The organism is Brakhagea baltica, from assembly GCF_052161605.1.
Lineage (GTDB): Bacteria > Planctomycetota > Planctomycetia > Pirellulales > Pirellulaceae > JBKCUI01.
On the sequence record NZ_CP197409.1, the window covers coordinates 1,903,162 to 2,133,847 of the forward strand.

At 51.6% G+C, this 230,686-nt stretch carries 124 protein-coding genes (2 of these 124 running past the window's edge); 59 read left to right on the forward strand and 65 right to left on the reverse strand.

Annotated features, from left to right (window positions below; all coding sequences use genetic code 11):
- Both SH449x_RS07250 and SH449x_RS07255 read left to right on the forward strand, forming a co-directional pair.
- Positions 1-487 carry the 3' end of a DUF1559 family PulG-like putative transporter gene (locus SH449x_RS07250; RefSeq protein WP_482380662.1) on the forward strand. 566 nt of this gene lie to the left of the window's left edge, so the window shows 487 of its 1,053 coding nt (coding positions 567-1,053); its start codon lies beyond the left edge, outside the window; its stop codon occupies positions 485-487.
- An 8-nt stretch (positions 488-495) separates the two neighbouring features.
- Positions 496-669 (forward strand): hypothetical protein, encoded by a 174-nt coding sequence (locus SH449x_RS07255; protein WP_482380663.1) that lies wholly within the window; start codon positions 496-498, stop codon positions 667-669.
- A 126-nt stretch (positions 670-795) separates the two neighbouring features.
- On the opposite strand, the gene SH449x_RS07260 is transcribed toward SH449x_RS07255, so the two are convergent.
- The gene (locus SH449x_RS07260; RefSeq protein ID WP_482380664.1) at positions 796-3,804 is read right to left on the reverse strand and encodes an FG-GAP-like repeat-containing protein; all 3,009 of its coding nucleotides are present in this window, start codon (positions 3,802-3,804) and stop codon (positions 796-798) included.
- A 301-nt stretch (positions 3,805-4,105) separates the two neighbouring features.
- Here SH449x_RS07260 and SH449x_RS07265 point away from each other — a divergent pair, with 301 nt between their 5' ends.
- Entirely contained in the window at positions 4,106-4,624 is a 519-nt protein-coding gene (locus SH449x_RS07265) for a DUF456 family protein (protein WP_482380665.1), read from the forward strand.
- Between the two features lie 197 nt (positions 4,625-4,821).
- Here the strand turns inward: SH449x_RS07265 and SH449x_RS07270 are convergent, their stop codons facing one another.
- The gene (locus tag SH449x_RS07270; protein ID WP_482380666.1) at positions 4,822-10,002 is read right to left on the reverse strand and encodes an Ig-like domain-containing protein; all 5,181 of its coding nucleotides are present in this window, start codon (positions 10,000-10,002) and stop codon (positions 4,822-4,824) included.
- Positions 10,003-10,483: 481 nt separating this feature from the next.
- Here SH449x_RS07270 and SH449x_RS07275 point away from each other — a divergent pair, with 481 nt between their 5' ends.
- A complete protein-coding gene (locus SH449x_RS07275) occupies positions 10,484-11,035 on the forward strand; it encodes a response regulator transcription factor (RefSeq protein WP_482380667.1) in 552 nt (183 codons plus the stop codon).
- 13 nt (positions 11,036-11,048) lie between these two features.
- Here the strand turns inward: SH449x_RS07275 and SH449x_RS07280 are convergent, their stop codons facing one another.
- The 6 genes from SH449x_RS07280 to SH449x_RS07305 all read right to left on the reverse strand — a co-directional run bounded on the left by SH449x_RS07280 (position 11,049) and on the right by SH449x_RS07305 (position 18,117).
- Positions 11,049-11,876 (reverse strand): phytanoyl-CoA dioxygenase family protein, encoded by an 828-nt coding sequence (locus tag SH449x_RS07280; protein ID WP_482380668.1) that lies wholly within the window; start codon positions 11,874-11,876, stop codon positions 11,049-11,051.
- A gap of 42 nt (positions 11,877-11,918) precedes the next feature.
- Positions 11,919-12,608, reverse strand: a complete 690-nt coding sequence (locus SH449x_RS07285) for a GntR family transcriptional regulator (RefSeq protein WP_482380669.1) — start codon at positions 12,606-12,608, stop codon at positions 11,919-11,921.
- A gap of 170 nt (positions 12,609-12,778) precedes the next feature.
- Positions 12,779-13,738 (reverse strand): WD40 repeat domain-containing protein, encoded by a 960-nt coding sequence (locus SH449x_RS07290; RefSeq protein WP_482380670.1) that lies wholly within the window; start codon positions 13,736-13,738, stop codon positions 12,779-12,781.
- Positions 13,735-15,024, reverse strand: a complete 1,290-nt coding sequence (locus SH449x_RS07295) for a DUF1501 domain-containing protein (protein ID WP_482380671.1) — start codon at positions 15,022-15,024, stop codon at positions 13,735-13,737. The genes SH449x_RS07290 and SH449x_RS07295 overlap by 4 nt, the downstream gene beginning before the upstream one ends.
- A 30-nt stretch (positions 15,025-15,054) precedes the next feature.
- Positions 15,055-17,223 (reverse strand): DUF1549 domain-containing protein, encoded by a 2,169-nt coding sequence (locus SH449x_RS07300; protein WP_482380672.1) that lies wholly within the window; start codon positions 17,221-17,223, stop codon positions 15,055-15,057.
- A gap of 30 nt (positions 17,224-17,253) precedes the next feature.
- Positions 17,254-18,117 carry a hypothetical protein gene (locus SH449x_RS07305; protein ID WP_482380673.1) on the reverse strand — a complete coding sequence of 288 codons (864 nt, stop codon included), beginning with the start codon at positions 18,115-18,117 and terminating at the stop codon, positions 17,254-17,256.
- Between the two features lie 105 nt (positions 18,118-18,222).
- Between SH449x_RS07305 and SH449x_RS07310 the strand changes: the two genes are divergently transcribed.
- Complete coding sequence (locus SH449x_RS07310; RefSeq protein ID WP_482380674.1) at positions 18,223-19,434, forward strand: CehA/McbA family metallohydrolase domain-containing protein; 1,212 nt, start codon at positions 18,223-18,225, stop codon at positions 19,432-19,434.
- A 187-nt stretch (positions 19,435-19,621) separates the two neighbouring features.
- On the opposite strand, the gene SH449x_RS07315 is transcribed toward SH449x_RS07310, so the two are convergent.
- Positions 19,622-20,416: a GxxExxY protein gene (locus SH449x_RS07315; RefSeq protein ID WP_482380675.1), complete on the reverse strand. Its 795-nt coding sequence runs from the start codon at positions 20,414-20,416 to the stop codon at positions 19,622-19,624.
- A gap of 210 nt (positions 20,417-20,626) precedes the next feature.
- Entirely contained in the window at positions 20,627-22,198 is a 1,572-nt protein-coding gene (locus tag SH449x_RS07320; protein WP_482380676.1) for a cyanophycinase, read from the reverse strand.
- A gap of 494 nt (positions 22,199-22,692) precedes the next feature.
- Here SH449x_RS07320 and SH449x_RS07325 point away from each other — a divergent pair, with 494 nt between their 5' ends.
- The 4 genes from SH449x_RS07325 to SH449x_RS07340 are packed head-to-tail and all read left to right on the forward strand — an operon-like array spanning position 22,693 to position 27,671.
- On the forward strand, positions 22,693-24,612 hold the full coding sequence (locus tag SH449x_RS07325) for a DUF1592 domain-containing protein (protein WP_482380677.1): 1,920 nt from the start codon (positions 22,693-22,695) through the stop codon (positions 24,610-24,612).
- A gap of 24 nt (positions 24,613-24,636) precedes the next feature.
- Positions 24,637-26,007 carry a DUF1552 domain-containing protein gene (locus tag SH449x_RS07330; protein WP_482380678.1) on the forward strand — a complete coding sequence of 457 codons (1,371 nt, stop codon included), beginning with the start codon at positions 24,637-24,639 and terminating at the stop codon, positions 26,005-26,007.
- Positions 26,008-26,031: 24 nt separating this feature from the next.
- A complete protein-coding gene (locus SH449x_RS07335) occupies positions 26,032-26,376 on the forward strand; it encodes a histidine triad nucleotide-binding protein (RefSeq protein ID WP_482380679.1) in 345 nt (114 codons plus the stop codon).
- 32 nt (positions 26,377-26,408) lie between these two features.
- Positions 26,409-27,671 (forward strand): PQQ-binding-like beta-propeller repeat protein, encoded by a 1,263-nt coding sequence (locus SH449x_RS07340; protein WP_482380680.1) that lies wholly within the window; start codon positions 26,409-26,411, stop codon positions 27,669-27,671.
- 23 nt (positions 27,672-27,694) lie between these two features.
- On the opposite strand, the gene SH449x_RS07345 is transcribed toward SH449x_RS07340, so the two are convergent.
- The gene (locus tag SH449x_RS07345; protein WP_482380681.1) at positions 27,695-29,218 is read right to left on the reverse strand and encodes a Mur ligase family protein; all 1,524 of its coding nucleotides are present in this window, start codon (positions 29,216-29,218) and stop codon (positions 27,695-27,697) included.
- Between the two features lie 309 nt (positions 29,219-29,527).
- Here SH449x_RS07345 and SH449x_RS07350 point away from each other — a divergent pair, with 309 nt between their 5' ends.
- Together SH449x_RS07350 and SH449x_RS07355 are read left to right on the forward strand one after the other, a co-directional pair.
- The gene (locus SH449x_RS07350) at positions 29,528-30,433 is read left to right on the forward strand and encodes a dihydroorotate dehydrogenase electron transfer subunit (protein WP_482380682.1); all 906 of its coding nucleotides are present in this window, start codon (positions 29,528-29,530) and stop codon (positions 30,431-30,433) included.
- 77 nt (positions 30,434-30,510) lie between these two features.
- Positions 30,511-31,284, forward strand: coding sequence for a YceH family protein (locus tag SH449x_RS07355; RefSeq protein WP_482380683.1), 774 nt, complete (start codon positions 30,511-30,513; stop codon positions 31,282-31,284).
- Positions 31,285-31,389: 105 nt separating this feature from the next.
- Here the strand turns inward: SH449x_RS07355 and SH449x_RS07360 are convergent, their stop codons facing one another.
- Positions 31,390-32,592: a TlpA family protein disulfide reductase gene (locus tag SH449x_RS07360; RefSeq protein ID WP_482380684.1), complete on the reverse strand. Its 1,203-nt coding sequence runs from the start codon at positions 32,590-32,592 to the stop codon at positions 31,390-31,392.
- A 250-nt stretch (positions 32,593-32,842) separates the two neighbouring features.
- Between SH449x_RS07360 and SH449x_RS07365 the strand changes: the two genes are divergently transcribed.
- Positions 32,843-35,437 (forward strand): HEAT repeat domain-containing protein, encoded by a 2,595-nt coding sequence (locus tag SH449x_RS07365; protein WP_482380685.1) that lies wholly within the window; start codon positions 32,843-32,845, stop codon positions 35,435-35,437.
- 134 nt (positions 35,438-35,571) lie between these two features.
- Here SH449x_RS07365 and SH449x_RS07370 read toward each other — a convergent pair whose 3' ends face one another.
- From SH449x_RS07370 to SH449x_RS07380, 3 genes are read right to left on the reverse strand one after another with little or no spacing between them, the layout of a single operon-like run.
- Positions 35,572-36,636 carry a hypothetical protein gene (locus SH449x_RS07370; RefSeq protein ID WP_482380686.1) on the reverse strand — a complete coding sequence of 355 codons (1,065 nt, stop codon included), beginning with the start codon at positions 36,634-36,636 and terminating at the stop codon, positions 35,572-35,574.
- The gene (locus tag SH449x_RS07375) at positions 36,623-39,157 is read right to left on the reverse strand and encodes a hypothetical protein (protein WP_482380687.1); all 2,535 of its coding nucleotides are present in this window, start codon (positions 39,155-39,157) and stop codon (positions 36,623-36,625) included. The genes SH449x_RS07370 and SH449x_RS07375 overlap by 14 nt, the downstream gene beginning before the upstream one ends.
- On the reverse strand, positions 39,154-43,074 hold the full coding sequence (locus SH449x_RS07380; protein WP_482380688.1) for a coiled-coil domain-containing protein: 3,921 nt from the start codon (positions 43,072-43,074) through the stop codon (positions 39,154-39,156). Before SH449x_RS07380 ends, SH449x_RS07375 begins: the two co-directional genes overlap by 4 nt.
- Before the next feature lie 288 nt (positions 43,075-43,362).
- Here SH449x_RS07380 and SH449x_RS07385 point away from each other — a divergent pair, with 288 nt between their 5' ends.
- Positions 43,363-45,039 (forward strand): endonuclease/exonuclease/phosphatase family protein, encoded by a 1,677-nt coding sequence (locus SH449x_RS07385; RefSeq protein ID WP_482380689.1) that lies wholly within the window; start codon positions 43,363-43,365, stop codon positions 45,037-45,039.
- A gap of 84 nt (positions 45,040-45,123) precedes the next feature.
- Here SH449x_RS07385 and SH449x_RS07390 read toward each other — a convergent pair whose 3' ends face one another.
- From SH449x_RS07390 to SH449x_RS07400, 3 genes are all read right to left on the reverse strand, one after another.
- Entirely contained in the window at positions 45,124-50,751 is a 5,628-nt protein-coding gene (locus SH449x_RS07390) for a DVUA0089 family protein (RefSeq protein ID WP_482380690.1), read from the reverse strand.
- Positions 50,752-51,085: 334 nt separating this feature from the next.
- Positions 51,086-51,670, reverse strand: a complete 585-nt coding sequence (locus tag SH449x_RS07395; RefSeq protein WP_482380691.1) for a PEP-CTERM sorting domain-containing protein — start codon at positions 51,668-51,670, stop codon at positions 51,086-51,088.
- A gap of 107 nt (positions 51,671-51,777) precedes the next feature.
- Entirely contained in the window at positions 51,778-82,251 is a 30,474-nt protein-coding gene (locus SH449x_RS07400; RefSeq protein WP_482380692.1) for a PKD domain-containing protein, read from the reverse strand.
- 806 nt (positions 82,252-83,057) lie between these two features.
- On the opposite strand from SH449x_RS07400, the gene SH449x_RS07405 reads away from it, so the two are divergent.
- Positions 83,058-84,554, forward strand: coding sequence for an ISKra4 family transposase (locus tag SH449x_RS07405; RefSeq protein ID WP_482376812.1), 1,497 nt, complete (start codon positions 83,058-83,060; stop codon positions 84,552-84,554).
- A gap of 262 nt (positions 84,555-84,816) precedes the next feature.
- Here the strand turns inward: SH449x_RS07405 and serA are convergent, their stop codons facing one another.
- Together serA and serC are read right to left on the reverse strand one after the other, a co-directional pair.
- Entirely contained in the window at positions 84,817-86,445 is a 1,629-nt protein-coding gene (serA, locus tag SH449x_RS07410; protein ID WP_482380693.1) for a phosphoglycerate dehydrogenase, read from the reverse strand.
- Between the two features lie 81 nt (positions 86,446-86,526).
- A complete protein-coding gene (gene serC / locus SH449x_RS07415; protein ID WP_482380694.1) occupies positions 86,527-87,618 on the reverse strand; it encodes a 3-phosphoserine/phosphohydroxythreonine transaminase in 1,092 nt (363 codons plus the stop codon).
- A 130-nt stretch (positions 87,619-87,748) separates the two neighbouring features.
- Here serC and SH449x_RS07420 point away from each other — a divergent pair, with 130 nt between their 5' ends.
- A complete protein-coding gene (locus SH449x_RS07420) occupies positions 87,749-89,578 on the forward strand; it encodes a UbiD family decarboxylase (RefSeq protein WP_482380695.1) in 1,830 nt (609 codons plus the stop codon).
- A gap of 796 nt (positions 89,579-90,374) precedes the next feature.
- Here SH449x_RS07420 and SH449x_RS07425 read toward each other — a convergent pair.
- The 20 genes from SH449x_RS07425 to SH449x_RS07520 all read right to left on the reverse strand — a co-directional run bounded on the left by SH449x_RS07425 (position 90,375) and on the right by SH449x_RS07520 (position 122,539).
- On the reverse strand, positions 90,375-91,586 hold the full coding sequence (locus SH449x_RS07425) for a lipase family protein (RefSeq protein ID WP_482380696.1): 1,212 nt from the start codon (positions 91,584-91,586) through the stop codon (positions 90,375-90,377).
- A 28-nt stretch (positions 91,587-91,614) separates the two neighbouring features.
- Entirely contained in the window at positions 91,615-92,544 is a 930-nt protein-coding gene (locus SH449x_RS07430; protein ID WP_482380697.1) for a restriction endonuclease, read from the reverse strand.
- 4 nt (positions 92,545-92,548) lie between these two features.
- On the reverse strand, positions 92,549-95,944 hold the full coding sequence (locus tag SH449x_RS07435) for a helicase C-terminal domain-containing protein (RefSeq protein ID WP_482380698.1): 3,396 nt from the start codon (positions 95,942-95,944) through the stop codon (positions 92,549-92,551).
- Entirely contained in the window at positions 95,941-97,770 is a 1,830-nt protein-coding gene (locus SH449x_RS07440) for a phospholipase D family protein (RefSeq protein WP_482380699.1), read from the reverse strand. The genes SH449x_RS07435 and SH449x_RS07440 overlap by 4 nt, the downstream gene beginning before the upstream one ends.
- Positions 97,763-99,025, reverse strand: a complete 1,263-nt coding sequence (locus tag SH449x_RS07445) for a DUF6361 family protein (RefSeq protein ID WP_482380700.1) — start codon at positions 99,023-99,025, stop codon at positions 97,763-97,765. The genes SH449x_RS07440 and SH449x_RS07445 overlap by 8 nt, the downstream gene beginning before the upstream one ends.
- Positions 99,025-99,858 (reverse strand): HNH endonuclease, encoded by an 834-nt coding sequence (locus SH449x_RS07450; RefSeq protein WP_482380701.1) that lies wholly within the window; start codon positions 99,856-99,858, stop codon positions 99,025-99,027. The genes SH449x_RS07445 and SH449x_RS07450 overlap by 1 nt, the downstream gene beginning before the upstream one ends.
- Before the next feature lie 60 nt (positions 99,859-99,918).
- Complete coding sequence (locus tag SH449x_RS07455; RefSeq protein WP_482380702.1) at positions 99,919-101,880, reverse strand: ATP-binding protein; 1,962 nt, start codon at positions 101,878-101,880, stop codon at positions 99,919-99,921.
- Positions 101,877-103,034: an SIR2 family protein gene (locus SH449x_RS07460; protein WP_482380703.1), complete on the reverse strand. Its 1,158-nt coding sequence runs from the start codon at positions 103,032-103,034 to the stop codon at positions 101,877-101,879. The genes SH449x_RS07455 and SH449x_RS07460 overlap by 4 nt, the downstream gene beginning before the upstream one ends.
- Before the next feature lie 3 nt (positions 103,035-103,037).
- Positions 103,038-105,734 (reverse strand): DEAD/DEAH box helicase, encoded by a 2,697-nt coding sequence (locus SH449x_RS07465; RefSeq protein ID WP_482380704.1) that lies wholly within the window; start codon positions 105,732-105,734, stop codon positions 103,038-103,040.
- Positions 105,735-105,797: 63 nt separating this feature from the next.
- Positions 105,798-106,175 (reverse strand): GxxExxY protein, encoded by a 378-nt coding sequence (locus SH449x_RS07470; protein WP_482380705.1) that lies wholly within the window; start codon positions 106,173-106,175, stop codon positions 105,798-105,800.
- Between the two features lie 603 nt (positions 106,176-106,778).
- Positions 106,779-107,216, reverse strand: coding sequence for a hypothetical protein (locus SH449x_RS07475; RefSeq protein WP_482380706.1), 438 nt, complete (start codon positions 107,214-107,216; stop codon positions 106,779-106,781).
- A gap of 127 nt (positions 107,217-107,343) precedes the next feature.
- Positions 107,344-108,486 (reverse strand): site-specific DNA-methyltransferase, encoded by a 1,143-nt coding sequence (locus tag SH449x_RS07480; protein ID WP_482380707.1) that lies wholly within the window; start codon positions 108,484-108,486, stop codon positions 107,344-107,346.
- Positions 108,487-108,645: 159 nt separating this feature from the next.
- Positions 108,646-108,879, reverse strand: a complete 234-nt coding sequence (locus SH449x_RS07485) for a type II toxin-antitoxin system Phd/YefM family antitoxin (protein ID WP_482380708.1) — start codon at positions 108,877-108,879, stop codon at positions 108,646-108,648.
- A 459-nt stretch (positions 108,880-109,338) separates the two neighbouring features.
- A complete protein-coding gene (locus SH449x_RS07490) occupies positions 109,339-112,428 on the reverse strand; it encodes an SNF2-related protein (RefSeq protein ID WP_482380709.1) in 3,090 nt (1,029 codons plus the stop codon).
- Positions 112,429-112,901: 473 nt separating this feature from the next.
- Entirely contained in the window at positions 112,902-113,189 is a 288-nt protein-coding gene (locus tag SH449x_RS07495) for an SAM hydroxide adenosyltransferase (RefSeq protein WP_482380710.1), read from the reverse strand.
- A gap of 199 nt (positions 113,190-113,388) precedes the next feature.
- On the reverse strand, positions 113,389-116,253 hold the full coding sequence (locus SH449x_RS07500; RefSeq protein WP_482380711.1) for a TlpA family protein disulfide reductase: 2,865 nt from the start codon (positions 116,251-116,253) through the stop codon (positions 113,389-113,391).
- A 25-nt stretch (positions 116,254-116,278) separates the two neighbouring features.
- A complete protein-coding gene (locus tag SH449x_RS07505) occupies positions 116,279-117,415 on the reverse strand; it encodes a squalene--hopene cyclase (RefSeq protein WP_482380712.1) in 1,137 nt (378 codons plus the stop codon).
- The gene (locus SH449x_RS07510; RefSeq protein ID WP_482380713.1) at positions 117,412-118,377 is read right to left on the reverse strand and encodes a hypothetical protein; all 966 of its coding nucleotides are present in this window, start codon (positions 118,375-118,377) and stop codon (positions 117,412-117,414) included. The genes SH449x_RS07505 and SH449x_RS07510 overlap by 4 nt, the downstream gene beginning before the upstream one ends.
- Entirely contained in the window at positions 118,374-119,087 is a 714-nt protein-coding gene (locus SH449x_RS07515) for a hypothetical protein (RefSeq protein WP_482380714.1), read from the reverse strand. Before SH449x_RS07515 ends, SH449x_RS07510 begins: the two co-directional genes overlap by 4 nt.
- A 158-nt stretch (positions 119,088-119,245) precedes the next feature.
- Complete coding sequence (locus tag SH449x_RS07520; RefSeq protein ID WP_482380715.1) at positions 119,246-122,539, reverse strand: coiled-coil domain-containing protein; 3,294 nt, start codon at positions 122,537-122,539, stop codon at positions 119,246-119,248.
- A 413-nt stretch (positions 122,540-122,952) separates the two neighbouring features.
- Between SH449x_RS07520 and SH449x_RS07525 the strand changes: the two genes are divergently transcribed.
- Entirely contained in the window at positions 122,953-123,282 is a 330-nt protein-coding gene (locus tag SH449x_RS07525) for a hypothetical protein (protein ID WP_482380716.1), read from the forward strand.
- A 64-nt stretch (positions 123,283-123,346) separates the two neighbouring features.
- Here the strand turns inward: SH449x_RS07525 and SH449x_RS07530 are convergent, their stop codons facing one another.
- Positions 123,347-123,808: an Hsp20/alpha crystallin family protein gene (locus tag SH449x_RS07530; protein WP_482380717.1), complete on the reverse strand. Its 462-nt coding sequence runs from the start codon at positions 123,806-123,808 to the stop codon at positions 123,347-123,349.
- 234 nt (positions 123,809-124,042) lie between these two features.
- Between SH449x_RS07530 and SH449x_RS07535 the strand changes: the two genes are divergently transcribed.
- Positions 124,043-125,203, forward strand: a complete 1,161-nt coding sequence (locus tag SH449x_RS07535) for a hypothetical protein (protein WP_482380718.1) — start codon at positions 124,043-124,045, stop codon at positions 125,201-125,203.
- A 41-nt stretch (positions 125,204-125,244) separates the two neighbouring features.
- Positions 125,245-126,474, forward strand: a complete 1,230-nt coding sequence (ribD, locus tag SH449x_RS07540; RefSeq protein ID WP_482380719.1) for a bifunctional diaminohydroxyphosphoribosylaminopyrimidine deaminase/5-amino-6-(5-phosphoribosylamino)uracil reductase RibD — start codon at positions 125,245-125,247, stop codon at positions 126,472-126,474.
- 207 nt (positions 126,475-126,681) lie between these two features.
- On the opposite strand, the gene purL is transcribed toward ribD, so the two are convergent.
- The 3 genes from purL to SH449x_RS07555 form a co-directional block, all read right to left on the reverse strand.
- Positions 126,682-129,624: a phosphoribosylformylglycinamidine synthase subunit PurL gene (purL, locus tag SH449x_RS07545; RefSeq protein WP_482381813.1), complete on the reverse strand. Its 2,943-nt coding sequence runs from the start codon at positions 129,622-129,624 to the stop codon at positions 126,682-126,684.
- Positions 129,590-130,444, reverse strand: a complete 855-nt coding sequence (locus tag SH449x_RS07550; protein WP_482380720.1) for a prephenate dehydrogenase — start codon at positions 130,442-130,444, stop codon at positions 129,590-129,592. Before SH449x_RS07550 ends, purL begins: the two co-directional genes overlap by 35 nt.
- Before the next feature lie 283 nt (positions 130,445-130,727).
- The gene (locus tag SH449x_RS07555) at positions 130,728-131,267 is read right to left on the reverse strand and encodes a DUF2617 family protein (RefSeq protein ID WP_482380721.1); all 540 of its coding nucleotides are present in this window, start codon (positions 131,265-131,267) and stop codon (positions 130,728-130,730) included.
- Positions 131,268-131,621: 354 nt separating this feature from the next.
- On the opposite strand from SH449x_RS07555, the gene glgA reads away from it, so the two are divergent.
- The 3 genes from glgA (at position 131,622) to SH449x_RS07570 (ending at position 137,985) form a co-directional block, all read left to right on the forward strand.
- Entirely contained in the window at positions 131,622-133,112 is a 1,491-nt protein-coding gene (gene glgA, locus SH449x_RS07560; protein WP_482380722.1) for a glycogen synthase GlgA, read from the forward strand.
- A gap of 28 nt (positions 133,113-133,140) precedes the next feature.
- On the forward strand, positions 133,141-134,337 hold the full coding sequence (locus SH449x_RS07565) for a galactose-1-phosphate uridylyltransferase (protein WP_482380723.1): 1,197 nt from the start codon (positions 133,141-133,143) through the stop codon (positions 134,335-134,337).
- 411 nt (positions 134,338-134,748) lie between these two features.
- Positions 134,749-137,985 (forward strand): S41 family peptidase, encoded by a 3,237-nt coding sequence (locus SH449x_RS07570; RefSeq protein ID WP_482380724.1) that lies wholly within the window; start codon positions 134,749-134,751, stop codon positions 137,983-137,985.
- Here the strand turns inward: SH449x_RS07570 and SH449x_RS07575 are convergent.
- Both SH449x_RS07575 and SH449x_RS07580 read right to left on the reverse strand, forming a co-directional pair.
- The gene (locus SH449x_RS07575; RefSeq protein WP_482380725.1) at positions 137,945-139,042 is read right to left on the reverse strand and encodes an ATP-binding protein; all 1,098 of its coding nucleotides are present in this window, start codon (positions 139,040-139,042) and stop codon (positions 137,945-137,947) included. The genes SH449x_RS07570 and SH449x_RS07575 overlap by 41 nt on opposite strands.
- A gap of 118 nt (positions 139,043-139,160) precedes the next feature.
- On the reverse strand, positions 139,161-139,754 hold the full coding sequence (locus SH449x_RS07580) for a response regulator (RefSeq protein ID WP_482380726.1): 594 nt from the start codon (positions 139,752-139,754) through the stop codon (positions 139,161-139,163).
- A 246-nt stretch (positions 139,755-140,000) separates the two neighbouring features.
- Here SH449x_RS07580 and SH449x_RS07585 point away from each other — a divergent pair, with 246 nt between their 5' ends.
- Complete coding sequence (locus SH449x_RS07585; RefSeq protein ID WP_482380727.1) at positions 140,001-141,083, forward strand: Gfo/Idh/MocA family protein; 1,083 nt, start codon at positions 140,001-140,003, stop codon at positions 141,081-141,083.
- 193 nt (positions 141,084-141,276) lie between these two features.
- Here the strand turns inward: SH449x_RS07585 and SH449x_RS07590 are convergent, their stop codons facing one another.
- Positions 141,277-142,515 (reverse strand): hypothetical protein, encoded by a 1,239-nt coding sequence (locus tag SH449x_RS07590; protein ID WP_482380728.1) that lies wholly within the window; start codon positions 142,513-142,515, stop codon positions 141,277-141,279.
- Between the two features lie 207 nt (positions 142,516-142,722).
- Here SH449x_RS07590 and SH449x_RS07595 point away from each other — a divergent pair, with 207 nt between their 5' ends.
- The 13 genes from SH449x_RS07595 (at position 142,723) to SH449x_RS07655 (ending at position 168,359) form a co-directional block, all read left to right on the forward strand.
- Positions 142,723-143,931, forward strand: coding sequence for a GTPase family protein (locus SH449x_RS07595; RefSeq protein WP_482380729.1), 1,209 nt, complete (start codon positions 142,723-142,725; stop codon positions 143,929-143,931).
- On the forward strand, positions 143,928-145,490 hold the full coding sequence (locus SH449x_RS07600) for a GTPase family protein (RefSeq protein WP_482380730.1): 1,563 nt from the start codon (positions 143,928-143,930) through the stop codon (positions 145,488-145,490). The genes SH449x_RS07595 and SH449x_RS07600 overlap by 4 nt, the downstream gene beginning before the upstream one ends.
- Positions 145,491-145,895: 405 nt before the next feature.
- Positions 145,896-147,653 carry a GspE/PulE family protein gene (locus SH449x_RS07605; protein WP_482380731.1) on the forward strand — a complete coding sequence of 586 codons (1,758 nt, stop codon included), beginning with the start codon at positions 145,896-145,898 and terminating at the stop codon, positions 147,651-147,653.
- 255 nt (positions 147,654-147,908) lie between these two features.
- Positions 147,909-149,024, forward strand: coding sequence for a type IV pilus twitching motility protein PilT (locus tag SH449x_RS07610; protein WP_482380732.1), 1,116 nt, complete (start codon positions 147,909-147,911; stop codon positions 149,022-149,024).
- A gap of 76 nt (positions 149,025-149,100) precedes the next feature.
- The gene (locus tag SH449x_RS07615; protein ID WP_482380733.1) at positions 149,101-150,816 is read left to right on the forward strand and encodes a GspE/PulE family protein; all 1,716 of its coding nucleotides are present in this window, start codon (positions 149,101-149,103) and stop codon (positions 150,814-150,816) included.
- A 411-nt stretch (positions 150,817-151,227) separates the two neighbouring features.
- A complete protein-coding gene (locus SH449x_RS07620) occupies positions 151,228-152,688 on the forward strand; it encodes a type II secretion system F family protein (protein WP_482380734.1) in 1,461 nt (486 codons plus the stop codon).
- 136 nt (positions 152,689-152,824) lie between these two features.
- Positions 152,825-153,826 carry a type II secretion system protein gene (locus SH449x_RS07625; protein WP_482380735.1) on the forward strand — a complete coding sequence of 334 codons (1,002 nt, stop codon included), beginning with the start codon at positions 152,825-152,827 and terminating at the stop codon, positions 153,824-153,826.
- A 76-nt stretch (positions 153,827-153,902) separates the two neighbouring features.
- Positions 153,903-155,138: a prepilin-type N-terminal cleavage/methylation domain-containing protein gene (locus SH449x_RS07630; RefSeq protein ID WP_482380736.1), complete on the forward strand. Its 1,236-nt coding sequence runs from the start codon at positions 153,903-153,905 to the stop codon at positions 155,136-155,138.
- The gene (locus SH449x_RS07635) at positions 155,135-156,574 is read left to right on the forward strand and encodes a pilus assembly FimT family protein (protein ID WP_482380737.1); all 1,440 of its coding nucleotides are present in this window, start codon (positions 155,135-155,137) and stop codon (positions 156,572-156,574) included. The genes SH449x_RS07630 and SH449x_RS07635 overlap by 4 nt, the downstream gene beginning before the upstream one ends.
- Before the next feature lie 11 nt (positions 156,575-156,585).
- Positions 156,586-158,103, forward strand: coding sequence for a type IV pilus modification PilV family protein (locus SH449x_RS07640; RefSeq protein WP_482380738.1), 1,518 nt, complete (start codon positions 156,586-156,588; stop codon positions 158,101-158,103).
- An 83-nt stretch (positions 158,104-158,186) separates the two neighbouring features.
- Positions 158,187-164,444, forward strand: a complete 6,258-nt coding sequence (locus SH449x_RS07645; RefSeq protein WP_482380739.1) for a hypothetical protein — start codon at positions 158,187-158,189, stop codon at positions 164,442-164,444.
- A gap of 11 nt (positions 164,445-164,455) precedes the next feature.
- The gene (locus tag SH449x_RS07650) at positions 164,456-166,468 is read left to right on the forward strand and encodes a PulJ/GspJ family protein (RefSeq protein WP_482380740.1); all 2,013 of its coding nucleotides are present in this window, start codon (positions 164,456-164,458) and stop codon (positions 166,466-166,468) included.
- Positions 166,469-166,547: 79 nt separating this feature from the next.
- Positions 166,548-168,359, forward strand: coding sequence for a cytochrome c peroxidase (locus SH449x_RS07655; protein ID WP_482380741.1), 1,812 nt, complete (start codon positions 166,548-166,550; stop codon positions 168,357-168,359).
- A 38-nt stretch (positions 168,360-168,397) separates the two neighbouring features.
- Here the strand turns inward: SH449x_RS07655 and SH449x_RS07660 are convergent, their stop codons facing one another.
- The 4 genes from SH449x_RS07660 to SH449x_RS07675 all read right to left on the reverse strand — a co-directional run bounded on the left by SH449x_RS07660 (position 168,398) and on the right by SH449x_RS07675 (position 172,581).
- The gene (locus SH449x_RS07660; RefSeq protein WP_482380742.1) at positions 168,398-168,838 is read right to left on the reverse strand and encodes a hypothetical protein; all 441 of its coding nucleotides are present in this window, start codon (positions 168,836-168,838) and stop codon (positions 168,398-168,400) included.
- A gap of 207 nt (positions 168,839-169,045) precedes the next feature.
- Positions 169,046-170,671 carry a 4-alpha-glucanotransferase gene (gene malQ, locus SH449x_RS07665; protein WP_482380743.1) on the reverse strand — a complete coding sequence of 542 codons (1,626 nt, stop codon included), beginning with the start codon at positions 170,669-170,671 and terminating at the stop codon, positions 169,046-169,048.
- 18 nt (positions 170,672-170,689) lie between these two features.
- Positions 170,690-172,081, reverse strand: coding sequence for an asparagine--tRNA ligase (gene asnS / locus SH449x_RS07670; protein ID WP_482380744.1), 1,392 nt, complete (start codon positions 172,079-172,081; stop codon positions 170,690-170,692).
- A 59-nt stretch (positions 172,082-172,140) separates the two neighbouring features.
- Entirely contained in the window at positions 172,141-172,581 is a 441-nt protein-coding gene (locus tag SH449x_RS07675; protein WP_482380745.1) for a hypothetical protein, read from the reverse strand.
- 236 nt (positions 172,582-172,817) lie between these two features.
- Here SH449x_RS07675 and SH449x_RS07680 point away from each other — a divergent pair, with 236 nt between their 5' ends.
- From SH449x_RS07680 to SH449x_RS07705, 6 genes are all read left to right on the forward strand, one after another.
- A complete protein-coding gene (locus SH449x_RS07680; protein ID WP_482380746.1) occupies positions 172,818-173,231 on the forward strand; it encodes an FHA domain-containing protein in 414 nt (137 codons plus the stop codon).
- A 598-nt stretch (positions 173,232-173,829) separates the two neighbouring features.
- On the forward strand, positions 173,830-174,876 hold the full coding sequence (locus tag SH449x_RS07685; protein ID WP_482380747.1) for an AAA family ATPase: 1,047 nt from the start codon (positions 173,830-173,832) through the stop codon (positions 174,874-174,876).
- Positions 174,845-175,747 (forward strand): DUF58 domain-containing protein, encoded by a 903-nt coding sequence (locus SH449x_RS07690; protein ID WP_482380748.1) that lies wholly within the window; start codon positions 174,845-174,847, stop codon positions 175,745-175,747. The genes SH449x_RS07685 and SH449x_RS07690 overlap by 32 nt, the downstream gene beginning before the upstream one ends.
- A 10-nt stretch (positions 175,748-175,757) precedes the next feature.
- A complete protein-coding gene (locus tag SH449x_RS07695; protein WP_482380749.1) occupies positions 175,758-178,208 on the forward strand; it encodes a BatA domain-containing protein in 2,451 nt (816 codons plus the stop codon).
- 26 nt (positions 178,209-178,234) lie between these two features.
- Positions 178,235-181,051, forward strand: a complete 2,817-nt coding sequence (locus tag SH449x_RS07700) for a hypothetical protein (protein WP_482380750.1) — start codon at positions 178,235-178,237, stop codon at positions 181,049-181,051.
- 108 nt (positions 181,052-181,159) lie between these two features.
- On the forward strand, positions 181,160-182,374 hold the full coding sequence (locus SH449x_RS07705) for a sialidase family protein (protein WP_482380751.1): 1,215 nt from the start codon (positions 181,160-181,162) through the stop codon (positions 182,372-182,374).
- 17 nt (positions 182,375-182,391) lie between these two features.
- On the opposite strand, the gene SH449x_RS07710 is transcribed toward SH449x_RS07705, so the two are convergent.
- Together SH449x_RS07710 and thrC are read right to left on the reverse strand one after the other, a co-directional pair.
- Positions 182,392-185,250: a hypothetical protein gene (locus SH449x_RS07710; RefSeq protein WP_482380752.1), complete on the reverse strand. Its 2,859-nt coding sequence runs from the start codon at positions 185,248-185,250 to the stop codon at positions 182,392-182,394.
- A gap of 179 nt (positions 185,251-185,429) precedes the next feature.
- Positions 185,430-186,866 (reverse strand): threonine synthase, encoded by a 1,437-nt coding sequence (gene thrC / locus SH449x_RS07715; protein ID WP_482380753.1) that lies wholly within the window; start codon positions 186,864-186,866, stop codon positions 185,430-185,432.
- A gap of 504 nt (positions 186,867-187,370) precedes the next feature.
- Between thrC and SH449x_RS07720 the strand changes: the two genes are divergently transcribed.
- From SH449x_RS07720 to SH449x_RS07745, 6 genes are all read left to right on the forward strand, one after another.
- Positions 187,371-188,852 (forward strand): hypothetical protein, encoded by a 1,482-nt coding sequence (locus SH449x_RS07720; RefSeq protein WP_482380754.1) that lies wholly within the window; start codon positions 187,371-187,373, stop codon positions 188,850-188,852.
- 145 nt (positions 188,853-188,997) lie between these two features.
- A complete protein-coding gene (locus SH449x_RS07725) occupies positions 188,998-190,110 on the forward strand; it encodes a hypothetical protein (protein ID WP_482380755.1) in 1,113 nt (370 codons plus the stop codon).
- A 68-nt stretch (positions 190,111-190,178) separates the two neighbouring features.
- Positions 190,179-191,039 carry a hypothetical protein gene (locus SH449x_RS07730; RefSeq protein WP_482380756.1) on the forward strand — a complete coding sequence of 287 codons (861 nt, stop codon included), beginning with the start codon at positions 190,179-190,181 and terminating at the stop codon, positions 191,037-191,039.
- Between the two features lie 291 nt (positions 191,040-191,330).
- Positions 191,331-192,461 (forward strand): hypothetical protein, encoded by a 1,131-nt coding sequence (locus SH449x_RS07735; RefSeq protein ID WP_482380757.1) that lies wholly within the window; start codon positions 191,331-191,333, stop codon positions 192,459-192,461.
- A gap of 53 nt (positions 192,462-192,514) precedes the next feature.
- Positions 192,515-193,954, forward strand: coding sequence for an aldehyde dehydrogenase family protein (locus SH449x_RS07740; protein ID WP_482380758.1), 1,440 nt, complete (start codon positions 192,515-192,517; stop codon positions 193,952-193,954).
- A 150-nt stretch (positions 193,955-194,104) separates the two neighbouring features.
- Positions 194,105-194,371 carry a DUF4404 family protein gene (locus tag SH449x_RS07745; RefSeq protein ID WP_482380759.1) on the forward strand — a complete coding sequence of 89 codons (267 nt, stop codon included), beginning with the start codon at positions 194,105-194,107 and terminating at the stop codon, positions 194,369-194,371.
- Here SH449x_RS07745 and SH449x_RS07750 read toward each other — a convergent pair.
- A complete protein-coding gene (locus tag SH449x_RS07750) occupies positions 194,368-194,694 on the reverse strand; it encodes a TraR/DksA family transcriptional regulator (protein WP_482380760.1) in 327 nt (108 codons plus the stop codon). The genes SH449x_RS07745 and SH449x_RS07750 overlap by 4 nt on opposite strands.
- A 104-nt stretch (positions 194,695-194,798) precedes the next feature.
- The gene (locus SH449x_RS07755; RefSeq protein WP_482380761.1) at positions 194,799-195,809 is read right to left on the reverse strand and encodes a DUF1573 domain-containing protein; all 1,011 of its coding nucleotides are present in this window, start codon (positions 195,807-195,809) and stop codon (positions 194,799-194,801) included.
- A gap of 359 nt (positions 195,810-196,168) precedes the next feature.
- On the opposite strand from SH449x_RS07755, the gene SH449x_RS07760 reads away from it, so the two are divergent.
- Together SH449x_RS07760 and SH449x_RS07765 are read left to right on the forward strand one after the other, a co-directional pair.
- A complete protein-coding gene (locus SH449x_RS07760) occupies positions 196,169-196,522 on the forward strand; it encodes a hypothetical protein (protein ID WP_482380762.1) in 354 nt (117 codons plus the stop codon).
- A 36-nt stretch (positions 196,523-196,558) separates the two neighbouring features.
- On the forward strand, positions 196,559-196,708 hold the full coding sequence (locus SH449x_RS07765) for a hypothetical protein (RefSeq protein ID WP_482380763.1): 150 nt from the start codon (positions 196,559-196,561) through the stop codon (positions 196,706-196,708).
- A gap of 67 nt (positions 196,709-196,775) precedes the next feature.
- Here SH449x_RS07765 and SH449x_RS07770 read toward each other — a convergent pair whose 3' ends face one another.
- Positions 196,776-198,608: an RNA polymerase sigma factor gene (locus SH449x_RS07770; RefSeq protein ID WP_482380764.1), complete on the reverse strand. Its 1,833-nt coding sequence runs from the start codon at positions 198,606-198,608 to the stop codon at positions 196,776-196,778.
- A 191-nt stretch (positions 198,609-198,799) separates the two neighbouring features.
- Between SH449x_RS07770 and SH449x_RS07775 the strand changes: the two genes are divergently transcribed.
- From SH449x_RS07775 to SH449x_RS07790, 4 genes are all read left to right on the forward strand, one after another.
- On the forward strand, positions 198,800-200,170 hold the full coding sequence (locus SH449x_RS07775) for an aminotransferase class III-fold pyridoxal phosphate-dependent enzyme (protein WP_482380765.1): 1,371 nt from the start codon (positions 198,800-198,802) through the stop codon (positions 200,168-200,170).
- Between the two features lie 48 nt (positions 200,171-200,218).
- Positions 200,219-201,502: a metallophosphoesterase family protein gene (locus SH449x_RS07780; RefSeq protein WP_482380766.1), complete on the forward strand. Its 1,284-nt coding sequence runs from the start codon at positions 200,219-200,221 to the stop codon at positions 201,500-201,502.
- Positions 201,503-201,535: 33 nt separating this feature from the next.
- Positions 201,536-205,060 carry an ATP-binding protein gene (locus SH449x_RS07785; RefSeq protein ID WP_482380767.1) on the forward strand — a complete coding sequence of 1,175 codons (3,525 nt, stop codon included), beginning with the start codon at positions 201,536-201,538 and terminating at the stop codon, positions 205,058-205,060.
- Between the two features lie 347 nt (positions 205,061-205,407).
- Positions 205,408-208,191: a cation-translocating P-type ATPase gene (locus tag SH449x_RS07790; protein WP_482380768.1), complete on the forward strand. Its 2,784-nt coding sequence runs from the start codon at positions 205,408-205,410 to the stop codon at positions 208,189-208,191.
- On the opposite strand, the gene SH449x_RS07795 is transcribed toward SH449x_RS07790, so the two are convergent.
- Positions 208,175-208,552, reverse strand: a complete 378-nt coding sequence (locus SH449x_RS07795; RefSeq protein WP_482380769.1) for a RidA family protein — start codon at positions 208,550-208,552, stop codon at positions 208,175-208,177. The genes SH449x_RS07790 and SH449x_RS07795 overlap by 17 nt on opposite strands.
- Positions 208,553-208,722: 170 nt before the next feature.
- Here SH449x_RS07795 and SH449x_RS07800 point away from each other — a divergent pair, with 170 nt between their 5' ends.
- From SH449x_RS07800 to SH449x_RS07815, 4 genes are all read left to right on the forward strand, one after another.
- Positions 208,723-209,937 (forward strand): MraY family glycosyltransferase, encoded by a 1,215-nt coding sequence (locus SH449x_RS07800; RefSeq protein WP_482380770.1) that lies wholly within the window; start codon positions 208,723-208,725, stop codon positions 209,935-209,937.
- On the forward strand, positions 209,934-212,390 hold the full coding sequence (locus tag SH449x_RS07805; RefSeq protein ID WP_482380771.1) for an O-antigen ligase family protein: 2,457 nt from the start codon (positions 209,934-209,936) through the stop codon (positions 212,388-212,390). Before SH449x_RS07800 ends, SH449x_RS07805 begins: the two co-directional genes overlap by 4 nt.
- Before the next feature lie 47 nt (positions 212,391-212,437).
- Entirely contained in the window at positions 212,438-213,649 is a 1,212-nt protein-coding gene (locus SH449x_RS07810; protein ID WP_482380772.1) for a DUF1573 domain-containing protein, read from the forward strand.
- A 120-nt stretch (positions 213,650-213,769) separates the two neighbouring features.
- On the forward strand, positions 213,770-215,464 hold the full coding sequence (locus SH449x_RS07815; RefSeq protein WP_482380773.1) for a multiheme c-type cytochrome: 1,695 nt from the start codon (positions 213,770-213,772) through the stop codon (positions 215,462-215,464).
- On the opposite strand, the gene SH449x_RS07820 is transcribed toward SH449x_RS07815, so the two are convergent.
- From SH449x_RS07820 to rpmG, 6 genes are all read right to left on the reverse strand, one after another.
- Positions 215,449-217,656, reverse strand: a complete 2,208-nt coding sequence (locus tag SH449x_RS07820) for a hypothetical protein (RefSeq protein WP_482380774.1) — start codon at positions 217,654-217,656, stop codon at positions 215,449-215,451. The two genes, SH449x_RS07815 and SH449x_RS07820, sit on opposite strands and share 16 nt — an antisense overlap.
- 10 nt (positions 217,657-217,666) lie before the next feature.
- The gene (locus SH449x_RS07825) at positions 217,667-218,305 is read right to left on the reverse strand and encodes a hypothetical protein (RefSeq protein ID WP_482380775.1); all 639 of its coding nucleotides are present in this window, start codon (positions 218,303-218,305) and stop codon (positions 217,667-217,669) included.
- Between the two features lies 1 nt (position 218,306).
- Positions 218,307-219,212: a KPN_02809 family neutral zinc metallopeptidase gene (ypfJ, locus tag SH449x_RS07830; protein WP_482380776.1), complete on the reverse strand. Its 906-nt coding sequence runs from the start codon at positions 219,210-219,212 to the stop codon at positions 218,307-218,309.
- A 145-nt stretch (positions 219,213-219,357) separates the two neighbouring features.
- Positions 219,358-220,203, reverse strand: a complete 846-nt coding sequence (locus SH449x_RS07835; RefSeq protein WP_482381814.1) for an MBL fold metallo-hydrolase — start codon at positions 220,201-220,203, stop codon at positions 219,358-219,360.
- 147 nt (positions 220,204-220,350) lie between these two features.
- Positions 220,351-222,156, reverse strand: coding sequence for a single-stranded-DNA-specific exonuclease RecJ (recJ, locus tag SH449x_RS07840; protein ID WP_482380777.1), 1,806 nt, complete (start codon positions 222,154-222,156; stop codon positions 220,351-220,353).
- A 345-nt stretch (positions 222,157-222,501) separates the two neighbouring features.
- Positions 222,502-222,666, reverse strand: a complete 165-nt coding sequence (gene rpmG, locus SH449x_RS07845) for a 50S ribosomal protein L33 (RefSeq protein WP_482380778.1) — start codon at positions 222,664-222,666, stop codon at positions 222,502-222,504.
- A gap of 442 nt (positions 222,667-223,108) precedes the next feature.
- On the opposite strand from rpmG, the gene SH449x_RS07850 reads away from it, so the two are divergent.
- Positions 223,109-227,839 (forward strand): Ig-like domain-containing protein, encoded by a 4,731-nt coding sequence (locus SH449x_RS07850; RefSeq protein ID WP_482380779.1) that lies wholly within the window; start codon positions 223,109-223,111, stop codon positions 227,837-227,839.
- Positions 227,840-227,879: 40 nt separating this feature from the next.
- Here SH449x_RS07850 and SH449x_RS07855 read toward each other — a convergent pair whose 3' ends face one another.
- Both SH449x_RS07855 and SH449x_RS07860 read right to left on the reverse strand, forming a co-directional pair.
- Positions 227,880-228,668, reverse strand: a complete 789-nt coding sequence (locus tag SH449x_RS07855) for a M90 family metallopeptidase (RefSeq protein ID WP_482380780.1) — start codon at positions 228,666-228,668, stop codon at positions 227,880-227,882.
- Between the two features lies 1 nt (position 228,669).
- Positions 228,670-229,209 carry a MaoC family dehydratase gene (locus tag SH449x_RS07860; RefSeq protein ID WP_482380781.1) on the reverse strand — a complete coding sequence of 180 codons (540 nt, stop codon included), beginning with the start codon at positions 229,207-229,209 and terminating at the stop codon, positions 228,670-228,672.
- A 438-nt stretch (positions 229,210-229,647) separates the two neighbouring features.
- On the opposite strand from SH449x_RS07860, the gene SH449x_RS07865 reads away from it, so the two are divergent.
- A protein-coding gene (locus SH449x_RS07865; RefSeq protein WP_482380782.1) for a XylR family transcriptional regulator crosses the window boundary here: on the forward strand, positions 229,648-230,686 show its 5' portion. 134 nt of this gene lie beyond the right edge of the window; only the first 1,039 of its 1,173 coding nucleotides appear in the window; the start codon lies at positions 229,648-229,650; its stop codon lies beyond the right edge, outside the window.

Genomic DNA, 230,686 nt, shown 5'->3' on the forward strand with positions numbered 1-230,686 from the left:
GGGTGCGTTTACCATTCGCAGGGTTACAACGTTAGCTTCGATTAGGGATGGCACTTCAAATACCGTGGTCGTTAGCGAAAAGGACTCGTCTGGATACTTTGGAGGTGGGTTTAACACTTCAGGAACTGGAGCATTTCGAGTCGGACAAGGTAACCGAGTATATTGCAGCGCTCTGGTTGCCACAGCATACGCTGGTTGGGCAGGCAACGAAGGTGGAGGGCAGCGGACCAGGAATCCCGATGGCTCTGCACGCGGAAATGCCGGGTGGTTCCGAGCGGGCCCGCATGCTTTCACACCAACCTATTTGACGGCTTGGGGTATCAACACCGAGTGGCCAGGTGCATCTAGTGAGCACACGGCCAACGGTATCAATACGGTCGCCGCGGACGGAAGTGTCAATTTTATTTCTGAGAACATCGACTACGGTGTTTACCTGCGATTGAACGCGATAGCAGACGGCGTAGTTAACGCGGATCCTCGAAACTAAGGAAAACCATGAAGAACGTTGTTGTTTTATTGACTGTATGTTTGTCGCTGGGAGTTCTTTTCCTAGCGGGGTGCGAAAGGCGTCCAGATCCACGAAAGAACCCTGATTTCAACGAGGGAGCACTTACTAACCCTGGCTCCATCGAGATGAAGCCTCTCGGTGGCGGGAAGCCAAAAACCTAGGCTGATTCGGAAATTTCACTTTTCTATGAAGGGCATCGCGCGGCGGTGCCCTCTTTTTTTTAACACGCCCACATTCATACGATTACATTAAAGGCCAAGATTTTCCCAAGAACCACCCGTAGCAAATCATTTTGGTGATTCCGAAAATAATCCAATTCCTTCGATCGCTATCCAGTTTCCTACCTCAACCCCCTCGAATCTCTCTACTACTCCTCCAATCCAGGATATTTCTAGAATAGGAACCTTTTTGGTAGCACCTGTTCCAAAAATGATTCGCTTTTCATTGCAACACTGATAGCCATTACCTGCGGATAGGATCTGAATCTGTTCCTTTTGGTTATCGACTATCTTCACCTGTGTCCCGATTGCATCTCTACTAGAAATCGTGCCAACAAGTCGCAATGATATCGATTGGTAAACTGTCGACGATTGATTTTCCAACAGTGCGACTGGCGAATCCAAATGCGATATCAGCAGATCTTCCTTTCCATCTCTGTTCCAGTCGACTTTGGCCATTGCCCGTCCTAAGTACCTTCCCGCCCAATATCCCTGCCAACTTTTACTAGCTTCTTGGAACACTCCGCGGCTATCATTCCGAAAGTACTGCGGCGGCATTTGGTAGAGCTGGTTTTTAAAGTCAAATCGGTCTAAGTGACCGTTTGTCACAACAAGATCTATGTTGCCATCCAACAATGGGTCAACCGCTTGGGTCCCGAATCCAACCATAGCAAAACTCGGTTCGCTCAGCATTGCCCTCCTCGTACGGTCTTCAAACCTTGCAGGATTGATTTGAGAGTAAAGAGTGTTGGATTCTGTAACATAATTCGTGACAAAAAAATCTAAACTTCCGTTGGCATCAAAATCCCCTACTGCAATTCCCATGCACCCTTGTTTAGCTCCGTTACTATCCATGGATAGCCCGACCAAATCGGCTATGTTGCGAAAAGACATATTCGCCTTTGGCATAGAATCAGTGGCGTTCAACGGCCATTCCTCAATCGGTACACGAGAAAAGAAGTGGTTTGCGGTTTGGTCGTTCGCAATAAAAATGCAGTTGGTTTGAGGTTGTAGAAAGGAACCGACTACGATCCCAAGTCCTTTTCCGTCGGAGGCTGACACACCCATTTCTCGACTCTGTTCCATGAACTGGGATCTATTGTTGATCCATAATTTGTCCGACGATGCCTCAAACGTTCCGGGGCCACAAATGCGAATTCTGTTTCCCTCCCAGCGACATTCTCTCGTAAACAGATCTTCTCCTTGCAGGTAATTGACATCATATATGTCCGCGTAACCGTCCGTATCCATATCAGCAATCGCACAACTGGTGGTCCACGATTGATCAACGATACCATACTCCACCGTGACATCGTCAAAAGTTCCGTCGCCGTTGTTCAACAACAGAATGTTTCTTCCGATCGTTGCAATGTAGATATCATCGAATCCATCGTTGTTAACATCACCGCATGCTACCCCCTGTCCATACGCAGAATAGTTGATACCGGAAGCTTCTGAGATGTCTATAAAGGATTTCCCCTGCTGATTTCGAAACAATACCTGGGTTAAGGGCTCCTCGGTCGATAGCCCAGCATCAGCCCCTTTAGGGACGCGTCTGTGTCGCTTGGCTGGTATCTCATCGGGAGGCCAGTGGCACCCCTGGGAAAGTACTACATCGGGCCAACCATCCCTATCAAAATCCAAAACCCCGACACCTCCTCCTGCGAATTCATACAACTGTTTCGACTCGGCACCTGGTTTAGGACTGGAAAAGTAAGAGAAATTCAGTCCAGCAGTTGGTGCTACATTGGAAAATCGAATTTCTTGGCTATCTACACCTGGAGTCTCGGAAATTCGCAAATCTAGCATCGAGGCAATCAACGTAATTTCAACGTCTCCATCCGCTGATGGTAAATCCAAGGGCTTGGGTAAAGAATTCCACACCAACGGGTTTCCATTCAGAGTCTTTCGTAACGCTGCCGCTGCCTGCATTAATTGTGGATTGGGCTCCCCATAACCTCGTTGAATTAGACTGGCCCAGGCGTCAGCTTCTTTTGTTCTCCCAAGTTCTTTGCATCGATTCGCAGCGTCAATAATTGTTCGCGCGTCCGGTTGACGGGTATACATTTCCAAACATAGCCGCACGAAGTTATTGATTTTCGCATGCCGATCCATAGCAAGCTTGGCCCTCTCAAGCTCACCGCGGCGACCATACTCCTCCGCGAGTAAGAAGTAGACCGATTCGTGATTGTGATCAAGCCGAGATGCCCTAATAAAACAGTCCAACGCGACGTCATACTCCTCGAACTCTTTAGCCCATTTTCCAAGGGTGATCCAAAACATGGGGTGAGGGATCTGCCCCTCCAAGTTTTTCTTGATCCATCGTTTGACGCCTTCCGGGTCTCGTAACTCCGATTCCACCTGACCTAGACTAACATATGCTTCCACTGATGTTGGTAGTAATGCAACAGCTCGAAGCAAATGATCTTTGGCTATCTCATTCTGTTGGTTTGCCAGCGCAACTCGTCCCAGAGCAAGCTGTAGTGATGGGTCATTCGGATTTTGATTCTGAATATCTTTCAATGCCTCATCAAAATTTACAACCTGGTTCGGTGCTCCAAGAACCAGAAGGATATTCAAATCATGAAGGCCTCGGTCCACTAGCCACCTGAGATGTTCCCTCGCATCAAAGTTGCGTCCAGTCATGCCATATAGATAGATGAGCCTCTTTCGGAACTCAGCAACCTCTGGGAACTCTTGAACTAATCGCTCGAAATGGGAGATGGACCTATGCAGTTGCCCCGCGCGAAAGGCGAATTCTCCCGCCATGCTACCGTACTCCGCCGAGAACTCTTGTGGGGGTTTCAATAGCTCTTCTGAGTACATCCAGGCTCTCTGGTAATGAGTCTGGGCTGACGCGGACTTTATTGCCAAAAGTAGTGCCTCTTCTCTCATCCCCGAGAAGTTTTGAGAAACATTCAACGCCTGCTCTTCCGCTCGTTCAAACTTGCCAGCACGAAAAGATTCTCGCGCGTCTCGTAGAGTAACTCGGGGCTGAAATGTCCGGGCCAGAAGCGAGGCAACAACCACCAAAAGCGTCAACGTGAAAAACGCACTGAGAAAGTATTTTCTAGGCATGAGACGATGGAGAGAGATGGAAGGATGAAATGGCGGATTCAAAACGGTCTGGCAAACTTAGTTAGGATCAGCCTCGCCTTTGAGGACGATCCAAACCCAAAGTCTACAACGACGCATTGCACGGCCCAGCCAAGATTAGTGCATAGCTGTCGAACAACATTGTATACTTTCAAGTCGGCTGGCAGATAGGCGTGCGGAACTTGACCCGATTTTCGGAGAACTTCCGTGATTAAAAAGTTTAGAGCAACGAGGGTTAGAATTGAACTGGGACTTTTGGCTAGGATGGGTTGCCCCAATTGTAGTGTCAATCCTTTCCCTGATCTTTTGGGTTCTGACTCTTATTGGCATGCCCGGCAATTGGGGGCTGATGGCCTTAGCTGGCCTATGCTATTTCTTCTTTAATCCCGAGACTGGCTCTCATGTCTCGCTGACGGTGCTCGCCGCGATGCTTAGCATTGCTATCATTGGAGAAGTTCTGGAATTCGTGGCAAGTTCTCTCGGAGTGAATCGCCTGGGAGGATCGAAAAAAGGAGGAATTCTTGCGGTCATAGGTTCTGCAATCGGAGCGATTGCAGGAATCTTTATCGGAATTCCCATACCGATTGTCGGCAGTCTAGTCGCTGCGGTCTTGTTCGGATGCTGCGGCGCATTTGCGGGTGCCATCGTAGGGGAGTACTGGGACGGCAAAGACTGGGACGACGCGATCAAAATTGGCTGGGGAGCGTTTTGGGGCCGGCTCTTCGGAACAATCCTTAAATCCTTGTGCGGAACCATTCTGCTCGTCATCCTAATCGTTTCGGTTTGGACTGACTTGTTTTAATGAAACCTCCCATCGTGCATTTCGTTTTTGCATCACCCTGGAAATGCTGAGAGCCACCTCTTGCGAGGTGGCTCTCAGGAAACTCATGCTGCTTAATCAGCGGTGCATCTTTTCGCGACGAAGGAAGCTCCGGAAGGCTGTGGCAAAACTCTGACCTGACTAAGTCATCGAATCAATCACCTGTACCAACCAGATTGCTAGCTAACAAACCAACTCGCCGCCAAACTATCTAGATAATCTTCTTCTTCGTCTTCGGTATCGAACATGTTCCCAACAAAAGCATTCGTCTCGTTATCCGATTGCGAAACGCTTGTGTAATAAGCTAGTTCGTCGTAGACATTGGAACCTCGAGCAGTGCGTGCAAATGACATCTCGACGAGAGGCATTTCCCCACTTCGCAGATGGATCCCATCCGATCCCTCTCCTTCTCCCGTCATCATCGAAGAGGAATTGAGGAAGTTGATTACCTCTAAAGCGTCAAGCGGATCTAGGTAACCGTTTCCGTTCACATCGACGAAGAACCGATTTCCACCCTCTCCGGAGCCTTCAAGCCCACCACTTCCTAGAGGTCCAGCCCCGCCGCTATTGAGTGCGTTGATGATGATTAACACGTCGATCGCTGACACAAATCCATCATTATTAACATCGTAGACATTGCCCCAGTTAGTGAAGCCACCAGAACCGCCGCCCGTGCCTCCACCTGTTCCGCCGGAGCCTCCCCCTGCCCCACCTGTGCCACCACCGGGAGTAACAATCTGCAGGGTGGTGGTCGTATACCGAATCTGATTGGTCAGAAGCGGAGTGGTTGGATCGAACAACAATGTATCGTTAAACGGCTTGACGTCCGCTGGATCTCCAGTGAATCGGGCTGTTCCAAGCGAGCTGCCAGCGGTGAAATTCAAGACCCATTGCAATCTCTCAGGGAAACCGAGCGGATCGCTTGTATTGTCTTGGAAGGAGCCGATCTCGTTGATAAGACCAGGCACAAACACGTCACCTGACTTTCCTTGACGGTATACGCTACCAACAAAGTCGCTTCGGAAGAAAGGCGCCAATGCTGGATCGACCGTCACGAGGTTATTCGAGAAAAGAATGTCTTGGTAGGCGGCAAACACGCCTGGCCTCGGTGGCTGCGGCGAAGCAGAATCCCTCAAATCCCTGACGTAGCTGCGTAGCTGGAATTGCTGACCCGGAGCAACCTGCGAAATCGGGTTACCGTTCATATCGGTCACTTCGAGACGGAGTTCAACAAGATCATCTGCCGTAACCTGATTAAACGAACCGACATTCAAGGTTACCGTCGCGGTGGAGGTAAAGCCTCGTTGGTCAGTGATCGTGTATTCGAACTGGTCGGTACCAACAAAGTTCGTATTCGGTATGTATTGAACTCTCGCACCGTTATCAACGATCACTACTTGTCCGTTTGCGGACATCATTCGCGTCGAAGTAACCCGAATTGGACCGTTCGAACCGACGACATCGTTGGCCATGACATCAATAACGGATGGTTGTCCAGCAGGTACCATCGGTATATTTACCCCCGCGACCAACGTTGGAGAATCATCGACGGCTATCGGGAAGTTCGTTCCACTTGGAACAATTTCCAACCTAGCTCGCCCATAGCGAATTTCGTCGGTTGGGACTGGTGCGTTAGGTGTATTGAAAACGGTTACATCACTTTGCGGCCTCAAGTCGGCAGGATCAGCAATGAACTCTGCCAAACCGGCAGAATTTGCTGTGAACAGCAAAGTCGCCAGGAGCTCTCGATTCGGATTGTCCATGTTCGAGATCTGCCCAGCGAACGCCCCAAGCTCATTGATCACACCAGGGATTTGTGCAGAACCGGTTCTACCTGCAGGGTAGAGTGGTCCAAATTGAACGTTAAAGTCAAATCCGCCCGGGGTCGTCGGAGATACTGGAGATACCAGGCCTGCACTGTACAACATGTCCAAGTATGCCGAGTAAACTCCAGGCGAGTTGACAAACACCGGTGGCACTTGGCTAGCACCTCGCTCTGGTCGCAAGTCATCGACATACACTGCTACTCGGAACTGCTCGCCTTGAGCGATCCGGGTAATTCTATTTCCGGCCAAGTCGAAGAACTCAAAGCTGAACTCGACAATGTCGTCTGCCCTGGCTCCCTCGAGGGTATGTACGGTGACGTTGGCAGTGGTAGTCTTGCCAGTCCCGTCGGTTGCCGTGTAGGTAAAGGTTTCGGTGCCGCCAAACCCACGCACTGGAGTGTAGCGAATACTCTGCCCTCCCGTACCAATCGTCACGGTTCCTCCTCGGTTCGGAGTCGAAACCGAAGTGATGACCAGAGCGCCCCCTTGTCCCTCAATATCGTTCGCCAGCACATTTAGTGGAAAACCGATCGAGTTGGTCGGAATATCAAAGGAATCATCGACTGCGACCGGGTCTGCGAAGCGTGCGAGAACATTGACCGTCACCCGAGCGGTTCCCGTCACGCCCGTTGAAGATCGCGCTGTGTACGTAAACTCGTCCACTCCGATAAAGCCCAGCGGGGGACTGTAAAGAAGCCTATTCGTTGCGGCATCTATTTGGATGCGAGCATTTCGGTTACTGCTAGAGACACCGGTGATGGTCCAGGTGACACCGGGAGGTGCAAAATCGTTGGCGATAACATCTAGAACTTCATTGATGCTGTTTCTGCCGACGCTAAAAATATCGTCTTGAAGGTCCCGTCTCGGACCATTGACCACGTTAAAGACGTAGTCCTCTACTTCCCCAGCCGCAGCCCGCCCAGCAGGTCCAAGCGTAGGTTGTTGTGATATGCGGAATCGAGCATAGACCCGGTCCACCGCGTTGGCAGGAATCGTGAACATGATGTCTTGGGTGAATAGCCCCGGACCGCTTGGGATCTGCAGGGCGTTGATGACCATCTCACCCGCATCGTTCCAATCGCCGTCCCCATTAAAGTCCATCCAACCGTGAACGTAAGCCAATGTTCCTGTCGTGTTCGTTGCGGTCAGTCGGAGAATGTTGTTCCCATCACCTCGAACAAAGGTGGTAACCTGCGTGATTCCATCTTCGTCATCGATACCCGCCAAATCGTCGCCGTCAGCATTGAATGATGGGCGTCCATCTGGATCAGCATCCCAAAGTGTACCTAGCGTGAGACCTTGCAAGAAGCCATGGCTAGCACCATTCTGTGCACGAGTGGTTGGGTAGGGGCTTGGAGCATCCCCCCAATCTGCGAACTCTGCATTTCCGAAATTGAATCCAGTGATCGGATTCACCCCATCATAGACCACTGTGTGACCGATAGAGCGGCCTGCACTGTCCACAGAGCTACCGTTCGCGCCAACCGGGAAGGTTTGTCGGAAGCCGGCGTCAACAACCTCACGAATTACAAAGGTGCCCGCTCTTGGAGGTGTCAATCTAAAGGACCCATCGGCAGCCGTAATCGCCGCTGGCTCGCCAATGTCAGGTCGACCGTCTAGGTTCAAATCGATGTAAACATAGACTCCCGCCAACGGTGGTTCACCCGCATCCCAAATCCCATCTCCGTTGACGTCCAACCACTTGTATCCAGTGACTTCGTTGTTGGGTCGAACCGATCCAAAGTTCACCACAGCATTGCCTGTTCGAACGTCAGCACTCTTGACCACATCGGCGTTTGTCGCTGCAATCCAGCCGGCTGGACGCGTGACTCTAAGATCGTATTGACCAGGTCGGACGGTCAAGCTGTAGTTTCCACTCGCATCCGAAACTGCTCTTGGCTCATCAAAATCCCGTACGCCGTTACCGTTTAGATCGACAAAGACTTCCCAGCCCGCAATGCCCGGCTCGTTAGCATTACGTGAACCGTTTCGGTTCAAATCGTTAAAGAGATTACCAGTGATGACGTTGCCAACCTTTCCGGTCGACAGACCGAAAGCAAAGGTCGCTCGGTGGTCTACAATGCCGAACAAAAATTCCTCGGGTTGGTAGCGGTCTCGTCCAAAACCCACTGCGATGTCGTCGGCTGTACCCCAGATTCCGTCCGGTCCAACTCCCAACGCCTGGATGGCAAGCGGCGAACCGCTATCCATGAGTGTGATGACCCCATTGGCATTGTCTTGGTGTCGACCACCAACCATGTGACCAAGCTCGTGAGCCGCTACGTTACCGACGGCGACGGCCACCGCGTCCAAAAGGGAGCGTCCTGGAGCCCGAGGGATGGCTGCGATTTCCGGAATCATTTCCCCCAGAATGACGATACCGGTTTCCTCACGAATGAAGTTACCAATGTCAACACTTTCCGCGATTCCATAGGTCGGAATACCTAGGTCCACCCCGTCGCCACCGATGATGATTCGAGAAACATTCGGCAATCCCCACGGGTCAGCGTGGTCGCGGCTGTTTCGGAACTCTACATCGAACGAACCAGGTATGCCATCTTGGCGATAGTATCCGTTAAATCCTGAGGCTGCCAAATCGGTATTGAAACGAGCTTGGATGGTCGCCATCATCTGGTCGATCAAGGCGTTCTCTTCGGACGGCAAGAAGCCAAAATTGGCCAAGGTATCCATCATACTTGGGATACGTCTGGTCGTCGGCAAACCGAAGGTACCTTGGTTGATGGTCGCTCCGTCAAAATCTACGTAAACGATTTGCCTGGTTCCAATCGGCTCGGCTTCAATCGTTGGTCTCCGTGCCTCTAGTCGTAACGAGTACTGCTGAGTACCATCAGAAACACGGACGAAGTAGCGCCCAGTTGTCGGAATCACTTTGGAGAACGCGACCGCCGAAGTTGTGTCTGCCAAAGGGGATGCTGGGGGGACTGATCCAGGGGGGACTGCGTTGGTTGGGCGGAGCTGATTTTCAAGTGACCCAATAAGTGGACTGTCATTGGCGGTTACGATCGAGACATCGAACGGTGTCGGAGTTGCGGGGGAGGTTAAGCGAACCGTGATGATGTCGCCGGCAATCGCGTCGAAGGCAAAGTAGTCGACGTCCCGGATGCCGTTGGCCAATGGGAGCCGTCCCGTGACCGTAACCGTCTGATGACGCCCCGGAGTCGTCCCGAGCGGCAGCAACTGAGCCTGGGCAGGCGTGTTGTTAGGCTCTACTTCTACGGTAGAGAAGGAGGAACTGGACTCACCATTTCCCGTGCTGATTCCACCACCCGATCCACCAGATCCAAATTGTATGGCGGATCGCTGTGCGTAAACTTCCCGAGGCACATTGGGACTAAACCATGCTGTATTTAAACCGATCGGTGGATAGAACATGCCATTGATCGGAGCGACTGTCATAAGCCGGCGATCTTCCAGTTGCTCCACTCGCATTGCCCGCTTTGCCTGACGCCTTTTCGCCTCTTGCGATCGGATTTGGAAATTTTTCTCTACAGCTGACTTTCGTGGACTCGACATGAGATCCCCAGATGGAAAACGGTTGGAAAAGAGACGCGGTCAACTTGGAAAAGCCCTTGTTCCCGTAACAATGACAGGGTTCTGGCTAGAACAAGCGAATTTCCATGGTAGTTGGACACCTACGCATGTCAACAAAACGATTCTGGTCTAAGATGTTTGCCCAAGTGTCAAAGTTCCTCACGATCGTAATTTTCGGCACAGACCAAAATACCGCGCACTTGCCCCGACGTCCGATTTCAGGCCGAGTTTCTCACGTTAGGGGTATGGAACAGCTGGCTTTTCGCAAATTTCCCAGGGAAACCGAGGTTTGCATTGGAATCAGCTACCGGGTGGCGTGCATGGGGCCTCCTAGCATGTTACACTTTTGAGTCCGGCTGGTTGCGAAAGTCGGATCAGTTAAAATTTGTCCGATTTTGTTTTGGTTCTGTACGGTTTCACCCGTTCAAAATCAATCCGTTGTTCGAGCCGATTCGGGGAATCAATGGATCTCAAAGATCCCAACTATCAAAGCATTTTGTTGATTGACGACAGCTATGTCCTGCGCGACCGCTTGGCAGAAGCCTTTGCCGAGCGAGGGTTTCGGGTGGAAGTAGCCGGAACGTGCGACGAGGGGGTGGCCGTTTTCCGTTCCAACCCGACCGAGTTGGCCGTGGTCGATTTGAGGATGCCCGGACGCACTGGGCTAACGGTCATCGCAGACCTAAAAGCCATCAGCCCAGACGTTAAGGTCTTGATTTTGTCCGGCTTTGGGAGCATCGCGACCGCCATAGACGCCATTCGGCTCGGAGCAGTTAACTTTCTCCCAAAACCTGCTGATGCCGATGACATCCTCTCGGCATTCCGAAGAGGCGGTTCAGAGGTCGAAGCAGTAGAAAACAACGAGGAAATTCCGGTCCCAACGCTAGCTCAGGCAGAATGGGAGCATATCCACCGGGTTCTGGCGGATTGCGATCAAAACATCTCCGAAGCTGCTAGACGACTGGGAATCCATCGCCGTTCACTTCAACGCAAGTTACGCAAAAGAGCCCCCTAGCACCGGCGCTCCGTCAGTCCATCGCAGGACGGACCAAGTTTTTCCAATGGCCGCTGTCGTCATGGCCTCGCACCTGTACCCCCTTTTCATTCCAGCCCAAGGCGGCACGTACATCCGCCGCACAGTATCGGATGGTCAACGCACATCGGCGTCGATTCGAACGATTCATTTCCGATCCGTGCAATAACAAGTCCGAGTGGATGGAGGCAAAACCGGCTGGGAGCGGATTCCAAACCACCCGTCCGTATTGCTCGGGATTGTCGATCGTTTGATTGAGGACGTTGTGGTCGTCCGAGCTGCTGGGCCGATAGGTCATGTGCCCATGGTGATGGCTGCCCGCTATGAATCGCATGCATGCGTTTTCTTCGTCCGCATCATCAATCGCCAACCAAACCGTTACGGCTTTTGAAGGAGTTAGTGGCCAGTAGCTGGCGTCTTGGTGCCAAGCCACCGCTTTTCCGTCGCCAGGCATTTTACAGAAAAAGTGCGAGCCCCAGCCGACGACGTTGTCTCCGAGCAAATCACTGACATAATCGACAATTTTAGGGTTGGTAAGAATGTCGTAGACCGGACCGTATTTCATGTGAGCGGAGCTAATCGAATAGCTATCTCCCCCAGAACTTAGCACCCTCGTTAAAAGTCCGTCGAAGTAGGCCCGAATCGAATCGATCTCTTCCTTGTTGTAAATCTGCAAGGGAGCAACGTAGCCATCAGCGTTGAACGCGGTGACTTGCTCGGGGGTCAAAGTCTTGGGATGGTCGTTGAAAGTCGGATAGAAATGCAGATCGCGATTCAACGACTGGAGCTCTTGGTCGGTCGGAACGATGGAGTAGGCTTTCATGATAACTTTCGTGTTTAGTGAGAAAAACAAAGGGGAAATCGGCTATTTGCGAGAAGAGTACACGATGCCTCGTGTCCAGTATCTCGACGATGCAGTTATGTGCTGCCCCATAGCGTGTACGGCTTGCTTCTTGTCTCGAGCCAACAGAGCTGCGGTGATTTGTGCATGCTCTTTTGCCTCTTCTTGGAGCCGATCGCAATCGAGACGGGATTCCGAGTCGGCCCATGATGCATCGCGAAAGGAACGAAACAGTTTGGACAGTCGCTGCAACTCTCGATGCAAGAACTCGTTGCCACAATACATCGCGATGGAGTCATGCAGCTGGGAATCCAATTCGCGTGCGAGGGTGGTGTTTTCTTTGCCTTTGATAGGTCTATCCGCGAGCTCTCGAAAGGCTGCATCCAGTTGGGAGATCACAGTTTTGGGTATTCTTGAAACCGCACCGCGAATCGCCTCGCACTCAAGAGCTCTCCGAACCCGGCAAACATCCTGTATTTCGCGCTGAGTAAAGCTGTGGATCGTCGCACCACGATTAGGCTCTAAGTCGATCACCCCGAGCCCCGCAAGTTCCGCGAAAGCCTCGCGAACAGGGGTCAAGCTGACATGGAGCGATTCCGCAATCTGCTTGGTAGTGAGTCGTGCCCCTGGCGCAAATTCACCCTCAACAATCTTCTGCAGAACGAAAGCCACAATGTGTTCTCGCTTTTCGCCATGGCTTGGCAACCGATCCATACTTCTCACACACTTGGAAACCAAAGATACATTGTGCACAACCTCAATCGGATTGTATACAATCTAGATCGACAAGAAAAGAGTGGGTAGGAGGATCTAACCGGTGTCAGCCATCTTTTTCCTTGAATTCCGGAGCATGATTCCACAGATCAAGGCAAACTTGACCGGATCTACTCGGATTCTTCGAGCTTGAACGCCGCGATGCCTCCCGCACCCGCTACGTACGCTTGGCGGGCTTCTGAATCGATGACTATTTCGAAAACGCGTTCGATCTTCGAGGCATATTCTTGTAAGACAACCAGCGAATCTGCGCTGAGAACCCGCACGACCTTATCGTCGCAAGCTACCAGCAAACGGCTCTTCACCTGATCCCAAGCCATACATCGGGGCGTTGCTGCAAGCCGCTGAAAACGAACTAGCCGCCCAGTTTCGGGATCCCATAAGCGGACCGTCTTATCTTGACCGCAACTATAAAGCCTCTGCTTGGGAAACTGCTCGCTCGGTGCAATCACAACTAGATCGTTCACCATATCCGTATGATTATCCAATTCACGAACGCTCGTTCCGGATTTTGATTCCCATATTCGAATCGTTTGGTCAAACCCAGCTGAAACGATCCGATTGTCGGATAACGCTCGAAGCGAAACGACAGCTCCAGAATGCCCTCCGAATGTCCCAGAAATGCCTAAGTCTGGACAACGATGAATCGTGCAAACACCATCGCCCGATGCAACCGCGATTTGGTCGCTTCCCACCATCCATGCACTGCTATAAATCAAATCGTCACTGTGATGTAGGACCGCTACCCGCTTCTTATCCTCCCAGCTCCACAACTCTATTGCTCCATGAACCGATGGCATTCCCCCAAGAACGACAAGCCATTTGCCATCGGACGAAAACTGCAAATCATGAATATGCTCCAATTCCGTTTCCAATCGTTGACTAACGGACAGATCCTGTCGCTGTAAAACTTCTAAGCCTCGCTGCGATCCGGCTATCAACGACTTTTTATCAGGTGTCAATCGCAAGGCTGTTATAGGAGGCTCGGCGACCACACTGCCAATCCCCATCCCCCATAACCAAACCCCGCAAATCACAAATACGTTTCTAAAACAGTCTCGCACTATCATCCAAGCAGTTCCGAGATAACCCGGCCCCCTTGATTGATGGCAATGGGACGTCCATCCGATGTCTTTAACTCTCTTGATGGATCGATCCCGAGCAAGGTGTAGATCGTACATGCGAGATCGTTTGGCATGACAGGTTTCTTTACCGGACTCTCGCCAATTCGATCGCTTGCTCCAATGATCTGCCCTCCCGGGACGCCACCACCCGCGAATACAACACTGAAGACGCGCGGCCAATGATCTCGTCCTCCCTGCGTATTGATTTTCGGCGTTCTACCAAACTCTCCCATGGCGATAACCAGCGTCTCATCGAGCATGCCTCGCGATTTCAAATCGCCGATCAGTGCCGAGAAGCCCAAGTCAAAAACGGGTAGCAACCCTACACCTTCCTTTGCCCCCGCATAACCCTCCTTGAGTTGCAAGTTCAATCGGTCATGCGTATCCCATCCCGTATGATGTACACTTACAAAGGGTACTCCGCGTTCGACCAAACGCCTCGCTAACAAACAGCTTTGACCAAACATCCGAGGCCCATAACGAGCCCGAATGTGCTCGGGTTCATCAGCTAGTTCAAAAGCACCTTTAGCATCCGGTGAGGTGATTAATCGATAAGCTCGCTCAAAACTTTCATCTTGCCTACTGTTAGTGGCATCAAACGTTTTTTGAGCTTGATCAAACTCACGGAGATAGTCTCTTCGCTTCAATAAACGAGTCTCATCAACCTCTGGAAAGAGGCCTAGATTGCGAACTTGAAAGTCGGGCTTCGAGGGATCACCTCCCGTCGAGAATAACGCATGCTCGCTTCCCAAAAACCCAGAACTAGCTACGCCTGCCTGAGGAATAGCAATCGCTTTGGGCAGTGCCGTAGATTCAGGAAGAACGCTAGACATGACCGAACCGAAACAGGGATACTCTAGCGACTCTGAGGGTTTATAGCCCGTGAGGAGATAGCGGTTCGCCAAACCATGTTCACCGAGCGGCGAGGTGACTGACCTGAGTATCGAAATTTGATCCGTTACCTTAGCGGTTTCTGGCAAACACTCGGAGATCTGAATACCTGGCGTAACCGTTGGAATGGGACGAAACGGACCTCGAACCTCAGCCGGCGCTTCTGGCTTTAAATCCCACATGTCTAAATGACTCGGCCCTCCATCGAGCCAAAGCAGTATGCAGGACTTGGCTCGCGGCTTCGTAGAAACATTCCGACGATTCGCAGCCTGTAGGAACTCAGGCAACCCTAACCCCAAAGCGGAGATCACCCCGATCTGCAGCGCGTCACGTCGCCTCATTGGAAAATGTCTCGGTGCTGAATTCATATTTCATTTCTCATTAAATTCTCGGCAGTTGAGCAAGCTCCACACAAAGTCTTCTAAGTTCTGAGATAAGCTCAAAGGAACATCCTGAGAAGCATGATCGTCCGCTTCGAGACGAAACTCACTCTCCCACCTCGTTTGTTCGCTAGTTGTGGGTTCACGACCAAGTGCGATCCTGAAGAACTCGTTCACGATTTCGTTTGGTTTCGTTCCGCGAGCCAGAAGCTGCCGAAGTCTACCCTCGGGGTGAATCAATCGCTCGTTAATAAAGCCTCCGTTCATCCGATAAAGTTGCGTAGACAAGCCTTCACTTGAACCAGAATCGTCCGAACACATAGTGGAATTGCATCGCCCCAACTGGTCCAATTCTTCGGCGGAGGTTGACGAATCCAAGAGTAAGATCGCACGGATGGAGTTGCCGTCCACTAGAAGCGGGACACCCGTAACATCAGCGATCGCATCAGCATATATCTCCGGTGCGAGCACACGAGTCAGACCACGAGAATAAAATCGATCGTCCGTCTCGTTTCCAGGAACGCTCTGGTCGCTTCTGGCGTACGCTTGACTCAGGGCAATGCTCTTGAGAATCGTTCGGATATCATAATCGTGATCGATGAATTCCTGCGTTAGCATCTGCCAAAGTTCGGGGTGCGTGGCTGGATTCGTGTCCCGCAAATCGTTTACGGGATCTACAAGCCCTCGGCCCATCATCTCTTTCCAAAGTCGATTTACCATGGCTCTGGCCAAAAGGGATTCATTCGGATCCAACAACCAGTCGACAATGTCCCCCCGGGAATCGACGCCCGTGAGTAGATCTCGTACTCCAGGTATTCTTGGTATAGCTGGTTCTTTGGTCTTGAGGTTTGTTACGGAACCGCGTCCCGTCCATTCGACTTGCCGCGATCGACTGATACCGGCAAATATCGCTGCAAAACCGTGGTAGTCAGATTGCGTCCAACGGTCGAGAGGATGATTATGACAGTTCGCGCACTTCAACTGAATCCCAGCGAAAACCTCCGAAACCAACTCGGCATGAGCGCGGGCATCCGGCACGAGACGCGTGAAATTCGCAGGACCGATACTATGCGAGTCTCCCGTAGCAGTTAGCAGTTCTCTAGCCATGGCGTCCCAACCAACACCCGCCTGAACACAATCGCGAACCCACTGAGTATAAGCTTGAAGGCTTTCGGGATCATTAGGGATCGAACGGATCCTGAGCAGTCTCGCTAGCTTCCATGTCCAATAATCAACGAAACTTTGACTAGCCAGTAACTCATCAACGAATTGTTTTCTCCGGAAAGGGGCGGGTAACCGATGGTAAGCGGTAATTTGCTCCCAACTCGGCAGCTTACCAGTCAAATCCAAAGATACCCGCCTCAGCCATCTCGACTCTCTAATCGATGGCGAAACGGGTAACCGAAGTTCGCGCAATGTTCTCTCGATGTGATCATCGATAAACTGCGAAGCGGGATGAATAGGCAACTCCGCGTGTTGAACTCCTGGAGCTTGCATTTCGTTGGGCGAGATCGGTTCCGATGGGATAACAATCTGAAACGGAAGAACTCGATCAAGAAAACGCACGACGCCCACATGTTGCCCCGAGCGAGACCCGATGATGTGATTGTTCGAGTCTAGGGAAAACGCAGATGGATCGTTGATACTCAACGTTACCCACTCGGTTACATCGATCGCTTCTTTACCGTCAAAATGTGCTATAACGCGAAGTGGCTCATCTGATTTGGTACTAAGTGGGACGCGAAACTTATCTGGTTTGATGGTCAAGTCCAATAACTCGGGTGCAGTGCCCCGACGCGCCCCCGATTGAATCCAAGCGAGCAGGCGACTGTACGGTTCGCTGGACTCTTCCAGAACTGCATCGCCGCCATGCGAAATCTCTGCCGTCCCTTTCAACAGGATCAGACTTCTTCGTGGATCATTTAGATTAACTCGACGTCCTTCGAAAGCATAAACGAGCGATTCGTAATCGAAGTCCGGATCATTCCCCCATAAAGACAGCCGCAAACCGCCGCGACCTGCCGCAGCTCCGTGACAAGCGCCCGAGTTACAGCCTGATTTGGTAAGTACAGGAATGATTTCAGAATCAAACGAAATCCCTTGCGATGGCTGTCCGTCGTTCCAAAGTAAACAGAATAGTATTGGCAGCCAGGTATACATCTCAAGTCCCTCTGAATTTCGAGGCTTTGTTTATGGTTGTCCCTCGCTCCAGCGTTTCAAGTATTCCTGCGCTTTTGCAGTACCATAATTAGAAAGTTTTCCTGCATCGACAATCGTCTTCGCGATTCGTGTCACTTCACGTCGGATCGCAGGATCTTCCGTGAAAGCCTTTTCAATACGCTCCGCTGCTTCGATGACTTCTTCGTCAGACGCGTTTAGACGGATCAGCGGTGCTAGAAGTGGTCGCAGATTCGGCGGATCCTCCTCTGAGTTGCGACCTCGCATCTCGTTAGCTTCGCCGACAAGATCCGCGAGCGTGGGCATGTCGCCACCGATAACGTCGTGGATGCTCTTCACGATCTTCATGAGGTCCACCTGGAGACTTGGTTGAACCAAGGCGTAGTTCGCGGTAACCTTCCCTTGGTTTGCAATGATAACAGTCAGAGCAACGCGGCGATTCAGTCCATAACTACCAGGCCCCTCCTTACCATCCGGGTAGATACCAATTGTTGTCGACTTTGGTAGAGCATGTCGCATGCGTTTCAGCTGGGTTTCCGCGGCGGAGAGGTCGTCATCTAAGAAGATAATTCCCGTAAATAGTTCGTCTTGGGGACGCTTTTGGCAATACTCGCAAAGTGAGCGAACTAAGCCAATGGTGGGACGATTCACCTCGTGGATGAAGATTAGTACCCGAGGCTTCTTGTCCTCAGACTCGAGGTAGTTCAGTTCTTTGCCTGCCACGTCATCGAACACACCAACGACCGAGAACGGTTCGATCGCCTCTCCCGGCTGAGGACCTGAGAACAACGTTTCTTGCGAATAAGCAGCCGCACAAAGGATGCATCCAAAAAACGAAATCATAAAAAGCTGTACATTCGCGGCAAAAATTCGCATGTTCGTATTACCCATTTCCCCTTAGCCCACTCATTTCGCGAAAATTCAACGCGACTCAAATAGTAGTTTGGGATTGTAGCACGATGACCTGCAAAGTTCAGCTCGTTGTGCCGAATTAAATGGCTGGCACATCGTGGTTACCCCAATCCAGCAAGGATCGTGGGCTGCGCTCGCTCCTATGTGCAAATCGATGGCCCCTTTGATTATGAAAAGTGGATCGATGGCATCCGTCGCGGTCGGACCTTTACGACTTCCGGTCCTCTTTTACTTCTGACGGTCGACGATCATGGACCTGGATCCGTCGTATTGTCAGACAAAAGCCAGATCCACAGGGTCAAGCTGCATGCTGTATCTCGATTTCCGCTCGGTCAAGTACAGTTGCTATCGAATGGTGTCATACTGAAGGAACTCGAAACGACGGAGCGTGAAGTAACTCTAGAGTTTGATCTATCAGCCAATGAAAGTTGCTGGATAGTGGCTCGCTGTTCGAGAAATGGACGCTGGAATGCGCTATGGCATCCTGATATCGCACATACAAGCGCTGTGTACGTTCACCAACAAGGAAAGCCGATTTTCCGAGAAGAAGCCGCACTCGAATGGATTCAACGCATCCGCTCGCATAGCCGAGATATCTTGCTACGAGGTCAGTTTGCCAACACCAACCAGAGAAACGAAGCGCTGGCGTACGTTCAAGACTCCCTACAGCGTTTCGAACGCATTATAGAGGACCGTCGCTTTCCCGATTTTACAGCTGACATCTCAGTTCAACGAGATCGGCTGCTGATGCAAGCCGGGTTTGTATCGCCTGTTGGCCATGAGTCGGACTTTACTAGTCAACTCGCAGCCTCAGATACTTATGAAGCGTTGCGAAAAGGGGCCGAACCGTTGACACTGCTCCATGTTACGGTCACGCCCGATTTGAATGTTGAGATAGAGCTAATTCGCGCTCCTGAAAAAGTCGTGCAGCATCGGTCTCATCGATTTTTAGTTTCGATCCATAACCAAGCTCGTGTCAAGCAGCAGCTTATCATAGAGGCATCAGATCCTTCGCCCGTCGCTGATTCGCTGAACGAAGCCGGACATCAGTGCTTCGCGGGGATACTTGAGAATCTATTGTCGAGCTCGTGGCTTTCCGGAGATGAGCACGAATGGAAACTGCTTGAGTTGCGATGTGATGAGCTGGGAACGCAGGAAATCCAGATTCGAGCAAGATTGCCGAATGATCGGGCCGAAACCGTTCCACCAGCGACAGCCGCATGGTCTGTGCTATGCGTGCCGCGTACGGAGTTTCGACGTCTTCTCAGTCCAGTGCCATAACGTCTTTTGCCTGCATGTCGAAATCGATTCGACATGATTTTCTGTTCTCGAAGAATGCATTTTGGCAATTCCTCTAAAAACAACTATCGCTCTTTCGTGTGCTTCCGAAACATTCGGTCGAATTGGATTCGGTGAATTTCGCTTCCAGTCCTATCTTCTTACCTCCATCTTCTTACCAAACTCCAAACTACCCCCTTCGCCGAACAGACTTCAAAACCAATTCTTCATGCCCAATGTTGATCCAATGAATAGTATCAAGCGGACTAAAATGGATCAGTCGAGCGAGCTGATCCTCATATTGATCTGATTCTCGAGTCATGGCTGTTACCCTAAATGCCGAGTTCGGAGTCGCAAGGTGGAATCGCTGATTACCCAAGTTAACTCCCTTGCGACATAACGGAAGTCTCACTTCAACCACGTCTTCACCACCAAGCAACTCGATAATCGCCTCACGGTAGAGTGACAATGACAGTGACGTCCTCCAATCGCGAAGCAAACCGAGAATCAGTTGTTTAAATTGGTCGTCGCCGCAGTATTGATGGTCAACGAATCGAAACGTGCGACGTTGAGCTGTCCGAAAGGGAGCGTTGACGAATTGAAACGTGATTTTCGGACTTCCAAAGTTCAGTAGTTTACCCCGAGGTAAATCGAGTAAAAACAGATAGTTGAGCAATTGCCCGATGTGAGCCTCTGAAATGGCGTTGACGACTTTTAGCTCATACACGCCTCGACCTGCCACGAGCAAATCCAGATAAAACGATTTGGTAAAGTGATCGAAGGAAGCAACGATTTCGAGTTCCCGCTGGACTTCAATTCCCTCGCTACGCAGTCGTTCAGCAAGATCATTTTGATAAATCCGTTCATCTGCCAATCGGCCCAATTCATTCTGAGAATCAAACGCATGACGCATGACTAAATAGTCAAGGTCTCGGAATTCTTCTGTCGAAAGAGGTTCGATAGGGACGTTGCAGCGGACTGGCATTGGACTCTTTAGATTATTGGGGAAGAGGAAGGTAAGAAGATGGAGGTAAGAAGATCTCGCGTGCCTATCTTCTTACCTCCATTTTCTTACCTACCCCAAACCAAATTTGATTCAACATATCAGTCATCTTTCTTTGAAGCTGGAGACGCGGAGAGCGCCTCTGCGTTTCCGTACCATGCGTGCCAACCGGACTAAGTTCCTGCATGAACCTTAATATGACGCCTTCAAATCAAAGCTCTCACCTGTCCGGTAGGTTTTATAATACGACTTCCAATCAGTTGATTCCTCGCCGCCAGGCATATCGGAGGTGACAATGTGGACTGCCGAATCGCCAATCACCTTGGCGGTATGGCCGCGAACGACTAGGGCCGTGCTTTCATCGATCCCGATTCCCACTAGCTTCGGATGAGTGCGAACAACAGGCACCAAATCCGGGAAACGATTTCGCTGCGCAAAGTGTTGGTCGATGGCGACTCCTGGCAGGAAGCCAAATCCCCGCTCATACCCCTCGGCCATCATGACTGTGTTGCCCAGCGGGTGGCCTCGCACTAAAAACTCACCCTGGATGGTTGCGCCTGCTGAACTGCCACCGATTACACCTCCACGCTCCAGCACCTTGTGAAACAATTCAAGGGCATTCGTACCCGCATAGGCGTCAACAAAATTCCACTGTCTACCCCCATCGAACCAGACGCCGGTCGCTTTTTCCAATGCGGTTTGGAACTCGGGTGTGTTCACTTCGTCAGGGCCTGTTTGTGTCAACACTTCAATCGATGCTACCTGACGACGTTGCAGAAATGACGGCACGCTTGCTCGAACTTGCGCTTTCGGGACAGCGGTTGGCAGAACAACCCAATGCGCCTTATCACCGCCCGACAATTCGATCATTTCATTAACAACAGATCGAGGCATGCCTCCCCCACCTACAATCACGAGAGCACCGTTACTCACCTCTGGAGTGCCCAGCGGGATCCCAGGATCGCAATCCGATTTCCGTGTTTCGGCCGCTCTTAGCCATTGCACCAGATCGAGCCGCGGCCCAGGCTCAACTCTTCTTACCGTTTCCTCTCGATAGGAGCATTTGCCGAGAACAAGAGTCACAGCCCCGTTGCCGAGAACTCGCATCGATCGGCCCTCGACGAACAATGCCGTTTGTTCGTCAATTCCGATACCTACTAAGCCAGGATTCTGAGCAACAGCTGCCTGCAGTCTGGACAGTCGTGATCGTTCGGTGAAATGTTGATCCAAAATGGAACCAGGAAGCAGATCGAGTCCCGTTGACATAACGGGCTTTTCACGGCCCGAGGCTATCATCGCGCGACTCATGATAGCGGCTCCGGCAGAACTGCCTCCAATGATACCTCCTCTTTTGAGCAAACCCTGCATGCTCGACTCAACCATGGTCCCAGCATAGGCATCGGCGAGACGACTCTGCACGCCACCTGAAATCCAAATGGCTTGGCATTGGTCTATCGACTTCGCCAAATCTTCGAGATCGATCGGAGTTGCGTCATCTTGATGCGCGGCATTAAAGTTTGTCAGGCCATTTTCGGCGAGCCACTCCATGGCACTCTTCTCGGCTTGGTGGGGCTCCTTAGAAGCCGTTCCAATGACAACCACGTTCTTCGGTTCCGGCACATTTTGGACAAAGCTCTTTATCACAGAATCTGGTAGGCGACCGCCACCACCGATTAGTAGCTTGCCCACAATACCTTCGGGAGAAACTATAGGCAAAGTGAACGCATCATCTGCACGACAAACAAGACCGCTCGATATCCACAAAAACCATATCCCAACAAGACTTGCACAGAAACTTGACCTACAACGCGTGACGCGGAAACACACGAGCTTTTCTCCATCATAGTGTAAGGGGGATCAGGCGATTGGACGATCGGGCGTTTGATTAGCATAATGGATTCGCAGCATCGAAAACGGGAAAGCGGAGATTTCTGGAAAGAAGTCCATCAGACGCTAGCCAAATGCAATTCTACCGCAACTCACTTTTGGAATGCACGTGCCTCGCTTGCAGGAAACCTAACGATCCGCTGGACGAGCCAGCGGGATTCACTTGCGTACCAGCCAGCGTTAATCCGGCACTTCTTCTGCCGCTCACCTTTTACCAACCAGAAATTTCTCAGTACCCATTCAACACGCCATCGTCTATAATCTAATGAGGTGGACCTGCCCCCTCCAGATTTCCTCCCCGCCAAACACGGTTCACCACCAATCACACTCCCCCCTACCGAACCTACCTACGAGCGACTGCTTGCCGTGATATGAATCCTTTTTTTACCAATGTGTCTCTACGCTGTTGGTTAGCTCTGCGTTACTCATGGCTGATTGTCTGCTTGGTACCGTTGTGTGCCCCGTGTGCAGTCAACGCTGACGATGATGCAGCATGGGCCAAATGGCGTTCGACCTACGAGTCACGCGTCCTGCCAATCATCAAAGCCAAATGCAGTTCTTGTCATAATGAGGAGAATGCCGAGGGGGAGCTCAACTTAGCCAAGTTTGAGAACGGAGACTTGGCTCAAAAAGCGGGTGACATGTGGGAGCGTGTTGCCAAGCGTGTCAGGCAAAACGAAATGCCGCCACCCGATAGCCCCGGCCTAAACGATAGGGAAAAAAGTGCTTTTCATCGTTGGGTCGATTCTCGCCCTCGCGAAGACCTTTGCGATCAGATTGCTACCGATGAAACGCAGAGCTGGTATCGTGGCTACGTGATGAGTCGAAGGCTGTCTCGATACGAATACGGCAATGCGATTTACGATCTAGTCGGCCTCAGACTCTCAGAAGACGATTTGCCCCCTGAAGATGGTGCTGGCGGCGAGGGGTTTGATACTGCAGGGGATTCACTCTTCACCTCCTCAATCCACTTGGAGGCTTACATGCGAGCCAGCGACCAGGCAGCAACGCACTGGCTCGCTTCCCATCGTGCGGATCTCGATCGGGCAACAGATATCTTCGCGGAATGGATCGAGCCATTTGCGAAACGTGCATGGCGTAGACCGCTCGTCGATGTGGACCGGCAAAGATTGCGACAGCTTTACGACGTAGTGAACCAGCAAACCAGTAGCCCGGAGAGAGCGACCAAACAGACGTTGATGGCGGTGATTCTATCACCGAATTTTCTATTCTTGGTCGAATCAGACTCTGGTGCACTCGGAGTGCAAAGGCTGTCACCGCATCAATTCGCAGCCAGGATGGCGATCTTGGTATGGTCCTCGATCCCAGACGAAGCCTTGCTCGAGGCTGCCGACCAAGGAACTATATTCGAGCCAGAGGTTATCAAGGCTCACCTGCGTCGCATGTTGGATGATCCTCGCTCACGGGCTCTTGGAGAGAATTTTGGCCTGCAATGGTTGGGACTCCGCGACTTTCTGCAAACGAAACCAGATTCGTCCCTCTACCCTGATTACACGCTCGAACTTGCTCGCGATGCCCAGGAAGAAACCATTCGCTTCATCGCTAATGTTTTTCAAAATGATCGCCCACTAACAGACTTGATCGATGCCGAGTACACGTTCTTGAGCGCTCGACTAGCTCAGCATTACGGGATTGACTACCCCGAGGAGTCCGACTGGCAACAAGTGGGCATCAGCCAACCGGTCACTCAGGAACGAGGCGGGATTCTTACGATGGTCAGCACCCTTACCAAGTCCTCGTATCCCGGTCGGACCAGCCCCGTGCTGCGAGGACGCTGGATATTGGAGGACATCCTAGGCTCGCGAGTTCCTCCTCCACCGCCGAACGTTCCCGCGTTGGAAGAAGTCGATCATGCGGAGGCTCAATTAACTCTACGAGAGAAGCTGGAATTGCATCGTCAAAAGCCCGAATGTGCGTCTTGTCACGATCGTATGGACCCGCTCGGGTTTGGGCTGGAGAACTACGATGCGATCGGTCGATGGAGAACGGAGGATAACGGTTTGCCGCTCGATACGCGAGGCACCTTGCCATCGGGTGAGTCATTCAATGGCCCGCTCGAATTGAAGCGATTATTATTGAGTCGCAAAGACGAGTTCCAGCGGCACTTTGTACGCAAAATGACAGGGTTCGCCATGGGGCGAGAATTGAACAAATTCGATCAGTGCATCATTGATCGAAGCATGCAGCGATTGAACGAGGAGCAACGAGCCTCCGTAATACTCGAAGAGATCCTGCTATCCTACGCCTTCCAGCATCGGTACTTTCACTAAGGAATCTTGCAAGGAAACACTATTATGAACGATTCACCATCAGCAAGACTTGCCGTGGGCCGACGAAGGTTCTTAAGAGGATGCAGCGTTGCACTTGCGCTGCCTTGGTTGGAATCGCTGGCCACGCGATCGGCTTCGGCTGCAACATCAGCAGTGAGTGGATTGGCGAAACCGCCAGTGCGTGCGGGCTTCATCTACTTTCCCAATGGCGTCTGGGAAAAGGCTTGGGTGCCACAAGCGACTGGCACCGATTATGAGCTCAGCCCTTCGCTGCGTCCGCTGCAAGATGTCAAGTCGGACGTGCTGGTTCTGTCGGGGCTGGACAAAAAGAATAGCCATGGCGGAGATGGTCACTATGCCAAAACCGCGAATTTTCTGACTGGCATGCCAGTAGCTAAAACAACGGGACGAGATGTCAGCAGCGGCGGCATTTCCGTTGACCAACTCATTGCCGAGAAGTTTTCCGGTCAGACCCCGTTGCCGTCGCTGGAGCTCGGAACCGAACCGGTGATCAGCGGCATCGATAGCAACGTTGGGTACACACGTTTGTATGGCTCGTATATCTCATGGCAATCAGCCAACCGGCCTGTAGCCAAGGAGATCAATCCGAGGCTGGTTTACGAGCGATTGTTTGGTCGCAAACCGGGGGCAGCCGCTGAGTCGCCGGAGTCCTACAGCAATCTTCTCGACTTCGTGCTTGAGGATGCACGCAGTCTACGCGGACGATTGGGACGGGATGATCAGTTCAAAATGGATGAGTACCTCGATTCGGTACGCGGCGTTGAGCAACGAATTGAGTATGCGACCAAGCGAGACCAGCGTGAGGCATGGCAAGCGTCCATGTCGCCGGAAGAAATCGCGGCTGCGAAGCCCGGGGTGCCGGGAGAATTCCGGGACCACATCAGCATCATGATGGATCTCATGGTTCTGGCGTTCCAGTCCGACTCGACTCGGGTTTGTTCCTTTATGTTTGCCAACGATGTTTCTGGCAGAAACTTCTCTTTCGTCGATGGCGTGTCGGGAAGTCACCACGAGTTATCACACCACGAAAACAACGAAACCAAGATTGCACAGTACCAGCGAATCAACGAGTGGCATACCGAGCAATTCGCGAGGATGCTTTTGAAAATGAAGTCGATTCGCGAGGGTGAGGGGACGCTGCTGGACAATACCATGATCGTCTTTGGTTCGAGCATGTCGGACGGTAATCGGCACGACCCAGACAATTTGCCGATTTTGGTAGGTGGTCGAGGTGGTGGATCGCTTCAGACCGGCCAGCATATTGCGTTTGAAGGGATGGTGCCTTTGTGCAATTTGTATTTGACCATGTTGCACAAGCTAGGAATCTCGGTAGAACAGTTCGGTGACAGCGATGGAGTCATCGCAGGCATTTAGCGGTTCAACTTAGCAGGAGCTAGCGTGGCGGAGACAATCTTTTCCAAAATCATTCGTGGAGAAATTCCAGCCAAGATCGTGCATGATGACGAACTTTGCTTAGCGTTTCACGATGTCTCGCCGCAAGCTCCGGTGCATGTTTTGGTGATTCCCAAGAAGCCGATCGAGTCTTTGGAGCATGCCAGCGATCAAGACGCCGCGGTGCTAGGTCATTTGCAGATTGTGGCCCAGCGGGTAGCTAGGCAGTTAGGAATTCACGAGTCCGGGTATCGTGTTGTCATGAACTGCGGTCGGGACGGTGGGCAATCAGTCCATCACATTCATTATCATGTATTGGGAGGCCGCCCTTTAGCGTGGCCTCCGGGTTAAACGCCCACACCGAAAGACAAAGGTTTATTCTCATGACGCGAAGTACGTTCTTTGGCCGAATATCGCTAGCCGGACTGGGATTAGCGGCAAACTTTTGGTTTGCGTGTTCTTGTGGGCAGGCCGACGACTGGACTCGGTTTCGAGGGCCTAACGGCACTGGATTAGCTACATCCACGGTCGCGATTCCTTGGGCGACAAGCGATGTCACCAAGATCGACTTGATCGGTACCGGCCACGGCTCTCCAGCCGTTTGGAACAATCGCGTCTTTCTGATGTCTGCGGACCCAAACACGGGCGATCGCTTCCTGTTAGCGATCGATCCGAACACAGAAACCCAGTTGTGGAAAAGAGATTTTCAAGCTCGAACGCATTCGATGCACAGGTTTAACTCCTATGCGTCATCGACCCCATGTGTTGACGAAGAACGAGTTTATTCCACATGGGCCGATCCTGAACAAACGATTGTAGTGGCCCTGGATCACGATGGCACGGAGGTTTGGCGGCGAGACTTCGGTCGCTATGTTTCGCAACATGGTTTTGCCACCTCTCCTATTTGCGTCGGCGAATTGTTGATTCTGCTCAATAGTCAGGATGCGGTGGAATTGCCACCTGGAGTAGAGCCCGGGCAAGATCGCATGATCGCCTTGGATCGACGAACCGGAAAAACGGTTTGGGAGACCGAGTTACCAACGTCCAAAGTGTGCTACGGAGTACCGTGTGTTTGGGACAATCCTGAAGGTAAGGAACTGGTTTGCAGTACGACGTCGCAAGGCATGTTCGGCCTCGATTTGGCAACCGGCAGATTGCTTTGGAACCATCAATGCTTCAACGAACGGGTCTGTTCGTCTTCGATCCTGATTGGCGACACGCTTATTGGCACCCAAGGGTCATGGACTGGTAAAGGGAATGCGTTAGTCGCATTCGATCTGGCTAGCAAGAAAGAGCTTTACCGTGTCACCAAATCTTGCCCCTACGTCCCGTCACCTGTTGCAAGCGGTGGGAATCTGTTTTTGTGGGGCGATGCTGGAGTTATAACTTGTGTTGATGCCTCGAGCGGCGAAACTCGTTGGGTCAATCGTGTTCAGGGTGATTATTCTGGCTCGCCAGTCATTGTGAACGACAAATTGATAAACGTCTCCTCAGCGGGTGTGGTTCATATCCTCAAGGCGAGTGACGAGTTCGAACCGATCGGAGAGATTTCACTCGACGAAACGGTTCGTTCGACGCTTGTCCCAATGCAGGACAAGCTACTCATTCGTTCGGAGACTAGCTTGTTTGTCGTGAAAGGCAACTAGCAGTCTGAGATCTCAGGCAATCATTAAGCTGCACCGAAGATTCGCAGGGCAGGTGCAGCTTCGGCGGCGGCGTTCTGGACTGGCACATCTTTTTCGGCTCGTAGTACCGAGTCGACGACGTCGAGATCCGAGCACGGCGACTTGGTCTGATTGTTTAGCCACCGAGCACACCCCCAGCCTGCGAGTAGGATTTGGTCCCCTGGCCTAGCGGAACGCATCGCAAGTTCAATCGCGATCTCTCGGTTCGGGACGATTTGCACGGAAGCAGGGTCTGAACACCCGTCGAGAACTTGCCAAATCGCTTTCTGACCGGAGGAGATAGTAGCACGGCTTTGTGTCAGGATAACTTTGGAGGCCGCTTTTTCTAAGACCCGCCCGTAGGCCATCAATTGATCAGGTGTCGAGGCTTCGGGAACTTCGGCGACGCATACAATCGGCGCACCGTTTTGTCTTTGCAGTGCGTGTAGAGAAACAGCCAAGCGGTCCGCTTGATCTGCTAAGTCGATAAAGATGTTCTGTCGTGCCGCCGTAACCTTTTGCAAACGGCCGGGAATTTTCTGAAGCCTTTCTACTCCGGCGACGATTTCGTCGATCTCGAGTCCGAGCGCATAACCTATCGCGACGGCACCGAGTATGTGGCGAGCCGAGTGGTCGCCGATTAGTTTCGTCGTGATAGGTGCGATAGAGCGTCCCACCTGGACCATCATGGATTGTTCGCCATTTTCACTGTGAAGCCGGCTCGCCATGACATCGCAGGCGGCATCTAAGCCATAGCCGATGGAGAACGGTTGGTGACGTTCGATCCAGCGATTGAGTCGAGCGTCATCCGCGTTGTAAACAATGACACCGTGCTTTTTAAGTTGGTTGGTAACGCGTTGCATCGCGTTTTCTACACCGCGAGCGCGGAGTTTGTCACAGCGTTGGCTTTGTCGGAGGCTGGTGACAAGAATGACATCGAACTCAACACCTGATGCAGCTCTGGAGCAGAGCATTTCATCGGTAAGTTCGACAATGACTGCCGGGGCACCGTTTTCGTAAGCTTGGCTGATCAGTTCCGTCAGCGCGTGAGCATCGCAAGTGGAATCAGCCCGCATTCCTGTTTGATTACCGTCGCACGCACCAAGAGAGGTCGAATAGGAAACCCGTCCCCCGACATGCTTAATCATGGCTGAGGTTAACAATGATGCGATCGTTTTTCCATGGGTTCCCATGACACCGATCGTCAACAGTTTTCGGCTTGGGTATTCGTTCAGTGCGTTACAGAGCGTTGCATAAGCCTCGTTCACATCTGGCACGATGCACTGCGGTACAGGCGAGGGAAGAAAGCGTTCTGTGAGAACAGCTTTGGCACCGTTTTGAACACCGTCGATAACTTCCCGGGCGAGATCATGCGATTCATCCAAACCAACAACGATTACCCCATCAGGTTGGATTGCTTCAGGGTTCGCGTTACAAGATCGGCACTCGATGTCCGAAGCACCGACAATTTGTGCCTGAGGAAAGAGAGACTTTAATGATACAACAGTCTGAGATGAACAGCGACTCATCGGTCTGGCCTCCTTGCCAATTTTATTCACGGGTCTATTGTCCGGGGCTTTTCAATCGAATCGACCATCTTCCTGATCGCTGATTCGGTTGAGTGTGGGTACACCCCGATTACGGATCATTAACGTGATCGATTCGGCACCTAAGGTCAAGCCGAAACGAGGGGGCTCACGCCGTAGAATTTCCATAAAAAAACAGGCTTTTGCTAGCAATAGCAACGTTGGCTAGTGCCTGTTTTTGGTTGCTAGGTTATCATCCCGTATGCGTGATGGCGATGCGATGGACCGAAGCATGTTTGAGTGAAAGTTTTGATGACACAAGCAGAATGCGTTAAACCTCGATTCGAGTTTTTGACAACACACATAGTGGAGCACAAGCCGATTGCATCGGGAACTTGGCAGCTTACGTTTCATGCTCCCGAGTTCGCGGCCAAGGCACTGCCGGGTCAATTTTTTATGATTAGGATCGCTGGGCACAATGATCCACTCATCGGACGCGCTTTGGCTATGTTCGATCGGCATCGAGATTCCGAGGGGGCGTTAAAAGCATTAAGCGTGGTTTACACGGTAAAAGGTAAATTCACGACCGCTATGTCCCAAAGAAAGGCCGGGGATCTGATCGAGGTCTGGGGCCCGCTTGGAAATGTTTTTTCCGTTGAGCCTGTTGATCATTTGATCTTAGTTGCGGGGGGTGTTGGCCAGACCCCCATGTTAACCTATGCTGAGGCAGCCCTCGGTTTGGAATCGTTCGGTGCACCGGGTAGTTCTAGTGTTGGTGAATTAGACGTGCCAACTGAGATGAAGGGGCCGTTCGCCAAGAGGGTCACATTATGCTACGGCGCGAGAACCAAGGATCTTTTGGCAGGATTGGACCGATTTGAAAAGGTATGCAGCAACGTGATCATTGCAACGGAAGATGGTTCAGCCGGGATCCAGGGACGCGTTACAACACCGCTCGAGGAGATTCTGCAAACGGAAAATTCGAAGTCTTGCCGAGTCGCGTGTTGTGGCCCTGAACCGATGATGCATGCGGTCAGCAATCTCGCAAAAACCTATAATGTGCCTTGCGAGGTTTCCCTCGAGACTCCCATGGCTTGTGGAATTGGGATATGTTTTACGTGTGTAGCGAAAGTACACCAACCAGACGGCGAATGGGACTACAAACGAACATGCGTGGAAGGCCCCATTTTTGATGCTAACAGTATTTGTTGGGATTGAGTTACACACACAATGCAGGGTTGCAGTTCTTGGTCCGCTGAACACAAATATAGACACTAACTAAGAAATTTCGATCTATGGAAAATGATTCTGAGTCCCCCGAAACCGACATGAAGCCGGAAGAATCGACTAGCACCATCCCTTCAACGCCTGCGGTTGCCCCAGAATGGAAGCCTCTCAATGCAAACCAACGAAGGGTATTGGGAACATTGATGGAGAAGTCGAAAACGACACCAGATGCGTATCCCATGTCTTACACCGGGCTAGCAACAGGTTGCAATCAAAAGAGCAATCGAGATCCAATTTCCAATTTATCCGTTGAGCAAGTGGAAGCGATTGTCGACGAGCTTCGTGCGGTCGGAGCCGCTGCTATTATCCAGGGATCCGGCAGAGTGACGAAGGTTAGGCACTATGCGTACAACTGGTTGGGCTTGAGCAAAGTCGAAGCGGCGGTGATGACGGAACTGCTGTTGCGAGGCGCTCAGACGATGGGAGAGCTACGAACGCGAGCTTCCAGGATGGAGCCGATATCTGATCTGTCAGTCCTCCAGGAGATTTTCGATGGACTCAAGCAAAGGGGACTAGTCGTCGCGCTCACTCCGCCAGGCCGGGGGCAGATCGTGTCACACAACCTGTATCCTGAATGGGAGCTGGAAAAGCTCAAGGGTTCAAAATGGGATTCACCAACGAACAGCGAATCCTCGAGTGATGCAGGTCCAGGATCTCATGCAAGCAAGGTTGACGGTGGGGAGTTAGCTGCATTGCGAACCGAGGTCAATGACCTCAAGGAAACGGTGCGAACTCTATCAGAACGCTTGGAGCGTCTAGAAAAAGACCTTGGTGTGTCCTAGCTCGGTACGGATTGCTAAGCGATAAACTGATTTCAGGCCGTAACATGCCGCAAAGCAACGCTGTTACGGCATGTACACTAGGTTTCAATGACTAACCGGAACTAACTACTCCTCGGTCTTGGTTACGAGGCCCCGCTTCTCGAGCTGCTTGCCGATGTATTCGCTCAGCTTGGGACCTCGCAGCTGTCGCGATGTGCCGATAATCTCTCCCGTGTTACCATCGACGAGCAATACGAATGGGATACCGGAGACATCGTAGGTGGTGGCTAAGTCGATGTCCCAACCTTTACCCTGATAGACTTGCGCCCATGGTAATTCTCGCTCCTTGAGGAACTCTCTCACCTTTTCATCCATACCAGCATTGTCCAAACTGATACCGAGGATCTCAAAGCCTTTGTCATGCCAATCGTCGTACGCTTGCTTCATGTTTGGAATTTCTGCGATGCAAGGTCCGCACCATGTTGCCCAGAAGTCGAGCATCACGATCTTGCCAGCATAGGTCGATGGGAACTTGATCTCCGCATCATCCATGCTAGTTGCAGTGAACTCGATCACCTTCTTGCCCATGCTCAAATCGGGAGGCGGCGGTAGCTGATCGACTTGCTTTTCCGACACCTTCAGAGCAAGCTTCTTGTCAGCAACAGAAAATTCATATGTCGTACCTGTGAAGTTGAAAGGCTTACCGACCGCTGCGATTTCGTATCGTCGACTGATCACCCCATTGCCATCACGATCGATTGAAAGTGGTGCATTGTCAGAGGGAGCACCAGCGAGAAAGGTGCTAAAGTCTTTTCCATCGAGCTTAAATTTGTATTCGTATCCAAAGTCAGCATAGTACATAAGTGTGTTAGCAAGCGGTTTGCGTCGCGGATCTTTCGGATCAAAGCGATACATATTGACCGTTCCCACATCACCGCTTGGCAGTTCGATTTTGCATGAACCGCTAAATTGTTGAAACTCGCCAACTTTCTGAGCTTGCCACGTCGTGTCCGGATCGTTTGTTAAATCGCCATCGCGATCCGAATCAACAAAGAATCGCGCATCACCTTCTTCGGGTTCGTCTAGTACGAACGCCCACTCACTCCCGCCGATCTTTAGCATCCCGAACTTGGGGTTGGCAAGCCCCTCCGGTAGCTTCTTAACGATCTCCTCCGTTAGATCCATCTCGGCCCTTACAGGTGAGTAGCCACCGACCCGCTGTGTAACCCCTTCACCAATGAATGCCTGTGTCAGTTCGTCCGCGAAAACGAACGAAGTCGCCCCACTGGCCGCGATGGCCATCCCCAATGTAAAGTGCTTTATCGCCATGAAAGATCTCCGATTAATGCGACAAAAGAAAACCAAAAATTCAAACCTGAGAGGAAACTCAAATTGTACCCGAGAAAAAAGGCTGCGTAACTAGCTTGCGGTGAAAGCAACGCCTGATACTTTTGCTTTTCCGATCGAAAATTTGGGAAAGGGAAATCAAGCTTGCTTGTAGTCACCTGTGGAGTTTGCGACACTTATGGAGGCGTGTGTTCCAACGTAGGGCTTTTCCTCTCAACCAACGAGGCCAGCGATGAACCGTTACTCTCTATCCGCGTTCCTTGTAACTTCACTTCTTTTTGCAGGGGTTTTTGGCGAAGACCGGATTGAGCAATCCCATCTTCTGTCGCTGGTTAGTGTGGGTGGTGTTGATACCTTGGCGATATCGACTATTCCTGCATCAAACGCCAAAGATCAGTCGATCTCGACTCGTACACTTTTCTCCGAACAAGGAATGTCGCAATATGGCTTCTGTGGTGTGTACGGAGGCTATCTCATCGTCCTGGAGGAGTTCCACACACTTCCAACTCGATTGTTGGCGATCGAATTGACCACTGGAAAGAAGAAGCTGATTTCGCAAGCTACATGCGTGAAAGCCTTATTGGTGAATCACCATTTATATTTTGTTGTCAAATTACAGGCTCACGAAAACCAGCCAGATCAACCGCGTCATGCGTTGTACTGGATGGATCTTAGGACTGGTAATCAAAAGGAACTCTGCCTCTTGACCAATACGAACTCTCACGCAGCGTTGTTCGACAAGGAGATCTCGCTAGCCGCCACTGTGGATGGTTCCAAAATTGCCGTAACGGAATGGTCGACCGATGACGACGACCAGGTCGGGTTCGACAGACAGTGCCGAATAGTAACGGTCGACACTCAGACAGGAGAAGTGACTCGATCACAACAAAAGTACTCTGGTGGCAACTCGCTGACCGGCGCTTTAGATTCGACTATAGCACCCAAGATTTTTTGGCGAGACGACCAGACTCTTCTGGTCACGTCCGGCCGTGGCGACATATCTCAAAAATTGTACAGTTACGATCCAACGACACAGTCATCCGAAGAAGTTTGCCATTTTCCGATATTCTACGGTAGAGGCGTTGACCCAAAGTTTTCCTTCGGAGGGAATGGAAAGATCTTGGTTCGCTTGGGTTTACTCGGATTTTTTGAGATACTCTTTCCAAGCAAGAAACTAAAGGAATACGTTGGATTGATCGAGGGATATCCGCTAAAGAAAGACGGTAATCGGCTTTCTTTGTATTACGCGGACAAGGAGTTGGAATCGGAGTTTGATTCGTCAAGAGTTTTCGTTTCATCAGATTCCCAGCAAATTGCGTGGCTGCCAAGTGCCGCACAAAAAGGAGTCGTTCTCAGCAAACCGATGGAATTGAAAGTGCATGATCGATCTCGAGGTCTGCGAACCGTAACGACTCAAACCTTTCCCTATCGTTTTCAAAGCACAAACAACGATCACACTGCGGTATGTTTATGGGTGTCGGATAGAGACCTTCCACGATCAATCGTCTTCGATCAGCTAAGCGACTACTCCAAAGACCAGATACCACCGCACATTGACTCTCGGCCTTCCGTTGATGAAGTACTCGAAGTTTCCTTAAAAACAGACAAGCTTCGTTATGAACAACACGAACCGATCGCGCTGACGATTACCCTTAGAAATCTTACAGATACTCCGATACACTTGGAGTCTCGTTGGCTAAAGCAAGGCTCGCAACCGTTCAACGATCTGTATCTAGTAGCCAGGACATCAAAGATTGAGATTCCGATCAAAGAGGGGTTTACGGGGGAGTTGCTTGATGAGTTCGCAACCATTCCTGCCCGCGAATCCAACGATTTCGATCTCTTGGTTGAGTCTTCTGAAATCGGACCGCAAGAATTTCAAATGCGATTTGAATGTTATTCGCTGTGGCGGGGGCATTTGAAAGCTTCTGCGAAATTCCAAGTTGACCAGGGTAGGAATGAAGCGGAGTTGAAACGAAAAAAGTTCGATCGGTTACTAACGCAAGAACTTAGGGAGTATCGGAACAATCCGACAGGAAAAGCTAAGAGAGATCGATTTCAATCATTGGGTCCATCGTGCTTGCCATGGCTTGCGGAGCACCTACAGAACTGCGATGACCTATCTTTTCGTCAATTCTTAAGCGACGCACTGTCAGCAATTGCCGACGAAACGACTTTGCCATTTCTTAAGGGGCTTCTAGAGACGGATTTAGAGATTGATGGCGGTTTGCTTATCGCGCCTCTTTGGGGAATCTATCACCGTGGTGATTTTGCTTCTCGACCGGTACCTGAGACTGTCCTGCTACTCATAGAAGCAGGCAAGCATCGGAGTGTCGAGGTTCGAAAGCGGGCGGTCGCGACGCTTTGCCATTGTGTTAACGAAACCGTCGACGCGTTTATGCAGCATGCCGCAGAGGACAGCAATCCGGAGGTTGCCTCCATAGCAGCCAGATACGTCGCCGCTAGACAGCAGCTATCATTACAAATTTGGCTAACCGAAGCCCGATTTACGATGACACCCGCCGGGTTAGTCGCAGCTCGCTCTATCATACATGAGCTCGAACAGCTATCTCAGGAAAAGCGTGGCATGATGCCAGAAGGGACTTTTGAGGAGGTCATTGCGGACACCTCGAAAGTGGCACAGTATTTATCTACCCTCAAGGCATGGATATTGTATTGCGCAACCAATCCACGTACTGTCGGTCCATTCTTTGACAAAGATCGAAACGCGGCTACTTGGTGGATGGGATGGGGAATTGATCGCTATGCAAGCGGTGCAAATGTACCGATCAAATTGAATCCCCGATCCAAGAAGTTTCTAGACTGACACATCGCCCCCATTGCGAGGCGGTTAAATCCGGATTGTTGTCAGTCAGGCTGTTGAGCGAAACCTCAGTACCGATAAATAATACGAAACCCCTATCTATTTGGAGTGTTTGCCCGGAGTCTTTCGAGCACCGCTCAATCCACAATCAAAATCTCTGCCAGTTGAAGTAGCAATGACTCTAGCTGGTTCGCGTACTCGTCTCCGTCTAGTTGACCTTTCTGCTTTCGAAGTCGCTCTATCCGGGCCTCAATCTCTTGCGCCTGCGCAACCATTTCAGGAGGCAATCCAGGAGACTCGCCAAGTCGAGCGATGATGACTCTCCTCGCAAAGTCGCCATCCAATCGCAATCCGTCGCTCGGGGCCTTGACCGCTCGCAGGCCTCTGAAAAAGAGTGCCGGCGTTCCGCGCTTGTCCCCATTGTCATCCAATAACGCTTGCTCGCTCGCGAGCCGCCCCTCGTCTTGATAGAAACGTGCCACTCCCGAAGAAGCAGCTAAGAATGCCTCGAGAACGGAGATCTGATCGTCATGATCGAGATCACTGCGTGGATCCGTTAGCGCCCTCGAGAAGTAATCCGCGAACCGCGAGTAATTTTGTTCTGAACCACTTTTCGTTGCCGTTATCACGATGCGATTCTCACCCGACAACTCTGCCAAGAATGGTCCACTGGACGAAAAGCAGTTGATAATGACCCACTCGTGAGACGAACCTTTCAGCGCTGATGCAAGCTCCTTAGCTGACAGATCGGGGCCTGCCAAGTTGAATTTGCTCCCCGTTCGATCCGATGTTCCATGTCCAATAAAAATGATCCATCTGGGCTGATTCACCGCCTGCTCTTTCGACGTGCCATCGGTTGCGGTTGGAATAGTCTGAGCATTCTGACTCTGGATCCAATCGAGAATCTGCTCGCGATGGCTACCGGAAACATCGTCTCCCTTTTCTGCCGACTCATTCTCCTCGGATTCCTCTTCCGCTAGGCCCGTTCCATCTAAGAGCGTAACGACCGATTCACCGAAGGCACGCTTCCAGCGATCGGCGGCGGCTTTAAAGATGGTCCCATATTCGGGCTCACCTTGGGCACCGACAACCAACAAGACCTGAGGCTCGCTAGCTGAATCGCTCGCTATGAGCGTTGTATTCAACGCTGATGTAAACAATCCCAAACAGATAGTTGAGGCGATGTGCCTATGCCATGCCATAGCGTCTTCTCCATCCCCATTCCGAACAAAGGCACAGCAGTGCCAGTCCGATAACCCACGACTGATGCCACAACGGATAAATCTTTCGTTCTCGTACCGGTACTCGTTCGCTCGGTATGTTTGAAGCGAACGAATCGAGTTCCCGGAGAGTTACGATCCGTCCCCCAGTGTCCTCGGCAATTTGTTGCAAAAATGGAGTATCCTCTCCGAGTTGCCTTAGCTCATCGGCCATGGGCTCGTGTGCCCAACCGGCCTGAGCTTCTCCTAGTGAACTCGCATCCTCAGCGAAACACGTTGCCGTTGCGATGTAAACTCCTTCTCGTTCACAAAGAAACACCGACTCATACCGCCCCGGTACCTCAGCCGATGCCTCCAGCAATACTTCAGACTTGGAACCATCCGGCGCCTGAATTTCGACATTGACTGTCGCATTATCAACGATTCGGAAATCGGGACCTTTAACATCTGCAATGAGTCGTCTGAGCTTTGTCGCACCAGCTACTTTCTCCGATGTTAAGGTAATGGTTCGCGGGACGTCGTTCACCATCCAACGGATCATCTGTCGCCAAGCCTGAAACATAGGGGATTGTTCGTTCGATTTGCGATGCATGGCCCAGCGCCACCAGTCACCGATCATGAAAGCTGCCGTGCGTCCTCGACCATACTTCTGCACAACGAAAAGAGGCACAGTCTCTAACTCTTGATCACTCAAAGCCGCTGAGTCGGAAAACATGCCCATGGTCCCGACTTTGCCTTGTGCCAAAACCGATGCGCCTGGCTTAACGCTAGTCGTTCGATTGAGAACTTGAAAGCCTGGCATCATGGCCAAGCGTTCCTTCTCTTTTGGTTCTGTATCCGCCGTTCGCATAAAGGGTTGCAACCAGCCCTCTTTGGTGAGTTCAAATCGAACCTCTTGTCCGATTAGCTCGTTAGGATTATCGGTCCAGTCAGATGGATCCTCTGAAATGGAATCGCCGTATACAGGTAATAACTGACTCAAAACGGAATTCTCGTAGCTTTTGCCTCGCATGGATTCTTGTCCACCGAGCATCAACAATCCACCGCCCCGGATCGTAACGAAACGTCGAATCATCGATTGCTGCTCGGTCGTAAGAAAATCGCTCTCCAGATCGTCGATCAAAATAGCATGGTAAGCAAACAACTCTTCGTCATCTTTAGGGAATCCGGATTGTAGCTGGCCAGGTTCGGTTAAACCTAAGCGTACGAAAACAGGTTGGTCGAATTGCTCTTTCTCCTCTTCAGAAACATCCTCGAATCCGGAAAACAATGGGTTCGCAGAATCGACACGGTTATCTCGAAAATTAAACTTGGGTTCCTTTTTGGCGATCCGAATCAATGCGGTTATCTCCACCTCCGCGTCCTCTGAGATCGCGCGAGACAGAAACTTGAATTCCCAATTGGGCCGACCTGCTAGATACAAAATTCTAAAAGGCCCGCGTCCACGGTCCACAACTTGATATCGTTGATTGTTGAGAACGGTTAATTCATCCTTAAGTCCGACGATTGAGGTCGGTGTATCGGTTTGTGTCGAAGGGGAAGTCTCTGGCTTGGGAGCCCTAGCGACAAGCTTATAGCCTTGTACCCCTGGAGCGGCAGGACGAAATCGAAAATCTACCGTCGCTGGTTTCAGTCGATCGTTAAACGCAACCGTCTTGCTCTCGATGAGCTTGTTCTGCCCGTCGATCAAATCGACCACAATGCTAGGGTTAGCATAGCCGGCAGCCGCAATCGAGGCGGTCAACGTAACTGGTGCGGTCTCAAAGTCGGTCTGTCGCAAACTGATCCCAGAAATGGAAACATCCTTTTGCACTCCAATATCGCCGCAGACCACGGGATAAACGGGAATCCCAAGCCCAGCCATGGAGTTCCACTCGGATCGATCGGTCGCTTGACCGTCTGTGAACAGGAGCACGCCGGCCAAGGGGACTGCACTTCGCACTTGATTATCGGATGTGGACGAAGGAAACCTCGAACTCAACGACCGCAACGCTCCGACCAGCTCGGAATCAACTCCGTTCAATGAGATCCCCTCGAAGCTATCGATAGGATCCAAGGCACTCGAAAAGACATACCGTCTCAATCGAAAATCGTCCGCCAATCGACGCAGCCATGGTGCATCGTCCTTGAATAAACTTCTGTACCATTCGTCAGGAGTTGACTCCGCAACAGCAGCAGAACCGCTTAAAGATTTACCACGAGCGTCCCAAATCTCTTTTAGACTCTGGCTGTTATCGACCATCACGGCAAAGGCGTTCGCCTGCGGTTTGGCCCTCTCCTGTACACCCATCGGTTCCAGCAAACAGAGCAGAATTAGTCCAATGCCGATCAATCGCAGACCGAGAGAGGCAGCCCGAATGCCCAACGGCATGCGGCTACCTCGGTAAGACAATAGAGACAGCAAAGCGAGTAGAATTCCAACCGCCACGACCCACGGTGTCCACGTGGGATTGGAAAAGAAGAAACGACTCGATAGTACTTCGGAATCAGCAAACAACATCATTGCTTTTGGTTCCCGCGTCCGAGGTTCTCGTAGTAGCGGTCCAAACGTCGTTGATATTGGCTCGGCACGGGATCGCGATCGATCGGCACGAGTGCGTTTCGTTCTGCGGCAAGTCGCATGAGATCCTCATTAACTTCCTGGCGTAGCTGTTGCAAGGGATCTGCGATAAGCTTGCGAACCAAATCCCACTGCGGTTCCTTGGCGTGCCGCTTGTACTCAACGCGCATTTCGCGAGCTGCCTCGCGGATCCTCGCAACATCAGCACGTCTTTCTGGATCGATCAGAAGCTCCTCAACATCTCGCAAGGAATCGATCCACGCTCGATAGTCCTCGCCCGTAAGAGGTGTCGCAGGACGCAAATTGCCGGCTCGTTCCTGGCCACCACCTCGGAATGTCGAAAGGGATGGCATCGTTTCATCCCCAGCCCTTTCCCTAGCCTCGTTGTCATCTTCCGGTCGGAGCCCACCTCGCCCACCAGATGGTTGATCATCGGAGCTTTGTCTTTGTCCACGTCCTTGTTGCCGTTGTTGCCCCTGTTCTTGTCTCTCTCCTCTTTCCGCTCCCTCTCTCTGTTCCTCTTCCGTTGCCTCTTGTTGTCCTTCTCCTCGCTCCCCGCGTGTTTGCTCGCTAGATTCCTCTCCAGCTGATTGACGACCACGACCAGATTGACGGTCACCCTGATTCTGTTGTGATTCGCCGGTCTCGCGAGATTGGCTGCCGCTTTGAGATTCGTTTGTCTCCTGTGGGTCACGCTCTTGATCTGAGTCCCGCTCTCCTGACCCATTCCTATCTCGGGCTTCGCCCCTATTTTCTCCAGTGCTACCGGGCGATTGGGACTCCATCTCCTCCCTGAGTTGTTGATTGGCTCGATCGATCTCTCGGAGAGCCCTTCGCAGAGATTCTTGTTCGCTTCCCAGCACGCTCTCGGCGGCTTTTTCAATCCGTTCCTTAAGCTTCGAAATGCCTTGGCCCGCTTCCTCGGCTAATTGCTGAGCACGATTATCGAATCCGCGATCGAGCAGCATGGGGATCTGTTCGAGCTGGCGATCGATGCCACTCTGCTTCGCTTCACGAAAGCCATCGTAGAGACTGTCGGCTACGAGCGGTTCACTCGACTCTGCTTCGGCGACGGTATTCTTCATCTCTTCGAGTAGTTCGTCCATCTTCTCTCTCTGGGCTCGCCAGCGATCCCGCGCCGGACTTGCTTCATTTACCCCTTCCGGTCTGAGAGGAGAAGCATCATCGAGATCACCGAGCCCCGATTCTGATTCCCGATCAAGCTGCTCGGATGCATTTATAGGATCCGATTCCGAGCGATCATTCGCGTTTGGCTGGTTCGAGTTCGATCGGTTGGGGGAAGAGGGATTTCTTCTAGCGATATCGTTCTCCAAATCCCGTTGATTCCGTTCTAGCTCGCGAGCTTTCTGCACCATATTCTGCATCGATTCCTGCAGTTGATCGGAGGATTCCTGTCGGATTTGCTCGCGCACCTCCTTCATGGTTTGTTCCGCTCTCGCTCCGGAATTGACAGCCTGGGACGTTTGGTTGTTGGCAAGCGATTCGGCTGCTTTCTGCAATTGCTCACGAGCTTGCTCTACTTGCTCGCGTGCCTCCTGCATAGACTGCCGATTCTCTTCTTGGTTCATCCTTTCCAAGAGTTCATCGGCATCCCGAATCATCTCCTCCTGATCCTCTCGCAATCGAGCCAATTGCTCCTCGATCTCTTCCTTAGTCGCTTCGTCTTTGGCCTCTCGGAGAGCGGTTTCCGCCTCTTTGATTTGTTGGTTCAAATCCTTCTGACGGCGAGCGAGTTCGTCGAGTCGATTCATCACCTGACGGGCTTCTCGTTGCGAATCGGTTTGCTCGGGCGCAGCGGACTGTTCCGATTCGTAATCGTTCTTTTCGTTTTCGAGATTCAGTTGTTCGAGCTGCTGTTGGCGGCTTTGCTGAGCGGAGCTTTGGTTGCGTTGCGAATTCTGTCGCTGCTGGCTACGCACGATGGAGTGCTCGCGAGCTCTGAGACGCAGTAAGCCTTCGTAAGCCTTCCTCTCCGCATTCAACGCAGCCCGCAATGCCTCCAGACTACTCTCCGAAGAGGACTTGGCTAGCTGCTCCTTGGCCGTGGTCATCTGCTGGCGGGTCTCATCGAGATACCGGCGAGAGGTCTCATCCTGGATTCGTTCCTCGAGTTCTTCGGTTTGGGATAGGGCGGTCTCTTGCGATTCTTCCAAAACCTTGACATCGGCAGTAAACGATTTGGAAAGCTCCGGTTTCGATTCGCGTCTAAGAATGTTCCAGGTACCGGCGATGATCTTCTTTTGTAGTTCGGCTAGCTCCTCAGCTCGCTGCCCGTTCTGACTCTGCTGCTCACTTTGCTGCTGCTGTTGCTGCTGTTGGGATTGTGAAGGAGATTCTCCCTCGCGAAAGATTTCTTCAAATGGTCGAACCTCGGCAAAGAACATCTCGCCATCCACGCGGCGAATCTGATTGTTGGTGTCGGTGTCTTCCGCCCAGAAATAATACGATAGCAATTGATCTGGCTCTGCGTTCATGCTTTCCAGATCGACCATGTAAGCAATGTCATAGCCGCCACCCTTGGCCTGCTTGGTGGGCTGGAGTTCTACTTCGATCGGGTCTGCTTCACCCAGGATCACGGTCACGCCGGTACGAGCTAACTGAAAATCGTCTCTAACCGTGGCTTGAAGCAGAACTTCCTGGAGTGGAGAGACCTGTAAATCGCCCCCCGCAGAAAGTCGAATCTCAGGTTCTTTGTTGGCGATAACACGCGCCGATAGAGATTCCTCCACCTTGGCTTGTCGCCCATCGGAGTCTTGGAGTCTAACTTTCCAACGACGGGATTCGAAGACCTCAACACTCGCTGTATAGGTCAAGGGATCGCTAGCGGTGGGAATAAGTGGAAGAATCGTATTATCTTGATCGACTAGCTCTGCGGTTTCCAGTGGTTTGTTCACACGGCAGATCCAAGTCAGTCGGCTACCTTCGGGAACGGATACTCTCTTGGTATCCTGCACCAACTTTTTCTCTTGATTGGCATAGGCCGGAGGATCGATCTCGGCATCGCTCCGTACCAAGGCTGGATAATCGAAGACCTTGATGCGATAGGTCTCACTGAGGCCCCTTTCGCTTTCGATTCGATATTCGGTATCGTTCGCGACACGTCGAATGTAGCCACCGAAGATGGGATCGCTCAAACTTGGTTGCATACTGCTTCGCGTGAAATCCGAGCCAGATACTTCTGAACTAGAGGCTGCGCCCGAGGTTACAAGCCAAACTTCCCGAGGTACCCCGCCCCCAAACCTAGCCGTCACGACCAGATCGGTCCCTCGTTCAATCTCCGTGTCCCCGGGATCGACCGACAACGATGGGGCGAGGGAAAGTGCGAGAAGCTGATCGGGATTGGCCGTAGCCGATGGGGAATGCCTTTGAGAGGAGGAGTAAACGGACGCAGACAACGCTAGAAACAAACACAGTAGTTGTGCGAACCACGCTCCCATGATACGACCGGCGGATACGGTGGCTCGCCAATCGTGGTTTCGTCCGTGCATTATGGTTTCGCGAACAAGACTCCGTCGAAGAAATTTCGAATCGGATTCACACGGCGGTGAAGCGACTGTGATCAACCGCTGTTTCAGGTCAGGAAAACGGGACTCCACCCGAGTCGCGACCCACTTGGTATCTCGATAAGTTGCTCGAGTGATAACCCAGATCAACGCCACCCACAGAGGGCTCGTTATCCAGGCGTAGCCAAGCCAACCGAAAGCAGCCGCATCACTGAAACCACGCCACAAAAACAACATCGCTAAGCAAAGCCAGAACGCTGCGAGCAACCACCCCATGCGAACCAACCGAAAACGATTTGCGACATGGAGAAGGCTATTTTGAATTTGAAGATCCATTCCAATGTTCCTGCGTCAATCGAACAGTCACCCAAGCATCTAGACGATTATAGCCGGTTTGCAACGCGCAATGGGAAAAACCTCGGCCATGACCGTTTTCTTTGTGGATTGTGGAATTCAACCATGCAAAGTCCCGTGCAATGAACATTTCAGGGTAAACCTGCAGCGCGCGTTTCGGTTGCCCAACTCCCTATCCGGCAGTACAACAGGAACCTCATGTCCAGTCGCCAAGACGTTGAAACTCCATTGTTACTCATTGCCCGCCGAACGACAGCAAAGTGTAAATCCATGCAACAAAGATTCTTGTTACTAGCCCTTTTGACGTGCTTCTTCGCAATGCCAGGATGCTCGGTTAAAAACGACGAGGGCAAACCCGAAACCGTTGAGGTTTCCGATACGAATCTGGCCCCCGCACCAACACCATCTCCAAGTCAAGTGACCGCAACGCCAACGGGCGATCCTGCCGTAACCGAGGAGTTCATAGTGCTCGCCTACAATGTCGAAAATCTCTTCGACCTCGACGGTATAGCGGTCTTCGATGACTACAAGCCTGAAAAGTATAATTCGCAGATGTTGTGGGCCAAGCTGTCCGGTATTCGGGATACCCTATCTCGGTTCCGTGATGGTAAAGGCCCTCAGATTGTCCTCTTTCAAGAGTTCGAGGGTGACCAAACACCGGCTAGCACGCCTGTCGACTACCGGGCTCTGCTCTCTCCATTCGAAGGCAAATCGGTCGAAGAACTGCTTTCGGGAGAAATCGACGACAGCGTTCGCGATTGGCCGGTTGAAGCGTTTTTGATCAAACTTCTGCAAGACGAAGGACTCGGACCGTACAACGTGGCTGTGGGTGAATATCGTCCCGATCCTACCGGAAGAGCCGTGGCACACGTCAACGTGACCTTCTCCACATTCCCGATCCAGGAGTCTCGTACGCATCATACCTCCGGTGCCCGAGGCATTCTGGAAGTCGTCCACCAGATCGGGGACCACAAACTTTACACGTTTAATAATCACTGGAAATCTGGTGCTTCCGACAAACAGACCGAACCGATTCGGCTCGGAAATGCAGAAGTGCTACGCAACCGACTGAACGTACTGCTCGAACAAGATCCTTCAGCCGACATCATCACAGCCGGGGACTTTAACTCCCATTACAACCAATCTCAACGCTTTCCCGAGATGGAAAAAACCGCTGTCAATGACGTGCTCTTAAGTCATGGCAACGAAGGAGCAATCGTCGATGGTACGCAGCCCGGTTTGTACAATTTGTGGTACGAATTGCCACGGGAAGCTCGCCGGAGCGACAGCTATCGCGGGCAATGGGGCACGCTGATGCAAATGATGATCAGCCGAGGCCTATACGACTATCGCGGCGTTCAATACGTGGACAATAGTTTCTCGGTGGCCGCCTTTGAAGGGCTTAATGCTCAGACGGGCAGCCTCGTCCCTATCAACTGGAAAGTCGTCGATGGTCGAGGTGGCGGGATCTCCGATCACTTGCCTATCACAGCTCGTTTTCGACTGGCCGCAAGCGAGGAGCCTCAGGATAGATTCCTCGAGTTGCGCGATGCTAGCTCCGAGAATCCGCCCCAGGACGCGACCCCGCTCGTAGTGGGTTACGCAAATCCGCCAAAGGACCGAGTGCGGCGCATCAATGAGTTCGGCTCCGACGAAGCCGTTCAGCAGACGAAATGGATCGGCGAAGTCTTTCTCGTTGAAGCGGTCGTATCAGGCGAGAAACCATTCGTCATCAAGCTAATTGGGAACGAATCAGATAGCGATTCACAGCGTGCTGCCTTCCAAACGGACTACAAGGTATGGGCGTTTGATTTAGATCTGCGATTAAAGATCTATGAAAAATTCCCGGTCGGTTCGAAATTTACGGCGTATGGCGAACTGGGGTATCACGAAAGCGGCTGGCAATTCGTAGTCCGTGACCCCAGTTGGTTGATCGTGAATGAGTAAGGACAGTACGCAACTCTTCTAATGGCCCTCGTACCTCAACAATAGCGAGAGTCGCACGCGGATAAGTTTTATCAAAACATCAACTCAAACTGGAGGGATGGTGATGTAACCGAGGACCACAGCGCTGCTAACTCTCTGCCGGATGTATAATACATCAGCGTTGGTCACGCGGCGATCCTTATTGACATCCCGGACATCATCAATCGATACTAACACGCTGGAAACCGCCTGCCGTACAGCCAGCACATCCGCGTTAGTAACCCGCATGTTGGGGCCGTCCCCGTTAACCTCTCCGTCAGCATGACCTAGGTAGAAGACTTCAGGACGATTCAACCCTGTCTGCTCGTTGGCCCGGATCACAATCTGCAGCCAGGTGTTCATAATCGCGTTGTCTTCCCACTCGATCCGCACACGCGCTGGAATGGTCTCTGTGCCTGGGGTAATATGAATCAACGTCGGATCCGGTGCTGCCGCCCAGGAATTAGGATCGCCGGTCTTGCCAACCCGGAATTGAAAATCGCTCACCTCGAGTGCTTCGCCGGTTAAGCCAGCGACGTCGAATACAATCCCGTTGATACCGCGGGTGTAGTTACTGACGTTCTGAAAAGTGGTCTGTTGACTGCTATCGCTTGCCCGCAACAATCTTCTGGCCGCGGAGCTATCAGTCGATAGAGCCGCTTGGACATTGGCGCCTTCTTGAGCAAAGGCCGAACCCTTGTAGTAAATCCACTGACCGACGATGTGAACCTCGGCGGAAATCAGGAACTGGGCACTCCACTGATCTTGGCCATCACTGGCATTGATCGTAACCACTTCGTCGGTAAGCTTGGTTGAGGGCATGTAGGACCAACTCCAAGTGCCACCAGGATGCTGAATCACCTCGCCCAGCGAGGCCGAGAGCGTGATCGCCTGTGGGTCTAGTCCTCCCCAGGTTCCACTGTTGGAAAGTTCGTCTAGCACCAACCCAGCTACACTTGCCTGCTGGCGCGTGACGTGTACGGGAGTCATGTTACCAAAGTTAATGCCATCCTTGACTTCACCGCTACGCAATTGCACAAGGTGGCTACCGGAGACACCTCGCGTACCGTAAAGGTTGATTTGCCAACCGTTGAGTGTGCCAATATCTTCGCCTTGCAAATCGGATACTTGCAAAGTCCAATCCCCCGCCGATAATTCGCCCCAATGCCTAGCTGAAGTGAACAACCAATTGTTGTAGTCCGCCCCATTATCTGTGGTACGTCGCTCTGCCAAAATAGATCTTGTGCCACTGGGTGAGGTGAGAATCACCTGTAATTGTCCGCGCCCCGGATGAGTGGCATCTAAGACGATCTCGACCCATTCGACTTCGAGAACCTCATCGACTGCGAATGTCGAGGTCACGCCCAGGGGATTGTTGTCCGGAATCGGCTGTCCCACGGGGATAGTGCCGGATTGAAACGCAACTTCTTGACTCACGGGATGCCAGGCCTGCGCTAAATCAACTGCGGCTCGCGCATTGATCGCTCCATGTCCATACTTATGGTTAACCATGCGGCCTGCTCCCGTCAAAACCCAGTCGTTATCGCCTGGATCGTTCAGGCTAGCACTTTTGGCTAAAACATGTTGCACGTCGCGCCAAGACAGGTTGGGATTGGCTTCAAGCATGAGGGCGACAACTCCCGAAACCAGGGGAGCCGCCGAGGAAGTACCTCCGAAGCTGCTAGTGTAGGAACCGAGTTCTGTAAGAGTGGACGTGGTGACTCCCACGCCACCACCGGAGGAGAAGGCGGAGACAATCAACGGAGCTCCCGATTCGCTATACGAGGACTGGAGTCCACGATGATCGATTGCTCCGACCGCGATCGTGTAGCGAGAATTTGCATAGGAGTCGTAATTGACATTGTCCTGTTCAAGCTGTCCGTTACCTCCGGCCCACACGTAAATGCTGCCCAACCCGTCGCGACCGCTCTGTACCCCCCCCGCCAAAGCCGCCAGCGAAAGCGGGCCCGCATTGCCAGGGGCATTGATGCTACCGGTGTCCCACGGTCCCCAACTATTGTTGTAGATATGATTTCCCTGGTTCTCAAAGATGAGTGCGTTTGCGCGTTGAAGGTCGGTAGTCGGCCCGGCAATCAAGCGAATGCCAGAGAGCGAAGCACCAGGGGCCGCTCCGATTCCTCCAAGGGCATTATTGCCCGATGCCGCTGCAACGCCCGCCACCGCCGTCCCGTGATAGTCGTTCGTTGAACCGGGGGCGGGATCCGGATCATTACCATTGAAATCCCAGCTCAAAGCTGCCAAATAACGGGCACTCAAATCGGGATGGGTGTACTGTAAGCCATCATCCACGACAGCGATCGTGACTCCCGCCCCCGAGAATTCATCCCAGGCTGGTACCAAATTGGCATCTGCGCCCGGCGTGCCGCCAGTCTGACCGATATTACGCAAGTGCCACTGGTTAGGAAAAAGCGGATCGTTAGGAATTCGCGAACGAGGTTGCTCTGCGATTAGCGGAAAGAAAGCGGTAACCGCCGCATGGTCACCCAACCGCTCGGCAATCGAATTCATAGAGTCTGGGGCCACGTCTTGAAACAAGTACGCATTGGCTAGGTAGGGAATCGATTCCGCCGACTTAGCCCCGAGCAATACAACGATATCGGATAGCTTTTCCGTTTGGTTTTGACGGGCATCAAGTATGACTACCCACTGCTCTGCGTTAAAGTTTTTCGATCTGTTACCATCAAATAGTTGATTAGCCCTTCGCATGGCCCAGTAAACAGAACTGTCCAAGCCAGCCAGTGAAAAAGTATCAATCGTATTCGCTGAAGCCGGTTCCACGTCTGAACCGCTTGATTGTCCCATGGCTTGACCTGGAGAGGTTTGAAACCAGCCAGGCTGCATCACTTCGGCAACCGAATACACACCGACTGGCAAGTCAGTAAAAGCGTAGCTCCCATCCGGTCCTGTCACCTGCCAAGGCTCACTTTCATCAAGCTGCCCATTCCGATTGAGATCGAGATAGATGACCCACCCTTCAAGAGGTAGCTCCCCCTCATCCCAAATACCATTGCTGTTCAAATCGAGCCATTTGTAGCCTCGGATTTCTCCAAACTGCAAGGGTCGACTTCCAAAATTTGCGTCATCCATCAGGTCGCCATCGCCCAAATCGAAAATCCAGGCATCGGTGTGCGGGGAGGTTGCTTCCCAGCCCATGGGCACCAATTGTCTCAGGATATGGACTCCCGCATGGACAAGCAACGAGAAGCTTCCATCATCTTCGCTAACGAATGTCGGTTCACCACGATCATGTCGCCCGTTATGGTTGCGATCCAGATAGACTGTTCTTCCTCCCAATACGCTTTCTTCACCATCAATCATTCCGTCACCGTTTTCGTCTTGCCACAGCGTTCCGCGAATCTCTGCAAACGGAATGGTCCCGTCAGTCGGCCTCACTGCCAACCCAGCGAGCCCCCAGGAACTCCCCAACGGCTCAACCTCTATTTCAATCGTACCTGCGGCTGACGCCATCGCCACAACCATGTACGACTCGAGTTCCCGAGTGTTCGTGCCTAGTTCGCTGTTTACCAGCAACTGATTGGAGGAATAAAACTGTTCGAAGTTCAACGGAGCCGAACCGCCCGAGACCGTAACGGACTGACCGCCGGAAAACGTGTCAGCAGCAAATACATAGATTTCATAAGTTTCTCCAGGATCTAAGCCGCTCCAAAGAAAGGTCGCTGGAGAAAAGGACCATATGTTCCCGTCAATCCCGCTCAGGCTCTGCAAATGGATTGGTAGCTGGCTGTCTGGAGGCGAACTGCTGTCACTAGAGATATTAGTCGATGGCTGTATTGACAATTCAACTGCCGACGCCACTCCGAACTCATCCGTTAAGCCAGTCAGCGTGACACCCGAGCTGCCTCCGCTATACAACGCCCAGTTCGTCGGTGAGGTGCTCCCAGAAGGACCAAAATCGACTCCCACCATCAACGAACCCACTTGCTGAATGCCTTCGATGGTAAAGGTATATCCGCCTGTATTGCCCGCTACACCGCTGCCACCGATTTGAGGGTCGTAATTTATATTGGGAAAGCCAGACACACCGACAAAGTACGTGCCCGCCGCGGAGAAGTCATAGATGATCTGCGAGTATAGTGTTCCCCCAAAGTTGTCATTCATCGCCAGTTGATTGCCCTGGGAATCGAAGAGACGCAGCATCGTATCCACCCCGGCACCTGAAGTTGGCACACTGGTTTCCATGCGAAACCGGCTACCCGCTGAGGCATCAAAGCTGAACATGTCCACATCCCGATTTCCATGTGGCCCATCTCCCAGTATAGCGGCGATCGAATATGAGCCGACAAACGGACCAACCCCCGTCTCCGCGGCGGTATCCAGTGTGTCTCCAATGTCATCGTTCGACGAGGGACGCCACTGCACCCACTCCTGAATCACGGTCTGATTGTTAGAAGTCAATCGCGTCGCCCCAGCCAGATCCGACCCACTGCGAAAAGCGTGGATGCCAATGACCCTGGGCTGCCCCGAACTATAACTCCATACAGGACTCCCACTGGATCCTCCAGACGTCTGCGAATTGTAAATGAGCCTAAATGGCTCGACCGACACAACTTGGCCCGCCATATCCCACATACTCTGGCTGGCCCCCCCTCCCATAGTCGCGGGATATCCCACAGGATGGACCGTTTCAGCCGGATTGGTGGGTGGGGCATAGTTGAACTGCAATGGCACGTACGTTGCCAACCCTGCATCCACAAAAGATCCCACGTAGAAGGCAGCAGCGTAGTCGTGTCGCGTATGCGTCGTGGTGTATCCCGAACCAGCCGCAATATAGTTATCATTGGTGACCCACTGTTCGGCGTGATGCGTTCCAAAGGGACGTATCACACTCCCACTTCCCCCGAGCTGGTACTGGCCGGGACTAATTCTGACCGAATCGGCATATCCACCACGTTCGACATTGTAAACGCAATGACCATTGGTCAGGGCAGTATGCGGTGAGACGATGAACGAAGTACATCGAAACCAATCGTTACCAAAATTTTGCAACTGATACCCAACAGTGTTGTAGGGATAGATTTGGGTGTTGCCTACAAGCGTACTATTTCGCGTCGAGCCGCCCCCGAGCAAACCTGATGAATTCTGATTATCCTCTGCCGAATAGCCCTCGATTCGTCCATGTCCCTGGTCATCAATAATTGGCAGCAGTCCTCTGGCATGCACCACATCCTCCAAGTCTACTACCTCCATTAGACCGGGAATCAATTCGGATGCTTGCGTTTGCCACTGCTCTGAAGCTATCAACAAGTCGATGGCCTCATATCGGCTCAATACCGAAAATGTAGGTTCCTCAAGCACTACAAAGAAGCGGGAAGTCCCGTCGACGTCTTCATCAAGATCATATTCGGACCAACGATGAAATTCACCATCAATCCACTGCAGGACACTTCGTGACGGCTGCCCTCGAGTCAAGGGCTCGACAGGGTCGCCGATTCGTTCGGCCCAACTCGGCGAGGTTTTCAGGGTTGAAGACTGACTGAACTCGAACGGACTGTTCAAAAGTTCCACGGCCAGGCAATACTTTCCCAAGTTTTCGGTAAACGAATCGGCTGCTAACAATCTCCTAGCTTCTAACTCTTCAAACCTCAACGGACAAATCGTTTGAAAGAAACCAGATGCCCTATCTGAAACGCGTCTTATCTTTCGCCTAACCACAGGAACAGTCCTTTCCGATATGTGTCCTACAATCGAGCCCCACAGGCATTGGCACCGGCGAGGCGTGGCAGATTATACTTACCATTTGGACTAGAGAGTTAGACAACATCCACCATCCTTAGCCCCACTGAATTGCCAAGCTGTGGTTTAGCAAACAAATCAATTTCGACGCGTTGGCGTAGGGATCCTGGCCATCAACCGCAGCTTTCGCATTGCGGTTGATGGTTTTACCGTGCATGGAAAATAAATCAACAGTTCGCGGTACAAGGCAATCGAATGAGATCCGATCGGAACGAATGCCTGAGGAACGTCCGCGTCCTTGGTACAAAACGGCTTAACAATCCGTTTCGGGAGAGCGTCTACGAAAACGCCTAGCCATGACCAATCCCACTGCACTAAAAAGCAACGCCAAACTGCTCGGCTCCGGCACTACCGAAAACGAACCCGACACGCTGGACGTATTGATCGGAGCATCGCTAGGGTCCAATGCCAACAACAATCCATCATCGATTGTGAGCAGGTAGGTCCCAATCCCCACGTTGCTTAAATCCAGCGTCAATTGCCCCAATTGGTGAACCGTATTCGCCAGACCTGTGTTAAAAAAATTTGATGACAGACTGAAGGACAAAAAGGCTTCTCCGGGCTGAGTGCTAATATCCCACTGCTCGTCACCGATATTGACCAATCCCGTAGAAAATACACCTTGCGTGCCATCCCCAATTCCCGACAGAACCAGAATGTCGATGCCTCGCACAACCTGGTTGTCGATGGTACTGGTAAAGTTCACATCAACGGTCAGCGTACCGCCGATGGGCACCGTGGAAGTCGCCGGACTGATGCTGAAGATAAGATCCGCCGACGCACTGGTCGCGGTGGTAGCTAAAATCGCCAATGCAAGAAATTGAACAAAAGATCTCATGAAGTTACTCCAAAAAGTGAAAGCCTTTAACACAAAACAAATCTCTCTCTAACGAGCCACATTCATCTACGAAAAAAATCGAAATGAATGCTTCCGTGTTTCTATAATCAATCCCCCTTGGGGGGGATGGTGATGTAACTGAGGACCACGGCACTACTAACTCTCTGCCGGACATATAGTACATCAGCGTTGGTCACGCGGCGATCCTTGTTGACATCCCGGACATCATCAATCGATACTAACGAGCTGGAAACCGCCTGCCGTACAGCCAGCACATCCGCGTTAGTAACCCGCATGTTGGGGCCGTCCCCGTTAACCTCTCCGTCGGCATGACCTAGGTAGAAGACTTCAGGACGATTCAACCCCGTCTGCTCGTTGGCCCGGACCACAATCTGCAGCCAGGTGTTCATAATCGCGTTGTCCTCCCACTCGATCCGCACACGCGCTGGAGTGGTCTCCGTGCCTGGGGTAACATGAATCAATGTCGGTTCCGGTGCCGCGGCCCACGCACCAGGATCGCCGGTCTTGCCAACCCGGAATTGAAAATCACTCAAGCTCAGATTGGTACTCGCCAATCCTGCGACATCAAATACCAAACCATTGATCCCTCGAGAGTAGTTGATAACATTCGCGAAAGTCGTAACCTGCGCGGTATTCGTTGCCCTAAGCATTTGCTTAGATCCGGTTGCGGTCGAAAGCGCAGCCTCAATATTTCCTCCTTGCGCAAAAGCCGAGCCTTTATAATACACCGCGCTGCGGGCTACCGCTACTAACACATCAATATTAAACGTGACCGTGGCCGAAGCTTCTATCGTTGTGGCCGTGATCACCACATTCACATCATCAAGCCTGCTAGTCGGTGTATAAGACCACGTCCAAGTGCCATCGGCATGCTTAATGACTTCGCCAATCGATGCTTCTAAAACTAAACCATCTGGATTGGCTGCCTCCCATGTTCCCGAGTTTGTAAGGACGGAGAGCACGTTCCCTGTGACACTTGTTTCGTTGACATTTATGGCGACGGCTTCTTCCACATCGATGACGCTAAGTGCAAATACTTGATCCACTTCGTTACCAGCCAAATCCCGCGAACGAACGCGAACGGAATACTCAGGGATGGTCTCGTAGTCCAGTCGTTCACCCGCTCTGAGGAATATCTCATCGTTGATAATTCGGAATTTTTGGTTATCCAGGGGATCGTCGCCATCAAAGAGTTCGTATTGGAATTCGTCATCGAGGTCCAAGTCCTCTGTTCGTAATCGTCCAAAGAGTCGATCTACCAGCTGAACCTGATTGTCCTCGTATACGATTTCTGCATCCAACACGATACCGGTCGGCTCGTGTAGATTGACGAACAAACTGAAGCGATCCGTGCGGCCAACATTGCCCGCTAAATCCCTCGCGTTGACGCGGAGGTCGTAGATGCCTGAGGCTAACGGTTGGTGAGTGAAATACTCGTCCGGTAACTCCCACGTGCCATCTCCCAAATTATTGGCCAACATCAAACGATCGCCAACCAACACTTCCACAATGGGGTCCGTGTCCCTGTTGTCAGCGATGGTGCCCGTTAGTTGTGGTCGGTTCGTATTAACTACGAACATGCTGCCATCGTTGACCAAGTTGACAAACCAGGGTTCTGCAACCGTTGGATCATTGTCTAGAGTGACAGACGGTGCCTCCAAGTCTGCCTCACCAAGCGTGACCAAAACTTCTTGAATACCAACACCACCATCTAGGTCGCGAACTTGAAACTGGATCGTGTAGGTACCAGGGCCAGGGAACAAATACTCGAACTCAAAGGAACCATTGGTCAAATTGATCGGTAACGTCGGATTGATGCTACTCGTCGCTGTGTGCTGATCAAGGACTCCTGGATCAGAAAAGATTCCGCTGAATCGCACGGGCACGTTGGCTGGATGTAGAGGCAGCGTTATTGAAGATACTTGTACTACAGGATCTCTATTGAGCACCAACAGGCTTGCAGAATCTGAAACTACAATACCTGAATCATCCCTGGCGGTAACAGTTACCCAGTAGGTTCCTTGTTGCGGAGGATTAAACGGTATGAAGTCCGAGCCAGTTTGAACCTGCTCAAAGCCACCCTCGGATATAATCCGCCACTCAATCTGAAGGTTCGCCAAATCGATTGCACTTCGATCGAAGAAGTACGCAACCAAATCAACGTGGTCGCCTTCGTAAATCAGCTGCTGCGGACTGGCAAGAGTTACGACTGGGAGGGCATTCGCAACATGAATGGTCCATTCTTCCTGTGATGTTCCATCAGCATCCGTCGCAGTCAGCCGCAGTGTGTAGGTAGCATCGTTGACTGCAAAGTACTCGAATAAGGAACTATGGCCTTCCGCAACCGGGACGCCCCCAGTGTCTAGAAGTTCCCAGTGGTAGGAAACGACATCTGTTAATCCGCTCGACACTAGCAATGTGGCGTCGAATGAAAGCGTGTCCCCTTCTAGCCACTGAGTCTGCAGTTCCTCTGATGAAATGCGCGGTGGATGATTCAAAACGTTGACCGTTCGCGTCACGATTGCCGCAGCGTCTGTTCCATCGGTTGCTTGCACGGCCACGACATACTGGCCGCCATTCTGGAAGCGATGCTGAATCGTCTGGCCAGTTACCGTCGGATTGAACGTTGTACCGTTGTAGTTCAGGTCCCACAGATAGGTAATCGTATCAGCAGCGACGTCAGTAGCCGCGATACTGAAGGTGGCAGTCAACGATTCATCAATGCTATCCGGACCGATCAACCCGCTTGTATAAACCGGTGCGGCATTCGATACGCTGACTGGAATTTGATACTGCAACGGTGTTTCATGCACTGATGTGCGCACGAACAAGGTGATCGTGTAGTTGCCTTCGTTCGGGAAGGCGTGGTCGAGTTGCACAATATGTCGCGTTCCGTAAGGATCTGACGGATCGGGGATGACATTTGCCACTTCTCTGTGTCCATTGCCGTAGTCAGCTTCAATCACCCAGGTGTCCCTGCCGTCGCGGAAGCGGATGCGATCACCAATGGGAACGCCTTCTGGAATCGAGAGGTCCAGCGTCTCCAGCAGCGGATCGGTCGGCAGAACAGTGACGAGTATGGAATCCTCAGCCACCAAGCCATCGCTCAAGTCGGTGATACGAACGCTCACTCGATAGGCACCTGGGAAATCAGGAACCAAGGAGCCAGGTTCTTGCCAAGCGTAGCCCAGGCTCACAGTGGAATTAATGACTTCGAAGGACTGGTCGTAAACACCGTCGCCATTCCAATCGACTTCAACCCGCCAGATGTCGTTGGTGTGATTTCGGACTACATCGATCCAAGACGCAACTTGGCCTTCGAGCACATTGCGATCGCCTGCTAGGTCGATTGCAGGGCCAGCAATCGCCATGGAAGCACTGGTGCGATCGGCGAATGCAAATGGCTGGTCACTGCTGTCGGTACCGCGCATTTCGAGCGTCGCAAGGTATAGTCCGTCGTCGTCGGGTAGGAAATCATGCGCAACAGCAAGTTGAGCGAGCGAGATCGAAATCGATGTCCATTGACTTACGGACTGAATCGAACCGAAGGAATCCTCTACCAACCAGCGATACTCCCAAGTCGAAGCGTTCGCTGGACGAGTCAACGTACCATTAAACTGAACGGGAGACCCTTCGGAACCCGCGATCGCTTGGCCAGCATCAACGTAGGTCATCGAACCGATGTTACCTGCCGCGTAGATCTCACCAATGCCCAGATTCAACTGTTGGCTAGTTGGAAGCGTTCCGCTTCCCGGCGCTGGCCCAACGGGTTGAATCCATTGTTGACCTGGATTGAGTCCCGGAATCACGAAGCGTCCTGACGAATCGGACAAGAAGATTTCGCCGCTGTCCATCTGACCGTCATTGTTCAAGTCAACGAAGATCGTGGCGCCCTCGAGCGTTGGCTCATCACCGTTTCGAGTTCCATCGCCATTGAGATCTTCAAAACGTGTTCCCTCAACGAGTGCCGTCCCGACAGTCACCGTGAAACGCTGATCGGAAGAACGACCTTGAGACGTGCCCGCTGTCATTGAACCATCGGTAGCCGTCACAATGAGTGAAACGTTCCCCGAATAACCCGGTGGCGGAGTCACGATAACGTTGGAGCCCGACATGGTGGCCAACACCGCTGGATCATCTGACGAAACCGAAAGACTAACGGTATCACCGTCAGCATCGGCCGCCGTGACGGGAATGACCAAAGAGTTGGTGATATATGCGACATCGTTTCGCATTAAACTGATCGTGGTAGCTCGGCCTTGACCTCCAAGGACATCGGCTCCAACTGTTATGGAAATGGGTGCAGACGGGGTCGCAGGTTCAGGTACAAGCGTCACATAGACTTGTCCCGGATTGAACTGTGCGAGGACTTGGTCTACGCCGCTACCGCCAAAGCGGGCGTCGTTTTGCCATCCCCCGACAATCAAGTTAGTAAGAGGATTGTTGCCAATACCTAAATGAGGACTATCCCACGAAATCTGCGACAGATTCGCCACAAGGATCATGTCGAAGCCAGGGTAGTTATAACCCCAGCCGCTATCTAACCGAACGGCAGCGAACGCTACATTCTCCGGTGCATTTCCAAGAATCAACTGCTCTGAGAAGATCTCGTTTGCGGAATGAGGAAGTAGACCGTAAGCCTCTGCTCCACCCACGAGATTCGGAATATTGGGAGTATTCGTCAACGTGAACGGATTGGCCGATCTTACGATGGTGTTGTTGAGTGCGGCACCAGTCGGATTCACTGTAGGCGCGACTCCCATCCCACTCGTTCCGGATTGAGCGTTGCCGACAACGACCAACCGTCCTGCTCCGCCTGAAGCGGCTCGTGCCGTTGATGACCACCCATGCACCCCACCTAACCCGCCCGAAATGTTCACGGTAGAGCCAAGTGTGTTAATGACTGATCCAGATAACTTAATCGTTCCGCCGGCACCACCCGCACCTCCTGCACCAGAGCCACCGGCACCTCCGGTTCCTCCGAATCCGCCGTCACCACCCGTACCACCGGTCGCGCCTTGAGCTCCACCTGTTCCACTTGTACCGCCAGCGCTACCGCCAACGCCAGTTCCTCTAGAACCAGGGCCTACTCCAGGTTGTCCTACTAACCCGAAACTACCATCTCCTCCGCTGGATCGAAAGCTAGCGATAATCGTCGAAGCCCCAAGTGCGCCGAGTTCAAATGCGCCACCGCCGGCTCCACCACTTCCGCCAGTACCGCCAGCACCGCCAGCACCACCGGACGCGCCGTGTCCCCCCGTTCCTCCGGTGCCACCCGATCCACCAAAGAGCCCCGTTCCAGCGGCGCCTTGTCCGCCACCGCCACCGCCGCCGCCACTTCCGCCGCCACCCCCGCCCATACCGCCGCCGCCACCACCTCCCGCGCCACCACTGCCACCACCGGTCAATAAAAATATGTCCGCGGAATTGCCAGGATTGAGTCCTGCTCCAGGTAAAGTTGTCGACGCATTACCGCCCACTTTTCCATTTGATCCGTCACCAGCCTTGCTGGGCTTATTCGGCGTTGTGGGATTGGCTTGAATACTTCCAGACACATTATTACGGCTACCACCAGTCCCGCCGCTGCCGGAAGCACCGGCGGTTCCACCGCTTCCAAATGTTTCAGTACCAGAGTTTTGGCCGCGTGCCCCTCCTGCACCTGCAGCGCCTGCACCGGTTGAGTTACCCGATCCTGCGCCACCTGTGTTGCCAGAAACTCCATTGCTACCCAGCCCACCACCGTTGCCACTTTGGCCAACAGTTCCAGGACTGCCATTATTGCCGGTACCCGTACTGAAGCCAGTAGCAAAATTGCGACCGTTTCTCCAAAGGTATTGGTTCGGGATTGACACCGGGGTCGATGAGATCCCGGGGCCGGACACTCGAACATCTAGTCGTTCAAATCCAGTAGCTTCGAAATATCTAACTGTAATTGCGTAATAAGTACTACTGCTAAGGGAAACCGTTCCAGAGGTATTATGTGGAGCGGTCCCGTTGCCAATCGTCACTCCAGATACTGTAAGAGTCCCGCCATCATCGGAATGCACGGAAAATGTATAATTGCCGGTCTGTGGCGGCTTGAACCAGGCCAACTGTTCCAGTCCAAATTGATCCCCCGTCTGTCCCTGAAGCCCAAAAGTGGTTGCGGTTCGAGGATTACTGCCAATAATAGATTGTTGACTATTGTCTTGGCAAACTTGATTTGCATTTGTATATGCATAGCCCGATGCAGGCTGACATCGAACCCAGTCAATGCCTTTCGTGTTTCTAGGCCCCGATCCACCCGCACCCCCGGAACGCCCTCCAAATTGTGCGGAGCCGCCCAATCCAAAGCCTCCCCCGCCGCCGGGCGTGCTGGCCGACGCTCCGCCCACAAAGCCAGTAGAAGCCACGGATGATGCAATAAACTGTGCACCTGGATTGACATAGGTATTCCCCCCCGCGATCACGGACAGCCGATTAGTTCCCATGATGCGAACTATGTCCGCGCCGACGTTTAGGTCGCCTTGGACATACATCGTCGAAACACCACCTTCGTTCGCATATCGGAATGGTGTTCCATAGAACACCCCGCCGGATGTGCTTCCTTGGAATTGACCAGCTTGACTGCCCATAACCAGCACGTCGTCGATGTTCCATCCACCATAGTTTACGGAACTGTCGGTCTCGCCTAGGTACCAACGAAGCTGAAGGGTATTGCCGGTAACGGGTATGCTATATTGCATATGCTGCCATCGGTCGTCGAGAATAGCACCTCCAGAGTGCACCCACAAAGTGCTCCAGGTTCCACCGTTTACAGAGTACTCGATCCCCGCTTTATCCCAAGCTGCTGATTCTATATTCAACCACCTTTGGAACGAAAGTTCGAGATTGGTTAAACCGGCGATGTTGAAACTGGGCGTGGTTGCATAGAAGCGACTTAAGTTGTCTGCGTAGGCACCATTCAAATTAAAGCCAATTACGCTATTGCCGGTGGCTCCGCTCCTCGGGTCTGCGCCGATTCCATCAGTATTTGCGCCGCGACCTTGTGGAATTCCATAGTTCCATCCCGTGCTGCCACCGGTCAATGTCCACCCTGGATTTGAATCCATGTTGGCTTGGTAAGCAGCCACCTTGATTTCAACACGATTGGAATATGGCAGCATGACAATGGTTCGGCCCGAACCATTGCTACCAGGGTTCAATTCAACATATGTCTTAAGGATCTCCATATTCGCGGAGGTTGCATTAGATACAGTTGTCAAAAAGACACTGTCATTAAAGGTTCTGTGCTGAATCGGCCCAATAATTGGGTCGTGCGTATTACTAACAGTCCACACCCCCTCAATCAAACTTGTTTCGGTGTCATTTACGATCGCCGCATGTCCACCCGGTCGATCGCTCTGTAGACCGGTGAGGGCAAATAAATGAGCAGCCGAATCAAGCGGATTGCGATCGATGTCTAACACCTGCAAATTTGGCAATACGGCCCGTACCAACCGCACGGAATCCGCAGCCAAGTTGCCAAGCAATAAATCGCCGTCTTGATCTGTCAAAGCCACCGAGGCGCGGCCATCCGGGCCAATTGTGACCTTGCCGAGGCTCTCCCAGGCAACACCACCAAAGCTGGTGCTGGCCGGGGGTAGTTGTTGATTGCGCTGATATTCAGCTTGGTCAGCAACCCATACGTACTGGCCATTCACCAACTCGCGCCGCGATCCCTGCACGGACCACTCCGCTTGCGTGGTGCGACTGGCATGGGCTGGCCATGTGACCAAGACTTCATATTCACCGGTTGGCAGGTTGGTGAATTCGTAAACCGCCGCAGCCTCACCGGAGGAACTGGCAACGATGCGATAGTCACCTTCGAAACTTCCAGGATGCTTGTCTCCCGTCCAAAGGCCAATTTCGCTATACCCAGTGTCGTGGTTATTTACAATCCACTGTCCAAGCAGTGGATTGATGTTGCTGACACGGTTGTGGGTCAGGTCGAGCCACTCGAGCCGGTCGAGCGTCGAAAGCGCCGTGATGTCAGCGATCTGATTTTCGAAGAGGTCCAATACACGCAGGAACTGCTTGTCCGCCAAGGCGGCTACGCCAGCACGTGCCGCCCACTCGCGTTCGGCCAGGATCTTGACCTGATTATCTGGTAGATTTGCGTTGCCACGGTAGATGCGGACTTCATCCATCTGGCCATTAAACCAGCCGTTGGCTGCCGTGTTACCGGTCGCTCTGACAGCGGCTTTCGAATAACCAAGCTGCCCGAACAGCAGGTTGGCCTGCCGGCTGCCTAGAGTCGTGTTCGAGCCTACCAACTGGCCATTGACGTACAACCGATGCGCATCGTTACCCGTCGGATTGTCGGTAAACGAATAGAGCACATGATGCCACTGGTCGTCGTTGAAGTTCCCCGTTGCAGTCGAGACCGGCGCTTCGTTGTTGTACTGCGCCTTGACCGCACCGTTATGCAAGAAAACGTTCAGCCCATCGTTGCCCGCCACTGGGTTTTCCCCAGTCGACGTGAAGGAGAACAAACCGCCGGTGGCGACTGATGTTTTGAACCAGAACGAAACCGCAAAGCTCTCCGTGCCAACTCCCCAGCGATTGTCACCGCTCCGCAGCGGAATGGCCACATGAGCGTTGGTCGATGGATTGAATTGGTAAGCAGCTCGATTATCACCGTTGCTGCCAGGTGCTGGCGACGAAGAGTCTACTGAAGTGACTCCGCCATAGATAATGCCCGCAGGTGCCGCAATGCTGCTTGTGACGCTGTTCACTGCATAATTGCCTGACTTCTCATCCAGCGTATACCAGCCGAACGGCTGGAACGCGCCCGTCGACGATGAGCTGAGGAACAGATCCTGCTCTGTTGTCAGTTGATTGCCCCGCGCGCTCAACCAACGCAACTGCGACAATTCTTTCGTGAAGAGCAGATCGTACCAAGTCGACGGATCAGAGCCGCCGGTGAGATTGTCGATGCTGACATATTCCAGGCGACTTAACCGCCCCAGCACATCCAGCGGACCCATCGGCATCGGTGGGTAGGCCTCGTTCGAGCCCGCTTGCAATGGATTGCCGTCCAGGTCAATGAATCGCAGACTGCGCAGCCCGAGTTCTTTCTGTTGCTCACGCCCCAGGCGGATGCCCGGCTCGATGGTGGACAAACTGGTTATCGCCTGCCCCGCCAGCGAGAGGTACTCCAGATTCGTCGCGTATTCGAGGCCCGCCAAGGAAGTAAGGGTGTTGTATGGAGTCAGCGGGTTGTCGTCCAGTCGTCCCAGAGCGCGGAGATTCGCATTCAGTTCAACCAATGAAGTCAAATCACTAGCGAGCAACGGACGAATCTGGCGTGGGAGTCCGTCCGGCGTGGGAGCGACCAATCCCAACTGTCGGGCTACGGCTAATTCTAAAATAGGATCTGCAAAAGTGGTAATCACAAAATCGTCGGGCCAAGGCACTCGATCGCCACGATCGTCTGGCGACACATCCGTTCGAGAATCGATATCTAGCTTCAAATCCCTAACCTCCAGCGATTCGGCAATAAAAGTATTGATCCCCGAGCCTCCGAACAGTCGATCGTAAGAGGCACCACCCCCGATTACATTGTTCCCCAGGAAGCCACGGATTTCATCGCGATCGGTCAGTGGGTCGGCTTCGCCAACCTTGGGTGCTTCAATCTCAACAACAAACGGCAACACGCCGCGGTTTATTTCAGGAATGTATTGGTCGCCGGCATACAGCCAGTGGGATGATTCTGCGAATGGATCATAAACTCGCAGATGGTATTTTCCTGCCGGGACGGACCTTAGGTCAATTATCGACTGTGCATGAGCACCGCCCGCGATCAATCGACCATTGGCATCGAGCAAATCAGCCACGACTCCGTTTCGCGGAGCGGTCTGCAGGTCGAACCTCCAACTAGATGGATTGACCTGGAGTGGAGTTGGCACATTCGAGGTGACTCGCAGAGTCAGCCGCGTCTTGCCAACGGACAGAGCATCTCGAATTTCCTGGATTAGGTTGAACTCGAGTTTCGGCGATGCCCCGTTGGCAGCAAATGTTCCAGAGATTTCGTTATGTGGCGTGACTCCGTTGGGCAATTGGGGAAGTGGTCGAAAACGACGTGCATCCAGTGCGACCGAATTTCCAAGAATCGTATCTTGAGGAGCAACGTCGGTCAGTCGTACAAATTCGGTTCCCTCTTGGTCGAGCACTTCAACTCGTACGCGACCATTATTGCCAACGCCACCATGAATATATGGCAAATTCAAAACTGCGGTTTCGATAACTGCCGTGTTTTCAAGTAAACCGATCAGATTCGATAGGTCAACTTCAATGAGGAGTTGCCCGTTATCCGTTGTTCCGCCCAGTTGCCAGTTCCCATTTAGATTAGGAGAAGCTACCAAGCCCTGGCCAGGGGTGAAGGCCCCAATGGTTCGTACGATTCGGTTCTGATAAGGATCTAATTCACGCTCATCAGCCCGAAGTCGAATGGACGCCTCATGATGATCTGTTGAGTAAAATCTTGAACCTTGGGGACGGCTAATTGGCTGAGAATTTCCCACCCCTTCAAGACGAAGCTTTACATAATCTCCAATTTGACCATCACCCAGCAAGCTGAACGAAAACCACTTCTCCGTCTCGTTCAATCCGAGTTCCGTTGACGGCTCGCCGAAGTATTGGAACGGTTGCCCATCCGGGCGTTCTACGAGAAACGACCCTCCGCGCGGAATTTGTCGGTTGGTTAGTACCTGCTCATTAGGATTCGGAGTAAAACTGGAGCCGCGCCCCGAACCGTATACTACGTAGATCCGTCCGGCATCTGAATTGGCAGAAATGCTTGCCGTGGTAATATCTGCACCCGGTGCACCGACGATTAGGTCGCTGATCCCATCTCCATTCAGGTCGAGCCAGGGTGTCCGTGTGAGGTATCCGAATGAATCGTTTGGCGAATTGGTCTCACCGGTGAGATACCCGCTATATGCATCCATGTTGATCAAGGAACTCTCGGCATTGATACTTCCGAAAAGTGGCTTGTCTAATTGCGAACGCTGGTCGGAGCCATAATAAAGATAGACGGTGCGCGAATCGAGATCTGAGATTGCAAGGTCGCTATCTCGGTCGCCGTCGAAATTGCCGGTCGTGACTTGAAGGTTTCTCAATACCGAAGTTGGACTCGGCGTAACCAGAGGCGTATCCGAGACGCTGGCCAGGACTACGTTCCGCCGGTTCACACGTCCTTGAGTCGGGTTAAATACATTGTTATTCAAGGCCTCCGTTCCGCGGACGTACTCTGCTGAACCACCCAAAACAAATACCGAACCGATACTATTGTTGGCTCCTCCTTCAATGGTATTGCTGTCGTTCGCCGACAACTCGATACCTCGTACAAAACCAAAATCCGCATAGCCATCTTGATTCACGTCGCCTGTCGCAAACACAGTCGACCCAAGCCCTCTTCCCTGCCACACAGCATTTGCCACACCAGTTAAATTATGGGGTTGCTGCGCAGTGCCTAAGGCGCCGGACAATATCGGCTGAAGCGTTGAGTTGGTTGTTGTCGGGCCGCCAAGCATCAAGTAGACCCGTCCAAAGCTTTTGGTTTGATCAACCTGCCCGTCTGGCATCAATCCGTAAACTGCGTAGTTGGCATCGCCAATCAATAAATCTTCAAATCCGTCGTTATTCACATCGCCAATCGATGTCACTACAAGTCTGCTGCTCGTCGGAATTGGAGCACCTTGGCCGATTGGGTTGGTAAGATCCAGTCTATTGGTTAAGTCCGTTCCAAACCGTTGATACGCGTGGGCTTGGGACAGATCTGTGCTTGCGGAGGCAAGATCAGCACCATTGAAAACGTATCCAATGGTTGAAGTAGCAATTCCATTCTCTGAAGCGGACGCACGCCGGAAGATAAACAACTCATCTTTGCCATCAGCGGGTTTATTATCGGAATCCCCTGTCCAATCCAATATCGCGATCTGTAGATCGTTTATCGTTCCTGCGAAATTGCTTTTGGCAACTTGAATCAATCGATTGTGCGACTCAATTTTACGTTCATTGATTTGGCCGCCCTTGACGATTCGGATCTCAAAATAGCCACTCGCTGGATTACTCTCGTCCGTATCTTTCAAAAAGACTAGATCGACGGCTTGTTGGCCGTCGACGTTTACCGAATTCAACAGTCTTCCAGAGCCAACGAAACGTCCAAGACTTGCATCGATAATCACATCGGCTCGGCCTTGCACACGGAAAGAATCCTTCTGCGCAAGGAAGTCATTCTGATTGTCGAACTTCCACTCGTGACTCCATTGGTCACCACGCATCAATACATGTCGGCTATCGGATCGTTGCCACGACTCGATACGTGATAGAGTCGCAGGATCCACAGGTCCAAGCAACAAATAGTTGTCGCCGAAATGTGTGGTAACGACAAAATCCGTGATTCCATTGCCGCGGAAATTTCCGATCGCTTCGATGCTTTTGAGTTGATCACCATCGGCGAGGCCTTCGAGCGCAAACGAATTCTCGAGAATATTGGAACTGTCATCCCGTCCGCCAGGAAGATCTACCCCAGCGTGAATCGAAGCCGCTTTGGTGAATCGATGCTCGCCAATTCCTGCGTTTAGGAGCTGCACTGGTTGTCCATCGAGGGTGAACAAGTAGAACTTTGTCTTCTGATCTACATCGGAGGATTCAGGTAGCAGCACTTGGTAGACGAGGTTTGTATTGAGCTGGGGAATCGATGTGGGTAATTGATTGTTCGTCGAGAGGCGAACGCGATCGCCGTCAATTAAATTGTGTGCCACCAGGGAACGGAACGAATTATCGCTGGCTACCGCAGTGATCGCAGTGCTGCTTGGCCGCGCGAAGTCGTTAAACAACGGTAGATTATAGAATACCGATCGCTGTGAATCCCTTGTTCGATAGTCCAAAGGAACAACCGTGACTATTGCGGGATTTGTATCGAGCGGAGTATTGTTGCGAATAAATGCATTATCAATTTCCGCGACGAGGCTCGGGTTGGAAAAGTCCAATTTGTTGCCAAACAACCAATCCCGCTGGTTACTGCCAATGATCAAATCGTCCCCGCCTCCCCCGGCGACAAATGCGCCGACGCTGCCTGAAGTTGAGGTGGTTCCGACGATGGTTTCTGAGCCCGCACCACCAAGAATCAGGTTAGTTCCGCTCCCTCCGACTAAATACATTCGCTGGAACGCGGCAGCACCAGCAACCAAATCACCAGAGGATATTCCCCACGCTTGCCCATTCAGAACATGGCCTGGATCGAGTCGAATGACGTCTTTGCCACCTCGCGTGTCAATTACGGTCCTGTCAATGTTTTCGGTGCGGAAAAAGCTATAACGCTGTAGCCATTCACCGTCTTCATAAGCAAATCGTTGTGCCCCCGCGTTGTAGACCAGATTGGAAATCTTATGCCTACCCAGGAAGCGATCATATCCTGCCATGACGTAATCTCGATCGCCTGTTGAGTCATGACCAAGGAAATAAACTTGGTTGAATCCGTCGCCTCCAATGAATAAGTCACTATTGCCCGTATCAACCGGGCGTCCGTCTTGAAGAGGTAGGAAGTCAGGGACGACTAAGAAAATATTGTCACCTGGGCCTCCGACCAGAAGGTCTTCGGACTGATTATCATATCCTCCCCAGAGAACATCGTTTCCGGGGCCACCAAAGATCCAGTCCTCGCCAGGACCTCCCATGAGCCGATCATCGCCCGCTCCGCCGATAATTACATCTCGTCGTATAGGCCGAGGCGTCCCGAGATTGCGAATCTCAGGTCGCCCCATCGATTCGGATACTCTGCGTTTGGGCCCCGTTGCCGAAAATAGCTCGAAGTCATGCATGCCGTCGCCAACTACTTTCACGCGGTAGTTGCCAGCAGCCAAGCCAAGAAGATCGATGGTTGCAGTGGGATCATCCGAAGCGGTACTAATCTCTTGTAGAACCTTCCCCGCTTGATTAATCAGTTGGACTGTTAGCTGATTTGTTGTAGTCGGAACCGAATTGTTACCACCACTAAACGCCGTTACCCCTAATCCTTCTCCGAGCGTGGCCTGTTCGTCGAGGGTAAATTCAAACCACCTTTCGAAAACAGTTGAACCGCTTGGTTGCACCACCGGTGAAAGTGTAGACGGGAAATTCCGCAGTAGCCCAAGTTGTCCGGTTTTAAAGGGATCAACAATCGTCCCCGTTCCCGACAAAGCGACAGGTAAATCAAATCGCAGATCGTATCTTGCGGTACCAGTACTGGTGATTCTCAGGAAGTATTCGCCTGCGGTGAAACCACTCAAAGAGGCGAGATCGAGCGTCCGGCTAGGATTTGCCGCAGACGTTACACCGTTCCACAGTACAGATGTTCCGTCCAGGGCCACAAGGGCGAGTGTCACTTCCGCATTAGCGGACTTGGAATCCAGGGAAATCGTTCCAGTGTTCGAGGGTAGCATTAGTCGGAACCAATCACCCTGCTGAGCGCGAACCCCACTGGGTAGTGTCAAGTCGATTAACGAATCTCGCGACTGTGGTGAGTGAATAACATAGGCGGAGGTTGGCGAGACGTTGGCCGCAGCTCCCGATTCGAGCTTGTCAGCCGAACTCGCAAACTGCCAGTCAATTGAGTATTCCGCAGCCTTGTTGCTGGTGATGCGAACCAAGTACGATTGCCCAACCTCTAAGTCCAACGTACCGAGATTTATGGCGTTCGCCGTCGTCGCCAGGACAGTTCGATTCTCGTCATCAGTGATCAGAGCCATCTGCAAATTCGGTTGGCTCTCTCGGAAGGATGTCGCTCGAATCGTAAGATGATCGCCAGGGCGTGGTTGAACATTAAGAGTGAAGCGATACCAATCGATATCCTTAGAAATGTCGATCTCCGTGGAATTGGTATCGATCGTCAGACCTCGTATGGATGTGTCGCGAGCGATAGACTGGAAGTCGAAGGGATGCTCTTCCGAGTTGCGATTTGCGATCGGGTCGGTACGATCTGGAAGGACGTAGAAATCTGACTCGATCACCACGACATCATCGCCCGCTCCCGCGTCGATCCATACTGATTTCTGTACCTCTGGCCTGACTCGCACGGAATCATTGCCGCCGAGAGTGTCGATCAGAATGGCCAGGAAGTCGCCTTCTGGAGGAAGAACTGTGCCCACAATGTCCAGTGTGCGATTGGCCGCAGATTGAGCGTCCGAAGTGGTTTGGCGTGGTGAACGACGTAGCAACCGGCCCGTTGCACGATCGTACTCATATCGCAATCCCTGAGAATCGACGAATTGATCATCGTCCGTGATGGATTGTTGGCCACCAAGTTGAGCATCGGTTGCATTTCCACCACTCAACTTGCTGCCCTGATGCTTTCCAACGGCACTAAAATTCGTCCAAACCCAGATGTCGCCGTCGACTGCAATCCAATGCCGCCCGTACAGAGGATTTGCTGTATTGGAATTGTATCCGACGATAACTTCGTTACCGTCGTCGTTCAACCCAACATTGGGACCGACGTACCACACGGCATCGGTCTGTTTTGCATATTCCTTCCAGGCATTGTTTGTCTCGTAGGGAGCATCGCCTTGTCCAAACAGGTTGCCTTTGGCCGTGAACAATCGGTCGCCGCTTAGCCCACTAGGGATACTATCTGTTCCGTATTGCGAGTCGAATTGCACTCTTTGCGAGCCGCTAAGTTCACCACCGCCATTTCCGTAAAGGAAATCCAGTCCCGTTCCACCGTATAGGTAGTCCGGCAGATGGCTGGTGCTTCCCAGCATCCGGTTTAGACCAGTGTCTTCAAGAGTGTATGATCCGCCGCCATCGTTGTCGTGCAGATTTCCCTGAAGATCGACGAACACGCCGAACTGACCGCCGTTGCGTGGATCCCGTGACCAAGCTGATAACAAGTTGCCTCCGGCTCCACCGATCAAGTCATCATTGCCCGCCCCACCATAAATCTGATTGAAGTCGTTGTAGGGATCGCCGTTAAAGTAGTCGCCATAAATGCGATCGTCACCAGCGTATCCAAAAAGAATGTCGCTGCCAGGCCCGCCGTCAATATGGTCACGGCCTGGAGAACCTTTGACCTTGTCATTCCCCGGTCCACCGCCTAACACGGTTAACCACTGCGTGACCGACCCGTTCGAGGTGAGAGCTTGAGACTCGATTTCCTCAACGAATTGGGCACTTAGGTCGGCGTGGATGAGGTCATCCCCCATCAGCCCCGCAATGTGGAATTGTTGAATGGTTGAATCAAGGGAAACGACAAAACCAGGTTCTCCCGGTCCGGATGAGCCGTCGTAGCGGATTCCATCAGCCCACCGCACGGCGGGATTGACCAGATCACCAGTTTCATCGCGCTCACGTGCAGCGTTGTAAATCACCCTCAATTGACGAACTTCGTTTCCATTACCGTCGTTAATCAACTCATCGCGGATCGTAATGTCGTCGTGGAACATTGGTCGACCGGATTCATCAAAGGTCTTATCACCCTCGATCAGCAGCATATTGAAACCCAGGTCGAGTCGTGTGTTTGAGGTGACCCACTGCAATGCACTCACGTCGAAGAACGGACCGGTGTTGAGAGTGTCCCCACCAAAACTGGTGTATCGACTATCTGCCCCGACCACGAAAGTGTCGATACCAGATCCGGCATGTAAGTTGTTTCTCCCAGACAAGCCCTCCAGCCAGTTGCTGCCACCGACAGCATCCAGGTAATCGTCGCCTCCACCGCCAAAAAGTTGATCGCTACCGATCCCACCAAACAGCCAGTCACCGCCACCATCCATGGCCGAATTTGTGCCGCGGGCATACAGCGGGCCGTTCAAATAATCGCCATGCAGATAATTATTCCCACCCGCGCGTGCGTCCAGGATATCGCGTCTCAAATTACCGTACAGCAAGTCATCGCCACTGCCACCAATCAGGTGATCGCCCCACAGGAGACTTTCGACGGCGTTTTCATATCCTGCATAGGCATAGAGAGTGTCATTGTCGGCACCACCCCACAGACGTTGTCCAACTTGAGAACCAGTGGCATCTCCCGCGTCACCGAACAGTAAATCATCACCACTATCGCCGTAAAGTTGATCAATTCCCGCTCCACCACGGATAATGTCATGTCCCTTGCCACCGCGAATAATGTCGTCACCACCGCCACCTAGCAGACGGTCATCTCCTTCACCACCGTCGATGTAGTCATGCCCTTCTTCGCCATCGATGAAATCATCATTGTTTCCTCCAAACAACCAGTCGGTGCCGTCACCACCGTAGATCTCATTGCGGCCATCATCGCCGTGAGCTGACCCATCTAAACTGATTGAAACAAGGATTGCCGGCGTAATGAGCGGCGGTTGATAACTTTGTCTGCTCGGAATTACACCTTGAACGGGATACGTTGCAGCCAACGATGCAGCAAATGCTTCGGCCTCCTCGAAGCCTTGCGGCAGCACGAACTGGCCCGGATTCCACGAGTTGCCTTGCCATGCAAAAGCGTCAAAGCCGCTGCTGGCCATAGGATTGAAATGGTTCACCCAGGAAAATGTGGTTTGAATCTGATTCCACGTTGGGACCGCTGTGTAGTTACCGATTCCCCAACCCAGTAGTTGCTCAGGGGGCAAACCGCCCCAAACTAGATCTTCGCCATCACCACCATCCAGGATATCGTTCCCGCGACCACCAATGATCAAGTCACGACCGCCGCCGCCGCGAATCGTATCGTCCCCGTCCCCGCCAATGAGGATATCGTCGCCAGGACCGCCGACGATCAGGTCTTTGCCGCTGCCCGTTTGCACAAAGTCGTTTCCGGCTCCGGCATAGATCACGTTGTCGCCGCCGGGAGAGAAAATCCGGTCGTTGCCCGCCCCTGTCGTGATCGAATCATTACCAAAGCCAGTGACGACCTCGCTGTCGCCATCCCCTGCTTCAATGACGTTATTTCCTTCGCCAGCATGAATGATTTTCACGCCGTGTCCAACCATGATCGTGTCGTCGCCAGCGCCGGTAGTAATGGTGACATTGGCATTACCGACTTCGACACGATTGGTGCCCTCACCCGCATGAATCGTTTTGTTGCCATCACCGGCGGAGATCAAATCGTTCCCACCATAGGTTGTGATTTGATCAACTCCATGCCCCGTTCGGATCGTGTTATTGCCGCCGCTTGTATAGATCACTTGCGGGACGAAGAATGTTCCTCCCGAACCAGCGTCGATCCAGTCGTTGCCGGAACCCGTCTGGATTTGGTCGTTGCCAGATCCAGCAGTGATCCGGTTATTGCCGCCAGCAACCGTAATGACGTTGTCGCCGTCGCCAGCATGAATCGTGTCATTGCCGCTACCAGCGTGGATGACGTCGTTGCCAGACCCAGCGGTTGCGAGATTGTTACCTGCCCCTAAATGGATCGTGTTATTTCCCGATAAGGCGTGAACCGTGTCGGAGCCGCTGCCGGCATAAATCGTGTCGGAACCAATATCACCGTAGATAGTATCGGCATGGGCTTCGTTACTGTCACCATCGCCAGTGTCCCAACGATCACCATAAATCAAGTTTCTGTCCGAGACATTCCCGCCTCCTGTCGTTGATATCCCGCCAAAAATCTGATCACGTCCCCAACCCGCCAGGATGAAATCGCTGCCTGGTCCGCCGTAGATCGTGTCGTTGCCATTGCTGGATTCGGAAGTGATTTGGATTCCAGGATTGTTCGGATTAGCTGACCAAGTGCCCGTCCAGGTAGCCGAATCACCAATCAAAACATCGTTACCACGTCCGCCGTAGAGCGTGTCGTTGCCGTCACCGCCGACCAAAATATTGTGTTCACCGGCGACTCCCCAATCGCCCACGTGCCTGCCAGAAACCAGCAAGTCATTGCCAGCACCGCCGTAAATCGTGTTGCTGCCGCCCCCACCAAAAATACGATCATCACCGATACCACCATCGGCCCAGTCATTGCCAGCTCCGAGATGAATTTCGTCGTTGCCGTCCATGCCATGTACACGGTCATTGCCGGCACCAGCATCGACGTAGTCGTTGCCGCCACCGGCGTAGATGAGATCATTACCACGAGCACCAAAGATCCGGTCGTTACCTCCGCCGGAGTGCTGCAAACCGGAAATGCCAGGGCTGTTGGGATTACCGGTCCAATTGCCCGAGAACGTGACGGCATCACCAAAAACCAGATCATTGCCGTTACCACCATCGATCCAGTCATGCCCTAGGCCACCGATGATGACGTCGTCGCCAAAGCCGCCGTAAATCTCGTCATCTCCCGCGCGGCCATCAATCCAATCATCACCGCGACCACCGTCGATATAGTCGTTGCCATCGCCTCCAAAGATCAAGTCATCGCCGTCGCCGCCAATCAGTCTGTTTGCTCCTCCACCAGTGAGAAAAGTGATGGCAACACTACCACGCTGCCCTTGGCGTGGATTCCCACCCCAAGCTCCTGTAACCGTAGCGGGACCACCGATGATCAGATTGTTACCTCCGCCACCGTGGATGATGTCGTTCCCAAGTCCTCCGATGAGAATGTCATTTGCCGAAGAACCTGTGATGGTGTCATTGCCTGCACCACCATCTACCCGGCCACGGCCTGACCCCAACTTGATGATGTCGTTCCCGTCACCGCCGAACACAACGGCATAACCATCAGACGTGGTGATCACGTCATCGCCGCCACCCCCGTGTATCTCGACAGGGACGGTGATGCCATCGAGCATCGTGAAGCGGTCGTTGCCACCCTTACCATCGAAGAAAATGCTGGTGACTCCGGAATGTCGCTCTTCGCGTCCCTGCGAGAACACCACAATTTGGCTACCGTCGCTACTGAGCGTGAATTGATCCGGTCCATCCGTTGTGTGGAACTTCAATACTCCAGAATCCATGTACGAGAATGCAGGCGGACCCGCCGCAGACGGTCTAGGCAACGTGTAATCTAGCAACACCACTTCTGCTAACTGCCAATCCTGGCCAGCAATTCGCTTGTATTTGCCGAGTACCTTGAATCCGATTTCATAGTAAGCGAACAGCTTCGCTGACATCTTTCCTGACACGTCAAAGATATGAATCGGTCCTAAGGCAAAGTTCTCCTCCAGCTCCTTGAAGCGTACCTTTCCATCACCATTGGGATCGTTGAGGTCGAAGAATACGTCCACAAAAATCCCACCACCGACACCACCGCGAGCGATGCCGAGGTTCAATTCGCCGGCAGCCGTCAGAGCACCGCTGAGCACAATTTCGGGGACATCAGGGCCGGTGCCATCGACACTGGCGGTATCGCTGATAAAGAAACCATTGGCAATCAGGCCCGGTGCGGTATAGCCGCTGGCCGCGTATTGGCGCAGGCCGAACGTGTCGAAGCCGAATGCAAAGTCGACGCTGGCTCCCACACTGCCCGTAATTCTGGCACCAATCGGTCCGAAAATCGGGAAGAACTGACTGTATTCAAAGTGTGCCTTCAGTGCCGGCATGTCGTAGCCAAATAGCGTAACATCTTTCCCGAGTAGTAGACCAAAAGCGCTGGCTGGATTTTCAAGAATTGGGAACTTGAATCCTCCGCCACCAGTGAACCCAACGGAACTGCTAAACGCGGCGCCTTGAGCAGGTGAATTTGTAGAGATCTGGCTTTGAATCTGAGTCAGTGATTGCGTCGCAATGGGAATAGCTGCGAGGTTTCCGGCCACTCGCGACGAACGTGCCAAACTGCCATCTACTTTGAACTCGCCTAGATTAACCCAATTGGTCCCACCGACCCCTTGCAATCGCCCAGCGAGATCCGAAATGTCGCGAATAGCATAGATAAAGTCGTTATAGTCACCGTAGCCGAAGAAGCTGGCGATATCCAACAAGTTGATCGGTCCGGCCAAGTCGCTGATGACCGGCAATGGATCGGTCAGAACCTTGATGATTGGTCGAACCGGTTCGATCACCGAATTCACGTTATCAACGATCGGCTTGAGGAAGTCTCCCAAGAAGGAGCCGATATTCATCTGTACGGCACCGAAGTTGACATTCGGAGCTTTGCTGAAGTCAGCAAAGCTGTTGATCGTCCAGTCCAGACCTAAATTGGTACGCATCTGCGGAAGTGAGGTATTGCCGCCAAAGCTGGTAGTCAAGGTCCAGTCGATGTCGACCAACTTATTACTTGGTAGTAACCCTGTGAGTGTTGGCTGAACTGACATGCGGCCAATCTGGCCAAGATAGGTCCTTGGAGTTGAGGACTGCAGGTCCAAACCTAGTCGCGCACCAAGTTGAGTCCTCTGGTTGTTGACATCGAGGGTTAAGAAGCCGAGTTGCCCGCTGAAGTTGCCACCGTTAAGCGCAACGGTTAAGTCAATTTGGAGATCGTTTACCCGCTGTGGATCCAAGGCAATGTAAAATCCACGATCCTTATCAATACCAATTCCCACATCGAAGCTGAATGTTGCATCGAGTGTGGCGGTCGGGCTGTTAGGCAGCTTGAGTCCCAAACCTGGTAGACCAAGGTCGATCGGAATATTCGGGAATGATATCGTATCGAGTATCGAAATGTTGAACTGCACAAACTGATTTCCGCTACCTGAGGTCAACGTAATCGGTGCGGCCAAATACTCGGTCAACTGCAAGTTCAATGCGGCTAAAAGGCCGTCGGCATCAAGTGACGAGATATTGGGAATATTCAGTCCATCGCGAATATTCTGAACAAAATCGGCCGCTCTGTTGATACCGTTACCTATCACGGGCAAATTTAGACGTTTAAGCTGATTGAGCAGTTGCCCTTCTAGCAGGCCCCACACTCCATCCCAACCGTCCAGGAAAGCCCCCAATTGATTCAGCGGATTAAAGTTGCTGAGTGCGGAAGTAAAGTCTGGAACCTGGACTGTAAACGATCCAGGATCTAATAAGTTGGGTGCTGAGAACGAAATCGGTCCCACCGACACCGTTTCTGTCGGAAAGAACGTTGGCAAATGGGCATGGGCGGCACCAACGAACTGAGTCGTCAACGACGAGAAATTGAGGTCGTCCAAGTAGCGACGGCCGGTTCCCGACGTGTCTCGTATCCGAGCGGTAAAGCGGGCCGGATCCTGCGACGGACCAGCTCCATCCGCATCGAGGATAACCGAGCCACCTTTAATGAAAACTCCCAATGGCCCTACCGCCGCCGACATGTCGATTGGCTGGGGCGTAGTGACCTTTGCGGTGATATCCAGCTTCGTCCCCTTTTGGAGCAGATTCTGCCCATTCCCAGAGTCTCGGGTGTAGAGGAATGGGCGAAGATTGTTCGGGTCCGCTAGGTCGATTCCTAAAGCCAGCGTAAACGCGGCTCCTGCTTCAGCTTGTATACCGGCCTTTCCCTTGGCATCAACCAGTGAACCCAGACTGCCCCCCAAATCGAAATTCAGATTGAGTGTCTGACTAGTTTGGCGCCCCCAGTTGAAGACAACCTTTAACGCACCGGCTTCGTAGGATAAGACCAAGTCATCCGCATGAATTCCCAACGCATTTTCAAGTGCCAATTCGAGTTGCTGTAGCGACTCAACTGGATTTTGCTGAAGATCATCCAGTTTCGCTTCCAACGTATCAGCGAAATCAAGCAAATCCTTCAGGCTGGTCGATGTTCCAGGTATCGGCTGACTGAGCGCGTCGAGGTCTTCCATCGAACGTAGAAGGTCGACCACGCGGCGCAGTGCGTCCAGCAGGCTGGGTTGATAGATCGGTTCACCTGTGATGACACCATCGACTTGTGCGTTGGTGATGCCCAATTGGTCACGTACACTAGAGCCCCCAATCGCCTGAATAGTGAACGTACCATTACCGGTCGTGCTATCGGTAATTACTAGCGAACGACCGTCTAGGCTATAACCAAGACTAGCTCGACCGCTAGTCTGCGTGCTAATGGCATTGCGGAGGTCACCAAAGTTGCGAACGGCACGACGCGTTACGCCGACGCTATTTTTTTCAATCGCATCCAGATCGATTTCGACAGTCGAACCATCGCGGAACGTGATTTGAAGCTCAGGAAGAAGGGTTTCAGCACCGTTCTGGGCGAACTCATTGGTTCTCAAATCTAAAACTTCGCCGATCGCTTGCCGGATAACGACTCCGTCATGCAGTCCGATTCCCGATAGATTCTGGAATCCAGCCAGTGAATCCATACCTCGCAGAAAGATGTTGGGTTCAGTCCCTTGGTGGATATTGTTCCAGGTGACAATTACGGCTGCGTTGTTAGGTAACGCAAGACCTGGTATCGAGGAATTTAACTTGATGGGCAACTCAAGATTCAGGCTGGTCTGCAGCTCTGGGTTGCCAATGATATCGCTGAGCGGCGTCACGCCTGAACCGCTACGATTACTGCTAGCTGATAGCATTTCACTGACGTACAACCGGCCATCGCTGTTGATGTCGTTGAGGGTCAAGTTGAGCTGTGCGGTGGCTTGTCCTTTCCCATCGACAATCTGCACATCGGCAAACCCAAATTTTGCTTGAGCATCGATATCTGCTGCAGTGGCTTGGACAAGGATGCTAGCGTTGAAATCTTGGACGAACACTCGGTGCGTCAACGACTCCCCATGTAGGGGACGTCCAATGATCATCCCATCATCGTTATCATCTTCACCGAGAATCCCAAGAATCAATCCCGCCATCGAGCCAGAGCTTGATGTCACTCTGAACCGCTGCACCGGGTCGTAGCTGCTTAGCTCCGCTTCAGTCGTTGGACGGGTTAGATCGCGGAGCGTTAGTCCTTTACCGCTGTCAGCAATTTGAATGCTGACCGTTGGTTCTGAACCAGTCGTTGGTCGCGAGCCATCGATTATCCGCTGGCGAACTTGCCCAACCGTTGTTGCTCCTAGCAGATCCACTTCAAAGGCATATCCACTGCCGACGGCGATGTGCAGGTGCGGACCAAACTCGTGGCCGTTGCGGAGGCCGAGTCGGTCCAAGTCGGAATTGCTGGTTCCCGGCATCTCCAGGAGGGAAATATGGCGAGCGTTTGGTCCGGAAAGAGACAGCGCCAACCGTCCATCAATGATCTGACTAACGATCTGCCCCGCGAAGGGAGAGCCAGCCAACGCTTGGTTGAGGGCTGCAGTCAAATCCGCAGCAAGATCCGTTAGAGTTTGGTTCCCACTCGTTTGAGACTCGGGCAGCGATATCGTGTACCTGTAATTGGTTGCATCACGATTGACAATCAATTGGAACGCGATGTCTTTTCCAATACGCCCATTCGCGCCCGCGGCTAAGTTCGAAAACATGCCGCGTTCAACACCCATGCCCCACGTAGGTAGTGTTTGGAGCGGAGTTGCATCGGTCAGCGAAAAACCTGTGCCAAGCGGAGCCAAATCGATACCAAACGTAAAGCTTCCAGATGCTCGACTCCAAAGATCGATGACGCTTTGCGATTGGATTCCAACAAGAGACCCAAAGCCCTCACCAATGCTTATCGGCACCGATCCTAGCAATGACTCCTTGAAGAAACTCAGATCTGCGGTGATCAGACCAGCTGCTTGATCATAAGCGAGGCCGAAACCTGATACAGTTGTGCCCAACGTTTCCTGGAACATCCGCTCAAGATCTTGCAGCGTTTGCAATCGAAGCTGATCGACACTTTGCCCATCGCTAAATCCGAAGCGTTCCACTCCTGGCAATGTTTGGCCTTCTGGGGTACTCACTCGCAAGGAGCGAATTCCCGGACGCGTTGATCGGAGCGCAATGCGACCTTTGGAAACGGCCGCGATGATCGAACCATCGAGATTGGAACCACTGAGAGCGGCGGCTACAGCAGCACTCAAATCGCTGGCCAGATCCGCCAAACTGGCGTTATTAGCCGTCACGGAACTCGGCACTGTCACCGTAAAATTCTGATCGTCAACAGTCAACTGAAATACAGTGTTGTTGCTAAAATTGCTGACCGACGCAGGAACCGCTTCAGCAAGCAATTCGATCTCTTGTAGCTTGTTGAGTAATGCGGACTCAAGAGCCTTGCCTAAGTCGCCATAGTTTCCAAACGAACCTCCGCCCAGAGGCAGCTGATCAAGGAACGCTCCTGAGGTTCCTAGCCCACTCAACCATTTTCCTAATTGCGACGCTGCCTCTGAAAATTGCTTAGGATCAAAGTTCTTCAGTTGTTCGTAGAGGTTTGCAAGGGTCCCTTTAACCTTGGCTTCCAAAGACTCGGGCATCTGCACCGACTGATTGCTGGTAAAGCCCAGTTGCGAAAGCTTATGAAACCCGCTTCCCGACTGATCCAGAACCTTGAGTTCGCTGATCGAGTTGCCTTGACCGACGATCGCAAGCTTGTTGCCGATCGCCACGGCCACGACTTTGCCAGCATGGCTTGTGCCAGCCAACGCAGTGGCGATGGCTGTGTTCAAATCGGCTGCTAAATCAATAATCGTGGTGTTATTACTTGTCGCGGTGGCTGGGACAGTAATCGAATACGTCTGCGTGCCGTTGATCAGAAGATTGAAACTGGTTGGACTGCTGAAATTGCTTATGGCTGCAGGAGCATTATCCGCAACCAATTTCGCAGTATACAACCCTAAACTGACCCACATTTCACCGGGAATCGGTTGCCCTGCCAAAGCGGTTTCGAAAAACAGCACGCCATCCAGATCGCAGGTAATCGTTAACGAATAGTCTTCGCCTACGGTGAGCTGGCTTAGATTTCCGATGAGGATCGGTTCACCGCTATTGAATTGAAAATCAATTCCAGCATTAGCGACGATGTAGCTATTGTGAGTACCAGGGTTGGCCTGCGTACCGGTGTCGACGATTCGCCCCTCCAACAGACTGATCTTGGCGGCCACATCAATGGTATCAACCAGTATATCCAAATCGGCCTTGAATTCGTGTAACTGCAGATGAATTGTCTGGGCTAACGATTTTGATTGATCGGCAATATTCCAATTGATGGTAAAGTCGAGCGAGCCAGCAACCGAAACTGCAGCGGTTAGATCACCCTTGGTCGTTGCTTGAAAATTTGCAAGCTGTTCGCTGAAGTCAAACTTGCGATCACCTGTGGAACCCGCGCCTCGCGTGGTTACATGCAGCTTGACATCGCCGGACGTAGTATCGACGAGTGCCTGAGATGCAATGGCCCAAGTGGTCCAGCCAGCCTTGAATTGATCGTTGCGTCGTGTCGCTTCGCTCAAGTCGAAATGAATATCGATCGGTTTATCCACCGTAGCAGGCTGGAAGCCAGCAAAAGTGATTTGTCCATTTCCCGGTGAATTTATCCTACCGGTGCTCGTAGAAAAACTGATCAACTGAGGAGTGCCGACTTGGACTCCACCGACAGTTAAATGAAGCCGCCATCCCGTTTCAGACGATTGCTTAACGAAATAGACTTGAGCCTGATGAGCTGTTCCATCAAAGTCGTAAACTGTAAGCGGACTCGAAAAATTGTAGCTGTTTGGATTCGAAGGCGAAAAGGTTGCAACCGTCGGCTGAACTGCAGTCGACGGCAGGTTAAGATACCACTGGGTCCTGGACAAGCTGAGCGCCTCTGCCAGTTGATTCACCGTGGGTAGGCTGCCTCCCGACGTTAGACCGTTAAGAATAGAACTGATCGAACCGTTTGAGCCCTTTAGAACATTGCTGATGCCTAGTGTTTCAGCAAAAGTTGCCGCAGCAGGCTCGTCAGTACTCTCATCCCCTACAGGGACCAGAGCCGGCAGCTTCTGGCAGTCGCATTCATAGGTAACTAACTTGTCGAGCCAATCGAGCAGCTTTTCGAGAGCATCCTGGACGTCTTCGCCGATGAGTGGGGGAGGTAAAGGTTCTTTTGTTTGAACAGCAGGTGCGTTAATCTCCACATGGAGCAGATCACTCAGACTCGCATCAAGGAAAGCGATCGGATTTACGCGGCCTTGATTCAATGCGTTTACCAGTTTCGGCTTGCTAGCGCGAACTTCTCGCAGAGTAACACCTAAAACGCCATGAGTTTCGATCGCTTTAACAAATTCGATGACTTTTGCTTCACTGGCAGTCAAATCTGTTCCGCTGCCAACGAATAAAGATTCGTCGATTGAAAAATCGACAGACATACCGGCGTCATGACCGGCATGCAAATAGGGAATTTCGCCGATACCGTTGGCAGCACTGATGCCATAAATGCCTAACAGAATCGGAGCCTGACTTGAATGTACATGCTGAGCGGAGGAAGTAATCGAATCGATGAGCCAACTCGTTCCATGAAACCTTGGCGCAATACCAGGAGGCCAAGGTCCTTGATACAGACCTAGAATCCCAGGGACAGCAGTAACCTCTTTCCAAGCTGGGCCATTCAAAGCATTTGCATAAGCCACAGCTTGCGCGTCCAGCCCCTCCTGCTCAGAAAAAGCAGCGTTCTTGATACTGGCTGAAAATAGACCGATTGCATGCTTCGTCTGAGGGCCAACGATTCCGTCAACGACTAACAACTCGCTGTTTTGGCCAGGATAGTGCCAGTACCTCATTCGTTGCTGCATTTTCGCGATCTCAAGTCGCGATGTTGCTTCCGCAATCACTTGAGCTGGGTCATTCGTCTTGCCGGCCCCGGATGCGATTGCCACATCCAACATCCTGGCAGCATACAGTTCGAGCCTGTCGCCGAAATCTACCACTAACCAATGCTCGCTACCTCCTGTTTTCTTAAGTAACCATTGGGTGGTAAGAACGCTCCCATTCTGTTCGATGTTACGGTTGCTGACCTCAAAGCTGCCGGACAGGTTGGGTAGAGAGTCTCCGTTAACATTCTGTGAAAGATTGGTTCCCAGGCCGCTTGCATTGGACGAGTTCAACTGTCCGCGGATAGTGGCCACTCGGCTGGTATCGTTGGCGGAATTGACGACCAGAGCGGCTGGGGATTCGCCTGACCGGTACCAGAGTCGCATGGTGCCTTGAAAGCCCGAAGCCTCAAAACTAACGTCTTGTGGCAGATCAGAAAGGACGGGAGGTGCCAGAACGAGTCGACCGCTCAAATCAAAAGCTTCACCGGGAGCATTTTGAGCACCTTCAATTCGATCACTGAACAAGACGAAAGCGATCGTTCCGCCATTTCGCTGCAAATGGTGATCTCCTCGCAGCGCATTCTTTTCCGTGGCCAACACCCCTACGTTGCCACTGGAACTAATCGGTAGCAACACCCAACCAATAGTTGCAAAGCCGGTTGCTCCAGGATTGATAACACCCAGATCGATCGGAATAAGATCACCGGTTCGTCCGCCAGCTTTCAGTGCAACGTTATCGATATCTATAACTGCTTGAATCCCAGCTCCATTTATCGACTCGAGGCGAAAGGTCAGCGTTTGGACAGTATCGCGTAGATCGCTCGGAATCGCCACACGTTGTAATTTGAAGCCACTGGTTACCGACAGGGGCAAAGCGGCAAGCTCGCGGTTTCCAATCGAGACAATCAATCGATCGTTCGCCCCAGCGGTTACAACCCGCAGATCAAACTCCACGATACCTTGTTGCGAAGTGAGGTAGAAGGCGTTGTGCGTACGACTGCGCCCACTAGCGGTGAGTCTCAGAAAATGATTGCCCGCCTCTGAAAGAAGGAATCCATCTCCATGGCCTCCGTGATGCGACCAGCCCGGAAAGATATTGTCGAGTTGAGGAACGGGAGCAGGCACACCTATAAGGGGTAAAGAGATAAACTCAGTAAGGCTTTTGGGATATTCAAAATTGCCATTGATGAGTGTTGGTTGCCAGTCAATTGGTGCTCGGAAAGCGTCGGCAATCGGCGGATTCAGGACTGCCGGTTCTGTGTGTTTATGATCCTGTGCGGCTGCAAATCCCATTGGGGGCTGGTGGAAAGCGGCGGCGGGACGAACCAACGGATTTGGCTTTGCCGCCAAATCTAGTTCGTAACTATAGCCAGTTGAAAATCGATAGCCGAAATTACGCAATCCTGGGGAGATAACGGTCTGGCGATAAAGCCGTTCCCAGACGTTGGAATGAGGATTCCATCCAGACACTAGAGGGTCGTCGCTGACGTTATAATTTGAAGCGCCTGGGATTGGGCGGCCGTGGGGTATGAATGGAATAGTAGTGGTTTGGTAATACACGTCCGCAAACGAAATGTTGTTCCAAACTGTGGCACCATAACCTGGAATCGCCCCTAGGCTTGCTTGATTCTGATCTTGGTCAACCGGAATACCGCTTTGGTCGAAATCATGTGGATCCAGCAGAGTTAACTGATCGACTTTCACGCCATAAAAACCCAGTCGCTCGATTGCCTCTGTTGTCACGGCTGATCCAAACGAGTGAGCGATAAAATGCAGATTTAGATTATTCGACGCTGATTTTTGAGCCTCGATGACCCCCAAATCGGCTAGCATCGAGAAAAGTGCATCGCCAGCGGCTTCGGTCCAACCAGCCGACATTTCGTTTGACTCCACGGCCCAGTCAAACAATAGCACTGCACTGCCCCGAGGGTGAGTTGTTCCGTTTGGCAGCGTGTCGACTAGGCGGTCGCCGATTCGGTGCAGTTGAAAATAACCTCTTTCAGATTCGCCCGGAATATCATAATCAATTAGCCAACCACCACTTCGATGATGTATCGCTTGCGCGAGACTCATCAACGAATCACCACCGGTATTATCGACCTGAAAACCATGCGTGATTATCGTCAGGTGCTTTACTTCTCCCGAAATAATTTCCTCGGACAGCTTTTGAAGCGAACGCCCATTGGAGACCGCATCGGCGAGAATTTGGAGAAAGGCGGTTTGATCGCTTTCGTTAACCCAAGCTTGTAACAGGTGCTCGTGGGTTCCCCAGTAGGATTCCACCAAATGAAACAGCCTTAGGATTTCATGTTGAGTCTGTGCTTTCGCTAGGTCTTTGGCACTTGCATGAAGCGGATGGCTAGTGTCCGATTTATCAAGAACGGAGTGCGAGAAAGCTGCATTGTCAGGCGTATGATCAGGTTGCAATAAGAAGGTTCCGGAAACAATCGCAGCAAACCTTTGCCCACCTGCCTCCACCCAAGCTATATGAATGTTACCCGAGTCAGCTGTCGATTGCGTGTATTTTCCAATGGCTGTTGATGTTCCAAATGGAGTGTCTGGGAATTGAGGCTCTACCAATTGAGGAACTTCGGCTAGGATCGCTCCTCTGTACTCCTTTCCACTTCCTGGGTGTGAGAAGTCGTTCCATGCCTGAACAGAAAACGGAGTCAAGTCGTTCCAATATCCGAAACCGGTTTCGATAAGACTTCCGGAAGCTAGGTAGCCACCGGCCATTAAATCTGTCCAATTGGAATGTGCGTAGAAATCTTGAGCGGCATGAACAATTCTGCCAAAGTTTGTCGCGATGCTATTCATGTCCATCGCCGACGGGTCTGCGGCTTTCACGGCCGCGAGATAGCGTTCATTAATCCGAGCTGCACTCCCTGAAAAATCGCTCCCGTGAAAATGATCTTGCCGGTTCGTAATCAACGTGCTGTGCAAGTCAAACGCGGCTTGCCCAACCAACTGCCCGATGGCTGGCCTCATCATTGACGAGTTCTGACTGAATTGAGAGGCATCCAACAATAGCGACTCGTGTAAAGCAGCTGCAAAAAGAAGTCTGCGGTCCTCTAGAGTTTCTTGTGAAAGGACCCGACGTCTAGACATTGGAGAAGACTTTCTAGAAACTACTTCTCTGGACAAAAATTTTGGCATTCGATTGCCCTCGTTGCAACAGTGGACATGCGACCCCAGACCATACACGCATTATCGTAAATAACTATTGGCCTTATCGGCCTCTGGGGAGTCCTAAGAAGTTCGGGCGTTCAAATTCCAGTGTTGGTCTACCGAAAACTAGACCCACTCGGACAACCGTAAGACCCACAGATTAAACCACAAAACGATTAAATAATGTGCAGCGAAAACAAAGATTTTTTCCTTTTTTTGAATCTAGCTTTGAAAAAGGCAGCAGTGCGTCTAAAGTCTTTCAAGCTAGAGGTTTAGGCTCTTAAAGAACGCCCCGTCACTCCATTTCTTTAGGTGGAAATCAGCACCGCGATTTGGTTGCCCCCCCGAAGAGGGGGTTGGAGAGTCGCTGGTGGGCCATGACGAATAACGACAGTTCAGCAGGACCCATTCCGGCCAATAAGAACGCTCGCCTGTTTAGTGATCAAGAAGTGCCGTGATCGCGTATCTCATCTTCAACATGAAGTCTAACGTTTTGTCGTTATCGAGGCGGTAAAGCCACCTGATAGTTTTATCGCTTCTATGAAGGCAATTTGTTAAGAATCGCGAGCCGTGGAGGGGTGTGACCGGCTCATCGTTGCTTAGTCGGTAGTGAGTCGCGATTTGCTAGCACAAGATATTGTGGCATCATTTCCGGCGACAACCAATTGGTTTCGTTTTCAGTATTGAGAGAGATAATAAGGGTAACGGCGAGCTTTTTCGTCGGTTCTCAATCACGGAGTCAAATCATGAACGAATCGTTGGATTTCCAGAATGTAGATTGTATTGTCGCACAGCTTAAAGAGCTGGCTAACACAGCTTTTCGTACGGGGCAAGCGATCGACCAAACGGAGCTTGATTTACACAAGCGACTAATGGCTCTCGGACATGCATTGATTGGAACAATCATCGAGCAAGCAGGCCAGGGAGATGTTGGACCTACCATCGAGAAGAAAGGGCGAGTCTATAATCGAATGCCCAAACGGACTCGGAGGTATCGCTCCATCTTTGGCGATTTCAGAATCGAACGCTACGTCTATGGAACAACACCCGATCAAGCGATCCAAGCCATTCCTTTGGACGAGCATTTAGGGCTCCCGCAGAATGATTATTCCTTGGTCTTCGAGTCGTGGGTCGGAACTCATGCGACCGAATCTTCCTTCCATAAAGCGGTTGGGTTACTGGAACGAATCACGTCACTCCACGTCCCAGTCGACAGCGCCGAACGGATCGGAAGCCGATTGGGAAAATCAGCGGCCTTGGTACTCGATAATCCGCCATCGATCGATCGAGCTACCGAGGCAGAACTCTTGGTCCAAACCAGTGACAACAAAGGCATCCCGATGGTACGCAAGCAAACGGAAAAAACACCTGTGGGTGCTTCTGTCGAACGCATGGGCCCCAAGCCGGGGCAGAAACAAATGGCGTGCATGGCCGGAGTGTATACCGTAGATCGCGATGTTCGAACGGCTACAGAAATCATTGATGCTTTATTCCATGAGCCTGAGTCAGGCGAGACAAGTAGATCAGAAGCTAAGCCGAAGAATCCTCGGTACTTTGGGGCGTTGACCAAGCATGATTCTAACGGAAACGTGATCGGTAAGTCCGCTGAAGAGCAAGCTCAGCAATGGCTAACTGCCAATACGCTCCGACGCCACCGAGAGGGTCAAGAGATTTTGGTTATGCACGACGGGCAACCATCACTTTGGAACTTAGCGCATGAGTACCAGGAGGGATGGAACACGATTGAAATACTGGACCTGATGCATGTACTTCCGCGAATCTGGGCAGCCGCGAAGATCATCCAACCAGATTCGCAAAGCTCGTATGTTCGCGAACAGCTGCTGCTACTGCTTAAGGGAACCGAAGGTCTAATGATCATAGGAATCAAGACTGCGATGAGACGCAAGGGCATAAAAAAAGCACAACGCGAAGAGCTTGGTAAGATCGTGAAGTATTTGGAAAACAACCGCTCACGAATCAAGTACGGTGAGTATTTGGCAAAAGGCTATCCGATATGCACTGGGTATATTGAAGGAGCCTGTCGGCATGTGCCCAAGGATCGAATGGAAAAGAGTGGGATGAGATGGAAGGAAAAAGGAGCCCAGACCATGCTGAACCTTCGCTGCATCGAAGCGAGTGAGCTTTGGGATGTCTTAGCCACAACGCACCGAACGGTAAACCTCTCGATCTACGGTAAGAAACGAGTGAACTATAGCGATCAGTTCTTGGCAATGGCGTCGTAACTAACAGAACAACCGGTCACACCCGCCGTGGAGCAAATTCCGCTGAGCTCTCATCGCTCTGTTATTTGTCCAAAGCGTCACGTGAATGTGAACTGACAGTTCACTGATGTTACTTTGGTTCTCAATGGATTCAGAGACTTTCTAGTTGCAAACATCACTCTTTTACGTGGACTTCCTAACTGGACTCACCGTTGATATCGTCTCCAGCACATCCGGACATTTTCTTCTCGGAAACAATAGAGGTCGGAGCACCAAGATCCCGCTACTGCAGCCATTCGGGCAACTGACCATGTCCAGGTAACTCGATCATGTGGATCTTTTCAATGGCCTGGATTGCCATGAGTTGCTCCAGGGCCACGCGAGGTGGAACGCCATCGAGGTTGAGCACACCGATGGCATGCCCCCCCGGTTGCTGATTGGCTCGTCCAACCGACATCTGGCCGATATTGACTTGATGCTGACCGAACACGGTTCCGACGCGTCCAATGATCCCGGGTACATCGGTATGCGTAAAGAACAACAGATGCCCGTCTAGATACGCCTCGAGCCGATAGTCGTTGATCGAAATCAAGCGTGGCATATTGTTGCCAAAAACAGTCACACCTGCCTTGACCTTATTACCGCCACCGCTGACCTCAGCAGTGATCGACGAGCTGAATGCACCGAGCTCTCGAGTCTTGTTCTCGGTTAGATCAATGCTTCGCTCGCGGAGCAACATCTCGGCGTTGATGATGTTGACCTCTTCCGGCATGGCTCGCTCCATGAGCCCGGCACAGAACGCAGCTGTAAGGAGCTTGGTGTCTTTGTCCGATACCTCGCCGCGATAATTTAACTGGCAGGAGCTGATGCTCCCCTCGTGCCACTGAGCCATTAGCAAGCCGAGTCGATAGACGGTGTCCAGATAGCCTCGGAGCGAGTCCAAAGTTTTCGGATCCAGAGCTGCGACGTTAACTGCATGCCGGATCTCTCCAGTCTTGAAGAAGTTAATCAGCAACTGAATCCCTTCAATCGCAACTTGCGTCTGAGCTTCCTCGGTGCTGGCCCCCAAGTGCGGTGTGCAAACAACCCCTGCCATACCGAATAGCGGACTCTTAGTGCATGGCTCGTCTTCGAAAACGTCGAGAGCCACTCCGCCGATAATCCCTTGGCTTAGCCCCTCGATCAAAGCGGCCTCTTCATAGATTCCACCCCGAGCACAGTTGACCAACCGTATGCCCTTCTTCAACAAATGTAGCTGCTTCACGTTGACGAGATGCTTGGTCTCGTCAGTGAGAGGGGTGTGAACGGTTAAGTAATCGACTCTCGGCAGAAGATCTTGAACGACGTTAACTTTCTCGACTCCGAGCTTGCTCGCTTGTTCGTCCGAAAGGAATGGATCGTAAGCAAGAACCCGCATACCGAATGCGATCGCCCTTGTCGCAACCTCCCGACCGATCCTTCCCATGCCGATAATACCCAACACCTTGTCGGCAAGCTGGGTACCCATAAACGACTTGCGGTCCCATTTACCATCGCACAAGCTTTGATATGCAGGAGCGATGGATCGCGATAGCGCGAGCATCAGTGCAAAGGTGTGTTCGGCCGTGCTGAGAGTGTTGCCTGCGGGAGTATTCATCACCACGATTCCGAGCCGAGTGGCTGCGATCTTATCGATGTTATCAGTCCCGACACCCGCGCGAACGATCGCCTTGAGTCGCTTGTTACCCTCTAGCGATTCGGCGGTGATCTTAACCCCACTCCGGACAATAGCACCATCGAACTCGTTCAGCGATTTGCGCAGTTCTTCACCCTTAAGTCCGGTCCGAACCTCATATTCGAACTCGGGCTCCGCTTTGAGAAGATCAAAGCCTTCTTGAGCGATGGGATCGAGAACTAAAATTCGATAGGTCATTTTGGAAGCTTGTTGGAAAAGTGTTCTGGGAGAGGTTCTTGGTTTGTGGCGAATGCGATTCCGTTTCCCGGATTGCGATCGCTAGCCGTTCTTGCTCGCGAAATCAGTCATAAAGGATGCGAGAGCCTCCGCCCCCTCCATCGGCATCGCGTTGTAGACACTGGCTCGGATGCCGCCGACGCTGCGGTGGCCCTTGAGCGAGTCCAGCCCGTGCGATTGGGCTTGCTTCAGGAACGCCGACTCCAGCTCTTCGTTTGGAAGCCGGAACGTAACATTCATCAGCGACCGGTCGGACTTCTGTGCATGGCCTGTGTAAAGAGCAGGGTACTGGTCAACGACGTTGTAAACCAAAGCGGCCTTCTTTTGATTGATTTCGAACATGGCGGATAGGCCACCTACCGTGGACTCAAGCCATTCTGTAACCAGTCCCAGGACGTAAACCGCAAAGGTCGGTGGAGTATTCCACATCGAGTCTTCTTTGGAATGGTTTTTATAGTTCAAATAGCCTGGTAATTGCTCATCGGACCGCTCCAGCAAATCCTTGCGAATGATGACGACGGTCACGCCAGCCGGCCCCGCGTTCTTCTGAGCACAAGCGTAGAGCAAGCCATACTTGGAAATATCGAGCGGGCGGTAGAAGATATCGGATGAAGAATCGCAAACGACGGGAGCGGGCAAATCGAGATCACTCGCGAACTGAACACCTTGGATGGTTTCGTTGCTCGTGATGTGAACGTAAGCCGCGTCAGCCCGGACCGTGAGTTCACTCGTGCTGGGTAATCGATCGTAATTGCTAGCAGAAGCGTCAAAAATAACCTCCGTGGGGCCTTCCTTTTTGGCTTCGGCTAGTGCGTATTTCCCCCAGGATCCGGTGAGGACATACTGTGCCGGACCGGCTTGCCCTCGCAGGAGATTCATGGGGATCATGGAGAATTGGAGCCGCGATCCACCTTGCAGAAATAGCACGTCGTAGTCGTCGGGCACGCCTAGTAGACGAATGATTCGCTGTTTCGCGGCTTCTTGGATGGCGAGAAACTGCTTGCTTCTATGAGAAATCTCCATGACGGAGGCTCCACAACCGGGCAAACAAAGCATCTCGTCGCGGATTCGCTCCAAAACAGGTACAGGCAATACCGCTGGACCAGCAGAAAAGTTATAAAGTCGTTTTTCCATAATATTTGTTATTGAGGCGCGGTATGGTTCGGATGTTCGAGGGGATATACCGCCATCCTTCGAGAATTCTACGGGCAGACCGGATATCTTGAAAGGACAGTTGGCTTGTAACCCTCGCTACAATCTTCCCATGAACCACCGCAGCACACGAGATGTCGTCGAAGATTTGAGAAAGCACGGTAAGCTAATCGAGATTACCGATGCCGTCTCATCGCATTTAGAAATGGCGGAAATCCAACGCCGCGTGTACCAGCGAGGAGGACCCGGGCTGCTGTTCTCAAATGTCGTGGGGTGTAGGTTCCCGATGGCCAGCAATTTATTTGGTTCTCTCGAACAAGCCCGGTTCTTGTTTCGTCGGACCATCGAACGAGTCCGACGGGCGATTGAACTCAAAATTGATCCGAACGCATTCTTCAAGAAGCCGTTACGCTATGTGTCGGCACCGTGGACCGCATTCTCCATGTTGCCAAGAGCGGTAAGGAGCGGCCCCTGCCTTTCCACGTCGATAAAGCTCTCTGAGCTACCGCAATTGGTCTCGTGGCCAGACGATGGTGGAGCTTTCGTGACGCTGCCCCAAGTTCTAAGCATGGGGACCGAGACGAGTCTCATGAAAGCCAACCTTGGGATGTATCGCATCCAACTCTCCGGCAACGAGTTCGTGCCAGACCAACAAGTCGGGTTGCACTACCAGCTTCATCGGGGGATCGGCATTCATCATCAAGCCTGCTTGAACGCCAACAAACCGTTTCGCGTCGCGATATCGGTGGGGGGCTCCCCAGCCATGACGCTCAGCGCGGTTATGCCGCTGCCTGAAGGATTGAGCGAGCTGGCTTTTGCTGGGGCTTTAGCGGGTCACCGAATCCCGATGATCGTGGGAAATGATCATGCTCCTCTCTATGCTGACGCGGACTTCGTCATTCACGGCACGATTGACTTGACGACTACGAAGCCTGAAGGCCCTTTTGGTGACCATCTAGGTTACTACGCCAAGGTGCACGAATTTCCGTTCATGAATGTGGAACGAGTCTCGCATCGACCGGGAGCGATCTGGCCGTTTACAGTAGTCGGTCGACCGCCGCAAGAGGACACCACATTCGGCGAGCTTATCCATGAGTTGACAGGGAATATCATCCCAACCGTTTTGCCGGGTATCAAAGCGGTACACGCAGTGGATGCGGCCGGCGTGCATCCACTTTTGTTTGCAATTGGTTCCGAACGCTACACACCTTATCGAAATCCAAATCGTCCGCAGGAGCTTTTAACACAAGCTTGCGCCGTACTAGGACAAGGTCAATTGTCACTAGCCAAGTATCTCTTGATCGCCAACTCTTTGGATAACCCCGATCTCGACATTCACGATTGTGAAGCGTTTCTGGCACATGTGTTGGAACGGGTCGATTGGAGTCGCGATTTGCACTTCCATACTCGTACGACCATGGACACGCTTGACTACAGCGGTGATGGTTTGAATCAAGGTTCCAAGGTAGTTATTGCAGCCAGCGGTAGCAAGCGTCGGAATCTGGCGACGCAATTGCCGATAGAATTGAATGGGTACCAACACGCCAAATCGATTAAGCTGGCGATGCGAGGCGTGGCAGTGTTGCAGCCAAAGGGGCAAGAAACTTTATCGCGGATTGCAGAATCACTAAGTCATGTTCTAGGGAGCGATTCGGAGTCTATCAGAGGTTTACCGTTAATTGTCTTGGTGGATGACGCAGACTTCTCATCGAGAAACATTGGGAACTTTTTGTGGACAACGTTTACGCGAAGCAATCCTGCAGCGGATATCGACGGAGTGCATTCCTTTATCGATAACAAGCATTGGGGGTGTCGTGGTCCGTTAATAATCGACGCGAGAATCAAGCCGCATCATGCACCGCCGCTGATTGAAGACCCCAACGTCACAGCCAAAATCGATGCCATGGCCGCCCGTGGCGGTCCGCTATCGAAGTACCTTTAGGCGTCGACAAACGATTTTGGTCTGGATCACCATTTGCTAGAAACGCTGCGTCAGTTGGGCCGTTTAGCGGCCTAACTTCCTATCCAATCGGGATTTCCCCGAGTCCCGTAGCAGTAAGCGGACTCCAGTCAGGTCACTGAAAATTCGAAGGCGTGAACTAGGTCAAGACGACATTGGTTGGTACCTTGTGTTTCTTGATTGGCATCATGTGATTCGTTGGGATGAACCACGAATCATGCGAATAGCACGAATAAAAAAACGGTTCTCGAATTCGTGTCATTCATTCGATTCGTGACTGATCTTTTTGAAGGTGACAATCGTAAAGGCAGAATGATGCAAGGTAAAATGATGACAGGGGAGCTAGAAGCGACTGAGTAGTACGCATTCCGGTCCTGTGATGACCATTCCAGTGACAGCAACTCACTCGGTATAAGTTCTTTTTGCATCTGTGGTTCCCAGTCTTTGCGACCTACAAACTCAGTTGGATCTTTAGATGGACTTGAAACCAGTCAAATCAATTCCATGGATGCCCCAATCCATCGCAGATATCAGAAAAGTTAATCGACTGCTTGTGGGTCTATACAGCGATTGGAATTTCGAAGAGAACTTAAAAACACGTGCGTCGGCAAGACGCACGCAAGCTCGGCGACAACAATGAGAAGACAGGACTAACGACTTAGTCGTCAACGTCTTCGAATCCGCAACCGCTTATGTTTGGACTCCCAATTTCGATGACATCGATTTACCTGATGACCTCTAACACGTCATGCCGTTTCACAATAGAGCACCTTGGAATCTAGCGAGCTTTGTGAGTGCGTAATTGTTCGAGCATTCCACGATAGGCATCGAGGTAATGGTCGTAGACATTGGGCACGAATCCTTGTACCAAGGGGTTGCCTTCCTTATCGAACTTTGGCTTTTGGGATTCCTCAGTCTGACGTAGAAGCTCGTCGAACTCTGCATCGCTCATGCCATCGACATAACCTGCTTCTTGACCGGTCGGTTCCGAGTCTGGACCTTTGGACATGACTAGCATTTGTGACCGCTCAATGTCATTGTCGGTCCAACGGACCATGTGACCAAAGTGCTCGTATGGGCTAATCAGTCTTGAAACTGGGTCCATGTCGTTGACAAAGAAGACGTACTTACCATCAAGTTTCGGAGTGAGGTACGACGAGAGTTTGCTTCGAACTACTTTTGGTTGCCCAAACGTCATCATCCCAGCGATCTGATATTTAGTTTCATTCAAAAGGCGATAAGCACAGACGACAGCTAAGCCACCACCTAAGCTGTGACCTGTTAGCCAGACTCGTTTCGTTTTATATCGCTCAAGTAACTCGATAACTTGAGAGTGCAAATCATCGTAACCTTTTGCGAATCCACCGTGCATCGATCCCCGCTCAGTCTTCACACCAATAAAGCGAAGGTCTTGCAGAATGTCATACTCATGCCCCTCGGTTCCACGAAAAGCGACAATAGTGTCGTCGTCAGCATCGATGATATAGCCCTGCATCGATCCACCGTTAATCGACTCGGATTCCCAACCGAATTCACGAATCTTTTCTCTGGCTTGCGATGGAGGAAGGTATGCGATATCTGAAAGCTCCAGCAACAAGCTTGCGACTGGCCAGTAGGCATTCCTGTCCCGAGACGACCATTCAAGGGCGAGCAACTCTTTCGGTGTTAGTTCCTTTTGAGGAGGTGGTTCCCATTCTGTTCGATCTTCGATATCAATTCGATCTCTGGACGGATTTGAAAGCAACCCGACAGCTATGACGATTGCAACTCCCAAGCCTCCGCCGATGCCTGATCCGAGAATCGGTTTGAAAAAATGACGAGGAATGAATCTTAAGAAGGCGATTCCACAAATCGCACCGCATACGAGCATGCACCATAACCACTCCCCGCTGAGCATTGCTGTCAGTCCGATGCCGATGGCTCCTGCGAGAATTGCAATGGCAAACACTTTCAAGCGATTATTGGACCCAGATTGGCTTCTCGCTTTCATTTTGCCTCCTTCTCAGACAACTTTACCACTATCCCTCATCCTCATCGAAGAAGTCATTGGATACCTCCTTTAGATGATACACTTTTGTTGTTGTAGTTCCAACATTGTGCTCAATCATGAAGTCCGCAAGTCTTTCACCGTCAATCAAAACGATTTTCTTGCCGACAATTCGACCGACGAATTCATAAGCGTCTTTACTGAACTGTGATGTGGTTATGATCACTCCTTTGTTGGCTTGTACGAAATCCATGCTTCCAACAAATTGCTGCACAACAGGTCTGCCAACAGTGGTATCGGCGTATCGCTTTGCTTGAATACAAACGACATCCAGTCCAAGCTTGTCCTCTCGTATAATTCCATCTATTCCCCCGTCACCACTCTTTCCAGTTACCGAACCATCTCCGGTTACTCCTCCGTACCCCATCGATCGAAGTAACAAGACGACAACACGCTCGAAAAAAGGTGGGCTGCACGTTTTGAGTCTCGTGAGAAGCTCCTCAGCGGTTGCTTTGTGGAGCGATTCGAAAGACGATTCAATCTGCTCAATTGGAGTGAGTGTTGCGTCGATCTCCACGTTGTTTTTGTCTTCAAGTTCGGTGGGGTCATCGGAGTCCGTTGCACCGATGAACTTCAAATACGAAGGGAACTGCTTAAGGTACTTGCAGTTGATCGAGGTGGGTGACTTTTGGAGGGTTTGAAGCCCTATCTCGGAAATGGTGACCTTACCTCTGCTTGGATTGTGGATCAGTCCAGCATTCTTTAAGTGCGACTTAGCCCAAGCGACCCGGTTCGTGAAGATTGCTTGCTGTCCGCTCGGGAGCAATTGGTGTCGTTCAGCTTCTGTAAGAGCGAAATGAATTGCTAGACGATCCGTCAAGTCCCGGGTAGTCCAAGTTTGCTGGTCGCTCAACAGTTGCATGAACGGGAGCATGATGGTCTGGAAATCGGGTATTGCCATGTTATCAGATGGCCTTCTCGCTTTGCGGTTCGGGATTATTTTTTGGTTGGATCGGTAATGTGCAATAGTTGATAGGGCTTAGGTCAATCATCAGCTTGCTACGTAATTCTGCAATCCTGTCGTCAGTAACATTTTTGAGTAGATGCTCCACTAACTCCGCTTGACGAGGTTGCCCAAAAGTAAGTCGATAGAGTGCCAACGTTTTGAGAAGAGAGGTTAATTTTGCTCGGTCTTTGCTGAAGGGATAAAACGGAATGATGCGTTCAATCTGATAGCTGTCGGCCTTTACGTGCCAATAGGGAATCAACTCACACTTGCCTGTTCCTTCACGTTCGTTTTGTTCTGCGATAACAAAGAGAGCATCCCAAAGACCATGTTGGTCAATCAATTCCTTCGATAGTAGGGAGCCATACTTAGCTGCAATTTGCTGTCTTATTACCAGTCCCTTGAATCGGTTGATACGTCCTTCACGTTGTTCTAGATCGATAGGATTAGTTGGCAGATTCCAGTGGACAATCTTGCGACAGTAGGTGTGAAAATCGAGCCCCTCTTGGCCAATCGACGTTGTTGCCATTACGAATGGTCGAAATGGGGAGTTGAAGTTGTATCGAATACCCTTAATACGATTTCTGCCATCCTCCGTTTCAATCCTCTGGTTTCCAAGATCAACTGCATAGTGGCAACGCATATTCCTACGTTTTTCACTGAGGAAGCTCTTAAGGTCATCAACCTTGATCGAGGATGTCCCAAGATTCATCGAGTCTATTACTCTTTGGAACATATCCCAGATTGTTGGTGCGTCCGGTCTCAAAACGTGGAAGAACTCATCGAGTACCGATTGAAGACAGCCGCTTTCGCAGTATTTGAGAACTCGCTTCCAATAGCTATCTTTATTCGTACTGAGCCGAACTGCTGCAATCGATTCCGGCTTGTTGAATAGAGTCAAAAATTCAGCAGCTAAATCAAATGCAAAGAGAAGTCTGTCGTAATTCGGGGCATCGAAGCACTTCCAAATGGATCTGAGCGAGCAAATCGCTGGACTGGCGATGGCGATATCTGCGAGTACCTCTGCTAAATCTGGCGGAAGGACGCCCAGACCAGCTTCGTTGGGATGTGAAAAGCAGTTTACAAACTCTTCAAAGTGCTTTTCCTTTGAACTGCTTTCTTCCTTCTTCTGACTTCCCTCTGTGGATGCTCCAAAGAAGGTTGAATCGTTGGATCGAAGTACTGTCGTCAACCAGTGGTCGAGTCCATCTCGGATCGACGGCGTACGTCGATCAAGCAAGAGAGGAGCGGCCCAGTACCAGCGATCAGATTCCCCGGTAGGCGTTCCGAATTTGTGCAACTCAGCATCTTCGATGAGTTTATTTAACTTGGCGACCAAATTCTCCCGAATAGCTTGGAGGGAGTTGTCGCCCAGTCTTACCGAATCACAGTCGAGCAGGCCTGACAACGTTTGTGATGGATACAGCAAAGCGAAATTGGACATGTTGTTGGGAGATTCACCAGCATCGGACTTCTTTTGAGAAAACGTCAACTGCGGGATCGGGTGGCGACGTTCATTCTTACCGTGGAAGTACTTTCTTTCTTTTTGCTCTTGAGAGTCCATGGATTCAGCATGACCGATAGTTCTTCGTTCGACCTCGTATGAGATCAAAGATGAAATCATTCGTGGAACCATTAACCACGACGAAAAAATCAGTGTCTTCGAGAAGCCAGCCGCATTGCTGAAAACCCCCGTCAATGGGTAACAAGGTAGGCTTGGTGGAACCCATAGCAACAACTCACCGTTGTTTGTAGTAACCTCCTGAAGTACTTGATTGAACTTCGAGTTTTGCACGGTGTTGGTTTCGTCTTGAAATAGCAACTCGTACTTGTTTACTTCACCGTGATTGATCCACGCACTACGGTTGAGTTCAAGCTGTCGGCGGACTTCTGGTTCATCCTTTCGATCACTAAGCTGGCTTTTGATCTTGTAGTCATCAAGGAATGAAAGCGGAAATGGTGCCGACTTACAAAACTCAACGGGAGCATGCAGTGAATGTTGACTATTGTTGCCAGTTTCGTTCAGACATCGAACGACATTGTCGGTTGCGATGAAATTTTGGATGTCACCCGCAGTTACTTGCAGCGGTTGTGTCCGCCACTTGTCTATTGTCATCGCATTGAAGTCTTCTGACACGCTGAGTCGTTCGGTTCTGCACATTACTCGCCGCAAGACTCGTTGAACTTCGTCACGGTGCATCGAATCGATATCATTGTCGTTGCTGCCAAGCTCAATAAGCTGTTTGAATAATGATTGACGATGGTGATCATACTGAGTGATGGCTTCTTTGTCTCCGTTGAAAAGAAAGCCAAGGATGCTGCGAAACTCCTTGTAATGCTCCTCACCACTTTCCCAAGGTGCGTCACCGGTATATGCCTTGAATGGAGTTGCTGACAACAGAAGAATTCGAGCATCCTTCTTGCTGAAGATTCTTCGAGCGACTTCGGCTGCATCGGATTCAACTTCTTTCGTTACCAGTTCCTTGAAACGCTGGAATTCATCAAGAATGTAGATATCAGCATCAATGTAGTTGACGCAAACTTCCGACAGAACATCCTTCAGTTCCGTAACCAGTTGGTCTGATGCGGCTCGGAACTGACCGTGGTTCTTCAACGTAACCAATGCGGATAGATTCTTTGTAGCAGCGTAGAGCGAGATTGGTCTCTTTAGTTCCAAAGTGTCGAAAAGTGGACTTTGGGAGTATTGCAAAACTTTCTTTTTGAGTGCCGCAGTGAATGTAGAGCTACAGCAGGGCCGAAGAGGACGGCCGCACGGGGTGTCTCGCTGTGAATCGAGCTCTGTGAACCATTCACTTGGGAGTTTCTGTACTCCTGCTCGGAGAATGGCCGAGATGGATTTCCCGAACGATTTCAGTTGATCGTCTTGCATCAGCAGAGAGTAAAGGATGCGACGTTCACCCTGTTGTCCAGTGCTACTTCCCTTGTTGAACGATGTCGCTGGCGTAAGTGTATTAAGACGAAGTACATTGCCGTCACTATCTTCCGGCTTAAACGCCAGATAAGAGAGTCTGCTTGCGAATCGATCATGAGATCGCTTGTCAGGAAAGATATCAAGCTTGCCGACGTTTTCTTGAGCGATTACTTGATTGGAGCAAATGTAAGTGACTTTTAGTGGGAGTTCTCCCCCGCTCACCAAACGGTCACGAATACATTGGGCAATTACTCCCTTAGCGACAATAGTCTTTCCGAGTCCTACTTCGTCAGCGACAAGCATTCGCTGTTGGCCCTTACGAAACAGGTTGTCGTAAACAACATCTACTGTTGCACGCTGGAAATCCTTCAGAGAGTCGAGAGCACGCTGAATAAGCTCCGCAGAATTGTGTTCATCACTCATCGTCCTTTCCTTTGCTTTTGAGGAACGATGGCCTTGAACGCTTCCCAAAACTCCAAAAACTCATGTGGTATGATGCGTCCGTTTTCCTGTTCGTCCGCCTCCTCACAAAGTTTACCGATAACTTCGTCGATGGCCGCTAAGCGTTGAGGGGATCGTGAAGCTGCGAGAAGTAACTGTTCAAATATAGGGGTCGATAAATCCCATATCGAATCGCCATCCGATCCATTTCCATCGCCACGTGTGGATGTGCCAACGGGTTCTTTTTCTAAGTCGTCGGCCAACAAGAATCGTAAGTATTCAAAGAACCGGTCACGGCTGTTGATGATGCTCTTGAGGATTCGGCCAATGCGACTTTCTGGGATACCTGCAATGTCAACTTTAATTAGGAATGCTCTGAGCCGCTCTGCTCCTTGCCAGATTTCGAATCGCAGGAATCGACTAAGGTTGCTTTCGCTGATGTTGGAAAAGATGAACTCATTGGATTTTCCTGATTCGAGAGTCACCGGATCAATCCCATCGGAATTGAATGGTGACACCCGAACAGTCAGATTTGCCCAAGTCGCTGAAGCAGGATCGATTACCAGAACTAGATCGTAGTTTTGCTGATTTTCGGATAGTACAAGTTCCGCTTTTTTGACCTCCAGAACCTTGAGCAATTCAAACTCCAGAACACGCAGTTGTTCTTCTATTATCCTGATTTCAGAATCATCGAAAGGCACATCTGGTTCATCATAGGGCTGAAAGATCCCGCCTTCATCATTCTTACCAAGCAACTCCTCTTTAAGTCGATCAAGTTGAACTGCGGCACCGGTTCCACGAAGTTCCAAGATGAACTCGACGTTGCGTTCGAACGCAGCCATCGTCGCATTTGCCGAGCCAATGAACCATTGATTGCGACTTGACTCGCCCTGAAAAACAAACAGCTTGGCATGGAGATTTTGTTGCAGCATCTCCCCCTCGCCATCCTCGCTGGATTCGAGATTTTCACCATCAACGACGAGATCCGAGATGCAAAAGGTACTTACATCATCAAGTGAATTTGGTGGCAAACGACGAAGCTCTTCACGACGGCCCAAAAAAACCAATTCTTCAGTTACATTCGCCTTCAACTGGGCAATCGCATCCCCGTGGACGAATGGACTGATGCAAATGGCTTTGGAACCGGTCTGAGTAACAAGTGGATTTTCGTATCCCTCGATCCCTACTGGATGAAAGAAATAGTTTTGATTGAAGCCATTTGGAGTTTTGAATTGTACTCGGCGAAGATCAGAGAGAAACTTTCGATCACCCTCGAAGCCCTCATAAGAAAGCAGGTGCTTTACGAAGTCAACCAATGGTCCATTTTTGGTTTGCCGTTCATCGCCGACTTCACCGTCCATATGAACGGCAATGTCCCAGTTACGGTCGTAGGTCAAGTTGCGGCTCAGCACAATCGTTCGATAGATGGCTGGCAGAGTGTCATGCTCGTAACGCAACACCCAAACCTTTGGATGAAATGAGGTGTAAGCATTTTCCGGCAAGATGCCCACAACGCATGGCTCTAGTAGCCCGTACAGTCGGTTGTGCTTCTTAGGAACGTAGATCTTACCCTTTTGATGATAGATGCGAAGCACATCAGGACATCGTTGGATAGCTTCCAGAAGCTGAACTTTCTCCCGTTCAAAACTTCCTTCCATCGTCTGCGAAAAGAACAGTGCCACGGGTATGGAAAGCAGCGTGTTCAAATCCAGTGAGTAAGTGGCAGCTACAGCTTTCGCAAGTCGATAACCGCTAGGTGGAATTAGCATCGCACCGTAATCCAAACGGTTCTTTCTAACGTCAAGCATCTTTACCCTCCGATGCTAAAAGCCCATTGTGGATATCTCGGATGATCGCTCTAGCTTGGAAGAGTCGATAGTTCAGATCGCTGATGCCAATCCAATCGTTAACACTTTCCTGTGAGTTAGGTTGGAGGCGAGCACGAGATTTCTTGTTGTACCTTTCTTGATTGGCAACCAGCTTATCGAGCTTTTCAAGAGGCAAATGGTCTCTCAGTCCATCGATCCACGCCTCTACAAACTGCACAGTATGTTTACGAACTGTACGCTGGTGCAATTTGACTTGATCCCACAATGCACCGGTGCTCCATCTACCCCAGTCAAAGTCAGCAAGTGCCTCCATCCATCCGTCCCACTCAGAGTCAAATTCACCCTTCTTCCTTCTCGTACCATGTTGCTCTTGAAGTATGCAGTTGTACCGAATATGAGCACCGTACATCAGTTGCCAAAAATCTCTTGCGGCAAAGATGGTTTGCGTGAGTTCACTTGGCAGTTCTTGGACGAAAGAAGCCTCATCGGCCAGAGTTGTAAAATTCCAATTGTTTGGCAACTCGACAAATTGCTCCCGGAGATTGGGATCAAGAAGAGCTTGCCCTAATAGGCTCTGTGGGACTTTCGCTGAGATCTGATTCGACAAGAAAGTTGCTTCGTCCACTGTGAGGTTTAGTGATAGTTTATCAATCCAGTCAGCATCGTAAGCGGGACAGATAATGCCCTCATTGCCATGCTCAGAGGCATCGGGGTCATCCCCTTTTGATTTGTCAGTACCCTTCACCAACTCCAAAAGAGATTGATCTGGGTTAGCGTACTTCCGGCAGAACGCTTGCAGAGACAGTTCAGTGCGAATCAATCCAAACTGTCGAATTCCCACCCAGTAAGCAGACGAGGGCTTCCGTTGAACTTCGCCCTGCTTGTTGTAGAAACGCTCACCAATAATTCCATCTTGAGGATCATCGGCATGATTTTCGACCAGAGCTTCCATGCAAAGGTTTTCTTGATCGTTCAGATAGTCGGCAAGTCGTTGGCGGCGTCGCTTGTTGGCAGGTAGTTTTTCGTAGTCCTTAAAGATGCGTGGGACAGTGACAAAATACTTGGCACGTGTCTGAATGGTTGAAATGCCGGGAAACAAAGAATCAGAAAACGAATCTCGGATGACACCAATGCCAAGCTCATCAATCACACCGGGGGTAGAGAGTAAGTCGATAACCGACTTCACCTTCTCTCGATGTTCTGATGAGAAATCGACCCAACCAATTGCAGACATCAGCTATCTCCTTTCGTCTGAAACCACTCCCAACGCTTTTTCAAGGCAGCAGTTTGCGGGCGAAATTCAATCTTTGCAGGAACTCGAATTGTTATCCCACTCAGATAGTCGTAGGAGGAGCCTTTCAAGCATGATGCAATCTCAACCATGAGTGTCTCAGGATGGATGCCGATCAAGTGGCGATCAAAAAGTGTGTGAATATCAGCACGTAGGAGCAGCCCATTTTGTGGTTCGCTTGATTCGACAATCCAGTGTGGTTCGATGTGAGCCGCTTCAAGTGCATCCACGACATCACAATCCGTGATTGAACACCTACCCGCATATGCATCGACAAGAGTTGCTCGAAAATCGCTTTGCCCGAGCCTCTGCCTAACCTCTCTGAGAACTCGCTCAAGTTCCAACACTGAGTCGGGCAGTTTTGTGCCACGCACAAATTCAGTGACGTTTCCCGCTAAACTTCTTATCTCCTCAAACTGTTCCTCAGTTATCCGCTTGCCCCATTGTCCAAGCTTGATTGACAGTTCCGAGAGTAGAATCGGTTTTTCATAGAGCGTTGATTTCTCAACAAGGTAAACGAATTGAACCCTTGGGTAGGCACTGCGGTCGGCATCCGTTGGCTTGACCTTTTCGGAAATATCAAAATGACCAAATGCCACGCCATCTCGTGAAACGACAATAACATCAGCGTTTTTTGAAGAGGTGTAACGATATCTTCCTTGCTCCGACTCGAAGATTCCATTTGAGATGTACTTTTCAAGATCGATGCGGTCTGGGAAACCGAGTTCCGTTTTGTCTGGGTTTCCAAAGATCCAAATTTCTCGTTCGTCGATCACGTTTGCACCAATCTTGAAAACGTTCTTTCTGTACGGAAACCATCACCGTAGAGCATTCGATTACCCGACTCGAATCAGCGTTATCGACCCGCTCGATTCACTAACCTCAACACACTTCCACACCCCAGTATCGCACGAAATACATGATCCTTCACCGATTGCGTGTTTGCTCGCACCCCAGTTAATATGGGACCGTGGACCAATCTTTGGTCCATCCAAACTTGAAATTTCACCTTCGTCGAATTTCAGAATCGACATCGCCGAACCGCCAACCTGCCGTGTATCGTTCATTGTCAGCTTGACTGCGTTCGCCCAGTAAATCTCGTGGTCCGGCCCAGTTGAGTCTGGTGCTCGATCTGGTCTATGGATGCGGATAGAAAGCGGAACAGGAATATCTACTCCGATGATGATCGCCTCGCCGGGGCCGAGCGTTGGAAGAAAAGCGGCGGCAGATTTATCAATCTCTCCTGATGCACTTTCAACTACGCTCCGATCACGATCATTGATAAGTCGATGCACGATCAGTGTTCCCATTTGACTCAAGACATCATCTGGAATATCTCTTGGGCGTTGTGTCGCTATGCATATGTTCAGGCCATGCTTTCGACCTTCTTTTGCGATCAAACCGAATGCTTCCAACTCAACCTTGCACGAATCATCTCCTATAGTCTTGTTCAGGAATTGATGTGCCTCATCAACGATGACAAGCACTGGACTTTGCTTAAATGCTCCTGATCTAGCCATGTCTAGCAGGTGACGCCCGATGGCATTTGCAACAATTTCTCTTGCATTGTGGCCAAACGAAACATTTTGCAGGGATAGTCGCAGTACCGACTTTGAGCTATCAGAAACGAACTCTTCAATGACTTTCGGTACGGTTGACGCACCACTCGGTGAAAAAACACAACTCAGGTGCCTGGATTTAATCACGCTGTCAATTCGAAGCTGAAGCGATATGACATAAGCCGTTTCGCCACTTGCATTGCCCCACCGTGAAGAATCTGGATTCGCTGCGGTTCCGCCATTTGGCCAAACGCATTCTTCAGCGATCTGTTGTGACAGGGCACCGATTGCAAAGTCTACTGATTGACTCTCGATAACTTGAATATGCTTCTGGTATCCGGCAAAGATCGGGGCTTTCGAAGCGTTTGACTTAACAATATTGCCAAACTGATTCGCTAGAGAAGGCTCTAGTTTCGCTAGCTTCAAACTTCGAATCGCTTCTCGAAGTTTTGGCCCTTGCGATTGCCCACTTGGTGTGAAAATGCCAAATAGATCGATCTCTGAAAGCTCTGTGTAGGGGAAGTCTACACACTCAGCCCCCGCAGGGCGTACTGAACCGGTGCCAACAGACTTGTGAACAACATTCGCCCCTTCAAGCGTATAGAATTCACCAGTCGCATCAAGGACAATCACCTTCGAACGATACTTCATCGCCTGTTCGATAAGTCGTGCAACTGTCCAACTCTTTCCTCCCCCCGTAGCACCAAGAATGGCACAATGACGCCCAAACAACTGCTTTGGGGTCATGGATACCATCGCATTGCTTGCATCTGGCAATGAGCCCATCTCAAAGCAAACATCTTCTCCTGAGTGTAGTCGATTACCTTCTGATGCAATCCAACGAACATAGTCTGGATGTGCAGAATAAACACGACTCCCGAGTCTGGGATATCGAGAAACGCCAGATTGCACACTTCGGCGAGATATATCAAGAGTGGCAAGAAGTTGGATAGTACCCACTGGATGAATCTCTGGCTGTTTGCCGAGTTCTTCTTCAACACTCAGTCGTTCTTTTTCCGGTAATCGCACTTCCAGAATTCTTCCGAGCAATGCTAATTCATCGCATTCAATTAGAACGAATTCGCCAACTTCGCCACCGCCTACCCTGATTCCATGATGCAACTTCCCTCCCGCTTTACCAGCAAGTGGTAGATTTGCACGAACGGATGAAGGGCTTACATTTGAAATCGTCCCCATCTGCCTTTCGGCATCGAACGGATAAGGTGGTCGCAATGTCATTTTTGCATTTTCCGTAATCGTTGTTGATGTCGTTCGTGTTCGGTCTCCTCAACAAGATCCGGTATCATTCGGACAAAGTTCTCAAACGCCGCTGAAACAAGTGTGATTCGTGAATCACCGTTGGATATCAGATCGCTCAGCACAGATGATGCAGCACTTGGATTTTGTTGAATAAACGGATCTACAACAACTACTCGCAGTCCCACGTTGGATCTTACGGCTGAGAGAATTGGTTCAGTGATATGCTTGTCATTAAACCCAAACCCAACGATGAGAAGTGAAGTTTTTGACTGCCGAATCGCTGATTGGAATCGTGACATTACTTCAAAAAACGGCTGCTCATAGGATGACTCAAACTTACTGTGTCTTGGATAGATCAGTACTGGATTGGTGGCGTCTAGCCGTTTACAAATGCGTTCGCCGGTCCATTGCCAATCAATCGAGCCGTGGAGTTTGTGCAATTGAAAGACGTTCGGGATAAATGAAGTAGCAGAACCGTCGTCTTCCCGACGTACGAAATCGTAGGAGTAATGTTCTCCGTCAAACTCTTGAGGCATTGTGTGAGAAAAGCCATCGACAACGACCATGTGAATACGACTGGCCGCAGTCTCAAAACAGAGATCATAGTTGGTCGTAAACAGCTTCGTCCTTGGGGCACTTGATGGCCGACGTGCTATTCGACGCAGAAATGCCTCGTGAATTGGTAATGTCACATCGTTCTTTACAAAGCTAACAAGGCGTGCGATTGTCTTCTCGGCCTTACCAATGAAATCCTTGACCTTCTCCGATTCCTGAAAAGCTTGGGCAGTTTGGCAACGAGACAGAAGTAATTCAATGTTCTCGTCAGTAGCATTGTGATGGACAAGTTTGAGCGTCGCATCAAACTTGGACGCACCGACCGTGTTCTTCACAGCATTCCATAGATCTCCCATACTCGGTGCCAGTTTTTTTCCGGCACCGTCTTTCACGCAAAGCGATGTCCCCAATCCTGTTAAGACAACTAGGTTATCACTACGAAGGAACTCAACCAATTCTTGGTGTAACGCATCTTTGCAGTGTTTGTGTCCCTCTTCTTCGCTTGGAAACACATCGACCCAAGCACCATTGGTGAAACGGGCAAGGGAACGGATCGGGGGCAATTTGTCTGTTGTCACAATCTACTCCGTTTTCACCGTGTACTGAGCCGCCAAACCACTTAGGGTCTGCGATTCGTTGACGGCTGTGTGAGGGACGAGAATGTAGCACCAAGGTTTGCTGGCGACCGTGGTGGCGTGTTTGCACCATTGAGCGGCGGCAAGGGCTTTGGCTTGGATTTCTTCTACCTCGACTTCATTCTCTGCTTTGGGTTCGCAAAGGTAATACGCTTGTGATGTTTCTGCTACGAAATCAGGCTCGTAGTTGGCTTCGCCGCTGTAGTGGATCTGAAACGTGCCTTTGTTGGGCTTGACCCATTTGAGTACCGCTTTGTCGTTTTCCAAGATCACTGCAAAGCGTCGTTCCGTATCTGAGTCAAATTTCTGAACAGGGAACAAGCACTTGTCAAAACCGCCAAAGAGCATGGAACGAATGTTCTTCTTTGCATCTACTGGTTGCCGGTATGGTCGTGGTTCCTCGCCGTCCGGTGCGTTAAAGGCACTTGGCTTCAAGGTCTCGAAGCCTTTACTAATGTGAACTTCGTAGTCCGTTGCCTCTTCAAAGTAATGCTCTTGCATCTGAGCATGGATCAATCGGACATACGTCTGATTAAACGCCAATAGTACATTGCGAACATCGTTGTCGTCCTTAAGGTAGGTTCGAAGCTTTGCAATCAGTTGACCACATAGCTTATAAAGCAGCTTGGCGTCTTCATCGTAACTGATGTCGTTGTAGTCGATCAGCCCTCGTACCAAGTAGTCCTCCATCCGTGCCTCCATGTCGGCAGCGAGATAGGCTAACCGATACTGCTTATTCTCACGCAACGTCTGGATGAGAATGTCATTATCAACCGGCTTTTGATTGATACTGGATACGTCGAGATCAAAATCACGGTAACCGCAGGTCCGCTCTCCTGAAGGAACAACAACTATGCGCGGTATGTCGATAGACAGGTTTACATAGACTTCGGTTGTCTTGGCTACCACATACTCCAGCTTTTCATCGGTGAGCGTATCATCCAAGTCTGCAAATTGTAACTGCGGAACCCTAGTGATCTCCCTAACGCGCTCAACAATCTTTTGTCGCACTTCAGGAGAATTAAGGTCCGCTGAGCGAGGTAAGCGTTCGAACTCTCTTTGGATTACTTCTAACGTTTTCTTGGCCGCATCGATTTCACGATCATCTGTAAAGAGGTGCTTCTGCTTCTTGGTATCCGATCCGGTGCCCGTTTGACCGGTGATAATGGACAGGGCGGATGGTACAACCTCCACGACCTTGGACTTTTTCTCCGGTATGTCCTTACCAATGACAACACCCGTTACGAGAATCGAATCGCCTCGATTAGCCTCGTCCACGATCTCTTGGAACTTGTCGTGAGCCACGATGGTCAATCGATCCACGGCTTCGTTGCCAGTTCGCTTCCCATACGGTAAACGCAATCCACGTCCAATCGACTGCTCAACAAGGGTCCGAGAATCCGCCTTGCGAAGCGGAATAATCGTATAAAGATTGGTCACGTCCCAGCCTTCTTTCAGCATGTTGACGTGGACTACGATTTCGACCGGATTTGCAGGATCTTCCACCGTTAGCAACTGCTCAACGACTTCGTCTTTCTCTTCGCCTTTGGTCTGAGAGTGAACCGTAATGACTTTTCCTTTGTACGCTCCATCAAAGAATTCGTCAGACTCAATGGTCTTAACCAAGGCGTTGGCATGTTCCGTATCCTTTGCCACAACCAATACAAACGGCTTGACTCTCTTGCGGCTGTTCTCTCGTGCGTAAACTTCAAGCTGAACTTTAGTCTCTTCGTGAACTCGGATGCCATCTTCCAATTTAAGCTTTTCCAAAGCATCTTCATCGAATCCAGCAGCATTGAAATTCTCACGAGTTGCGACCGCTGGTTGCTTGATGAAGCCATCGGTCAAGGCAGATGCTAGAGGGTAGCTGTAGATGCAATTCTTGAATGCTTCCGACTTGGCACCTTTCTCAACCTGCGGTGTAGCGGTTAGCTCCAGTCCTAAAATTGGTTTCAATTCATTGATCGCTTTGATTCCTGCACTAGCTCGGTAACGGTGCGATTCGTCCATCAACAGGACAAGATCATCAAGCCCCGCCAAATACTCGAAGTAACTGTCACCAATGTACTCGTTCAGTCGCTTGATTCTTGGCGAGTTTCCACCTCGAACTTCAGACGTGATCTTGGCAATGTTGAAGATGTTGATGTGAACCGCTGCATCCTCAAAAAGGGAATACTGCACGTCCCGATTGGAAATAGTCTCCTTGCGAACTCCAACCCCGGTCTCGTAGTTGTCGCTGGTAATAATCTGGGGAGGATTGGTTGCGAATTCGTGTATGCCCTGAAAAACATACTTGGGCGTTCCGGGGGTGAAGTCTGCTATCAGTTTGCGATAGATCGTTAAGTTGGGAGCGAGCACAAAGAAGTGTTGAACCTTTTCTGCCCGATGCAGGTAAGAAATAAAGGCTCCCATCAATCGAGTCTTGCCAACGCCTGTCGCAATGGCAAAGCAGAGCGATGGAAAGTCACGTTCAAAATCTTCGACCGATGGAAACGTTGACTTAATAAGCTCAAGCTGCTTTTGCAGATCTGCGTTCTTGTCTAATTCGATGATCTCGCAAACTTTGGCGAGGATTTCCAATGAGTCCCGTTGTGGTTGCCGCAGACTCAATCGGTTAGAGATGGCGTTTACATGTTGATTCATAGGGATTTTAACCACTGATAGTACGAATACCACGAATAATGAACAGACTGAAGTGTTCCCGTTTCAACGTACGATCCGTTCATACTGTAATTTGGGATGTTGTCCGAAGTTGACGAGTAATCCGAGTCGAAAGCCTGTTGCCTTGAGATAATTGTGAACCTGTGCTCGATGCTCGTTGGTCAGTTCTTTGACAGCCTTGATTTCAACGATGATCGAATCGAAACAGATAAAGTCAGGGATATAAACGGACTCGAGCTTTTTGCGTTTATAGTGTAGGTTCAACTCTTTTTGTGCGACGTTTGGTACAGACTGAAGCTCAAATTCGATCTGTAAACACTCTTGGTAAACGGCTTCGAGGAAACCGCAACCAAGCTCGTTGTAAACCTCGAAGCATGATCCTACGATCTTGTAGCTTTCCTCTTTGAACAATACTTCAGTCATTTTGGATATCTCCCGATAAAGTCATGAATAACCTTTAACCACGAATCAAACGAATCACACGAATAAGAGCAGCACTTGAAGAACTCAATGGGGATGGAACAGGAAAGTTTTCCCCACAAACCACGAGGGTTCGATGATACCTGTTGTCGTTTGGGTTTTCATTCGTGTCATTCGTTCGATTCGTGGTTTCATGTCCGATAACTCCTTTGCCGCAAGCTCCCGATTTCCTTCGGTTTCAACTATCCGGAATTTCCGGATAGTTGCCTCATGCATCATCCTCCCAACCGAACAACATTGGTTGTTGCGCCAACGTCAACCGAATGTTGGGGTGATTTAATGGGTGCATTTTGAATAACTCCAGCTGATGTCAGGAACACAGGATAACCACGAATCACACGAATAAGAGCAGCATTTGAAGAACTCAATGGACGATGAAAAGGGATAGTTTTCCCCGCAAGCCACGAGGGTTCGATGATACTCTTTGTCGTTTGGGTTTTCATTCGTGTCATTCGTTCGATTCGTGGTTTCATGTCCGATCACTCTTTCGCGGCAGCCTCCCGATTTCCTTCGGATTGAACTATTCGGAATTTCCGAATAGTTGCCTCATGCGTCCTCCTCCAAACCGAATAGCATCGGCTGTTGGGACATAGCTTTTCGAGCCTGTCGTTTTGACTTGGGTTGATCCTTGATAACTTGCGTGAACTCGTCCGAGGACCGTTCTGGAGCAGCGGGAAGAGCTTTGATTTCAAGGCTGTAATCATCCTTGCCCCATTCGCATTTGGACATGACAGCCAATGGAATTTTCTTGAGCGTGAGATTGGGGAAGTCATCTAGCTTCTTCACACGGTAAGCGGAGCAGCAGATTAGTAAGGATCTCTGGCTACCAACCTCGTCGCTCAGCTTTTGTAGTTGTTCACGAGAGAGCGTTTGCGTCGTGACGAAGATGAAGTCCGATTCAGTGGAATGCCCGTGTTGCCAGTAGATGGTCTCGTTCGGAGCGTAAGTAAACCCTTCTAACTTGCAAACCGCTTCGGCGAGCATCGCAGCGTTGTACTTTTTGTTGATGATCCAATTGCCGAATTCATCTTGTTCAAGTAGCGAAGGGGCGAGTTTGTAATAGCGGAATCCGCCTCCGCCTTTCCAATCACAAGCCTCCGATACCCCGCCTTTATCTTCGCCCGTCGATGACTTTCTTCAAGCGTGGAATAACGTGAGTGTGGCAATGCTCACCAAGTTCGACCATGATCCATTTGCGACCCATCTTGTGGGCAACAGCACCAGTAGTTCCCGAGCCAGCGAAAGAGTCTAGGACGAGATCGCCGGACTGAGTGGCGATTTGAATTATCTTTCTGAGCAGTTTCTCGGGCTTCGGAGTCGAAAAAACATCACTAACGTTCAGTGCGATCATTTCCCGTTTTGCGTCTTGATTGTCCCCTGAGTCCTCACGCAGCCAAAGTGTGTCGGGAACAATCCCTGTTCCGACTTTATGCAAGAACGATTTCAATCTAGGTTTATCCTTTTCTTGGTTTTCTCCCCACCAAATGAGGTTATCCCTAACGTGCTCCTCATGCCGCTTTTGATCATACGCCCAAACTCTAGTTTCACTTGGGAAGACCAATTGATTTGTTTTCGGATGTCGTATTCCGTAGTAAAGATTTGGACGCTCTGACCTTGTTTTTGCACATGTGTAAACAACTGATTGCCATACGCCTCGATAGTCGTTATCGATATTTTTGTATCCTTTTAGTTGTTCTTCGCCACGCTCGACTTGATTCGGTTTCCATGCATCTTTTGCTTTCGCATAAATCAGTATGTGGTCATGGCTGATGCTAAGCCATTTCGCATCGTTCTGTTTGGAGTATTTCTTTTGCCAAACAGCATTGGCTATAAAGTTCCCTCGACCAAAGACTTCATCGCAAAGTACTTTAAGGTAATGGGCTTCATTGTCATCGATGGTTATCCAAATTGAACCATCGTTAGACATCATACGCTTGAGAATCTCCAAGCGGTCACGCATTAGCCCAAGCCAAAGCGAGTGTTCTAGACCATCATCATAGTGCTCGAACGCAGATCCTGTATTATAGGGAGGATCAATAAACACACATTTAACTCTTCCAGTGAATTCCTGCTCCAACGCCTTCAACGCAAGCAAGTTATCGCCAAAGATCAAACGATTATCGAAGATATCGTTTTCGCTGACTCGATGCGGAGCGTGATACGACTTCTCGGGATCTTCGAGAAGTATGCGTGGTTCCAAACGTGGTCGGTTCTCTTTCCCGATCCACGTCAGTTCTAGTTTTTGCTTCTTCATTTCATTCCGTTTCTAAAGTGCAGATCATTATTGAACCACGAATCATGCGAATCGCACGAATAAGAATCCGATCTCTTCATTCGTGTGATTCGTTCGATTCGTGGTTGTTTAGTCGATCCTCCAAAAACCAAAAGAAGGCATGAGTGTCCACGAGAACTCTCATCGCATGTACTCCGTAAAATCTTGCAAGTGATCTTCGTCGTCGGAAACGACCGTGATCATTCCTTTACCGAGCCCTGGGATGCGAGGGGACTTGGTCGTTGGCGTATTGAGAACTAGCTTCGCAATAGGGACGTTGTTATCAGTAATAATCAACTCATCGCCAGAATGTAGCTCACTTAGCAACGCCCGAAGTCGTTGCTCAGCTTCCTCAAGTGTTATGGTATGGGTCATCTCAAACAGCCTTATCTCGTGGAATGAACACCAGCAACCTCCGTAACGACGTCCTGGAATCCGTAGGTTTCGAAAATAAAAGAAGCCGCCCAAGTACCGCATACCTGCTGGTTGGCAGTAGAGGCGGGGCGGCTGTAACACGATTAAGCTCGAAACGAGCAATGTTCGAAAAAATATCTCGCCTTTCAGGCACGTCATTCCAAAGGCACATGACCTGTCGAAAGAGCGGTGCGGCGAGTGTGTTAATCGCAGTATCGGCTGTGCATTGACCAAAATCAAGAGGAATCGATTGAGAACATTTGCCGGATTGCCCGTTACCCGAGCCATGTCGGTAGTTTAAGCCGAATTTTCCACGGTTTGGGCTTTGGGCAATAACCCGAAGGATCGTATCGAATCGTGTTATCGATCTCTTCATTCGTGTGATTGGTTCGATTCGTGGTTTATCTACTCCCCCGAGCGTCATTTGCACCCCTCCACAGTCCAGCGAATGGCGAACAACGACGATAGCGACTGCTGTTGTCGCAGTTGCCCCTCGATCTGCTGAATCAGCTCGTCACGGCGACTATCGATCTCATCCTGAGCTTCGTAAAGCCTCTTGCGTCTCTCTTTGCGATTCGATTCCAACGTCTTGATGTTCTTCTGTGCTTCTAGTTTATCTGCCAACGAGCCAGCCAACGAAGCAGATTTGCGAGCTTCACGGATCTCTTTGTCAAGTTCCTTGATCTCCCGCTCCAGTCCTTGCTTTAGGTCATCGGACCAGTGGTCTAGCTTCTGCACCTCTTCGTCGAAGTGCTTCATATTACGTTGTTCTACCTCTTTGACACGTTTGGTCACTTCCAAAGTACGATTGCCGGAAAAATCTGGAACTTGTTCGTTTAGCTCAGCGGAAACTTTTGCAGGTAGGAAAAGAAGCTTGGCACAGATCTCGGCGTCCAGAACCTTGCCATCGTCTGTCGTCCCCGTGAGAACGATGAATTCTTCTGTGTCCAAGGATGAAATGGTGAGCTTGGATAATTCCAGCCAACCTGACTTGCCTACTAGCGGTTCCAAAAGACTGATTACCGATCCATACGCTCCGTAGTCAAAGTTCACTGAGGCGGTTGTAAGTTGCCGATGGAGTGCTCTGTCCACTAGAGCAGATGCAAGCGGATGACCTAGACGGTAGAACGCATCGCCATTTTCATTCGCCTTTTTCCAATCAAAGTGATAGTACCCATGCTGAGCAAGAGAACCTGTGTACTCAAATCGAGGTTCATGGGAATCAAACGAAGCATCTCCGTTGAGTTCGCATCGAGTGAGATTAAACAGCCATCTCTCTCGTTCTCCGAGACTTTCCAGTGTTTTGTCTCGATGAACTCGAAGCCGGGACGCCACTTCTTCATCGAAGTTCTCAAGGAGTACTTGCCGGGTATCATCCATTCGGACTTGGATTTGGTCATCGAGTTCCGATTGCAGTTGATCGAATGCCGCCGCAATTTCGTCTGGAGTTCGACAGGTTTGATACACCGCAGCGATGCGACGTTCGATATCGACACCGGACTCTAAGGCTCCGAGCACTTGGTCACTGGCTCCAAACACGCCATCGAACAATTGAAACTTCTCGCTCAGCAATTCGAATACTCGTTCGTCAGCTTCGTTTCTTCGATTAAGAAAGTTGACTACGACCACGTCATGTTTTTGACCATAGCGGTGACATCTACCGATACGTTGTTCAATTCGCTGCGGGTTCCAAGGGAGATCGAAGTTGACGACCAAGGAACAAAATTGCAGATTGACCCCTTCGGCAGCAGCTTCGGTTGCGATGAGTATCGAAGCCCTGTCCTTGAACTCTTCCACAATGGCGGCTTTGATATCAACAGGCTTGGAGCCGCTGACACATTCTTCGCCTGCATGTCGCTTGATCCAGTCCTCATAGATTTGTTTCGACAATGGATCGGTGTTCGACCCGTTCATCAATACAAGCTGACCTGAGTAGCCATGCGACGAAAGTAGGTCGAAGAGATACGCCTGCGTTCTGCGGGACTCGGTGAAGATCACTGCTTTGCGTTCTGCACCAAGCTCACTTGCACGGTTGAATGCGATCTCTAATGCTGGCAGCAGAGCCTCCCCTTTTGCATTCGTGGTGATTCGACTCGCCAATTCAGAAAAGCTTAATAGCTCTTGTAGCTCTGCTTCTAGGGCGACGTGGTCAACTTGACCGGCTTTGGAGGTTGGCTCTTCACGTTGAATCTCTCTTTCTGGAGTAGGGGCTGGCTCGGATTCGGTGAGTGGCTCGGCAACTTCGTCGGATTCCCATTCGTCTTGAAGCTCCAAGATCGGTTCGAAGTCCGATTCGTCGAGTAGGAGAGACTCGGTGTCGATCCACCCCCTCACCCCCAGCCCCTCTCCCCCAAGGGGGCGAGGGGAGCGGAAGTTGTGCGGAGCCCCGTCCCCGAGTGGGCGAGGGGAGCTAAACATGGGCTGAGCCCCTTCCCCGAGTGGGCGAGGGGAGCCGAACTTGGGCTGAGCCCCTTCCCCGAGTGGGCGTGGGGCGATTGAAGAGCTTTGTTGTAAGTTTCGAAGCCTTTTCACCAAGCCTTGCAATGTTCCGGCGATAGCAAAGGTTGAGGATGCGAGCAGCTTTCGCAGCACTAGAGTGATGAGGTGCCGTTGGCTGGCTGGCAGCGAAACCAGATTTTCTCGTTGTAGAAATGCAGAAACGCTTTCGTACAATCGATGCTCATCGTCGCTGGGAGTAAATTCCTGCGTGATGGGAATGCGTTTGGTGTACGGGACGTATTCGATGACCTGCTTGCGAAGAGTACGAATGCAGATCGAATTCAGACGACTCCTCAATTGAGCGTTTCGCTCGGCGTCGTTCGCCGACTTCACGAATTGGTCTCGAAAGGATGCTGCGTCACCAAAAACATGTTCGTCAATGAGGCTGACTAAGCCATACAACTCCATTAATGAGTTTTGGAGTGGGGTTGCAGTTAACAACAGTTTGTGAGCAGGTCCAATGGCGTCAGCGATGCGACGAGCCATTCGATTTTGTGGCTTGAAGACGTTTCGCAGTCGATGTGCTTCGTCGATCACGACTAGATCCCATGGAACGCCGTGAACGCTAGCTGCTTTGGCGGATACGAAGTGGTAGGAGCAGATGACAATCTTGTCATCCTGCATGAACGGGGTTGGTTGCCCCTGAGAACGTAGACGATTAAAAGACGCTCCGTCCAGCACGGTGGAAGGCAGATAGAACTTTTCGTCGAGTTCCTGTTGCCATTGCTTGCGAAGCGTTGCGGGTACGATTAGTAAGATTCGTCGTTTTCGCTCAGCCCAACGTTGTGAGAGTACGATCCCCGCTTCGATAGTTTTCCCGAGTCCGACCTCGTCAGCGAGGATTGCACCTTTGGAAAGGGGAGAGCGGAGAGCGAAGAGAGCGGCGTCTACTTGGTGAGGATTCAGATCAACACGAGCGTTTGAGATCGAACGAGTCAAATTTTCAATGCTACCGCCAGCACCTTTTAGAGTGAGCAAGTGTGCCCAGTATTGGCTTTGGTACGGAGTCATTGAGCGTGATTTTTCCTTACATGGTGCTAGAGTTAGATGGCCTAAAAGTGTTGGAAGTTTACGATACTCTGATGTATCGTTCAACCAGTATCAGCCCTTCGCCCAATTGGATAAGCTGCGAAAGACAAATACGCAGCCGCGTATCTGTTCAGATTCTCAGGGCATAAAATGGGATGAAATCTTTGGTAAGGGCACACTGGGTGGTATCATATGCTTCGCTGGGATGAGCTACGAATCATATGAATATCACGAATGCAAAAACGATCCCTGGATTCCTGTCATTCATTGTATTCGTGGTTGTCGTCTAAATTCGATAATCGCCGAAGCCGTTGATAGCGAAGTTACTGATAACTTTGAAGGCGGTAGTCGTGACGGCAAAATGAAGCGAGGCAAAATGATGACTGAGGTGGTGCGGGGAGCTAGCGGGGGGGCAATGCTTGCCTCCCCGAATCTGCTGGAAATCCAATCCCGAGCTATCGAATCTCGACTTTGGCACCCTTCTTGACTCCGAGCATCATGGATGCGGAGTCGGAGATGAGACTCAGTCGGAGTGGGGAATCGTTTCCAAGAATTGCGACCAAGGTCATCTCCGGCTGTTTGTGATCTTCACCGTATATGCCAATAGTCTCAAACTCTTCATCAACCACAACCTTTGTCTCGGCGTTGTAGCCAAGTGAGGTGAGTTGAGCTTGTGTTAGATCCGTTACAAGATCTCCAGTAGATGAGATATCGACTACGCTGCCAACTAGTCTTGCTGCCACGGTTTCATTTCCAAAAATCGATAAGAAACATCTTCCTCCAGGCCAATGCTCTGTCCGAAAACAGGGAGGCACAAAACGCTAGCATTCTAACAGGATACGGGAACTGTCGCACCTAGGGGAGAAATTTTCGCCGCATTTCCATTAACTATTCCTAGCTCCATCCGCCCCGATGATCCGAACAACGTGGCGATGGGGCGGGTCATGGAGAACCGAGTTCAAGATACTGGGAGATGGCTTCTCGCAATTGAATATAAGCCGCATCGTTCGCGCCCACAAAAACGCGACGCACGATCCCCTCTTTGTCGATGACAACCGTGTAAGGTATCGCGGAGGCCCCGTATGCTTTCGAGATCTCAGCCCGAGGATCGAGTAAACATTGCTCGGTAATACCAAGCACAATGGAGGTCCCGCGAACAACATTGGCTTCTTCGTCTACGTTGATGGCAAAGAAATCAAATGGATCCGCTTCAAAGTCCTTGGCGATCCCTTGAATCACCGGCATGCTCTTTCGACACGGGCCACACCAACTGGCCCAGAAGTCCAGAACAACCACTCGCCCTTTCATCGAGGAAAGCTTGATAGCACTACCATCCAGTTTCCGAAGGGTAAAATCAGGCGCTGGTTTACCGACTAGCTCGGCATCTTCCCCAGTCGCCGCATTAGCTTCCTCTGAAACGAACTTGGGATCCACGGCATGCCGTAATTTCCATTTCGCGAATCGACTGACGCTGCGGGCTTGCTCGATCTCCTGTCCGAATAGAATACGAACAACATCATCGATCGGAATCCGACACTCCCCCAAGAGTGGATGTACACCAAAGAGTATCCCTTGTTCAATACGACGGGGAATCACACTCACCGTCGAGCCACGCCTAAGAATCAATTGGCACGCGGGACTACTTGTTTCCATCGAATCCAAGCCCGAAGGGGGCGAGTCTTCCGCTGAGTCGGGAGGCGAGTCTTCGGAGCCCTGTAGTGGGGGAGCCGGATCAAGCCAAATTACCTCAGCGACATTCTTCATCCAGATCTCTCGCTCCTCGTCCCTTACCGAAATGCGAATCAGATCTTCGTCGATGTAGATAACGTTGCCTCGAATGATGTCTCCATCGCGAGATACGACTAAGTGTGTAGGGGGGGACTGGCGGGACATACGCGGGACGGTGAGAAGCCGATTCAATACTATCGGATCGACCCGATCTGTTCCGGTATAGACGAGCTGTCGTACCCCCTTTAACTCGGAAGCGGCCAATTGAGCTCGACCAAATAGCTCTGAGTTAAAGGTAACCATGCCATCTTCCAATCGCTCTAGAGCTCCGGGCAAACTATCGCCATTGAGAAGAAAAAACGCGGGTTCACCTTGGTCCAAAGATCTCCCGTACGTATCAGTTCGCAAGGACAGGTTTCGCCTTTCTCCCTCGAAAGCCTGCGAGTCCAAACCCGGCCTTACCATATCCAACGTACCAGTCATCATGGGATTAAGGATCATCTCGCGATCCAAACTCAGCGGTCTCCACGCCCATCCTGCCCCCTCACTGTCTGTATCTTCCTCCTCCTTGGGAACTAAGAAACCGTTTGAGTAAACCGCGTCACTAACGAGTCTCATAGGAATCGGTTTTCCATCGTCGCGTGAGGCAACTTTTGTGGTACTAGTGAATTGCACCGACGCGATATCCGGCAAAAGAAACCGTATCGGAGAAGGCAAAGTGCTTGACATTAGCATCAAGCTATCTCCCATCTGTTCCATGCTACTACCAAGGAACCGTTCACCACCCAAGGTTAGAACGAGGCACGATTCGCGTTTCTCTGGTAGTTGCTTTGAGTCAAACTCGATTCGATCCACATCACTCAACACAAATGGTGTTCTGCCTCCGTCCGTCTCGCTCCAAATCGAACCTTGCTCTCCCTCGAACTTTAAAACTCCGAGACTCATTCTTCCATCAGAAAATAATATCTTCGCAGCGCGATCGCTTCCAGAAGATCCCTCGGTCTTGGCTTCTCGATTCTCAATCCCAGTCTCAATCCAAGATAGTCGAGACAGCGAGAACATCGATCTCGTGACATTTAACTCGCGGAGTATCATTCCTCCCGATGCGTCGTTCGTAATCTGAAATCGAACGGGACCGGCTTGTCGAGTCGCATTGGAATCCGGCTTGAACGATGCTGAGATCTCACCGATCGCACGCCCATTCTGTTCCAGTCGGAACTGACCGTTCTCCCAATCGCATAGCAGCTTGAGCCTAATTGACTCGAGATTCTGCGACGGAATCAAAACCGTAGCGATATCCGCAGAAGCCTCTTCCTCGAACAATAAGCTAACCGACAAATCGTCTCTTTGTTCAAGTTTCCTCACTCGCAACTCAAGCTTAGGGAAACTGTTGCCGACGGTTAAAGTCCAGTTCGGGTTCGAGTGGGTCCATGCGACATCGATATCAATCGCCGCAAGCGAAGGTAGCATTGAGACTTGTGAGATGGTCGTGCCTGCAATGACGGTTTCGATGGAACCAACCTTGGCTGTCCAACTCGGTGGGAGATCATCTCTGGGAACAGGCAAGATTTGCTTCCACTCGTTCGGGTACAAACGGCCCCCCTCGTGAGAAGCGTGATGGACCTTGAGAATCGCTCGAACTTGATCCCATTTCCATTCCGCCGTTTCAAAACGGTCGCTTTTGAGAACGAGCGTCCCTCGATCTGTTTGCTCTAGCTGCCCCGTGATACTATCACCGTTTTCAAACTCGACTACGTAAAGAGCTGGTCCATTAGGAGGAGAAGTTTCGGGGCTGGTTGACCGTGCACTGTCGCGAGCAAAGGAAATGGAATCGATTACATCCCAGGGAACAAGCATCGGCTCCAAGAACGCATTGCATTTCCATAGGAGATGCTTCGCATTGGCAGCCGGGGTGTTTGTTTTCGTATCGTTGGGCTTTAACGGCTCCTCTGAAAATTCACCTTGATACGCATCCCCGTCATGGAAGCGTAGAGTGCCCTGCGCACAAGCCGATTTACTCAGGCTCATCGCGATCGTCGCGCATCCCAGCAAAAAAATGATCAAACGTTTCGACATCATCGGGTGTTTACTTGTTACCTGTAACTTATCGCTCATAGATAGGTAGAAATCGGAAATTCAATGCGAGCGACAATAGCGACATCGAAGTCGCAACTTGAGGCCCAAAACCACCATCGAAACGTCCATCCGGTTTTTGGGATTGTTTCAGCTCGTTGATCAATTGCTTGTTCCATTTTTCCCAAGCTTCCGTGTCAGCCTGAAAAAGTGCTTGAGCTTTGTAGTAAGACGTATACTCAGCGTAGTGTTCCCCCATCTTGACTCCGCCGCGAGACTTTAGGAATTCCGCGCAAGCCTTGAACTCAGCGAGTTCCTTTTGGCCAGAAATGGCATAAACCAATGCTGCGATCGAAACACGAGCTTGCGATTCATCGTAGCCACCCAGTCCCCCAGCATAGGCGACTTGCCCACTCTTTGAAGTCATGCTTTTGAAGTAGCTAATGGCTTTGTCGATGTTCTTATCGGGAACCTCGATGCCCGCATTGCGAGCCGCCAACAGCGAAACCAAAATCGCTCCGGAAACCGAAGTGTCCGCATCGGTCGAACTCGGCCCGTACCGCCAACCACCAACACTATTGCGATCTTGACTGGTTAACGATGTGCGAATTGCTAACTCCAACGCTTCACCTAGTGTACGCCGTCGATTCGCCGGCACGTCGGAATCGAGCCATAGCTGTTTGTCATCTACCGCTCCATAAGCCTCAGCCAGTGCCAACGTCGCAAAACCGTGATGGTACATGCTCCCGCCCAAGTAACCTGTCTCGGGATCTTGTTGCTGAATCAAATTCTGAAGCGCCTTGCGAACTTGCAAGCTGTGGAGCCCATGATTCGGGTCTTCGCCATAGGCTAAAAAGGCCATGGTGGCGAGCCCGGTGACACCTGGTCCTGGGTTACTGGGTGATTCCCATGATCCGTTGGCCCCCTGGTTTGCGATCAACCAACCGAGCCCTTTTTCGTAAATCTCCCGAACCTCGCGAGAAACTCCCTGCCCCTGCACCGCACCCTCTCGCCAGGGCTGCCCCTGCGCGTGACCAACACTCGATGGAATCACAACACTTAAGGTGATTGCAAACAATGACAACACTAACAATCGACGAACGACCAAAACGCGCTCCGTTTTCAGAAAGCGGCAAACTTGCCCAACGAGAATCGAAAATGGTTTCATCTGGCCGGCCTCAAAATCTCTACAGGCATCAACCTCGCGGGTACTGCCAAATTCACCGCTGGGATGTCTGGCATTGCTGCTTGCTCTCTTGCCTCGACTGAAGATTTGAGCCTTGCTCGCTGGCCATCTGTCAATCCAATGCTCTGATCAGGATTCTCTTGAAGGAGTCTTTGCAATTTAGCTAACGTGGTCACCAGCGCATCGGGATGCTCGGAAAAATGTTTTTCTAGCAGCGAATCCAATGCGGTTCGTTGCTCCGTGGTTAGTCCGACTGCACGTTGTGCGAGCAATAGAACTCGATACTTAGCGACTGCCCATTCTCTCACCTGAGTCCTGGCCTGATCTGCTAGCAACTTCTCGCGCTGTTCGAGAGTCAAGGTTGCCATGAGAGTCTTATACCAAACCGTCGACTCGCTTACCTTGGGTTCGTTGTGATACTCCATCACTTTTGACCACGCCTGCGTGAAGATCGTCTGTTTGACCGCAGGTTCGGTGGTAGGGGTAATCTCACTGAGCAAAGCCGTGATTCGAGACTCCCATCGTGCGATTTCGATCTCGACGGCACTCTGGACTTTTGCCATTTGCTCGTCGGTCAATTGACAAGTTTGATGGATCTGGTCGATATTTCGCTGAATCAACTCTTTGGTGCTGCGTCGAAACGCTTGTTTAGATCCCCCCAGAGTTCCATAAAGCAACTCTTCCAACTGGTCGCGATCCAATCGACCGTGGATGGAATCCCGACCACCTCCCATTCCCATATTGAGCCTCGCATCCACTTCCCTTTGTAGCATTCCTCTCTGCCGGACCACACGCAGCATGACTTCATCCTGTGCATTAATTTGAACTTGAGCCTGAGACTGTTCACAAGTCCATACACTCGTAACCCCAGCAACGATTGCATATAACAAGATGGGTCGCATACGTTTTTGCCTATGCTGCGAGGCTTGATTGGTATTTCTCATGGCCTTGGCTCCTCGTTCTCCTTCGGATCGGCTGCATCTGGCTTTTCGGATTGTAGGAGCTTGATCGACGCATCGCTCGATTTGCCACCAAGGGAGAACCGAGTCGATAAGGACAATCGAGGAAACACATCCGGCACAGGTGTATTCTTTTCGGTTGGAGATCGCACGCTGAGCGCGTTTCTTTGAGCTGGAGTGATAATGTCCTCAAGCCACTTTTGATTCATCTCGGGGAGAAGTGTTTCATTGACGAAAGTCGCTTCTACCGAACGGTACCAACGATCTTTCCAGCGTTCCCGGAGAACTTTCTCGACTTCATCCGTTTGACTGGCTGATAGGGACAGTTTTCGTTGCAGCCATGTGAGCATGCGAGCGATCAACGCCTCGCGACGCAACTCCTGGCGATTGTCCAACTCGGCGGTGTACAGAGCGAGTTGTTCAGCGGACAACACCTCCTTGCACCAACCCATGACAGACCGCTCGACCAATCCATCGAAATCTATGCTGCCGTGCACGTGCTGTTGAACGCGGCGGGTGACTTCTCTAAGACTCGCTGCTTCCCAATTGGCTTCTATTACGTCAACCAACTGTTGAGCTTGAAGCTCCGTTGGCTTGGCAACTATATCTACGACTTCTAACTCGTTTTTAATCAAGCCGCGAATCTGTTCTTGATAAGGAACCAATACTTGGGGATCGATTTGGATTGGTCGCACAGGGATAAAGGCTTGCCCGTACGATGGTAAACCTAAACTATGCCCCCAAGCTAATACGCATAAAAGGTGGACAACGATGCGAGGGCTGAGTACAGTCCGAAATCGAGGCCCATCGAGCAGACCATTATGCATTGGATGTTGTTTTACAGAGCGATTCATCATGGAGCGTTTTTGCGATCAATGCGTTGAAAGTACTCATCGAGTCCGAATCGAAACTCTTCGGGCAAGCCATTAGTTGAAACACCTGTCTCCTGCGAAACGCCGTGATCTTGGCGGCGTTCATTCTGATTGACTCCGGGACCTATCATGGCGATGGCCGCCTCGTCGGTGGTTCCTCCGCCGCCGGCTCCTGGATCGCCACCCCCTCCGCCACCCGAGCTCGGGTCGGTTCGTTTGGTTTGCAAAAGTAGCTCGATGACCTCGGTTTCCGCCGCAATCGCTGGCGAACCTGTTTCTGGTCGATTAAGTATCAGAGCCGCATCGAGCATGACGAGTCCAGCAGCTTCCATTAACTCCAACTCCTTCGAGAATTCCTCGGTGGCATCGGGGAGTGCTGCGATCTTTTCCTTGACGGCATCAATGCGTTCCTTGAGCTCGAATTGTGTCGTCGCCAGTTCTTTCACTCGTTCCCCATACTCGGTTTGTGACGCGGCCGCCTTGGCTTGCTCGGTAACCCGCGTTCGCTCTCGCAGGTTCATCTCTCCTTCCAAGATCTGCATGACCTCGAGCACAATCGACGGGGGCAGGGAGCTTTTGCTCTTACTTCCCTTGCACTCTCCCTTGGCTGCGGGATCGACGATGTCCTCGGCCCATCGATCCAATGTATCAGACCAGTACTCTGCTTCTGCGATCGCAAATCCTTGCTGGTTGGTTAATCTCCCAGACAAGGCTCCGAGTGCCGAGACGATATCCTCTTGCTTGATTTCCGCTAGCACGGTCTCAAACTTGCCCGAGGGGCGTCGTTCATGAAATCCCTGCATGTCATCGACAATCGTGGATACGAATTCGGCGGCTTTGAGCTCCCTGGCCTCAAGGTCTTTGAAATAGACTTTTTGTTCCGAAGTTAATCGAACAAAGCTGGCACCGAACGCCTCCTTAATTTCTACGGCAGCGGTGTCTGCAATTTTGAGCTGCTCTCGTGCGGCAGACTTTAAACGCTTCGTTAGCGTACTGCCTTCTAGGTTGGCCATCAGTTCGTTCAACTCGTCGGCCACTTTGTCAAACTCAGCCAACAATTCCAACTGTTTATCCACCGCCTCTTCGATTGCATCGTCGGCAGAATCGTCTTCTTCTGAGTCGTCTGATTTCTTCTTGGCTCCTGTGCCTGCAACGGTCGTTGATGGCAGGCGCAATGTGGACTGCTGGCTCTTGCTGTTGGATTTCTCGTTGTCATCCTTCTCGGCCAATGCCTTTGGATCGATGGGCTGCTGGGAGGATTCCTTGTCTATCACCGAGGGAGTTTTGCTCGATGGTTTACTTTCTTCGGACGATGCGTCTTGGTTCTGAGCACTATCGTCTCGGTTTTGTCCTGCCATCGGTGCAGACTCTTGTTTTGTCGATTGTGCTGAGGCCGAATTTTTGGCGAGAGATTCTTGTCGAGCTGCCTTTTTCAGGAGATCTGCAACATCAGGCATACGATTGGCCGCGATATCCTTGAGAATCTTTTGCATCTCGGCCCATTTCTCAAGATGCCCGACGCCGATTTCGCTGTTCCGAGCGGCTTGACGGAGGAGCTCTTCGCCTCGGGCTGCTAATTGATTTAGTCTGCGACCGTTCGCCTGTTCTGCGGATGCTTGCTGTTCGATAAGAGCTCTCGCTTCTTGTGTGTCTCGTTCGGATTCAGGCATGTTGCGAATCTCTTTGTTCGTTGCGAGGAGTTGCAGTTCGCGATCTCGAACCTCCAGCGATTCTCGTTGCCAACGAGTCATTTGATCCAGGATCCATACCGCATGGTCCGCCGGCGAAAGAACATACATCAAATAAGGAGATGAGTAGACCCTGCCACGATCGGGTAAATAGTCCTCAGCAAACAATCGCACCTCAACCGGTTTTGACGGAATCTTCATGGCGGTCGCTTGGAAGGTGGCCAAGGCATCGAGTGCAGATTGGCTAGGGCCTCCAGAAGCGAGCATCAATTCACCACGTTCAATCCGGTCCGATCGGCTTTCGTCTATGACACTCCACTCCAGTCCAACTTGTTTGATTCCGAAGTCGTCTAGAGCACGGACCCGAAATTCGATCTGTTCCGACTCCAACACCACTTTGGCCTTAGGCAACCCGTCGCCGAACACCGTGGGGGCTTGGTCCTCTAAGACTTCGACTTGGAGGGGATAACTCGATTTAGATTGGAGTCCATCCGCGTCGGTCCATTGCAGCTCAATTGTGGTCGTCTCTGAAAGTTCTGTAGCAGGAAAAACAAAAGAGCCCTCGCTAACCTGTAGATCCTTTGAGTTCGCTTTCGCACTGACTATCGGCTTTGTCGTTCTTGATTGAAGCTGTAGCTGGGCACCCTTTACGGTAACGAGCGCACCACCCCGAATCTCCTTTTCGATGGGCTCTGCAATGTTGAGGTATTCGGGCAGTTGAATTGTAGCGAGAAGTTTCTCAAGTTCAGGTCGCGGGGATGGCTCGACTTTTATGCTTGGATAAGCATCGCCTACCAAAACCGAGAGATCGGTCGGTTTGAGTTGGGGGGGAATTTCAAAGGAGTAGCTGCCAGCGGAAAGGTCGGACTGGAGAGCTCCGGACTTGCCAATTTGCAGAGACGCCGAAGCAGGTTTCCATTTTGAGTCCGAAGCTAGTCGCAAATCGAGAGAAAAAGTTTCACCGTGAGGCACCACCATCCGCTTCGGATGATCCTCCAAGGCAGTAAAGGTGTACCGTGGGATCGAAGCCCATGGCATGACCAATCTGCCCCATGCACTCATGGCGGCGGCTGGATAAAAAACTGTGACTGCCAAAGCTGCGACACCTAGAACCGCGACAGCGGCGCTCCAGCGCCGATGGTGCGAGAGGGGCAATGCTTCTAGCAAGTCTCTCTTGGCAGAATCGGCTGCGACTTGGTCGAGGGCCGCTTGGCAAAGGGCTGGGGAGCGATCTTGTTCCTTAGCATCGTGGGCGAGTTCCAGGGCACCGAGCAAGGAATCCCCAACTCTAGGCATCCGTTTGGCCAATAATTTGGCGACCGATTCGAGCGACTTTAATTTCTGTACCCAGCGATAGTAAGCGAGAGGGATTCCGACGAGTCCAACGATGGCGAGTAGAAAGGCCAAAGTTCGCGTGATGGTTCCTGCGTCAACAAATCGATCCACGAGGAAAATGATGGCAAAACCGACGAGCAAAGCGCACGCAGCAATGCTAACTGCCTCTGCAATTTTGGTTCTTCGAACGTTCCTGCGGTAGTTGCGAACCTGCGTGGTAAGCGTCTCAGGAACCCGAATTTTGACAGCCATGCCGTAATCCTTTTTGCCGAAATCATTTTGAAGCAATGGGTGCACCTTTTGCACGGTTTGTGCAATTCTCCCCCACGACTTATTCCTCCCCATTATAGACGAGGAATCGTCTCATGCACCTAGCATTCCGAGGGGCTGAGCCTTGTCTCGGAGCGAGGATCCACCGTAGTTCTGGAGCACAAAACGGGGCAAAAATCGTTTGTTTTCGATGCGCGACGAGCTGTCACGCACTGCCTCAAGGGATGAGTTGACGACGAAAAACCGGGCTTTTCTGGCAATCCCACCTTAATGTTTTTATTTTTTCTCGCTATGGTCCGAGATGTGCTTGCTGTTATACGAACGCGTGGGGAGACGCATTAGTTGGGCAGTTGGGAAGGATTAAGTGGCAGGTCTCATCGGGAGAGAGTACGGCGATGTGGATTTACGAATTACAGATCAACTCGAATTCGCCAGTGGTGTCTGCTAAAGATGTCTACGAACGAATTCGGTATTGGCCGCAACTCGGCATCGTCAGCGTGGTGGACGACCATGTCGTAGCTGTTTTTGAAGGCGGAACTCGTTCGCTTTGCAATAATCTCGTCGAGCGGCTAAAAAAGGTTCCGGGGGTCAAGAGTGTCGAGATTTGCGAGGCAATTGAAGATCAGCAGCTCCCTGGAACCGTTCGCTGCCAAAGCTTTGGTCAGCGAATCAGTCAATCCATTTGGAGCGGAATGACGGTTCCCACGGCGGGCAAACCGAATTAAGTTTGCCCTGGCTTTCTGGTTCAGCGATCAACGCCCCACTGCTGCTATCCCGTCGGTCTTGACCTTACTGAATCTCGACTTTTCGAGGTTGAATCTCTGGCTTCTTTTGGACGGTAATCTTGAGCACTCCGTCATTCAAAGCCGCTTCGATCGAGTCCGCGTTGAATTTGTCCCCGATAGCAATGCGATGCTTATAAACGCCACTCGCGATAGTGTTGTGCCACGTCTTGTGCTCACCAAGATCAGGCCGATGCTTCGCCGCCGAAATTTCGAGCGAACCGTTTTGGAACGTGACCGAGACATCCTCCTTCTTGACCCCAGGCAGCTCAACCAGGATATGCAACTGGTCGTCCTTTTCCCAAATATGGGCTGCTGCATGCAGGTATCGCTCGGAATCGGAGCCGCTTTCGGCTCCCTTGGTATCGCCTTGAGGGGCACCAAACAATTGCTCAAACATTCCATCCAACTCGCGGCCTACGACAGCCAGCGACTCTGGTGATAAAGCACAATTCAAAAATCTTGACATGTTCCGAATCTCCTAAAAATTGGCTGAAGCAAACTCGACTGAGCCTGCTCACCCCTCAGCGGACCCAGCTTCAGAGTGGCAGTCTCGACAACGAAAACAAAGAAAATGCAATTGGCGTGCCAAACTAGCTCGGTAGTGTGGAGTTCCCGGTGCAAGGAAGTAGAATGGGGCCCATCCCGGTCATGAAAATCGATACCTACAGAACCTATTCCACGTTGCCCCGAGTTGCCGATCATGAGCATCGAATTCGAATGTAGCCAGTGCTCAAAAACCCTTCGCGTCGCGGACAGCACTGCTGGCAAGAAATGCAAATGCCCCTCGTGTGGAGTAACGCTATCCATTCCAAGCATCCCCCCAGAAGAAGCCCTCGACGTCAAAATCGAAATCGCCTGCCCCCAGTGCAGCAATGTGTTGCTATTTGCTCCCGAGCTGGAGGGAACCCGCGGTCTATGCAAAGGGTGCGGGCATATCTTTACCCTAACGTACGATCCCAGTCGCCAGGAACAACCCTCCGGGACATTCCCCTTTCAATGCCCCAACTGCGAATTCCTGTTTGAGGGAAAACCGGAGATGGAAGGCCGCAAAGGAAAGTGTACCGAATGCCAGAGCGTCTTCACCATAAAAAAGATGGCAACGAATAAACAAACGGTTGCACCTATAACGCAGCCCACCATACCTGCCAAGCCAACCGCATCTTCCAAGCCAGTTGCCAAGCCAAAGCCAAAACCAACTAAGCCTGCAACTGCCCCGATGGCTATTCCCGCAGCAGTCCCGATCGCGAACCCGTATACGGGAGCTACGGCATCAGTGCCGCAATCAGGAGGAGCTTCTCCATGGGACGCGATAGATCTCACTCCGACTGCTAGGCCTGCTACCGCTTCTTCGTCCCAGTCATTCCCTGCTTACAACGCGAATCCGTACTCTGCAGGGATGTACGCACCCTCGATGCCTGCCCAACGAAACAGCTATAGCTCTAGCTCGATGGACATCATGGGTATCGCTAAATGGCATCGAAAACTTTGCCACTCCATAGTGGGGCTTCTGATGATCATTCCCATCTACGTCATGATGGTGATCGGAACTTTTATGATGGGCGCACCGAATAAAGGAGAGGCTGGCCCATTGGGCATCGTTTTTGCACTTGGGATGGTTGCTCTGGCGTTGGTTATGTTCGCGATAGGCTTGTTTTTTTTAATAAGCTACATTGTCTTGTGCACCAAAGTCTACGAAACAGGAATGGCCGTTTTGATGATTTTAGGATACTTTATCGGCGGGATAGTGCCATTCTTGCCTTTCGTCATATTGGTAGTGGTTATTGTCAGAGGCAATTCCATTCTAAAATCCCATGGCTATCAAGTCGGGTTGCTCGGCGTGTCCCCTGACCAACTCAGGTGAGGTCGTTCGCCGTTTAAGTAGCATCCTATCCCCGTGCATCAATGCCACAACCTATCGAATCTATTGCTGAAAGCGAAATCCTCCGGGATCCGGATTCGCATTGGATGCACACCGCTATCGAGCTTGCTAAGCTGGGGCATGGCCATGTAGAGCCCAATCCTATGGTCGGGTGCGTGGTCGTTAAGGATTCCCAAATTGTAAGCCAAGGCTACCATCCCTTTTATGGTGGGCCTCATGCGGAACGAGTTGCGATTCCCGAGTCGCTAGATGTTTCAGACGCTACCGTCTATGTGACTCTCGAACCGTGCAGTCACCACGGCAAGACACCACCCTGCGCACCTTATCTTCTCGCAAAGAAACCGCGACGCGTAGTGGTCGCCATGCAAGATCCTTTTCCCGAAGTAAGTGGACGTGGCATTCGATTGCTCAAGGAGCATGGAATCGACGTGACCGTCGGTGTTTGCGAATCGCAAGCCCGAGAGCTTAACGCTCCCTACCTGAAACGTCTTAGCACGAAACAGCCTTGGACCATTGCGAAATGGGCCATGTCGCTCGACGGCTGCATTGCGACCGCAACAGGGGACTCAAAGTGGATCACCAATGCCCAGTCTCGGCAGGTTGTCCATCAATTTCGATCGACTCTTGATGCTATCGTAATCGGAATCGGGACCGCTCTCGCGGACGATCCGTCGCTCACTTGTCGCTTAGTCGATGACTCTGGGGTAGATGTCAAACCGGCTCGGATCGCCACACGCATCGTCATGGATCAGCACGCACGGCTGCCACTAACAAGCCAACTCGTCCGTACTGCAAAGGAGATTCCCGTCTGGGTCGTGACCGGACCCAAGCCAAACCCACGCAACGTTCAACAACTCGAGGCCGCTGGAGTCAAAGTGCTGGTCAGCTCGCCGACTGAGGCATCGAATAATCTTGCAACCAATGTCACGCTAGAACAAAAGAATACTTACAACCGATCTCTACAAAGCATGTTGGTGGAATGTGGACGGCTCAATTTTACTAACATCATGATCGAGGGGGGGGCTAAACTTTTAGGCCAAGCTTTCGACCAGGATTGCATTGATCAAATCGAATGCTTTATCGCACCCAAAGTGATTGGCAACGGTTTGCATCCCGTTGCGGGACAAGGAAAACAATGGATGCGAGACGTCGAGTCTTGGCACCTAATGCAATCCGTCATTCGAGACGGTGACACGCATTTGACGTTACGGAAGACACCAATTAAAAGCGTAAGGGCGATAGACCTACGGTAGGGCTCCAGCGTCCTCATCGCCCATCAATCCACCCAGTTAACTCACTCTCCCGGCAGCACGGTGTGGCAGCAGAGTGTGGCAGCACGGTGTCGTCCGCCGTGAGCGGCGGGCTCGCTTCGCATTGCCCGTCACCGTGCAGCTTGCGCTGCTACGCTAACAATACCGTACAGCTTGCGTTGTTACGCTCCTATTTGATTAGCGAAACGGTTACTTCCAATCCAACGGGGCCAACCAACTCGCTCTCAAATCGCGCCAGCCCGCGTCGATGAGACTCTTTCCATCGCAATGAACGGTAACCTGGCTACCATCTGTTACAACCCCCAGCTTGTAGCATGGCAAATCCTTAAAACTGGCTTCAAAAGCTGCGGCATGGGCTTCGGGGACCTCGCAAAGTAGGCGGCTGTTCGACTCTGAAAAGAGCGCCACCTCAGGGCTGACGAAACAAGCCTCTCGCAATTGCGAGAGATCTACCTCAACGCCCAGTTCACCTGCAAACGCCATTTCTGCCAACGCAACTGCGAGACCTCCCTCGCTCAGATCATGACAAGAAACGACTTGTCTCGCCCGAATGTTTAGGTGCAACGTTTTGTAAATTCGCATAGCCAGGGATGCGTCTACTTTGGGAACGCTGCCTCCTTGGAGACCGAGTGCTTCGCAAATAAAGGCTCCACCTAATTCTTCACGAGTCACGCCAACCAGGTAGAGTCGATTCCCAGCCTTCTTCAAATCCATGGTGATAGCTTGGCTGCTGTCTTCAATTTGCCCCATCGCGCTAATAAGCAGAGAGCAAGGGATGGCAATCGTTTTCTTCTCACCGGATTCGAGCGTATAGGAGAACTCGTTATTGAGACTATCCTTGCCGCTGATGAACGGGGTTTTCCAAGCGACCGCGAGGTCGTGGCACGCGATGGCTGCCCTCACCAAAGTTCCCAGAGTCTCAGCTCGCTCGGTATTCCCCCAGCAGAAGTTGTCGAGAACGGCGAGGCGGTTTGGATCTGCTCCGACCGCAACAGCGTTTCGAACCGCTTCGTCCATGGCTGAGGTTGCCATGTGATAAGGATCGAGATCACCCAAACGAGGATTCATCCCGCAGGATAAAACGACTCCCCGTTTGCTTTGGAGTTTCGGTCGCACCACCGCCGCATCGCTAGGACCAGAACACGAGGGACCAACAAGTGGTTTGATGACACTGCCAGCTTGGACCTCGTGATCGTACTGGCGAATGACCCAGTGCTTGCTAGCGACCGATGGAGATGACAAAATTTTATGGAGTGCGTTCTCGATCTCGCTTTGCGACATGCTTGGCAGATGCAAACTCTGCTCTGGTGGAGCTTTATAGACTGCTTGTCGTACGACTGGTGGTCGACCACCGTGCAAGAAGCTCATGCTGATAGAGCCGACCTCTTGGCCGTGATACATCAGCCTAAGCATCCCAGTGGGAGTGAAAACGCCAAGAACGGCTGCCTCGACCCCCTCGCTCGCGCAAAGTGATTTCAGTCGGTCGATCTTTTCGGGAGGCACGGCGAGAATCATTCGCTCTTGGGCTTCGCTGATCCAGACCTCGGTGTAACTTAGTCCATCGTACTTCAAAGGAGCTTGGTCGAGCCAAACTTCGGCACCGATCTCTTCGCCCATTTCGCCGACGGCACTGCTGAACCCGCCGGCTCCGCAGTCGGTAACAGCGTTGTAGAGTCCTAGATCGCGTGCTTGTAACAAAACATCGAGGACCATTTTTTCGGTGATCGCGTTTCCGATCTGGACAGCCCCACCCGATATGGTCTCGCTTTCTTCCGTGAGCTCGACGCTGCTGAACGTTGCACCGTGAATGCCATCGCGTCCGGTGCGTCCTCCGATAGCGACGATCATGTCACCTGGCTTGGCATGCTTTTCGATTTTGTCGTTGGGAATGATTCCGACGTTGCCGCAATAGACCAACGGATTACCAAGGTAACGATTATCAAAATAGACAGCACCGTTGACTGTCGGGATGCCCATGCGATTGCCGTAATCACGAACTCCGGAAACCACGCCGGTCATGACTCGCCGGGGATGCAATACGCCAGGTGGCAATTGATCGGGTGGATAGTTCGGGTCGGCAAAACAAAAGACATCGGTGCTGCATACCGGTTTGGCCCCCAAGCCGGTACCGAGAGGATCGCGAATAACTCCTCCGAGTCCCGTGTTGGCTCCACCATAAGGTTCAATGGCCGATGGGTGGTTGTGAGTTTCGACTTTGAAAACGACGCAATCCTCATCGTCGAACTTTACGACTCCGGCGTTATCTTTAAAAACGCTCACGCACCAGTCGTCCGCCCCCAACTCTTGGCGAATCTTTACCGTTGCGGCAAAGATCGTTTCCTTGAGCATAGATTGGAATTGCCGCGTACCATTCTCATCGGTGTATTCGATCTTGCCCCCTAGCGTTTTGTGGCTGCAATGCTCGCTCCAGGTTTGAGCGATCGACTCTAGTTCTATGTCGGTTGGTTCTCGCCCCAGTTCTTTGAAGTGATTTTGAACCGTTTGCATTTCGGCTAACGACAAGTAGAGCTGCCCCGATTTGCTGAGTTTCATCAGCTCATCGTCCGACAATTGGCAGATCGGGACCACGATTTTTTGGAATTCATAATGCGATCCGACTCCTAGATCGTTTAGCACGAGAGGGCCCACGTTTACTTGCTCGATCGAATCGTTGGCCAACACTTTTTGGCACATTCGGTCCAGCACGAACTTATCAACACCGCCTGAGGATTGAGATTCAATCCAGTACTTGCGGAACGTGCGAACTTGATCGACACCCAACCCAATATCGTTAAGGAGCTTATGAGTGCTTTGTGCGACCGGATCCATCACTCCAGGTTTGGGGAGTGCGTAGACCAGCGAAGGGTTCGAGGCGGCGGCTGGTGGTGTCGACAGGCGGGAATCGCCAACTTTTGCGATCAAGCAGCGTTGAGCGATCGGGTCGGAGAGGAGTTGCTGGCCGATTCGCTTGGTATCTTGCTCGGAGAGGGAGCCGCTAAGTAGGAATCCATAGGCTCCGTGCACGAGTAGATTCTTTGCGATTCCCATGTCCTCAGCTGCGCTGGCAGCGGAGGAGCCCAAGGCATCCGGCTGACCATCAGCCGGATAGATGTCGATTTGCCACAGCGTCACGTGTTGCTTTTCCTGCTTCAAGAAGTTGTTCAACGCGGTCAAAGTCACTCCCTTCGAGTGCTTCGAGCCACGTTTCGCAAATTGTGGCAAACTTCTTCAATGCTTGTAGGGCTGGTGCGTGGTTTTCTTGTAATATCTGTCGCCAGAGTTGCGGGTTACTGGATGCGATCCGAGTGGTGTCCATCCAGCCTTTACCGACGAATTGCAGGATTTCAGGGGGGGTGGAGCTGGCCAAGGCTGCCGCCACCATATGAGGTAAATGACTTGAGATTGCGAGCGCTTCGTCGTGCTCTTTGGGACCGAGCAAGCAAGTTCGGGCACCCATGGACTCCCAGAAGCGTACCGTTCGGTCGATAAGGCTCTGGGGGTTTTGCTCCATTGGCGTCACGACTACAAGCGCGCCGTCCAGGAGATTGCCAACCGCATGTTCAACTCCGCTGTGATGTCCTCCCGCAATGGGGTGGCTACCGACGTAGTTCGCAGGTGAAAGCTTTAGGTCAGCGTCTCGAAGGATCGTGCTTTTTGTGCTACCGACGTCTGTGAGCAAAACATCCGGAGTGGCAACTCGAGAAGCTGCTAGCAATGAATTGACAATGGATTGGACTGGGGTACAGGCCACAACCAAATCCGCATCTTTTGCCCCCACAAGAATGTCGTCGGTAGCTTGGTCGATAGCTCCGCGTTGTATGGCAGTATCAAGCTTGGTAATGGAGCGTCCAACTCCCACTACATGATTAGCTAATCGTTTTCTTTTGAGGGCTAGGCCAATCGACCCCCCTAAAAGCCCAACACCAATGATGCAAACTCGCTGCCAAACCATATCGAAACGCCACCCGGCACCCCCGCGACGGGCCAAAACGGTCCGCCGCGAGCTCCACTCGTGATCCAAATTGAAAAATTTATTATGTTGGGTTAGTCTACCGTAGAGCGAAGAAAATGGGAGAGACACCTCGAATTAAAGCGTAACAGCGTACGATGTACAGTGAAAGGCAATGCGAAGCGAGCCCCCGACCGCTGCTGAAGCGGCGCAGAGGCCGCCCAGCAACTATTCACCCAGCAACTATTCACCCAGAGGCTGAGCCATTCAAGAATAACGATCTCTATCAGGAAGCCTGAAAAGAAGAAACCGACTTGAGGATCGTGTGATCGTCGGGAAAAGTGTGAAAGGCCTGTATGAGGAGTTGGCTATCCCTTTCTTCGACATGAAGGAAGCTCACGGCACCGTAAGCGATCCTGCCGCTGGATTGGAAGACGTGCAGCAATTCGTTCTCGCAATCACTTCTTTGGAGTTGGGATTGAACCATCCAAAATAAATCGGGAGAGACAGTCTCGCGTTCGCACTCGGTTGTGTATCGGATTGTGGATTGACGTTCGATGGTCTGATTGTACTTTCCGCGAATCGTGTTTGCCGCGATTCTTCGACGTTGAGGTAGTTGCTGATTGCGAGAGCAAACTACTTCGGATAGCACAGAATGATTTCGCACAAAAGTGATGACATGTCCGTCAGCTGTGATATCGATCCGCGCAGCATACTTGGAGCGCTGAATCAGTTTGGTGCGAAAGACTTGGAATAGCTCTGGGTGAATGGACCGTCCGAAGAGATGCAACGAGTGTTCTGCGATAGCGGGACGGATCGAAAGCACTTTGGCACCTTTCGGTTGGGGACAGCTTGGGCAAGGGGGGCGATTATAGTACGAAAATAACGAAGGTACCAATATCAACTTCGGAACTTTTAGGTTTCGATTTTTTTCTATTTGGTCGATTCTGGTGAGTTATTTTTCTTGTGCATGGCTATCCCCTATTGACAGTGGCTGTCGGAGTTTGATTGTTGTCGCGTGAGTGCGTAATCGCTCGTTGAGGGGATGTTGAGGGGATAGCGGGCGAGCAGAAGACAAAACCGCGATAGTCTCATTCTATCTGCTGCTTAGGTATGGTAACATATCGGCTTGGATTTCCCCTCTCCATTCCTTCCTGCCGATGAGACAAAGGCACTGCCAATGCATATTGTAATGGTCACGTCGGAAGCCGTACCTTTCGCTAAGACTGGCGGGCTTGCCGACGTATGTGGCTCACTACCCCTACAGCTCGCGTCGCGGGGGCATCAGTGCTCCCTATTTCTACCAGGGTACCGCCGGGCCATTCAGTCACGCTTTCCCATCGAGGACACGCACGTGTCGTTCGTTGTAGATTTGGCTGGGCGGCAGGTATCATCTAGGATACTAAAGTCTTCTCTTCACAACGGCGCAGTATGTGTTTATTTCGTCGACCAACCGCACTATTTCGACAGAGCGGGATTGTACGGTGACGAGCATGGTGACTACCGTGACAATGCCGAACGATTTGCGTTCTTTTGCCGCTCTGTGACAGAGGGGATTGATCGACTCCGGCTCAGGCCAGACATTGTCCACTGCCATGATTGGCAGAGTGGTTTGATTCCAGCCTATTTGAGAACTCAGTTTGGTAGTAAACAATGGTATCAGCATGCTGCATCCGTGATGACGATTCATAATCTCGCCTACCAAGGACGGTTTTGGTCGCACGACATGCCTCTCACCGGGATGGATTGGCAATACTTTAATTGGCAGCAGATGGAGTTCTTTGGGGATTTGAATCTACTGAAGACAGGTATTGCGTTCGCGGATTTTATCACGACAGTCAGTCCCACTTATGCTCGCGAGATCCAGCAACCGGAGCACGGTTGTGGTTTAGATGGAGTTCTCAGAAGCAATCAGCAGCGATTGATCGGGATTGTTAATGGCGTTGACTATAGCGTTTGGGATCCGAGACACGATGGTCACATAGCGCAGAACTACGGCGTTGAGAATTGGCGAACGGGAAAGGCTGCCTGCAAATTGGATTTGCAAAAGATTATGCAGCTGCCTGTTTCCGGATGTGTGCCGGTTATAGGTATGGTCGGTCGTTTCGCTGAGCAGAAAGGTTGGGATCTCCTGAAACCATTTTTACAGGAGTCCATCGAGCGGTTTAACGCGCAATGGGTTATTTTGGGTAACGGAGAGCAGCGCTTTGCGCAAGCTCTGAGCGAACTTGCGCAGCGATATCCCTATAAACTATCCGTACGGTTCGAATTTTCGGACTCGCTGGCACACAAAATCGAAGCGGGGTCTGACATGTTTTTGATGCCAAGTCGCTATGAACCCTGCGGCCTGAACCAACTTTACAGCTTACGTTACGGAACATTGCCTTTAGTCCATCGTACGGGGGGCTTGGCCGACACTGTTACCGATTGCAACCATCAGACAATAGAATCGGGTACGGCAACCGGTTTCGCTTTTGGGGAATATTCCTACGATTCGATGAGACTTTGCATCGAATCTGCGTTGAATGTCTATTCGCACGACCCATCGCTTTGGGGTACACTAGTAGAGAGAGGGATGCAGCAAGACTGGTCTTGGGCCAATAGTGCGGCACACTACGAAACTGTTTACAGTCGTGCTCGTGAGCAGGCGGCGATCGAAGGGCGGCTCTAACCCCGAGTGCAAAGGGAGCCCTAATTTTATGCAAGAAACCAGGTACGACTGGCTTGAAGATCGCTGGGTACTTTTCGCTCCCAATCGAGAAGCTCGCCCCAATGAATACTGCCAGGCCCCCTATAGCAGGCATGATGCTCGTTCAGTCGGCAAAGCTGCATCGAGTGCAGGAACTCCGTGTCCTTTCTGTGCTGGTTCTGAACAATCGACTCCTGCGCCTAGTTTGGTTCTACCTCTCAGCGAGCTAGAAGCCACAACCATACTGAGGCGGGACGAAGTCGAGCAGAACATCAGGCGTGTACGATCTAGATGGAAAGTGCGAGTGGTGCCTAACAAGTACCCCGCCGTTCATTCCAATGCTAGTTGCACAAGCCACTCTGACGTAGCCGCTCATGCGATCGCGGCGGAATCGTACGAGACCTCCGAGGGCTATGACTTTGCTCAGGAGGAGAATCTTGATGTGGCTGCTCGTGGTGAGACAGACTTACTATTGGCATCCCCCGAACTTTTTCGAAAGGAAGTTCCGACGGGAGTTCATGAGGTCATCATCGAGTCTCCGGAGCACGACAACTCGCTATCGCAGTTGTCGACATCTCATGTTGAGATGGTTTTTCAAGCCTACAAGATGCGGCTTCAGCATTTCCGTGCGCAACAAGACATCTGCCACACGGTCATCTTCAAGAATTACGGACCCGATGCGGGGGCTTCGCTCTCGCATGCGCACAGCCAACTGGTTGGGCTGGGATTTGTTCCCAGCGAAGTGAAACGCCGGAGCCAACGACTGCAGGAGTACTTTAGCCAGCACGAATCCTGTTACTTCTGCCAGGTTGCGGCGGAGGAAGAGCGTTCGGGTGAGAGGTTGATTCTAGCTTCGGCGCATTTTGTAGTTTATGCTCCTTTTGCCGGAAGGTTTCCGTATGAGTTTGTGATTCAGCCGAGGATGCATCGGAGTCATTTCGATGAGCTAAAGCGGGATGAGTTAAAGGATCTTGCGGGAGTTGTAAAAACGACGCTCACCGCACTCGAGTCGACTCAGCCGCAGTTGTCATACAACATGGTGCTCAACACGGGACCGTTTTCGAGCTTTCACCCGCTTGCCCATCATTGGCACATCCAGGTCACGCCAAGGTCGGCGAGGATAGCTGGTTTTGAGTTAGGAACAGGCTGTTTCATCAACACGGTCAAACCGGAGCAAGCCGCAGCGATTTTGCGAGCCGCTCTTTAAGCTCATATCCGATTCGCGATTCGCCAATTCATTACACGCTTCCCTGTGGCCATCAGTTAAATGATGAAAAAACCGATAGTGGATTTTGTTAAAAATCCCTGCCAAAAACGCAGTGGATCTTGTTAAAGATCCCCTCCAAACTGCTTTCTGGCGAATCTTTTTTAGACTGCCCCCCATATTGACTTGCGAAATCGCCTGGGCTTAACCAAGATAGAGGTCGATGGACTCCTTCCGCTGCTGTCTCTCCCTGTGCAGCGACAACCCGCCGTTTTCTGTCACTTCCACGTATTTAAACGCAGTCTGATGAAACTCAACTGGTCTTTATTTGCAACTTCTGCCCTGGCAATCGCAACCCTCGTCTGTCCCGGACCATCCTGTTCGACCCTCGCCACGGATCCGATATCGGTCCAAATGACTAGTGATATGGCCCTCTCACCCGATGGGGCAACCCTCGCTTTTCGATGGGCAAACGAGATCTGGACCGTCCCCATCACCGGTGGCGAAGCCAAGCGACTTACCAACCACCCTGCGCGCGACGGTGATCCCAAATTTTCTCCCGACGGCAAACGAATCGCCTTCATCAGCAATCGTACCGGCTCTAATCAGATCTTTATCATGCCCGCCGATGGGGGGCTCGCAGAACAAAAAACTTACCATTCCGAGGGATACTCGCTCGCCGACTGGTTCCCCGATGGAAACAGCTTGCTCGCGATCGGCTCTCGAGACCACTTCTGGCGCGGCTCTAATCGACTTCTCAAAGTCGACATCACCAAACGAGTTGCGGAAAAAGTTCTCCTCGATGACAACACCACTTATGCAACGCTATCAGCCGACGGTAAGTCGATTCTGTTGGTCCGCGAGGGGGAGCGTTGGGCTCGCAAAGGTTACGTCGGCGAACGAGCGGCGCAGATCTGGTCACTGAATCTCGAGAACTCTGAGGTCAAAGAACTGCTCCACGAAAAAGTGGAATGCCTTTGGCCGATGTGGATGCCTGACAAGACGGGCTTTTACTTCGCAAAGGGGGCCAATCACGGCTACGATCTCTGGAGCTATCAGTTTGGCGTCGACGACCAACCCGCACAACAAACCAAGATCGCAGGTTTCGATCACGACTCGATCGTTTTTCCAGTCATCTCTCGCGACGGCTCGACCATCGTCTTCCGACACTTGTTCGATTTATACTCCTACAAACCTGGATCGGGGCAAGCTCCTTCCAAGCTTGAGATCAAGATTGCAGCCGATAACGATTTGCCCGATGACGTACTCCGCTCGACTCTAAACCGGGCCGATGAGGTTGCCTTTACCGACGATGGACTCGAAATCGTCCTGGCAGCTGGCGGCGATCTTTGGTTTATGGATACGGAACTAAAGGAGCCGGTCCGTGCAACCAAAACGGATGGGCACGAGCAAGCGCCGATTTTTAGTAACGATGGCAAATCGGTCTGGTTCACCCGCTGGCTCGATGGTCAGCTGGATATTTGGATGATGGAGCGAAAGGACCCCAATCTCTACTGGTGGCAACAAAAAGAGTTTATAGAAACACGCGTCACAAATACTCCCGACGGCAAATCCAATCTTAGTTTTACGCCGGATGGTAAGAAGCTGATCTTTCAACTCGGGCGCGGTCATCTCGCCATGCTCAATGTGGACACTAAAGAAGTCACCACACTGTTAGAAGGCTTTAGCGGGATCGATTACTCGATTTCGCCCGACAGCAACTGGATCGCTTATGCGCAGCAGGACAATGACTTCAACAGCGAAATCTATATCATGCCCCTTGATAAGCATCGCGAACCGGTCAACGTCTCGCGGCATCCTGACAACGATCGCAACCCGACATTCTCACCCGACGGCAAGATATTGGCGTTCACCAGCCGACGAACGTTGACCGAGTCCGATATCTACTATGTCTATTTGCAAGAAGCCTTTGACGAGGAAACCAGCCGCGACCGACTGCTTGAAAAAGCTCTCGAGACAATGAAAAAGAAGCGAGGTGACTCGGCAAAGTCTAAAGACGAGGGGGACAAAGCGAAAGAAGAGGCAGGTAAGAAAGAGGAAGCCGCTAAGGACAGCAAGGATACCAAACCAGCTTTTTCTATCGACTTTGCTAAGATCCACGAACGGGTCAAGCGAATCAATATTCCGGACACGAGCGAATCCAATTTAATCTTCTCACCCGATGGCAAGCGACTAGCGTTTTCGGCTTCGATCGATGGCAAGTCAGGTTGGTACAGCGTTGAGTTCCCAGACAAATTGCAACCCAAGCTGATGAGCTCGACGGTTCTGTCCAATGCTCGCTGGACCAAGTCGTCGAATAGCATCCTTGGCACGAAGGCTGGTTTGCCGGCCAAGCTTGAGAACGGAGAAAAAGAATCGACTTACAGCTTCGCGGCTCTCCACGATCGATCCCGCTCAGGACGCTTGAAAGAGGGGTTCAATTCTGCATGGGCCACCATGGGGGAAATTTGGTACGACCCCGCGATGGGAAATAACAATTGGGACAGCATTCGTCGCAAGTATGTCGAGGCAGCATCTCGCACGATGGACGAGCGTGGTCTGGGCGAGATCATCGAGTTAATGCTCGGTGAATTGAATGGCTCCCACCTCGGCTTTACTCCCTCGCAAGTGGAGTCTTCCGAGCCACGTTCCTCGTCTCGTACCGATCAGCCGACCGCTCATTTGGGGGCCCGATTTGACCCGAAGTACTTGGGGCCCGGTCTAAAGGTTAGGGATGTCTTGCCTAGTGGGCCGACGGATAAATCGAAGAGCCGATTGCAAGCTGGCGACATCATCCTGATGATCGATGGTGTTAAGGTGGATCCGGAACTAGATTTGACAGAGATCCTCAACGGTCCGATCGATCGAGACATTCAGCTTCTGGTTCAGCGAAGAGGCGAACAAGAAGGGCAGGTTCAAGAGCTACAATTTTCGATTCGACCGGTGACCTATGCTCGAGTACGCTCGCTACTGTACGATCATTGGCTCGAGTACAACCGAAACTTGGTCGAGAAACTATCCGAAGGCAAGCTGGGTTACCTTCACATTCGTGCCATGGATCAAACAAGCTTCTTGGAGTTTGAAAAGGAGCTTTACAATGTTGGCTATGGAAAAGACGGGTTGGTTATCGATGTGAGAGACAATGGTGGTGGTTCCACGACAGATCATTTGTTAACCTCGCTGACGCAACCCAAGCATTCCATCACGGTGCCTCGTGGGGGAGGAGAAGGGTATCCACACGACCGCATGATCTACGCGACGTGGTCAAAGCCGATTATTGTTCTTTGCAATCAGAACAGTTACAGCAATGCCGAAATCTTTAGCCATGCCATCAAGGCTTTGGGACGAGGCAAGCTGGTCGGAGTTCAAACCGCTGGTGGCGTGGTCAGTACTGGTTCGGCTCGGGTCACAGACATTGGCGTCTTGCGTGCACCATTCCGTGGTTGGTTCTCGATTGTCGATGGTCGAGACATGGAGCTCAATGGAGCGTTGCCGGATGTTACGATCTGGCCTGTTCCCGGCGAGATGCCAGCTGGTGTCGACAAGCAATTGGAGAAAGCGGTCGAGATGCTCAAGGAAGAAATCAAGCAGACCCCGGAGACACCAAAACCTAGGTACGCGACCCAGGACCGAGGTTCGCCGAACCCCTAGCGATTGATATCTTGCGTCGTGAGGGAGCTGGGGGAGTCTCTGAAATCAGGCGGATCTCGACAGTGGTTCCTGTGTTCGCGTTACTGAGTAGCCAAATCTTTCCTCGGAATGATTCGATGACTCGACGTGCCTTGGCGAGGGAAATACCCAGTCCGCGTCCCGATTCGCGGCCACTAAAATACAAATCCCACACCTTGGCGAGATCGGCTGCCGGAATTCCTCGCCCAGTATCCCGAATCGCAACACGAATCTGCCTACCTGGATGGCCCAAATTCGCTGTATCCGGATCGCCTGCTTCCAACAATTCCGCTACCACATCAATCCGGTCTCCCGGACGGCATGCTTCTGCGGCATTTTGGAAAAGCGAAACCAGAGATTCCAAAAAGGCATCTTGGTTCATGGTGCAATACAGATTGGCTGGCATCGGGTGAGCGAAAATCTCGATCTCTTGGGCCGCAGCTTTTTTGCGATACGATTCGATGCTCTTAGCGATCGCTTGTGAGATATCAACGAGCTCCGGTGCGAGCTTAGGTGGTCGAACGGCGTTCATCGATTCTGCGAGCATTTCATGCGCTCGCATCGATTGGTCCACGATCGTACCGAGCGATTTGGCCGAGATAGGATCTTTGCACGCCACCATCAATTGCTGTGCTCGGGCTGCGATGTTGGCCAGTGGATTATTGATTTCGTGCGTGAGTCCGTAGACGAAATTGTAAATCTGGCGACGAGACTCCTCCTGAACGGCTTGGTCAAATCGAGTCTTTTGGGTAATCGCTAAAATAGACGCATGCACCGCCGAAATCAGGGAGTCGGTACTCGCCCGGCTTTCCGAGTCGGAATGGGATGTCGCACTGTTGTTTTGCAAGAATGCCAACAAAGCTTGCAACTTTTGCAAAATATCCGCTCCTACCAAATCGGCAAATCCGAGGACGGGCGCATAGCGATGAAACCACTGCTCCCACTGCGCAGAGTCTACACCTGGTTGCACGGAGCGAAGCGTTGCCAAAAGCAAATCAACAGTCGCCTGTTGGATGGAAGAATCTAAGTTGTAAGTCATGATGGATCGTTGCGGCTAGCAAACGAAAAAAGCGAGAACGCCTCTGGAACAAGACGCTCTCGCTATTGTAATATGTTCTGCCCATTCGTGGGACAGGACTACCCTGTCGTACCTGAAACTAGGCAACCGCCGCAGGGCGCTCGATTTCGAGCATATCGCAGACGCGGTCGAGCAAACGATCGGTGGTGAATGGTTTTTGCATGAAATCGTTGGCACCGGAAGTTCGCAGCTCGGCGACCCGATCTGGTTCGATCATACCGGAGATGCACAGAATCTGGACGGTGTCCATGGTTCGGTCGCTTCGGACACGTTGGCAGACTTCCCTGCCGTTGATGTCGGGCAGCATCACGTCGAGAACCACCATGTCGGGTCGGAACTCTTTGACTTGCATACCCGCATCGAACCCGTTGTTGGCCGTTCGGATGTCGAATCGGCCATCGCGGGCAAAGGTATCGTACATCAAATCTACCAGATCTTGATCGTCATCCACGATCAGAAGCTTCTTCTTACCACTCTCGAGAGCATCGGTAGGAATGCCGTTATCTTTCATGAAGACGAACAGCTGGTCGCGGGGAATTCTTCGGAAACGGCTGCCGGGAACCCGAAAGCCTTTCAGTGTTCCGTTGTCGAAACAACGGATGATCGTTTGTTGGCTAACCTTGCAAATTTTGGCAGCCTCGCCGGTTGTGAATACCGTTTTTGTATTAGACATAAGGGAATCATCCTTCCTGAATGTTCGTTACCAAGTTGACGAAGGGTCGCCAAATTAGCTCGCTCGGTCTATCCTTTGAGGCTCGCCGCTCCTGCGGAGTTTACCGAACCTGCCGTAGCTGGGGCGGAGAATAGCCAAGTGACGGAAATCAGGTCAAGATGGATTTCAAAAAGAGTAAACCTGGTAAATTTGCTGCTTTACGTAGCCCAGGACTTTCAAGACAAGTAGATCGATTGAGGAACTAACGTGAATTTGGGATCAGTATCGTGCCGTTGGGGTATTTTGTCCGCTGCCACCATTGCGAAAAAGAATTGGCGGGCCATCGCCCAAACGCAAACCGGTTCGGTCGTAGCGGTCGCAAGCCGCCGACGCGAAGCCGCCGAGCAATTTGTAAAAGAATGCAGCGCTCACACTCCCCAAAAGACTAGTGTCGATGCCCTCGGCTCGTATGACGAGCTACTTTCTCGCAAAGATATCGACGCAGTCTACATCCCCCTTCCGACTGGCGTTCGAAAGGAATGGATCATTGCTGCCGCCAAGAAGGGGAAGCATGTTCTAGCCGAGAAGCCCGCAGCCCTCAATGCTGCCGAATTGGAAGAAGTCCTCGATGTCTGCCAGAAACAAGGCGTTCAGTTTATGGACGGTGTGATGTTCATGCACTCAGCCAGGCTCGATCAGTTACGTGAAGTACTCATGAGCCCCTCGCGGATCGGAACGCTTCGCCGCGTCGCGTGCCAGTTCTCGTTCGCAGGTGGCGATGACTTCGCAAAGGGAAATATCCGAGTCAATAGTCATCTGGAACCTTTCGGTTGTTTGGGGGATTTAGGTTGGTATTGCATTCGCTTTATTCTCTGGGTCAACGAAATGGAGATGCCCACACGCATATCAGGCCGAACTATTTCTACGCTTCGTGGCGAAGGTAGCGACGAAGAAGTCCCCGGCGAATTCAGCGCTGAGCTCGATTTTGCAAATGGATCCACCGGCAGCTTCTACTGTTCATTCGTAACTCGAGACCAACAATGGGCTCATATCAGTGGCACAGCAGGATCCGCTCGGCTCGACGACTTTGTCCTCCCCTTTTTCGGGGGTGAGGTTTCCTTTGAAACCAGCCAACCCCAATTTGATGTCATGGGATGCTCGTTTCATATGAAGAACCGAGTCGAAAAACATCAGGTTTACGAATACGATTCCGGGTTCGCGCCTGCTCAAGAGATCAATATGTTCGAACGATTTCATCGCATTGTCGAATCGAAAACGCTCGAGCCAAGTTGGGGTGAGATCTGCCTCAAGACTCAGAGGGTCATGGACGCGTTGTTCTACACCCAATAACGGAAACGGTCAAAGAGGCGGATCGCTAGCTGGTTTTTGAGATTTTTTCGGATGTAGTGGACAAGGCAGCTAGGCCAGATCGCCTGGCACGAATACGGCAGGACTCTTCTTGGTATAAGAACAGACGTTCTCCAGTGCAAAGGGCTTCGTTGCCTCGTCCATTACAAGAAACCGGGACTCATTTGCGTTCGAGTCAAAACAAGGCGCGGCAGGATCCCATAGATTGATGGAACTCTACGTTGGCCAGATGCCATTCCAGCCAGCGTTCAATGACCCGGGACTCTTCCTTTAGACGTGCTAGTTTGGCCGCTCCGAGTTCCGCGATTGTACCCCGATTCTCGCTGCCCAATTTTTCTAATTGCTCAACACGTCGAGTCCACAGCTCTAGCTGTTCACGAGATAGGCTCCAGCGCAATGCGGCGGCCTTCTTCTTCTCGTAGGCAATCTCGATCTCACGGCTTATCTCTGCTTTACGTTCTTGAATCAGCGAACTGAGCAACTGCTTCTGCTTGTTCGCCGCGAACTGCCTGTCCGCGGCAGTCCAAGGTGCCTTGATCCGATCGAGAAGTTTAACGCTCCTTGCAGCAAGGGTGGGGAGCTTAACAAGTGCCGCCAAAACTTCATCGCCTAAATTCACCGTGTCCGCTGAGAGAAGATTACGAATTCGAGTCAACGCCACAATCTCATAATGACACTCCAATGCTTGTTGTATGTGTTCGCAAACATCGATATCGCTGGGCGTCAGTTCCTGCTGGACTGACGGGATGTAGCGACAGGCATAGCTTGCAGGTATAAGCCCCGACAGATCGATACGTATAATCTGTTCCTTGGAATTCGTTTCCAAAGCGGCATCGTTCGTTTCATTACGCAGACGTGTCAGCAAGGAATCATCGGGAATCGAAATACCCGCTTCGATCAGTCTCGCTTGGATTTCGTCCTGAGCGTTCAATTCGATGCGCGTTCTTTCGATCAAGTTAGCTGCGAATTGAGAAGCTGCGATTCCGTAGTGCGCCTTTAATGCGGCTGCTGCACGCTCTGTTCGTATTCGCTCGGCTGCGGTTTGAGCTAGGAGACACGTAATAGACTCCCGTGCTTGGTCGGCGGGCGACAGGTGTGATTTGCTAGAGGATGGTTTGGCTAGAGACTGAACGATTCCCACGGGGGCGTAGTACTGGTTAAGGAGCTTCAAGATTTGAGACTCATCCAGGGTCAGCGATTGGGCCCCCAAATCTTCATTGGCATGGGTCAAAGGGACCTGAGTTGGGTACGGCTCGATGACTTGTATGGAGAATGAGCTGTCGAAGTCGTCAGGAAAGGCAACGATTGGAATCGAGAACCATATCCATCCGGAAAGACATACCGTGAGCGGTCGGATGACGAACCGCCACATCCCGGTTGTTTTTCGTGATGATAGTCGCTGGAAAGCTTCCATTGGTCCGATTAAGTTTGGTCCGTCGGTGGCATACAATCGTGCGGATAATGACTTGCACAACGATAGGATCGATTGTTAGGTTATGTCCGCTGCACGAGGGTTTCTCAAATGAGTCTCGTAGAGGTTAGGTAAAGTCTGTCGAATTGCGTTAGAATGCCACCTAGAAAAACTAGACAGTCATAGCATGGGGAAGATAGGCAAAATTTAATGTTCGGGATTTTCAAGCCAAAGGAGCGGTCCACGGAATCGAAACATCAGAATCAGTTGGGGGCTGAGCCAAGTGGAGAGCTTGAGAATGAAATCGAGTCTGTGCGCAAACGGGTCGCGGTCCCAACGCTTTGGTTATTTGGAAAAACAGGGAGCGGTAAATCGTCGATTGTCCGACGTCTAACCGGTTCTATGGAGGCAACAATCGGCGAAGGTTTCAGACCTGAGACTAAGTTTTCGCGGCGATACGACTTTCCTGATGCCGAGGCTCCGCTCCTCCGATTTCTTGATACGCGAGGACTCGGGGAAGCCTATTACGATGCTAGCGAAGATATACAGGCGTTCCAATCCTCAAGCCATTTGCTCATCGTAACCGTTCGTATCGTCGATCATGCTTTGGATTGTTTGATCGAGCCTTTAAAACGTTTGCGAGCCTCATCTCCTGCGAGACCTGTCCTGCTTGTCCTGACTTGCGTGCATGAAGCCTCACCGGAGTCAGATTTGTCGTCAGGACCCGAGTTTGAGTTAGACGCAAACGCAGAGGGATACAACCTAAATCAATTCAGTCCGCAATTGACTGCATTGATCGAACTCAAGTGTAAGCAGTTCGAAGGACTTTATGATCGAATCGCTATTATTGACTTCACTCATGAAGATGATGGATTTGCGAATGCGGGTTTTGGTGAAACACTTTTGAAGCGACAAGTATTGGAGATGTTGCCTCAGGCGTATCGGCAAACTTGGGCCGCCGCAACATCTTTTAAGCTGTTGGACACAACTGAGCTTCAACGACGCTCTCATTGGCAGATTTTGGCAGCCAGTGCTTTAGCCGCTACGGCCAGTGCAGTCCCTATACCGTGGGTCAACATGCCAATTGTCATAGGCATTCAGACCAGGATGGTTCAGAAGATCGCAGCAACCTACGAGCAGAGCGTGACTAGCAAGCATTGGTTTGCATTGACCAATGTGGCGGGTACGCAGATTGCGGTAAGGATGGCAGCTCGTGAATTGCTTAAGTTTATCCCGTTTGTTGGAATCGCAGCGAGCATCGCTGCGTCGTTCGCGTTCACCTACGCGTTGGGGAAAGTTGCCGACTGGTATTTTGCGGCTCACGCCCAAGGGGCAACGCCGTCGGACGAAGAACTTAGAAGTATGTTCGCCGAACAGTTAGCCAGAGGGCATCAACTATGGGAGACTTCCCCTAAATGACGAAGATTCTACGGCAGTTTCTCAACAATCCCCGTATTGTCATTTTGTTCTTTGTCTGGACGCTTCCATGTATACTCTATGTCATTTTGGGAATTGTCGCTCTATTCCAAACTGGATGGCTGTTGACCTTGGTCTGGATTTTGCCTCTCAATTGGCTTGCTGCCTGGTTGATTGCTACTTACTGGAAACCCAGTCTTTCTACCAAAGCTAAACAGATTGCTGCACCGGACTTGCCTGACTTTTGGGGAGATCGGGATCAGGCTGCGATGAGGATCGTCGAAGACTATCGCTCGAAAATCGCCGAGGTGGATGAAACGGTCATCGCCGATCCACAACGCTACATAGCCGATGTCCAAAGTCTCTCAAAAAGACTAGCGCAACATTACTACAGTCAGAAAGACGAAGAAGCGTTTCACCCGGTCACGATAGTTGAAATCTTGGCAGTTATCCATTTGGCGGTCGAAGATCTCGAGGCATGGACGCAGGAGAATTTTCCTGGCAGCGAAATCGCGACGATTGGTCAGTTGTCTAGAATACCTGATATCACGAGGCATGTTGGGAATTTATCCAATATCGCTTATTTTGCATCCATGGTGTTCCAGCCGATCAAATTGTTGGCTTATCCGATCTACAGAAAGTCCGGGGTGGTAGCGACGGAGTTGCGGGGTGAGATCGTTACCGCAATCTACCAAAAGTTCGTACAGATGGCGGGCTTTTATCTCATCGAAATGTATAGTGGACGCCTGAGATCAGGTTCGAAAGTGTACAAGGAACAGTTCGGTCATTTGGTAGGCGCCGTTCGCCACGCCAAAGGGGATCGTAGCAAGCTCGATCAAATCAATCCACAGAGTGTAAGCATCGCAATCGTGGGACAAGTCAATGCAGGCAAATCGAGTTTGGTCAACAGATTGCTGCAGGATCAGCATGCCATAACCAGCATTTTACCCGAGACGAAACAGGTCAATCGTCATCGATTCGCGTTGTCAGGCACCTCGATCCAGATTTCTCTGTTGGATACGCCAGGCTATAGCGATGCTTTGATCACCCAAGAGGAATCGTCGGAGATTCTCAAGGGGGTGTTGGCGGCAGACATTGTATTGTTGGTTTTAGCTGCCAACAGTCCTGCCAAGCAATCAGACGTCAATATGCTCGAGCAATTAGCGATGCACTACAGGCAGCATCCGGAATTGAAACCACCTCGAGTTATTGGAGTTTTAACGCACATCGATTTGCTAAGGCCCGTTCAGGAGTGGACGCCACCTTATAACTGGCGATCCCCCCAAACGATCAAAGAGCGTTCCATTCAGAATACCGTTTCCTACTGCCAAGAGTTATTCGGGGCTGTCGTCATTGACTATGTTCCCATTTGTTTGTTGGATAGCAAGGCGGTCGATCCAGGACCGATGCAAGAACTACTGGAAATGATTACGGCGGAGGTCAGTCAGGGACAAGCGGTCGCTTTGGTGAGGGCCTACTATGATCAGTTCCAGAAAGGGCGTGTGGAAAAGGTCGTCGACCAACTCGCAAACTTGGTCAAGAGTACTATAAGAAAGAAATAGTCATCGCCTTGTTTTCGAGCACTTTTCTAGCTCGAGCCTGATTGGTGAACTGTTCGATGAGTTTTTTGCTTCTTGAGGAGTGATGGCTCCGATCTCAGATCGTGCTGCGTGAAGCGTCAACTCCGAGGCGCCTTGGAGCAGGAAAACGCATCGTCGCAGAAGTTTCGGAATCCAGTTGTTGACTCGGAACCCAGGAGAGGCGCCTCGGCCCGACTCCAGCCGATCAATAATCCGGGGCGAAAAATGGGGGATTCTGAGAAAACCATATATCTTGGTAAAACATCTTTGTGGTTGCCGTTCGAAACTCGATATACTTGATAAAACGGGCAGGCGAATCTCGTCTGCCTAGAGCTAGTCACCCTCATTTTCGTTTGCCTGCTCTTTAAGACTAATCTGAGCCGCACCATGAACCGACCCATGCGAGATTTTACTGACCTTCTGCTTTCCAAAGGCCTTATTTCCTTGGAGCAGCTCACCGAGGCAAAGACGTTGTCCAGTAAACAGGACATGCCGATCGGTAAAGCATTGGTCAGTCTCGGGTACGCCGGGGGTGATGAAGTCACGCAAGCTCTCGCTGAATTCCATCACTTTGAATACGTCGATCTCTCCAATATAAGGATATCTGATCATGTGATTCAGTTGGTACCGGAATCGGTGGCTCGGGAGAACAACGTCATACCGATCGATGAGGCGGAGGATTCGATCAAGGTTTTGGTGACCGACCCGTTTGATATCGAAACGATCGAGAAGCTGCGATTCATCTTGAACCGGAAGGTCGAGACCGCACTGGGATCTCAGGAGCAGATCGTCGAGGCGATCAACCGATATTATGGTCAGGTGGAGGGTGAATCGGCTGACTCGATGTTGCAGGAGTTCACGGATACGCAAATCGACTTCACCGAAACCGAAGAAGACAAGATCGCGGCCGATGAAGCGGAGGGGGACGACAGCGCGCCGGTTGTGCGACTGGTTCAGTACATGATTGCCGAAGCGGTTCAGTTGCGGGCTTCCGATATTCACGTCGAACCATTCGAGGATCGGGTCCGGATTCGTTACCGGATCGACGGTGTGCTTGTCGAACGAGACTCCCCTCCTCGACGACTATTAGGTGCGATTATGTCCCGGATCAAGATCTTGGCCAAGATGGACATCGCGGAACGACGTCGCCCGCAGGACGGTCGGATCAAGCTAACGGTGGGGGAGAAGGAGCTTGATCTACGGGTCAGCATTATCCCGACTAATCATGGTCAGTCTTGCGTTATGCGTTTGCTAGACAAAGACAACATCAAGGTGGGGGTGAAGCAGCTCGGTTTGGCTGAGCGGGACTTCAAGATTTTCACAGGCTTGATTAAGCGGCCTAATGGTATTTTCTTGGTGACAGGGCCGACAGGATCCGGAAAGACGACCACTCTTTACGCAGCGTTGAACGCTCTCAACCGACCGGATCGCAAGATCATCACCGCCGAGGATCCGGTGGAATACTATCTGCCGGGAATCAATCAGGTCGAGGTTCGGCACAACATCGGACTCGATTTTGCCCGGATCATCCGGGCCATGTTGCGGCAAGCACCGAACATTATCCTGGTCGGTGAAATGCGGGATACTGAGACCGCTCAGATGGGAATCCAGGCCTCTCTTACTGGACACTTGGTTTTCAGTACACTACATACGAACGATGCGCCCAGTGCTGTGACCCGCATGACAGACATGGGGGTGCCGGGTTACATGGTAGCGAGTTCTGTGATCGCGGTGATGGCACAGCGTTTGGTTCGGAAGATTTGCACCAGGTGCAAGCACCCGATCAGCTTGTCCGACGCACTCCTCGCCGAAGCGGGCTTGCCCGCCGAGGTCGTGCCTCTATCCAAATTCTCGAAGGGCAAAGGCTGTCCGTATTGCCAGAAGAAGGGGTATCGCGGACGGATCGGCATTTACGAGATGATGGTGGTGAACGGCAAGATCCGCGAGTTCATGTTTGCTGCCAAGTCGTCTGCCGAGCTCCGTGTTGAGGCGATCAACCAAGGCATGACCACCCTGTATTGCGACGGATTAAGAAAAGTTATATCCGGAATCTCCACGCTGGACGAGGTGTATAGGACGGCCAAGAAGACCGAACAGGAGGACATGGCCATCGCCCGGGTTATCAAAGAGACATTGAACAATTAAACATTTCAACGGAGTGGTGGGGTTTGGCTGGGAAGATCGTTCGTCGAAAATAGTTCGAATATCCCCGCGCCGATTTCACTTCGCACTCGCTGACAATTAAGATAGAGGTGCCCCACGGCGGTGTCTCTCATGCCCCATAAACATTGCATTTTTTCATCACCACCCCCTAACCTTTGACTCGTCCCGACTCGCTTTCTGCTCGGCTGAGTCGGAGGCGAAACTTTTACACGCAGAGCTGGCAGTTCGGATTCAAGCATGGCAACGGTTTTAATTGATAAACTTCTTCAGGCGGCCGTCAAGCAGGGAGCAAGCGACATTCATATCGTCGTCGGCCAGCCCCCAGTTTTTCGTTTGCACGGTCGGATGAGAAAGCTCGAGACCAAGGTTTTAGAGCCCGACGATACGGTCCAGCTAATGAAAAGCATCGCGCCGGAACGTTGCCAACGAGAATTGCAGGAATCGGGCAGTGCTGACTTTGGCTTCGCCTTCGGCACCTTGGCCCGTTTTCGGGTTTCGATTTTCAAGCAGCGTGGCAACATCTCAATGGTGCTTCGTCAGATCCCGAATGACAAGCTGACGCCGGAGCAGTTAGGTCTCCCCGAAGCGGTTATCAAAATGGTATTGCGGCCACGGGGGCTTGTTCTGGTCACCGGGCCGACGGGATCGGGCAAGAGTACGACGCTGGCCAGTTTGATCAACTACATCAACGAAACGCACGACCACCACATCATCACGATCGAGGATCCGATCGAGTTTTATCACGATCACATCAAATCCACGATCAATCAGCGGGAGGTCGGCGTCGACGTCCCTTCCTTTTCGGAGGCGATTCGGAGAGCCTTGCGTCAGGATCCTGATTGCATCCTCGTCGGTGAAATGCGGGACTTGGAAACGATCTCTGCGGCGATCAGTGCTGCGGAAACAGGGCACATTGTTTTCGGTACGTTGCACACCAACAGCGCACAAGGAACCGTAAACCGATTGATCGACGCTTTCCCTGGAAACTTGCAGGATCAGATCCGAACTCAGCTCTCGTCCAGCTTGCTGGGAGTCGTTGCTCAAACCTTGATCCCCAAGGTGGGTGGCGGCCGGGTGGCAGCTTACGAAGTCCTTGTGGTCACGAACGGCATCGCGAACTTGATCCGAGAAAACAAGACTTTCCGGATCACTTCGGCGATTCAGACCGGGTCGAAGTTCGGGATGCAGCTCATGGATGATGCGTTGTTCAGTCTGTGGCAGGATGGCAAAGTTGTGATCGAAGATATTTTGGCCAAGGCTCATCGACCAGATGACTTGGCAAAGCGAATCGTTAATGCCCGAAAGGGAATCGAAGACGAAGCGCCGGAAGAAGATTTTGACCACGGCAACTGATTAAGCTCCCCGGAAACACCCCTTTTCAACCTCCTCAACTAGCTCATAGAACCCAAAAGTTGGAGCAAACCACAGAATGATCGCGCGACGCATTGGCCAGATTTTTGTCGACATGGGGTTCATCTCGGATGAGCAATTGCAGCTGCTTTTAGAGGAGCAACAGCAGCAACCTGGAATGTTGCTGGGCAAGCTTGCCGAAGACATGGCGTTGATCACAGACGATCAATTGTGCCAAGCCTTGGGCGAGCAGATGGGAATGAAGGTTGTTTCGCTTGCGGAGCAGCAGATCCCCGCTGAGTTGCTGGAGCGTCTCACCGAGACCATGGCTCAGCTTTACCGCGTGATCCCGGTACGGTTCGATGGCCAAACATTGACGGTCGCCACATGTGATCCGCAGAATTTAACCATTCAAGACGAGTTGCGAACGTTCTTAGGCTACAACATCGAAATGGTGATTGCCCCGGAGCGTGAGATCAAGGCATCGCTTGAGAAATACTATTCCTCCGACTCATTGAGCGTAGAAAAGATTGTTGCCGAATTAGCGGCCGATGAAGAGTTGTTCAAGCAGGCCAGCATGCTCCAGGGGGACAAGTTCGACTTGGACGGTGCAGAAGCATTGGCGGACAGCGTGCCTGTGAGAAAGCTTTTGAACTTGGTCCTTTTGTTGGCCATTAAGGATCACGCCAGCGACATTCACTTTGAGCCGTTTGAAGATGAGTTCCGGATTCGGATCAAATCCGAGGGGGTTCTCTATGAAATGGTGCCACCCCCTCGTCACTTGGCGTTTGCCATCACGACTCGGATCAAAGTTATGGCGAATTTGGATATCGCCGAGCGTAGATTGCCCCAGGACGGTCGGATCGAGTTGTCCGTTGGTGGTCACAACGTCGACTTGCGGGTCAGCGTTTTGCCCACCATGTTTGGCGAGAGTGTTGTCATGCGGATTCTCGACCGCACGGTGGTGAATCTATCGCTGGACAAGGTGGGGATGGACGAAAGAACCAAGACCGAGTTTCGCGTCGTGATGAAGCGGCCAAATGGTATCGTTTTGGTTACAGGTCCCACGGGTTCGGGAAAGACGACGACTTTGTATTCCGCGTTGTCTGAGATGAACGAGATGACGGAAAAGATTATTACGACCGAGGATCCGGTCGAGTATGACATCGATGGGATTGTGCAGATTCCGATCGATCATGACATTGGCGTTACGTTTGCATCCTGTCTGAGAGCTATTTTGCGTCAGGACCCCGACATTATCTTGGTGGGTGAGATTCGGGACTTGGAGACTGCCGAAATTGCGGTTCAAGCGTCGTTGACCGGGCACTTGGTGTTTAGCACGCTTCACACCAACGATGCCCCGGGCACTATTACTCGGATGAAGGATATGGGGATTCCGACCTTTTTGATTACCGCGACCGTGGAGGCGATTCTAGCTCAGCGATTAGTTCGGCGGATTTGCACCAAGTGCCGCGAGGAGACCGAGGTTCCATATGAGATTTTGGCGGAGTTAGAAATTAGTGAAGACGAGGCGAAATCGCATAAGTTCTATCGTGGCAAAGGCTGTGATAACTGCAACAACACCGGTTACAAGGGGCGTATTGGGTTGTTTGAGTTGATGATCATGAATGATGAGCTGCGGGACATGATCATGGTAAACGCCACCACGGACGACATTCGCAAGAAAGCGCAATCGTATGGCATGATTTCTCTCCGGGATTACGGTAAGGATTTCGTGTTTCAGGGTTTGACCTCTGCCGAGGAAGTGGTCCGAGAGACGGTCCATGACGGCTAGTCCCAAATTGTTTAGCCGCACGGGCATCGCCCTGCGCTAACGCCTCCAGGGGCAGCCTGTGGTAGCGGCTCGCAGGGGATGCGGGGCTAGGCAGTGCTGGGCCGATCCGGGTTAGAGAGCTTTAGCGCAGCCCGTTGGGCATGCGTACGGGTGGCACGCTCAGAGGCTTTGAGGAGGCTTTGAGCTGGGCGTGGAGTTGCTGTTCCCCCCCAACCTCCCTCTCGTCAGCCCCCCTATGGACGGGGATGTACCGGTTGCGACTGCTGCATCGGAAAAATTTCACTATCAAGAATTTTTACCTTTTTCTTTGGCACTTGCTCCAATCACTCTAAGAATGACTGTAGACGGGCAGCTCGGAGTGGGAGCTGGCGTCGTCGCGCGACGTTAATTATTTAGGCGGAGAGCTTCAAAATGCCAATGTATCAATTCGAGGCGATGGACCGAACGGGCCAAGAGATCCGGGACGTTATCGAGGCACCGAACGAAGAAGAAGCACAGAATACGATTCGTCAAATGGGGTACTTCGTCACGAAGCTATCCCTCAAAAAGGGTGCTCAAGCGGCCGTCGCTGGCAAAAAGAAGCAAAAGCGGGGCTTCGTCATTGGTGGTGCCAAGACCAAGCACATCTGCACCTTTACTCGACAGCTGTCCATTCTTCAGGACGCAGGTCTACCGATTTTGCGATCGTTGAAGATCTTGGAGAACAACCAAAAACCGGGTCGGCTTAAGTTTACTTTGCAGGATGTCTGCGATGACATCGAAACCGGTATGACCTTGTCAGAGGCCATGGCACGCGGTCCAAAGGTTTTCAGTCGGTTGTACGTTAACATGATCAAGGCGGGGGAGGCCGGTGGTGCGTTGGAGACGATTCTTCAGCGTTTGGCCCAGTTCTTGGAGAGTGCCGAGTCCCTCAAGCGTAAAGTCAAAGGGGCGATGATCTACCCGGTTGCGGTCGTTTTGGTCGCGATCTTGATTCTCGCCGGGATTATGTACTTTATCGTTCCGACCTTTAAGAAGATGTTCGATGAGTTCGAGTTGCCATTGCCCGCGCCAACTGTGTTGTTGTTGGCGATGAGCGACTATGTGGTGAAGTATTACTGGTTGATGATTCTGTTGCCGATTTGCTGTTGGCTGATTGGCAAGATTGTCCGAAAGTTCAAGCATGGTCGGATTGGCTATGACATGTACATCATCAAGGTGCCGGTTTTCGGCTCCTTGGTGGAGAGAAACATTTTGGCCCGGACGACTCGGACGCTCGGGACATTGATTTCCTCGGGGGTTCCGATTTTGGAGGCGCTCAACATCACTCGCGAGACCGCGGGGAATGCGATGTTCGAGCGGATCTTTAACAAAGTGATTGAAGCGATCCGCGAAGGGGACGTGATAGCCAAGCCGATGAAGGAGAACTCGATTCCTGGGTTCCACCCGATGGCATTGTTCTACTGGGTTTGGACCGGTGCGTTCCCTGGCATCATGATGATGTCGGTGGCGGTGACTTCGGCTCAAGGGGTCGTGAAGGGCAAGATTGCTAAGAAGTCGGCGAGCGGCCAGGACATGATCATCATCAGCGGAATCACCATCGGTCTGGGGATGCTCATCATGGCGATGATTTATCTACTGAAGATGCGGACACGGGTCATCGATGACTTGGTGGTTAACATGATCGACGTCGGCGAGGAGACCGGTGAGTTGGACACCATGTTGTACAAGGTGGCTGACAACTACGACGAAGAAGTTCGCGTTATGACCGAGGGGTTGACGAAATTGATCGAGCCTATGCTGATCGTTTTCCTTGGGGGAGCGGTTGGATTTATCGTGGTCTCCTTGTTCATGCCGTTGATCACTTTGATCACGCAGTTGAGCGGTGGTTAGTCGTCGACAGGGAGCCTGAGAAGGTTTCTGGTCAGGGTACAAATTACGTACAGGTTTTAACGACCGTACGTGCGGGTTGCAGGAAGAGTGGCAACGAGTTCGAACTCGTCAAGAATGTTTTAGGAGCAAGCTGAGCATGTTTTTACTTAGTGAGAACGAGAGAGTCCGATCCTATCGTGGTCGCTCGATGAATCCCCGATCAGGTTTTACTTTGGTAGAGCTATTGGTTGTGATCTCCATCATTGGGGTATTGGTGGCAATTACAGTGCCAGCAGTCATTGCGGTGCGAGTCGGCTTTTTGCAAGCGGCGATTAAGTTAGAGGTCGACACGTTCGCGGATGCCGTGGAGCAGTATCGTACCAAGTATGGAGAGTACCCACCGGACGGAAGCTCGTGGCCAGTGATGGAGGCTCACCTTCGGAAAGCATTTCCGGAGATGTTGCAATCGGAGTTTGCCATTATTCGTCCAGCCAATATCGATAACCAAGTTATGTCGAGGGCGGAGGCCGTTGTGTTCTTTCTCGGTGGTTTTAGCAGCGACAAGCAGAAACCACTCACGGGCAAAGGGGGGCCCTTTAAGAATACCGGTACCATCGTTGCTCCCATTTTGGTCTACAATCCCGAGCGTGATAATGGGCAGTTTGAGTTCGAGGCTGGACGTTTGATACCAACCGTACATCCGACGCTTCCTTTACCGAGTTACGCTTCTTATCAATCGGAGACCCCATTGCTTTACTTTGATAGTCGGACTTATGTAATCAAGCGGACCAACAATGCCATGCTCTACAACTCGTTTGATAGTCCGACTTACGGCCGAGCGATGCCTCTGTTGGTGGAGAATCCCGACATGACCATTACCGCGCCTGATCCGCGACCACATATCAAGAACTTTGAAAACCCGGGAACCTTTCAGATCATCAGTTCCGGACTGGATGGGATCTTTGGGTACGATCCAGGAAATGTCCTCTTCACATCTCGAGGGGATGGGGTGACGGTTAACTTTGGGAGCAATCCGTTTTACATGTTCGAGCCTAGCGTTAGGAAGTTCAAGATTCCGTCCTTTGCCAAGAATTTCGCCCGAGACAATGCAGCCAGTTGCGTTCCAGAGAGAGTGTTAGCAGATCGGGCTCGGCAGTAATTCGGTAGTGAACTTGCTCGCAAGTCCATTCGCACGCTTCTTTTCTTCTCATCCGTTTCAGTAGTGCGTAAATCCTATGATTCCCAATGCTAAAACTAACGATCGAAAGGCCAGGGGCTTCGTGCCTCGTGGTTTTACATTGATCGAACTACTGATGGTGATAGCGATTATTGGTTTAATCGGTGGGTTGTTTTCCCTGGCTTACCGAGGTGCATCGCAAGAAGCCAAAACGCAGCAGACCCGATCAACGGTGGAAAAGATTTCTCGAATCGTGGTTTCGGCTTACGAGGATTACACATCGGAGCCACTTGGAATTGCGTACGACCAGAATTGGGAGAATCTTTCGTGGGCAAACTGGACCTTTTTGAATACCAATCCAGCGGAGCGCATGCGGAGTCGATTGCAGAGAGTCGAACGAACCAATTTATTGTTTGTTCGCGATCGGATTCGGATGGAGATGCCCGATCATCCAGATGATATCAAGTGGACCAGAGCTCGGACCAATGCGATAAGTGGTGTGGGGTCAGATCCGGATTCGGTGATTCGTATTGTTCTCAATGCAGCACGAGGTGAGATCAAAGGGATCGCTCCTAGTGCCCTTTCCACTAGAGCGATAAGGTTATTGCGAAGGCTTAGCGTACTTGAGGGGAATTACTATCGCCCCATCGATGGCTGGGAAACGACCAACGCGAACGCAGAGTTATTGTTCGCGATCGTGGAGGATTCGATTGCGGACGGCGATTCCGCTCTTGAGGCATTTGGAGCAGCGGAGATTGGCGATACGGATGGTGATGGTCTGAAGGAGTTTCTCGATGCATGGGGAAACCCGATAGGTTGGATTCGATGGCCCTCTGGGTCACCGGAAGTCTTGTTCTCTCATCCCGATCCGCTGGATCCTCGTTTGATACAAAATGGTAGGTTAGCTTTAGCGGATGAGCCTTACGATCGATTTGCTTCGGATCCGGGTTGGGGGACGAATTTTGCTCCGGCGCCGCTGGGCATGCCGATGGTGGTAAGTGCGGGGGCGGATGGGGTTTTTGGTATACGTTTCGAGCTCGATCCGATTCCAGACAATATGCGACGTGCGGGTGGTTTGTATGTAGGCAGCAGGTCATCAGCCGATGTCATTTGGGCAGCGGCCATGAATGCCTCCGGACAAGAAAGCTGGCTGCCTCCGGGTAGGAATTTCTGCGATCCATGGTATCCACGAACCGCACCGCAGTTCCGATTGGCATCGCCGTTGGACCTCAGCAATACGAACCCCGTTTCGGATAACATCACGAATCTGCAAGGAACAGGAGTCGCACTATGATGCGTCAGCGACAGAGAGTCAAACATGGCGCAGCTGGTATGACGCTGGTTGAACTGCTCGTTACCTTGGGAATCGTCACGTTGATAGCAGCTTTGGTGTTGCCGGCGGTTCGGTCACTGATGACTAGCCGCAAGGCATCGCAAGCGGGACTTTTGGTCCGTAACTATCTGGAGGCGGCACGGGCGAGGGCCATCGCCTCAGGTAAAGAGGTAGCGGTGGTGCTCGAACGGGTGTCAAGCCGAGTGTATGATGCGAATGGCGATGGGATCATCGACTTAAGCGAGATACGATCAGCAATTGCAAGCGACACAGACTTGGCGTCGAACTACACGGTGTACAACGCCTGTATACGTCTTAGTCTCGCGGAGGAACAACGCCCAAGCGATGCGCAATCGTTTGGAATCGAGCGGCTTGTTCAAAGCACCCCAACGCCGATCAATGCCATTGAGTACGGAGGGGTTGTTGGAAATTACAATACAATTTTGCTTCGTGGTAATGTTCTCACGACACCGATCATCCGAAGCCTCTTTCAAACGCAGCCATACAACGATACGAGGGTTCTTGATGTCCCCATGCAAATTTCATTTGGCGGGATCAAGTACCCGATCGTCAAGGTCGTAGAGGACACAAACGACTTCGCGCCGGGTATTAGGCAATTTGCGATTTTTGTTCCCCAGAGTCGTTCGATTGAAACCAACGAATTGGTAAATCCTCCGGACGATTTGCCGAAGATGAGGTTGTATCCTTTCAACATCCATTTCAGGCCGAGATTCTCAGCGACTCAGTCTCTATCGATGCCGAGAGGAACTTGCGTTGATCTTTCTCTCAGTGGATTTGGTACCCAGAGGTCTATCAACGTGCTCAATGCTGCGGGTGTCGCGACTTCGAATGCGTTGGGTGATTACAGGTTACGATTTTCTTCGGATTGGGTCAGCCCGATCACCGGTCCAGTTCCCGGTTCGTTAAGACCTTTGCCGACCGCAACGGAGTTGAGGCCTGTGATTTTGGTCTTCGGAGGTAATGGGGCGTTGCAACGGGTTTATACCAACTACGATATGCCGACAAATGCCGGCTTAATTGTAAATTCCTACAAGGCGATCGATGTCGTAGATGACGTCTATTTGCACATCGGAAAGATTGATCAGGTCACGGTTAAGTTTGAGCCGTCGGAATTTCCCTATGCGGGCAACCTTGCGGATTCGAATAGTCAGATCATTCGGATATCCGGTAGCGACGGCAGTATTTCGGTATCACAAGCGGGGACCATTCGATTACCCGACGACACTTTGCCAACTTTGGATAGCGTTGGTAATCCGGTGCCACCCGAGTTGGATCCGAGTTGGATCGGCTCGCCACTCACACGAGTGAGTAATTTAGGGCCATTGGTCGAGCTGGTGCGTCGTCGGGCTATTGGTTCCACACAGACTACTCAATAAAGGTGACTACAATGAAACAAATAAAGCGAGGCTTAACGCTTTTAGAAGTCATCTTTTCGATGGGTATTATTCTATTCGGATTGGTGAGCATTGCGTTGCTGGTTCCCTATGCAGCGCGGCAAGCGAACGAGAGTCAAACCATAACCTATTCGTTGGCGAACGGGATCAGTGCGTCGGCGATGACGAAGTCGAGTTCCTTGTTAACGCCAACGGAGGAAAGTCCGTGGCAGATCGTGGACGACTCCAACGGTGGCTTCGGTGATTCGAATCGTAGCGTGTTCACTTCGTTTCGCGATCTCTACTCCGGTCGGGATCGATTCGCGGGCGCTGCGCCTCCCTACAACCTCTTTCGTCATCAATATTTGCCAACGCAAGTACGTGATTACCCGCCAAGTCCAGGTCAGCCTTATGTAGATCCAACGAATCGGATTCACGCGTGGATTAACATCAATCGTGCTCTTGGGACCTGTTTTTACCTTGATCCTAATTTCTTAGGGCAGCAAGCATTCGTTTCCACTACCAAGATCGCTCGCGATGCGTGGGCCCCATTTCGACGGAATCGGTTTCCTTACTACTCTGAGGATTATCAGCCATCACCATTCACGACTGGTCCGACTCCTAGGCTTTGGCGAATCAGTCTTCGTGATTCTCACGTCACATCTGGGGCTTTGAATAATGGCTGGATGAAGGCTGCGGCGGCTCGTTTGCTGACCAGTTCGTATGGTGGTGAGATCGATCAGTTTACGGCTTCCAAATTTACGTCCGTACCTGTTCGAAACTTTCTTGCAACGGAGAACTCCGACGATCCTAATCATGTTCCCGCGTTGATCAGAGGTGGTAGTGGTTCGTCCCGGTTCGGTGGCTCGTGGGCGATCATGATTTGCCCGGATGAAGATACGCCGATCGTCCCGAAAAGTACGGTACGGTTGATCCCACCACAAACCAATTTCGCCGATTTTAAGTCGCCTATCTTCCCTGAGCTCTACAACGTCTCGATGGTGTTGTATGGCAAGCGGAATATATCTGAGTTAACACCGGATTCGTCGCTAGTTACCGGTTTTACATCTGGCGCGGTACTTCCTGAAGCCGAAAAGATCGCATCGGTAACGGGTATACCTGGCAACAACCTATCGATGAACTCTGGCAACTTTGAAATCGTTCTCAATGCGAGTTCTGCCTTGGATGCTAATATTGTTCCGGGGGATTGGATTATGTTGTCGCGATATGTCGTCCATTTTGAGGGCCCACCGACGCCCGGTGTCTTCGCCTTACGACAAAGGCATCGATGGTATAGGGTTGTGAGTGCTCCCTCGTCACCCTTCTTTCCATGCACGGTTCGAGTTTCAGGTACGCCCTGGGATTGGACAGCCAATGAGATTCGCAGTGCAAGAGAGGCCGGGATTGCAAACCTTACACTGAGCAATCCGATCGATCCGTCATCACCTTATTATCAGTTTACCCAAACGACAGCGACCATCGTTCCAAAAGTCGTACACGTTTTCCAACGCACGTTCGACCTGGGGAAGTGATCGTTGTTTAGACACCGCACACTTGCTTAAACACACACACACATACACACACAGAAATATCCACCTCGTCAGAGAATCTAGTCATGAGACCAAGTAAAAATTCGTGTGTTCAGCGCCGGGGACTTGTCCTGCTGATCGTTCTTGGAATGATCGCCATGTTCAGTCTGTTGGCGGTTACGTATGTGGTAATGACGGGAGACTCTCGCGATGCGAGTCGCGCGGTGTTGAGGGGCGAGCGGCTGCGAAACTTTGATCTCGATGCAATCGGCCGGAGCGTTCTAACCAACATGATGGTTGGGACGAATGATCAGCAATCTCCGTTTTATGCGCAGGATTTATTCGGGGATGTTTATGGACGCCAGTCGTTTGTAACGCGTTGCTTTGTTTTTAATAACGATCCGGCCTGGCAGCTCATGGATCTCCCCACGATTGGAGCAGCGTCGATTAAGTTGCCGGATTTCTGTTTCGTGAAACTTACCTTGAATCCCCAAGCGGAGAATGGGTTCAGCCTTTCCGAGTTTGAAAACGAATATAATTCCCGAATCTTGACTGTTCTTGAGGGACCTCTCTCGGGGCAATCCTTTCGCATTGTCAAGTACATCGGTCATGTCAATCCGGCGGCCCCTGTGCCCGATCCCAATGTGGACACGACACCATGGTCCACGAGAGATTACGCGGATCCTAGTGGTTTGAGAACGGCTTATTCCGTCGTGATCGATTTAAATGAAATCCAGGGAGAGCGGTTTACAGGAACCTATTTTCCGCCATCGAGTCTCGATGAAAAATCGATCACTCTTAGTCCTATCGAGTGGATCAAACAGTTTGGTGTGCAGTCGCTGTTTTACAAGCCTCGGCCTACGGCAGGTGCCCCCTACGAAGGGTTCCGCGTGTTGATCAATGGTGCACCGTTTAATAGCGTGGGAATTGGCCTCGAGGATATAGCTCAGTTGCCATCTTCGTTTGTGCGGGGCTTTGGCAATATTGATTCCAAGCGGATTATGGGGATCCCATCCTCACCGGCAAGACGAGTTTCCCCTGCACTTTTGCCGCATTATGATTACCTCAACGACCCGAGTGTCATGGCCGCTAACCCATTGATGGGAGGGGATATTGGTGTGGATGGTGTTGGCACACCACGCAACAATCTCTTGGAGCATAAGCTCATGGGACAGAGCAACGAGGGTTACGATGTTCCCGACTATCGCGATCATTGGTTGGCGAGCGTTACTCATATCAACCCAAGCCCTGGTCTGTGGACCAGGTGGGTTAAGCCGTCTTATCACCAGCCTGCGGTGATTCAGTATCTCGCGCACCTGTTTGGTCCCGCAGCCTCATTGACTCCAGCAGAGGCAGCCGAGCTCACCAAACTGGTTGATCTCTCCACCTCGAGAGTTCTTAGTTATGGCAATGTGAACCCCAACTTTAAGTCCAGGACGCCGGGTTATCCGCGTTTGCAAGCTCCCTTCACCGCAGCGGACTTAAGGAATTTCATCAGAAGCCAGATTGAGGGGCCGTGGGACGTTGACAACGATGGAGATGGTATTCCAGATTCTGTGTGGATAGATCCTCGCATGCCGGTGGTGTATGGGCCGGAGGGGCAACGACTAAAGCCACTTGTTGCCATTCTGACTGTTGATCTCGATGGACGTGTCAATATGAACGCAGCCGGAGAGCGTATCGAAGGGTTGAGCTCGATGTTCCCCCTCAGCGCAGCGAACTTCAAGCAAGGGGCTAATAACCTGTTGCCCACCGGGTTTGGTTACGGGCCAAAAGAGATTTCTTTGGCGAGGTTGTTGAGCACGTTGCCGGTAGGGCCGCTCAACGCAGCTTCTGTAACGCCGGTGTTAAAATCAGGTACGACTCGTTATTCCTTCTTTGATGAGCTATACGGGATGAGACGTTCGCCCGTTTATGGCCGACTCCCCATCGATTTCACATCGTCGTTTGCGGACCGCAGTCCGGGCAGGCGAGGTGTTGACGACCATGTGGCTGGGGCTAGGCACCGTGAGAATTACGTCAACAGCCGAACGCTACCGGCGTTTCCGATTGGTCGTCGGGGGGCTATCGGTCTCTCGTTCGATAATATGGGCAACCCTGCTTTCGTGGTGCGGGCTGATACCGACGTTATTCCGACGAATCCAACCTTGGCCTCGGTTCCCAACGAGCTTGTAGACGATGGCTATGAGTTTGCTCCGATGGGTAGACCGATTTCGGATGATCCGCTCAGCCTGACCGATCTCGAAGCAATTTTAAGGCGATACGATGCGGATGCATCATCGTTACCCAAACGGCTGCGAGAGGTTCTCGAGAACGCGGGTTTCACCGACATCAACAATCACATTTACGATGCGGTTACGACCCGCAGCGGTGAGCTTCGTTATCCCAATCTAGGCGCTGCCATGGCGGTTGGTACAGGGACGAATCGAGTCGCCTTGCACGAGGCCCCCAGCTTGCTCAAGTATCTGCAATGGTTGCACGACCAAAGGCATCGCGCGATCAATGCAGACTTCCTGGCAGACCCAGAGATTAGTTACGCAGCGTTGACGGAGCTTTTCGCAAGCGATTTTGCGGCCGGTCTACGCATGGATTTGAATCGTCCATTTGGTAACGGTCTCGACAGTGATGGATTAGGATTGCCAGACGATCCGCTGGAGTTGGCAACGACCGCGCAGCTCGAAGACGGTGTTGGTACGCCCGGTGCGTATGCCAGAGAGCTTTATTCCTCGGCGACCAAGCCTGGTTCGCCACCAGTTAATTTTCCTAGCGTGACGCGAGGGCGTTTGGGGTCGAGACAAATCTTGGCTCGCCACCTTTATTGTTTGGCCCAATTGATTGTTCCGCTTCAGCACAATTTTCCTGGCATGGAGGATGTTCCTTTTGGTAACAACGCCCGATTTTTGAGGCGGGCGCAGATGCGTGCTAAGGCGATAGCGCAGTGGGCGGTCAACGTCGTGGATTTTCGCGATTCCGACTCCGTCATGACCCGATTCGAGTATGACATTTTTCCATTTGGACTCGGTGTTGCCAATGCAGCAAAGGATCCGCTCATTGCACCTCGTCCTGCGTACTGGGCTCCTGATCATGTGGGAGATGCCGTTAACGGTATCCCCAACAAGAACTACTGTGGCGTTGTGTGGGGTATGGAGCTCCCCGAATTATTACTATCTGAGACTCTCGCATTCCATGACAAAAAGGTTCGCGATACGGATATGGATTCGAACAGCAGGTTGGTCGCGGACGGCGACCCCGACTATGACCAGTATCGATTTCCGCAATCCTCCTTGTTTATCGAGGTTAGGGCAGCTCGAACGGCTGAGAACCCAGAGTTTTTCACTCCTGGCGTCGGGCGACTCTATCGGTTCGTAGACGGCGAAATGCATTTGGATTTAGCGGCCATGGCACCAGCGGCACCAGGTTGGGGGCAGCAACCTGTTTGGCGGATCGCGATCTCTGAGGACTACGAGGCTGCTGGAGTCGATCCAGAGGACAGGCCTTTGGTGGAGAGCGATTCGACTGGCACTCCTCCACCTATGCCCGTTTTGACCAGGATGCGGCGGGTGACCAACCAATTCTCCTTTGAAAGATTTGGTGCAAACCTTGCATCGATGGGAAATCCCGATCTAGCTAGCTCAACAACGATTGAGGAGTATCTCGGCAACGGCTTGATTTACGATCCGCTCGATCCAGCCTCGATGTCTCCGAGCGGCATTGCCGGATTCGAACGTTTTGTTTGGTTCACACGAACTGCTCCGACCGGTGATATCCCAGACATATTGCCTTCGATTCGAGCTAGGCCAAGCACGGCAACATCTAATTGGCAGCACTCTAGCGTTTATCGCGTTCGAGGTGGAAGCCTGACCGACAATGCACATCTGCTGCGGGGGGGAGAGTTCTTGGTGGTCGCACCTCGTTTAGAAACCCCGATCGGGTCCTTAACGCACAATCCATTCGAGGGCAATCTTTATCCTATCACGATGCAGCGAACCAACATCGCGGCCAGTCCTCAAAACAGGCCGGTCAATGCTCCGTCCAGGCAACGAATCAGCTTGACACCTGATGCAAGCCGTCCTTTTGATTTTCCTATCGGAGCTGGAAATCGGACTGTTCGCACTTATTCCATGAACGGAACAGAAGTGAATCAAGAGTGGTGGATCAACTCGCGAAGGCCCAAGGCATTGGTTTGTGCCGTACCGGCCCCGGATGACCCCGCAGCTCAAAATTACTTTGACTCTTCAAGTGGTACGGACTGGGATCTTTCGTTCCCCAACGGGGTGGGACTCAACATATCGTTCCCCACGCCCATCCATAACGAAGCCGACACGCCAGTCAACTACTGGTATCGCGGTCATCGCCCGAGCGTTCGGCTCAATTCGCTAGATCGTTTGGTGGGAGGATCGACAAGAACAGATGGGACTCTCGGATTCGGTGACGATGCCTATTTGGTTTCAAATCCGAATGGAGCGTTTTTCCCGCCTGATAGTTGGGTAGATACAGCCAACCCGGTCACGAACTTTCCAGATCGGCCGTTTGATTTGGACAATCCCTACATCGGTGGTGCGGGCCGCTATCGTTCTCGTACTTACGAGAATGTGAGAACGGCTTATCTACAGCGACTCGCTGACCCAGAGTTCCCTTACGACCCCACTGCCAATCCGTACATCACCGTTGATTGGATGCCGATTGATTTGACGGTGTTCAATGGCGAAGCGTCGTCGACGACAGATCCGCTCGATGGTGGTACTCTCGCAGGTGGGCAATGGGGATTTCAGTCCCGATATAAAGACGGTCGATTGACGCCGATCGTTGCGAATAGCGACTCCCTGAGCCGTCAAGCTGGTGTAAGCATTTATTCGCCTCATACACCAGGTTTGAGGTTGAGCGTTCCGCAACCACCACCGGCTCCGTTGCCTGCATCGCCGGAGTATCCAGCCGGTCTCAACTATCAACCTTACTTTACTCACGTATTGGGGTACGACGCTGCCGTTACGTGGGGAGGGGCACCACAAGCGAGCGGGACGACTTTAGGTTATCCCAACGTCGGCTTCCACACCGGGGGTGGGCTGTTAGAGGTTTCGGCTGCAACCGACAACCTGGTCGACGGCTTCGGTATTCCTAGGAGCAACGCTAATATCGCTTTCCAAGGTGCGACACCATTTCTACAAGGACTTTTTTGGACAAACAGACCTTTTGCTAGTCCTTATGAGACCATGATGGTTCCCGCAACGGGGCCAGGCTCCTTTGGGTTATTCCATTCTGGATTTAGAAATGACGAGCGACATCCGTTTGCGTTCCTACCGAGCTATCAAGCGAGCAATGCGTGGAACTTTACCTATCCAACCGATGATCATACGCGGTCCTATTGGGCGATATCCGAGCCAGCTAATGGCACGAATTACGAGGGGGATTGGGGCTTGATACTAGACTTTGTTGAGACCAAGCCGCCATTCATTGACGCAGAGAAGCGGTTAAACCCACTGACCGTTTTCGAAAGCATGGGCGGGGGCGGGTCAACTCCTGCATGGGCTGGCGTGGCGAATCGATTTTTGAATTCGTTCATCCCCCAAGGCTACTACAACAATGCGGTCAACAATCCGAGTCCTAGTCGTGTGAGAGGTCCAACGCTGCTCGCACCGTTTAACTCGTTACCTACGTTTGTCAACGCGGGCAAGATCAACCTCAACACGGTTACGGTCGGTCTCGACGGACGCAGCAAAGCCCTCGAATCGTTGGAACAACATTATTTGCGAGGTGCGGATGTCGCTGCTTTGTTCAATTCCTATAGAGCGGGATACGACACCACAGACCCAAGCTTGATTAACAGCTTTTTCAATGACAAAATCTTGCACTTTAATCCTAATCTTCCAACGGATTACGCAGGCGCGTTTCGCCCGAGCATGACAAGCAACATCGCGCCCGAGTTGCATAACGTGGCTGCAACGGGATTGATGCGGAATCGTTGGAATGCGCAAACAGGGCTCATGAGGGCCGCGGATCTAGCTGCTGGGGTCAATAACACACCATCCGCTGCACCTCCTGTTTTCAATAGTTTGCCAAATGCCCACGGGCCGGAGGTGCTAAATGGACAACCGTTTGCTCGTTACCAAAGACTGATGAGATTGCCGAACTTGGTGACTAACCAGTCCAACATCTTCGCCAGCTGGGTCACAATTTCGTTATTCGAGTACGATCCAGAAACCGGTTTTGGGAATGAGTATGTCTCTCCATCGGGAGAACCGATCAGCGAGAAGTATTTCTATCTCATTGACCGAACCGTCCCGGTAGGCTACTCGCCAGGGGAACGTTTGAATATGGAACGTGCGATCCTACAAAAGAAGCTGTAATGAGGTTTATAATGTGTTTTAAAAGCCTTAATCGCTTAAGCCGGCGTGGATTGACGATCCTCGAGGTCATGATCGCCACGACCTTGACGATGCTGATTTTGTTGGCCCTGACGGCGTCGTTCAAGCGTCTCAGTGATGCCGTGACCATTGGACGAACCCGGATTACGTTGAGCGATCAATTGAGGGGTATTGTCCAGTTGCTCAACAAAGACCTAGAGATGCGGACAATTGGAGGTCAAACTCCACAGAGTTTCGGATCTGGAAATGGGTACTTTAAGTACTTGGACGGCGGGATGTGCGATTGGAGTGCTACAGTGGCCAATTCTCCTTCGTCGATCGACTTAGCTCAATCAGGTGAGGAATTTAAGAAAGAAGACCTTTTAAAAGGTGGGAGTCGCTGGGGAGACGTGGATGATATCCTCATGTTCACGGCACGCGCTCGGGATGGTCAGCTTTTTCGCGGCAAGATGCCTCGGGCATTGATGATGTATGCCAATTGGAATGCCGTTGAGAAGGAAAACGAACTTCGCATCGCGAATGGCCTGCCTCCGTTGCCCAATAATTCTCCATTGCCAACCGATGCTGATTGGGCGGAAGATATTGCGATCTCTTCGGAGTTTGCAGAAATCGTATGGTTCACGGTACCGCTGAATCTTTCCGATGCCGGGCTGTATGAGCCGTCGACTTATAATATTGTATTGAATCGTGGCCAAATAGAAAACTTTCTCCCCAGACGTATGGCTCTATGCAGGAAAGTTTTGCTTGTCAGGCCTGACTTAGACATCACACCTCCTCCAGCTCAACGAGTCTACAACAATTCCCCGAATGAGCGTCTTTACTATGTTCAGCCCACCAGCCCTTTGGCTGAATCTTCATCTACGGTCGCATTCGAGACAGTCAACGCTAACGCATACCAGAGATGCGATTTGAGTGTATCCACGCATACAGTATTGGGACCTTCCGGTAACGTATTCCTATCCTACAAAACCAATTCCTTGAGTGATCTTCAAGATCCACAAAACCGCTATGCCCACGGAGTGTATCCCATATCCGATGGTTCATCGATAATCGGTGCAACTCTTCCGATGATGATGTTGACAAATGGTATAGACGCGGTTGCATTACCCACTTGTCAGAACGCGCTCAATGCGATTCAAGGAGGTACGAATCCATCGTTCACACCGAGTGGCGGATTTATTCCCCCGTTTTTCCTGAGAGTGGCTTATCGTCCCGTTGACCCGAGTAACTGGCGAACTTGGGTGCCATACTCGACTCTTCAAGAAATGATTACACCCGATATACTCGCCTTTGACTTAAAGGCCTTCGACGCCTCCGCACCTGTGATTTTCCATCCCGGCCCCGATGGTCAATGGGGAGATGCTCGATTGGATGACAACGGGGATGGCACTCTAAATAATGCTGCGGAAGCAGGTTGGTTTGGGACTGACGACGTTACGGTTGACCCGTCGCAGCCTGGCTTCTGGCAGGTGTTGTCACTTGTTGCGAGTCCGTTCGACGTGCCCATCGAAGTGGAACGCGGTGCGTATGTGGACATGGGATGGGCTTTTCGAAGCATGCCGGGTACTTCGGTTCCAGCAGCTCGCGCCCCGATGCTCATCAGCGAGTTCAGCGGCATGTCTTCCACGGGCGTGTCTCCGTTCTTGATTCAGGGAGGGGCTATCTCGCTTCCCAATCTAGCAGCACACACCATTGGGACTCCCAATTTTATTTTCCAAAACGCGTTCGATACCTTTACGACACAATATGACAGCGATGGCGAGCAAGATCTCTTGGGGCCGGAGTTTGGTTCAACACAGAGATTTCGGTATAGTCGACATGCGCTAAATCGATTTGGCTATACCGTGGTTTCAGCGAATCCATTAGCGAATCAAGATCCTGATGGGGTTGATGTCCCACCACCCTACCCGAGTGAGCTGCGTTCGATTCAAGCTACGATTCGTGTTCAGGACAGGACGGCACAAGCCATTCAGCAGATTTCCGTAATCCATTCTCTAGTAGACTAAACTTTTGCAGTGGATACCTGTTGTTCATGGCATGACAAGTCTCTAAATTAGAATGATGAGACTTTGTCAGAATAAACCAATGATCCGAGAATCCTGGCTCATGATCGCGAGCTCGCTGGTTTTCGTACTTGCGAGCCTTTTTTCGGTAGATTCGCTCGAGGCAAGTGGCGATGCGGGTACCGGCGAAGCTGGATACCGAAAACCATCTGCGATCGTTGTTTGCGAGGATTCTCGGCAGTTAGCGATTTCGACCAAGAACGATGGTAGCGTTTTGTTCTACAGCTCGGCTACTCACGAGCTGGAACAAAAATTGGAGCTAGGAGGATCCCTCGAGTGCATGCTGCCAATACTTGGTGGCAAGTTTCTAGCAGCGATCGATTCGGTGCATCATGCTGTTCATGTTATCAGGATGCCATCCGTTTTGGGAGATTCCGACGCGGAGCGAATCGTTACGTTGCCTACATCGCGTTACCCCATGCGAGCCGTATGGGACGAGACCACCTCGACGCTATACGTAAGTTGTCTGTGGTCTAAGCGAATGGATGCCCTTATGATCGCGAGGCAGGATAACGATTCTGTCGTTCTGCAGAATAAGACCGTCATCGATATGCCCCTTTGGCCGGGAGCCTCAATCGTCCTGGGCGACCAGCTAATCGTGAGTGACGCTTTTGGCCCAGATGCTTGCCGCATCGATATACCTTCTCGTAAGATAACCAAACACAAGGACTGGTTCGGTAGCACGGTTCGTTCGCTCGTCGCTATCCCCGCCCGCAATGGTCGTGAATCGGAAATCGGTATTCTCCATTCCGTCGCAAACCAGTTCGCGCAATCCAACCGACAAGATATCCAGTGGGGAATTCTTCTCACAAACGACTTTCGCAAAATCAAAGCCGATCGCTTGTTGGATGATGCGGAAACGAATGTCTTCCGTGGAGGCAGCTACAACCCCGTCGGGATCCCAGGTAACGGTGCTGCTGAGCCAACTGACATTGCTATTCACCCTCAGTCCGGTCGGATCGCAATCGCGGTCGGTGGAACCGATCAAGTTGCCGTGGGGGAGATTAACTCGGTCGGCTTTCGCTTCGTGGATGTTGGCCGATTCCCCATCTCGGTCGCTTGGTCGTCTGATGGCCAAGAGCTATACGTCGCCAATCAATTCGAGGATTCGTATTCGGTGATCGATGTGGCTAGCCATACGCTTAAACAGCGTGTTGTGCTCGGCCCCGTGCGTCCGCTCCGTCCTGAGGAGCGTGGCGAGCAGCTTTTTCACAGCGCCTCATTTTCCCACGATCGATGGCTAACATGCGCCTCGTGTCACATTGAGGGGCATACCAACCATCAGCTCACCGACAATCTCGGGGATATGGACTTTGGAGCTCCCAAACGAACGCCTAGTTTGCGGGGCATCAAAGACACTGCCCCCTACACTTGGCTCGGGCATCAAGAAACCTTGGCCGATCAAACGGTAGCTTCGATTCGCAAGACGATGAATAGCTACCGTTACCTCGGCGATGAAGATATAGAGCACATAGTCGCCTTTATGGAGTCGCTCGAGCCATTGCCATCGGTAGCGGAAGCAAGAGGTGTTCTAGATTCAGAAAGAGTTAACACTGGTAGACTGGTTTTTGAACGCATTGGCTGTTCTGATTGCCACGTGCCTGATCGGTACACATCTCCCGATGTCTACGACGTCGGCATTGTGGATGAAAACGAAAGGAAACACTTTAACCCACCAAGCCTTCGAGGGCTTTCTCAGCGGGGTCCAAGGTTGTTTCACGACAATCGGGCAAAAGGAATCCGAGGTGTTCTGCTTGACGAAAAGCACCAGCTTCCCGACAGCCTGTCGTCAACCGAAATTGAGCATTTGACTATCTTCTTGGAATCGTTGTAGATGCAACAAGCTTGAGAGGTTCTGGAAATGAGAATATTTTAAAGAGGCTTGATCGGCTGCTCCGTCCAGTAGTCCAGGAACTCGCTTAGCTCTCTCGGAGTGTAGTCCTCGTGAATGACTCCTGCTCGAAGGGGATTACCGTAGCAGCCATCGTTTGCGTCCCGGAGATAAAACAGGTCATCAAGAACCAGTAGCGTCGAGAACACATCATCGCGATACACTGCTGTGACGGTCTTGCTCATGAGATCACTGGCAGGAATGCCTTCTGTTTCTGCTGGCGATAACATCTCCTCGGCACTGGCGATCGACAGATAGGCCGTGAACAAGTCCAAAACCAAGCCGTTTTCCAATTCGACAAAATGAGAACGGAACGTCGCCGGGCCGATGCCCTCGATGACGAATTGCGGTTCCGAGTAATGCGAATGACCAATCCGGATCATTCGGAAGCCAATAATTTGATCGCGGCTCGGGGCATGCATGACTAGGCTCCAAGTTCAATCACCTGTAAGAGACAGAAATCCTGTTGGAAATGCGGTAAAAGAATCTAGCGGGAGGAATGGATGAGAACCCTTCTCAACTCCGCCTCATAGTACGCTCGAAAGAGGCACTTGTTTCTTTGAATCCTCGCTATTGATAGTGCAAAAAAATCAAACAGCACGAACCAATTCTGTGCAAATGACGGTCGATTAGGAGCCAGTTTGCCCCGGAATCCGACTGTATAGCCAGCTCAGTTCGGCCAGCAATTCGGCGGATTCAGGTGTAGTGCCATTCTGCGGACATCGCCAGCTCCAATTGTTTTCGGCTGTTCCCGGCATGTTCATCCTAGAGGAGCCGTCTAGACCGATTACGTCCTGTAACGGAGCGAGGCACATGGTCGCGGCGCTCGCCCAGATCGCTCGCATCATGCCAATATGGATATCGTGAGAACTGCATCCGAGGTACCGGAGTGCAAAATTCTTTTCTTGATCGATGTCCTCTTGGCTTCTAGTGCTTCCCTGTCCCGCTTGACTTTGAAACCAACCCATCACGGTATCGTTGTCATGCGTTCCTGTGTAGGCAATGCAATGCGTGGGGTAATTATGGGGCAAATCCAGTGAAGTTGGATCGATTCCTCCAAACCCAAACTGAATGATTTTCATTCCAGGAAAGTGAAAACGATCGCGCAACTCTCGTACCTCGTCGGTGATCATTCCCAGATCCTCCGCGATCACCGGCAGTTCACCGCCGCCCAGATCGTGAATCATGGCGTTGAAGAAATCGTCTCCTGGCCCAGGCTTCCACTCTCCGGAGCGAGCGTCCGGCATGTGCGAAGGGATCTCCCAGTAGGCTTCGAAACCACGAAAGTGGTCGATTCGCAGTAGATCGCATTGGTCGAGCATGCGGCGAATACGACGCATCCACCAGTCATAGCCCGACTGCTTGTGCGCCTCCCATCGATATAACGGATTACCCCATCTTTGCCCGTACTCGGAGAAGTAATCAGGCGGTACACCAGCTACGACATAAGGTTGTCCTCGATCATCTAGCTCGAACAATTGCTGTTGAGCCCAAACGTCTGCACTATCGTAGGCAACGAAGATTGGGATGTCGCCAATCAGCATGACTCCATGCTCTCGCGCATAGTTTCGAAGCTCCGCCCATTGGCGATCGAACAGGAACTGTACGAACGCTTCGAATTCGATGGCGACTCGCAGCTTATCAGACCATTCAGTCAAAGCGTGTGGATCGCGTCGCGATAACTCTGGCTCCCAATCGATCCACGATCGTTCTTCGTGATGATTTTTGCATGCAGTAAACAAGCAATGATCATCGAGCCACGTGTGGTGACGATGCCGAAATTCATCCAGCGCAGGGTGCAGATCGGACCGTTGATTCTGATACCTGCGATAAGCGATCCGAAGCAATTCCATGCGTTTGCCGGCGGAGGCTTGGAAGTGGCAGCGGTCTGAGTGCCAGTGCCCGCGCGAAGCCTCCGAAGCGTCGACCCACTCCTCCAGTTTGAGCAGTCCGTCTCGAACCAGCAGGGCTGGACTGACCAGCAATGCGTTCCCCGCGAACGAAGAAGGGGATTGGTACGGCGAAAAGCCATAACCGGTCGGAGTGCATGGCAGGATTTGCCACCAGCGTTGTTTCGCTCGAGCTAGGTAACGTACAAACTCGTACGCTGATGGGCCCAGATCTCCCGAGCCGACGTCACCGGCCGCCCAAACACCATCCGAACCATGGTTGCCGTTTCCATGTGGCAATGGGAATACCGGAAGCGAGGTGATGTGTAGTAATACGCCACTTGATCGTGCGAATAGACTTGTCATGCCATCCAATGGTGTCGATTAGAACTCGCAATTTCCTGGAGTTCTTGGGAACGGAATTACATCGCGAATGTTCGCCATGCCAGTCGTGTACTGGACCATCCGCTCCAATCCCAATCCAAACCCTGCGTGTGGCACGGATCCAAATCGTCGTAGATCTAGATACCACCAATAGTCGTCTGGGTTTAAACCGCTCTGTATCATGCGTTCTGTCAGGACATCCAAGCGATCTTCGCGTTGGCTGCCCCCGATGATTTCACCAACCCCGGGGACTAGAACATCCATTGCCGCGACGGTTTTACCATCGTCGTTCAGTCGCATGTAGAACGATTTAATCTCCTTGGGATAGTTGTAGAGAATGACCGGTCCATTCACGTGCTTCTCTGTAATATAGCGTTCATGCTCCGCCTGCAAATCGACTCCCCATGCAACTGGGAACTCAAACTTCTCTCCACTAGCCAGTAAAATGTCAATTGCTTCCGTATAGGAAAGATGGGTAAAGGGTTTTTCGAGTACGAGAGTCAGAGCTTGCAGCAAGCCGGGCTGAATTCGTTGCTCAAAAAACTCCATGTCATCATGGCAATGATCGAACACCGATTGGATCATGAACTTGAGATAACGTTCGGCCAAGTTCATGTTATCGGTCAGTTCAAAGAACGCCATCTCCGGCTCGATCATCCAAAACTCGGAGAGGTGCCGTGAGGTGTTCGAGTTCTCGGCGCGAAAGGTTGGGCCAAAGGTATAGATCTTGCCGAGGGCCGTCGCGTAGGCTTCTCCCTCGAGCTGGCCGCTGACGGTCAAATAGGATGGTTTGCCGAAGAAATCCTTGGTGCTGTCGACTACTCCGTTCACCATGGGCAGCTTGTCGAGCGGCAATGTCGTCACACGGAACATTTGCCCAGCCCCTTCGCAGTCGCTGGCTGTGATCAGTGGGGTGTGCACGTAAACGAAGCCGTCTTGTTGGAAAAATTCGTGTGTGGCAAAGCTTAGTCGGTTGCGGACGCGAGTGACTGCTCCAAAGGTATTGGTTCTCGGGCGGAGGTGAGCCCACTCACGGAGTTTCTCGAACGTGTGCTGTTTCTTTTGAAGCGGGTAATCGGTCGCACTCGCCAGGCCGATAACTTGGACGACACTCGCCACCATTTCGGTCGCTTGCCCTTTGCCTTGGCTCTCCTTGATCTCGCCCGTTACCTTGACACTGCTCCCGACCGTGAGAGATGTGATCTCCTCTTGGTAGTTCGGGAGTGAACCGTCGGCAACGATTTGCAAGTTTCCGAAACAGCTACCGTCGTTGACTTCGATGAAACTGAACCCACCTTTGCTATCCCGTCGGGTGCGGACCCAGCCGCGAACCTCAACGATTTTGCCAATAGAATCTGCTTGACGAGCTTGCTTAACGGGAATCCAGTTCATAGTGAATCAAGTAAATGGTATCGAGGAGTAATGGGTGTAACGAGCCATATAGCATGGGACTATTCTGTGGTCGCAAGGCTGGCTTCCGCTGCTTGGCGGGCTTTCCGAGCGGCGCGGAACGATTGCACGCAAACACCTACGAACGTCAGGCAGACTATGGCCATCGACCAAACCATTCCAAAAGCGAGCATATTAACTTCTTGATCGCCCAAGAGTTTTCGCAGTTGATTAATCCCCTGCCCGAGGCAGAGCAGCGTGCCGATGGTACCAACCATTGCAGCACCGTGCATGAAATGCTTTTTCGCGGATGGCTTGAGAAGGGAGAGGGCACCCATCAGTATAAGGGCTACTCCAAATCCAGCCGGGATTAGCCAGGTACCGGGGGCAAAAGCGGTTCCCAAATTAGCGAAAACCTCAGCGACTCCGCCGACTCTCATGAAAACAGTGAAGAGCGATAGCCCGCAAAGCACGAGCCCGAAACAAATTGTGATAACTGGCATGGGATTCCTCAATCGGGTTGCGGTTGGAAGTGAATAAGGTTTGAAATTGTGGTGTACTTTGGACCTGTCAGGGCCTATGGCGTTTAAACCGCCGTTCTACTGCGATAAACAGCGGCGAAAGTTCAATTCTCTCTCAGGAACTTAGCTCAAAAACGTTGACGTCATGCATTGCTGTTCCTAAAGTTAAGTATAGGCAAATCCCGTAATGCACCTCATCCTCTCGGCTCGAAACGATCATGGCGAATTTTGGATTCTTAGTACCAACCGGTGGCGGCGAAGACATACCATTGAAGAAGGATCGAATTTTGGTCGGGCGTCGCGAGAATTGCGATATCGTTCTCAGGTTTGCAAACGTCTCAGGCCAGCACTGCAAATTGACACTTGAGCAAGGATATTGGTTTGTCAAGGATCTGGATAGTCGAAACGGCACCAAGGTGAATGGGTACCGGGTGACCCGCAAGAGGTTGGACCCAGGGGTTATCATATCGATCGCTAAGCACCAGTACGAGATACGGTATAATCCCGAAGACCTCGGGGCGGTCGGACCGCCACCGGGAGATGATGAGTCGTTGGATTTATCGCTGAGAGCTTCGTTGATGGAGCGAGCCGGTCTGGATCGCAGGAAGAAGGTCGAGGGATCAGAGGAGTAGGAACGGTTTGGCTGTTGCTAAGTAAGCTTCATGCTGGCCTTACGAAACGGTGGTAGACCTCCGTAGTGGATCACGTCAGAGGTCCCTCCATTCCTTCCTTTTTAAACTTCACCCTTCAAATTTCAAACTTCCTTCGAGGCTCCACTGACCTAGCGTCAGCGGACCGATGACTCATTGGCTAGCCACGCGATGCCGCACCCACGTTCATCGCCCCCGTTGAGCTCGCCTCAATGGAACGCATGACTCACTGGCTGGAGACCGCGCTGACGCTCCGAGGAATCGCAGCGTAGCCGATGAGTCACGCTCCCACCGAGTGAACTCGGTGGTGAGCTGTGGGGTCGGTTAGGGTGCCAAGTTCTAGCCACTTAGTCGTGCTTCCACTGACGCGAGGTCAGTGGAGAGCAAGGACTGGAGAGTGAAATCGTTTTTGGTGGTTATTCAGCGTAACCGATCACTCCGTGAACGCTTTAAAAATTCTTTCCCGTAATTGGGATGACATTCCTTCAATCGTTGTCTCGACTCTTGTGCAAATCTGCTACAATAATGGAAGGAAATACATCCCTCGAGATACACCTTTCTCATTGTTTGAAAGAACGGAATGACAAACATCGACTCCGCGCGAGCGGATTTGGAGCGACTGCAAAAGGCGCGTGAGCAGATCCTTTCGCAACTCTCGCGTACCATCGTTGGACAAACCGATGTGGTGGAACAGCTTCTGATTTGCATCTTTGCACGCGGTCATTGTTTGCTCGAAGGGGTGCCGGGTTTGGCTAAAACCCTGATGATCAGCTCGTTGGCCCAGACCATGAGTTTGTCTTTTAGCCGTGTCCAGTTCACCCCCGACCTGATGCCGGCCGACATTACCGGTACCGAAATCATCGAGGAAAATCGCTCCACAGGAGCTCGTGAACGCCGCTTCATGGAAGGGCCTCTTTTCGCCAACGTCATTCTGGCGGACGAAATCAACCGGACCCCTCCTAAAACCCAAGCCGCCCTGCTCGAGGCAATGCAGGAGCGTCAGATTACTGTCGGCCGCGTCCGGCACCAACTGGCCGACCCGTTCTTCGTGCTCGCGACCCAAAACCCGATTGAGCAGGAGGGAACCTACCCGCTGCCGGAGGCTCAACAAGATCGGTTTATGTTCAAGGTACAAGTTTCCTACCCCTCGTTCGCAGACGAGTTCGAGGTGGCTAGACGAACGACCGGCACCGCCAAAGCGGTCATCGAACCCGTTCTCTCCGGCGAAGAAATATTGTCCCTCCAGGAGTTCATTCGCGGCATAGAGGTCAGCGAAAACGTGATCCGTTACGCACTGGCCATCGTACGACAAACGCGGATCGGACAAGAGGGTGTACCGGACTTTGTCAAAGAACAAGTTGCTTGGGGGGCTGGGCCTAGAGCGGTGCAATTCCTCATTCTGGGTGCCAAGGTACGCGCTGCCATGCAAGGGCGATCACACGTCGATACCAGCGACATCCAATTCTGCGCCAAGCCGGTGCTTCGACATCGAATGGTCGTGAACTTTGCCGCCGAAAGCGACGGTATCACGAGCGATCACGTTATCGACAAAATCATTTCCGTCACGCCAACTGCTCAAGACGAATTGCTACAAGATGCCCGGTTCCAAAGAATACTTGCATCCTGAAGCGATTCGCCGAATCCACTCGATGGAGTTGAGAGCCTCGAAAATCGTCGAAGGCTTTCTCTCCGGAATGCATCGCAGTCCCTACTTTGGCCAGTCTGTTGAATTCGTTCAACACCGACAATATGCCCCGGGGGACGATCTGCGGCACATCGATTGGAAGGTGTTCGGTCGCCAGGATAGACTTTATATCAAGCAGTACGAAGAGGACACCAATCTTCGGTGCACTTTGTTGCTCGATGCGTCAAAGAGCATGAAGTACGGTCGAGGTCCGCTGAATAAATTCGACTATGCGGCCACCCTCTGTGCTTGCTTGACCTATTTGACTCTCAGGCAACAGGACTCCGTGGGGCTCACGGTATTCGATGAGAAAGTGCGTACCAAACTGCCTTGGCGATCGAGTCGTTCTCATCTGCAAGCCATCTATAAATCTCTCGAGCAAGTGGAGCCGACCGACAAAACATCACTCGATACGATTCTTAAAGAAGTCAACGAATCCTACCCTAAACGATCGCTCGTCGTATTGGCGACTGATTTTCTGGGAGTTGACGTCACTACATTGAAAGGACTTGGGCAATTGCGCAAGTCGGGGCATGACGTACTAGTCTTTCACATCATGGATGACGACGAATTGGACTTTCCGTTCAACGAATCGACACGCTTTGAAGGCATGGAGTCGGCCGATTCGCTGCAATGCAATCCTAGAGCATTGCGAGAAGGCTACCTGGAAGCTTTGCAACGCTTTCTGGACAGCATCCGTCGCACGTGTGCTAGCTACCGTATTGATTACGAGCTAATTCGGACGAGTCGGCATATCGATGCGGCATTGACGGCTTATCTCTCCTCGCGCATGGCACACATGAGAAAGAGATAAGGCGGGAATTATGCAATTTCTCTTTCAACCGTTGACGTGGGGATTTCTGCTGGCGATCGTTCCGCTGTTGATCCACCTGATCAATTTGGTGCGGCAACGGCGGACCGAGTGGGCCGCGATGGATTTTCTTCTGGAAAGCTACCGCAAGCACCGCAAATGGGTTTGGTTGAAGCAAGCGTTGCTGATCGCATCGCGGATGCTGATCGTTGCTTTAGCAGTCGCCATGTTGGCACAGTGGGTAAGTGGGTCGCGTTGGTTGTCTTTCTTAAGCCAATCCACGACCCATCACTACTTTATTATAGACGATTCGGTTTCGATGGGAGATACCTCCTCGGACGGCAGTGCTTATCAAGCTGCCGTGGGAGCCATTCAAGCGATCTGTCGCGCGGTTGCCAACGGCGATGGAAGCCATCTCGTCAGTGTGATTCGTACCTCGCGGGCTTCGGTTGGGCAATCTAGCAAACAAACCGATGAGCCCAAGTCCGAGTCCGACGGCGAAACGGTTGTAACCCTAACGGCCGATTCTATAGCGGATCTGTTTGCCAGATCCATTCCGTCGGATCCGTCGGCTCTGCTCAGCAAATTGACATCGAGTCAGCCAAGCTACCTGGATTGCACACCTGTCGATGCGATCGGGTTGCTGCGCCCCGTAATTCAAAATAATCCGAGCGAAAAAGCCATTGTCTATCTGCTAAGCGATTTCCGACGCAAGGACTGGACCAACGCCGTGGAGTTGGAGCAACAACTCTTAGCCATGCCGAAAGGTGACTTTGAGCTGCAACTCATCGATTGCGTGCCTGATCGACATGAAAATTTGACTTTGGTTGCTATTCAACCTCAACAAGAAGTCTTGGTTGCGGGTGTTCCAGCACTCATCAACGTCACGATTCGCAACAACGGAATTTCTCCCGCGAGAAACGTGACCGTGCGAATCACGGCGGTGGACTACAGCGATACGACATTGACTCCCAAAACCACGGCGGCTTATTCCGGGCTCGTGTCCGAGTTGCCACCATTGCTGGTCGACCGAATTGATGCTGGTGAGACGGTGACTCGCCAAGTGCAGATTTTGTTTCCGCAAGCCGGATCGCATGTCATTGAGGCCCAGCTTCCACCCGATGCGCTCATGGCTGACAACAAAGCCCAATGCGTTCTCGATCTTGAGGAGGGGCTGCGTGTTCTGCTAATCGATGGCGACGCGACGGGCAAACATACGTTCTTCGTGGAATCAGCGTTGGATCCAGGCGGCAATGTTAAAACGGGATTGCTTCAGACGCGCCAACCTCCGGAATTCCTGCGGGATACTGATCCCGAGAGCTTGGATCGCTTCGCATGCATCATCATCCAAGCCGTCCCGAGATTCGACGCCCGTGCGGTGGAGAATCTCTACCAATACGTTTCGCGCGGTGGGGGGCTAGCTTTCTTCTTTGGTGAACTGATGACCGAGCAGGACTACGCTCATTACAACGAGGTTTTCCGGCAAGGTTCGCTGGTTACGGGCAAGCAACCGCTGCTGCCGGTGAATTTAAAAGGTATGGCGGAGCTACCTAGATCACCAGAGGACACGACCCCCGATTTTGTTGCGGACAGCCATCCTGTTTTCAATTGGAGTCAGGTCCTGAGCAATTCGCCTTTTCTCTATGTCCGCGTTCAACGGTATGTCGATATCGATCAGTCTTTGTTCGCCGAGACTAGCTTCTCTGAGGCAAATGCATCGCCCACTCGCGGGAGCACCAGAAACGGTGAAACCGTAGAGCCCCAGAGTTGGCAAAAGGTACTTACGCTTCGCAATCAGAAGCCGCTTATGATCGACCAAGCGGTTGGTAACGGTCGAGTGCTCTATTGTTTGACGGTCCTGGATCGACAATGGACCAACTGGCCTCAAGATCCCACGTTTGCCATCACCGCTCAGAAGATAGTCGGCTATTTATCCTCGTTTCGAGGGAGAGATCTTTCTCAATTGGCAGGAACGCCGATGAGCTGGACGTTTTCTTCCGAAGAGATGCTGCCGGAGGTGCAGGTTCTCTGCCCCGCTCCAGCCGGCTCCAACATTCGCCCGACCATCTCTATGAACGCCATCCCCGCCGGGGATACGACTTACATCGCCAAAGCGACTCAACTCAGCACGGACCCATTGGAAGGTGAGGTTTACAGTTCATTGAACTTCGCTGGTAATTTTGAGTGGTGGGGTATGAGTATTCAGGGGACTCCCAAGGTACGCAACATGGCCAGAAACGTATCGCCAAGCGAGGGGGATCTCGAGAAAGCGACAGTCCCCGACATCAATAAAGCGTTGAGCGGAGTACCTTTTTCGTTCAAGACGGCCGATTCGGTCGGCGCGAGTACCTCACTGGCAGGTTTCGCGAACCGGAACATGTTGTTGCTCGCACTGTTGTTGCTTTTGTTGCTGTTCGAGCAGTGGCTTGCTTGGAACGCGTCCTATCATTTACCGACCCGTTAATCATTCCCTCCAGTCCTTTTTTACGAATGCAAATCGCTTCCCACGTATCATCCAACTTACTAGCTCAGGGGGAGACTCGCGTCTTCTACCAATGGATGCGTCTGGAAACGATGGACCAGTGGGTCCACTGGTTCGGACTCGGGTGCATCCTTTTGTTGATCGCTAGCTACGCAACGTACTGGTATCGACGGGATTCGCAGGAGCTGCCCAAGGCGCTCGGGTGGAGTTTACTAGCACTGAGGCTGCTGGCGATCGCCGGGATATTGGTCTTCTTTCTGGATCTTCAGAAACGGTCAGAACAAATCCTGACCCGGCCGTCCAAGCTCGCGGTCTTGGTTGACACCTCGCTTAGCATGACCATGCCGCAAGCCGATGATGATTTAGGGCTTGGGGATCGCGACACTTCCTCGAGCCGGATTGCGGCGATACAAAATTTGTTCTCGTCCTCACCGTTTCTGACCGATCTGAGAAATAAGCACGATTTGACGGTTTATCGGTTTGATCAGAGTTCGAGGCCTTCTCCGGTTGCAAATTTCCCCAAGCCTGTCGAGGAAGAGAACCAATTATCGGACAATCGGCTCGCGATTTGGCGAACCGCCAGCAAGGTGGCTTGGGTAGGAACCGTCATCTGTGGAATCGCCTTGGTTGGTTTGATTGCAGGCTTGATCCTCAGACGCAGAAACGAATCGAGTTCGATTATCGCTTATGGTAGCATGTTTGCTGTCGTGGCGATTGTGATAGGCTTTGTCACCATTGCGACCGCGATTCTGCGAACGGAGGGGATTGTTTGGTATCAACTTTGGCAAAGCTCCGAGCCACAACTTATCGAGCCTCGACTCCTACAGTCCGAGTCGGCTAACGACGCCACGCAAGAAGGCGATTCGATACAGGCACGCAAAATCAATGAACCGCGCGATCTCGCGTGGGACACGGTATTGGCAGCGACCGGTACAGAGTCTCGCATCGGCGATGCCCTGCGATCGATCCTGGAGCAGGAACGTGGTGCTCCCTTGGCGGGGATCGTGGTTTTCACCGATGGTCGAAACAATTCAGGTATCGATCCGATGAACGTCGTGTCCGAAGCGACGATGCAAAGTGTTCCGATTCACACCGTCGGCATGGGAACGGCTAAGAATCCCGTGAATGTGCGAGTGTTGGATGTGGAAACTCCGAAGCGTGTGTTCCCTGGCGATCGGTTTCGGCTCAATGCACTGGTACAAGCGTCCGGACTGGAGGGCAAGCAAATCACGGTTCAATTGCGAAGGCGGCCAGGCGCTCAGAAGACTGGCAGCACGACGATTGAGGAAGAACGATCGATCACTTTGCAAGGAGACGATGCTATTTCTAGCATTGTTTTTGAGATTATGCCTCGTGAGATCGGAACGTGGGTTTACGAAGTTAAAACCCTGCCTCCTCCCCAGGATTCCAATTCCCTAGATGATGCCATGGAGCGTGAGGTTCGGGTCGTAGAACCCAAAGCGACAGTACTCATAATTGCAGGGGGGCCAACGCGCGAGTATCAATTTGTGCGGAATTTGCTATTCCGCGACACGACGGTGCAGTCACATGTTTATTTGCAGACTGCTGCGGCTGGCGTGTCGCAGGAAGCGCAGAAGCTGTTAGAAAGTTTCCCGTCTACGCTTTCGGAGATGAGTGAGTACGATTGCGTGATCGCCTTTGATGCCAACTGGATGGAGCTCAGTCGCGAGCAGATCGAAGTGTTGGAGCGTTGGGTGTCCGAGCAAGCGGGTGGATTGGTGCTTGTCGCGGGACCGGTGGCGACTCCGAAATGGGCGGGAGCACAAGGGAACGGGAACTTCAAGGCCGAGACACTGCGCAACCTTTGTCCTCTCATCCTCAATTCACGCGGTGCGAGGTTGGTATCGATTGGAAGATTCGAAGCCGAGACAGCTTGGCCGCTTCAGTTTGCTTCCGATGCGCTGCAAACCGAGTTCTTACAAGTCGGCAGCACGCCGAGCGAGAGCAAGTCTGCTTGGGAGCAATTCGCGGGGGTTTATAACTACTTCGCTTGTTATGAGCCCAAACCGGGTGCCATCCCGTTGGCGGTATTCACAGACCCCACAACGTCGGTCAATGGAGCGTTTCCGATCTACTTGGCAACCCAGTTTTATGGTGCAGGGCGTGTTGCATTTCAGGGGAGCGGTGAGTTCTGGCGGTTGCGAGAGGTAGGGGATCAGTACTTTGATACATACTATACGAAGCTGGTTCGCTGGGCTGGGCAAGGACGTTTGCTACGGGATTCCGATCGTGGAATTCTTTTGCTTGATAAAGAGCAAGCGATCTTGGGAGAGCAGGTCCTCGTCAGAGCGGTGCTCAAGGATTCGAACTTCCAGCCCTTGGTCGTCCCTGAAGCTCCAGCCAAGCTAGTGGATCCCAGTGGCAGATCGCAAGCGTTACCGCTGATGCCGATTCCCGATCCTTCGCAACCAGGTGTTTACATAGGTCAGTTTTTCGCCAAAGCGATTGGTAATTACGAGGTACAGTTACCGGTAGGTGGTATCGCGGATCAAGTATTATTAACTCAGCAGCTCACCGTGAGAGTTCCTGCTCTCGAGATCCAACGTCCGCAGCGGAACGATCCATTGCTAACCGAGTTGGCGACGCGAACAGGAGGCAAGTATTGGATCGGGACCGATTCGATTCGCGATGTGGCTCCCGATTCGAGTATCGCGCAGTTGATCGAACCTCGCGATCAGACCAACTATTTACCAGGCACACCGGACCGAGATTTTCAGCAGAAGTGGCTCGGCGTTTTGATGGCGTGGATCGTAGGATGTCTTTCGCTGGAGTGGTTCATTCGCAGAATGAGCAAGCTGGCCTAAATCAAGACTTTCGCTGTGAGCTGCCGGCACCATTTGACTTGTCAGATAATTGACTTGTCAGATAGTTCACCAAATTATCCCTCCCCTCATTCGATTTCCCTCCCCATCATGATTGCGATATCAGCCTGGCGACGTAAATTTTTGTTTCATGGTTTGACCGTTCTCGGAGCAACTGCGATAGCCTCCAATGTTTCGAGTGTTTGGTCTGCAGGCGGGGCCGGCACATTGGACGCAGCGGACTCCGCTGACATCGAGGTCCTGGATGTTCGCGTGATAAGCTGGAAGGCACCTCTTTACCATGGTTGGCCAACTTTGGCGCGTCGGTCCGACGGGGAATTGCTGCTCGCCTTTTCTGGTGGTCGGGAGGCTCATGTTTGTCCCTTTGGTCGTTTGGAGATGATGCGGTCCAAGGACAATGGAAAGACTTGGGGGTGGCCGCAAGTGTTATACGATGGTCCTATTGATGACCGAGACGCAGGAGTCTTGGTCACTCCGCAAGGTTCCATACTGGTAACCACCTTTACTTCACTCGCGTATGAGCCTCTATTGAAGCGAGCAGAGGCAGCGAAACCGGGCGAGCCAGGAGCGTTTGAGACCGAGGATCTGCTGAGGGAGTGGAGAGCAGCCCATCATCGGCTCGATTCTCAGCAAAGGCAGCGAGAATTAGGCTGCTATATGCTACGGTCAACTGATGGAGGAGCGACTTGGTCGGGGCGATACCGGGTTCCCTGCAATAGTCCGCATGGCCCCACAGCCCTAAGTGATGGTCGTTTGCTGTATGCCGGCAAGGCTTTGTGGGGGGACGAAAGAGTTGGTGTTTGGCAATCAAGCGACGATGGATTGACTTGGAATTGGCTGGCTCCGATTCCAGCTCGAGCTTCTGACAACACTCGAGATTACCATGAGTTGCATGCAGTGGAGGTTTCGCCTGGTCAGATCATTTGCCATATACGCAATCACAATCAGCCCAACAGCAATGAGACGTTGCAGTCGGAATCTTCGGACGGCGGCAGGACGTGGAGCGAGCCTCGTTCGATCGGTGTTTGGGGGTTGCCGTCTCATTTGCTGAAGCTAAGGGACGGACGGTTGCTCATGACCTATGGTCATCGACGAGCACCTCTAGGGATCCAAATCCGAACGAGCGGCGACCAGGGTACGAGCTGGTCTGATGCCATAGTCGTGACCGGTGATGGAACGTCCGGTGATCTCGGTTATCCATCAACAGTAGAGACTGACGATGGAACCATGATCACGGTGTGGTACGAGCGATTGGCAGAGTCGCCTCTTGCCCAATTGCGACAAGCGACTTGGGAGTGGAAATAGCTCGTGCGCTAACGTTTCTAATACGCCCCTGTGTTAAATGAGGGTGCCAGTCTGACAGGAAGTCCCGAATTCAAGTCGGACGGATCATTTGTGATTCCACTCGGGAATAACGGCGACCGTCCGACTTGGATTTCTTCCATTGGGACGATGTTGTCCGAGTCGTTACTTTGCGTGAAGAAACCAAGGGTCTCGGAAGTGATAGGGCCTGGATCGATCCAGATGTTGTCTTCGTCCACTTGAATCGTACCGAGATCTTGGTCTAGCGTTCGCCTTTGCGCTTCGTAGAAGACCCAGACACCCAGAAATGTGTTCTGTGCGTTCAATAGATCTCGCAGTGCGTCCACACTGTCCCGAGCTGCGGTCGGCGAGGCAACGCTGAGTGATTCGCGAATCTGTCTCAAGTCCTCGTTGATGGTAATCTGTTGAGCGGCGATTCGGACCGCATATCGTTGCAGTTCAAAATTGAAAACGTTGAATCTAACGTTTCGAAGCTCCGCTCTGAGTGCTTGGTAGACAGCATCCTCATAGCGATAGTAGTTTCGTTTCGCTTGTTGGTACTCGATCAAAACTTGTCGATATTGGTTGCGTTCTTGCATTCTGGTTAGAGGCGAGTCCCATTGAAGACCGGCACGCAAACGACCTGTTTTGCCCCGAAGAGAGATGGGATTGTTCGTGGCATTTTGGATGTCACCACTAAAAATAACATCGAGTGAGCTCTCGAGACTGTCTGCTACAACCTCGATCGAACGCCAGGAGTCGACCAGAGCGGCACGGTTGTTCATCCAATCGAGTCGCAACTGGCTTGCAAGTTGAATGGCTTCTTCAGGCCGGATGTCGACCTCGGGAAGCTGTACGGTCTCGATGCGAGCTCGAGCTTGGAGAACCTGAAGGGCCAAAACATCTTCGGCCATCTCAGCTAACAAAGTTTGAGCTGGCAGGATCGCTTGGTCTCGCAGTTGTTCAAATTGCATACGTTCATCGGAGATCCGCCCCAGTTCAAGGATAGTGCGAACATCTGATTGAATTTTTGCAATCTTTTCCTGCGTCTCGGCGAAGCGTTTCTCCAAGGCATCAACATCGGCGCTAAGAATTTCGGGCAAACCAATCAGCTCGCTATCATCGAGGAGTGCGACGTCGAGCGAAGAGGTCGGCAGCAAGGAGCAGATAAGGTCCTTTTCCGTCTCATAGATCTCACGAAGGCGGGCAAGTGAACGTTGTCGTCCTGGAACGGATTCTCGAAGCTTCGCGATATCAGAGCGTACTTCCGAAATGTCGCGGCTTGAGACTCGATCACGTAGGTTTTGCAATCTTTGCAAGTAAGCTTCGATGCGTCGCGTCTCCGTCATAGTCGCATCGCTCCACGCGAGGGTCCGGTATTTGCCGCCGGTAGCTTGATCGTCACGAATTTGACTTTGTTCCAAAATGCGTGAGTTGCTGACACCAATCCCTTCTCGCACGTCAGAAATATTGTTCCGTCTATCTAGCAACTCCTGCGTAATCAGATTGAACTGGTCCATGATGGGGTCACGAATTTCCACGCAGACATAAGGAGGCAGCCCCAGGGTGCCTTTAAAGTTATCAAGAGTTTGCTCGTAATTAGAGCGAGCTTGCAACAGTGTGGCTTGTGAGGAGATAAGGGCCTGGCGGGCTTGTGCAACTTGCAGTTGCTGGGTTGGAATGTCGACTTGAGAGTCGGGAATGGTCAGCATCCGTTCTCGCAATGCATCCTCGAATCTAGCAAGGTTATCGCGGAGTCGTGCGACATTCTCTTCGGCGTTTCGAATTTGAAGTTGAGCTTGAATCAGCCCCAGAAAGCCGCCCACGTTCGGAACAGCTCCTCCGCCGCCAAAGCCAAAACCGCCGCCACCTCCACCGATTTGACCCACGGTACCGAAACCGCCGCCGAGACCGGTAAAGCCTTGCAAACCGGCACCACCAAAGAGACCACCTCGCCGAGAGATCCCCTGTTCGTTTTGCCGACCGATCGTGACGTTTAGGAAAAAGCCTGTGCGATAACGCTCAAAGGCTCGAACGTTGTAGAGAAGAACGCGCTCGGCCAGGGTGAGCCGTTCCATGATTAGGTCACGTCCACCACCGCGTAGAAGCGGCAGGAACAAGTTAAAGTCGATGATGGTCGACGCGTTTTGGGAGCTGCTGCCAGCCAAGTCCCAGGTCAGCGAGTTCGCGATACCAACGATTAGCTCGGCACCGGTCGTAAATTGCCTTCGAAGCGCGACGCCTCTCGGACCCCGCGAGAAAGCTCCGGTGGCCAGGGTGGAGCGACTTTCGCCCCCGCCTCCTCGTCGCAATTGTCCATCAGCGGTATATGAGGTGCTGAAACCAGCAAAGAGTTGATTCCCGAGGAAGAACCGTTCGGTGCTAACGTCGAGTGCCGAGAGATAAAGCGTTTCTACTTGGTTCTGGAATGGGACGCTGTGGAGTATTGCGGTTCTCACTGCGGCATTCGCATCTAGGACCAGCACCCCTCGTTCATCGAGTGGCAGGTATTGCCACCACATGGGGTTCTCGGCCGTGTTGGTTTTCCCGTTCACATCCCAAAGAGGATAGTGCTTACGACCGTTGAGCACCTTCATATACTCGTGTGCGGTCGGATCATCCTCTGGCATCGGAGGGCGATCGGGGTTAAACGGATCGAACATTCGGGATTGCTGTGGAACCTGAACATCTCGAACGGTGGGAGTTCCCGCATCCGCCAATTTTTCTGCGACTAGGCTCCTTACTTCTTGGTCGGCCCGGTTGCGATAGTGGGCTCGGTTGCAGCCGGACGAGTAGAGTGTTCCGAAAACGATTGAGGAAGCGATAGTCGCTTTCAATGCGTATTGAAACCCGTTTCTCAGATTGTGCTTTGGAAGCATCCGTTCACCGTGACTGTACAGAGGAAGGCGATGGTCTAACCTTTACCTCCTTTCGGCAATTTCGGCATTTGCGCTTGATACCGAGAACTCCCATAGATCACGATTTGCGGGTTTTACCGGATCTCCCTAGTCGACCTGGCTTATTGTTGAAGATAGGCAGACTGAGGTGACTTTGACGCCTAACTGTAGAGCTGAATCGCTTTAACGATCGCATCTAGGTCGTTTGGAACAGCGACAGCCCGATTGGCGAACGATGCTCGGGAGACACCGCGAGCGCCTAAAACTTGGTTGAATTTTTCCTGATCGGTCGTGTGATAGGCAACTGTGGCGGTCGGATCTTTGAGTTGGTGACCCGTCAAGACGCAGACGACGCGGTCATCCATACCGATGACTCCTTGTTGCCTAAGTAGTTTTGCTCCTGCGACACTTGCGGCACTCGCTGGCTCGCACCCGATCCCCCCTGCACCTACCTGGGCTTTGGCGTCGAGGATTTCTTGGTCGGAGACCTGACGAACGACACCGTCGCAGAAATCGAGTGCACGCAGACACTTCTTTAGGTTTACCGGGCGATTGATTTCGATCGCGCTGGCAATGGTGTCCGCTTTGTTGTGAGCTTGATCGAGTTCATCGTAGTAGTAGCAAGCGATTTCCATTCGCGGGCGGCCACCATTCCATTTGAGATTGCGTTGATTAAACAGGACATCGAGAGTGTTCGCACCTGTTGCGTTGATCACGGCGAGCCGAGGCACCCGGTCGATCAGTCCGAGTTGCTTGAGCTCGATAAAGGCTTTTCCGAACGAGCTGCTGTTGCCGAGGTTGCCTCCCGGCACAACGATCCAGTCGGGCACCTCCCACCGCAAAGCTTCTAGAACGCGAAACATTATCGTTTTTTGTCCTTCGAGCCGGAATGGATTAATGCTATTAACGAGGTAGATACCAAGCTCTTTGGAGACATCTTTGACCCTCGCCATAGCGTCATCAAAGTCACCCGCGATCTGTACTGTAAGGGCACCGTATTCGAGTGCCTGCGAAAGCTTGCCGTATGAGATTTTTCCGGAGCCGATAAAGATAACGGCTTTCATTAGTTGCGTTACCGCACAATACATGGCGAGAGAAGCGCTTGTGTTTCCGGTGGATGCACAGGCGGCCCGTTTCGCACCGATCATATGGGCGTGTGTGAATGCTGCGCACATACCGTTGTCTTTGAACGAGCCTGAGGGGTTCATTCCTTCGTATTGTAGGTATAGTTGGCCTGGTCGAATTCCGACGTAGCGAGCAACCGAGTTCGCTTGCTGCAAAAGTGTTTGCCCTTCGCCGACCGTGATGACTTTGTTTTCCGGAGCGAAAGGAAGCATTTCGTGGAATCGCCAAACACCGCTGAATCTGAGGGGCTGATACCTTTTGGTCCATGTCGATTCAAAATCGGAAAGTTTGCTAGGAACCTCGATGCGATCCCAATTGTACTTTACGTCCAGTAGATCCCGGCATTTTGGGCAGCTGGTCAGCACCTCGCCTACTCCGAACGTTGCACCGCAATCGACGTTCATGCATTTTTGGAAAGCCAATTCCGAGGTAATCGGCTGCGAGGTCACGAGCGTCTGATGGGATAGAGACATGGCGGAAGTCGGTGGAGTTGGAGATGGAAAAGCAATCGATTGGCAACGTTAAGCCTCAAATCCCCGAGTTTCGTGCCAATTTCGCTCCGGTTAGTGTAGCTTTGGAAACGGTGCGATTCGATAGGAATTGCCCAACTGTCTTATTTTTGCAGCCCGATCCATGATTTTGAAGACTCCTCATAATAGGAATGCCCTTGGAGCGGGGGGTATTAGCGAAATTACTTGAACAGAAGGCCAGGGGATGCGTTTGAGTGTGAGGGGGCGGTACATTCGGCACAGTCGTTTCAGAGATATCGAGCGGAAATTCCTGGTCGGTGCAGGCGAGGCGGGAGTGGAGTCATGCTGGCAAGACATTTGGGAAAAATAGTCTGGATCGGCGGGAGAATGTTTGACGGTGGATAGCAGAGGATTTAGGATGCTTGAGATGAGGTTATGTCTCGGGAAGCGTTTTTCCTAGTGCAAATCTCTTCCAACGTAGGTTCTCTTCTGGTTTTGGAGTTAGGTATGGCTCGTGATCGCAATGTGACTGTTTGGCAAGCTTATGTCATCGTCATGTCGATTGTAAGCGTCCTGAGTTTAGGATGGCTATTCTTCATCCTTTTCACATCGGGCACGAATCAAAGAACGGCGGAAACGGCGCTCAGGGATAAGCGTAGCGCTGAGGAGAATCTTCGCGCTGCCAGCAACAAGAATCAGTTGCTCATGAGCATGCTTGGTGTTGGTAATCCCATCAGCGATGCGGAGTTCGAGCAACTACGAAGCCAGGTGACCGGGGATGCGGATATTGATGCGGCGGCTAAGGCATACACCGATCACATGGTGTTATTTGGTCCTGGGGCGACGGAAAAGAGCTATTTGAAGCTGGTGGACAACATAATGCAGCAGCTTCGTCGTCGCAACGAGGCGTTGATCAAAATCCAGAATGACAGCGATACCGATAGGAAGAATTTTAGCGAAACCATCAAGCGAGAGACGGACTTGCGTCTCGCTGCTCAGAAAGAGAAAGAGGAGGTAACGCTAAAGGCGCAGGCTGATTTGGAAGGGTATACCGACAAGATTACAAAGCAGGTAAAGCTCTACGAAGAACTTCAGGCTGAAAAAGTTGCTCAGCAGCAGAAGTCGGACGCTCGGCTTGCCGAACTCAAGCAGCAGAAAGAGGCTGTGGAGAGAGATCGAGATGCCTTCAAGGTGAGTCTTGCGAATGTGAATCGCAAGCTTACAGAGGTTCGTGAAGAAGGGTTTGAGAGGGTCCAGGGAGAGGTCAGGGATGTCATTGATGGCAACGTTTGGATCAATAAAGGCTTTGCGGATCGACTGACAACGGGGGTTACGTTTGTTGTGGCAGATGCCGACACGAATCAAGTATCCAACGTGAAGCCAAAGGCGAAGATTGAGGTAGTCGAGATCATCAGCGATCACGTAGCACGAGCTAGAATCATTGAGGATCGTGCTTACAAGCCAATTTTGCGAGGGGATAAGATTTATTCCTTCTTCTGGCAGCCAGGCATGATTACGGAGTATGCGTTGGTGGGCAAAATGGATATGAATGGGGATGGGCGTGACGACCGCCAACGGCTCAAAAGCTTGATTGAGCGGAACAATGCGAAAGTTGTGTTTGACCTGCCGGATGGAGAGGCCATGGGGCGCAGACGGCTGCCTGACAGCGTACGTTTCTTGGTCGTCGGTGGTGATGTAACCGTAAGAAGCGGGTCGGATGGAGAGGTCGCGGATGCGGCTTCACAGCAAGCGTTAAGAGATCGTCAGCAGATCGAAACCAAAGCAAGGGAGATGGGGATACAAATTGTCCCGCTGAGCCGACTTGTTGCTCAGATGTTAGCGGAGGAGAGTTCTCGGTCGCTGGGAGATAATTTCCGTCCAAGTGTCACAGAGTATTCCAAGCCGTCCACAAACCAGTACCACACAGGTAAGGTTTCTGAGCTGTATCAGACCCCGAGCGGCAAGTTAAATCCGAGCATGAACAAGTAGTCTCGGAGTTGATCGCGAGGCTGACGCTCCAGCAACAGCAAAAAAATAATTTTTTGCTAGTATTTTAATTGATCTTCCCTCAAATCCGGTATATAACGAAGAGTCTATGCGAAGTTTAGTAGCCCAGAAAACTAGGAAAGCAACAATGAGATTACAAGTTCTGAAGAGAGTACTGTTCGCGGCAGCTTTAGGTTGTGGATTATCCACCCTGTCGGGTAGTTCGGTCGCTCAGGAGGGGATTCCACCAGCAAAAGTGGTGAGTATTGCCGACTCCTATCTTAATAACCTCTTCGTTCATCAGTGGGTCAAATTAGACTCGACAGGCATGCTATCTGGCAGCACCGTTGGACTTGAGCCCGGGTCGAAGGTATCGATTGGCGGAATGCCCGTCTTTTTGATTTCCAATGACGTCATTGTTCACCAGACCAAAACCGACTTAAATGGTGGCTTTAGGTTTGCTGGGGTCCGTCCTGGCATATACGCATTGGTCGCTAGGGATGGAGAGTCTATTGGAGCGTTCTCCTTGCACGTGCTCCCAGGCTCGGCAGATCATTTGCCTTCCAGTGTTGAGGTCAGAGTGATTAGACCGGCAGCGGATGCGACTAGGATTATTCGTCAGCAAATTGTTCCTGGAGTTGCATCCAGCTACCCTGTCGGTGTTGATAGTGATCCGCTCGGCAAAAGCCGGGTTTTCAGTTCCAGCCCAATAGTTGTCGCGAAGGGTGGAAAGCTCTTAGGCAAGCTTTCGTCACCTGGCAGGGGCGGGGATTTGTCTGATGTTACAGTACACTTGCTTCGGGATGGAAGAGAGTTTCGGAGAGTTCAGGTTTCACCCACTGGAGAGTTCTCAATTGGTGATCTTCAGTCAGGTGTCTACGGATTAATTGCCGCTGGTGATACAGGTTTTGCTGCTGTAGCGGTTGAGTTGTACGTACCTGAGCAAGAGGTACCCAATGGCGAAAAGCTCATTGCGTTGCAAGAATCGGATGGCATTTCTGTTGAGTTGGCACCGTCGTCATCTGCAATCGTTTCCGAGAACAACCCGATCGAAGATGAGGTTGTCTTTGTTGATCGTCCAGCTGGAGGAATGTTCGGTGGCGGTCCTATGGGCTTCGGCGGCGGTGGTGGCGGAGGCGGTGGTGGTTTCGGCGGAGGAGGATGGGCAGGCCTCGCAGGAATCGGTGGCTTGATTGCTGCGGTTGCGATCATTGCTTCTGATGACGACCCCCAAGCTGTTAGCCCAATTGTTCAACAGTAGAACAACAGAATTACTTGGAAAAAGCAGGGCAGGTCGTCGACCTGCCTTTTTTTATTTACGGGGCGAATTTGAACGGCAAGCTGGTTCACACCTTTTGCGAGGATGGCGTAAAGCTGGACGGCTTTCTTGCGGCCGAGAGCAGCCGACGCGTGTGGCTGCTTTTTCACGGAGTCAACAGTTCATTTTACAGCTCGAGTCTGTTGCGTGAGATAGCTGCTTTTCTTTTAGACTTGGGCTTCGGAGTGCTTCTCGCAAACAATCGCGGTCACGACCTTTGCAGCATAAGTTACGGGCAAACACTTCCGCAGCGCATTGGAAGTCAATTCGAGTCCATCGAATCTTGTGTGCTGGACTTCCAAGCCTGGGAGCAATTTCTGATAACGAATAGCCTGGAGCCGATTGGTCTTGCGGCCCACAGTTTAGGTGCGGTGAAAGGTGCTTATTGGTTGAGCCAAGCTGGCCTTACTACCAAGCTAAAGCAGTTCCTAGCCATTTCACCTCCCAGGCTGAACACGTCACTAATCGCTGACAACTCCAAGCGAGGAGCGGTGTTCTGTGAGCAGCTTGAAAAAGCCAGAGAGATGTGCCAATCAGGAGATGGCGAAAAGGTTATCAAGGTCCGCTATCCGCTCCCCACCTGGGTCTCAGCAGCGACATTTGTTGACAAGTATGGAAGCGGCGACAAGTACGACTATCTCACCCGGATCGCAGCCATCGATCAGAAAACCATTTGGGCATTTGGCGAGACCGAGGTTTCTCATGGCATGAACAACTTCAGGAATGCTGACCTAGCAATTCGCGATGTCATTGAATCAGCCTCAACCTACCAACATTCCGTAACCGTTATTGAGGGCGGGGATCACTCGTATACAAATAAGCGACCTCAACTCTTGCATTCCGTTCGGGATTGGCTTTCTCATGATCTGTGAGGCGTGGTGCCTAGGGTGGAGCCATGCAACTGTCGGAGGTTGATTTCTGAGCGATTCACCAATTGGACAAGAGTTCCAAAGTGACAAAGCGACATGAAAGTGCCTTTGATGATAGTAAAAAGTTCAGATCGTCCCGAACATGAAGGTGTAGAAGCAAAGAAAGACCTGGAAAAGCAGGCAAGTCTGCTTCGATGGCTGCTGGGGGGCTTCCCAAACAACGTTACAATATGGGGTGTACTGCGGTGATGCAGTAATGGTTTTTACCCTTGATCCCAAGCTCCCATAACCGAAATGTCTGTTGCAACACCTTCGTGGTTGGCGAACCCACAACAAATCGCTGAGGCTAAATCTGCTCTAGATAAACACACCTACGAGACGGTTCAGTGGCACTTTCACGAATCGACAGGCTCTCCATTTTGGTTGGCGAAGAAAGGGGAGCTCAAATTTGACCCCCTTACGGAGGTAAAGGGTTTCGAAGATCTCAAGAAGTTTCCGGAGTTCGAGGACGAGTGGTTGAGAGGTGGGCCTGTGAATCGATGGGTTCCCAAGGGGCTGGCCGGTAAGCCGACTTACGTTTTCGAAACTGGGGGAACGACAGGCATTCCGAAGAGCCGCGTCGTAATCGATGACTTCCGAATCGATTACGAAAACTTTAGCGATACTCTTCCCGATGAGTATTTCCCCAAAGGCGCGAACTGGTTGATGCTCGGCCCTTCAGGTCCGCGAAGGCTGCGGCTCGCGGTTGAGCACCTTTGCCAGCACAGAGGCGGCATCAGTTTCTGCATCGACCTCGACCCTCGCTGGGTCATCAAGTTGATCAAAAAAGGATGGATGGAGCACTTGGAAGAGTACAAGAAGCACTGCATCGATCAGGCGATCACTGTCCTCACGGCAGGGCACGACATTAAGTGCATGTTCACCACTCCAAAGCTGTTAGAAGCACTCGCGGCGGGCTTGGCTGACCGAGGGACTTCGATCCAGGAAATCGGCATCACCGGCATCTTTTCTGGCGGGACAGAGTTCACTCCTCAATGGACTCGTTTCTGTGTCGAAGAGCTCCTAGGCGGCCCGGCTGAGGAGAGCGGGGTTTACATGACGCCTACCTATGGGAACACGCTCATGGGATTGGCCTGCTCGCGCAAAATTACTGCCGACGATGATTACACGATTGCTTATTACGCACCACAGCCACGAGCGGTCGTAGAAGTGGTCGATTTTAATGATTACAACCAGCCTGTCGGGTATGGAGAGACTGGTAGAGTTAAACTCTACACGATGACAAAGGAATTCTTCGTTCCCGGATTCATGGAGCGGGACGAAGGAGAGCGAGAACTCCCCTATGATAAGTATCCATGGGATGGGGTGAGTGGTGTGCGACCGTATCATGGTTTTGCATCGACCACTACGGTGGGCGTGTACTAGCAGATAGCGAAGACTAGCGAACTACAATTACGAGGGAATCGAGGAGCAGTTAAGTGTTAACAATCAATCCTATCCGATGGGGCAAGCAGTATAAGTCTCTTGAGTTTCAAGAGGTTTACCATTTTGAGACGGGAAAGCCGATAGCAAAGATCGGGCAAGTCAACGGTGGTATGGTGCAGATGGACATGCGGAAAGCCGATACCGCAAGGAAGGCTTTGCGGTCCCTGTCCACCGCAGACTTGATCGAGAAATGCAAAAAAGCAGCTCACTTATTCGAGCATGAGTCTCTTCCTATTGGAGACGGCCTTCAAAGTGTCGATGATTTCATTCATCAGCAGTCGGCTAGCACTGGGTTGCCGGAACACATGTGCCAGAAGAACATGCAAAAGAATTGTTTTGTTCTTGCTAATATCGATAAGATCCTGGACGCCCTCACTAGAGGTCTCGACCTGGAGATCTTTGCTCGAGGGTACGGCGAAGAGGGACGCAATGTCACCGTGAGTTACCAATGCCAATCTCCTGTGCTTGGCGCGGTGCTTCCTAACAACTCCCCTGGTGTGCACACTCTTTGGCTGCCCGCTGTTCCATTGCAGGTCGGATTGGTGCTAAAGCCTGGTTCGCAAGAGCCATGGACTCCCTATCGGATGATCAGCGCGTTTGTCGAAGCAGGCATTCCGGCGGAAGCGTTTGGCTTGTACCCAGGAGGTCATGATGTGGGGACGACTTTGTTGAGCAAGTGCGAAAAGTCGATGATATTCGGCAGCGCTCAGACGGTTCAGCAATATTCGGGAAATCCGAGAGTTCAACCGCACGGTCCTGGGTTCTCAAAGCTTGTCTTCGGAGAGGATTTAGTCGATTCCTGGGAAGATTATTTGGACATCATGGTTGAGTCCGTTTTGATCAACTCGGGCCGAGGCTGCATCAATTGTTCTGGTATTTGGGCGCCACGTCATACTAAGCAAATCGCAGAAGCCTTGGCAGCCAAGCTTGGGCCGGTCGACGTGACTTCCCCCCAAGATCCCAATGCTGCTCTCGCCGCCTTTACCAACGTTCAGATGGCAAAGGGAACTTGGGCGATGGTTCAGCAGGACCTCGCCGAATCTGGCGTGACTGACATGACAGCTAGTTATGGAGAGCGGATGCTAGAAAAGGAGCGATGTGCGTACCTTCGCCCTGTGGTCGCGCACGCGGCAAGCGCACAAAAAGGGGTGGCGATGAAGGAGTATATGTTCCCATTCGTATCCGTGGTCGAGTGCAGTCAGAAGGAGATGATCAAGTCGATGGGGCAAACGCTGATTTGCACCGCCATCACTGATGACGCGAACTGGATTGATGATCTGACTAACTGCACGCACATTGACCGGTTAAACATTGGTCCCATTCCAACGACTAAGCTCAATTGGTTGCAGCCGCATGAAGGGAATTTGATCGATTTTCTATTCCGCTCGCGAGCTTATCAGATCGCACCGACCAGAGTTGCAGCGTCAGTCTAGAGTTCTGCAACAGTAACTCCGCGATGGATCATGGTTCATCGCGGAGATCTGTAACTGAGCCAATGCCTTACCAAGCCAAGCCGTTCAATGCTACAATCTGAAACAGCTCTCATCGAGCTACACTTTCAAAACATAACTTGGTAAGCAACTATGGACGACCTCAAACAGCAACTTGAGCACCTTCATTCTGAACTCCAGAACACCGAAAACCTCGACCCAGCGACTGTGGAGGCTTTGAAAGTTCTCGCAAGCGACATCAGCATGCATCTCGAGCGAGCCGAACAGGCTCCACCCGATGCAGACGGGAGCATTTCGTCCCGCCTGAAGACTATGGTAGAAGATTTCGAAATGCAGCACCCCAGACTGACAACGATCGTCTCTCAGCTAGCCGAGCGACTCGCCGACATGGGGATCTAGTGTGACATACTTGCACAGGCGACGCAGGAGGTCGCCCATGGAAGCGCTTCTAAGCGAGCCACAGGGATGGCCTTTTGGCAATGGGAGCAAGTGCCGTAAGTCCCCTCGTCTATTCGCTTGATAGCCAAGCGGATCTCGCGAATCTCTTCGTCCGTGACGTCCCCGATGGCAACCAAAGCCTCATCGTTTTCCTTGCGAATCGCGTTCTCTTCCCAATCCTGATCCCCTGGATCCCTAAGCATTGTTTCAATGCCTCCAGATCTTCTCATGAGCATCTCGAGCTTGAGGGAAAGCTGGTCTCGTAGCGCGCTGAAATCGGACACTTCTGGTTCTCCTTGTAGGACGAAACGATATTCAATACGAGGAAAACACGGAACAATCCTCGACTGACCAGCAGAAGTGCAAAAACTATGCCGTAAAGGCATGGCTAATGTACGAGCTTGCCCATTATCGTGGTTTCCACGTGGGCATCTGGGCCTAGCGAAGTGTGAATTTTCACGCGTCTCTGAATCGCTTCCTCGAATTCCTTGTCCGATAGTTTGGCGCGAAGCGTCATGGGAATAATGTGCGTTGTCTTCTCCCCTTGAGGGAGCTCGAAACTGATTCGGTCATCATCGCATTCGATGTTCGTGACACTGACTGGGGTCTTGCTTCGCAGCAGCAGTTTCGTCTGAGCGATTTGCCCGTTCTTGATATTGCCGATCGCGACCAGTTTTGGTGTGATACTGATCGGAGGATTAACCCTGGCAGTGATAGGTATGCGGAAATTCGGTTCGTTCGGATCGTTTGTAACTACGGTAATTTCCTGTTGCAGGTCCCCTGCGGATGCATTCTCCTTTAATCGAAACCTCAACTTATAGTTGGTGGAGTTTCCCGTTCTGATCGCAGGATCGAGTCTAACCTCTACGCAGTCGAGATCCCCTCGAACGTCGGTTATGGCCCAATCTTTTCGGCCAGCGTAGGAAACGTTGATCTCCGCATTTTTTGTGGTGCCTACATCAACGTCACCGAAATTGACTTCTCCTGGATTCAGAAGGATGTCGGACCGAATCTTTCCCTTTACTAGCAATACAACTTCGGCGTAATAGGGTCGGTCGATTACCACCGTGATGGATGCAGTCTTCTCACCGATAAAGGATTTCGTGTTGAATTGTGCAATCACCTCTCCCTTTTCCCAAGACTTCAAGATCTTCTTGGGTACAACGGGGGTGGTGCAACCGCAACTGCTGCGCGCTGAGACGATGCGAACATCCTCTTCAAAGCAATTTTCGATAACGAAAGAAAATTCCGCCTTTGAATTCTTTCCAACAGTACCGAAATCGTGGTGTTTTTCCTTGAATAGCTTTTCTGCCCAATCTGCGCAGTTCGCCACAGATGAAGCGCCAAATACAACAGCTAAACATACGAAAAGCTTGATCATTGCTGAACACCGAATCATAGTTAACCACTCTCCAGTCTGAGAAACAGGACTGTCTGCCAAGCAGAAGACTGGGGGTTCATCGGCATTTTGGGGACGTTAAATTCGCTGCATTTGGTAAAAATTGCCGCATTAGATTTCCCAAACACCCTGGCTTACCAAAGTCGGAGTGAGGGTGAGACGCCGGGTTTGCCGCCTGGATCATGGTTTGTCTCGAGAAGGAATTTGCGTGGGCACGTTTGCCCACCATGTGCGGTATTGAATTACTTTTTTAGTATAAACTGATTGAAAATCGGTCTGTTCACCTTCCATAGTCTACCATGTTCCATTTCATGACTTATTATATGAGTGCCCTTAGTTTCCACTTCTGAGTAAAAGTCATGGCAAAACGAAAAATCAATAAGTCTCTCGTGATTCGAGAGTATGCAGCAGCAAATCCTGAAGCGGGGCCATCCGCAATTGTTAAAGGACTAGCTGAACAAGGTCTTAAGGTCTCTGTGGCGCTTGTTAGTCAAGCTCTTAAAAACGCATCGAACGAGCCGAAGAAACGTGGTCGACCTGCCAAGGGAACAGCGAAAGCCAAGCCAAGTGCTGCGTCCTCTAAGGCGGCTGCGGATTTTAGCTCTGTCGATCATTTGCTGCTCGCAGCAGAATTCAGTCACAAGATTGGCGGCGTCGACGCTGCGATCGATGCATTGAATGCAGTCAAGAAAATCGCTGCCAAGATGTCGTAGTCGCTGGCTCCAGAGGATTGGTTAGGAATTTTTTAATTGCTAGTGTGGCAACTGACCGGCGGAGCGGTCAGCGACAATGTCGCGGATCGCTCCGCCGATCCGATCGTTGGAACAGTTGTCTGGTTTCGCATATCGCAGTTAATTCTGGCACAAATTATTGGTGCACCAACCGCGAACGATTACTGAACTTTATAACGACGGACTCACAGTCCGTCGTTTTGCATTATGGATGGGACTTTTCATTGCGGACGAGTTACATCATTCCGCCGCCCATTCCCATGCCGCCGCCCATTCCCATGCCGCCGCCCATACCCATGCCGCCTTGCATCATAACCGGTGGCTGATTCAGTCCGGATGGCTTCAAGTTCTCTTTGGACTGGTTGGATATCTGCCGTAGGAACTCCGCGAGCTCTTTCTGTGTTTCGAACGGTGCCCGAACAACGAGCATCGAACCGAGCAGAGTCATTGTGCTCGTCCCATGATTCGTTTCCCACACGTCAGGTGTTACAGTTCGCTCTATGGCGGCTATCAAATCTAGACTGATGCTATTGTCTGGAAAGATGTAGCTTAAATCGTAATAGCCCGAGACTTCAGACGAACTATAACCCTTGGTCGTAACCACCAGGGCTCCATATTCAAAAGTGTAAGTGCAGTCCAGCGGCGTTAACGCTTGCCGAAGCACGTCTTTAACCTTAACGAAGCCTTTGCGGTTTATGGTTACCGGCTCGTCGGGACTGATGCCTTCCTGGTCAAGAGCCCTTTCATCGATAATAATATCAATCTCCATCATCTCACTTAGTTTTTCGAGGACCTGAGAAAGTGGTTGTTGATTGATTACGAATCCCTCAAGCCTTTCATTCAGCTTTTGCTCGATGCGTAGTTTCAACGCCTGGTCTTGATCATCTGCTTTTTGCACTAGCCAGCCTGGGACGGTATCGGAATCTTTGGTCCAAGCCACTACTTCAGGTTTCGCTACTGCGGGCTGCCCCGGTTCTGTCGCGTTATCACCAACATTCGCCACCGTAGCGACTTGCATCAATATCGAACCGTCATTTCCTGCGTCTATCTCAACCGCAGTCCCCTCGCTTGATGCGAGCTGCTCCACGGCAGGTGAGCCTCCATTGGTGACCTGTAACATCCCCAGCCCGACCAATGCAATGAGGCAGACGGAGCCGCTCCAGAATAGCCACGACGGGCTTGTGAAAGATTTCATTTGTAGTTCTCCTTGGACAAGATTTCGAAGAGTTTTATGTTGTTCAGAAACGAGAATAGAGGAGTGAAATTCAGGATCGACGCCAAGTTGAACGACCGAGTCGGTCCAGCCTGCAACCTCAGCAGCGTTTATCCCGCACGATTGCGATTGCATGGCGATCAAACAGGCTGTCAAGCTTACCCCTCGGTAGGCGAGCTTGGACCTTAAAGCTTGCTTGCCTCGCTTGATTCGGCCTTCGACAGCCGACACGCTCAAGCCCATACTGTCGGCGATCTCGGCAGCGGTTTTGCCGGCCATGTAGTGCTCGACGAGCGGTGCACGCAAAGAGTCGGGCAAGGCCTCGAGTTCTTCGTCGAGCACTGCCGTTTGTAGTCTTTTAGCAAGCGTCTCAAAGGGATCGGGGGCCGTATCGGTCGCGTGCGTTTCCACGTGTTGGTTTTCCTGACCTGCAAGCTTTCTAAAGTTCCGGGCCTCTTGGTCTCGGAGTCGTCGGCTGACCCGAAATGCGACACCGAAAAGGAAACTGGCTAACGAAGACTTCTTTCGAATCTTATGTGCGGATTGAAACAAGACGAGAAACGTGGCCTGAAAGGCTTCCTCACGTGAACATGCTTGACGGAGGTTTCTGGCTATGACGCTCGCTACGAGAGTTGCGTAGCGTTCCACGAGCTGCGCCATTGCATCCCGAGACTTCGAACGCTGAATCAGTTCGAGCAACTCCTCGTCGGGTACCTGAGCCCAGCAGCATTCCGCATTATCCAATGGCTCGTTGACCAAGGGTGTTTGCTCCAGCGGTGGTTCCATGTTGTTCAAATCGAGGTTGGGGTGACAAGGTTCTCGAATTGCGAGATCCCCTAATTCTGATGGGTTCATGGTAGGTAGTGCAGCGAAAACCCACATCCAGGCGCGAAAAGGTCAGAACTTTTCGAAAATCCGTTCAAGCGATCGATATCAGCCCATCGGTTTCCAGGCAATTAGACGTGACCGTTTTTTCTGTTTCTGGTACGCTCTTAAGCTGATTTTAGGCTCGATCGAACAATCCTTTCAAAACTATTTTCCGTCTCATGCTACATTCCGAATCGCTTCAATCTGATCCGCGAGTTGCCCAGGCCAAGGAGCTGCTACTGGCTGCGTTGCGGGAGCACTCCCAACAGATCACCGAGGTCAGAGGGCCGCGAGAAGAACTAAAGCAGCCCTATGCTGAAATGTTGGCTCGTTTGGCGGTTGCTCGCGGAGGGGCTCCTTACTTTCCTTACATTTCGAGTGGCATTGGAAACGGACCGTTTGTGGAGCTGGCTGACGGCAGTGTGAAGATGGACTTTATCGTAGGGATCGGCGTCCACGGGCTCGGGCACAGCCACCCTTCCATGCTAGAAGCCACCGTAGACGCGTCCCTAGACGATACGGTCATGCAAGGGAACTTGCAACAAAACAGTCCCAGCATCGAGATGTGCGAACGGCTCTTGAAGCTCGCGACGGCACAGGGCGCAAATTTGCACCACTGCTTGCTCTCTACGAGTGGTGCTATGGCCAACGAAAATTCTCTCAAGGTCGCGTTTCATAATCGAGCTCCTGCGACCAGGGTTATCTGTCTTGACAATTGCTTTGCCGGCAGGAGTATCGCACTCGCTCAACTCACCGACCGTTCTGCTTATAGAACGGGATTGCCCAAGGCGTTGGATGTGGATTACATTCCAATGTTTCATCCCTCTGATCCTGCTGGCACTACCAAGGGGGCCATCGATGCGTTGAAGAAACAGCTCGCTCGACGACCGGGGGAATACGCCTGTTTATGGCTCGAGTTGGTTGCGGGCGAGGGAGGTTACTACCCGGGCACTAAGGATTACTTTGAGAGCTTATGTTCGATTTGTCATGAAAACAACGTTCTTGTTATATTCGATGAGGTCCAAACCTTTTCTCGGCTCAGTCAGCCCTTTGCTTTCCAGCATTTCGGATTGGATAAGTACGCAGATATTGTGACCTTGGGCAAGATCACGCAAGTGTGTGCCACTCTTTATGGAGAAAAGCTCAAGCCAAAGGGCCCACTGCTCTCTCAAACGTTTACGGGAGCTTCCTCATCGATTCGCGCAGGCCTACGAGTGTTGGACGAACTCGTTTCCAAAAACTGTTTCGGCGCCGACGGATGGAACATGCAAAGGCATGCTTATTTCAGGACCAAGCTGGAGGCGCTAGCGAGAAAGTATCCGACCAAGATCAGCGGTCCTTGGGGGGAGGGGATGATGGTCGCCTTCACTCCAGGGGATGGCTCGGCCAAGACTGGTACCGAGGTGCTTCAGAAGCTCTACGACTTGGGGTTGATGGGCTTTTTAGCTGGCTCCAATCCCAACCGAATTCGATTCTTGCCTCCTCCAGGCATTACCACGGAACAGCATATCGATATGGCTTGTAAAATTATAGAACAGGCAATCAGCTAGCTCGCTCCTCGTTTCACCTCTAGATCGGACCTCAAGCCCGGAGTAACAGTGCTAAGATTCTTACATGCTGCCGATATTCATTTAGATAGTCCCTTGCGTGGATTGGAGCAATATCCTGGAGCTCCGGTCGATGAGATCCGGGTGGCAGCGCGTCGGGCCTTCGAGAATCTAGTTAGCATGGCCATCGCAGAGAAAGTCAACTTTTTGCTAATCGCTGGAGACGTCTACGACGGCGATTGGAAGGACTTTCAAACGGGGCTCTTTTTTATTCAGCAAGTTACGAGGCTAGCCCAAGAGTCGATCCGCGTCTATCTCATACGCGGCAATCACGATGCAGGTAATCGCATGACCAAGTCATTGCGTTTGCCATCCAACGTGCATGTTTTTTCTGAAACTCGGCCCGAGACAGTTCATCTGCCCGAGCTTGGGGTGGCGATTCATGGCCAGAGTTACCCGACCGTCTCGGTCACGAAAGATTTAGCATTTCACTACCCTGAAGCAGTACCCGGATGCTTTAACATTGGCTTATTGCATACGTCGCTCACCGGGCGTGAAGGACACGAAAACTATTCTCCTTGTTCCGTGGAAACGCTCATTACCAAGGGGTATGACTATTGGGCTTTGGGGCATATTCACCAACGGGAGATCGTCCATGAATCGCCCGTGATTGCCTTTTCCGGAAACATCCAAGGGCGTCACGTTAAGGAAACCGGTGCAAAGGGTTGTTTCTTAGTCGCAGTCGATTCTGCGCAGCCTTCTAAGCCTCAGTTTATTGCACTGGATGTTTTGCGATGGGAGCTAGCCAGTATCGACCTAACGGGTACGGCAACGGAAAATGAGGTGATGCAAAAAGTGTCCGAAGAGTTCCGGTCGCTGCTACAAAACTCAGACGATCGTTGTTTAGCTTTGCGACTTAGGCTTTTCGGGCGAACGGCACTGCATCGCGACTTTGCAGCCCGTGAAGACTCTTGGGTACAAGAGTTGCGAGCGCTCGCCATTCGTGAGAGTGGCTCACAGATTTGGATTGAGAAAATTAAGTTTGCCACCGAGGAACCGGTTCAGCAGTCGCTCGAAGAAGCGACTTACGATGAAGCGATTGGTGAACTCGAGTTGCTTGTTGGTACGATTCGCAATCAGCCTAGCATGTTGAACGAGCTTGGTTTTGATTTGACCGATTTACTAAAAAAGCTGCCGAGCGAGGTTCGTCTAGTCACTGACCTCGAAAGCGAGGATGCCATCGCGGACGTGTTGAACGAAGCGCGGGCGTATGTTCTTGGAAATCTCTTTTCGAAAGCATCCGATGCCGGAACAAGCCAAAGTCGGGAAGACTGACTGGCCTTTGACACGTGATAGGAGAGTCGATCCATGAGGTTTCAACAGATCCAGTTAATCGCATACGGACCTTTTCAAGATCGCAGCTTAACTTTCGAATCGTCCTCATCCAATTTGCACATCATCTATGGTCCAAACGAAGCGGGAAAGAGTTCCTCACTTAGGGCTATCACGGATTTTCTGTACGGTATCCCGTCGCGGACTACGGACGATTTCTTACATCCTTACAGCAAGCTCCGGATTGGAGCCTTGCTTCAACATTCCAGCGGCGAAACCCTGCACGCCATTCGGCGAAAGGCGAATCAAAACTCGCTACGATGCTCAAGCGATTCTGAGATCGTCGATGAGCAGAGACTTTCTCACTTCACAGGTGGCATGGCCAAGGATCTGTTCCTCTCGCTTTATGGTTTAAACCACGAACGGCTCCGCGCGGGAGGAGAGTCGATCGTGCGAGGGACGGGACATATCGGAGAACTCCTGTTCGCCTCTGCTGCTGGACTGTCCGACTTGAGACCCTTACAAGCAAAGCTAACCGCCGACACCAATGAATACATGACGTCATCAGGTCGTAGCGGCAAGATTGTTGATCGAATTAAGGCTTGGAAAGAATTACAGGCGGAGGCCAAGTCGTCGCTGCTTCATGTCGAGAGCTGGAATCAACTCGCTGAAAAGGTGCAGAAAGCGGAGAAAGAAAAATCCGAATATGAAGCACGGATTCAAGAGATTCATAAAGAACTAAATCGGTTGCGGAGAATCTCGTCCGCTCTTCCTCTAGCGGTAAAGTTCCAAGCGGCACAACGCGAGCTCGCAAATGTCTCTTCAGCCCCTGATCTGCCGGCGGACTTCCTGGACAAAGTTCGTCAGCTGCAGGCGGATTGGAGTCTCCAGCAACTAGCTTGCAAACAAACCGACGAACGGCTTTCCGAATTAGAAAACGAGATCCGAGGTCTCAGTATCTCGGAAGAAGTGATTGCGGCCAAAACGAAGATCTTTGGCATGAGAGAAAAGCTCGGCATTATCCAAAAGTCTAAACTGGATATTCCCAAGAGAGTTGCCGAGCGAGACACGGCTGACAACAAGTGCTTGGAAATACTCAAACGATTGGGGCACCCGGCGAAGCTTGAGGTTTTAGAGACGATTAACCTGCCCGATAGCGAACGTGTCCGGATAATGGAACTTAGTCGCGAACAATCATCGCTCGATGCGAAACGAACTGGAGCGATACGAGATCTCGAACGTATCCAATCGGAGTTGAGTCAGCTTGAACAGGCGATTTCGGTAGAAGAGGCTGATGTTGATATCAGTCCGCTCGAGGCCGCGATCGAGCTGGCCATGCGAGATGGAGACTTGAACCTCAAGCTCGAGGAGTTGGTTGCATCCACTAACCTTCTCGAGTCCGACGCTGACATACAGCGACGCCAGCTTTCGCCATGGACCGGTTCCTTGCACGAATTGGAACAGCTCTCATTACCGAGTGTAGCAACCATCGAGCAGTTTCAATCACGATTTCGAGACTCGGAACAGGAGAAGAAAGCGTTTCAAACTCACATTAGCGAACTACAAGCGTCGCTCGACGAAGATCTCATCGCGCTCGAGGAGTTAAATCGAGACCGCGAAATACTACCTTTCGAAGCGCTGCATGAAAGCCGTCAGCAGAGGCAGTCGCTTTGGATACAGATTGTAGAAAGGTGGCGATCCGGACCACTAATTGTTCCGGAGAACACTGCCCCATCGGATTCAGCAACAGATACGGATACCAATGCACTCAAGCGAACTTATGAAGACTCGGTACAACGATCCGATGAGGTCGCTGACGCCATGCGCGAGCATGCCGATGTGATTGCAAAACGGCAAGCGTTGCAGTTCGAGTTAGCTCGTAAACGAGTTCAAAGCGAGGCCCAAGCGGGACGACTCAAAGAGAGTCTTGCCGAATGGGAGGAGCTCAAGCGGGAATGGAATCGCGTTTGGGAACCGCTGGGGATCGAGGCAAGCAGTTGTCAAGAAATGCTGACTTGGCGACAGCAAGCTGAGAGTGTGAAAAACCTCGCCCGACAGGTGAGGCAAAAGGAGGTGGAAGCTCAGAGGCTGAAAATCCGCATTGACTCGTCGTTGGAGAGTTTACTGAGAGAGCTGATAGCAGTGGACCCAAAGCACTCCAAATCTCACGACTCGCTCGCGACAGCTCTCAAGTCGGCGAGACGCAAACTTTCTGAGTGGCAGCAAAAGCAGAATAAGCGGGCGTTACAACAAGAGGCTCGTGCAAGCTTGATCTCAGAGAGATCCGATGCTGAGCGAGCATTGAAGGAATGCGAGCAACTCTACAAGGAGTGGCAAGAGTCCTGGGGACATCAAATGCAATCTCTCAATCTTCCAGCGAGTGCGACTCCCACTCAAGCGGAAATCGTGATCTTGAACATTCAAGAGCTCCTCGCTGAGAGTGGCAGAGCCAGGGAGTTGAACGATCGAATCAAGAAGATGGAGATCGACATTGCTAACTTCCATGAGGAGCTGACAGGCTTGGTGGAGCGTTTAGCTCCCGACATCCTGGGCCGGACCGATGAGGAGATGGTGAGCCTGATCGACGCGTTGCGAGAGAAGAATGAATTCCATTTGAGTTTGTTTAACACCAAGCAGTCGGAGGCGAAGACGCGCCAGGAAGCTCGCCTTGAGCAAAAACGCCACCTCGATGACATCCACACGCGATTAAACCTATATTGTCAGCAATCCGGGTGCAGTGATACTTCGAAGTTGTTGGAGGTTGGGCAAATGTCATTCGACAAACGCCAGGCCAAGCAGAGAGTTCTCGAGTACCAAGAGCAGTTGTTGGATTTTTCTGGAGGTCAGGATATACACAACTTCTTGGTAGAACTCGAGTCGGAGAGGGAGCAGATTGATCAGCACCAGATCCGCATACAGAACCTGGAAAACGAACTAAAGGACTTGTCCGAGCGAAGGGATGTCATTTTAGGTGATATCCGAGAATGCAATTCGAAATTGACCAGTTGGGACGGAAGCTCGATAGCGGCAGAGAAGTTTGCTCAATGCGAAAGTATTACCGCGGAGTTAAGTGGCATGGCAAAGCGACTGGCAGTTTTAAGGATGAGTTCTGTCCTTTTGAATACCGCGATGGAGCAGCACCGCAAGAAGAATCAAACGCCCGTCTTGTCTCGAGCTAGCCAAGTTTTTAGTCGTTTGACGTGCGGGGCGTTTTCGGGATTGCAGACGGATCATGACGATCGTGGTCCCGTGTTACTTGCGATACGTTCCACAGGAGAGTCGGTTTCGCTGGCAGGCTTGAGCGAAGGAACTGCCGACCAGCTTTATTTGGCCTTGAGAATAGCCAGTCTTGAGGAATGGGTGAGTCGCCACGAGCCGATGCCATTCATTGTCGATGATATCCTAATCACATTCGATGACGATCGATGTCGAGCAGCTTTAGAGGTCCTAGCGGAGTTATCGAGTAAGACCCAAGTCCTATACTTCACTCACCATCAACATGTGCTGGAGCTAGCTGAGTCGGCCAACATTGTAACTCGGACCGAATGGAAATCGCTCTAGCTTGCTGAGCCCGATCTCGCTTCTCCCGATTTTAGATTGCAGAGATAAAACTCTATGATTACGAGAGTGTAGGTGCTCCCCCGACGACTTGCTCAATGCTCGTTTTTCCTGTTGACCCGGTCGGTCATCTGTGTTCGACTGATCGGTCACTAGTAGAGATTTACTAATTCCTTCGGAATAACAGGTCGATTACCCACGCCTTATGTTGCTTTCGGGATATTTGCTGCACTAGAGGGGCTCCTTAAACGTAGCTATGTCAAAAGGACAAGAAGAGTGCTAATGACTCCTAATACACGAGCACTTTGCGATTTAATTTTCTTACTTTTTTAGGAGGGAAAAGTTTAGCGATGAGTTCTGCAACGCAAGATGCTAACACTGAAACAACACGAGCATGGCATACGCTTACCAGCGAAGAGGTCCTGAGTGCTCTCAAGTCGGGAGAACAGGGGCTTCAGGATTCCGAGGCGGAAAGTCGGTTTGAGGAGTGGGGGCCGAATCGATTGCCTCCTCCCAGCCGTCGCGGGCCGCTCGTGCGGTTTCTCCTCCAGTTCCATAACGTTCTCATTTACATCCTGTTCGCAGCAGGTGCGTTGAAGTTCGGACTGGAAAAATACGTCGATGCCGGAGTTATCTTTGGCGTGATTTTTGTCAATGCAGCGATTGGCTTTTTCCAGGAGGGGCGTGCAGAAAAAGCACTCGATGCCTTGCGAAAAATGTTGTCGCTCGAAGCTACAGTCATTCGAGGTGGCAAGAGGAAGACGGTTCCATCCGACACGTTGGTCCCTGGCGACATCGTTCTCTTGGGTTCGGGAGACAAGGTGCCGGCTGACATTCGACTCATCGAAACGAATGAGCTCAAAATTGAAGAGGCCATGCTGACTGGTGAATCGATTCCAGCCGACAAGGATACGAGCACCACCGACAAAGGGGCATCACTAGGAGATCGGCACGGGCTCGCTTTTTCGGGCACCCTCGTTACCTCAGGGCGTGGCAAAGGAATCGTGGTCGCGACGGGAGAAGCGACCGAGCTTGGGAAAGTCAACAAATTGGTGGCAACGACTGACGCAATTGCCACGCCCTTGATTCGAAAAGTAAACCACTTTGCGCATCGTTTAGCCATCGTCATTGCGGTGTTGGCAATGCTAACGATTGGAGTTGGTTACTTCGTTGGATCGCTTGAGTTTATCGAATTGGTTTTTGCAGCTATCGCGCTAGCAGTTGCGGCGATCCCTGAGGGCTTGCCAGCCATTATGACGATCGTTTTGGCTATTGGAGTCCGTCGGATGGCAGCTCGCCATGCGATCATACGACGATTGCAAGCTGTCGATACTTTAGGTGCTTTGACCGTTGTTTGTTCCGACAAAACAGGAACACTTACCCGAAATGAAATGGTCGTAACTCATCTGCTGGTTGGGCGAGATCACTATGTGATTACCGGGAGCGGTTACGAGCCGAAAGGAGAGTTTCAACGTTTCGAGGAACAAGATAAATCCGTTGATGTGAACGGGGTTGATACCGTCCATGGCGCTTTGCTAGTTGCAGCCCTTTGCAACGAAGGTGGTCTCAAGCAAGACGACACGGGTACTTGGTGCCCACTAGGAGACCCTATGGAAGGGGCTTTGCTCGCGCTCGCAGCCAAAGGTGGCATCACAATTGACGGCTTGGAACAGGAATGGCCAACCGTGGATATGATACCCTTCGAATCCAGCAATCAGTTCATGGCTTCGCTTCATTCGGTTCCCGAAAGCGAGCAAGGCAAGGTATGGAGTGGAGAGCAAGTTGTGTTGATCAAAGGGGCACCGGAACGTCTCATTGGCATGTGCAGTTCCGAGTACCGAGATGAGCAAGGTGCTCAGGCGATCGACAGTGCATTCTGGGAGGAGCAAGCGGATCATTTGGCGAGTCAAGGTCAGCGCGTGCTCGCCTTGGCATTCAAGTCGGCAAGCGATTCTGGCTCCCTCGAGCTAGAAGATGTGAAGTCCGAATTAACGCTGCTAGGATTGGTTGGCATCATCGATCCACCCCGAGACGAAGCCATCAAGGCGGTTGAGCAATGCCGATCTGCGGGAATCCGGGTGGTAATGATCACCGGAGATCATGCCACTACGGCTCGCGCGATCGGTATGAAGCTGGGAATTGGCGATGGCAAGACCTCGACGACTGGAAAGCAAATCGACACCTTCGATAACGCCGAGCTACGGCAAATCGCGAAGGAATGCGATGTGTTCGCACGGGTAAGTCCCGAGCATAAACTCCGCTTGGTAGAAGCGATCCAGTCTCACGGCGAGGTCGTGGCAATGACTGGGGATGGTGTGAACGATGCACCAGCCTTGAAGCGAGCCGACGTTGGAATTGCGATGGGGATCAAGGGAACGGAGGTTACCAAAGAAGCGGCCGAGATGGTCTTGACCGACGACAACTTTGCTTCGATCGCTCAGGCGGTGGAAGAAGGGCGAACGGTATTCGACAACATCCGCAAGTCCCTGCTTTTCATCCTCCCGACCAATGGCGGCGAAGCCATGGTTATATTTGCAGCCATCATCTTTGGGCTGGCACTGCCACTCACACCGCTCCAAGTGCTGTGGGTGAATATGATCACGGCGGTAACGCTGGCGTTAGCTTTAGCCTTTGAACCACCTGAATCCAATGTAATGAAGCGTCCTCCGCGTGATCCGAATGGGCGTTTGCTGACCAACTATTTTCTGTTCCGAATCGCTTTTGTATCGACCATCATGTGCATAGGAACATTCTTGATATTCACTATCGAGAAGGGGGAGGGAATGTCTATCGCCTATGCTCAGACGACAGCGGTCAACACGATCGTCATGTTCGAAGTGTTTTATCTGTTCAACACGCGATTCATTCAAGCACCAGTCCTCAATCGGAATGGATTGTTTGGCAGCAAGCCCGTTTGGATATCGATTGGTTTAGTGGTTGTGTTTCAGTTGATGTTCACCTATCTCCCGCCGCTCCAAGCCATGTTTGGAACGGAGGCGATTTCTTGGCAGGACTGGGTTGAGACATTGTTGATTGCAAGCAGCGTGCTGTGGTTGGTGGAAATCGAAAAATGGATCGTCCGTTGTTTGCAACAGCGGAAGCACATCAAAGAGTCTTCTACTCCAGTGCGATGACGGCGTCGATTTCGATCAAGGAGGCGCGGAGCAAACTTTGGATGGTGGTCCGGGCGGGAAACGGTTCTGGGAAGTAACGGGCAAAGATCTCGTTCATCTGGAAATGATTCGCCGTATCGTACAGATAGACGTTGATTTTGATCGCATTAGCCATTGATGCACCGGCGTCTTCCACCGCTGTTTTCAAGTTTTCGAATGTCTGGACAGCTTGTGATTCGAAATCCCGAGGGGCGAATTCGCCTGTCTCGGGAATTACGGGGAGGATTCCGGAGAGCCAGAGTTGCCGACCAGAAGTGACAATTCCGTGGGAATAAGGCTGCTTGGGTTTAGGAAGACGCTGGCTAGTGAAGGGTTGTCGCATGATCGTTTCTCGGGGATTGGTGCAAAGTTTGGTTGAGTTCCAAAATCTATTCGAGATTAAAGTGCAATTGATCAGAATGGTAGAGCAGCACGTTCACTGACGCTAACCGAATTGAAAAAATGTCGGTATGATGTCGGTTCCATTTCCTACTCGTTCGATTTCGGTCTTGTATGAGACTAGATTGGCTTTTCCTTTTTTTGTTGGTATGCGTTACGACGCTTCCTGCTTGCCTGCTGTCGTATTGGATCGTGGGTTGGGTGAGGCGTCATGCAGTTTGGCTGGGGCTTATGGATCAGCCGAACGAAAGAAAAGTTCACTTGGTCCCCATTCCCCGTGGTGGTGGGATAGGAATTTCGTGTGGAGTCATCGGAACGTTTTTGCTTGGAATCATGGGCGTTGCCCTTGTCGATGCGGGTTGGTTGAGTGGCTTGGTTCCTGAGTCGGTCAAAATCTATATCCCGGGCTTGATGAGCCGCCTTTCCGACTTTGCAGTCCTGTTGTTGGGTGGTTTTGGTCTTGCACTTTTAGGCGGCATGGATGATCGATTCGGATTGTCCTGGAAGCTGCGGATTTTGGTCGAGTTTGCGATCGCGTTCTTTGTGGTGACTTGGCAAGACCTGCAGTTCTCACTTTTCATCGAGGTGCCATGGCTATCTACATTGATCGGCGTTTTTTGGATAGTCATGTTGGTTAACTCGTTCAACATGATGGACAATATGGACGGGTTGAGTGCCGGTGTGGCCAGTATTATTTGTATCATGCTGGCGTTTGTGCTGTTGATTGGCAGTCCAGACAGTGGTCGCTCTCCACAGATCTTCGTAGCTTCCATGGTGCTCGTACTACTCGGCGGTTTGTTAGGTTTCCTCCGGTACAACTGGCCTCCTGCCAGCATATTCATGGGAGACGCGGGGAGCTATTTTATTGGCTACTGGATTGCGATTTGTACGATGCTTTCCACCTACGTAGATGCCAGGGGGGATCGTCCGCATGCAGTACTTGCTCCTCTGTGTTTGTTAGCAATTCCGATTTACGACACGTTTAGTGTCGTGATGATACGATTGCGTCAGGGACGAAGCCCCTTTCAAGCTGATAAAAAGCACTTCTCTCACCGTCTTGTTGAGATGGGGATGTCTAAGCAGCAAGCGGTCAAAGTAATTTACTTAGCTACGTTGACGTGTTCGTTAGGGGCGTTGTTGCTGCCGCGAACCGATTTAGTTGGGGCTGCGATCGTTTTAGCAATCGTCTTTTGTATGCTGATACTCGTGGGAAGTATTGAGGGGCTAATCCGCAGGCAATCGGAGGCGAGCATCACATCGAAACCTTTTGACCAGGATCGAGAGACCAAGTCTAACGAATCAACCTCCCAGCCAGAGGTTCGCTCATGATACAGCAAGGAGACTTTTCGTCCAGTTCGAGCAATATTATTGCAATGTTGCCAAGGCTGATGCTGCTCGTTTTGGTCGGTGTTTATTTAGTAGCTGCCCAGTGGAATCCGTGTGATTCCACTTCGGTGGCGGCGGGAGCGTCGCTAAATTTGATTGTGATTGGGATCGCCATCGGAATCCTTACCCCGCTCGTCAGTCTACTTGAAAAGAAAAGAGTTCCCATACCGCTCTTTCCCACCATCGCATTGATTCTGTTTGCTTTATGGCTGGCGATCTCTACCTACATGGTAAGAGACAACACGAACTTGCGAGTCGCGATGCTGGGGTTATGGCAAACGGTCGCTATTTTGGGCGTTCTGCATGGGCTTGTTGCAGTGTTTAGCTGTTCCCAACTTCATAACAAGGTGCTGCACGTCAGTATTGCGTTAGCGATTGGTTCTTCGATGTATGCACTTTACCAATACTTTATCAGCATGCCTCAGACGCGGGCTCAGTTTCTACTTTCCAAAGAAGAAATGTTGCAAAAGGTCGGTATCACATCTGGCTCAGCTGAAGCGATGCAGTTTGAGAATCGCTTGTTTAGTACAGAACCAATCGGTCCGTTTGCGTTAACGAACTCCTTGGCAGGGGTTTTGGCTCCCGTTGTGGTTCTGATAGGAATTATCGTCTGGAGTATGTTTTGGCGAAAGAGAGTTAATCAGGCTTCCTCAGGCAATGCTTCGGTTGGCGTGGGCACGTTACTCATTGAACCTGATGAGGTTGAGGAGGCAACCAAAAAGTACATCATCCCAATCGGCATTGTTTTGCTCGCCCTCACAGGATTTGTGCTTGTGTTGACGAAAAGCCGTACGGCTTGGGTTGCGACCGCTGCGGGGATTTTATTTGGTAGTTTGTTGTTGGTTCGATTGCTGTCACGCGCGAGTAATCGTTGGATTTTTTTAGGGCTTGCGGCTTGCTTGGGAATGGGATTCGTCGGGGCGTTTGCGATCTACTGGGTCGATTCGGGTATCCTCACAGAGGCAAGCAAGTCTCTGTTGTACCGTATCGAGTACTGGCAAGGAGCTTGGCAGTTGTCGTTGCGTTCGCCATGGTTTGGCTATGGTCCTTTAGCATTTCAGGCGGAGTACGTCACGGTCAAGGCATTGACGGCATCGGAGAACCCTGCCGATCCGCACAACATGTGGATGGAGATTTTGGTCTGGGGTGGTTATCCTCTGCTCGGGCTGGCGTTAGCGGGAGCTTTGTGGTTAGCCAGTTCCGTTGTGCGATCTTGGCGTGTGCTAGGTAGGGGAATCGGGATGGCTATTCCATACGACGGGTTCGCCAAAGTTTGCGAGTCCAGTGATACTAGGACTAGATCAGAAGGTGATTACGCAGGTTCGATCGCGATAGAGATTGGTGCCGGGATAGCGCTCCTAGCGGTTTTATTTTTCGGACTCATTGTTTACTCGGTTGATCCCCAGTCCGATTTGCTGTTCAACGCCGTGGCTTTTGGCGGAGGGACAGGTGTATGCTATTGGTTTGTCCGCAAAATAAACTTAAGGACGATGGGATTGTGGATCGCGAGTGTATTAATTGTACTGGTTGTTGCGATTCACTTTTTGTTCTCTGGAGGCTGGATGCAACCAGGTGCTATGAGCCCTTTGGTCATTGGCTTGGCGGGTATGCTGGTCTTCGGTACGGATGATAGGTCCAGAACCTCTATTCCTACAGACGCCAAAAACCTATCGCAATTTGGTGTTTCAGGACTCCATCTCGTGCTTTGGGGGGGGGCGGTTCTCGCCTTTGGGCTGACAACGATGGGGCCAGAAAGGGAACGAGGTAGAATCGAACAGTTGCATCGAGAACAACAACTTTTGCGTTTGCCTCAGGAGGATTATTCTAAAATTTTGTTGGCTAGTACTGGAGATCCAGATCAAGCCAGTTGGTTGATGCAGGCTGCCCATCAACAGTTGTTGGATCCCAGATTGGGGCCCTCCTCTCGACGTCAATGGCTCGAAGTTTACGAACAGACGCGGAGAGCATGGATTTCGCGAGATCCCAGAAACTGGCTGGTTTATCATCAGATTGCGATTTTGGACTCGATGGCATGGGAGGTCTTGCGATCGCAAGGGATCGAGGTTGCGGAGATTATCAATCCTCAAGAAATCCTTGTTGAAGCCTCGCGTGCGGCGGGTCTGAATCCCACGTCAGCGCAGTGCCAATTACAACTCGCGGTTCTAGCATTCTGGGCGGGGAGTCTGGCTCAAGCCGAAAATGCGTTAGCAGCCGCTGAGCGAATTGACCAAGCGACCCCTCACTCAGACCGAAAGCTCGCGGCTTGCTCGGTTTGGGTACCTCGTGAACTCGTTCAAGGCAATGAAGCGGAGTTTCGGGTGGGGGGCGAAGCAGGAACGCCCGGTTATTTCAAGGGTGAACCTGTTTTTTCCTGGTTGCGTAAACTTACACAGTGAAGAGAATTGCACTTTTAGTCTGTGCCACACCAGCTTGAAACCAATCTATGAAGTCCTTAATTGTAGCCGTTTTGATTTCTGTCGTCGCTGGTTTTGGGTTCGCGACCTATATGGAATCGAGCCGATTACGCGGCCTAACCCATTACTGGGGGGTAGTCGAAGATATTGATGCAACTTTGGCCAGCTATAGCCAAGTTATCACGGGTGAGGTTCGTGACGCGGGCAAGATCGAAGTCGTCGGTGGAACCGATTACAATTTCGGGACGATGAAGCAGGGAGGAAAGGGGAAGCACGCGTTCATCTTCAGAAATGTCGGCACCGCCCCGGCAGACGTTTGGTTCATCCGCAGTTCCTGTAAATGCACAGTCGGGCGGTTTGAAAAAGCAACATTGCAGCCGGGTGAAGAGACGGAGGTTGAGTTGGAGTGGGTGCTCGAGGGGTATACTGCAGACTTCGCGCAGACTGCCACGATTGGCACCAGCGCTCCTGAACAGGAAGAAATCTCATTGGCGATTCGGGGCAAGATTGGACAAACGCATGCTTTCGACCCGCCGGGAATTATCGTTGCCGACCATATTTCTAGCGAACAAGCCACATTCGAGGGTAAGCTTTATTGCCTCGGACAGTCTCCCATGGGATTCAACGACTCATTTGTGGCCAATTCATCCCTTGCAGGAAAAATGTACTGCCTCATCCAAGGCATACGGGAACCAACCGAAGATGAGTTAGCCCTTTATCCCGAGGCTCGCTCGGTGTTGGACTACAAGGTTACGGTCGAAAAGGGAGTGGGGGCCACATCGCTGAATACAAACATCGTATTCCGAAATCGAGAAAATCCTGATGAAACTCCAGCCATGCTTCCGATTACAGGGCGAATTGTTACTCCTGTTCGAATCATTGCGGGAAGTGACTACACAGAAGAGAGAAAAATTCTCCGTATGGGAATAGCTCCATCTAAAGAAGGGCTCAAGAAGAGCTTCTTGATGGCAGTTTCCACTGAGGAATATGCCAAGGCGGCGATCACATTCAAAGAAATTTCGCCTGAAGATTTATCGGACAAGATCCAAGTATCAGTAGGAAACCCCACCATTCGTGGTACCTCCAAGATATATCCTGTCACGATTGAAATCCCGGCTGGGACTGCTCCTGTGGAAAAAAACGGATCGTCGGGCAAGGACTTTGCTAAGGTTATTTTCGATACAAACATGGAAAATTCCCCGACCGAGATGGTTTTTATCCAGTTTCGTATAACGGAATAGTTTCTCTCAGTGAACTTGTGTCGCGGTTCCTGCCGATTCAATGCGTGGGAAAAGCGGGCTTGGCTACTACGCTTCGAACAGCATACGATGGGCGATCCGAATTGACGGGAAATGACTTAGATGACGCAATCTATGAAGAAGCATGTCTTTCGCGCGGCGATTTTGCTATCACTCGCCTCTGGCTCTGTCGGGCTGCCTTTGTTGGGAGTGGGAGACCCGCCCACACAGATCGGTAACCCGAAAGTCACAATTCGCTTTCTAAGTGAAACGGCTCAAGATGGTCAGCAGGGGGCATCGGCAACAGCAATTCCTGCCAATAAAGTCGACCGGGCCTCCAACGGAGTCGAACCACCTCGACCAGCGGATCAAGGTTTGCTGAACGTGGCGACTGAGGAGGAACGCAACCAAGTCATCGCACCGGACTGGGGCAATCCTTGGGTGGTCTTCTTTGTAACAGGTCGCCAGTTTGGATACATGGAACCGTGCGGTTGCACTGGCCTGGAAAATCAAAAGGGGGGGCTCATGCGACGAGACTCCCTCCTGGGTAAGATCAAGGAGAGGGGCTGGGAAGTACTGCCGATTGACGCGGGCAATCAAGTTCGACGGGTCGCCAAACAATCCGAAATTAAGTTCGAGTGGACCTCCAAGGCGCTCGGAATGATGGGATACGTAGCATCGACATTTGGCCCCGATGATTTGCGGCTAAGTCACGATAGCCTAGTTTACCCATTGTTGAATACACCTATCGATGACAAGGGCGAGTCGCAACCTCTATTTGTTTCCGCAAATGTCTCTATCCTGGATGGAATGGACACACTTTGGAAAGTCGTGAAGGTTGGCAATCGAAAAATTGGTATCACTGGAGTTCTTGGTGATGAGCCATTGGCGGAGCTGAAGTCGCTGCTTAGCAATTCTAAAGATGGCGTCAAAGTTCGGTCCGCTAAGCTAGCCTTGCGTGAGGTCACGGAAAAACTAAAGGCTGAGCGATGCGACTATTACGTTTTGATATCGCATACTTCGCTCGAGGAGTCTCGCGAACTGGCACAATTGTTCCCGATCTTTTCGCTTGTTGTTACAGCTGGTGGATACGGGGAGCCAACTTACCGACCTGAAGTAATCCCAGGTACCAAAACCCAAATGGTCCAGGTAGGTACCAAGGGGATGTACGCTGGCATCGTGGGCTTGTTTGATGACCCCAGGGACCCAATCCGCTATCAACGCCTTGCTCTCAGCTCCCAGTTCGAAGACTCTCCTCGCATCAACGAACTGTTCAGCAATTACCAGGATCAACTTAAGGTCGAGGGGCTAGAACGACTAGCACCGAAACAAACCCATCTGTCTGGTAGCGCGTTTGTTGGTTCCGAGAAGTGTGGAGAATGCCACACGACAGCTTACGATATTTGGAAAGATACCCCCCATTCTCACGCGACCGATTCCATTATCGAACCGCCTGATAGGCCATTGTCGCGAATTTTTGATCCGGAATGTTTATCTTGCCACACCACGGGTTGGAAGCCGCAGCCGTTTCTGCCTTACGACTCCGGCTTTGAATCTCTGTCCGCTTCCGCACATTTAACGGGAAGCGGTTGCGAAAATTGTCATGGGCCCGGTAAAGCCCACGCGGACGCGGAATCAGGAGATATCGAGGCCACGGCGGCAATGATAGAAAAGCTTCGGGATGATATGAAGCTTCCCTTGGCTAAAGCTGAAGAAAAATGCATGGAATGCCACGATATCGATAATAGCCCTGACTTTCACAGAGACGGGGCATTCCAAGCATACTGGGAACGAATCAAACATTACGGCAAGGACTGAGTGCGGTAAACTGATCGAATCACGACACCTTTTTCGCCATTCGAAACCGCGGTCGTTGAAATCTCCCCCAAAGCTTCCATGATCTCCCAGAGCCCGAGCAAATCTCTAGGCGTTAGACTGATGCCCTCGATAGGAAGTTCTTCATCAGGGATAAGTTCCTCATCGAGGTCTAAATCTGCTTGCTTAACGGCATAGCGAACCCAGGGACTTAGTGATGCGAATAGTCGCCCCAAGTCCGCATACGAAGCCGCGGCGATTCGTGCGTCACTTTCTAAAACGGGAACCCCAACAGCCAGCGAGTTCTTTGCAGCGAGCGAATTGGAGGTCACCTTTGAGTATCCTGCGACTAGTAGATCCTGGGTGAGCAAGACGTGAGGCATCAAATCTGCGGGTACGGGACAATCCTCAGGGATCGGATATCCATATTTCACCCCGCTCGGCTCAGTGAATTTTTCAGGGCGAGGAATCGCATAGCCTGGGGGAACCGCATTGGGATCCATTTCACGCACAAGCTCTAACACAGAATCCAGTACCTCGAATACTTCTTTGCCAGCACTGATCAGCTTGTCGCGATTCTTCAGGCCGCTTATCCACGACATTTCGGGTAACGGCAGTGGCTCGTCCGACACTGGCATTCCCTGGAACCATTGTTTGGCCTCGAGACTGCCAGATGTCCAGACCAAGCCGTGCTCGCCGGTCAACGAAGGTGCAATCGATTGTTCGTAAATATCTGCCAAGCGTTCGAGTATAGGATAGACTCTCGCAACCATTTGCTTGACTACGGCCTGTTGGTCCTCGTCAAAATCTAGCTCGGACAGATCCATCTCCAGCGCAGCGTCTAGCCGAGCCTTTGCTCGTTGTACAATTTTACGCATCAGCTGAAAGTATTCTGGATGGTCCGCGTACTTGGTTACAACCATCATGATGGGATTACCACCGACGTGGCTGAGTCCCTCGAGCGGTCCCGCTGTTCCAAGAAAAATATCTGGTGTGCGGTTGTATTGTCGCATCTCCCAGCCATCATCAGTCAAAAACGAAAGCAGCGTTTGGCCTTGGAACGGAGGAATGACTTTGGCGATTTCTTCGTCCATCCATTGCAAGTCCGTTTCGACATCGTCTAGCAAATCTTCAACCTCGCTTCCCTCTTCAATAGACATACTGAAAGCGGAGGTGGCTTGGGAGAATAGTTTCGAAAAGAAACCATTGAACTGCATGTCCCAGCTGGTCTCGGCAAAGACATTCGAAGTGTACGAAACCATCGTGAGAGGCTTACCGCTGTACTCGATGACGGGTGCCAAATCTGGGTGCGATATCAAGCTATCTCCTTTGCCCAGGGCGAGAAGATCCTTGGCTGTTTCTGTAAAGGCTAGGACAAAATAGCGATCGAGAGTCCCAATCGTGAGAGTCAGGTTCTTGGTCTCCAAGACCTCCCGTAGGTGATCCATCGATTCTTCGTCGAAGACATCATTCGTTGGGAGTGAGTCCCAAGGAACCAATTTTCCATTGAGGGTAATCGATATTCGGGACCCCCTGCCGTCATCAACTCGCTTGATGAGTCCACGGAATTGATCGGCTTGCCCTGTGGCCATGAGTGGCAGTTGAATAAGAGCTTCCAGTTGATCGACTTTGGTGATGGCAGCATCCTCGTCCTTAAACTTAGCTCCCATAACAAAGGTCGGGATACTCAAACTTTTGAGCTCATCGATCCACTTATCGAAGAACTCCATCATCGCCTCGTCGGGGTCCGATTGAGATTCGGCAATCGCCTCTTGCATCTCGGTACTAAAGAGATTTACCGCCTTTAGAAGTCCCGTCAGGTTCTTATCCGCAAAGACAAACGTTTCCTCAGAGCTTAGCTCGGTAAAGAACGCAAGCGACTCCTTAAAGTTTGGACTATCCCAGACCATTCTGGCTTGCGCGAACGGTTCCGCACGATCATTCCATTGACGCAAAAACTCTTTCCAGGATTTTGTGACGGTGGGAAGCTTGAGAAACTTTCGAGCCACAGGCCCATTCACAAAACGATCCCACTGCTCTGCTTGTCGCATGCTGGCCCAGTAAAAATCGGCGTCCTTGGGAACCAATCTCAATGAGGTCTCTTTGAGTTGCTCTTGCCCCAACAAGCCCTGCCCCCAGCCCAACGTTGAGATTGCTATTGCGCCGCCCAACGCGAAACCTAACGATCTTTTCATGCTTTCACTCCTAAGAATCGAAACGATCTAATTCATCCACCAGAGAATCGATATGTGGAAATTCGTCCATGTCGTCATATGCGATTTCTTGTTTGCTTGGAATGTCATTGCCGAGGCTTTCTCGAATTGGAGTTCGGGGCACGGACGGTGCCGTGTTGGTATTCGCAGAAACAACGGGCAGCATCACGGGAAGCGGTTTCCGGGGGGTGTTGCCAGCCACTTGTAACTGAAAAACCGGCGTTGCTTTCGCTTCGAGAAGTTGTTTCAACTGACCTACCGACTTGCTAACGGCTACTCCAGGAGCGAACGGCATCAGGTAAATTTTCTTAACACTTGGCCCTGAGCTCGGTGACACCAACTTGGGTGAACCATCAACAGGTACCAGCTCGAAGCTTTCGAATCCAAGACGTATCAGTTCGGGAAGTACTGCTTCGCCTGGCAGCCACGTCACCAAGACGAAATCCCCTTTAAGACCATCCAAGCATAGAAAGTCTGTCGAGTCTGGCTGGATAGAGGCTAAATCCGAGATAAGGGTGGCATCGAGCCGTTCCTCGAAGAGCAGGGAGGTGATCCAGCCTTCTTCACACTCAGAGAAAGCCGCAGAGCGTTTTGCGTTTTGCGAAAGGACAACAGGTAAACGAATAGCCATTTTACTTTCCAAAAGCTTCTATTTCGGCGTCTGACATTTCGAAAAATCGCATCAGCCCCTTGGCGTCGCCCGTTTTCATTCCGAGATACAACGCAGATTTACGCTGCAATGCGGTTCCGTGAGTAAAACTGTCTGGCAGGACTTTCCCTTGGTATCGCTGTTGAAGAACATCGTCTCCAATGCGGCTGGCTGCGTTCAATGCCTCTTCCAAATCTCCTGGCTCCAAAACTCGCTTTTGCTTTTCGATATGGTGCGCCCAAACTCCAGCCAGATAGTCAGCTTGCAATTCGAGCCTGACCAGGAGTTTATTCGCCTCTTTTTCTGAAGTATTCGCTCGCAATCGATTCACCTTGGGAAGAATGCCCAGCTGATTCTGAACGTGGTGCCCCACCTCATGCGCGATGACGTATGCTATGGCGAAATCTCCCGGGGCGCCGAACTCCTCATGCAGTTGCCGGAAAAAGCCAAAGTCGAGATAGACCCCATTGTCACCACTGCAATAGAACGGGCCGGACTGCGTCGATGCTACTCCACAAGCCGATCGGATAGGCTGATCGAAAAGCACAAGATTCGGCTCTTCGTAGTGTGCTCGAAACTCGGTGCGAAACAATTTGTTCCAAACATCCTCAGTGTCTTTGAACATCACCGAAACCATCGATTTCAGTTTCGCGTCAGGATCTCGAGCTGGATCGATAGGGCTCGTTCTTGTACCCTGACTCCCAGCTGGCCGTTGGTTCTGCTGACCGGCTTGACTTAGAAGCTGCGATGGATCTCCGCCCAGCAGCATTACGATAACGACCAGGAGCAAGGTACCTAGTCCGCCCCCCAGGGCCACACCCCCCGCAGGCATTCCCATTCCACGTTTATCGTGAACATTCTTCGACTCCTCCCGGCCTTCCCAACGCATCAAATTCCTCGCGACAATCTCGTAACCAACGTTCCAACCAGACTTTCGTCACGAGTATACCAGATTCAAGGACTTGGTGGAAAACAAGGGAGTCAGCACTTCACCTCAGAATTCACCGTCGAAGCGATTTCTTACAAGAATCGGTTTAGATCCACAATTGCAGCCGGCCGTCCAATCGGTTTGGTAACGCTCTGTCTACCCAACGCTTGATTTGCGACTCGTTATATCTGGTGCTGAAATGTCCACAAATGACGACCTCGTTCTGGAAGTCGTTCTGCCGAGCCACGATGTCGTCGAGGTGCGTGTGCCCATGCTTATGAATCTTCTCGCGACGGTGATCGGGGGCTACGAAAGTCATCTCGGTGATCAACACCTTGGCACGGTACATCTCTGGGTGGTTGTCGAGCCCCTCGGGGGCTGTGTCACCAGTGTAGGCAACTAGAGGAACACGCAGCTCATAAGTCACCTCGGTGCCGGAAAGCTTGAGATCGCGGATCTGATCACCCGTAAGAGAGGTGTACTCAGGCTTGAGCTTGCGGCGACGGTCCCAGACGATAAATCCCAACGCTGGGATGGAGTGCTTCATAGCATGCGTGGTGACCACAATCTCTCGCGACAACTCAATCTCCTCATTGGGGCCTACGGGAATCAGCTCGCACGGTAACCGACCACGATCTAGTCGCGAGAAACACTTTAACATGGAATCGACAGCCGACGCTGCGGACTCAGGCAAGTAAATCGTCGGTGGCTCCATCTTCATCATTCGCCGTCGCGCCACGTACGAAGGGAGTGCTGCAATATGATCGAGGTGAGCGTGCGAAATAAAGTATCTTGGTAAAGCCATGAAATCCCAAGGCTGTGCCCCCAAATCAAACCCGATCTTTAGCTCTGCAATTCGCCAGTACGTTTGAACCGCAGCCCGCGAGTATCCATCTATCGTCAACCCTGAGTGAGTTAGACCAAGCGTGGGAGCATTATCGACCGAGCCAATGGTCTCTGCTATGTCACGTTCTAACCGATCGCCACTTGATACCTTTCGAACTCGATTGGAGTCACGCTTCGATGACTGGTTTTGCGGAGACTCTGACACGGAATAAGGACTCTTGTTTACTAAGGTTCTTGGCGAACGAAGCTTGAGCTATCGCACTTGATTGACGATGGACTCGCTACTGGAAACGGCGTGGGGCTGCTCTGGTGATAGTTTAGCAACTCGCCAGTCGAGCAACTGCAACTCCACCCGTCTCATACCATTAAACTCGTTGAGCTGAGGTCTAAAAGCGATATCAAATTGACCGGCATGGGTATTCAATGGTTCGACCCATTCTGCTTGTCCGAATGCGACCCCTCGCATTCTTGTTCCGTTCTGAAGAAACTTGACATCGAGATGGCGAGCTCCACTGCCCATCGTCCGGGCTGGCTCAGCAAGACTAACGTTGCTGGCAACCAAAACCGGTCTCGGATTCGAGGCTCCAAAGGGTGCCATCTTCTCAAGCTTGTGAATCAAATCCAAACTGCTAATCTGCTTGAGCGTTACCTCAGCATCCACGTGCAGTGTCTCGATCGGCTTCTGCCCATTCAGCCTTGATGAGATCACCTCGAGAAACGCTTCCCGGAAAGCGGGAATCATTTTCTCTTCCACCTTGAGCCCCGCTGCTGCTGCGTGCCCACCGCAAGAAATCAAATGGTCGCGACACTGGCACAAAACGGCGTGCAAATCGACGATCCCCTGCGAACGAGCCGAGCCTGTACCTGGCTTTTGCCCAATCGGATCGAGCCCAATAATGACAGTCGGACGGTGATACTTATCCGAAATCCGACCCGCTACTACGCCAATGACCCCCAGGTGCCAGCCGCTCCCGGAAAGGACAAACGCTGGATCATTGTCAGCATCGAACTGTTCTTTGAGCTGCTTCGTTGCCGCAAGTGTCACGCTGCGCTCGAGCGAATCGCGATCCTCATTGAGCTTGCCCAAGTACTCCGCAAGTGTCTTCGCTCGCTCGGGGTCTCGCGTGGTGAGGAGCTCTACCCCTAACTGGGCTTGACCTAGGCGACCTGCCGCGTTGATTCTTGGGGCAATCTTGAACGCAATATTTTCGGCCGTAAGATTCGCGGATGGCCCAAATCCCGATTGCTTGATCAATTCAGCCAAGCCGAGTGGTGCCGCTTGCAACATGAGCTTCAGGGCGCTGCGAACCAAGATTCGGTTTTCGTCGAGCAGAGGAACCACATCCGCAATCGTGGCGACTGCGGCGAGACATGTCGCCTCCAAGAGAAAACTGCGTTGAGACTCATTGACTTTGTTGTTCTGGCTCGCCAATTGGCAAATCCCCCAAGCCAGCTTGAACGCCACGCCAGCCCCGCACAGACCATGAAAAGGGTAGCCGAAGCTAGGCAATGCCGGATGGACGATTGACGAGGCGTTTGGTAAACGTTCTCCAATAGAGTGATGGTCGGTAACGATCAGCTCCATGCCCAGCTCACGGCAACGCTCCGCCTCTGCAACGGAGCCAATGCCACAATCCACGGAAATAATAAGCTTTCGGCCTCGCTCGGCTAGCTTCTCCAATGATTGACAGGATAGGCCGTACGCATCTTCCAAGCGGTTCGGAATGTAGTATTGAACATCCGCACCGAGCAGCCTCAACCCGTTGACCAAAATCGCTGTTCCGCACATTCCGTCGGCGTCGTAATCACCGTAAATTGTGATGGGGGTTTTGTCGACGACCGCCCTATAGATCCGCTCAGCGGAAGCTGCGAGATTCGGTAGCATGCCCGGCTCGCGCAGGTCAGCAAATTTGGGATCGAGAAAGCCAGAAATGTAGTTCGGGTCGGTAATTCCTCGTTGGTATAGCAACTGAGCCACTACCAAATCTGTTCCAGCCCTCTCCGCCAGCAGGCGGCTTGCGGCAAGGTCGACACCCCGAAACATCCATTTTTTGGCCATGCTAGTCGTCCTTGAAAGGCTATAAGAAAGGATGGATTCGCTGGCAAAAATGGCAGTACCGCATCGAACTACCACCAGCGTTGGTGTTTAACCGCGCCCTTGTAGACGATGGAGTCCTAACTCCGCCCGACCCAATTACGAACGAGAAAGGCTAGGGAAGCCGACCAATGGCACTCTTGGCAATGCACCATGCTCGTAGCCAACAAGGAAACGCTCGAAACCTTAAATCTCAAGCGAACTGCTTGGCAGCGACGGTCGGTGCCAAATCGAATATGCAACCATCCTAATAGTTGGAGCAAACTCAGCGGAAACGACCGGACCAGTGCAAACAACCAGTGCCGTGGACTATTTTCGCTTTTCCAAGTGAACGGTCACTTTGCGAAGTCGTGGACAGTATTTGCGAAGCTGTAGCTTCTCCCCGCCAGGTCTTCGAAGCAGCGTGTAGTTAATGTCGCCGGTTTCTTGACAAACTAGGAACGTCGTTTCCTTCTTCTTCTTGCTCTTTGCCATGGCCAAAAACTCTTGCTAACGCTCACCCTATCGTGGGTGGCTCGGTGGTGTTGGGTAACCCAAAACTGGAACGAATCGCAGAGTATGGCATCCGTTCTGTTGTTTGGCTAGATCAAATTCCAAGTGCGGGGATAGGCCGGATCATGGAACCTTCCCACATGAAAATCCATCTACTGGATAGGCGGATAGTTGCTATCGGCCTATTTCGGCACGGAATGCAGATTTTTACGATCAGTTCGACTAATTGCGGTTATTGGCTGGTCGTTACGCGGAAGATTGTGCAGGAATGCGACATATCGACCAAAATATCTCTCGTAACCCTCATATTCTGAACACAGGTTTTCCGAGAATGAGGGTTAAGGAAGGTTAAGCGAGGGATCAGGCCATATTGGTCGTGTAGTATTGAGGTTCAAGGCTCCTCGAGATCCCTGTAATCGGCTTGATGACATCCTTTTCCCAGACAGCCCCTCTCACGGGGGGAATGCAAAAAGTTATGAAACGCGATTCCAATGCTCTGAAACGAGTCTCTTCCACCAAGACCATTCGGCCCAGACTGGAAAAGAGGCAATTGATAGCATCGCTCCTCAAGGGTCTTTTTGCGGAAGCAGACAACCGGCCCAACCGACCGATTCACTTCGAGCCCCTGGAAACTCGCCAATTGATGGCGGCTGACTTTTTCCAGGACTCTTCGGCCTACGCCGATTCCAACCTAAATTTCAACCCGGACATTCCGGCTGCTTTTAGCCAGCAAATGGCATTCGGTTTGTTCGGCGGGGGTGGGTTGCTGGGAGAGGGAGAGGGAGTCCAGAACCTTGTGGAATTTGCCAAGGCTTTGAGCCAAGCGGGTGTTCGTTTCTTCGGGGCGGACTGGTGCCCCATCTGCACCCAGCAGAAGCAGTTGTTTCAGGATGGGGCGAATTACCTACCTTTTGTGGAGGTTACCAACCCTGATCGAACACGTAATGCCATTGGTATCGCTGAGAACATCACTCAGTATCCAACGTGGGAATTCCCTGACGGCACCAGAGTCACTGGGCTTCAGTCTCTCGCTCAATTGTCGGCGCTTTCAGGGGTAGCAATTCCGGCAACGACAGGTCCCACGTTCGTCGAAATTCCGAACCAGACCGTTCGATTTCGTCAACCGCTGCACGTTCCAGTGGACGCCTACGATCCGTCGGGTGGGCCACTGACGATTACCGTCTCGAGTAGTAACCCTGGTGTCGTATCAGCCCAGATGATCACGGATACCAAATCGCTCCGGTTGTCCGTCAATGGCTATGGCGACATGGTTTTCCGTCTGTTCGAGTCCGAGGCTCCACGACCTGTCGGTCGCATCGAAACGCTCGTCAACAGCGGCTTCTACGACCAAAGTGACAGCAACAAAATCATCTTCCACCGAGTCATAGATAATTTCGTTCTCCAAGCAGGTGACCCAACGGGCACAGGCGCGGGAGGATCGACGCTGGGGAACTTTGATGACCAGTTCAATCTAAATCTGCTCCACAACAGAACGGGCGTTCTTTCGTTCGCAAAATCCTCCGATGACACAAACGATTCTCAATTCTTTATCACGGAAGGTACACAGCAACATCTCGACTTCAATCACTCGGTTTTCGGACAGCTGATCCAAGGGGAAAATGTGCGAGAAGGGATTTCCCGCACCAATGTTAACAGTCAAAGCAGACCCATCAACGAAATCAGCATCAACAACGCGGAAATTTTTGATGACACTGAAAACGGACTTATCCGGCTCATAGCAAACGGTGAGTCAGGTACCTCGGTGATCACCGTTCAAGTTGAGAACTCGGCTGGCCAAACCTTTACGCGCACCTTTACCGTCACGGCCGCACCCGACAACACGAACGGTGCCCCGTTCTTGAATGACGTAACGCTCCCGGCATCGATCCCAACAGGACAAGCGACAACCATCCAGCTTACGGCTCAAGATAAGGAGGGTGATCCGGTCCTGTTCTCCGCAACACGAGTTGGCAGCGTCGATTACCAATTTAGTATCGACCAAAACACAGGCTTGCTCTCCGTCACCCCCCCAGCTAATTACACGGGGCCAATGGAGATAATGGTGAGTGTTACCAATGCGACCGGGACGACTACCACCCAGGATAAATTTGACTCTCAGCGACTGACCTTCAACGTCGTTGCATCAGGAGCAATACAAGCTCCGACCTCGATTTCCCTTAATCCTGATACTGACACAGGTCTTAGTAACACGGATCGGGTTACGAACTCGACCGCAACCACGTTCGCAGTGACAGGTACTGTTGCAGGAGCTACTGTGACCTTGAGGGTCGGTAGTACCGTTGTTGGAACTGCGCTAGCCTCCGGGTCAACAACCAACGTAACCGCAAATCTGATCGCTCAGCTTGGCCAAGGAACTCACCAAGTTGTGGCAACACAAACATTAAATGGGGTTACTACCGACCCAACGGCACCGATCAGTGTCACAGTGGATTCTGTTCCGCCTGTATCAATACCCGCTAGCAATCTTCCATCGAATGCTCATGCTGGACGGCTGCTTCAGTTCGATTTGACACATCCTGAAGAGGGAAGCGGTCTGCGTTATAGCTTTGATGCATCACCTGCTGGAATGTCGGTGAACCCGACAACTGGAGTGATCACCTGGACTCCCCTCGAAAGCCAGATAGGCCCCCATGCCATCGATCTTCGGCTGACCGACCTCGCTGGGAACTTTGTGGTCCAGCAGTTCTCTATCGTTGTTGCGGATGAAGCACGGGTTCGGGTCCAATTACTACCGTTCGACTTGCAGGGTAACCCTCTTACCGCATTGTCTATCGGACAGGAATTCAATCTGCGCGTCGTTGTGACCGATCTTCGGACAGACTTGGATGATCAAGGTGATGGCGTGTTCTCCGCGTACATGGATTTGGAATACGACCCAGCCCTCATCGAGCTAGTCGGAACAACGCCACTCACTTTCTCGAACGATTTTGGAAACGGGCGACGCTTCCCTGATGTCACTGTCCCCGGCTTGCTGGATGAGTTTGGTGCGTTCTCCAACTTTACTTTTGGACCAGGGCGCGACCCACAAGTACTAGCAACGGTCCGCATGCGAGCCAAAGCGTCTGGCCAAGCCTTGTTTACAACGAATCCGGCAGAATCGCCAGGTCAAGGCATTTCGGTGTTCAAGGTAAACGGTGCTGTACCCTCGAACCAGGTGGCTTTTGAAAGCCTCACCATGACAGTCGGCACCAACTTTACGGTGGTCGACGACGTTTTCAGCGTACCAGAGGATTCTGTCAATTTCGTTTTGAACCCTCTCGCTAACGACACAATAGTCGCTGGTTCGGGAGCAGTTCTCACGATTCAATCCGTGGGAGCGTCCTCTCAAAACGCTACGATCAGCGTTATCAACAACGGCACGGCTCTCGCGTATTCGCCGTTTCCTGATTTTGTAGGCACAGATGTCTTCACTTACACTGTCACGGACCAAACAGGTGCCACATCGACTGGGACGATCACTGTTCAAGTCACCTCGGTCAATGATCCACCTATCGCGAACGATGACCAGTTCACAGCGAGAGCGGGAGACGTCGCGCTGTTCTTAAACGTTCTCGCGAATGACTCGTCGGGACCAGACACGGGTGAGACATTGCGAGTACTGAGCGTTAGCGCCGGTTCGCAAGGTGGCACGATCGCTGTCGCGAGCAGCGGGAACGGCGTTCTGTACACTCCTCGAGTTGGCTTCCAGGGAGTCGAAACGTTCACCTACGTTCTTAGCGACGGCAACGGAGGCACAGACACCGCAACGGTTACCGTGACTGTTGGGCCTGCGGTAACTCCTCCCACTGTTGTGAACGACACCTTCAACATAACAGAAGATGATCCGGCCGCCGAATTCGATGTGCTCGCTAATGACACGCCAGCGGAAGCTGGCAACACTCTATCGATCATCAGTGTAAACGCTCCGCGTGGAACAGCTACCATCACCAGCAACGGTACTCGGCTAACTTACCAGCCAGCACTCGATGATAATGGAGTCGTTCTTGTTACCTACACCGCCCGCAGCAGCAATGGCGGAATCGCGACAGGAACCGTCACCTTTAATATCGCTGCGGTTAATGATCCGCCGAATGCAGTTAATGACAACCTGCAAGTCCTCTCGCAGCCCAATCAAACACTAAACGTGTTGGCCAATGACACTAATCCCGACGCGGGTGAAGTGCTAACCATTGTCTCGGTAACCCAACCGCCGGCAGGTCAAGGTACCGTCTCCATCGCTTCCGATGGTAAGTCCTTGATTTACTCTGCCCCGAACGTTGACTTTACGGGAACCGTGCAATTCACTTATACGATCGATGATGGCACCGGGCTAACCGATACTGCGACGGTCACGCTGGATGTTGTGAATTTTAGGCTGAGAACTGTTGGGGTAACCGTAAGCAGCGCTGACGTCCGAGGCGTCAATGCATCCGCTATCTTTACTCCCTCCGTAGGCGACACCACTCCTGTCAGCAAGCCTGTGACCGTGGTAAACAATTCCATCCAAGTTAGGGACATAGGACCAGGCACGGTTCAATTTACGATTCCTGCCTTACCGTTCCGAACTCAGGGAACCCAGCAGGTTTCTATCACTTCCGCTTTCGAGGACAACGATTCCACCTCCACTCCTGTCTCGGTGGGAACTCGCGATGCCAAGTTCATGGACCTGCGAGACTTTATGGGGCAAAACCTGCAACCCGGCTTGGTGGTCGCCATTGCTCCGAATCAGTCCTCCTATTGGCACGAAAGCCAGGGAGAGTGGAAACAGTATTCCGAGCTGAACGTCCAGCTAAGTCAAACGGGCAACCAATTGACCATCGCCGCTCGTTCTCCATCGAACCAGCAGGTATCGACCTCATTGTCGATGGCAGATAGCCGCGTTCAGGTTCGAGCGACCCAGGGGAACGACATGCTCGTCCGCGTCAACGCTCAGCCGTCAGCACTATTTGGGAACGCAACACCTGCAACGAATAGCACGCTTGCGGCAGAGGGTGAAGGCTCATCAAGTGCGGGAGGAATGTCTCCGCAAGCAGTCGACGCAGCTATGCAGCAGATTCGAGATCTTTCGCATCTTGCTGTCCCCATTGAAGATATCGCGGCTATTGCCCAGGACGCTAATTCCAACGGGCACCGTCGAGGATTCCGGGTTCGATAAACCCTGCTTCCCAGACGTGAGGTTGTGTGCCTTGTAATTGCTATGCAGAGGGGATCACTCTCTGCATATCCGTTTGGTAGAACAGCAAAAGCAAGTGGTACAGGTTGGGGTGATAATAGGCTAATTGATGGGGAGCTTGAAAGTAAGCTTCCGTGCCCACGGCGAAAAACTCGCTCTCGCTAGTTAGTCCATAATGATCTAGCCAGATGCGTTTTCCGGAAGCAACCACATGCTTCGCATGCGAGAACTCACGCTTGTATGCCGTGTGCCAGGTTTCCTCGCCAACCCCAGCAGGCAGAGGTGGAAGCCCATCAGCGATGGGACCATTGATCATATCGATTTGGTGGGCGAACTCGTGAAACCCCAAATGTTGTCCATCGTTACTGTCAGCGGCACCTTCTGCGAGCCCCTGCCAATTCAGTATCACCGGGCCGCGATAGATTGTCTCGCCGGCTCGTACATACTCGCCACCGAGGTAGGTACTGTTCATTGTTAACAAGCTGCTGCGATCGCGAACTTCCGCCACATAAGGAGTGGGGTAAACCAAGATGGTCTGAGTCTTGTCGTAATACCAATCGGGATAGGCCATCACAAGCAGCCCCGCGCTGGCTGCAACCGTCCAGCGAATGACGTCGGTCAGCTCAAGCCCGTTACACCCCTCCCAATTCTTTTCGGCGATGAAGACTCGGCACCACCTGGCGAGCCCGTCCTGTTGGGCAGAAGACAAAAACTGCGTTTGCCAGAGACCAGCGTTTAGGAGCTGCAGCTCCTCAGAGGTGACGTGCTGCTCAAGCCGTTTGCGTCGCCCGCCGAAGAGCCAACCGAACACGCTACGTCCTCACCGTCTCGCGCGGTGTAACTTCTAGTACGTCCCCTTCCACGGCTCTGCTCATTTCTCCCACTCGGGAACGCTGAACACGAAGCGGAACTTTCCTGGTCACCAAGGTGACGAAGATTCCCTCTTGTACCGTTTGCCCATCCTGGTTGATCAATCGTCGGTGCCAGTGCACCTCCCCATGTCTTCTGCCGTGCGGCTTAAGATCTAGAACTTCTGTTGCAACATGAACTCGGTCGCCGATGTAGACGGGCTTGGTGAACGACCACGACTTGATGCTTACGAAGGCGCTGGTCATCACTCGAGGAGCCTCGGAGCTAAGACCCGCCAGAAACGAGATCCCAAGCAGGCCGTGGGCAATCGGTTTTCCAAAGGGCCCCTCAGCAGCGAAAACGGGATCGGTGTGCAACGGGTCTCGATCACCCGTCAAATCCGCAAACTGCTGAATGTCGTCTTCGGTAACCGTTCGCGATACGCTGAGCCATCGGTCGCCCAGTTGCAAATCTTCGAATCCTAGCGGCATTGGTCTATCCATACGTGTTTTTATTCAACGTTAGTTTTTCACCGAAATTGCATCCGGAATTGTCAAGCCGCTAACCTCTTTCCGCAACCCCTGGAGAAACATTAGGAGAGGAAAACTCGAGCCGCGATGGGCCAAGTCTTCCCACCTGAAACATTTTGCCCAACCGAAAGACTCAAAACGAAGCGAACTCAAAATTCCCCGCCGCTCCGTTTCCTGCACTGGCAACCAAACTCAGGAAGGGGATATGCCGTTCGCCCGCTGAAATCCTTGGAAAATGACCCAAGTCAAGGAAAAGCCGATTTTTACTAGGCTTCGCATTCAAGCATGCCCTGACAAAATAGTTAAGTCAATTGCGTCACTGACTCATAGCAATCCTGGCTTTTTGCATTTAAACTCAACGGTACCGGTATTTGAAACCGACGAGCCCCATCCACCTGACCTAGTAGCGTTGTGATCGAAGCCTCACGAAAACAAAGACGTCGAGTCGTCCTGCTAGTCGAAACGTCGACTTCCTACGGCAGAAGCCTATTGTCCGGCATCGTTCGCTTCGTTCGCATGCATGATGACTGGTCGATTTATCTCGAACAACGCGATCTCACGGCTAGCCCTCCCTCCTGGCTGAGCGATTGGAAGGGTGATGGAATCCTATCTCGCGTCACCACCCCCGAATTGATCGAGATGGTCTCCAATACTGGTGTGCCAGTCGTGGATCTCACCGATCGATTCGAAAGTCGCGGATTCCCCCAGGTAAGAACCGACGACGAATCGGTGGGCCGGATGGCAGCCGAACATTTGATCGAACGAGGCTTCAAGCGTTTTGGCTTCGTCGGTTTCCCCAACGAAGCATGGTCGGCCCGGCGACAAGCTGGTTTCGAAAGCTACTTAACCGAAAAAGGCTACCAATGCCACGTTCACTACTCGGCGTGGTTAGATCAACATCAATCCACCTGGGACAAAGAAAGAGACCAGTTGGCGGATTGGGTTAGATCGCTTGAGATGCCATGCGGCATCATGGCTTGCAACGATGTATGTGGGCACAACGTACTAGCCGTCTGCAATCAAGAGGGGCTCGCAGTGCCTGAGGAAACGGCGGTGGTGGGGGTCGATAACGACGAACTGCTATGCATGGCTTGCGACCCAGCCCTCTCGAGTGTGATGGTCAATGCCGAGGGGGTGGGCTTTCGCGCCGCAGACCTGCTTGCCCAACTGATGGAGGGCAAAACACCCCGCGTATCAGAACAAATCGTTGCACCGCTTGGAGTGGCGGTTAGACAATCGACCGATGTCGTCGCAATCGAGGATCCAACCATAGCTGCTGCCTTGCAGTACATACGCCAAAATGCTTGTCGTGGAATTAGCGTTGAGGACGTACTGCAAAACGCATCGCTTTCACGCAGTTCGCTCGAACGAAAAATACGAAAACACCTTGGACGAACTCCCCAAGAAGAAATTCGTCATGTTCAAGTCAAGAAGGCCAAAGAGCTTCTCA

Coding starts and splice junctions, on each gene's coding strand:
- SH449x_RS07295 (WP_482380671.1), bottom strand. CDS start 15,024: ATGAGGCGACGTGACGCGCTGCAGATCGGGGTGATCTCCGCTTTGGGG.
- SH449x_RS07430 (WP_482380697.1), bottom strand. CDS start 92,544: ATGGCAATACCCGATTTCCAGACCATCATGCTCCCGTTCATGCAACTG.
- SH449x_RS07680 (WP_482380746.1), top strand. CDS start 172,818: ATGGCGAATTTTGGATTCTTAGTACCAACCGGTGGCGGCGAAGACATA.
- SH449x_RS07600 (WP_482380730.1), top strand. CDS start 143,928: ATGACGAAGATTCTACGGCAGTTTCTCAACAATCCCCGTATTGTCATT.
- SH449x_RS07795 (WP_482380769.1), bottom strand. CDS start 208,552: ATGCGACAACCCTTCACTAGCCAGCGTCTTCCTAAACCCAAGCAGCCT.
- SH449x_RS07500 (WP_482380711.1), bottom strand. CDS start 116,253: ATGATGTCGAAACGTTTGATCATTTTTTTGCTGGGATGCGCGACGATC.
- SH449x_RS07470 (WP_482380705.1), bottom strand. CDS start 106,175: ATGACTGAAGTATTGTTCAAAGAGGAAAGCTACAAGATCGTAGGATCA.
- SH449x_RS07425 (WP_482380696.1), bottom strand. CDS start 91,586: ATGAAAGCGAGAAGCCAATCTGGGTCCAATAATCGCTTGAAAGTGTTT.
- SH449x_RS07635 (WP_482380737.1), top strand. CDS start 155,135: ATGATGCGTCAGCGACAGAGAGTCAAACATGGCGCAGCTGGTATGACG.
- SH449x_RS07770 (WP_482380764.1), bottom strand. CDS start 198,608: ATGAACCCATCAGAATTAGGGGATCTCGCAATTCGAGAACCTTGTCAC.
- SH449x_RS07630 (WP_482380736.1), top strand. CDS start 153,903: ATGATTCCCAATGCTAAAACTAACGATCGAAAGGCCAGGGGCTTCGTG.
- SH449x_RS07365 (WP_482380685.1), top strand. CDS start 32,843: ATGAACCGTTACTCTCTATCCGCGTTCCTTGTAACTTCACTTCTTTTT.
- SH449x_RS07735 (WP_482380757.1), top strand. CDS start 191,331: ATGTCTGTTGCAACACCTTCGTGGTTGGCGAACCCACAACAAATCGCT.
- SH449x_RS07385 (WP_482380689.1), top strand. CDS start 43,363: ATGCAACAAAGATTCTTGTTACTAGCCCTTTTGACGTGCTTCTTCGCA.
- SH449x_RS07475 (WP_482380706.1), bottom strand. CDS start 107,216: ATGCTCGCCGAAGCGGTTTGCAAGTTAGAAGGGTTTACTTACGCTCCG.
- SH449x_RS07405 (WP_482376812.1), top strand. CDS start 83,058: ATGAACGAATCGTTGGATTTCCAGAATGTAGATTGTATTGTCGCACAG.
- SH449x_RS07420 (WP_482380695.1), top strand. CDS start 87,749: ATGAACCACCGCAGCACACGAGATGTCGTCGAAGATTTGAGAAAGCAC.
- SH449x_RS07580 (WP_482380726.1), bottom strand. CDS start 139,754: ATGTCTAATACAAAAACGGTATTCACAACCGGCGAGGCTGCCAAAATT.
- SH449x_RS07305 (WP_482380673.1), bottom strand. CDS start 18,117: ATGCGAATTTTTGCCGCGAATGTACAGCTTTTTATGATTTCGTTTTTT.
- SH449x_RS07695 (WP_482380749.1), top strand. CDS start 175,758: ATGCAATTTCTCTTTCAACCGTTGACGTGGGGATTTCTGCTGGCGATC.
- SH449x_RS07370 (WP_482380686.1), bottom strand. CDS start 36,636: ATGGCATGGCATAGGCACATCGCCTCAACTATCTGTTTGGGATTGTTT.
- SH449x_RS07860 (WP_482380781.1), bottom strand. CDS start 229,209: ATGGATAGACCAATGCCGCTAGGATTCGAAGATTTGCAACTGGGCGAC.
- SH449x_RS07595 (WP_482380729.1), top strand. CDS start 142,723: ATGTTCGGGATTTTCAAGCCAAAGGAGCGGTCCACGGAATCGAAACAT.
- SH449x_RS07850 (WP_482380779.1), top strand. CDS start 223,109: ATGACATCCTTTTCCCAGACAGCCCCTCTCACGGGGGGAATGCAAAAA.
- SH449x_RS07255 (WP_482380663.1), top strand. CDS start 496: ATGAAGAACGTTGTTGTTTTATTGACTGTATGTTTGTCGCTGGGAGTT.
- SH449x_RS07640 (WP_482380738.1), top strand. CDS start 156,586: ATGAAACAAATAAAGCGAGGCTTAACGCTTTTAGAAGTCATCTTTTCG.
- SH449x_RS07775 (WP_482380765.1), top strand. CDS start 198,800: ATGCTACATTCCGAATCGCTTCAATCTGATCCGCGAGTTGCCCAGGCC.
- SH449x_RS07290 (WP_482380670.1), bottom strand. CDS start 13,738: ATGATAGTGCGAGACTGTTTTAGAAACGTATTTGTGATTTGCGGGGTT.
- SH449x_RS07565 (WP_482380723.1), top strand. CDS start 133,141: ATGCAAGAAACCAGGTACGACTGGCTTGAAGATCGCTGGGTACTTTTC.
- SH449x_RS07725 (WP_482380755.1), top strand. CDS start 188,998: ATGAGATTACAAGTTCTGAAGAGAGTACTGTTCGCGGCAGCTTTAGGT.
- SH449x_RS07355 (WP_482380683.1), top strand. CDS start 30,511: ATGGAAAATGATTCTGAGTCCCCCGAAACCGACATGAAGCCGGAAGAA.
- SH449x_RS07710 (WP_482380752.1), bottom strand. CDS start 185,250: ATGCTTCCAAAGCACAATCTGAGAAACGGGTTTCAATACGCATTGAAA.
- SH449x_RS07330 (WP_482380678.1), top strand. CDS start 24,637: ATGAACGATTCACCATCAGCAAGACTTGCCGTGGGCCGACGAAGGTTC.
- SH449x_RS07505 (WP_482380712.1), bottom strand. CDS start 117,415: ATGAAACCATTTTCGATTCTCGTTGGGCAAGTTTGCCGCTTTCTGAAA.
- SH449x_RS07650 (WP_482380740.1), top strand. CDS start 164,456: ATGTGTTTTAAAAGCCTTAATCGCTTAAGCCGGCGTGGATTGACGATC.
- SH449x_RS07275 (WP_482380667.1), top strand. CDS start 10,484: ATGGATCTCAAAGATCCCAACTATCAAAGCATTTTGTTGATTGACGAC.
- asnS (WP_482380744.1), bottom strand. CDS start 172,081: ATGAACTGGATTCCCGTTAAGCAAGCTCGTCAAGCAGATTCTATTGGC.
- ypfJ (WP_482380776.1), bottom strand. CDS start 219,212: ATGCGTTGGGAAGGCCGGGAGGAGTCGAAGAATGTTCACGATAAACGT.
- SH449x_RS07825 (WP_482380775.1), bottom strand. CDS start 218,305: ATGGCTATTCGTTTACCTGTTGTCCTTTCGCAAAACGCAAAACGCTCT.
- SH449x_RS07530 (WP_482380717.1), bottom strand. CDS start 123,808: ATGTCAAGATTTTTGAATTGTGCTTTATCACCAGAGTCGCTGGCTGTC.
- serA (WP_482380693.1), bottom strand. CDS start 86,445: ATGACCTATCGAATTTTAGTTCTCGATCCCATCGCTCAAGAAGGCTTT.
- SH449x_RS07270 (WP_482380666.1), bottom strand. CDS start 10,002: ATGTCGAGTCCACGAAAGTCAGCTGTAGAGAAAAATTTCCAAATCCGA.
- ribD (WP_482380719.1), top strand. CDS start 125,245: ATGCCACAACCTATCGAATCTATTGCTGAAAGCGAAATCCTCCGGGAT.
- SH449x_RS07280 (WP_482380668.1), bottom strand. CDS start 11,876: ATGAAAGCCTACTCCATCGTTCCGACCGACCAAGAGCTCCAGTCGTTG.
- SH449x_RS07480 (WP_482380707.1), bottom strand. CDS start 108,486: ATGAAGAAGCAAAAACTAGAACTGACGTGGATCGGGAAAGAGAACCGA.
- SH449x_RS07755 (WP_482380761.1), bottom strand. CDS start 195,809: ATGATTCGGTGTTCAGCAATGATCAAGCTTTTCGTATGTTTAGCTGTT.
- SH449x_RS07340 (WP_482380680.1), top strand. CDS start 26,409: ATGACGCGAAGTACGTTCTTTGGCCGAATATCGCTAGCCGGACTGGGA.
- SH449x_RS07820 (WP_482380774.1), bottom strand. CDS start 217,656: ATGAAAAGATCGTTAGGTTTCGCGTTGGGCGGCGCAATAGCAATCTCA.
- SH449x_RS07260 (WP_482380664.1), bottom strand. CDS start 3,804: ATGCCTAGAAAATACTTTCTCAGTGCGTTTTTCACGTTGACGCTTTTG.
- SH449x_RS07285 (WP_482380669.1), bottom strand. CDS start 12,608: ATGGATCGGTTGCCAAGCCATGGCGAAAAGCGAGAACACATTGTGGCT.
- SH449x_RS07345 (WP_482380681.1), bottom strand. CDS start 29,218: ATGAGTCGCTGTTCATCTCAGACTGTTGTATCATTAAAGTCTCTCTTT.
- SH449x_RS07455 (WP_482380702.1), bottom strand. CDS start 101,880: ATGACATTGCGACCACCTTATCCGTTCGATGCCGAAAGGCAGATGGGG.
- SH449x_RS07810 (WP_482380772.1), top strand. CDS start 212,438: ATGAAGTCCTTAATTGTAGCCGTTTTGATTTCTGTCGTCGCTGGTTTT.
- SH449x_RS07535 (WP_482380718.1), top strand. CDS start 124,043: ATGAGCATCGAATTCGAATGTAGCCAGTGCTCAAAAACCCTTCGCGTC.
- serC (WP_482380694.1), bottom strand. CDS start 87,618: ATGGAAAAACGACTTTATAACTTTTCTGCTGGTCCAGCGGTATTGCCT.
- SH449x_RS07490 (WP_482380709.1), bottom strand. CDS start 112,428: ATGACTCCGTACCAAAGCCAATACTGGGCACACTTGCTCACTCTAAAA.
- SH449x_RS07745 (WP_482380759.1), top strand. CDS start 194,105: ATGGACGACCTCAAACAGCAACTTGAGCACCTTCATTCTGAACTCCAG.
- SH449x_RS07620 (WP_482380734.1), top strand. CDS start 151,228: ATGCCAATGTATCAATTCGAGGCGATGGACCGAACGGGCCAAGAGATC.
- SH449x_RS07615 (WP_482380733.1), top strand. CDS start 149,101: ATGATCGCGCGACGCATTGGCCAGATTTTTGTCGACATGGGGTTCATC.
- SH449x_RS07685 (WP_482380747.1), top strand. CDS start 173,830: ATGACAAACATCGACTCCGCGCGAGCGGATTTGGAGCGACTGCAAAAG.
- SH449x_RS07375 (WP_482380687.1), bottom strand. CDS start 39,157: ATGATGTTGTTTGCTGATTCCGAAGTACTATCGAGTCGTTTCTTCTTT.
- SH449x_RS07610 (WP_482380732.1), top strand. CDS start 147,909: ATGGCAACGGTTTTAATTGATAAACTTCTTCAGGCGGCCGTCAAGCAG.
- SH449x_RS07510 (WP_482380713.1), bottom strand. CDS start 118,377: ATGAGAAATACCAATCAAGCCTCGCAGCATAGGCAAAAACGTATGCGA.
- SH449x_RS07790 (WP_482380768.1), top strand. CDS start 205,408: ATGAGTTCTGCAACGCAAGATGCTAACACTGAAACAACACGAGCATGG.
- SH449x_RS07485 (WP_482380708.1), bottom strand. CDS start 108,879: ATGACCCATACCATAACACTTGAGGAAGCTGAGCAACGACTTCGGGCG.
- SH449x_RS07645 (WP_482380739.1), top strand. CDS start 158,187: ATGAGACCAAGTAAAAATTCGTGTGTTCAGCGCCGGGGACTTGTCCTG.
- SH449x_RS07440 (WP_482380699.1), bottom strand. CDS start 97,770: ATGCTTGACGTTAGAAAGAACCGTTTGGATTACGGTGCGATGCTAATT.
- SH449x_RS07465 (WP_482380704.1), bottom strand. CDS start 105,734: ATGAATCAACATGTAAACGCCATCTCTAACCGATTGAGTCTGCGGCAA.
- SH449x_RS07805 (WP_482380771.1), top strand. CDS start 209,934: ATGATACAGCAAGGAGACTTTTCGTCCAGTTCGAGCAATATTATTGCA.
- SH449x_RS07590 (WP_482380728.1), bottom strand. CDS start 142,515: ATGGAAGCTTTCCAGCGACTATCATCACGAAAAACAACCGGGATGTGG.
- SH449x_RS07785 (WP_482380767.1), top strand. CDS start 201,536: ATGAGGTTTCAACAGATCCAGTTAATCGCATACGGACCTTTTCAAGAT.
- SH449x_RS07325 (WP_482380677.1), top strand. CDS start 22,693: ATGAATCCTTTTTTTACCAATGTGTCTCTACGCTGTTGGTTAGCTCTG.
- SH449x_RS07655 (WP_482380741.1), top strand. CDS start 166,548: ATGATCCGAGAATCCTGGCTCATGATCGCGAGCTCGCTGGTTTTCGTA.
- thrC (WP_482380753.1), bottom strand. CDS start 186,866: ATGTCTCTATCCCATCAGACGCTCGTGACCTCGCAGCCGATTACCTCG.
- SH449x_RS07350 (WP_482380682.1), top strand. CDS start 29,528: ATGACACAAGCAGAATGCGTTAAACCTCGATTCGAGTTTTTGACAACA.
- SH449x_RS07575 (WP_482380725.1), bottom strand. CDS start 139,042: ATGACTTACAACTTAGATTCTTCCATCCAACAGGCGACTGTTGATTTG.
- SH449x_RS07300 (WP_482380672.1), bottom strand. CDS start 17,223: ATGTATACCTGGCTGCCAATACTATTCTGTTTACTTTGGAACGACGGA.
- SH449x_RS07395 (WP_482380691.1), bottom strand. CDS start 51,670: ATGAGATCTTTTGTTCAATTTCTTGCATTGGCGATTTTAGCTACCACC.
- SH449x_RS07605 (WP_482380731.1), top strand. CDS start 145,896: ATGAACCGACCCATGCGAGATTTTACTGACCTTCTGCTTTCCAAAGGC.
- SH449x_RS07705 (WP_482380751.1), top strand. CDS start 181,160: ATGATTGCGATATCAGCCTGGCGACGTAAATTTTTGTTTCATGGTTTG.
- SH449x_RS07445 (WP_482380700.1), bottom strand. CDS start 99,025: ATGTCTGCAATTGGTTGGGTCGATTTCTCATCAGAACATCGAGAGAAG.
- SH449x_RS07570 (WP_482380724.1), top strand. CDS start 134,749: ATGACTAGTGATATGGCCCTCTCACCCGATGGGGCAACCCTCGCTTTT.
- SH449x_RS07760 (WP_482380762.1), top strand. CDS start 196,169: ATGGCAAAACGAAAAATCAATAAGTCTCTCGTGATTCGAGAGTATGCA.
- SH449x_RS07700 (WP_482380750.1), top strand. CDS start 178,235: ATGCAAATCGCTTCCCACGTATCATCCAACTTACTAGCTCAGGGGGAG.
- SH449x_RS07675 (WP_482380745.1), bottom strand. CDS start 172,581: ATGCCAGTTATCACAATTTGTTTCGGGCTCGTGCTTTGCGGGCTATCG.
- SH449x_RS07815 (WP_482380773.1), top strand. CDS start 213,770: ATGACGCAATCTATGAAGAAGCATGTCTTTCGCGCGGCGATTTTGCTA.
- SH449x_RS07550 (WP_482380720.1), bottom strand. CDS start 130,444: ATGGTTTGGCAGCGAGTTTGCATCATTGGTGTTGGGCTTTTAGGGGGG.
- SH449x_RS07660 (WP_482380742.1), bottom strand. CDS start 168,838: ATGCATGCCCCGAGCCGCGATCAAATTATTGGCTTCCGAATGATCCGG.
- rpmG (WP_482380778.1), bottom strand. CDS start 222,666: ATGGCAAAGAGCAAGAAGAAGAAGGAAACGACGTTCCTAGTTTGTCAA.
- SH449x_RS07380 (WP_482380688.1), bottom strand. CDS start 43,074: ATGGATCTTCAAATTCAAAATAGCCTTCTCCATGTCGCAAATCGTTTT.
- SH449x_RS07315 (WP_482380675.1), bottom strand. CDS start 20,416: ATGCCAGTCCGCTGCAACGTCCCTATCGAACCTCTTTCGACAGAAGAA.
- SH449x_RS07800 (WP_482380770.1), top strand. CDS start 208,723: ATGAGACTAGATTGGCTTTTCCTTTTTTTGTTGGTATGCGTTACGACG.
- SH449x_RS07400 (WP_482380692.1), bottom strand. CDS start 82,251: ATGTCTAGACGTCGGGTCCTTTCACAAGAAACTCTAGAGGACCGCAGA.
- SH449x_RS07520 (WP_482380715.1), bottom strand. CDS start 122,539: ATGGCTGTCAAAATTCGGGTTCCTGAGACGCTTACCACGCAGGTTCGC.
- SH449x_RS07625 (WP_482380735.1), top strand. CDS start 152,825: ATGTTTTTACTTAGTGAGAACGAGAGAGTCCGATCCTATCGTGGTCGC.
- SH449x_RS07720 (WP_482380754.1), top strand. CDS start 187,371: ATGGCTCGTGATCGCAATGTGACTGTTTGGCAAGCTTATGTCATCGTC.
- SH449x_RS07360 (WP_482380684.1), bottom strand. CDS start 32,592: ATGGCGATAAAGCACTTTACATTGGGGATGGCCATCGCGGCCAGTGGG.
- recJ (WP_482380777.1), bottom strand. CDS start 222,156: ATGGCCAAAAAATGGATGTTTCGGGGTGTCGACCTTGCCGCAAGCCGC.
- SH449x_RS07690 (WP_482380748.1), top strand. CDS start 174,845: ATGCCCGGTTCCAAAGAATACTTGCATCCTGAAGCGATTCGCCGAATC.
- SH449x_RS07435 (WP_482380698.1), bottom strand. CDS start 95,944: ATGAGTGATGAACACAATTCTGCGGAGCTTATTCAGCGTGCTCTCGAC.
- glgA (WP_482380722.1), top strand. CDS start 131,622: ATGCATATTGTAATGGTCACGTCGGAAGCCGTACCTTTCGCTAAGACT.
- malQ (WP_482380743.1), bottom strand. CDS start 170,671: ATGACAAGTCTATTCGCACGATCAAGTGGCGTATTACTACACATCACC.
- SH449x_RS07525 (WP_482380716.1), top strand. CDS start 122,953: ATGTGGATTTACGAATTACAGATCAACTCGAATTCGCCAGTGGTGTCT.